The organism is Symmachiella macrocystis (assembly GCF_007860075.1).
Classification (GTDB): Bacteria; Planctomycetota; Planctomycetia; order Planctomycetales; family Planctomycetaceae; genus Symmachiella; species Symmachiella macrocystis.
This window is the reverse complement of sequence record NZ_SJPP01000001.1, coordinates 692,060-922,745: the sequence shown is the minus strand read 5'-3', so window position 1 is coordinate 922,745 and position 230,686 is coordinate 692,060. Positions and strand designations below refer to the sequence as shown.

Genomic DNA, 230,686 nt, shown 5'->3' with positions numbered 1-230,686 from the left:
GTGGCGGTTCGCGAGCAACACCAAGCAACGCAAGCGGCGCGTGTTGAAGCGTTGAATGAATCGCTTGCCGCATTGGAGCAAGAACTCGATCGCCGGAAGATTCGCGTAAAGTCCTTAAGCGTCGATTCCTTTGAAGTGAAAAAACTTCAATCAGAGCTTGAACGGCTTGAAAAACATTGGCAGGAAATTGAGGACCGCATCGACACGCTGAAAATCGAACATCACGGTCCGGGACGGATTAATATTGCGCAATTGGCCGAAAAGCCCGAATCCAAAATTTACACGGCGGTTTACACGAAGAGTGCGATTGCGGGCGGCGGAGCATTTGTGCTCGCCTTCGCCCTCACGCTATTGATCGCCCCACGCAAATTGGTGTGATTCGGCAAACATTCCCAATTGCCGTCGATTCATAAGCGGCTTAAACGTGTCTCAATTAGGGGAAAGTCCCAACCCCCATAGGGTCCCCGGTCGATCATAATAGGGTTGGTCGTCAGTGCCTCGGCGGCCAAGTCATCTCAAATTGCCGATGTCCGCAGTTGCCGTGGTTCGATTTCCTCAGCCCGCGCTGCCAAGCTCTTCCGGGGACAAACATGCAGATTCGACAGATGGTCGCCCCCGACCTCAAACGCGGTTTTGTCAAAGCGCTCTGTGCTTTATCGGACGTCAATTTGACCTTCGAACAAGCTGTGCCGGTCTTTCAACGACGGCTGAATTCTGGAATGCATACCTACGTTGCCGAAAAGGATGGCGAAATTGTGGGCACTGCCTCGGTGTTCATTGAGCCGAAATTCATCCATGGCGGCGGACTGGTCGGGCACATCGAAGATGTCGCTGTCGACCCGGAGCGACATGGCGAGGGAATCGGCAACGCGCTCGTGCAACATCTCATTCAGCATTGTCAGGATCTGGGCTGTTATAAAATCTTGCTGCAATGCACGCCCGAACTGTTGCCTTACTACGAACGCGAAGGCTTCCGGCAATGGGTCTGCAATATGCGCATGGACCTACAACCCACTTCCGCCCGCGCCGCCGCCAGTTAAACCACAAATGTAGGGTGCGTCGCGACGCACCTTTCTAGGTAGGACGAGCGACGCGCCTCTGAAAAAAGGCCGCGAGCAAAGACGCAAAGTCGCAAAGAAGAAAAAGAGGAAAACTGTTGGAAACCCACGTTGGTTAATCAGTATTGCCCGTTCCCAACCAAGCTGCGCGTCACGTAACAGATTGTATATTGCAAAAAAACTCTCTGCGTCTTAGCGGCTTCGCGCGCAGCCTTTTTTTTGTAAGGTGTTTCGTTGATGGGAGTATCGCCCATGTTACGAAACCCCTCACCCTGGTCCGTTCTCAGAAGGCGCGGGAGGAAGGTTGCGGCGTGTGGCTTTGCGGTAGACGAGTAGTGCGATGATTAGCAGCAGTATGCCGCCGCCGATGAGCCATTTGAGTTGCTGGTTATTCTGCCGAACGGCTTGTGCGCGGGCGGCTTCCGTTCGGGCTTCCTCGATGATGTCTTGCGGCATGCCGAGACGTTCCGCTTCGGCAAGTTGGGCATCGTGCGTTGCCCAATCTCCTTCACTGCCGGCGACCAATGCTGCAAGAAAATGGCCCTGTTCTTCATTGGGAAATTTCTCGAGCAACACTTCTGTTGCGCGTCGCATTTCCGGGATGTCGTTCTCGCGCGCTGCGATGGTGGCAATGTAGAGGTAGGGCGTGGGATCATCCACCTTTTGTTCGGCAGCGAGCAGTGCCAACTTCATGGCGCGGTCGCGGTAAGGGGCGAGCACTGCTCGGTCGATGTCTGTCTCTTCCAAAACCGAGACGGTGCGGCCTAGTGTATGAAATGAGTTGGGATGTTCAGGCAAGGCATCGACCAGCGCGCGTCCTTCGTTGAGGTCGCCATTCATCATCAGAGCAATCCCCAATAAGCCCCGTGCCTCGTCCGAATCGGGGGCCAATTCGACCAACGGTCTGAGGATCTCAATCGCGCGCTGTGGGTTGTTGGTGTCTAATGCCACCTGAGCTTTTTCGATCTCGCCAGCGACCATGCCCGGCAGTACCAGCCCCCCAGAAAGCTCCTCGCCCGCTGGTTGGGGTGGTTGTTGACCGCTGGCCAAAATAGGCAGACCGGTCAATATCGCGACGACAAACGTGGTCAGCAAGCCAAAACGCAACGCCATCTCAAATCCTCATTCACGCCAGCAGGCAACTGAATTATTATCTCAAAAAACATCACGAATCGAGGACCAGTGTAGCGAAATCCCGTTCCATAAACTTTCCCAGCCGGCCTCATTTTCCTGAGAATTCGTCGCTATGGCAGCAGCGACACGAATTTTTGTGGAAAAACGGCCGCAGAGTTGTATTTCGCGACGAATACGGGAAAATTGACTCTCTCAGCGAAAATGCAGCCGCTGAGTTCTTCCCCCCAGTTTTCCCAGATCAAAAACAGACGCACAAAAATCATGGCCCTCAAAAACTACGATGCTCGCCGCGATCAATTGGTGATGGAAACCAAAACCTTCTGGTCTGAGGATATCGCCAAGGAGCTGTCTGAGGAAGACAAAGCGCTGATCGCCACCGCCATTCACCGCTCGCCGGAATTGGCTGAGCAAGTCGAATACGAGCGGACGCACACCGGATTCACGCGGATCATCACCGTGACAGTCAACGATCTAGAACGGTTGTACGAACAGCGCGTTTGAGTCAGCGATTCTCTACGCTCGCACGCATTCATGCATCCGCCGTTTTGCAGCGAAAAATCCATTTAACCGAGATTGTCGAGATCGGGCGATTCGGTTAATATCCGCCGCCCGTGACAAGGCGGCTGAGAGATGCGTCCGGCCAGCTTGTCTCCCTCGCGGGATTTTCCGCATCGAAATTGAGATGAAATGGAGATTCCCGTGTCCCCCAGGGCAACCGTTTAGGCCCAGGATGGCAGCCTCGACCCCAAGGCCGCCGCACGAAACATGGAGGTTTCACCGATGCGCGCATCGTCTCACGGTCCGTTTCGGACATTGATGATGATCTTCCCGATGCTAGCCGTTGCAGGTTTAGCGTACTTGGGAGGATATCATTACCATACACTTGCCGCTTCACAGACTGCGCCCTCTGCAGAAGAAGATTTTGGTGGCGATATCGTCATGCTCGGCGACGATAACAACGCCGCTCCCCAACTGGGCGTCGACGAACTTTTCCCCAGCGGTCCGGCAACCACGGATGCCCCGCAAGCGGAGGCCGCCGAGTATGGTCGGAATCCCGATATTACGGTCATCTCCGAAGAGCCGGCCCCGGAAACCGAGCGTCAACGTCGGCCAAGCCCTACCAAAAATCGTCGCCCCCGGTCTTATCCCTCTGCCGCCATGAAAGGTTGGCAGGTTGCCGAAGATCCGGAGTCGGCTGACGGCGACGAGGCACCGATCTTTGCGGAAACCACTGCTACACAAGCCAATGACCTCGATGCTCAGTGGGACGAAGCATTCGATGAGCGTCCCCCTGCGGACGCCCACGAAAGCCGCCTGCAAGCTGCCATCGATGCGCGACGAAACGAATTCGCCCAACGCAGCCGACAGCGCAACCCGGCTGATCAATTGATCTCAGCTTCTAGGACTGACGATCTGTTGGACGGACCCGAGTCGACATCTCACACATCGCCGCAACGTGACGTGCAAAGGGCCTCGGCCACGGAGCCGGCTGATTTTGATGAGGGTTTTGCGCAGTTTGATGCTCCCGCTGAAAGCTCACAGGAACTGCCCGCTGCTAGTCCGCCGGTCTATCGCGATCCCCGCAACTTGAAGGAAGCCACCAAAATTCTTCGCTCGTGGGGGATTCGAAAATTCAAACTCGAAGCGACTGCGGATGGTGCTGAGTTTCGGTTTTTGTGCGGCGTGACCGACATCCATAATCCAAGCATTCGCAGATTGTTTGTCGCCTCAGGAGAGGAGCCATTAGCGGCGGTCCGCAAGGTGTTGCGACAAATCGAGGACTGGCGTGCGCAACAGTAATCCTACATTCTTAAAGCCAGGACGACTGCAGGCGACTGCTGCCGGGGGCTTTGGTTGGAATTTTCGTATCCGCCGAGAAGCGGAATCGCTTGAGCCACTCACGCCGGGACATTTTCTGCGTGACGATAAAATGGCGCGGCTGGAAGCGGCTTTGTTCGTCTCGCAAGATGCGTTGCCCGCCCGGCGGTTGGCACATGTCGCCACGTTGGCCGATGCGACCGAAGTTCGAACGTTGATCAAACGCATCAACGAATTCTACGACGCATCGGAGACCGCCTTTCGGGTGGAACGGGTCGCCGCCGGTTACCAGTTGCTCACCCGGCCGGAATTCGCCTTATGGCTGGGGAAATTGCATCATCGGCAGGCGGAGTTGAAACTCTCGCCCTCAGCTATGGAAACGTTGGCCATCGTCGCCTATCGCCAACCGGTCACGCGAGCCAATATCGAAGCTGTCCGCGGCGTCCAGAGCACCGAGATGCTCAAACAATTGATGGAGCGCAATCTCGTCCGCATCGCCGGCAACGAAGAGACGCTCGGCCGACCATTTTTATACGGCACCACGCGACTGTTTCTGGAACTCTTTGGACTGCAAAATCTGGAGAGCCTGCCGATGGCCGATCGCTTGCGAGTCACGAAACCGGCTGCCGCCGATGTGAGCGAAGAACCGGAAGCGGAGCCCGAAATCGCCGGCAGTATTCAGCCAGTCGATAGCGATGATTCGAGTGAAAGCGACGTTCAGCGAATCGCTTGAACAGCCATCCGCTTGAACAGCCATCCGCTTGAACAGCCATCCGCTTGAACAGCCATCCGCTTGACAAATTTCGTGCTCCGTCTGTCCCCTTCGTGTGGCGTGATTGATGCGTCCAATCAGTCCAACACGAGGCGGCGTTTGTCAGAGCGACTTGCCTGAGTTAGAATACCAGCAGGTCTGGAATTTCGCTGAGGAGCAATGCTGACAAATGGCCAATACATCCGAAGACATGACACCGGTGGATAACGGGGGAGATTTTCGGGTGGTCGTATTTGCCACCGCCGATGACCCCCATCAGTTTCGCGATCTGCTTGTCCAACAGCTATCGATGCATCCCACGGACGCCATGATCCTCGTGCATAGCACTCCCGGCATTCTTCCAGAGCATTTGGATCGAGAACAGGCGGAGCAGTTGGTGGCTGCGATTGAAAAGATGGGCATCGCCGCTGAAGTGATTTCAACGTCGGATATTCCCGATTTTACTCGCGCCCCCCAGGTCCACAATGTCCATTTGGGGGATGAGGGACTGTCAATTCTAGGGCCTAGCGGCCAGCAGAGTGCGCTGATTTCGTGGAATGACGTGGAGATGATCAGCGTCGGCCAAATTCCGGGAGAACTCACGCGGCACTATTTCTTTGATAACGATGTCACCTTTACAGCTTCGCGTAGAAGGTATATCGCGCCAGATGAGGTCGCCGGGACAGCGACAATGGTTCTGTGGCTCCTTTGCGACAAGTGCCGCCAAGGATTCCGCATCGAGAAAACGCATATGAATTTCAGTGAGTTAGGGGCGCGGATGACCGCCTCCGCTTCGGCAAATTTTCACCTGTTCGTGCAGGAAATTGCCGCTCGATCCACGTCGGCGTTCTTAACGCCCGCCACGCACACGTTCCTAGGGCATGGCTCGTTGCGGCACGTTCAATTTAGCTCTGACCAGGATTTGGAGCGTTACACAGCGTTTCATCTGATCCTCCGCGAGCGGTTGCGGCAACTGGAAGCGAACTGATTCGGTTTGCGTGAAAATGGGCGGCGCGCGTCACTGTTTTGTGGAGGTGACGATTTGCCAAACCTTGTCCGCAATCGCATCAACAGGTCGAATCTCGCCGTCGGCGATCCCGTCGATGATCTGCCAACCTTCATCGCTCCGGGCGACGTCGAGATAGACCTCGTGCACTTTGGCCAGATAATCCGCATCGGCTTCTTGAATGTCGGCGGCATCGTCGGTGTAGCTGCGAGGAGCTTTGCGGGCGATCAATTCCTGCGCGCGGGCGGGGGGCAGGTTTAAGAGAATTGTGACATCGGGCCGCGGCAGCGCGTAAATTTCGTATTCGATCTTGTTGATCCAGGCGATGATTTCTTGCCGTTCTTCACCGGTGACCTTCGACGCTTGGTGGCCGATGTTTGAGGCCACGTAACGGTCCAGCACCACGTAATCGTTGTCGCGCTGCGCCGCTAACAGCAGTTCGCGCGATTCAAAACGGTCGCCGGCATACAGCAGCGCCGCCAGGAACGGGCTGACTTGGTCGAGCGCGCCGAATCGCCCATTGAGAAAATCGCCGATCGATTTGCCAAATAACGTGTCGTCGTAACGGGGAAAGCTAAACAGTTGAACCGTCGCCCCCGTAGCGCGCAAACGTTCGCACAACAATTGTGCCTGCGTCCCCTTGCCCGATCCATCGATTCCTTCAATGTTCACCAACAACGCCAAAATAAATCACTCCCCATCCACACTACGCATGTTGTCGTAGGTTGCGTCATGACGCACCTGTCTACGTTCCGAATCACGCGTTGCTGTCTTGTTGTTCTTGTTTGATTGACGTGTTTGTTAGCTTTGTTGAATTCGCTTGGGCGCGTTGTTCGTACTACATAGGAAGGTGCGTCGCGACGCACCCTAGGGCATTGACTCCGTGGTCTGTGGCGGCGGTTCCCCGCACGTTGAGGATTTGTCCGATGGACTTGGCATCACCCGGAATATCGACCGGGGCATAGCGACAAGCGGTGCCGCTGACCCAGCCGGGGCGATCACGGGATTCCCGTTCGACCAAGACTTGAAGCTCGCGTCCGACGAGCGATTCATAATACCGGCGGGCCAAACGGTCGCCCAGCGCGGCCAAGCGTTGCCCACGCTCTTTTTTGACTTCGGGAGAAATCTGATCCGGCAGGTCAGCCGCCGGCGTGCCCGCGCGGGCGCTGAAGGGGAAGACGTGAATCTTCATGAAGCCCGCTTGTTCACAAACATCGAGCGTCTCCTGAAACTCGGCCTCGGTTTCACCGGGAAAGCCGACAATCACATCGGTGCTGAACGCCGGATTGTCGAGCCGGTTGCGGAGCAATTCCATCTTGCCCAAAAACATTTCAAGGCTGTACCGCCGCTTCATCCGCAACAACACATTTCGTGAACCGCTTTGCAATGAAGGATGGAAATGCGGGCAGAGTTTCTCTGTGGAGGTGACGACATCCACAAAATCGGGGGAGACTTCCGCCGCTTCAATACTCGACAACCGCATTCGCCAGTCGCCGGGAATGCGGTCCAGCTTTTCGATCAGGTGCGCTAATCGAAACGGAGCTTTGCCGCTGCGGCCGCGCGTGGCATCGACGCCATAGTGTCCGAGATGAATTCCGCAAAGCACAATTTCCTTGTGCCCATTTTCGATCAGCCGGCGAACTTCCTCATCGATGTCTTGCGGGGGACGGCTCCGCAGTCCGGGGCGGACTTGGGGGATGATGCAGTAGGTGCAATTCAGAATACAACCATCTTGGACTTTGACGTAGGCGCGCCGCCGCCCTTCAAATGTACTGATGCCGGTCGGGAAATCATTCACGCCCACTCGTGCCAGCACGTCGGGCAGTTCGCGTTTATCTTCGACGACTTCCAAGACATTGGGAAGTTGGGCCAACGTCTCCGGTTCGCGGGTGGCGTAACAGCCCATCACGATTGTTCGCGAGCCTGGGTTTTTGCGGGCCAACTGACGAATCAATTGCCGACCCTTAGAATCTCCGGTGGCGGTTACCGTGCAGGTATTCACCACACACAGGTCGGCATTTTCCTCCTCAGCCGCTTCGCGATAACCGCCGCGAACCAGCGCTTCTTTGACCAATTCGGTTTCGTATTGATTGACCTTGCAACCCAAGGTCACCAAACGGCAAGTTGGCTGTGACATAACGAAATACGCTTTGTAGAAATTCAAACTGTCTAATAACTGCCCCATCAGTCAATGATCAGTCCCCTCTCCCTCTGGGAGAGGGTAGGGTGAGGGTCGCTGATCAAACCGTTGGCCCCATGTCTGCAGCAGAACCAGCGAGTGAACGTCCGCCAGAAAAACCCGCACGATCGGCCCAATTCGCTCGACAACTCCTGCGACGATGAGGATCGCACAGTATAATAGTCTTAGCTCCCCACGGCGAGTCCGTTGGAAACGGGCTTGTTCACACGTCCCCCTCTATCGACACAGCAGAACTAGAACCTCAGTCCCAGTCGAGTCTCGGCTAATACGGGAAATCAATTGATATGACGACTTTGCGACGATGTCTGGCCCTGATGATTTGTGTCGCCCTGGCAGCGGCGGACGTGCGTGCCGCTGAAGAGGAATCGGTCAAAAATTATCAAAAATACGTCGTCGCTGCCGATCATCCCGCCGCCAGCGGGGCCGGATTAGAAGTCCTGCAGCAGGGGGGAAATGTGGTGGATGCCGCCGTGGCGACTTCGTTTGCGTTGTCGGTGGTGCGTCCGGACAGTTGCGGCATCGGCGGCGGGGGATTTATGGTGATTTGGAATGCCGAAACCAAGTCGGCCGTTGCCATCGATTATCGCGAGCGGGCACCGTTGGCCGCGACTCGGGATATGTTTGTCACCAAAAACAAGAACGGCCGAAAACTCTCCAGTCGGGTCGGAGGGGCTGCGGCGGGAATTCCCGGCACGGTTGCCGGCCTGTGTCACGCTCACGAAAAATTCGGCAAACTCCCCTTGGCCGCTGTGCTGGCTCCAGCCATTCGTTTGAGCGAGCAAGGCGTTATGGCCGATGAACACGCCATCAGCGCGCAGCGTACGGCGCTGTTGTTAATAGCCCTGCAGCGCAATGGGAAAGAACGTTTTGCGGCCCTGTACAAGCAATACCTGAACTCTGGCCGGATGTGGACCAAACAGGATCGCATAATCTCACCCCAAACCGACGTGCTCAAACGGATCGCCGCCCAAGGGCGTGACGGGTTTTATCGTGGACCGGTGGCTGATGCCTTGCTGGCAGTCGTTGCCGCACAAGGTGGTATCTGGCAGCGTGAGGATCTTGAACAAATGCATGCCGTGCAGCGACAACCGCTGTCGGAGGAATTTGGCAAGAATACGGTTTTGACCATGCCGCCTCCCTCCAGTGGCGGAGTGGCGCTGCTGGAATCGTTAAACATTATTGAGGCCTTCGAAAGAGATCATCCGCAAAAAAAATGGCTAGGCGATGGTCCGCACAATGTGTCCGCCGTGCATCTGGTTACCGAGGCTCTCAAACACGCCTTTGCCGACCGGGCGGAGTATCTGGGGGACACCGATTTTGTATCCGTGCCCATCGCCCGCTTAACCAGCCGGAAATACGCCGACAAGTTGGCAGAAAAGGTCGACCCGTCGCAAACCCAACCGCCCGAAGCGTACGGCCGGTTCGAGGGGAAAAACGATAGCGGAACGAGCCATTTTTGTGTGATTGATGCAGAGGGGAACGCCGTCTCTTGCACGGAAACGATCAACACCACGTTTGGCAGTTTGGTGGTCGAACCGAAGTTCGGAATCGTGCTGAATAACGAAATGGACGATTTTGCTGCAGTGCCGGGAAAACCGAATGCGTTTGGGCTCATTCAAAGCGAAGCCAATGCGGTCGCTCCCGGCAAACGGCCGCTTTCGAGCATGACTCCCACGATCGTGGTACGCGACGGTAAAGCCGCGTATGCGCTAGGAGGATCGGGGGGACCGAGGATTATCAGCGCGACCTTGCAGGTCTTGCTGAACATGATGCGGCATGGTCAGAATGCACAAGACGCGGTTGCTGCGCCGCGATTTCACCACCAGTGGATGCCCAACGCGCTGTTTGTCGAAGAGCCGCTGCAAAAGAAATTAGCAGGCGACTTAAAAGCGTTGGGGCACTCGGTCCGTTTGCAAAGCACGATCGCCGCCGTGCAGGCGGCCACACGCGATAAAACGGGATTGCGAGCCGCTAGCGACCCCCGCAAGGGGGGACAACCGGCTGGCGAATGACTGTGTGGATAATGACGGCGGATTATGACCGCCGCTTCCGTCCACCGCCGGACCGCTTCGATGACGGTTTTTTGGTCGTCGTCGAACTTGAGGAACTGTCACTCGATGACGATGTTTTCTTCTGCGCTTTCGTTTTGGTCGGCGCTGCTGTCGGTGCATCCGCTGCGGTTGTTTTCTTCACCGGATTGAGCACGAAGGAGATCGCATCTTCCCAGGTCGGAACGTCTTGATACTTCTTCTCGTCCGACTTTTTCGGTGGTTTTCCGTACGAAGTTTCGTCGTCGTCCTCATCATCGTCGTCGTCCAGGTCGGCGTCATTGACCTCGATGTCATCGTCTTCGACGGCATCGTCCTTAGCGACAACCTTCTTGGTCTCGTCGCTGGCTTCGACCGAAGATTTGCCACGTCGCCGTCCGCCCCGTTTGCGGCGTCGGCGTTTTTTGGGGGCGGGTTCTACGTCAGACTCTTCCGACTCCGTATCGGCGGCAGCCGCAGTCTCGTCGGCGACGGATGGTTCTTCTTCGTCGGCTGTCTCCGTCTCCTCGTTTACCGATTCTTCAGCTTGGGCGGTTTCCGCAGCCTGTTCCTCTACCGACCGTCGTCGACGACGGCGTCGGCGGCGCGGGCGACGTTCTTCCTCGGCTGGTTCTGGAGTTTCTTCGTCCGTGGCCTCTTTCACGGATTCAACCGCGGCTGGCTTCTCGTCTTTAGACTTGTCCGCAGGCTCGTCAAACAGATCAGCGGCAAAATCCGAATCGTCGGAGACGTTGCTCGGCTTTTCGTCCGGCACCAACTCGGTAAGCACTTTGGTGCGCTCGGCTTCGGTCTTCGGTTTCGGTTTACGTTCCGAGCGACGGGGCTTGCTTTTGGATTCTGATTTGGCGGGTGACGTTGATTTCTCATCGCTTTCCCAGTCCCAGTCCGCTAATGCATTCCAGAACGGATCGTCGACTTCATCTTCCACATCGGCCTCTTCGAGGTCGTCGTCAGCGTCGTCTTCTTCGTCCGAATCGTCTTCGGCAATAATCCCGAAGTCATCGTCCGGCGTTTCGTCGGCAGCCTCCACCATCTCGGGGGGCTCTTCGACGTCATCCTCAGCGTCGACCGCTTCCAGCGACTCCGTAGAATCGACGCTAGGAGACTCAACCTCTTGCGGCGCATCGGGTTTCGGCTCGGGCGGCAGTCCTAGCAGGTTCTCGGCTAAGGCGCCCCAATCGTCGTCGTCGTCGTTTGACAGTTTTGCGTCTATATTCATGCCCAAAAATTAACGCACGCCGCACCGATTGACAAGAGCAGCGGCAATTTGCCTCAGTCGCCACAAATCGTCTTCAGTAGTCAGGTTAGGGGGGTGTCCACAATGGTTTCCGCGAATTTTCCCCGGTGACACGTGGAATTCGACGCGATTTCATCCGCAAATAGGGGGCGACGAACAATCCCCGATGCCGCCAGCTGCCCAGTGGGGCCTGCGGGTCACCCCGATAAGGCTCGGTCAAATCCTCGATCACAAACCCAGAACGGCAGAGTCCGCCGACCAATTCCTCCCAGCGGTGTAGAAATTCCACCGTGCCACTTTCGCGATACGATTCGTCTTCCACCAGCGGCAACGAACCATCCTGATAATACCGCAGCCCCAACACATAGCGGTGCCGTTCGTCGCGCTCAGTGATTTGCAGGCTGGTCGGTTGTTTGTGTTGACTAATGTACAGGCCGTCGTCGCGTAGCACACGGGCAATTTCGCGATAGACAGCAGACACATCGGAGACGTAACAGGTGCTGACCGGTTGATGGACGATGTCGAAACTTTCGTCGGCAAACATCTGCAGATTGTCCATCGAAGCTTCGACAACGCGAACTTTGTAATTGCGGCGGTTCGCTTCCTGTTCGTCTTTTTTGAGCATCTCTGGACTGAGGTCGACGACCGTAACGTTGGCTCCAGCGGCAGCGTAGAGAATCGATTGCCATCCACCGCCAGCGGCCAAACAAAGCACATCCAAGCCCCGGACGCTGTCCGGCAACCAACCCCGCCCATCCAAAGCCTGCAGCGGATCGCGGCATTGCTCGTCGGTGGCGACCTTGGCGAATTGACTACCGTCTCGCACGAGGCGATCCCAGGCCGCACGGTTGCGTTGGACAAATGACATCGAACTACGGTGGGACTAGAAGGTGGATTTCACTCATTCCCCAGCTCCGGCTGAGGAACGCACTTTCGAGAGGTTTTACTTCGCTGATTGAGGCAATTGGCGAAGGGACGTCGCTTGACTCACTCGAAGCGGAGCTTCGAGAAATTGGGTTCCCATACTGGAGTTTGGGAACCAGGGAAGGTTCGACCTTGGGGCGGGTGCGGTTTCAGGGAGTTCTGGCTTGTTCCACGAGTGCGGCGGCATATCCGACGGGATCGTGTTGTGCGCGGCTGACTTCCATCAATTTGTCGTATCGGCCTGTTTCGGCGCACAGTTCGGCAAACGAGAATTCGAGTTGATCCTCGACGCTCAACAAGTATTTCGCAGCGATGTCCAATGCATCCTCGGTGCGGTCGATGCGTCTCAGCAGATCCACGAGATGATAAGCGGTCAACTGTTTGTCCGAATCGGGGGCATCTCCCGCGAGTTGATCGCGAAAGAAATCCAGTGCTGCATCACGATCGGTGTCGGTCAACGCATTGAAGAAGTTGTGATGCGCCGTGTAATAATCTTCAAACGGCGGATCTCCTGCGTAGCGATATTGCGGCGACAATTGTGCGCCGTATTCGGTCAACTCCGTGGCGAGCCGGACTTCGTCACGGTCGGCATCCAGGCTGCGGCAAAAGCGGATGACCGCATGCAAATGCGAAACGTCAATGTGATAGTTGTCTTCGGCGAACAACCACTCTCGTCCGGTGATCAATTCGCGGAGCGTTTCCTCAGTGGGGGCGGAGCCTTGTTTGCGTTCGACTTCGTATTTGATCGTCGCCGTCAAATCTCGATAAATCGTCTGTGCTAACAGCGCCGCACATTCCTGACGTACACGCGGTTCTAACTGCATGAACTGTTGGTCGAGCACCGTAATGGAATTGCACGTCCCGTGGCTGCAAAGCAGCATTTCCAAACCCTTGGCCGGCGCGACCCCTTGGTAGAGCGCGATGTCGACAAGTTCTTCGTCGACGTCCTGCGTAACATCCAGCGCGTTGATGGCGGCGACGATGGGTTCGGGTTCGCGAATTGTCCGCAGGTAAATCCATGCACGGGGAATCGAACCTGCTTCCAAGTGCAGTGCCCCGATTTCGCGGGCAGCATTGACGTAATGCTCTTCGAATTCCGCGCGGCGGTCTTCGGGCAAGTTGTCAAACGATGTGGGACGCACAACCGGCACACCCATCTCGAGCCGCTTTTTCAACAGCAGCGCGTCAAACAGTCGGTCGTAATTCTTGTCGTCGCGGAGCGTTTGAATGAGTTGATCCACGGTGGCGACCGCGCCCCCCGATTCGTGGAGTTGATTCATTTTGTTGTACGTATCTTCGTTCATTGCGCCGCCCAACCGTCCACGTTCTGTAGATTTCTTAAAGAAAAAATTCCAACCCGCTTTGCATCGTCTACTCGACGAGCAGCAAGGGAGTCACATCGCCATTTTTGTCAAACTGTCCCAACACCGTTTCATCAAACGTCTGAAAGCCGAGCACTGTTTGCGGGAGATCCGATTTTTGAAGTTTGCGATAGGCCAGCAAATGTTGCTCGCCGAGCCTCACGCGGTACCCGGCGGAAACGTCGCCCGGCAAAATACGACCATCCTCGGTCACCGTCAATTTGCGCCACTGCACCGGCTTGCGGCGGCGGTCGGGATGCCAATCCAAGACGACCGGGGCATACAAACCCTGTCCGGTTGCAACGTGCTTGAGCACTAAATCGCCACCAAAAATGCCACACCCGCCCGGCGTGCCGTGTACGCGATCCTGTGGCAAAAAGAGCGGAAAGACACGCGTCAAGATCGGACCGTCCTTCAGCCGCGTTTCGCGATCGCCAGAGTCGGATTGCGTATCCAAAGCGTCGCTCAACGGCAGGCGGGATGTGTATTCGATCTGTTTGCCGGAAAATCCCGTTAAGGAGTCGGCGAACATAGCGGAATGCGTTGAGCGCGATAACCAAATTTGTCGCTCCACACGACCGCCTGCTTCGAACGTCTGTTGCAGCTCTAAATAATCGCCATCCTCGTCGGTGCTCCAACAGATTGCCGTCCATTGTCGTTTGACTGGAATCGGTTTGCCATCAACTTTAATCTGCAAATCCCAGTTTCCGTTGATCAGGGCGCGGCCTAAGACAGTCATGTCGATTTGTGGAAACTGCCCATTGTGGTCGATCACCACGCTATCGCATTCCGTATCCCAATCACTGCGCAGACAAGCCAAATTGGCCCAGTCCGACTGCAACGAAGGCGCCAGTTTCTTCAATCGCGGTTTGGTCGTAACTGATGCTGATTTTTTGGATTTGGCTTTTCGCTTCCGCGTGTTCGTCTGAGCCTTATCCCATGCGAAGGCCAAATCGGCAATTTTGAATTCGCTTCCCGCCAATTGCGACGCAGCCCGAAACAAGGAACGCGGCGACGCCGAGAACCCGTTGCTCATCGCCCAGGAATCGGAGGGACGAAACAGGCGGATGGCTTGTTCCAATAGGTCATTAAACAGCATCGACAAATCGTCGTCCCACAACGTCGCCTGAAAACGGTTGGCCCATTGTCCGCTGCGAACCAGTGCTGCTAACCAATATCCCAAGCGAGGCAACAACGTAGCGTGCGGCGTGCCGTCGCCATCGGTGCGGTCTTCCAGTTCCCGTCGAATCACCTTGCGGCCGCGCCGGCGAATCTTGGTTGAGCCTTTCACGTCAGCGAACAGCAATCCCACCCGCCAAGGCAACTCACCCGCCTGCAACAACTGTTCATCAGCTGTTTGCGCCGGATCCCCTTCGTCGGTGGTTGTGGAAACCTTTGTGAATTCACAAGCAGCAGACAACGTCGTCCGCCACAATGAAAACAGAGTCGCCTGTTCCAGCGAAGCGCCGTCGCAAGCGATCAACTCCGTCAACGCGTGCAGGTCAGCGGGCGAGGTTTTGAAATTTTTCTGCGCCACGCTATCGAGAACCTCTGCCAAGCTGGCAGCATCCGCAGCTGTCGACTTCCCGTTCTTCTGTGTGGAGTGACCGTTGGATGTGTGCAACAACTCTCGCAACGGCTTGGCAGGGGGCGTCGGTAAATACTCCGCTGCCGCCAAACCGCTTTGAATGGCGGGACGTTTTTTGGAGAATTTGGTGGGAGGACTCCCTGCAGGGAAGCATTGCAGCAATCGCGCAGTAAACGCCGTGACGTCGCCCTTTCGAGCGGCGCGGGCCAGATCCGCATCGGCTGATTTTCGCCACTGGATGGACTGCAAAAATGCTTGGTCGGAGAGGTCCGCGACTTCGCCCATGCTACGTCCGAACGCCACGACCGCAGTGGCGGCCGATCCCGACTGATCCGTTTTACTCATAGATAACTCGCCTTGCCGGGGGCCGTGGATGACCACACGTCCCGGTCCATGCCGATTGACTCCTGGTTTCGCCAACTTCAAGAGGCGCTCACCATAAGGTACTCGACACGAGCAGATTTGCCAATCACACCAGTCAGCAAGTCGTCACAACCCAAGCAGCAATAGGGGCAACGGAGCAAAAAACAGTATCCCGGAACGGCAAAGCACCCACCGAGCCGCAGCGCTACCCCCATTCACAAAGCAAAGCGCCCAACGGAAGCGCCCCACCAACCACCGAGCGGAAGCTCGCACAAAGCGGCTGTGCCGCCGGAAGCTCGAACCTAGCGGCTGTGCCGCCTTATTGGGCGGCGCGTTGTGCTTCGCGGCGTTTTTTGCGGAGCTCGCGTTTTTGTTTTTTTGACAGCCCTTTGAGCTCATCGGCGGTCACTTCATCGATTTGATCTTCGATCGGCCTTTGCGATGCGCGGGTTTTTGCTTTTTTGGGTGGGGTGCGACGCTTCGAGCGGGGCGGCATTTGTTCCGCGAAGGCTTCTGTTGTTGCCGATTGTGGAGCAGGGGGTTCGATGTGCGCCGGTTCGGTCCGCGTGCGACGTGGCGTCGCTGCCTTTTTTTTCTTCGGAGCCGGTTTGACCGCTTCCGTCGCTGCTTGTGCGACAGGGGCCGCTGCACGCGGTTTCCGTTTGGGCAATTTCAACTTGAAGGTGGGGAACTTCAATTTGAAAGCCGGGAACTTAAGTGCCGGGAATTTGAACTGCGGAAGCTTGAACGTCGGTTTCTGAAATGTGGGTAACTTCCAGTGCAGAAATTTCGGCAAACGCAAGAACCGTGGTCGGCGGAACCGCGGGCGACGCAAGCGGGGTAGCGGCAAGCGGAATTGACGTACGACCGACGTGGGTGGCTCCGGATTGAAATGGACGACATACCGGGCATGTAACGACATCGTGGTGAACAGCAAAATGTTTGCTGCAGAGAACGCCAGCATCTCGATCGGCATGCCCGCGACCAGCGGGGGGAGCATATCCAGGGATCCGGAGACCGGTTTCAAGGAAGAGAGCAGGGGGACCATATAACACAAACAGCTGAGATACAGTAATACGCTCGTCGGACGATGTTCGCGCATCTCCCGTCCCAGTTCCAACAACAGCAGCCCGCCGATGGTCAACACGGGGACCTGCCAGGTGATTGGGGAAGTTGTTAAGTCGGGCCGATTCAGCAGTGCCGCCACAATTCCGCCCGCGACGCGATGTAGGTTGAGAAATATCGCCGCACAAAAGAATCCGCTGGCAACGACCGCCCAATTCCAGAGGCGATAGCGGCCGTCGAAGTCATTGCGGCTGCGTCCGCGGACTTGTCGGATGACGACACAAATTTGCATGGTGACGAACAAGCACAACCCGGCCACCACACGCTGCGACTCATCAACAACCTGCCGCAGTTGTGAGATGTCGGCAATGTCATTTGGCGGCAGGGCATCCAGAGCAGCGTGGCTGCCGAAAACCAACATCGCCAAAACCAGGGCGACGCCGAGGTGCGGCCAAATGGAGCGGGGAATGAGGGCCTGGATCGCCAGTTCGACGAGCGCGATCGCGTCCAACTCTTTGTTTGCTTCTCTGGTCGACGTAAACGATTCGGACTGCGCGCCATCCTGCTCGACTGCCAAACGCCGCCGCCGCCGTTCATCAGAATGTTGAGACCCGGCAAACCCTGTCACGCAACCAGCCTCGTTCGTTATCGCATATTTTTAAGAGAGCGGACCTGCCCCGCACCAATCACTACGGGTTCTATTCATCGGAGTCCTTGGGGACGCGCGGCGAACGAATGCCGTTTTACGACGTTGCTGCGGGCATCTCAGTGAAATTGAGCATGCAAATCTTGCCTAACAGTCACAAGTGGATTACGGACTATCCGCCAGACTGGCATGCCTGCCGCACGCCTGAGGCTGCCACAATGGCACTGCCTGTCGCCTTGGGTGGTGGCTGCCGATATGGCAGTCTGCGGGCCGGTTTACTCAACTGCCATAAATGGGTTTTGGGGGATTTTGCTGAGAGGGGGTATGATTGGAATGGACTGCGGAGTGTCGCTGTAAGTGTCTATTCAATATTGGGATATGGAGATTAGTTCTGCTCGGTTTGACTTGGTTGGACAAGCTTCTGCTGGAATTTTCTGGCAAATCGTTGCGGCGATAACAGATCGGCATGGAGGTTGCATTCAAGGTTGCCATCGGACATTTGAAAGTCACAAGTCCCCGCCAGTTCCTGTGCGGAGACAGATGTTCGACGAATTCATCATTACGAGTGAAAGGAAAGTGAAATCATGCTGAACACTTCATTTCGAAAACATTGGGATCCGTGGCAAGAGTTGAATCGTTTGCCGGTGGATATGAATCGAATTTTTTCCGGACTTTCCGACGCGGTGCGGACCGGAGCACAAGCTTTTCCAGCCATGAACGTCTTGTCGGGTGAAGACCGTTTGGTCGTCACCGCCGAGGTTGCTGGAGTCAATGCTGACGACATTGACATCACTGTCGAAGGTGACATGCTGACGATCAAAGGAAACCGCCCGGTCGATACGTTGGGCGAGGACGAGAAGTACCATCGTCGTGAACGGGGCACGGGCGAATTTTCGCGTACGTTGCGATTGCCGTTCGAGGTCGATGCAGCACAGACCGAAGCGGAATACACTCAAGGCGTATTGACGGTTGTCCTGCACAAACCGGAAGCGAGCAAGCCCAAGAAGATCACGGTCAAACGCGCTTCGTAAAGCGCCACGACCTACATTGGAATTGTCATTCGCGTCTGATGATACGACGCAACAGATAGAAGAAAGGGAGGATGTCATGACTCAAACACAAGAGGGTTTGACCAAGAGTTGTTGCACGACGGACCAAACCACAACGGAAAAAACTACCGAAGAGGTATTGAATCCGCGCGTAGATATTTCGGAAACCAACGAGGCGTTGATTCTGACCGTCGATATGCCCGGCGTCGCTGAAGAAGATGTCGACATCACCTTGCACAAACAGGTGTTGACGATCGAAGCGAAGAAAACGGAATGCACACACGAGGGGGTCAACCCCTACTACGTCGAGCACTCCGCCGGCCTTTACCAGCGGCGGTTCAAACTCACCGAAGAGGTCGATCGCGACGGCATCGACGCAACGCTCAAGGATGGCGTGTTGCGTTTGACGTTGCCAAAGGTGAAAGCCGAAGCGGCGCAGAAGATTAAAGTGATGACGGCGTAAGCCCCACGTCTAGGACAAAGGGAATATGCCGGTAACTGCAGGGCGGCGCGAACCAACACGTTTCGCGCCGCCCGCGGTTGTTCTTTGGCCGACGTATCCGGAGATTAGAACAGACTGCCGCCATCTTCGTCTTCGGCTGGTTTCTTTTTCGCTGACTTGCGAGTTTTTTGTTCCACGGTTGATGTGGCATCGAAGGGGGCGGTGGTGAGGTTGCCCTGTTCGTCGACAGCGGTGAGCAATTCGATTTTTTGCTCCGCTTGCTCCAAGGTTTGATAACAGGTTCGCAACAAATCGATGCCTTCTTCGAAGCGTTTGAGCGAATGCTCCAATCCGCCGGAACTCTCTTCGAGTTCGCCAACGATCTGCTGCAATTGCTCAAGAGCTTCTTCAAACTTCGGGGCTGCGTTTTCTTTTTTGGCGCGTTTGGCCATGTTGGGTTTACTCCAAAAAGTCTTGCGGTTGGCCCGCGTCTGTCGATTCGATTTTACTGGTAACCCGACCATCTGCGAGTAGCGTCTGCAACGTCGCTCCCGCCGGTGCATCGTCGATCGTTTTAAGGAATTCCGTGCCGCCTGCGATTTTGCTGAGCGAATATCCACGGCCCAGGACGGCTAACGGGCTGAGGGCATCCAGCGATGCGGATGATGACGCGAGTTGTTGCTTTGCGGTTTCCACAATCCGCTGCACAGCACGGCGGTTGCGGGCCTCGAGTTCGTCGAGGAGTTGTTGCAAATCGTGAACCCGTTCGGCCGGTTGTGTGAAGACGCGTCGCGAGGCGAGAGCGTCGAGTTGTCCCCGTGCAGTGACCGCCTGTTGTTTCAGTCCGCCAATCAGCCGATTGCGCATTTGAGCGATGCCTGCGCGGATGTCACGCACGTCGGGAACGACCAATTCGGCCGCTTCGCTGGGGGTTAAGGCCCGGCGGTCGGCCACGAGGTCGGCGATCGTCACGTCGATTTCGTGCCCCACGGCGCTGACAACGGGGATCGGGCAATCATAAATCGCCCGTGCGACGATCTCTTCGTTGAACGCCCAGAGATCCTCCAAGCTGCCGCCGCCCCGACCGGTGATCACGACATCGACGCCCGGTATCTGCGGCACGGACCGCAGTGCCGCCGCAATTTCCGCCGCAGCACCCGGCCCCTGAACCAGGACCGGCAGAATCAAAATCTCCGCTGCCGGCCAGCGCCTTGTGAGGACCTGCAGCATATCCCGGACAGCAGCGCTGGTGGGGCTGGTCACCAGCGCGATACGTTGCGGAATTGCCGGCAACGGTTGTTTGTGTTCCGGGTCAAACAGACCCTCGCCTGCTAGTTTTTCATGCAATTGGCGAAACGCCAGTTCCAGAGCGCCCAGCCCCTGCGGTTCGCACTGTTCAATGATCAATTGATACGAGCCGCGGGCTTCGTAAACTTCCACGCGTCCAGCGGCGACGACTTCCAAACCGTCGTGCAGGTCGAATTTCAAGCGATTGGCGGTTCCCCGCCACATGATCGCCCGCAACTGTGCGGAGTCGTCCTTGAGCGTGAGGTAACAATGCCCGGAGGCGGCGCGTGAGAGGTTCGAGATTTCCCCCGAGACCCACACGAAGGGGAATTCGGTTTCCAGGCAGTTTTTGATCTCCTGCGTCAGCTGGGAGACGGTCTTCAAGGGGACGTCGGGCATTGCGAAATCAGCTAGGTTTATCGAGTCAAACGAATGTTTTCCCATTGTCGGCGGACTAGCAGTGTATCGTGAACGGTAACACTTGAACACTATCGCCGCCAGTGCTGCACGGCAGCTTGGTTTTCGGGTCTGTTGTTCACAATCGCCGCTCCGATGTCGCTTTCCTGTTCGTTGTTCGTACCCGAAAAACTGAGTTAAGATGGTCTATTAGGAGTATTTTGAATCGGCCGAGTGTCCAAAACCGACACCGCGGCAACCTTGCAGCAGATGGCGTCGAATTTTTGCATTCCGACTTGATTCGATAACCGCGTCGGCAACAATAAACGTGGGAGGGCTTAAGCCTTTCTGATTCAATCGCCCGCGGCTGTTTCATGGCGGCACAGCACGGAGGAAATCTTCCTGACAAGTCGTTTCAAAACCCTTTGACGCGTCCTGCGGATACTGATCTGCAAGTTTCGAGGACAAGCGCAACCGGGTTTATGAAACGAGTACCAGTTTTTTATGGAGAGACAGTCATGCTTCGCCGACGGATCCGCATTGTAGCCTTGATGATTACGGCATTAGTCGCGCCAGTCGCGATTGCCACGGCCGCTGACACTGGGTTTTTGGATCGGGTTTATACCGACGACGCTGGCGATCATAAATATAAGGTCTTCGTACCCCAGAATTATGACGCGGCCAAACAGTGGCCGGTGATTTTGTTCCTGCATAGTGCGGACCAGCGCGGCAACGACGGCCAGGCGCAGGTCGAGCAAGGTTTGGGACCGGCAATCAAAGAGCAGGCGGACAGCTTTCCCTTTATTGCCGTTTTTCCGCAAGCCGAGGATACTAAGGGGCGGATTCTCACCGCATGGTCGCCCGATTCGCCCGATGGGGCGCGGGCGTTGAAGATTTTGGAGACGGTCGAAAAGGATTTCCGCGTTGATCCGCAACAGCGAATCGTGACCGGCTGGTCGATGGGGGGTTATGGAACGTGGTTGATGGGAGCGGCGAAGCCCGATTTCTGGGCTGCCTTGGTACCGATCTCCGGCGGTGGCGATCCGGCAATTGCTAAAACGATCCAAGACATTCCTGTCTGGTGCTTTCACGGCGCGAAGGATCCGGTCGTTAAAATCGCGGACGACCAACAGGTCATTGACGCCCTGCGCAAATTGGGGGCGGATCCGTATTTCACCGTTTATCCCGATGCTGAACACGATGCCTGGAAACTCGCTTATCGGGATCCTCGCTTGTATACCTGGATGCTCGATCCCGCGGCCCCTGTGAAATCGACAGCGCCGCTGCTGGCCAAACCGCGCGATCGCTCAATCGACGAACAGAAGAGTCGCGATGCGGAACCGTTTGTTCCGGCTTTGGAGATCCCAAGCGCAATCAGTGTGCGCCTGGGGAACGACCTGCTCAAGGCGATGGCCGAGACAATTCCGCAAGTGACGCCCCCGGATGTGACGCGGGGCGTCATTGCCAACATTGGGCAAGGCTCGTCGGTACAAGGCGTCTCGTTCAGTACAACGTTGTATGGCATCAACTATTCAGGCCGGCTCGTGCGAGCGCGGGTGAAAGCGTACACCAAAGACAAGGTGAACGTGCAAGTCGGGCTGAGCGACGTGCGGATCAACATCAGCGGAGCCTCGATTTCAGGTTCGCCCGGACCGCTGGGAGGCGGGCGTTATGCACAAGCCGGACCGATGAGTATCGCGCTGGGATATCGTCGGCCGATTTGGATCAGCTTTGACGTGACGCCTTATATTGTGAATCAGCAATTGAAACTTCGCTTGCGCGGCACCTACTTCCGCATTCCCAACGACAACTGGTCGGTGAGCGGTCCCAATGGGATTTCCGCGAGCGGCTTAGGTATGGATGAAGGCCGTATTGCCAGCAGTTTGCGCAGCGGGTTGTACGGTAGTAAGAGTCGCATCGAAAACGAAATTCTGACGGCGATTCCGCCGATGGTGGCGGAGTTGGAAAAGAAGATTGATCTCTCACCCGCCGGAAAACTGGTCACCGGATTGTGGCCGTTGCCGGTCTACAAGCCGCGCGTGCGGGTTTGGCCCCAATCGGTCAGTACCGACGACAAAGGGATCTCGATCGTCTTGGGCGCAACGGCGGCCGCCATTGATGCGCGTCAAGCGCCACCGCGGCCCCGTGTGATTGCCGCAGTGGGGCCCGATGCCGAGCAGGTCCCACAAACCGAGGAATTTCAATTTGGCCTGGCGCCGAACATGCTCGGCCCGTTGACACAAATGCTGATTGATGACGATGCAGCCCGTATTCATTTGCTGGATACGCCGATTGAAAATTTCAAAAAGTTGGCGGACCGCCAGTTTTTGTCCGAGGTGATTCCCGACTTAAAGCATTACGGACCCGACGTGCAGATTTGGTCGGAGTTGATCATGACCGAACCGCTGCAGATCGTCGATGCCCCCGCAAAGTCCGGTGGCGAAGAGGATGTCGCCCAATCGACAATGCGCTTGCAGCTTCCCCGATTGTTGATTTCGCTGGCAATCAAAACCGATGCGACCAGCGAGACATGGACACCGTACGCGGAACTAGAATTCTCCGCATCACAACGGGTGATTCCCACCTTACAAAAACCGACGTCACTCACGCGGGCGTTGGCGCTGCAATGGCAGGGGCAACCGGAATTGAATCTGCAAGCGCGATTCGCTCCCGACTTGAAGCCGGAAGACAACACGATTGATTTGCCGCGAATTCGCGAAGTGTTGTTGGCTGGTTGGGCGGAGTTGACCGAAGGGGGAACCGCTTCGCGAGTGGACATCGCAGATTTCGATCTCGGTTACAGCAAGCTGCGCGTCAACGACATCACCTGGGCTCCGCCGCAAATCGTCACGACCTTCGGCGCTCCCGGCGTGAAGATCACAAACAACTTCGACCAACCGCTCGTCTATGAAACGAAAGGTCCCTATAGCGACTGGAGCGCGCCCTTTACGTTGCCGTCGGGCGAGTCTCACTATTTCGCCATCACATATCCGTTAATGTACCGCCGCCAAGTCAACGGCAGTTACCAAGTCTTTACATTACCGGTCGGTTCACACTCCGCCTATTCAGCACCCCTCGCGAGAAAACCGCCGCAACTGTATCAGGCAAAAGAACAGCCCCAAGAAAAACCGCCCGCCGACGAATCTCCAGCACAGGACTCCGACGCGCAGAGTGCGAAATCGGAGTGATTATGGTTCAATCTGAGGCTAATTATACCGCCCCCATAAGGAAACCAACCCGCGTGTTATTTCGTTTGATGTTGTTGTTTACGATCGTGCCGTTCGCCGAGCTGGTGTTGTTGCTGTGGCTCAGCGACGTCACGAGTTGGCAGTTTACGGTGCTGTTGGTGCTGGTGACTGGTGTAGTCGGCGCTTGGTTGACGCGGCTGCAGGGGTGGCAGACTTGGCAAAAGATTCAGCGACAACTCTCCAGCGGCGAAGCGCCCGCCGGGACGCTGGTCGATGCGCTGTTGATTTTCGTTGCTGGGGCGCTGTTACTGACGCCGGGAATCTTGACCGATGCGGTCGGTTTCAGCCTGCTGATTCCCCCCGCGCGGGCCGTGATTAAGAAGTGGTTGTCCGTCAAGTTTCGCGGCAGCGTGATGATGTCAGGGCAGGGGGCGGCGCAGTTTTGGGCCGGGACGCAAAATTCGCAAAACCGGCACAATGAGCAGATCATCGAAGTTCAAGCGACGCATAAAACGGACTCGAACAACGACTAATCGCCGGTTGAATACCGGGAAAACACTGCTGTCGCAGCCAGCAGAGGCACCCGACTCACGGACCGGGGCCAAAATTTGCCTAATGGGATTTCGTGAGCTAGGTTTGTCAGAACCGAATTTCGGTATGCGGACCAACCCCCCTCTCTGTCGTGACAGAAGCGAGAATTCCGATGAGTGAATGGCCGGAATATTACTACAAAACGCTCATGCACAGCTGGCGCACCATGGGACCAGCAGAATACGGTTACGTCCTAGTGACGATCGGCATCATCGGTTATCTGATGATGAAGAGTACGTCGAAGTAGGCGTGAGGCTTGAGGTGACAGGCTTGAGGGTTGGTCGGTGAGAACCAAATGGCACAGGCCAAGATTCGGTCCACGCCATCCAGTCCGGTCGCCCCCCATTCTGGCCACTGGCCACCGGCCACTAGTTTCTACGTCACCCAATCTGCTTAACGGCTTTGCGGACGTTTGAGAGGCAGACTTCGATGTCCGAGACTGGGTTCTCGTGGTTTTCTTCGTACTCCACTGCCAATGAATGCTTGTAGTCATTCTTTTTGAGCAGTTTGAGGCAGCCGACCACGTCCAAGTCTCCTTCGCCGAGGATTGTCATGATTTTGGCATCCTTGACGTCCTTCAGATGCACGCCGTACAGACGGTCGCTCAGGCGATCGATGGCTTCTACGGGGTCTTCATTGCTCCGCAGGAAATGCCCTGTGTCGACGCAGGCTCCCACGCGGGGATTCCGCCCTTTGACGATCTCCACCACGTCGTCGATCTTGTCGTATTTTGCACCGGGACCGTGGTTGTGGATGGCGATGTTGATGGCGTATTCTTCAACCAACTTGTCCAGCAAATCGAATGTTGCTTTGTTCTTTTCCGGGTTGGCGCTGAGTGTTTCGACGCCGATGGCTTTGGCAAAATCAAAAAACGCACGGGCCTGCGTCTCATCTTTGCTAAACGGCAGTACGCCGAAGGCAATCAACTTGACATTGGCAGCGTCGAGCATCTTTTTGTATTTGGCCACCTGGGCGGGGACCGTGCTAACCGGAATGTGATTGGGATACGCTTCCCAGTAGTGCAGTCCCAGTTTGTCCGTCGTATCCAGCGCTTTGGTCACGTCGAAGCCGCGGAGCGAATAACTTTGAATTCCCATGCGGAAACCGGCATAAGGATCTTTCTCGGCGGCGAATAGCGGGGAGGCGACGCCGGGGACCAGGGTAGCGGCAGCTGCGACGGCGGTCGTCTTCATAAATTGTCGGCGCGAGGCGGGCGAATCAACGGTTGAGGACATGTTCTTCTCCAAAATGGGGGGATGACGCAAATTGTCGGTCGGTTCATCATAACCAACTTTTTAGCCCGAGGGGATGCTGCTGCACGATTTCTGGGGCGTGGCAGGCGACTTCCCCGGGCGGGCCGCCTATAATACATTGGTCCTGCGCTGGACGTGCGCGCAGCAACACCATGATTCACAAGGAGCACCCCCCGTGGACGGCGACCCAGCACCCCTCGCGGAATTTCCCGAATCCGACCATCAAGCGGTCGCGCGGCTCCGCGAAGGCTACCAAAAAGTCAAAGACGAACTCGGCAAAGTCATTGTCGGGCAGGACGAAGTCATCGAGCAGTTGTTGATCGCGATTTTTGCACGCGGACACTGCCTTTTGGTTGGTGTGCCCGGCTTGGCCAAAACGTTGATCATCCACACACTGGCCGAAACGCTGAGCCTGTCGTTCAATCGCATTCAGTTCACGCCCGACTTAATGCCTTCGGACATCACCGGTACCGAAGTCATTCAGGAAAATAAGTCGACCGGCGACCGCGATTTCAAATTTTTGCCCGGACCGATCTTTGCGAATGTAATCCTCGCCGACGAGATCAACCGTACCCCCCCAAAAACGCAAGCGGCGCTTTTGGAAGCGATGCAGGAACATCAAGTCACCACCGGCGGCAAGCGGCGTGCATTGCCGGAACCGTTTTTTGTGCTGGCGACACAAAACCCGATCGAGCAGGAAGGGACCTATCCGTTACCCGAAGCGCAGCTCGATCGATTCATGTTCAACATCTACGTCGACTATCCCGACGAAGAGGAAGAGTTTCAGATCGTCCGTCAAACCACGGCGCTAGAGCAGTCGAAAGTGGAAAAAGTCCTTTCCGCCGAGGATGTCGCTGTGCTGCAGGACATCGTGCTCAAAGTACCCGTTGCCGATCACGTCATTCGGTATGCGATGCAGTTCGCGCGTTTGACTCGCAAACAAAAAGGGAACGTTCCTGATTTTGTCGACGAATTTGTCAATTGGGGCGCCGGCCCACGTGCCAGTCAATGTTTGATCTGGGGTGCCAAAGCCCGCGCTATGCTGCATGGCCGCGCCTATGTCAGTACCGAAGATGTCGCCGCCGTCGCCTATCCGGTGATGCGGCATCGTATTATCACCAACTTCAATGCCGAAGCCGAAGGGGTTTCGCCCGACGAAATCGTGCGGCGACTGACGGAGTTGATTCCCCAAGACCCGGAGCAATTGGCCGGTGGCGGAAAACTATCGGAAATTTTTAGATCCGCGAACGCTGTCTAAGCTGCAGGGCTTGGAAATCAAAGCTCGACTGATCGTCGAGGGGTTCGTTTCTGGATTGCATAAAAGTCCCTATCACGGCTTCTCAATCGAGTTCGCCGAGCACCGAGAGTACGTACCAGGGGACGACTTGCGGCACGTCGATTGGAAGGTCTTCGGCCGCAGCGACCGCTTTTATCTCAAGCAGTACGAAGAAGAGACCAACTTCGCTTGCCACATCCTGCTCGATACCAGCGAATCGATGCGGTATCGCAGCGATCAGGCAGCGATGTCCAAGTTGGAATATGCCCAGCACGTCGCCGCGGCTATTTCATATTTGGTGCTGCAACAGCGCGACGCGGTCGGTTTGGCGACCTACGACAATGCCTTGCACAATTTCATCCGCGCTTCCAGCCATCCTTCGCAGATCAAACAACTCTGCCACGTGATGGAGCAGAACCCAGCAGCTGGCGAATCGGCGATGGGGCCGATTTTTCATGAGATCGCCGAACGGATCAATAAACGGGGGTTGGTAATAATCCTCAGCGACCTGTTCGACGACATCACCTCGTTGATGCACGGATTAAAACATCTGCGCTATCGCCGCCACGAAGTGATTGTGCTGCACACCATCGATCCGGCAGAGCAGGATTTTCCCTTCGAGGACCCCACGTTGTTTAAAGGACTGGAAGGTTTGCCCGAACAATTAACCGAACCCCGTGTGTTGCGCGCCGCCTACCAAGAGGAGTTCGAACAATTCCTCCGCGAAGTCCGCAAAGGCTGCCGCGACATGCATATGGATTACATGCTGCTCAGAACCGACCAACCACTCAACATGGCCCTGTCGGCGTACCTGTCGGGTCGGTCGCAGCATATGCATAAGACGTAAACTTGAAGTTCACCACGGAGGCACGGAGGACACAGAGACGGGAAGAGGCTTTAGGCTGTAGGCGTTAGAAAAGGTTTCACTCGTTCCCAAATTCCGTTTGGGAACGCATTTCAGCGAAGCTCCGATTCGCACGTTGTACATTTGACTGTGACCAAATCAAGTAGATAACCAAATTCACCGAAGCAGAGCTTCGGGAAAGTGGGTTCCCAAACAGAGTTTGGGAACCAGAGAATAATAAAAACCAGAAATCGCTCATGGAATTCTTTTTGAGTCCTTGGATGTTGTGGGGAGCGGCGCTTGGTGCTGCGCCGATCATCATCCATTTGCTCAACAAGCGTAAGTTCCGCGAATCGGAATGGGCGGCGATGCGGTTTTTGATTCAGGCGGTGCAAAAAAAGTCGCGTCGGATCCGGCTGGAGCAGTTGATTTTGCTGGCGATTCGCGCGTTGATTATGATTCTGTTGGCGCTTGCACTGGCAGAGCCGCACTTCCGGAGTCTTGGTCTCACGTTTCCCGCCGATGCACCAACGCACCGAATTGTGGTCATCGATTCAACATTCAGCATGGGCTTTCAACAGGAGAACCAAAGCCGGTTTCATCAGGCCCAAGAAGTCGCCCGTCAAATTATTGACCAGTCGGGGCAGGGGGATGCGTTTAATTTATTACGCATTGCCGAAGCGGCGCCGCAGGTGATTGTAGCGACGCCCTCGTTTCGCAAAGAGGATTTGGTTGAAGAAATATCGGTGCTCGAGTTACCCCACGGACGGGGAGACGTGGCTCCGATTTTGGAGAGCATCAAAGAACTGCTGGAAGAGAAAAGCGGAGTCCCTGAGCGCAAAGAGGTCTATTTTATTAGCGACTTTCAAAGCGCCGGATGGTTACCGCGTTCGAATTCGCAATTGACCGAGTTTCGCAATTCCATGAAACAGCTTGGACAGGATGCCCAACTGGTGCTGATTGATCTGGGTAAGCAGAGCCAGGAAAATACGGCGGTGACGTCGTTGCGGACATTGCAGTCGCACGTGGCGATGGGTCGTCCTGTGCAATTCGAAGCGACGGTGCAAAACTTCGGGCGGATCCCACAAGATAGTCAGCTGCTGGAATTTCTTGTCGATAACAAACTGCAAGCCACACGCCGCGTGAATTTGGTGCCCGGAACGGCTGCTAGTGAAATCTTTACGCATACGTTTTCTGCCGGAGGAGAACATCGCGTGGAAGTTCGCCTGCAGGGGGACGCGCTCGACGTCGATAATCGTCGCTGGCTGTCGGTGCCGGTTCGTGATCGGCTGAACGTGCTGTGCGTCAATGGCAGTCGCTCGGGGCGCGAGATGGGCAATGCGACCGACTTTCTGGCTTTGGCATTGCAACCCACCGAACCGTCAACCGGGTCGACCAGCCCCTTTTCGCCGCGGGTCATCGGCAGCGGCGACCTCGTTGGCCAGGACTTGCAGGACTACGATTGCATTTTCATGTGCAACGTCGCCCTCGTCACGCCGGCCGAAGCGAATCTGTTGGAATCCTTTCTTAAGAGCGGCGGCGGCGTGGTCTGGAGTTTGGGGGATCGAGTCGATGTCGAGAACTACAACGCGACATTGTACCGAGATGGTAAGGGCATCTTGCCGGTGAAAATTGGGAAGCGTCGCGGCGACGCCGCTAAGCGTAGCGAAGCGTTTTATTTCGATCCGGGCGATTATGCGCATCCGATCGTCGCTGATTTTCAAGGCAATCCTCAGGCCGGATTGGGGAATACGCTGACGTACGAATATTATCAATTAACCCTTCCGCCCCGCAGTTCGTTTCGCGTGGCATTGCGCTTCAACACCGGGGATCCGGCGATTATTGACGGTAAGATCGATGGCGGTCCTGCATTGGTCGTGGCGACTTCGCTTGATGATAGTTGGGGGAATTGGGCATTGTGGCCCAGCTATTTGCCCATGATCCGCGAGATGGCGCAGCTGGCCTGTAGCGGGCGGACCGGGCAACGCGACTTTTCCGTCGGACAGCCCATCGAACGGGTCTTGCCGGCGCGGGCGTTTGATGTCGATATCACCGTCGTCCGTCCCGGCGGCGGGACCACCCCGGCGCGGATCACACAGTCCGAATCCATCAGCGAATTCCAATTTGCCGACACACAAACCTCGGGGATCTACGAAGTCAATTTCGGTCCGCCCCTTTCAGACACCGAGTTATTTGCCGTCAATGTGGATACCGCCGAAAGCAATCTCACGTCACTCTCTCGCGATGAGTTAGCGGCTGAGTTATTGCCCGGCATCGATTTTGATTATCAAACCGATCTCGAACAGAACATCACAAGCGAATCCGGAACGGTCGCCGAACGGGGCGGACTTTCCCGCGGCCTGTTATACGTCGTGCTGTTTCTGGTATTCGTCGAACTGCTCATGGCCTGGCAATTCCGCTACGGCCTGTGGCTACTTTTTCCACCTTTGGCAGTCGTCGCCGTCTATAAATATTGGCGAGCATAAGCATCGCTGTGTGCCCAATTTGCGGGGCCAGGGCGTGTGCGACGCGTCATTCGTGCGGACTGAGCCGCAGTCCCTTGGGGACTAGTCGACGTTCGGCCAGTTCAAAGAAACCTTGGGCCAGTAAGGCCATGACGGCGGCGGGGATGGCTCCTTGCAGGACCATCGACGTATCGCCGCGCCGCATGCCAGTGAAAATCGGTTCGCCGTAACCGCCCGCGCCGATGAAACCTCCCAACGTAGCGGTTCCCACGTTGATCACGGTCGCAGTCTTAATACCGGCCAGGATCGATCGCGCGGCCAACGGTAACTCAATCAATCGCAACTGCGCCATGCCCGGCAATCCCAACGCCGTGGCCGATTCACGCAGCGGTTGGGGAATGTCGTGCAGACCGCTATAGGTGTTGCGCACTATCCCGAGCAAGCTATAGAGAAACAGTGCAATGATCGCGGGTACGGGACCGATGCCGAAGAGTGGAATCAAAAACACAAACAGCGCCAATGATGGTACGGTTTGCACGATCCCGACGGTTCCCAAAATCAACTGGCCGAACAGTTTTTGTTTGGCGCAAAAAATCCCCAGCGGAATCGCCACGATGATCGCCGAAAACAGCGACATACCCGTTAAAAACAAATGCTGTAGCGTATGTTTCCAAATCGAGCGCGCGATGCGTTGAAAGGAACTTTCCGAGTCGTCAGTGACCGGGTGGGCTGCGACGCCCAACTGATCACGCACAAAGTCCGCCGCCACCCGCGCTTCGGTCTGATTATGTAGTTTGACCTGCGCATTGAGTTTCCGCATCTGTTCAGCCGAGATCTGGTCTTCCAGCTTTAGCATTGCCGCCAAGGCCTCCGGCGCCTTATCAGCTAGGTCGTTGCGATACAGTAAAACGGCATCGTAGTTGGGAAAGTAATTCCGATCATCGATGAGCGCGCGGAGTTGATACTGTTCGATCTCCGCGTCGGTCTGATACATGTCGGTCACTTCGAGCGCGCCGCTTTCGATGCCGCGGTATGCCAGGTCATGATTCAAGCCGCGGACGTCTTTTTGGGGCAGTCCGTAAGCGGCGCGCAACCCCGGCCAACCGTCGGCGCGGTCTATGAACTCGCTGCTAAACCCCATTTTGAGTTGTGGGTGAGCGGCCAAGTCCGAAATCGTGCGGATGTCCAATTCCTGGGCCAATGCTTCAGGCATGCCCAGGACATAGGTGTTATTGAACCCCAACGGGCGGCTCATCACGATCCCTTGTTCGGCCAATGCGGCGCGGGTTTCAGTCGTGTCGTTGAGTTTCAATTTGGCCAGGATCTCTTGCGTGATCGTTCCGGTGTAATCGGGATAGATATCAATCTCACCGGAAACCATCGCTGTCCAGGCTTGTTGTGTACCGCCCAGTCCGGCGATATGCTCGGCGTTCGCGCCAGTTGAGTCCGCCAAGGCTCGCAGCATTTCGCCCAACACGACAGACTCGGTAAATGCCTTGGAAGCAATTCGCACTTGCGGCGGTTCCTCAGCCACGAGTCGATTTTTGTTAGCTGCCAAAACCAATAATCCAGCGAGGAGTATCAGGGCGCATCTGCAAATCCGTCGGCGAATTGGATCAATGCAGCTGACACGTGACAGGATCGCGATGGTCCGTTTCATCGATCCCCTCCCGACAGGGCGGCGAGCGGAGAACGTTGTGCGTTGATGAATCGTGTCACAAACGGATCGGCTGGTTGATTGACGAGTTCGTCCAGCGTGCCGGATTGGATGATGTTTCCTTCGCGCATCAGAATAATGCGATCGCCGAAGAAGCCTGCCTCCCCGATATCGTGCGTGACCAGCACCACGGTTTTTTTTAAGGCGGCAAAGATCTCCCGTAGTTCGACTTGCAAGTCGGTGCGGATCAGCGGGTCGAGTGCGCCCAACGGTTCGTCCAAGAGCAACAAATCGGGATCGAGCATCAAAGCCCGCATCAAACTGACGCGCTGTCGCTGTCCGCCGGACAGTTGTACCGGATAGCGATCCAAACCCTCCATGGGAAAATGTGTCAATTCCGCCAACTCGGCCATCCGTGCGCGAACGGTCTCCTCTTTCCAATTCAAGTGCCGTGCCAAGAGGCCCACATTTTGCGCCGCCGTTAAATGCGGAAACAGGCCGCCGTCTTGGATCACGTAGCCCATTTTGTGTCGTAGGGACTCAATGTCGGCATGGCCCAGATCGATTCCCTCGAATTCAATCCGTCCCGCATCCGGCGCGATCAAGCCGATCATCAATCGCAGCAGCGTCGATTTGCCACAGCCACTCGGCCCGATCAATACGGTGATCTTGCCCGATTCGACGTGCAGGTCCGTCGGCGCCAGTACCTGTTTTTTGCCATACGATTTAGAAACGCCGCTGAAATTGAGCATGCTGAGGAGACGGTGGTGGCAGTAAAGACTGGGAATCGGAGGGATGGTTCGTTTGATCGTAAGGGACCCAACACGAATAGTCCACCACTCCGCTGCGATCGGCGGCGGGCAGACTCAACACCCAACGAAAAAGCCCCGGTTTCCACTGAACGCTTCAGTCGAACCCGGGGCCTGGAGATTCTGTCGTTTTTTTAGTGGCCTATGGCGAACTCCGCTGCATATTTTCCAAACAGCGTCACGACCAACATTTGTTTTTTGCCCTTAGCATCTTTAACCGCGATCGTCAGGTTGCCCTCGGGTGCTTCGGCGGCATCGGCGAATTTCGCATCGATCACCGGTTTCTTTTCGGCGCCATACGCGTATAACCTCCAGTCGTCTCCTTCCACGTTCCGCACTGCCAAAATCATGCAAGTGGCAGTCTTTTCGATGCCACTGTCATCCATATATTTGAAAGTCCGCAGTTTCTTGGCATCGATTTTCTTTCCGTCGATGATCGGATCGAAACGGGGCGAGCAGAACAGATAGGCCAACCCCGCGCCCTGTTCCGTGTGCACCGCTTCGTTCGGTTCCCCTTCTTTGAGATCCTTCGCCGGGACGACGATGATGCCTTCCATTTCGTCACTCAATCCGACCGCCTTTTCCGGATCGACCTCAACCTTGACCTGGTGGTCTTCAATCTTGTTGAACTGTTCGGTCAGATGTTGCGCATACTCGGCGGTGGTGTCCCCGTCCAATTCGGACAGGTCTTGCGCCATGGCCACCGTTGCTGACATCGACACACAGACCGCTGTGAACAACCCACAAACCTTCTTAATCATCTCGCTGGCTCCCCTTGTGAATGTGAACGAACTTGTCGCGGATACGAAAAAATGGCAGAGCCTGGCGCTATACGGCTCTGCCATTCATTTTACGCAACATGTCACATAAACGGTGGAAAAACCTGGGGTTTTTCCTCCTATTCCTGGGTATTCCCCGGGAAGTATTAGACCACCCGGGCGGAGAGCGCGGTGCGGCGGAAACGGCCGTTCCGCGTCGGCGGAGGCGGCGATTTTTCGCGTTCTTCAGCCGCCTTTTCCGGATCGTACGGTTTGCGGGGCTCAAAGGCATCGAAATTGGGTACCGAATACGGCTGCAGCAGTCCGTTGATGCGGATCTCGATGTTGGTCAACTGTTCCCCTTCCTCGGGGGTGACGAATGTAAATCCGCGACCTCGTTCGCCGTTCATGCGTCCGGTCCGGCCGATGCGATGTACGTAGTCATCGCAAAATTCCGGGATGTCGTAGTTGATGATGTGTGAGACGCCGCTGACGTCGATGCCGCGTCCCATCACGTCGGTGGCGATCAACAACCGAATGTTGCCTTCGCGAAAACCATTCAGCACGCGGTCCCGCTGCCGCTGTTGCAAGTCGCCGTGAATCACCGCGATCTGATTGGTCAGTTTTCGCGACAACCGTTTCAGCAACGCATCCGCGCCACGCTTGGTCCGCGTAAACACGATCGCTTGTCGCGGTTTTTCTTGAAACAAAACGCGCGTCAGCAATTCAAATTTGCGATTGCGATCGACCGTCACGCAGAACTGCTCAACGGTGGTTGCGGCGATTCCCTTCGTCGACAGATCGACCCGCTCCGGTTCGTTCATGAACCGTCGCGCCAATCGTTCGACCGGCGGCGGCATCGTGGCGGAGAGCAACAATGTTTGCCGTTTCTCGGGACAGCTGCGGAGGATTTTTTCGATGTCAGGACGAAATCCGATGTCGAGCATCCGATCCGCTTCGTCCAAAATCACGATTTTGAGTGTTGAGAGATCCAGCACGCCACGGGAAATTAAATCCAACACCCGTCCGGGTGTTCCGACCGCGATTTGTGCCCCACGTTTGAGGTCAGAGATCTGCTTGCGGATATCCTTGCCCCCCACGCAACTGGTGGTGCGACATCTGGTACCGTGGCAAAGCCGCTGGGCTTCCGCATTGACTTGATCGCTCAATTCGCGTGTCGGCGTGAGCACGAGCACTTGCGTAGCGGGAATGCGATCATCGATGGCTTGTAGCGACGGCAATACAAAAGAGGCTGTCTTGCCAGTGCCCGTTTGGGCCTGTCCCATACAGTCCTTGCCGGTCACGGCAATGGGAATGAACGCTGCTTGAATGGGACTGGGGGTTTCGTAATTGACCTTCTTTAGAGCTTTGAGGGTCGTCTCGCTGAGACCGAAGTCTGCGAAGCCTTTTTCTGGCTTCTCCGTTTCGTTGGACAATGAATTCTCCTGGTTGTGGCTTCACGATCCGTCGGCGCGCAATATCTCCCCGAAAAAATCGAAGGATGCAAGATCTGCCTGCGGGGCTGGAAGCTCATTTTGAATTTTTGCCGGCCATCAATTTCCGGCTTCGCGTCAGTTCACTGACAAAATTAAACTTTTCGAATCCATTCCTTCGTAGGGCATCGGATCGCAGGATTTCCCCGCATCCGTCACCATGACCGTCATTCGCCGGTTTAGCAACGAACAAGACTCGGTCCGCCCTCGTACGAAACGCCGCGTTCAAAGCCGCAGGTGACACGAAAGCACGTCGACGTAGTTCCGAAAAGACAAAACACGTAAGGGTATGGCAGGTAAGAGCTTCGGCGAAAAACTCACCGCATGGTGCCATGTTCAGAAGAACACAGCCACTGATTCTAGAGAAAGCATCTAGGGCTGCCCCGCCCACCCGAGAATCAAGCAATCTCTGCCATACATCAATCGGTGCTGATACTATAGCCCGATTTGGGAGATGAGTCAATCCAGGCTGGTTTTTCAGGGGATTTGGGCTACGTGACCGCCAATCTGGAGAGAAGTGAAGTTCGCCTCTGGGTCAACGATTTTTTGAATCGACGGGTGATTGCTCGTTACGCATTAACCCGCAAACCGCGTTACATGCACCGGGGGGAGATGCTGCGACACCGTTTGCCATGACTCTCCCGCATCGCTCGACACCCACAGCGAACCGGTGGTGGAGCCCATCACCAGATTGCGACCGGTGGCGTCGATGTCCAGGGCGTGCCGGTAGACCAGGTCATAGGCATCGGTTGCCGGCAGACCGTCGCTCATGATGATGAAGGATTGTCCGCCGTCATCGGTTCGCGTCACGACCATTTTACCGGCCACCGGAATGCGGCATTCGTCTTTGACTGCAGGGACGAACCAAGCGGTGTCGGGATTTTGTGGATGCACTGCGACGGCAAAACCGAAACCGGATGGCTGCACGCGATCCAATTCTTGCCAAGACTGACAGTCGTCGGTGGTGCGAAAGATCCCGTTGTGGTGTTGCACCCAAAACGTATCCGGATCAGCGGGGCAATTGACCAACCGGTGCGGATCCTGAACATTGCCCGCGCCGGCCAGTTCGGGAGGCATGTATTCAGCCCGCATGCCGTCGGCGCAAAGGGCCCACGTTTCGCCGCCATCACGCGTGGCCCACACGCCGCCGCAGGAGACACCCACGGTGACATGCGCGGAATCACGCGGGTCGACACAGACCGAGTGGATGCCCGGATCGTCGTACCCGCCGCCAAACCACTGCAGACGTTCCGGACGGTCCCACAAGGAGCGCAGTAGTTGCCACGACTCACCCCGGTCGGGAGAACGAAACAATCCGCCGGGGATCGTTCCCGCCCACAGTACCCCAGGTTGATCCTCGCCGCCCGACTCCAGCGCCCAAATCTGCGACAGACTCCACGAGTTGGGCCGTCCTTCTTTCTCTTCCTCCTGCTGTTTTTCCGCAGGCGTCTGCTCGGGGAATTGCGGAGCTGCGATTTCGGTCCACGTCTCTTCACCTTGCTCCTGGCGATGCAATTTCACACCGAAGTGCCCGTGGTTCAAAGCGCAATACAAACTCCCATCGCGCGTATCATGAAACAGCATGGAGACCGGTTCGCCAAGAAAATCGCGGCGCGTGATCGTCCATTTGTCCGCCGCGCTATTCCGGCGGAGGGTGAATAACCCTTTCTTCGTTCCCACGTGCAGGCAATCACTCATGATCTATTCTCGTCAGAGATTAAGTGGCGATTCAACGTTGATGTTTTTTACGAAGCTTTTCTAACGTCAATTTGCAGTTGGGTAAGTTTGTCGTTTTGCCCGCCTCGACAGTGACATTCACAAATTTCTCGACGTATCCCATCGTTTCGTGCCAGACCCTCAAGCGATGTTCACCGACCGGCAGGTCCGGGATCGTAAAGGTCCCATCTGCCGCCGTAACAACCGCGTAGGGGTGATCCAAAATCAGTAGCCAGGCTTTGGCCATCGGCTGAAAATCATTTTGGATGCGGATCGGAAACCTCTCCGTACGTTGCGGGTTCCACTCCGACTGCTTCAATGGCTTGAGCAAATAATTGACGGCCACACTACGAACCGGACTGACGTTGAAATTCGTTATTTGATTCGGCGATAAGTTTTTGAGTTCCACCGTTTGCCCGAGTCGCACGACAGAGGCACGAGGAATAAACCGCGTGTGGCGGGAGACGATTTTGACATCCTCCAACTCTTTCTCGCTGTACCTTGGATGAATCGCGTCCGGAGCTTTCCGGAGATAAACAAACGCGTTTTTAATTCCGCGTGTCGATTCGTCGATCATTAAGGTGCGATTGATCTCCACGCCGACTTGCCGCACAGCGTTGGGATTATCTGGCTCCAATCCCGCTGCCGCCCGTTGTGTCCTCCTTCCCGCGTACACCGGAAGCTCCCCGCGAAAACGATCCAACAGTGGATTGGCCATGTCACCCTCAAATACCACGCGACCGGTCACCGAACCCCATGCAGCTTTGTCGGCAGACGCTGGTTGTGTTTCGTCAGCAGCCAACAAGGCGGGGAGTCCGCAAAGGATGAAGGCTGCGGCAAGTCCAACGAGCGAATCGAGTCGCCGATTCAACATCGCGGGGTCTGTTTTGAGCAAAACGTTCATCGGTCACCTTGCCTATGCTAGAACTGTTGCGTTAGCCGCCCGACAAGGCCTGCATGACGAACACCTCGCTGGACGGTTCGAGCGAATCGCTCAGATCATTGTGATCGCAAATCGGCCGGCTGTCCACAAAAATCGTAATGTGCTGCCGCACACGATTTTGATCGTCCAACACATAACCCCGCAACCGCGGATTGTCGCGAAACACCGCCTCAAGCGCCTCCCGGAGCGTCACCGCTTCGACATCAACAACCGGACAGTCAAGATGCCGATTGAGGTTGGCAGTGAAATTCACGCGGGGCATTTGAGTGTGACCTTTAGCGGAGCGGCTTGGTAGATCCTGGTTTGCGATTCACCGCATACTATACCTCCCGGCGGCCGTGGCGTCACGGTCTTTTTGGGCTTTTTATTAGCGGCCGCAGTCGGATCGCTTGAGCAGAGTCAGTCTTTTGATGTGCCGAGCTACGACGGCACGTTTATCTCCTGAAGCGGTTTCGTTGTGACGTACAGCCGACGTTGAGATTGACGCTCATGCGGACCGGGGGTACTTTTCAATACGGACTATTGAGAGAAACACAAATTCTGCGGCACAAATGTTCGGACCACGTATGCGGACGATTCTTCAATTTACATACGACGTCATCGCGGGCGCTGCTGCTCACTTCATCCTGATGCTGGCTGGCGTTATTGTGGCGATGATCTGTTTTGGTAAACCGGATGAAGGGGTGACCGGTCTCATTATGTGCGTGATTGTCCCGTTCACGTGTGCCGGCATGTACATTGCCCATCGCGGTGTGCATTTTCCTCGGACTGTCTCAATGGTCTCCGGTGCTGTTGCCCTTCTCGTGCCACCGATCGTCATCGCTGCTTACTGGGATTGGAACTGGACTCAGATTGGACCAGATTATCTCGTTACTATCGTAGGGTTACCGTTTTCTGTCGTTGGTGCACATTACATCAAACAAACAGCAGTCGCGGCAACTCACCAACCGGATAAGTAATCCGCTGGAGTGCCCGTGCACGTCGCAATTCCGTGAATGCCGGCGGTAGATGATTCGCGAACTATCTTCTAATAGGACCGAATGCAATGCTTAAGCACATGATAATTCTTTCAACGCTCATCCTTGTCCCACTCGTTTGCATTAGGGGTGTTGCCGATGAAGCACCGCCTGAGGAGAAAGTAACGCTGCTGGGCATGCTTCTTGAATGGCAATACCCCGAATCAAAATTCAATGGCGCCGAAGGCTCTGGTGCCGCCATTCAAGGAGTCACCGCAATCAAGAGCAAAGCGATTCTCACAACACCGGACTCAGCAGAAAAAGTGATGGACTTCTATCGCAAAAAACTGAACGTTGACGCCGAGGGCAACAACTTGGGCGGAAAGAAAGGCGAACAGGTCAAGACGGAACGATCGATTTTGATTCAAGACGTTTCAGACGATCGCCCCTCCAAACTGTACGTCATCGCAATCAATGAAGCCAAATCCTCAACAACTTTAGTCGTGAGTCGGGTCGACGGTGAAGACGTAACGCGTATCGCTTGGTCAAACTATCGGGAAATTTGACCGTGATTCGAAGTGCTGACGAAGTGCCGACAAAGAGCAGGGCGTCGAATATCCGGCGAGTGCTCAATGCACCTGTGCTGTCGCATAACGAACATATGTACCAGAACGCAGGTGTCCGGCCAAATTGCAAATGCACACCCCCCAGCTAGAGTTTAGTGATTTGAAGCTTTCGCCGACAGAAGAATTTTTCCTCGGGAGCCCGCAATGACAACAGTTGGTTATCCAAAACTCAGGTTGCTGACTTCTGTGCTGGGCGGTTTAGCGGGCCTAACCGGCATCTTGCTGGTCGCGGTTGCTCGAGACTTTTTCATGCACCGCGAGCCAACGCTGCTGTCGATTGATTACACCACGATCGGTTGGGTGTTACGCATTATCGCTGTCTTGTGTGGCATCTTGGCGTTGGTTGGTTCACTCTGGGCTCGCCCCGTTACCCGAAAATATGCAATCGGAAAATGGTGGTACCGAATCGTCTTCACCATCGCCTGTTGTGCCATCGCTTACGAAATTGCCATCTCGGTTGTGGTTGGAATAATGATCTTAGGTGGTATGGCGTCCGCCTTCTCCGGTGGGGGTGATTGGGGTGAGGGTTTTGATCTCTTCGACTTTGGAGATTGAGGGCCAATCGTTGCATTACTGGGGTGCCACTGGCTCTGCCAGTGTTTTTCGTTTAGCCACAAAAAATGCGCCTGCTTGAAGTTCGGTTGGGCGAGCAATTCAAGAGCACTGGCGAAGCCAGTGGCACCCGTGCGGAGCGGCTTGGTAGATTCTGGTTTGCGATTCACCGCATACTATACCTCCCGGCAGCCGTGGCGTCACGGTCTTCTGGGGGGAATTCGAGAGCGGCCGCAGCCGGACCGCTCGATCAGAGTCTTTTTTCAACGTGTGGTGCTATGACGGCACGTTTATCTCCTAATGCGGCTTCGTTGTGAAGCACAGCCGACGTTGAGATTGACGCTCACGCGGACCGGGGGTACTTTCGAAAGCAGATTGTTGTGAGACCAACACGTTAGCCCACTGAGATCAATGCGCTGGGATGACCGAATCTTTACTGGAACACGTGGGAAATGGTCATGGATTGTCGTGCGCGAAGAGATTCGCGAAATTTCTACCCTGATTAAAGAGTACCACGTTGGGCAACGTCTTTGCTTCACTGCATCAGACTCGGCTCCGATCACCCCAGACTCTGGAACGCAAGCGAACAGATGGACACGAATAAACGGCGTTATGGTCAGTCCACTGATTTCGCCGCAATTAGAAATCCCTTGTGACACTGCTGATGGAATGGAGTGGTATGTGTTGCCATCCATTCCGCCATCGATCGACATCATGGATCACTATTTAGGTTACTGCGGATTCACACTCGCCGATCCGCATGCATTGGCTGCGTCGCAAGATCCGACTTGGGACCGAACGAATTACGATTGGCTAATCCCTTTGCAGCGACAATTCTGGGCGAGCATGGATCATCTGGATCCAATATCGTATGTTTCGAGCGGTGAGAACACTATCGTTGTCACTTGCGATTCAGCATTTGTGAACCGTGTACTGACCGTTGCACGTGAAGTCGTGGGAGACTAATCACTGGAAATGCAGCATGACTCGACAGATACAGGTTCGAATCGATGGCCTGTCCGCAACAATATCCTAGCCATTATTTGGATGATCGCGATACTTGGACTTCCGGTGACCTCATCCTATGAGCATTATCGCACCCAATCCCAACCAGAATACCGATTCGGCTCGTTACATTTGGCATTGCCAGCAATTGCATGTCTCATTCCGCTTTTTCTCAACCTCAGGTGGTCGTGGAAAATCGGTCTGTTTATTTTGACGCCCATCATTATTTTTGTATTAGAAATTACGGCTGTCCTGATCGACATTATTTTCTTCACTGGTTTTGACGGAGTCCATATTTGAGCCGCACCCGTGCGTGCTAAAGGGATTGTCAGAGAACTTTGAATTCACAAGTTTTGCGAGACAATAAAGTTGATCAGACTGCAAGAGGAGATTATTGAGAGTCGTCCGGGTTTCCATCGCGCGTCATTCCCGGAAGTCGGTGGCGGATACGAACTGACTACCTCGTGGCCAATGGCGCAAGCGTTTGGTGTGTTTGACGGAATCGACTTTTACTTTCGTGCTAAGCATGGTGGTTGGGAATTCCAAACAGAAAATAAGCAGGGCCACTTGTTCCCCGAAGAACATCCGAACTACTTCGTTAGTCGCGGCAGGTATGACGAGAAGAAACCGAACGTCTTTTCCAATGAGTGGTCGCTACGAATTCTACGAAAGTGTTTCGTCGAGTTCTGGGGCCCGCCTAGGACCGTATAGCCAATCACCCATGAGCGATGCCTACCAACGTCAACTACGCGAAAAGTTGGAGCAACTTCCATACTCCGACGCACCCGCTCCGTGGCGTCTTGCAGGGGGCTCATCGATTGGTGGGCTCACTGAGGTGGGGTACGCGGATGGTACTGACGATCTTCTGGTCGTTTCCTCGCAAGGCCGAGGCGTTTTTGATTGCCTCACTGGGACACGGATTGCGCGAGATCCTGAGGGAATGTTTCACAATCCGGATGCTTCCCGCTTGACGGCTCCCGGAATTGGAAAACATGAGTCGACGATTTTCAGAATGGCAGGTTTGTCGGGCGGCGGTCTTGCGGCATCCACCAATGACGGTTGGGTGCTCCATGTCCTCCAATTGCCATGGCCAATTCACGTTGTATTTCTGACATCGGAATATCAATACGTTTCCCAGGATGTCGCAAACGTCACAAAACTATGCAATGATGAACCGTGCGAATTTCGAGCTGCTGGATTTTCACCAACAGGACGTTCATTTGTGGTCGCAACGTCCGGAGAAGTGATTATCTATCGACGAGATTTGGCGTGATAAGCGCTAGGTGCGTCACGAAAGAAATCGCCATACACTGTAGCATGCATGAATCCATAACCGCGAACGAAATAATCAAGTGAAGTCAGCGAAATGGCACGCCCCATAAAGAAACGTCGCTTTCGGTCAATTGTCGTCGATGATGTGACGTATCAATGGCAATTTGAGGGCGTGCTCGTGGTCTACAGTGACAGCGAATCAAGTCGCCGCGGCCAAGCACTTGTTGCTGACTGGGGTTGGGTCGATTGGTTAGAACCTGAATACAGAGATGCACGACCTTTCGATCCGCATTGTGTGACTCCCAGCTTTGTACGATCTGCCATACAATTCGCAGTGACTGCCGGGTGGCAGTCGCACGAATCCGGAAAACCGTTCCGGATCACGTACCGCCAAGATCAGTTTGAACTTGCAACTGAAGCAACATGATCAATTGCCAGTGGCACCCGTGCGGAGGCCGAAATGCAATCCAACTTCACGTTAATCGACTTGGTCTCACAGCGACATGCGGTTCGCAAATACCTGCATGATTTTGATACCGCTGCTAAGTTGGAATGGATCGCAGCGCACGGCACGATTCGCACCGTTAGTTCAGGCTTTCGAGAAACCTATGCATTCGAGTCCCGACTCGGCTTGACCGCTGGCTTTTTCTTCGACGATTTGGGCGACTTTGTATTCTTGGGCGATCACTACACGTTCCAATGACTTTCATAGAACCGTGATTTGCCGTTCGTGGGTGGACAGGATAAACTTTCCCTGGCCCAGGGTGCCACTGGCTACGCCAGTGTTTTTCGATTGGACACAAAAAATGTCGCACGCTTAGAATGTGGTTCGGCATGCACTTCAAGAGCACTGGCGAAGCCAGTGGCACCCGTGCGCCTGCTGATTCGCGGGACTTTTTTGTTGGTTGGCATGGGCTGTTCGCCAATCCCGCTGAGACACCCTCTGGACAAACTTATCCCAGGTGTCGAATCTCTCCACTCATAAGCCCAAGCATGACTGCAACACGGATGAGCGCATTAAGTGCTCCAGATTTAACAGCGATGCCGACAATGTTGCGAGACGACCTTTAAAAAGCAAGAGAGCCTGTACACCGTGTTTCAGTCTCAGGTCACGCGAATCACTCTGGCCGCTCGACCTGTTCTCGCGGAATGTGGTAACATGCGACCCGGAGCTCTTCGGCGCCAATCTGGAATCCTTTTTCGACATGTCATTGCCCGAAGTGCCGCTTTCGTCGAAAGACCGACCCCACGGCACCAATCCGGCCGTTTTGCAGAACGTGCATAACAGAGCAAAGCGTTTCTCACTCACGTAAGGGAAATCGAATCATGCAACGACGAACGTTTTTAGGCTCTCTCGGTTTGGGCATGACAGCAGCAGCTTTCGGCGAAAATCTTTCTATATCACGGGCTCATTCCGCTGAAGCAATAAAAAGGAAGACTTTTACGACCAACCGCGAAGATGGGCGATTTCAGGACACTGCCGGGTTCCTGCAAAATCAGATGAAAATAAACCCGCCGAAGTTGGCGTTCAATCCCCACATGAAAAAGACGGAGTTTCCTGCCTGGCAGGAAGCGGTTCGAAAAAAACTGCGGGACCTGCTCGCATTCCCCGAGGTTCCCACACAGCCTGAACCGAAACGACTCTGGATCCGCCACCGGGAAGGGTACCAACTTCAAAAATGGGAAGCGTATCCCGAACCGGGTTGTGTCGTTCCCTTTATGGTTCTGATTCCAGACGGGATCACGCAAAGTACTCCCGCTGCAACCGTCATGTGTTTCCCCGGTTCGACTTGGAGTCTAGAAAGCCTGGTGGGCGAACCAGAAATTGGGAAAAAGGCAAAAGACAACGTCAAAAACCGTACTGACTGGAAATGGCAAGACAACCGGATGGCATTACACATCGCCCAACAGGGGATGGTGAGTATTGCCGTTGCCAACCCTGCCACGAACGATACCGACAGCCCGCTGCGGGGGCGTGCGCAAACCTCAATCAACGCAATCTTGCTGGGACGTTGTTATCTGGGCATCTCCGCTTTTCAAAAAGCACATATCATGGAATGGGCGAGTCGACAGCCATTCGTTGATAAAAACCGGATGGGAGTTTGCGGACATTCTCTCGGATCCGAGCCGGCAGATGTTTTAGGGGTTCTTTATCCTGACTTAGTAAAGGCCGTCGTCCATAACGATTTCTGTTGCAACTGGATTGAACGAACAATCGTCATGAATGGCGAACCGGTCTCCGATCATCACGTCATTCCAGGAATGTACCAATGGTTCGACGCGACCGACTGGGAGGCTTCGCTGGCTCCCAGACCGTTGCTATTCACCGAAGGAGGCCGAGCCAATCAGCTTGCGAAAATCGAAGCCGCCTACCGACTCAACGGTGCTGAGGACAAACTGAAGATTTACTACTACAAAAAATACAGTACCCCAGCCGACCGCCCCTTCGATTTCAAACCGATCCCTGAAGGGTTAACCGTCGAGGAATACTTCCAATACGCCAATGTCGATGCCCCCAAGCACGTCTTCCGCCCGATGCGCGTTGTGCCGTGGTTGAAGAAAGTTTTGTAGATTTGGCCGAATTCAGTTTTCTTCCACACGATCACCGCCAGTGTGCCTTGCTCTGAGTTTTACTGCGTTATCCCGGTGGGGGAATCACGGATGGCCTGCACTCCTATCTTCCACCATCTACAAGGTAGTCATCGAAAAGAACGGCGAAGCCGTTGCCTTTAGGGGCGGCCAACATCATTCCAACCTGCTGTTCGCGCTCATCCGTCAAGAACAGTTGGCGAATCATTTCGAATTCGATGCCGTCGAGCGAATAACTGATGGTAAAGGTCATTTCTTTGCGTTTGCATTGAATCCAGATCGCGGGCGGATTTGGCAGCGGAACGATCGACCAGTCTGAGTATTCACGAGTGACCACAGCACTGGCGTATTGCTTTCCGTTTAGAAACTCGATTCCACATTTGAGCCAAGTCCGTTCGTCGATTCGCACCATGAGTCCGGCCTGGTCGTATTGGGAGTTATATTCACCAGCCATTTTGACTCGTGCGGAGAAATCGCCGACCACGGAATCGAAGTAAAAATGACCGCTGTGACGAATCCCGTCGTCATGCGTTTTTCTCCAGAAGTCCGTTTCCGGTTCCGACCTAACGGAGAGGCCGTTGCTCCGAGCATTCCATTCTCCAGGTTCATTCAGCCATTGCATCGATGATATCCTCTATTCACTTCGTTCTTCAGAAAAAGGACTGAATCAGGTCCCAGAAGTACACGGTACGATTCGGCAAACCGCCGGGGTGCCACTGGCTCTGCCAGTGTTTTTAATTGGCCATAAAATACACCTGAATGGAATATGGTTGGACACGCAACCCATGAGCACTTACAAAGCCAGTGGCACCCGTGCGATGGTCGCAACGCGCGTAACGTCGTGGCCCGGTTTCGTTGATTGTTAAGGGCTGAAAATATCGTGGCCGTTGAAATTGAATTTGCCAACGTGATTATTCGAAAGTCGGCAATTGAGGCGAAGTACCCCGGTGGCCTCGATGGGTTTGCAGAGAGTGATCTCCCCAACTACATCGAAGATGACACTCTTGTGCGTGTTGGGTTCATGAGTACCGGGGAAGCACACAATCTGGCAGGCCACCTTTCACAACATGGTTTGACATTAAACGAGACAGCGCAATCAGATGTTGCGGTCGTCCAAGTCGACTCAATTCCCGACTGGCTGACGATTGGACCGGTCGACAATTCGATTGGTTGCTGGTTGATCGGAACTGACCCTGGCTCGCTGATAAAAGGCACGAATGGGTTCTTGCTTTGCTGCCCACGCGACCTATTCGATCGGCTTGAACTAGTGCTCGAATCAATATCGGCCGAGGTGGAACGATCAGAACCACCGAATGAAGATCGAAATGAGTTCTTTCAAGTCGTTCACTTCTCTTGCGGAAATGCATCCATCTCAGCAAACGTTATCGGAGAAAAGTCCGGAAATAGTCCCGTCGGTCTGTGGGGCAGACGTGATCTATCTCGGCGGCAGCACTGTGCAGGTGATGTCCGGTTTGCCGAAGCGATAGAATCGGTGCTCTTAGCCAATGGAGCTAAGAACCGATAGTGGCACCCGCGCGCCACCCGGTGAGTTCAGGAGTTGACAGTTCTATGAGTGAAACTTGGCTTCGCCTTCCAATTTACCTGGACGGTCAAGAGCGATTCGCTGCGAATCCTAGCGGTGACCTCACGGTCATTGATGCCTACGAACGAATGGACTTTGTTTTCAATGCTATTGAGTATTGCTTCGCAGAAGGTCGCTTAATGGACGTTGAGATATTCAATCTGCTGGACGGCTTGGGTGATCGAATCCGTCAACAGGACATACCGGAATTAGCTGAAATCTCGGATCTCGTGGATCGGATTAGTTCTCGCTATGGTTTCGAGCCCTCTGCGATGTCTGATTCAGGGTGGGTGCGGCAATCAGACTTGGGGGAGTATCTAATCTGGATTGACCAACAACAGATCGTCGCAGCAAAAAATGAGTAAGTGTTGAGACGAAAAAGAGATCATAGATCAGGTGATAAAATGGAAGAACCTTCACGGGTAGCCCAGATCGTTTCCATCTGAAACCACGAAGTCGGCAGGTGGTCAGCCCGCAAATTTGCCGGCACGATACAAATTACTCCAGCGGCTGCGTATTTCTTTAAATATAGGTCAAAATTGTTCAATACACTACGCCATTTCGCGATGATTCTACTGGCCACACTGACCGGCTGCTCTGAATCGCCGCCGCCAATGCCAGGGCCGTTTAACGCAGCATCACAGCCAACAACAGATGTGCGCGGTGATTCGACCATCAATCCTCTCCTTGTGAAACTGCTGCGCGATCACGGATTGGATGCCACGAGTCGCGATGGCTGGATTCTTGTTGATAATCGTCCATCCATTTGCGGCGCTATTGTCCGAGAAATGCAACCATCCTCGAACGTGACGAGCATTCAAATCGACTTCTATTTGCGAGTCGACCCGGACCGTATTCTCATGGAATCATTCGCTGGAATCGGCCTGACAAAAGATGAAGCCATTACCGACGGCATTCAGAACTTTGTGGCGAACTCATTCCATGTTCTTCTGGCGGCGTTTTATCGCGATGGCGATGATGATCAGGTCGAAACAGAACAATGGGACATCAATGGCCAATCGAGGCGCGTGACTATCGGAAACATGGGTATCCGTGGCACGGTGCCAAATCCTGATGAACCACCAATCGCATGGTTTAAGGCCCTCGAATCCCTAATTAAGGCATCCTCGCTGCCGCCTGGTACACACTGGGTCCGTTGCTACTATTCCCAAATGCAAAACCATCCAACTGCCCTTGAAGTACTACTTGATAACGGTGATTGGGGTACAGTCCGGTCCGAAATGTTACAGGTAAACTGGCCCCAAGGCGAAGACTTTTACAGTGTTCGCGTCTTCCTGGTTGTCCAAGACAGGGAAGGGTGAGAAAGCGATGTAGCGAAGTGTATGGCCCCAAAAGAATCTTACGGGGCCACACGCCAGGGTGCCACTGGCTCTGCCAGTGTTTTTCGATTGGACACAAAAAATGTCGCACGCTTAGAATGTGGTTTGGCATGCATTTCAGAAGCACTGGCGAAGCCAGTGGCACCCGCGCGCATGGTGCGGAGCGTTGCATCAACAATTACATCAAGAGAGGATCGAGGAAAAATGCAACAGAATCCTTTGGAAGGAGTAACGCTGGAATCTTTCGAGCAGTTAGAATCAGGATTATTAAACTGGCGTTCTTTTGCGGATGATACCGTATATGACGCAGCTGGGATGATGGCCCTGTTTTGTGCGTGTCTCCATAATCTCGACAATTATGCCCTACTGACAGAATTGGAAGACTTTAGCGAAACTCTTTCGCAAGAAGAGAGAGCTTTTCTAAATCGATTATGTTCTACGGATTAATTTTGATGGACGTGCGTTTATCTGTTGCAGTAGCCCCCGGCGCGCGGACCAAAAACAATGACCGATGTAAACCAATCCATCAAGCGAATGACAGCAGGGTTGCATTGACGGGAAATTTGGGTTTCGGGCTTGAGTATCACTGGCAGAGCGAATAGTACCCTAAAAGGTACTTACTAGGCTCTGTCGGAAAACGTCAAATTCCCATGATTCTGAAGTAACGTTCGACAAAGGCCATTTTGATGAAGCCGCTGTAGTTTTTTGCCGTCTTGTCGAAACGCCAGGGTGCCACTGGCTCTGCCAGTGTTTTTCGATTGGACACGAAGAATGACGCACGCTTAGAATGTGGTTTGGCATGCATTTCAAAAGCACTGGCGAAGCCAGTGGCACCCGTGCGCTAGAGAACATGGTCGTTATGCAGTAAGGAGTGCTCGATGATACAACCACTTCCTGCCGACTCGCGAACCTGTGGCGACGCTGCCATCCCGCGCACGCAAATTGCTCGGATCCTGCGACGTATTCTCGCTGCTGTGCTCATCCTGACGGCGATCGGAATCAGCTGGTACTACACCCTGTTTGTCTATTCTCGACCAATAACACGCTACGATCAACTCGAAACATACGTAGGCAAGCGCGTCACATTCACGACGATTGTGAACCTCCGGGAGTATAAGGCGTTTCAACTTGTCTATCTTGACGACAAGCCGATCCGATTTTTGCATAAGCTGGGCGGTATCGACTGGTCACCGGAACCAGAAGAAGAATGTCGTGTGGTCGGATTCATTGAACACGATCCGAAAAACGAGTGGGTCATCCAGTACCGCTTGTCGCAGGCCGAATACTTTCCACTTGGCAGCGGTTCCGATGATGAATCCGGGATGTAACAGTGGCACTCCGTGCGAAGGGAGATATTATGTCGGACTTGGTTAGAATCGATATGCTCAGCGACAACGAACTCAAACACGAGCATTGGTTCTCGCCGGAATCAAATCTGGGATCGACGCGGTTTACGCATCTGCCCACCGGCATTTCGGTTTTCCGTGCATACCCGAACGACGTCCCCGTTAACAGGATTCGATGCGAGTTGCTTGAAGAACTTGAGCAGGCAGTCGGTGATTTCGATATGAACAATCAACCGTAACCGCACGGCTACCCATCCCCTTTCCTCACTCCTCATGCAACGCAACAACTGCGGCTTCTTGCGGGCTGCGCCCGCCCTGATTGCTGCGCAATCACGGCTACCCATTCCGTCTGGCGGGCTTACCCCAAGATCGGCAAACCCCCATCGGCGGTGTGTTGTAACTCACGCGTCACGATCGTGCCGATCAAGGTCGTCGCTGTGCAGTCGTCGATTCGTACGCGGGTGGTGCTGCCGGTGAGGCGGCGGTTGCCGTCGAAGACGACGATGCGGTCGCAACGGGTGCGGCCGGAAAGCTGGGTTTTGGGGATGCTGTCATCGTCGCCCGCTTTAACGGCGTTTTTGCTGGGGCCTTCGACGAGAATGTCATATTCGCGGCCGATGCGGGCGGCGTTGTCCTCTTCGCTGATTTCGTTCTGCAAATCGAGCATCTCGTTGTTGCGGCGACGCTTGGTCTCTTCGGGCACATCGTCCAACATGATCGCATCGGCCTTGGTGCCGGTGCGGGCGCTGTACTTAAAGATAAAGCTGTTCTTGAAGCGGAACTCGCGAATCAGCTCCATGCTCTTTTCATGCGCGGCATCGGTCTCGCCGCAAAAGCCGACAATGAAGTCGCTGGAGACAGAACAATCCGGCACGGTTTCATGAATGCGGTGCATCATTTCGCGGTAATGCTCAACGGTGTAACCCCGCTTCATCCGCTTGAGCATTTCATCACAACCCGACTGCGCCGGCACGTGCAAGTAATGCGCGACCTTCGGCAGATCTCGCACCGCTTGCAGAAGATCATCGGTCATGTCGCGAGGATAGTTCGTCACGAACTTGATCCGCTCCAGGCCGGGGGTGTCGTGAAAACTGGCGATCAAATCAGACAACCGATATTCGCGACCATCCTCGGTGTGCCGGTAGCTATTGACCGTTTGCCCGAGCAGGGTGACTTCCTTGACCCCTTCGGCGGCGAGTTGCTGGACTTCTTGCACGATGTGTTTGGGGGAACGGCTTTGTTCCGGACCGCGCGTCATGGGGACCACGCAGTAGGTGCAAAACTTGTCGCAACCAATCATGATCCGCACGTAGGCTTGAAATGCCGAGGGCCGCATTTCCGGATCGCGCAGTGGATCGTAACTTTCAAAACTGTCGGCGACCTTTTGACGCGTGGCGTCGCGACGGGCGAGGCTGATCGCCATCTGCCGTTCGCGGTTCTCGCGGGCGTTGTCGATCAACAGCGGGATTTCGGATAACTGTCCGGTCCCCACGACTAGGTCGACGTGCGGCGCTTTTTGAAAGATCAGTTTTTGATCCTTCTGAGCCATACAGCCCATCACGCCGATGACTTGATCGGGCCGCTTGCGTTTGCTGTATTTCAACCGGCCCAGGGCGGAATAGATTTTGTGCTCGGCATGTTCGCGGACGCTGCAGGTGTTAAACAGCACCGTGTCGGCGTCGGCCACATCGGCGGTCAGTTCATAACCATGTTTGCGCAGGGCGGCGACAACCAGTTCGCTGTCCAGTTCGTTCATCTGGCAGCCGACGGTGTGGATAAACAGTTTGCCGTTGTGCACGGCTGTTTCGGCCGATGTGGTCATAGATTCTTCGCGCCGTTGTCGGTATTTCTCACGTGAGTCAGGCAGCGGCCTGACGGAATTTTAGTCGGGGCGCCTTCCTGGCTGATGTACGGGCGTCCGAAACGGATTATGCCGTTTTGGCCGTTGCTTGCTGTTTTCCGCCCGCTGGTGGTGCCGCTTGCTGAGTCAAACCTTGATTGATTCGCAATCGCGCTTGAATGGCGGCATCGCGCCGCGCACGACTGCGGTGATTGGCCATCAACGTGGTCAACGATCTCAGTGCCAACACCGAAGCAACAGCATACAGGCCCAATTGCCATAACTCCATGACGTCCTCCTTGATTTTCGTCATGTTTCGCCGGTTTCCTTGGCTGGAAACGATAACACAGCCTGCGGGTTGCTTCAAGACGAGGTCCGTTCGGCGGGGATTCACCACGGAGCCACGGAGAGCACGGAGGTGCTTGCAGCATCGAATGTTACGGCGATAGTCGCATGCGGTAGGTCGAGGATCATTGGCAGTCGCAATGGGTGTGTGTTGGGAAATCGGCGTTGAAGTCAATTTTTGGCCGAAGGCCATAGTCATTTTGCCAGGTGAATATGGCCTTCGGCCAATGGATTTGGGGGGCGGACCGTATCCCCAGGGCGTTGCCCTGGGCTATGTTGTTTATTGGCTTTCAGCCAATATGTGCGCTGAATTAAGCCTTAGCGCGGCGGGCATTGGATGCTTGTGTGGCGATTCGCTAATATGCGCTGCGGTCCTCTGAAACTGACACCTGATTTTATCTAAACGATATCCCCAATGACCTTGGCAGACGATGCGGAATCCGCAGCTGACCCTGAACCCACCCATGACGCGATGGTTGAGGCCATTGCGGTCCTCGAACAATTGGCGGCCGATCGTGGCTTGCTGGAACGTTTGTCCCAGGAGGAGATGCATCGCTTGATGCGGGCGGCTGAGGGCGTGGCGGTGCCGGATCGTGTTTCCCGCATGAAACTGCGACGAGCGATCCAAAAACGGGAAAAAGCAGCACTGGCTGAGCAGAAGGCGGCGGACGAATCGCTGCTGGCCCAGACCGGAATTCGCAAGCAATTTGCCCCCAAACGCATCAAACAGGCCTGCGCCCCGGCCCCCTTCGAACCGGAGCTGCCTCCGGCCAACACGCAACCCGACGACCAATTCGGTCCCCGCCTGCAGGTCCCCCGCAGTTGTTACATCTGCAAGCGGGACTACGACCGTGTGCATCAGTTCTACGACTCGATGTGCCCCGATTGCGCCTCGCTCAACTGGACCAAACGAAACCAAACAGCGGATTTGTCAGGGCGGTATGCACTGCTCACCGGCGGACGCGTGAAAATCGGTTTTCAGGCTGCTCTGAAGTTGCTCCGCGCCGGGGCTTATGTGGTCGTCACGACCCGTTTTCCCCGTGATGCCTCGCAACGATTTCTTGACGAAGCGGATAGCGGGGACTGGAAGGACCGGCTGCAATTGTACGGCATCGACTTGCGGCACACGCCGAGCGTCGAGTTGCTGGCCGAACATCTAGTCGCTACGTTACCGCGACTCGATTTTCTATTGAACAACGCCTGCCAAACCGTCCGCCGTCCGCCGGGATTTTATGCGCACCTGATGGAGGGGGAAACTCGGTCGTTGGAAGCACTGCCGGCCGCAGCAGAACCGTTGTTAGCTTCATATGAGCAATTGCGGGGCCAAGGTCTGATCAGCCCCACCAACGGCAAGACGCTGCCCGCACAGGTCCGCGATAGTCTAGCCGGCATTCAACGTGCGGCGGAGTTATCGCAAATTCCGTTGGCTCCCGGTGATCATGCCAGCGGAGCGGAGGTTTTTCCCACCGGGCAATACGATCATGATCTGCAGCAAGTCGATCTACGATCGATCAACAGTTGGCGGTTGCCGTTGGCCGATGTGCCGACGGTCGAATTGCTGGAAGTCCATTTGGTGAATGCAGTCGCTCCGTTCATTCTCAATGCCCGCCTGAAACCACTGATGCTCCGCGTCCCGACGCGTGACAAACACATCGTCAACGTCTCGGCCATGGAGGGGATTTTTTACCGGGCCTATAAGACCGACAAACATCCGCACACGAACATGGCCAAAGCAGCGTTGAACATGATGACGCGGACCTCCGCCCAGGATTACGTCGCCGACGGCATTCATATGAACAGCGTCGATACCGGTTGGATCACCGACGAAGACCCGGCCGACATTGCCGAGCGCAAACGCGAGGAACTCGGCTTCCACCCCCCGCTGGACACCATCGACGCAGCCGCCCGCATCTGCGACCCCATTTTTGCCGGAATGCTCAGCGGCGAACATCTGTGGGGGAATTTTTTGAAGGATTATCAGATTGCAAATTGGTGAGATTTGGCGTGGGGGATTCATTGTAACCGGTGGCATTGTGTTTGGCCTTCAGCCAAATTGGTCGTCGATTTCCCGGGGCGTTGCCCCAGGGATCCGTGTAACATCGAATACGCCTTGACCAAAGGCCATATTCACCAACGGCGCAAACATCCCTTAAATATATTCGCCGCGCCCAATCACGTCCGCCAATCGCACACATTCCCGCGGCAAATCCAACACGCCGGCTAAATGCAAAATCCACACGATCAACCCCTGCTGGGGATGAAAATACAATTCGTGTAGCGCCTTTTGCGTTTTGTTGCCGACCGTGGCTGTGTAGTGGGCATTGGGCATTTGGAAGAAGGTGTGCAGTTGGAAACTACCGGCGCCGCGGAGGGCGTATTCGAGGGCCATTTTTCCGCTATGGATATCGCCGGTGGCGGACCAGGGGAGGGGGGTGTCGCATTCGGTGGGGAAGCGGGACATGATGCGGAGGTTGCGGTCGCTTAGATCCGGGCCGCCGTATGCGATGCCTCGCTTGCCGTCGAATTCGCGCTTGGGATCGAATAGGCGATTGCCGTAGATGAAAAATTCGGGGCGATGCTCGCCGTCGTGAATGGCCCGCAGCATGGCCAGTTGGAAGTCATCATCGAACAGGGCATTGAAGAGTTTAAGTCCCACGCGAATCTGGGCCGCGTCGGCCAGTCCCTCGCGAATTAAGCGCGGGACGGTTCTTAACCATTCGAGGATTTTTGCCTGTTGGGCCGCGTGGTCGCTGCCGGCGAGGGTGGGGCTGAAATCTTTTTCCAACGGCATCGGTGCATCGGTCGCAGCGCCGGCTTGCCAGGCTTCTAAGATCTTGGCGGTTGTGTAACGGTATTCGCTCTCCTTCCACACAACCTCTGTAGGCGTTGGGAGATGGTATTTGCAGGAGGGGACGATTAACGTGTTTCTGTCAGCGGCGATTTGGCGGGCAGCGCGGATCAGTTGTAGGTATTCGTCAAACGTCCCCCACCAGCCGCGGCCTTTCCAACTCACGGTCCAGCCCGTCTCGCCTGATTGCCCGGTGATCGGCTCGACGACCATACGCGATTCCTTAACGGCCCATTCCCCCATGGTCTGCGCGCCGGTTTCGTCTTGGGCAATCACCGTTTTGAGCACCACAAAACCGAGCCCGGCTTGAACGTCTTCTTCGACTTGCCGCGCAGTCATCGACAATTGGCCGGAGGCTTTGCCGAACGGATTGGTGATCGGCAAGCCCGCATAGGTCGTGGAGACATCGAGGTGATACCGCTCCGCTAGATACGCTTCAAGATTCGTCGGCAGCCCTTGCTTGGCAAATATTTGATAGTCCCGCGCGATCGTATCCCGCAGGGCAGCATCCACGACGGGGTGTTCGGGCAATAGGTGCGGTGAGGTGGTTTCAGACATGGGCGTGGGTTCTAGTGTGAACGTCTCGCAATTCGGAATATGGCGGTCTATAGTCAAGGTAACCGTTGGATGCGGGCAATGGCAGTCCGTAGCGAATTGAAAACTATTCGAGGAAAATTCAAAACCCTCTGATGCGTCCCGCCAAAACTTATAAGTATGTTTCTGAGACAAGCACAACCGGATTTTGAAATAGATTCAAGGCAGCAGACAGATGAAGATCGCATTTTCGACATTGGGGACACCGCAATGGAGTTGGGAGCAATTGCTCGAGCGGGGCAAGGCCTATGGGTATTCCGGTGTGGAGATTCGTCTGTTGGAGGGGGAGACCGACTTGTTGGCCCGCGCGGAATTTCAGTCGGAGCAGTTGCCGGTGCGGCGCGCGGAATTGGCAGCGGCCGAGTTTCAGGTGTGCGGACTGGCCTCATCGGTACGATTCGACGATCCCGATCCCGCGCAGCGTGAACAGCAACTGGAGATCGGCCGGGCCTATATCGACTTGGCAGCTGCGTTAGGTGCGGAGTTTGTGCGGGTCTTCGGCGACACCTTGCCTTCCGCCGAAAACCAAGCGGGGCGTGCGACGGTCATCGCGCAAGTGGCTGCGGGAATCACAGCGCTGGCCGACTATGGCATCGAGCAGAAGGTAGAGGTGCTGATCGAGACGCATGGCGATTTTTCTGATTCGCATGCGATGCAGGCGATGATGGAGCAAGTCGAGTGCGACAACGCAGGCGTGCTGTGGGATACGCATCATCCCTGGCGGTTTTACGAGGAACCGCTCTCAGAGACTTTTGCCCGGCTGAAACCTTGGGTTCGCCACACGCATTGGAAGGATTCGGTCGTGCGGCCGGAATCGGTTTCTGGTGCGGAAACCGACGCGGCTGCTCAAGCAGCCCATGCGTTGATGAGCGGACATCGGCATGCCGATTACGTGTTGTTCGGCGGGGGAGGATTTCCCGCGATCAAGGCGATGCAATTATTACAATGGTCCGCGTACGACGGCTGGTATTCCTTGGAGTGGGAAAAGGCGTGGCATCCGGAGATCGAGGATCCCGAAATCGCGCTGCCGTTGTTCCCCGACAAGATCCGCCTCTTAGCATCGCAATGCCGCAGTTAATGCGCTGACGGAAAATTCGTCGCCCCCAATGGGCGTCGTGGCATGGTTCTTTTTGCCGCTTCGATGTTATTTAACGCGTTGGCGGCGGTAGGGGCGGAGGATTTTGGCTGTGGTGGGCGTTTTTGCAACCGGCGCCAGTTTGGGTTTTGTAACGACCTGCGGCGAATTGGGGTTGGGGGTTTTCTTCGTGGTGGGGAAGGACTTTCTGAGCGACGTTGTGTTGTACATGGGATCCGATTCCAACTCGTTGGTCAGGTACTTCACAAACTTGTCGCTGGCGCGGTTGAGGATCACTACGCGACTGGCGGCGCGGGGATTGTTGATGGGCCGCACGACGCAGACCACTTCAGCTTCGCCCACTTTGGAGAGCGCCTCTTGCAGGGCGCCGAGGTCGGTGCCGCCGCTAGTCAATTCATCCATCGCCGCCGCCTCTGATGCAGCCACCGCACCATCCAGGTCTTCAGCGGTGTAAACTCGCTCTTGTTCGTTCTCGTCGTTGATTACGATTTCATCGCCCAGGTTTTCCTCATTGTTGTCGGCAATCACCGGTGCGTTGGACTCGGTCGTTGTTTCGGGTTGATACAGGTGTGACAGCTGGCAACGATCAAGCAGTTGTTGAATCGGTTTGAGGCCAGCATATAGTCCGCGGTGATCTTGAGGGTCGCGGGCAAAGCAAACGCCAACCACCGCGCCATGTTCGTCAAACAATCCGCCACCGGAACGGCCTTCGACCGGCTCGCCGGTGCACTCGATGTTGTCCGGCCCCAGATAACGATTCAGTGAGACGACGCGGTGTTGTTGCAAAGTGGGGTCATCGCCTCCGCCACAACCAACGCTGGCAACCGCTTGGCCTTTTTTAACGCCGTGCCCGACCGGGGCGACGGGAGTGTGGGGGAAACTTTCATCGGACGGAAATTCCAACAGCCCAACGTCCGCTTTTTCGTTATAGGCAACGACTTTCGCGACATAGGTACTGCGTTGCCGACCCGAGAAGATGTCAATTTCCATCGTGCCGCTTTTGACCATGCCGCGACAAATGTGTCCGCAGGTAAGAATCATGGTGCGGCCTTCGCCGCTGGAGATAATCGTGCCGGAGCCATAATTGATACCTGTGCCGTTGTTGGCGCGAATGCGAACACTGGCTTCCATGGGCGTGGCGATCTGCGAGGCCGCGGGGGCATCGTCACCCTCGTCGATGTTGGCACGCACCGTGGCTTCGCTGAGGTCGACCGCCGGCTCGTCGTCGGCCTTGCCGAGAAATGGAATGTGGAACCGCGTCTTTTTAGGGCGTGAGGCCACGCGGCCGCGTCCGGCGGGCGCAGCTGTGGAGCGATTGCTGGCAAGTTGTACCTCCGCTCCGGTTTTGGACGGTGCCGCTTCACGGGGGATTTTGGCGAACATCTCGCGCAGTTTTGCTTCATTGGTCGCCCCGACAATCCGTTGGGCTTCTTTGCCATCGATCACCAAGACAAACGCCGGGATGCTGGTGACATTATATTTCGCCGAAAAGGCGCGATACTTGTCGACGTCGATTTTTTTAATGGGCAGTCCCTGACGTTCCAAACGCGAAACCATAGGACTCATTTGTTGGCAGGGACCGCACCAACTGGCAGTGAATTCGTAAACAACACCTCGTGGCGTCGCACCAAGCACGAGCGCTGACATAACGAGTAGTTGGGAAGTAACCATATTCAAGCAACTCCGGATGTGAAGTGGAGGAAGTGATTTCGCAGTGGGGGAGAGAGAGGAGAGGGGGCTTTAGCAACCGCGAAAGCGGAGAACTTTGCAAAGCCAATGCGACGCGGGGAATCGTGCCGAGAGAGGGGAATTGGCGACACGGCGTCGTGGACAGCAAAGCCTGAGGGGATTTGAATCCGTATCCTGCACGCGGGGATTGGGTCGGACGCCCCACACGAGGGGGATCGGGGCGTCAAGGCGTCGCGGGAGACGCCGTACGGCAGGACTACGCATCAATCAGGCCTCCATGCCCAACATTTTGCAAAGTTTTCCAAACATTTGAAAAAACTACAACAACGACTCGCCTTCCTGGCTCGTCGTAACTTGCCGAACAATCACTGGTTTCCTGGGTCGGAGAGGCGTTGTTCAGCAAGTTGCCGCAGCGACATTCGCCGCAACGAAGTTATCAATATGCAGCAGGCGTGCCGAATTCTTGGAAAGCATAATCTTAAAATGAAAAGAGATAAAGTTTTAATTCATAAGGGATTACGAGATACGCCGCCGAGAGTTTTGAGGTGGCGGATTGTGCTCAGCGCATGCAAAACGGCAGACCGAAAAGGCCTGCCGTTTTGAATAGTTTGGTGATTCGTCGCAAACGAATACTACGTTTTCAGCTTCGCTCGTTTGGCTTTGCGGGCCTTAGAACTGGCCGGACGGGCACCATGATTCGCCTTTTTCAATTTCCGCTGTGTTTTCGCCATTGTATGACCTCGTAATTATGAGTTGAGTTTTCGGTTGAGTTCGGATCGAACATTATAGCAGGTGAGCGAACCTGTCGAAAGGGAAGCGGATTATGGGGAAAATAAAGCCGCCCACTCCTCCTCAAGCCTCTCCTCTGGCGCCTCACGCCTATTTTCAAAACCCCAAGACCTCAGCCGTAGCCCGCACCACGCGTTCGTGTAGGGCGGCGTTGGTGGCGATGATGCCGCGATTGTTGACCAGCCCGCGTCCTTGGGTGAAATCCAGCGGTTTGCCTATGAGGTCAGTCACCACACCACCCGCTTCGGTCACCACGATCTCTCCGGCCGCGTGATCCCAGATCTTTTCGGTATAGCTGGCATCGGGGGAGAGTCGTATATAGGCGACCGACTCGCCGCGTGCCACGGTAGCGTACTTGGCTTGGCTGTCGAGACGCACCGGTTCGCCGGTCATTTGTGCTTTTTCGGCGATTTGTGCCATTTCATCGTGGCTGGCATGTCCCGACTCGACCGATTCGCACCGCCGGGCCGAAGCGGGATCGTCGGAAGTGGAAACGGCGATCGGCGACAATTCCCCGAGCGTCCCATCAGCCGGCATTTTGGCGGCCTGTGATCCTTCGCCTTTGACCGCCACGAAGGCATATCCGGCATCGGGACCGGTCGCCTCGTCCATCGATTCAGGCAGATTCGGACAGCCCAGCACGCCAAGTTGGACCTGGCCGTTTTCGATCAGGGCCAAGGCGATCGCGTATTGTTCTTTGCGGAGAAAACCTTTGGTGCCATCGATGGGGTCCAATACCCAAAATCGCCCCTGTGCTCCACCAGCGGCCTGTCCGCGGTCAATCCAATCCAGCACGGTTTCACTGGTCGGATCATCGTCGCGTGCTGATTGCACCTCGGTGACAACTCGATTTCGCAATTCCTCAGCGCTCGCCTCACGCAGTTGGTCCGCACCTTCTTCACCGACCAATGCGTCGTCGGGAAATTGTTCGGCCAATAGACCACTGATCAATGCTTGCACGGCAAAGTCGGCTACTGTGACGGGCGAGCGGTCTTTTTTGTCCAGGCTGTCCAGCGCAATGCCGGATTGCACGCGGCGACAAATTGCGGCGGCCGCCTGTACAGCAGAGAGAGCAAATTCCTTTTCCGATTCCAGCATGCTAAGTCCTGTCTTAAAACGAATCTTATAATGTCATCCAGGTTCCTGATTGTGGTTGGGGAAACGTCTGGAGACTCTATTACTTGACTGCAGCTTCAAATGACGAAATCATCGTTGCGGCCGAGGATTTTGTCGATCAATTCCGAGGGTAACTCGATCGCGGGTGATCCACCACGGTCGACATCGGTGGGGTTGATCCCGCAATACATGGCCCAAGGCCCCAGATGCCGCCAGCGTCCGGCCCGTTTTTCTTCGTCGGGCAGGACGGGGGTGGTGCAACGATTGCAGCCAATCGTGGAAAATCCTTGTTCGTGCAGTGGGTTAACGATCACACTCTGCCGCACGATGTAATCATTAAAGTCTTGATCGCTGAAATTCGCGAGGACGTTGATTTTCAGCGTTTGGGTATTGGTGTCGATCGAGAGTATCGGAACGTTCCCTCGTCGTCCGCCATCGGCGCGGCGCAGACTGCTGATCAGCGCATCAAAGTCGCTGGTGGCCTGCATCAGCGGTTCGGTTTTCCGCAGGTCGCAGCATTTGGCTTGGCCATCGGGCGTCAGGTACAGCACGCCCATTTCGGCCGATTGTTCCGCCATGGTCTGCTGTGGATGCAGTGTGATGACGTCCAACCCGTAATCGGAGATCATGCGGTCGCGGGTTTCGAGCGTTTCCTGAAAATGGACACCGGTGTCGACGAAGAGGACCTTGAGCGGCAACTTGGCGGCCGAAGCCATATGGCAGACGACACTGCCCGCCTTTTGCATGGCCGACATAATGGCAATGCGTTCGCCAAAGATCGATGCGGCCCACGCCAGCAACTCCTGCGGCGTACGCTCTTCCATCGAACGATTGAGATCAGTGAGATCAACCTGGGATAGTTTGGCCATGGGTGCTTAAGTGCACTTTTTGATTCTGTGGGTGATGCGTGTCGGTCTGACTTACCGACATTCAGAGGATGTGTGAGATCTCGACGCACGGAGGTATTGGGGACTCTTTAGTACGACAACGCTCCATTGAATATTCGGTCGTCCCGATTTGGGGGACGAGTAACATCCGCGACGTAACATGCTAGGCGAAAGGATGTTATCGGCATTTTGACGTTTCAACTTAGCGCTGTCGGACGAGAAATTGTGGCCGGAACGGCACATTCAGAGTTCTGACCGTGCGTTCGTTGCCACAACAGCGCGACAGTGTAGCAAACCGGCCCCAAAAGCGGCAACATCGCAGTTTTGGGGGCGAGGAGATGTCAACAGGTTCCCGTTCAGCGGGTACTTTGGGCAGCATCAGTCAGACAACTGGCATGAAGTCGCTGGCACGAGAAGCGGTCGAGGCGATGCTCCGGACATGAACTTCAAAACCCGTTGGATTTCGTTCGCTTGGATGAGGAATTTGGTTTGACGGATGTCTGCGGCACAATCTGGGTCGGGTCTGCGCCGAGCCGTTGCCCCTCCCAGGCGTTCGCTTCGGCACTGCCGTGCAGCGTAAAATGTTGGGGCACTAATTCCTCCAAAGTGGGGAGTGGCGCGGCAAACAGAACGCCTCCCGGTTTGGTGAGCGGAGAACGGACGTTGTCCTGGCCCCAGGTCTCTATCCAGCCCAAGTTGAAATTAGATGTGTCGGAGAGGTTCCCGGGATCGGCGACGACGAAGTTCTTGATTTCGTCGGAGTAGCCATTCTGCTCGCCTATCCAGGCCACTGGCCCACCCGCAACTGCGGACCGGTCGGCGAATACGACCGGTGTGGCTGCCTCTGAATCGGTATGCGTCGGCGCGGCAAAGATTGTCCGCTCTGCAAAAATTCCCAAGGCGGCGCGGCGCGAATCGTGAGGGTTGGCGGTGGAGACCTCGAAAAAATTTCTCGCGGCCGAGAGTGTGGAATTCTGCAGGACGAGGCTGCTGGGCGGAATTGCGGGGGAAACATCGACGTCGAGTGAAAAAATCGTTTCCGGTGAGACGAGGATCGCATTGTTGACGAACAACTGTCGCTGTCGCATTTGAGCTTGAATCAGCGTGCCGCCGGCGACAAGGAACGAGTCGCGGATCAGGCCAATGCGCGATTGAGTCGCCGAGGCTCCGGTCGTGTCGTCTTGCCAGTGGATGAGTCCTGGATTACGCGCGGAGTTGATCGACCGCACGGCAAGGTGACATTTCTCAATCGAAAAACCGCCATCGCGTACATCGAGGAACCAGTCAAAACCGGGCCGATTGGCGGAGGCGGACATCTCAAAGTCGCCGCCTACAATTTCCAGGCGGCCGCTCAGTACGGTCATCAAGGCATCGTTCGCTGGCTTGTTCACGGAGCCGCGGCTTTTTGCGGCTGCCACCAATTTTAACGGGACCTCACCCCCTTTTTGGCGAAATTCAATTCGCACAGCGCGGTCGGTGATCGAAAACGGCGTGATTTCCCGCCGTCCATATCCTTCAGCGACAATCACGACGCGTGGCGGAAGTCGGGTCTTGCGGAGAAAACTACCCAAGTCCCGTTTGGTTAAGTCCAATGGGATTCTTTCGGCGTTTTTGAATTCCGCTGCGACTGCATTTGGAAACGAGGGGCGGGGTGGAATGTCGCGCGTCTGGGTGGGAAGAGTCGCCGTGCCGACGTGCAAGTTCGCCACACGACAGCCCGGTTGGTCACCCAACAAGCTGACGGCGACTGTGTTGGGAAGCGTTTGGGATGCGAATGGTTTTAAGTCCAGCGGTTGCGAAAAGCCGACCGCTGATGTGGGCCAGGGGGTGGGATGAAATTGTGGCTCTTCACCCGGGACCGGCCAGAGCGATTTCCAGTCGGTAAAGTCGGCGGCAATGCCCTCTGTGATTTTCGCATTGCGATTTTGCACCAACCGGGGCCAACCTTGATAGGCTGAGCCGGTTGATTCCCAGGTGAGGTTTTGCAGTTGTCCGGCGGTGCTTGGCCAGTTTCGCAAGCCCAACATGGCGGCTGATTCAACAGCTGCAGTATTGGCAAATACCGTATCGATGGCGGTGATTTGTGCCGGGGCGACATCGCCGATCGAGAGACCGTTGAGCAACTCAACCGCGTGGCTTCTGGAGACAATTGTATCACCGATCAATCTTAGCCAGCGTTGTGATTTGGCTGCGGTGGCGCGTGATTGCGCGATTTGCAGAGCCGGTGCGCTGCCCGAGACGATCAGGCTGTCGCGAATTACAATGTCGGCGTGATCGGAATCAACCTGCACAGCGGTCAGATGCGGTCCCATGAGGACCGAGCGGTCGAGAAGCAGCCGCGTGGTTGCGGAGAGAGCAGCGGTTGCGGGCTTTTCGATTTGAAGGGCGACGATGTTCGCTTGCTGGTTTCCCAGCACTTGCACGGAACAGTCTCGCAGCAGCAGTTCGCCGGTACCGGCGTGCATGGCAACGGCCGGCTGTGGGGCGGTTTCGTCGGCAACATGAAAAAACAGGTCCAGCCCGTCAAATTCCAAAATGGGGAGCGAGACGTCCAGGGCGATCGGCTGGCCCGCTGGTTGCCGGATGAATACAGCCGGTCGTGGGGTGCCCCCCTTGATCACGATGTGCTGATGATTTTGTAGTTGGGCCAAGTTCAATTCATACGGCCCGGCCGTCGGCAGCAGCAGGATTCCCCCGGCTGCGGGCAATTTATCCAGATGCGGCTTGAGGGGGATGGTTGGCGGGCGGGCGTTGGGACCGATTGTGGAGGGGAGTGCGACGGTTGCCGTGACCAAGCCTTTTCGCCGTGCAGTAATTGTGGAACGCATGGCCCAGTCGGGTAGGTACGGTTTTTGTGCCAGCGCGCGTTCGATGGGAGTTACGGTTTTGGGTTCTCCCTGGACAACCGGATCGCTGTCGGCCGGAGTGAGGGCTATTGCCGACGGATCTTCAGCGGGGGCTGCTTGAGCGCCGTCGGGGGGCGGATTCTGTTTGTCTTCGTTTTCGAGTTTCTCGTTGGGGTCGACTTCGGGAGCATTTTGGAGTTCGAACGGGTCGCGGTCATCGAGCGGATCCCCGGTGAAATCGATATCGACAGGCTCTTCGCTGGAACTCGGCATCCAGTTCGACCATCCGTAGAGCAGCAACGCCAACACGGCAATTCCGGCGAGCACGGTACCTACGAGCCGCATGGGGAAGACGACCGTTCCCTGAGATTCTGGCTTGCCCAACTTGGGATCTCGGGAAGGCAAGGGGATTGCGCTTTTTCGCACTTTTATGGCGGGCTTGCCGTCGGATTCCTCGGGCTCGTCCAAATCGGACAGGATTTGCCCCGCCACAGTGCTGCGTTGTAGGCTGACCTTATCGAGCTCTTTGATCACCTCTGCCGGTGTGCGATAGCGATCATCGGGGTTTTTGGCCATCATGCGATTCAAGATAGCGACAATTCCCTCGGGGACCTTGGGGTTGAGGTCGCGCGGGTCGGGGGGCTTTCCCTCGGCATGTAGCCGCAGACGCTGTGTTAAGCCACCGTCGGCATAGGGGGGTTCGCCGGTGAGCATGTGAAACCAGGCGCAGCCCAGTGAATAAATATCGCTGCGGGTATCGGCCGAGCGGCTGTTACGGGCTTGTTCGGGCGACATATAGTCGACAGTGCCGACGGTGGTTCCGTCGCGAGTAATTCCCGCATCGGAGGATTCGTCGATAATCCGCGCCAGGCCCAAATCGGCCAATTTGACGGTCCCATCGCGTTGAATCAACAGGTTGGAGGGTTTGATGTCGCGATGGACGACACCCCGTTCATACGCATGTTGCAGCGCGCTAGCGACTTGTTTGATGATATTGATCGAGCGGCGGACGGGGATGACTTCGCGGCGTTGCACGAGATCATGGACATCGATGCCATCCACGAATTCCATGGCAATGAAAGTGAAGCTGTCGACTTGACCGGCTTCGTAGACCGCGACCACGTTTTTGTGCTTGAGTGCGGCGGCGGTTTTGGCTTCGGCTTGGAAGCGTTTGACGAGGGTGGGATTGCCGGCGCGTTCTTGGCGAAGCAATTTTAAGGCGACGTGGCGTTTTAATTCGGTGTCGATGGCCAGATAGACTGTCCCCATACCGCCTTCGCCCAAACGACGCTCGATGCGGTATTTGCCGATCGATTGGGGGATCTCACCTTGACCGGCGGTTGGGCTGGCCGTTGGACCTGCGCTTGGGCGAGTGGTGGCACCGGGACCGGTAGCGGGAGAGCGATTTTCGCCGGGGGATTCCGCTGACGCATGAGGATCGGTCGTCATTGAACCTCTAGAACTCAAAAACAATCAAAAGCTAAAACCGCTTTGAGGGACCCAATTTACAAGTTCAATTATAACGCCCGTGGGAATCGTGAGTCAAAACCGACTGGTCGAAAATATCGTGACCGGCAAATCAATCCCATGAGAGTCGCATAATCTCACCCGACTCGAATCCGCACACCGCACCATATCCCAACGGGTCGCAATGAATGGCAACGGTCTTGTGCGGAGTGGTAGCAGACCAGAGTACTTGACCTTGAAAATCGAGCCAGCACAACTGTTGTTCGATAGTTGCAGCCATCATGCGATAAGGGTTGAAACTGGAGGAAATTCGCGAAACCGTCTCGCCGAGTTGGTACGAACCATCGCTTTCGCCATCGCCGGTGTAGCGTTGTATGCCGTGAGCGAAGCAGGCTAGCAGAATTGTGGAACCGTTGCCTGAGACCGAAAGACCGCCGACATCGGACCACAGGTTTTCACCCCAGATCTCGTTCCCGCTGAATTCGAATTTGTAGAACATCCCGAAGGCGGACACACCGAAAATCGCTGGTTCGTGGACCAGAAATTCCAAATGGGCCAACGGCTGGTAGGTTTTGAATTCGTGAATCGGTTTTCGGGGCGCGTCGAAGATGAGGTTTTGGCCGCCATCAAGACTGACGACGGCGTATTCGGCATGCGCGTCGAGCGCGACATTCAGAGCGCGGTCGGACAAAACGATTTTCTTGTCGAATTTTAGACCACGATTGAACCAGTAGAGGGTGCGTTTGCCGACCAGAGCAATTCCTCCTCCCCCAGTGTCGCCCCAGGCGATGGCACGAATCGGCGCGCGGCCGCGGGAGACTGCGCTGATGGCTCCGGCGCGGTTGATCAAATACAAGCCGCCCGCTTCGTCCGCCGCTAAGACTTCGCCCGTTTCGCGTCCCATCTGCAGCGCCACCAATGGCGCCTCGGTGCTCACGGTCCAATCGACATTGGGCGTGGCACCGCGGCCTTGGTGGATCCAGTCCGGAACCTGTTGCGTCATCGTTGGGCCATTTGTCGGCGAAGGGCTCTTAAGCCGGCTTGCAAATCACTGTCCCCGGCGACATTCAAGTCGGTCGGCGAGCGATAATACGTCCGGCTTTGATCGGGTTCAGGAACTTCAATATCGGGCGATACGCCTACTTTAGCGTGATTGCGGCCACTGGGCGAGTAAAACTTGGCGATTGTTAATCGCAAGCCGGCATTGCCCCGTGTATGCATCACTTCTTGAACCGACCATTTTCCATACGTCTTACGGCCAACCAGCGTGCCGCGATGGTGATCACGGATGGCTCCGGCAACAATTTCGCTGGCACTGGCGCTATTGCCGTCGATCAACACAACCAGTGGCATCTGCCACGTTCCGGGGCGTGTCGCTCGCATGACATCTTTGACTTGACCATTGCGTCCCCGGGTGGAGACCAATACGCCGTTTTCAATAAATCGGTCCAGGACCGAAGTAGCTTGATCCAACAAACCGCCCGGGTTGCCGCGGACATCCCAGATCAGGGCCCGCATGCCTTGTTGTTGGAGTTGCCGCAACGCAGCATCGAGCTCCCGTGTGGAATTGCGTTGAAAGCCGGTCATTTGGATGTAGCCAATCCCTTCGCTGGAATCCACCATTTTGACGATCGGAAAACTCTTGATCGACACTGCGCGGCGAATGAATGTCCCTTGTCGCTGCCGTGTTCCCGGTGCTCCTTGGATCTCCAAAATCACGCGACTTCCCGAAGCTCCTTGCAGCCGTTCGGCGGCTTCGTCGGTGGACATGTTGCGGCAATCCGTGCCGTCGATGCTGACAATGTATTCGCCCGGGGTGAGTCCCCCCGCATCGGCAGGGCTGTCGGGAAGCACATTGACGAGTAACATGCCGTTGCCCAGCTCGGCTTTCATTTCGATGCCCAGTCCAACGAACTCACCGTCGATGTTGCCAAACAGATCCTTCAGGCGACCGGGGGTGAGATAGCTGCTGTAGTCGTCCAGTGCGTTACAACTGCCGAAGACGTATTCCATGATGATCGGAGCCGACCGCAGTCCCAGACGGGCCTGTGAAATCTTGCAAATCTCCAAAATTACCTGTCTTGCTTGGCCGTGATACCGCACGGGTTTGTTCCAATAGCTCTCCCGCAGCAAGCGACACAGGGCGGTGACCCGTGTTCTGTCGGCGTTGGGGATGTTGGTTTCCAGAAAACGTTCGTTTTGCAGCGCCAACCACAGGCTTTCCGTGCCGTGGGCGACGATGGACGTCGGTCCAATGTTTTCTACGTAGCGGCGTTCGATGGTCTGTGAAAGTTCATCGTAAATCTGTAAGGCTTCGGCTTCTTGCAGACGCAGCATCGATTCGCGGAATGATTTGTCGGAATAGCGACGAACGATACTGAATTGGAACTTGCTGCGGCGAAGCCCCAATTTGAGCGAAGAGTTGTCCGGCCATTGCTTGTAGGCTTTTTCGTAATGCTCAATGGCATCGAGCCATTGCCGGGACGCTTCCAGTTGGCGGCCAGCGGAAATCTCTTGTTGGATTTCGCGGCTGACTTGGGTGCCGCGAGCGGTGTCGGCGAACCCGGAGAGGCCGGGCCAGTACGCCGTCGAGGCGATGAGTAAAAGTAGAGCGGCCAGTTGTATCTTACTGCGTAGGCGCATGTAGTCCTCCTCTCACCTCAGCAGCGGCGCACCGCGAGCGGTCCGCATCACCGTGGGGGGAGTGCAAATCTGTAGGATGGCTGATTGTCTCGGAGAGTACGCCCGCGACGAAAGCCGCGCGGACGGTTCGACTCCTCTCGCCAATGACCGGTGGCAACCGATGTGCACCGGCCGCGTTTGTCCCGCCCTGTTGAGAGCAACGTTGAGGTTTATTGGCAACGCAGTGTTTCAAAAAAGCAACACGGCGTTGGTAATGTTGAATATAAACCACGTTTGGGGGGCGGTCAAAAAATTGTGCTCGGCAACTGCAAGCAAAACAGGCACAAGCCACACGACCCCCCCGCTGACGACCGAACATGCTGATCGTCCGGTATAGTGAAACAGTTTTCTAAGGTAAGCCTAGGACAATTTCTCTCGTTTCCGTTCCCATTTGCCGGGGAGTCGGCGCGATATGGCCATGCATGGGGAGGCAGCGGCGGGTGGAGGTCTACTGGCGGGACGCGCGACTTGGGACATATTCCACTCCCCTCCGGCTCAGCCATCTTGGCAATGTTTGCCTGTTCGGGCGGTAGGGGATGGGCGCAAATGGTCCGGTCGCTTTGCCTTCCGGAACGGGGTCGCGTACAATTGATCTTGAGATGTCGGCGGCCGTTGCCACTTCAGAACGTGTCGGCGTCGCCTTGCCCCGCTGACCCCATGCGGATCGCACTCAGGACGTCGTTCTACGAGAACCACATCATGAGGTGATTTGTGAGCGGAGCCTGGATCCGACAACGCCTACCTGAATATTCCTCCCCACCGAACTTCCTCACAGAATTGTCCAAGACGCCGATCTATGTCTGGCAGCACAAATATAGAACCGTCCCATTCGCCACGACCGGCCGAGAACGGTCGGTTGGTCCCCTTTGACTATGCCCCGCGGACACGCGTGGTTTTCGGTCCCGGCACGCTCAATCAACTGGGTAGCTTGGTGACTGAGTTGGGCGGGACCCGCGTGTTTTTAGTCACAGACCCCGGACTACAGCAAGCAGGGCATGCGCAACACGGACTGGAATCGCTCAATGCCGCTGGTCTGCAAGTGACGATGTTCACCGATGTCCAGCAAAATCCGACAACCGACGATGTGGACCGCGCTTTGGCCGTTGCGCAGGAGGCCAATGTCGATTTGATTGTGGGTTTGGGGGGCGGCAGCAGCATGGATTGCGGTAAAGGGGTGAACTTTCTGCTCAGTAACGGCGGGCGGATGGAGGATTATTGGGGGGTGGGGAAGGCCACCAAACCAATGTTGCCGATGATCGCCGTGCCGACGACATCGGGAACGGGCAGCGAAGCGCAATCGTTTGCTTTGATTGCCAACTCCAAGACGCACATGAAGATGGCCTGCGGGGATAAAAAGGCGGCTTGCAAAATCGCGATTCTTGATCCGGAATTAACAGTCAGCATGCCTGCTTCGGTTACGGCTGCGACCGGAGTCGATGCGATTAGCCATGCGGTCGAGTCGTATGTTTCCACAAGTCGGAATCCGGTCTCGCAACTCTTTAGCCGTCAATCGTGGCAGTTGACAGCCAAGTCCTTCCGCCGCGTGATGCAACGTCCGACGGATATTGATGGTCGCGGGAAAATGCAACTGGGGGCCTATCTGGCGGGAGCGGCGATTGAGAATGCGATGTTGGGGGCGGCGCATGCTTGTGCAAATCCGCTCACGGCGCATTACGAAATCACGCATGGCGTGGCGGTAGGCATCATGTTGCCGCACATCATACGTTACAATGCTGCTGTGGTCGGCCGCTTGTACGGTGATTTGGCGGTCGATTGCGGGTTGTGCGCCGCCAATGATGCACGTGCCGGGGAATTGCTGGCTGATTTTGTGCGGGAATTGATTGCCGAAAGCGGACAGGCGACGAGTTTGGCGGCTTGGAATATCCACCCCGATTCCTTGTCGCAATTGGCCGAGGAGGCCTCTACGCAATGGACGGGCAACTTCAATCCGCGTCCGGTCGATCAGCAAAGTTTGAAGGAGATTTACGAATGCGCCATGTGATGACCGCGCGACGCACCGTCTGTTGGCTGTTGTTGTCGATCCTCGCTTGCGGCGGTCTGCTGGGGAGCATCGTTCACGGCGGCGATGAGCAAAAGCCGGCGAAAAACGACTGGCCGAACTTCCGCAACGGACTTGAGCAACGCGGCATCGCTACAACCACGCTGCCGGAGAAACCGGAGTTGTTGTGGAAACACGAAGCGGGCGAAATGGTGACGGCGACGGCGGCGATTGTCGATGGTCGTGTCTACATCGGCACACTGAAAGGCGAAGTGCTGTGCTTGGATTTGAAAAATGGCGAGCGAATTTGGACCTATCGGTCGATCGAAAGCGACGATCCCGAGGAATTCGCACCCGGTTTTAACGCAGCGGCTACGGTGTCCGGCGATACAGTCTATCTCGGCGACGAGGAGGGCGTGTTTCATGCCATCAATCGACAGGACGGCAAAGAACGCTGGAAGTTTCGGACCAACGATCAAATTGTCGGCGCCGCTGCCGTGGTGGGGGAACATGTGATCGTCGGTTCGCACGACCAGTCGCTGTACTGCTTGAAGGCAGCCACGGGCGAAAAAGTTTGGGAAGTCGTCACCGAGGGGCCGGTGAATTGTTCGGTCGCCGTGGAAGGCAATTCAACATTCACAACCGGCTGCGATGGGTTGTTGCGGGTGATTGATATCACCACCGGAAAAGAAAACATCGCGTTGCAGCAACAAGTCGGCAGTTATGTGATTGCATCCCCAGCAGTGATGGGCGATCTGCTGTATGTGGGCAATCACGATGCGGAGTTTTGGGCGGTCGATTGGAAAAACGGCAAACACCTGTGGACGTATAAAGCAGAGCGGCGGCATTACCCGTTTCATTCCTCCGCAGCGGTGACCGACGATGTGGTCGTGGTGGGCAACGGTGACAAACGTTTGCACTGCATCGACCGGGCGACGGGCAAAGGGCGTTGGATGTTCGATACCCGTGGCGCGGTCGACGGCTCACCAGTGGTGGTGGGCGACCGCGTCTATTTTGGCTCCGGCGACGGAAAACTGTACGGTCTGAACCTAGCCGACGGAAAAGAAGTATTCCGCTTTATAGGCGGCCGGCCATTTACCGCATCACCGGCGGTCGGCGAAGGCTGTTTGGTCATCGGTTCCGAATCGAGTAAAGGTTACATCTATTGTTTCGGTACGAAGCCCGCAGCTCAGTGATATCGCCACGGATGAACACAGCGCGGCAGAGCCGCAACCAAGAGGACAAATTTTTTACGCCACAGATTAAACACGGATAAAACACAGATTCGCGGGCGTGAAACCGCAGCATCCCAAACCGACGGCTTGCCGTCGTGCACAGCGCTCCTCGTCAAGCAGAGTGACCGCATGTTGTCCGACGTAAAACATTCGACCGGATCGCGACTCACACTACGAAAATCAGTTTGCCAACAGTTCACACAATCCAACGGAGCGAATCGTGCAAATAGCCAAGGCTTTGGCATTCACCGTCACTCTACTTGTCACCATCGGTACGTCCACAGTTGGTCAGGGCGCTGAACCGATTGATATTGGCAGTCGACTGGAGTTGTTCGTTGACAGCCATCTCATTGAGAAGGTCACAGGTGACGTGCAGCAGGTCGTGCAGAATCCTCAGCCTCGAGAGGTCGTTTTAGTTCACGACGAACCTTGGGGCGGGAATATCTGTGCTTATTTCACCGTTTTGCAGGACGACGACATCTACCGAATGGTCTATCGCTCAGCGCAGCACGACAAGGCGAATCCGAAGAAAGGCTGGGGAATCGCGGTCTATGTGGAGAGCAAAGATGGCATCCACTGGACGAAGCCGAATCTTGGCATGTTTTCGTTTCGCGGTAAGAAAGAGAACAACATCCTCGACTTGGGAAGTGGCGGCAATGTGCACCACAACTTCACCATTTTTCGGGACGACAATCCAGCAACCCCAGATGAATCGCGGTACAAGGGTGTGGGAGGTCTCGCTCATGGGTTGATCGGGTTTACCTCACCAGATTGCATTCACTGGAATCGCGTGAAAGAGGAGCCCATCATTAAGAATGGACGATTCGACTCGCAAAACATCGTCTTTTGGGACTCGGACCGCAAGGAATACCGCGCGTATTGGCGGGTTTATCCGAATAAGATCCGAGCCATTCGAACAGCGACATCCCAGGACTTCATTCACTGGGATAGCGGTCAGGAATTAACCTACACGGAAGACTCGCCCCCCGTGGAACTGTATACAAATGCGATTCAGAAGTATTTCCGCGCCCCGCACCTGTTTCTGGGATTCCCCACACGCTTTTATGAGGAATCAGAACAAGTGGAACCACTCTTCATGGCCAGCCGTGACGGCGTCACATTTCGCAGGTATACGAGCCCCGTGATTCCTCGCACCGCACCAAAAGACCGCAATTTGAATCGAAGCAATTATATGGTTTGGGGAATGGTTCAGCTTCCCGGGAAACCGGATGAAATTTCAGTCTACGGGACGGAAAACTACTACCAGAAAACACCGGGCCGCGTGCGTCGATTCGTCTATCGTGTAGACGGATTCGTTGCCCTGCATGGAGGCGAGGACGGTGGTCAAGTCGTGACGAAACCACTGCGCTATACCGGCAAAGAGTTGCTCTTAAATTCCGTTGTCCCCAAAGACGGCTCACTGAAGATTGAAGTGCTGGATGAAAATGGAAAAGTGCTTGGTCTCTCGCAGCCGATTGTGGGGGACTCCATCGACCGTGCGGTCACTTGGGAGAGGGATCCCGACTTGAGTGCAGGGATTGTTCAACTCCGTTTCACCATCAAAAACGCCGACGTCTATTCGTTTCGTTTTAAATAATCAGCACGACTTTCGTGACACAGTGTCGTCGGAAGCGTCACGACGCGCTCTGTATATGCAGGACGACAGGTTTTATGTGCTCTAGACCCCTTTTAGTAGAAAAGCCTCACGCAAAGGCGCCAAGGTCGCAAAGTAGCGGCATGCGTGCCGAGTCAGTGGCTGGGCATCTTCACACACTGCGGTTTAAAATCACGGCCTGCTTGACCGATGTGAGCCAGGCCCGCATTTGCAAAAATGATTTGAGATTCTTATGAGTAGCGAAACTTCGGCGACCACCGAAATCGGCAGTTATTTCGTCACGAATTATCCTCCCTATTCTCTGTGGAAACGGGAGAACGTGCATGAAATCGTCGAGGCCTTCGAGCAGCCGCCGCGGCGCGAAGGGCCGTTGGGGCTGTATATTCACATCCCCTTTTGCCGCAAGCGGTGCAAGTTTTGTTATTTCCGCGTCTACACCGATCAAAACGCCAAGGCGATCGAAAACTATGTGCAGGCGCTGATCAAAGAGGTCGCTCTATTGGCTGAACAGCCGGGGATTGCCGGGCGCAAATTTGATTTTGTCTATTTTGGTGGTGGGACGCCGTCGTACCTGAGCGCCAAGCAATTGAAATCATTGCGCGATCGGCTGCATCAATCGATTTCCTGGGACGATGCCCGCGAGGTCACATTTGAATGCGAGCCAGGCACGTTGAGTTTGGATAAGGTCAAAACACTCCGTGATATCGGCGTGACGCGGGTGTCGTTGGGAGTTGAGAATTTCGACGACAAGATCCTCGAAGAAAATGGACGGGCGCATTTGACTCCGGAAGTCCAGCGGGCCTATGGCTGGATTCAGGATGTCGGTTTTCCACAAGTGAATATCGATCTGATTGCCGGCATGGTCGGCGAGACGGACGAGAACTGGGCGGATTGCGTTGACAAAGCGGGCAAGATGTCGCCCGATAACATCACGATCTATCAGATGGAACTGCCCTACAACACGATCATCTCCAAGGAGATGCAGGAGGGGGGCTTGGCATCGCCGGTCGCGAGTTGGGCGACCAAACGCCGCTGGGTGGACGAGGCATTCAATACGCTTGCGGGGGTGGGTTACAAAGTCAGCAGCGGTAATGAAGTGGTTAAAAACTTGGAAACCGACAAGTTCATTTATCGCGATAGTCTGTTCCGTGGGATCGATTTGTTGGGGACGGGGGTCGCCTCGTTTGGGCATTTCCAAGGGGTGCATTATCAGAACCTGGATCAACTCAACGATTATGTCGCTGCCTGCGACGAAGGACGGTTGCCGGTCAATCGCGCACTGACCCCCTCGCCGCATCAGACGTTGATTCGCGAAGTGATTTTGCAACTCAAAGAGGGCCGCATCAGCGGCGAGCCGTTCCGCCAAAAGTTCGGCGTCGATATTTTCGAGGAATTCAGCGACGCCTTCGCCGCCCAACAAGCAGCCGGCTATTTGACCGTCGAAGGAGACGAGGTGATTCTCACCCGCCGCGGATTGTTGCAAGTCGATTCGCTGCTGACGGAATACTTTGAGGAAGAACATCGCGAGGTGCGGTACACGTAACGATTCAATTTGTGCAGAGCGTAGCTGAACCCGTACATCATCACCATGAAAACTCCCCCCCAACCGGTGCTCCGTTCGGAGCCGTCATTGACTCCCACACCAGCGCGACGAGATTATTGTGAATCCACGACACGAACTTGATGCTTTGACCGGACTGTTTGGCGGCAGCGATGCTCTGGTGTCGGAGGCGGAACACATCCCCTCGGCGCTCACACCCGAACCGTATAAGCAAATGTTGGTGCACGACCACCACATGACGGTCACGATGGAGGAGTACCATGGCTGCAAAGTGGACGTCCAAATTATTGACCGGCATTTGGAAGATGATACCTATACCCGCAAGATCCTGTTGCTGAAGTCCGGGACGGACGAAGTCGTGCAATTCGGGATTGTGCGATTCAATTTCGCTTACGTCACCCAGTCTGTGCGAGAAGAAATCTTGGCGGGGCAGATTCCGTTGGGGCGGGTGTTAATCAATCATAATGTGTTGCGGCACATCGACTTGGCGGCGATTATGCGTGTGGCTCCGGGGCCGGAATTGCTGGGATATTTTGGTATGCAACCGGGGGATGTCACGTACGGACGTTTGGCTACAATTTTCTGTAACCATCAACCAGCCGTGGATTTGCTGGAAATCTCAGCACCGCTGACAGCGACGGAGTGATTTGAAAATGGGCGACGATTGGAAATTTTGTACAGCAACAACTGGCAGCGACGCGTTCTGTCCCCCGGTGGAGGATGCGTACGATGTCATCGTCGTCGGCGGCGGTCCGGGAGGGGCGACGATGGCCACGTTGTTGGCCGATTTCGGTCACAGTGTGGTGCTGTTTGAACGAGCGGGGCAGCAGCGGTTTCACGTGGGGGAATCGCTGATTCCTGAGACGTATTGGACGCTTGAGCGATTGGGACTGATCGATCAACTGCGGGCCAGTTCCTTCCCAAAGAAATACAGCGTGCAATTCGTCAACGAAAACAATCAGGAATCGGCTCCGTTTTATTTTGACAAACACAACCCGCATGAGTCGTCGCAGACGTGGCAAGTGGTGCGGGCGGAATTCGACCGCATGTTGCTGGAGAACGCTGTTCAAAAAGGTGCGGTCATCCATACCGCTGCGCAGGTTCAAGATGTTCGGTTTGACGGCGAACGGGCCGTGGGCGTCCGCGTGAAATTGGCGGGAGAGGATGATCCGCGAAACGTATCCGCGAAGGTTGTGGTCGACGCCACGGGACAATCAGCTTTTCTGGCCAGTCGGTTGAAACTGAAAGTCCCCGATCCCAAGCTGAGAATGGGGACTGTCTGGTCGTATTTCCGAAATGCACGCCGCGATCCGGGGCGTGATGAGGGGGCAACGTTAATCATCCAGACGCCCGGAAAGAAAAGTTGGTTTTGGTACATCCCTTTGCCCGACAACATCGTCAGCGTCGGTTGCACCGGTCCGATGGAGTATATGTTCGCTGCTGGGCGGGGTACCGCTGCGGACGTTTTCACCGAAGAGGCCGAGCGGTCGACAGCCATTACCGCTCGGTTGGCCGAGTCGACACGTTGTGACGACTTTCACACGACCAAAGATTTTAGCTATTCGTCGCGACAAGGCGCTGGTGATGGTTGGGTGTTGGTGGGTGATGCGCTGGGATTCATCGATCCGGTTTATTCCAGCGGTGTGTATCTCGCACTCAAATCGGGTGAGATGGGAGCCGACGCGATCCATGCGGCACTTGGAGACGGTGATGTGAGCGGCGAGGCGTTGGGAAACTGGCAGACAAAGTATCGCGGCGGCGTGGATTCGTTCCGTAAATTGGTGTATGCCTTTTATTCGCCCGAGTTCAGTTTCGCCAAATTTCTCAAGGCGCATCCGCAGTATCATTCGAATCTGGTGGACATCCTCATTGGCAATGTGTTCAGGCCGGGAGTGGATGAGATCTTCGACGCCATGGGAGACATCAGTCCGCAGACGTCCGTTTGATCGGGCGGTTGGTTACACCACATTCGGAATACGCAATGAAATATGTGATTTGGATTTCTGTCGTCGTGCTGCTGATTCTGCATCAGGATTTTTGGTGGTGGGATGATGGCACGTTGTTGCTGGGGATTGTGCCGATAGGGTTGGCGTCCCATCTAGCGATATCGCTGGCCGCCGCAGTGTTATGGTGCTTAGCGACGATCTATTGCTGGCCGCATTCCGCTGAAAAGACCGAATCGTCGAATCTCTCGACGACGGAAGGTGGGCAGGGATGACACAATTGGCAATCATCGGCGCTTATTTGGCGTTGTTGCTGGGGCTGGGGCTGTTCTCGTCGCGTTTGTTTCGCGGGACGGGCGAAGACTACATGCTGGCCAGTCATTCCATCGGGCCGTTTTTGTTGTTGATGTCGCTGTTCGGCACCACGATGACGGCTTTTGCGTTGGTTGGTTCAACGGGCGAAGCCTTTCGCGAAGGAATCGGCGTTTACGGCTTGATGGCGTCGTCGAGCGGGATTGTGCATTCGCTCTGCTTCTTATTGATCGGCGTGAAAATCTGGTCGTTAGGGTACAAGCACGGCTATACGACGCAGATTCAATTTTTTCGCGATCGGCTAGGGGACAACGGTATTGGACTGCTGTTGTTTCCGATCATCGTGGGGCTGGTGATTCCGTATTTATTGATCGGCGTGATTGCGTCGGGAGCGGTGATTAACGGTGCAACCATCGGAACATTTCCTGAGACGTTTGCCGCAACGCGGGGTGGAGTGCCGCACTGGTTGGCGGCGCTGGTGATTTGCAGTGTGGTTTTGATTTATGTCTTCTTTGGCGGCATGCGGGGTACCGCTTGGGCGAACACATTTCAAACCAGTGTGTTCATGATTTTGGGCGTGGTGACGTTTGTGGTGATTGCCAACGGCATCGGCGGGCAAGAGGGGTTATGGGCCAACATGCAAGCAGCGACTGCCAAAGTCGCTGAGGCTCATCCCGATCGATTGACGCGGAGCGAGATGAGCAAGTTTATGTTCACCACATACTTGTTGATTCCACTGTCGGTCGGCATGTTTCCCCACGTGTTTCAGCATTGGCTGACTGCCCGCAGCGCACAGACGTTTAAACTGCCGGTGATCGTGCATCCGCTGTTCATTATGCTTGTGTGGGCTCCGTGCGTGATGGTTGGTGTCTGGGCTACGTCAGCGACGTTGAACGGGCAGTTGATCGTGCCGCCGGATGTGCGCCCAAATACGGAGTTGCCGCTGATGGTCGCCAAATTGGCCGGTCCGGTGCTGGGGGGCTTGTTGTCAGCGGGAATCTTGGCGGCGATCATGTCTTCATTGGACAGCCAATTTTTGTGCATCGGATCGATCTTCACGAACGATATTGTGTTGCATTATTGGGACAAGAAGCGGTTCAGTGAAAAACAGATCGTGATGTGGGCACGGCTATTTGTTGTGGCAATTGTCGCAGTGACGTATGGACTCAGTCTGTTTGAGCCGCGGAGTGTATTTGCGATGGGGATTTGGTGTTTCAGCGGCTATACGGGCCTGTTTCCGCTGGTGTTCGCAGCGCTGTATTGGAAACGGCTCACCGTGGCCGGCGCGTATGCGTGTGTGCTGACCGTGGCGGGAATGTGGTTGTGGTTGTTTGCGGAATCGGGATTTGGGGCCAATGCCAACTACACGTTTCAGCTACCGGCCTTCGGTCAGCAACTGGAGATGATGCCCGTATTGCCGATCACTGTGGCGTCGGTGGTGGCGCTGGTCGCGGTCTCCCTGGTGACATCCCCGCCGCCGGATGAGACGGTGCGGCGGTTTTTTCCGGACTCACCATCTTGACAACAAAGTCAAACACCGACTAACGATCAATGTCACCCTGTCCTCGATATGCATTTAGGCATAAACGGACTCGTAGGGCCGGTTCGACCGGCCGTTTTTTAGAGACTGCGTTTAATTTTTAATCGTCCTCGCAATCGTCCGGCACAGCTGGACCTACTGCTTGTTAGGTTGGACCACCGAGAAATGTTCACTGCGACCCACCGCGTTCAATTTCACGAAACCGATATGGCGGGGATCGTGCATTTTTCGAACTTTTACCGCTACATGGAAGAAGCCGAGCATGCCTATTTGCGGTCGTTGGGGCTGAGCGTTTCGATGACGCGGCCCGATGGGTCGGTGATTGGCTGGCCGCGGGTCCGGGCGCAGTGCACGTTTGAGGCACCGGCCTATTTTGAGGACGTGATCGAAATTCGCCTGAAATTGATGCGCAAGGGTGTCAAATCCCTGACGTTCGAGGTCGAATTTTATCGCGATGAACGGCGATTGGCCCGCGGTTCGTTGAAAACCGCCTGCTGCATCGTGGCGCATGGCCAACCACTGGTCTCGATCCCGATTCCGGAAGATATCGACGTGAAATTCGTCGAAGAACCGGCGGAATCGGCCTGACGGGGGCTCTGTCTGCCTCAACGCCACTGGCGTCGGCTTCGGGTGTCGGGTAGCATGGATTGTCAGGCGGCTTTGACCCGAACGGATGCTGACTGGGGCCGTGCAATTTCCTCCCGTTTGTATGTGTTGGCGCGCAGTGTGCGTCTCTATTACCCAACCGATCCGTCATGCATTACGTACCCGAATCGGCCCGTGCTTTTTTGGAAAGCGGCGGGACCGCATCTGAAGACGAGGAAGCCACCAGCTTTCATTACGTCTCTGCGCCGTTGTATTTGTTAACGGCGATTGTGGGTGCGCTGTTGGCGGCCGATTTTGTCATTCAAATCAGCAACAATCCCGCCTGGGAACCGTATCAGACGCTGTTCGGCTTCCGTTTGGCGCTGCTGGCGGCGGTGATCGGTGGGGCGCGGATTTTGTATCAGACGCTCGAAGGCCTGTTTGATGGGCGGATCGGTGCGGATTTGGCGCTGACGATTGCCTGCTTAGCGGCCATTATTCTCGGCGAGCCGCAGGTGGCGGCGCTGGTGGTCTTCATCGCCATTTGCGGCGAGAGTATCGAGGGCTACACCAACGGCAAAGCGCGGCAAGCGGTGTTGAGCATTTTCAATCTGCGCCCTAAAACCGCGCATGTGATACGTGACGGCGACGAGGTGGACGTCGATCTGGAAGACGTTGCCGTGGGAGAACTGGTCGTCGTGCGTCCCGGCGAACGGATTCCGGTCGATGGTAGCGTGCTAGCGGGGACCTCGGCGGTCGATCAAAGTTCGCTGACCGGTGAGAGCCTGCCGATTGATAAAGTTCCCGGTGACGAGGTGTTTGCCGGGACGTTGAATCAGTTCGGGGCACTGTCGGTTGAAGTCGAAAAAACAGGTGAGGAGACGACGTTCGGGCAAGTGCTGCGGATGGTGGCCGAAGCGATGGAGCGGAAAGCGCCCATCGAGCGGACGGCGGACCGGTTAGCGCGGTATTTTTTGCCATTTGTCTTAACAGCTGCGGCAGCCACGTTGGTCGGCTGGCGGATCGCTGCCGGCGATTGGCGCGCCGGATTGATGCCCGCCCTGGGCGTGTTGGTCGTGGCTTGTCCTTGTCCGTTGATCTTAGCGACACCCAGCGCGGTGATGGCAGCTCTGGCGTGGCTAGCGCGCAACGGGGTGGTGACAAAAGGTTCGATTGCCCTGGAGCGTTTGGCCAAGGTCGATTGCATTGCGTTTGACAAGACCGGCACGCTGACGCGCGGCGAACCGGCGCTGGGCGGGATTGTCACCTGGGGGGGATTGGACGAAACCGAGATATTGCGGATCGCAGCGGCGGCGGAAAAACGGAGCGAACATGTGCTGGCGCGGTTAATCGTCCGTGAAGCCGAGAGCCGCATGTGCGTGGTGCCGGACATCGAGGAATTTGAGGCGCATCCCGGTTGCGGCGTGACCGGCGCGATACGCGGTACAGCGCTCGGGCCGGACTATGCACAGGAGTCGCACCGGGTCGTGGTGGGCAATCGTCGGTTATTGGAATCGATGGGCATCGTGTTGCCTGAGGATTTTGAACAACGATTGGATGAAGCTGACAGTCTAGGCCCGACACAATTGTTGGTGACGATTGACGGCCAACTTGTGGGGGCGATTGGCGTACGGGATACGCTGCGGCCCGAGGCACGCAAGGTGTTGGCCGAATTGCGAGCCGAGGGGATCGAGTCGTTCGCGTTGTTGACGGGCGATCGAGCCGAACCGGCGCAAATGGTGGCGGCAGCCTTAGAAGGCATTGATGAAATTGGCAGCGAATTGTTGCCGACCGATAAAGCACGGTGGATCGAAGAGCAGACCAAGGCGGGCAAAAAAGTCGCCATGATCGGCGACGGCATCAACGATGCACCGGCATTGGCCTCAGCGACCGTGGGGTTGGCGCTGGGAGGAGTCGGAAGCGACGTTGCCGCCGAAGCTGGGGACTTGGTTCTGATGGGGGATCCGCTCACGCCGTTGCCCGGTTTGTTGCGTTTGTCGCGACAGTTGGTGCGCGTGATCAGTCAAAGCATTTATCTGTTTGCGTTTGGCATGAACGGCTTGGGGGTGATTTTGTGCGCATGGGGAATCCTCAGTCCGGTTGGCGGAGCGATTTTCCATGAATTTGCCTCGTTGGCGGTGATGTTGAATTCGATGCGGTTGTTGTGGTTCGAGCGTTGGGACGAAACGCGTCTGGGACGCAGCGTGGAATCGCTCGGGGGCTTTTCCGAAGTCGTGGCCACGGCGCTCTCGCCATCACGGTTGGCCTTTGGTTTGGTGCGGCACTGGAAGATGTTGGCCAAGATTGCCGCTGCGGCGCTGTTGGTATATTGGCTGACGTCAAACCTGGTCGTGATTCGTGAAGATGAATCGGCCTTGGTCACGCGTTTTGGTCGGCAAGAGGTGATGTTGAACTCGGGGATCCATTTCCGTTGGCCCGCTCCGCTGGAAGTGGTCCGCCGTGAAAAGTTCGCCAGCATTCGCACAATTTCCTTGGGCTTTCGGGCTCCGCAGCGTGAGGCGGGTGGCGAGAGACAGGCGTTTGTGGAATGGCAGTCGGAACATTCGCGGGCCGATTATCAGTCGCGTCCCGAGGAAGCATTGATTCTCACCGGCGATGAAGTGCCAGTGGAGATCACGGCCGAAGTGCATTACCGCGTGCGGGACCTGCAAAAGTTCGCCTATGCCAGTGCGGATCCGCAGACCATGTTGCGGGCCGTGGCGGAAACCAAATTGCGGGGGTTAGTGGCGCAATTGCCTTTGAATGATATTTTGACCAGTGGCCGGCAGCAGATGGAAGCGGACTGTCTGGAGCTGACGCAGCTTGCGGCGGATGACTATGATTTGGGAGTGGAACTGACCGGTGTGAATCTGCTAGACGTGCATCCGCCGATCGACGTGGTTCCCGCATATCGTGACGTCGCTGATGCGATGGAGATGCAACAAAAGTTGGTGAATGATGCACAAGCGTATTATGCCCGCAACGTGTTGGAAGCGGCGGGCGAAGATGCAATTCGCGTGCTGAGCGGATCGACAAGCGACGTGCAATCCGCACCAACATCGACGACCGGCGGAGTCGCCGATTGGTCGCTCGACGATGAGCTGTGGGCGAAATTAACCACCGAAACCAACGGCAAAAGCCCGTTGTCGGGCCAAGCGGCCTCGAAGCTGCATGCGGCGCATCATCAAAGCGCGCGGCAAGTGCAATCGGCGGTGGGAGAAGCGGCTCGGTTTGAAAGTCTATTGAGTGCGCACCGGAGTAACCAACATTTGACACGCACCCAAATGTATTGGGACACGGTTGAACGCGTGTTGTCGATGCGTCCGCTGACAATCATCGATCCGAAGGTGGCGGGGCGGCAGAATCTGTATCTTCTCGATCCGGACCGTTTCGGCGCAGGCAACTCGGTGATGTTGCCACAAGCACAGCCAGAAGAAGAACAACCACTAGTCGGCCAGCCGGAACCATGATGGTTGGCCGTCGATTATGGCGTTTTGTGAATGAGTATTTAATCGGTATGGAAAGCGATTGAAAAACCCCTTCAGGGTTTGTTCGTCGTCAATGACGGCTTTCCTAGGGTGGCGCGGCTGTGCCGCTTACCCTAGGCTAAGGTGATTCACCCCGTTGGGGTGTTTGTTGGGATGCATGCGGAATTGTTTGACCGGATTTGTGGAACTACTGAAAACCATGAGTGACGTTGTGACAAAACCAGGATCTGAATCAACTGCCGGTCGCCGATTGGCGCGCCGTGCCTTGCGGACACTGGTCCTGTGGGGTGCGGTCTTTGCGGTCATCGCCCTGTTGGCCAGTTGCGTGGTGTTTGTGGATGAGACGCAATACGTGATCGTCGAGCGACTGGGGACCATTGCAGCTGTTTACGATCGGGAGGAGGATCGCGGCTTGCAGTTCAAGTTGCCGTGGCCGATTTCGACGGTGCGGACGTTTGACCGCCGGTTGCAATTGCTCGATCCGCCGGGCCGTGAATTGTTCACGGGGGATAAGAAAAATATCACCGTTGATACTTACGTCTGTTGGCGGATTGCTCCCACGTCCGCGGAATCGTCGACGGAACTGTCGGACCGGCCGGTGGTGCGATTCTTTCGCGCCTTGGGGAACGTCTCCACGGCTGAGGACCGGTTGATGTCGCGGTTGCAGTCGTTGTTGTCTGCGGAGTTTGGCCGGGTGGAGTTGACCGATCTGCTCAGCGTCGAAAACTCCGAAGCGGGTCCGCAGGGCGATAGTTCAATGGAGTCGCTCACCGAGCGATTGAAGTCGCGCTTTGAAAAATCAGAAGAGGGGGCAACCTCACCGCGAGACGCATTAGGAATTGAAATCGTCGACGTGCGAATCAAACGGATCAATCTTCCCGAAGCGAACCGGTTTGCCGTGTTTGAGCGGATGAAGAGCGAACGTCAAAAAATCGCCGATCGTTATCGCAGCGCGGGTCTGGCGCAGAATACCGTGATCCGCAGCCAAGCGGACCGGCAGCGTGAGGAGATTCTAGCCAAGGCCGATGCGGATGCACAGCGGATTCGCGGAACGGGAGAAGCCGAAGCGCTGCGGATTTTAAATCAAGCCCATGCGCAGGATCCAGAGTTTTATCGTTTCGAACGGACGCTGCAGTCGTATCACAAAATTCTCAATGAACGGACCACGCTGGTACTTTCGGCCTCCAGTGCGTTGCTAAAATTATTGACCGAAGGGATTCCCGACATTCAAGAACCCCAACCGGAAACCAAGCCGGCTGATCCGCCGACGGAGACGCCCGCTGCTGAGAAAAACGTGTCTCAATCGTCGGCGACACCCGATACGATCTCCGAGAAAACGCGTGCGGAGGCCACAAAGTGAAACGCGCGTTGGTTGTGATCTTGATTCTCGTCGCCGGTTATTTTGCCAGCGGCCTGTATATCGTAGGGGGCAATGAAAAGGCGCTCCTGCGTCGCTTCGGCCGCGCGCGGTTGCCGTTGGTCGGGAGCGGATTGCACTATGCGCTGCCCTGGCCGATGACCACGATCTCCCGCATCAATCCCAGCGAAGTCCGTACGCTGCAAATCGGGGGTGTGGCCTCGGAATCGCTCGAAGGGGATCAATTTCTCTTAGCAGCCGATCAGTACCAGCTCGACGAGTTTCTTACCGGCGACAAGAACATTTTGAATGTTCAAGTCAACGTGCAATACCGTATTTCCGAAGCGGATGCGGCCGATTATTTGTTTGGCTGCGTTAATCCCGAAGAGCATTTGCGGTTAATGACTGAGTCGTTATTAGGAGACGTGGTTGCCCGCAGCGGCGTCGATTTTGTGCACCCGTTGGGGTTGGCCGAATTGCGTGCGATGCTGACTCAGCGTACGCGGAAGTTGGTTCAGTCGCATCGGTTGGGAATTGTGATTGAAGATGTAGACATCGCCGGTGTTTCGCCACCATTGTTGGTGAAGCAGGCATTTGTGGATGTGAGTAATGCGCGGGCCTCGAAACAACGGTTTATTAATGAGGCGTTGGCCTATCGTGAACAAACCGTGGCCGCCGCTTCGGCGAACGCGCGGAAAAATGTGGATGAAGCAGAGACCGCGCGACGATCGGCAATTGAATCGGCGCGCGGCGAAGCGGACCGCTTCGGGAAAATCGTCGCCCAGTTCCAAGCCGATGCGGACGGCGGCGTGCAAACCTATGAGCAATCGCGGCAAATGACCTTGCGGCAAAAATATCTGGAAATGTTAGAGGCGATCGTCCCCAAACTGGCCAGCAAGGCACTACTCGATACCGACAAACCGGTGAATCTGACGATTTTTCCTGAAAACAATAAGTGACTGGTTTTGCGGGGAACTTTCGACTGCGGTTGGAGAGCTTTACAATTCACTACGGAGGCACGGAGGCAGTAGGCTTTAGACCTTAGATTTTAGAGGGAGACTGTCAAAGCCTATTCGACAGTCGATAGCTTTTCTCTCCGTGTCCTCCGTGCCTCCGTGGTGAAATTTTTTAATAGGAACATGAACAAATGACTGGACGGAGTCCGGATACGGTGCGTGTGGGTGCCGTGAATTATTTGAATTCTAAACCTCTGGTCGAGGGTTTGGCCGAGGCGGCGAAGGGGATTGATCTTCGGCTCGATTATCCCAGTCGGTTGGCGGATGATCTGGCGGGCGGCCATTTGGATGTGGCGCTGGTGCCCTCGATTGCCTGTCTGCAAAACCCGGATTATGAAGTGATTTCCGATGCCTGTGTGGCGGCTTGTGGCGATGTGCTCAGCGTGAAATTGTATTGCCGCGTACCGGCTGCCAAGATCAAGACGTTGGCGCTGGATCAAGGATCGCGGACCAGTGCGACGTTGGTGCGGATTTTGTTGGCCGAGCGGTTAGGCTTGCATCCGGAACTCAAACCGTTGCCCTTGACCTGGTCGGTGGCGGACAGTGATGCCGACGGGGTGTTGATGATCGGTGACCGGGCGATTCATCCCCCGGCGGAGAATTTCGTCGAAACCTGGGACTTGGCCGGCGAGTGGTTGCAGTGGACCGGGTTGCCGTTTGTGTTTGCCATGTGGGTGGCGCATCGGGAGACGGATCTGGGCAGCGTAGCCGATGCGCTTAGTGCGGCCCGGGATTTGGGTGTCGAGCGTATTGAGGCAATCGCCCGGCGTGAAGCGCCGCTGTTGGGAATTCCGCTGGACACGACGATTGACTACTTGACGAATAATCTTTATTACCGGTTGGGAGAGCGGGAACGTCTTGGACTGAATCGGTTTTATGAGTTGGCCGTCGAACACGGCTTGGCTCCGGAGGGAGTGGATCTTGTCTTCAGAAATTGCGCCACTACTTGAAAAAGCGGTCGACGGCGGCCGGCTGACGCCCGAAGAAGGGCTGAAGTTGCTTGAGTCGCACGATTTGAACGCGCTGGGCGAAGCGGCCAATGCGGTGACGCAGCGGCTGCATCCCGAGCCGTACCGCACATACAACATCGATCGCAATATCAACTACACCAACGCCTGCACGGCGGTGTGTGATTTTTGCGCGTTTTATCGTCCACCCGATCACCCCGAAGTCTACGTGCTAGAGCGCGAGGAATTGTACAAAAAGCTGCAGGAAACGGTCGAATTGGGAGGAGACCAGATTTTGCTGCAAGGGGGACTGCATCCCAAGTTGCCGTTGGAATGGTACGAGGAGCTGCTGTCCGATTTGCGCTCGCACTTTCCACAGATCAATATTCACGGCTTCAGTCCGCCGGAAATTCATCACTTCACCAAGATCAGCAAATTGCCGCTCAAAACTGTGCTGGAGCGACTCAAAGCAGCGGGCCTGGGGAGTTTGCCGGGCGGCGGCGGTGAGATTTTAGTAGATCGCGTTCGCAAAGAGATTACCCGCGGTAAGGTACTGACGGATGATTGGTTGAATGTGAATCGCGTGTGGCACGAGTTGGGGGGCCGTTCTTCGGCAACGATGATGTTCGGGCATGTGGAGACATTGGCCGAGCGGATCGAGCATTTGGAACGGTTGCGGCAAGTGCAGGACGAAACGGGTGGATTCACTGCTTATATCTGCTGGACCTTCCAGCCGGACCACACGGACCTTTCGCACATCCCGCCGGTTGGCGCGTTCGAATACCTGAAGACCCAAGCGGTGAGCCGGTTGTATTTGGACAATTTTGCGAATATCCAATCGTCGTGGGTCACGCAGGGAGAAAAGGTGGGGCAAATGGCGCTGTACTTCGGCGCTAACGACATGGGCAGCTTGATGATCGAGGAAAACGTCGTCGCGGAAGCGGGGACGGTGCATTATTTATCGCTGGAAACGATTCGCCGAGTTATTCAGGAATGTGGTTATATACCGCGGCAGCGCAATGTGTTTTATGAGTACATCGACGAAGTTGACGAGGCCACATCGTTGGAATTGGCCGGTCATGCGGGTTCGTCGCCGCTGAACGTGTTGCCATAGGCAGAATTTTGGCGTCGGAAGCGGTTCCGCAGCCAAGAATGGGGTAACTTTGGATTCCAGTCGTCCAGCTACTGCGCTACGCGGGATCGTTTTTGGCGAAAAAAATGATCCGCACGGTTGTCAGGATTCCCCCGATGATACACGTTGAGAACCTCACCAAGAGCTTTGCCGATTTGCGCCGCGGAACTGTGCACGCCTTGGATGGAGTGAGTTTCGACGTGCAGCCGGGCGAGATTTTCGGTTTGCTCGGCCCCAACGGTGCGGGCAAGACGACCTGTCTGCGGATGCTGAGTACAGTGTTGCGCCCCACGAGCGGAATCGCCGAGGTGGCCGGCTATAACGTAGCGACCGATCCGGCGAAGGTTCGCATGCGGATCGGTTTCATGTCGGGCAACACCGGGGTGTATGACCGCATGACCGCCTGGGAAATGGTGGAATACTACGGCCGGCTGTATGGCATGCCCGAGGACGCTCTGCAGGCGCGGTTGGAAGAGCTGTTTGAAACATTGCAGATGAACGAAATCCGGGACATGCTTGGCTCCAAGATGTCGACCGGGAATAAGCAAAAAGTATCCATCGCACGGACCATTGTGCACGATCCGCCGGTGATGATTTTTGACGAGCCCACGTCGGGATTGGATGTGCTGGTCGCTCGCGCGGTGTTGGAAGCAATCGCGCGGCTCAAGGATCAAGGCAAGTGCATTATCTTTTCTACGCACATCATGCGCGAAGTGGAAAAACTGTGCGACCGTATTGCCATCATTCACAAGGGACGTATCTTGGCGATGGGGACGGTGCAAGAGTTGGAAGACCGCTACCAGGAATCGGATATGGAAGAGGTCTTCTTTGATTTGATACAAGCTTACGAAGCGGAGTTGGCCGCAGCTGCGGCCGAGGCCGGGTAACGTTTTTCGACTTTGGCCGACGCAATCAACGACCATGGGACCTCGCACGGCAAACATGATCAACTGGAAAAATGTCAAACTGATTTTCATGCGGGAACTGCGCGATCAGCTCCGTGATCGGCGTACGTTGTTCATGATCATTGTCTTGCCGCTGCTGCTGTATCCCGGTCTGGGAATCGGCATGGTGCAATTGACGGTGCTGTTTTCCGAGCAACCACGGACGGTCGTGATCTTGGGAGACAACAATTTATCGCCCAAAACCTTGCCGCCGTTGTTAGAAGGGGATGGATTCGCCAGAGATCTGTTTTCCGATTCAGCGGATGCCGCGAAATTGCGGGTGCTCTCGCAATCGGAGCTGGTGGCGGCTAATAGCGACGGCAAAGTTTCTGAAAAAGATGCAGAGCTATTGCAGCGGGCCGAGTCGATTTCGTCGATGGTTCCCGAGCGCGAACGGCTACAACAGGAATTGGCTGAATTGCAGGGGACAGCCCATTTCGGGACTGCGAACACCGAGCGGATGGAGGAATTGCGGCGGCAGTTGACGGCGATCAATGCCGATATGGGCAAGCTGTTCGCCGAGTCGAAAATCCAAACCTTAGTGATTATTCCCCAGGATTTTGGCGAATCGGTTGCATCGGCCAACCAGCAATTGGTCGAGCGCGGCGGAGCGACGGTGCCGATTGCTGACTATGAACGCCCGTTGATTGTGCACAACAGCGCCGATGAAAAATCGCAGATCACCTACAGCCGCGTTGCTGAGGTTTTGGAGCATTGGGAAGATCAGATTCTCGATCAGCGTCTAGAACTGGCGGACCTGCCGGCGAATTTGCATCGCCCGGTGGAGGCCCGCGGCGCGGATCTGGCGATGATCGAACAGCTCAGTTCGAAATTGTGGAGCCAATTATTTCCCGGTTTGCTTGTGTTAATGTCGATCACGGGGGCGTTTTATCCGGCGATCGACTTGGCGGCCGGCGAAAAAGAACGGGGCACGATGGAAACCTTGTTGATTTGCCCCGCCTCCCGGTCGGAGATTGTGGTGGGCAAATTCTTCACGGTGATGTCGTTTAGCATTATGACCGCCTTGCTGAATTTGATCAGCATGGGGATGACGGGCCGCTATATGGTGGGGCTGATGGGGGCGCGCACGATGCCGGGGATGACAACACCGACGTTGCCATCGCTGGGAGATGTTGCCTGGATCGTGATCTTTCTCATTCCGTTGGCGGCGATGTTTAGTTCGCTCTGTTTGGCATTGGCGACGTTTGCTCGCAGTAGCAAGGAAGGGCAGTATTACCTGACGCCGCTGTTGATGGTGACCCTCGGTTTGACGATGTTCTGTTTGTCACCGGGGGTGGAACTGACCGAGCGGCCAATGTACAGCGTGATGCCGGTCTGTGGCGTGGCGTTGTTGCTCAAAGGGTTGTTGATGTCGTCGTTGTCAACGGCGCCGCTGTATGTGTACGCCGTGCCCGTGTTGGGATCGACGCTTTTTTATAGCTTTCTGGCACTGTATTGGGCGATTGAACAATTTAAAAGCGAAGATGTCCTGTTCCGTGAAGCGGAGCGGTTCGACCTAAAGCTGTGGGTACATCATCTCTTGCGGGACAAGGAACCAACGCCGAGTTTTTCTGAGGCGGTGATATGTTTCATTCTAATCATGATGTTGCAATTTGTAGCAATCAGCTCATCGGGGGCCGGTGCTGGTACGGGGTGGATGATCCGTATGCTGTTGATCACACAAATTGCTGTGATTGCCAGCCCAGCGCTATTCATGGGGGTCATGCTGACCACCAGTTTGAAGCAAACCTTTCGGCTTCATCTGCCGCGGCTGAAAATGGTGGGTGTGGCCATGGTGCTGGCGGTGGCGCTGCATGTGCTCTCGCTAGAGTGGTCGTACCAACTCGAGTGGTTCTTCCCGAAGTTACCCGAATCGATGGCGGAGCCGTTGAAGCGGTTGATGAGCGCGGAGATGCCCTGGTGGATTTTGCTGGGGACGATGGCCCTTGCCCCGGCGATTTGCGAAGAACTGGCGTTTCGCGGTTTCATCTTGAGCGGGCTGCGGCGCACGGGCCGCACCTGGATGGCGATCGGCCTGTCGAGTTTTGCCTTTGGTTTCATGCACATGATTCCGCAACAGGTCTTTAATGCGACTTTGTTGGGGCTGGTGCTGGGAATCATCGCGATCCGCAGCAACAGTTTGTTGCCGGGCGTCATTTTCCATCTGATTTATAACTCGCTGGGGGTCATCCATGCCCGCATTGGGCCGCAGTTATTGGATCGATTCCGTGGGAATCCGCTGGTTCGTGATGTGGACGGCCAAATGTTGTACGGTTGGGCGACGATCGCCATCGCTGTGTTGATCACGTTGCCGTTGTTATGGCGACTGATCCAAGGCATCAATCCTCGCACGCCGCGGCAGGTCGAGCAAATCGCTGCGAATTCGGCGCCGACGTTGGTTTCGCCAGGGGCAGGCTCTGCTTAAAGGCGTCGGCCCGGACGTCTGCTTTTCGGCGTTTCTGTCTGCGGTGTGGCCTGCTGTCCGGGGGGATTTCGAGGACCAATGGCGACGCTTGCAATCACGGCAGCTACGTACCTAGACTAAGTCTTACTGGTAAGTCTCTCTTCGTTGTCCACTCTGGCTGGGACGACGATATTCCCGCCTTTTTGTCCGAGATAACGGACGGACTCACGCCGACAGATGACTGATCAACCGACATACGACGACGATGCCGCCTTGCCGAACGAACTTCCGCCGGTCGAGCCCCCTTCGGCGGGATTTATTCTGCAATTATTTTTGATCCCGGCGTTAATCATCGGCGTGATCGTGGGGGTGGTCTTCGTATTTGGGTTGATGGCATCATCCCAAGACGATTGGCGGGATTTGGTGCAGAAGGTGGGCAGCCCGAACGGTGATATCCGTTGGCGGGCAGCGATGGGGCTCGCACAGATGTTGTCGCTGGACGACAAAAAGGGGGGATCGGATGAAAACCTGGTTGGAAATCGCCAAGTAGCCGACGCGCTGTGTGGACTGCTCAACGAAGAACTCAGCCGTACTTCGCCCAACGAAGATGAAGTTCAGACGCAAGCGTTTTTAACACGGGCGGTCCAACTATTACGCGTGCCGGATGTGGTGGTCCCGACATTAATTCGCGCAATCGATGCGGATCAGGATCTGGAGGTTCGTAAAAACGGATTAGCGGCTGTGGCCATTGTCGCCAATCGAGCGCAGGAAGCAGGACAACCTTTGAATGCGGAGTTGACCGATGCGCTGATCGAGAAGCTTTCAGAAGTCTCCGCCGAGATGACCCCGGCCGATTCGGCGCCGCTGATGCGACAGATGGGGGCGTTTGCTTTGGGCATGCTCGATTCCGAGCGGGCCACCGCACGGTTGCAGATCCTGTTAAACGACAGCAATGCGGCGACGCGAGCGAACGCCATGATTGGATTGGCGCGACATACGGATGCGAGTGGATTTCCCGTGTTGGTGGAAATCCTCGAATCGGCGACGCGGGTACCCCAAGAGGAAGACGATGCCTTTGAGCGGTTTGCTTCGGTGAAAAACGGGATTATGGCGATTGAGCTGCTGGCGACGACTTTGACGGTTGCGCAGCGTGAGCAGTTGATTGAGTTGCTGTCCCCGATTGCCCAAAACCATGCCGAACCGCGGATTCGGATCGACGCGGGAAACGCCATCAAGACACTGAATGCGGTTGGCGAGACCCCGTGAAATTGCTGCGAAAGTTCTTAGCGGGCAGTGGATCTGCATCTGTTTTCGCTGACAGTGGCTGCTTCTATTTCAGTCTCTGATTGTGTTCTCAGGTGGCTGTTTCTTGACGAATGGCCACTCAGAACATTACACAGGATGTTTAGATACACAAGCAGAGCAGAATTTAACGATTTTGCGGCGGTGTTTGCGACATAGTTTTTGCCGTGGCGGACCACGGAGGGGGTCTGAGGGGGGCGGACAGGGGGCAGAATGCCGGCGTGGGAAGATGGTACCAATAGAGGATTTGGAATATTTTCGCCTTTTTACGCACGTTCGCCAAAAATCATGACCTATGTTTGAGCGTCAATCAGACGTTTGAGCGCTAGAAACGGCAGATTCTCCGTTTTGACACCAAAAATGCTTTGCATTCGTGGATAAGAATTGCCACGATGCATGATGAAATGGGCGTTTGCGGAAGACGGGGGAGACGCTGTGAGGCGCGTGCTAAGAATTCGAGGAATTGGAACACCAAAGGAGATGTTACCATGAAGATCAATTGGGCAGTAATGGTGGTAGCCCTTGCCACATTCTGCGGAAGCGGTTCATTTGCTGAAGCCGGTAATTATTGCGGTGCAGCTGGGTACAACTGTTGCCCGACAGCCGCCTGCCAGCCTTCTTGCTGTTATACAGCTTGCAAGGTGGAGCGGCAGACCTGCTACAAGACCGTTTATGAAACGGTGTATGAGCAGGAAGAGTACACGTGCCACAAGACGGTCTATGATCGTCAGGTCGAAGATCGCCAAGAGACTTGCTACAAGACGGTTATGGAGCAACACGAACGGGATTGCACCTACACGACTTGCCGTCCGGTTTACGAGACGACCCAAGTGGAACGTCGTTACACGGTCTGCAAACCCGTTTGGGAAACCTCGTACAAGCAGTGCAACTACACCGTTCGTCGCCCGGTTTGGGAAACGACGGAATGCGAACGCACTTACACGGTGTGCCGACCTGTGTGGGAAACCTGTGAAAAAGAGTGTCGTCGCACGGTGATGAAACGCGTTGTCGAAACCGTCAACCGAGAACGTTGCTACACGGTTCGCAAACCGGTGACGACTTATCGTACGGTGACGAAACAGACCGGTTGCTGGAAAACCGAGCAGGTTTATGTGCCTGGTCCGGTTCAACGGCGTTGCGTGACGGACGAATGCGGTTGCCCGCGGGTCTGCATGGTGCAGTGCCCGGGACATTACACGTGCAAACGTGTTTGGTGCCCGCAAACGGTTCAGTGCCAAGTTCCCTGTACGACCTACAAATGCGAAGTCGTGCGGCAAAGCTGCCCGGTTCAAGTTTGCCGGTACGTTCCTGAGACTATTGTCGAAAAAGTGCCCGTGCGGACGTGTCGCATGGTTCGCGAACAACGGACCTGCAAAGTGCCGGTTCGCACTTGCCGTTGGGTTTGCGAAACCAAATCACGTCAAGTTCCGGTTCGCACCTGCAAAATGGTCCGCGAAGAACGGGTCTGCACGGTTCCTGTCCGGACCTGCAAAATGGTTACGGAAACGCATGTGAAGAAAGTTCCTTACTGTGTGGCCAAGAAAGTGCCGTACACCCGGACTTTCCAAGTTTGCAAAATGGTGCCTCGCCAAGTCGCCGAGACGCGTACTCGTTGCGTTGCTCGTTGTGTGCCGCGGCAGGTTGCCTATGAAGTCTGCCGTATGGTTCCGACGACCGTTTGCCCGACCAACTGCAACAGTGGGTGTTCGAGCTGCGGTGGTGGCTGTGCCGATGGCAACTGTAGCGTTGGCGGAGCTCCGCAAACGCACGAAACGGAAAAACCCGCTCCAGAACCGGCTCCCGAGCCGGAAGCGGAACCCGAAGCTGCACCGAATCCAGGCGCTGAAGCCTAATCGCGACGCAGTTTTTGAGTAATAGATGATGAACCAGGGAGCCGTGACGCAAGTCGTCCGGCTCCCTTTTTTCGTGCGCTGTTTGGCTGGGGAGCGTGGTCAGTGGGAAGGGTCGGGCGTCCCAACCCTCAAGCCTGTCCCCTCACGCCTCACTTCTTTCAGCGGCGTTGAGTAGTCTCAGACCGTTGAAGATGACCAGTAGCGATGCGCCCATGTCGGCGGCGATGGCCATCCAGAGTGTGGCTTCGCCGAAGAGCGTGAGGATGATGAACAAGACCTTGAGTCCGAGCGCGAAGACGATGTTTTGACGGACGATGGTGAGTGTTCGCCGCGCGTGTCGAATTAGCCAAGGGATTCGCGAAAGGTCGTCGGACATCAGGGCGACGTCGGCGGTTTCGATCGCGGTGTCGGTTCCCATGGCTGCCATGGCGATTCCGACGGTGGCAGCGGCCAGTGCGGGGGCATCGTTCACGCCGTCACCGACCATGGCCACACCTTCACCTTGGGCGGAGAGCTGTTGGATGTAGTTGAGTTTATCCTCAGGCAGGCATTCGGCTTTGACGTTATCGGCAGCGATGATCTGGGCGACAGCTTCGGCGGTGGCTTGATTATCGCCGGTGAGGATGTCGATACGCTTGACGCCGGCTTCACGCAGGGAGACGAGGACCTGCGCGGCGATTTCGCGAGGCGCATCGGCGACGCTGATGAGTCCGATGACCTGTTTACGGGTGCCGACGGCGATCACGGAGTGGCCGGCCTGTTCTAGCTCCATCGCTTTTTCGTGGACACCGGGTGATTCGTCCGCCTGTTCGTGGACGAGGCGGTGGCTGCCGATCCAATACGGTTCGCCGGCGATGTTGCCCACCACACCGCGACCGCTGAGCAACTGGTGGTCCTCGACGGTGGGGGAGGTGATTTCCTCGGCGGCAGCGAAATGCCGTATGGCGCTGGCGATGGGGTGACTGCTTTGGGCTTCCAGAGCGGAGGCGACTTCAAGAAGTTGTTTGTGAGAATAGGAATTCAACGGCGTAACGGATTGCACCACAGGTTTACCGACCGTGATCGTGCCGGTTTTATCAAAGGCAATGGTCTGGATCGTGGCGCACGATTCCAGGTGCCGCCCCCCTTTGATCAATACTCCTTGGTGGGCAGCTGCTGTGAGAGCTGAGACGATGCTCACGGGTGTGGAGATGACCAGCGCACAGGGGCAGGCAATGACCAACACGACCAGTCCACGGTAAATCCACTCGCTCCAATTGGCGGCAAAGAGCAGCGGGGGAATGACCGCCACGGTGAGGGCCAAAGCCATCATCGCGGGCGTGTAGTATTGGGCAAAACGCTCGACCCATTGTTGGCTGGGCGCGCGGGCGGCTTGGGCTTCTTCGACCATTTGCGCGATGCGGGCCAATGTGGAGTCGGCGGCGATGTGCGTGACTTCAATTTCCAGCGCGCCGTCTTCATTGATCGTGCCGGCAAAGACTTCTTGGCCGGGCTGTTTGTCGACCGGGCGGGACTCGCCGGTGATGGGGGCTTCGTTGATGGCGGACTGACCGGAGCGGATAACGCCATCGAGCGGAATTTTTTCACCGGGACGGACAGAGATCAACGCGCCTAATACGATCTCTTCGACCGGCAATGATTCGGCATTTCCTGCGGCATCGATTCGCCGCGCGGTGGGAGGAGAAAGGTCCATGAGGGCGGAGATCGCCCGTCGCGCGCGGCCCATGCTCCAGTGTTCCAGCAGAAGTGCCACACAGAACAGGAAGGAGACCGTGGCGGCTTCGAACCATTCGTTGATGGCGATCGCGCCGATCACAGCGACCGTCATCAGCAGGTTCATATCGGGTTGGCGGCGGCTCAACGCAGCCCAGGCTTTGGGGGCGACTTGCCATAAGGCGGCGAGAATGGCGGCCATGTAGGCGGTGCGGGATATCCACAATGCGGCGGAGTCACCGGCATGTGTGAATTGAATAGTGGTGCCGATAATCAGAGATGCGGCGGACAGAGTCGCCAACCAAGTCGGCCATTGTTTCCACCAGGGGAGGGCGTGTTGGGCAGAAATCGGTGCCCAGGGTTGCGCCCGCATGCCGATTTCGGAAATGCGGGTGATGATCTGTTCGGGGTCGGTGACGGCCTGGTCGTAGATGGCCGTCATGCGGTTTTTGAAGATGTCGAATTTCAGTTCGACGATCCCCGGTTGACGGCCCACAGACTGTTCGAGCTGGCGAATTTCCTCGGCGCAATCCAATTCAGCAACGCGGAATTGAGCGGTCCGTACGGAGCGCGGGCGGTCCGATTCTTCAGGTTGTCCCTGCATCGTCTCGCCCCTGCTGGCTTGGCCGTCGCACGTTCGAGCAGCGCAGCCACGGCAGAGAAAATGCAGCTTGGCGCCGAGATGAATCTGGTGTGTGCGTCGTTGTTGAAAAATACAGTGTGTCGAGGTCGTTTCAAGCTGCACAGGCTGGGCAGCGTCTCAACCGCTTACGTTGCGGTCTATTATTTGTATTCGTAGCCGACGCTGCGTTCAATGGCGCGGGCCTTATCGCTGTACAGCATTTTGTTAATCGGGTCGTCAAGTTTATCGGTGGGGCGATCGGAGCGTGCGTCCTTGCCGTATTCACTCCAATTTTCAGCAACCATAGGCGCTGCATCGTCGTAATCGCGCGGATTCGGTTCAAAAAGGCCCAGCGTGGTGTCGGTCATTTCTTTGCTGGCATCGACCAGGCCGCAGCCGGTGAAAGAAACACAAACGGTCACGAACAGTGAGAAAATGAACAGTCGCATGGACGGATCCTCCGGGCGGCCTCGCCGGGTTGCCAAGATTCGAGGCGAGACCAGGCGCAACGAGGGCGGCTTGAAGTGAGAGATGTAGAGATTGTGTGATTGCTGAGAGAGTGAGAGGGGCGGAATTTCGCAGAATTGTCGCAGCAGGTCTAGGGCAGTTTTTGGCGAATTCGCCCGATCTGCATTGAGGCAGGTCATTGTGCGGGCGGCGCAATTTTAAGATCGTTCAGCGACGATGCTGGAGTTTGTTTTGAGGAGGGAAGAGCTGTGAAAATTTCGGTGGGATACACGTTTTTGCCCAAACAGATGAGTTTGCGGACAGCGGCGGTGATGGATCATTTTGGGGTGGGTTTTGAAACAGGACGGCATGAGATCGCCGAGGAGTTGGAATTGCCGATTCAAGAGGGCGACGTGGTTTGTTTTACGGGTGAGTCGGGGTCGGTAAAATCGAGTTTGATGCGGGCGGTCGTAGGCGAATTGCCGGGCGTGGTGAACATTGAGACCTTGGATTTGGGAGATGCGATTCTCGTGGAATCGTTGGGCGGATGCTTTGAGGAGGCGGCGCGGCTGTTGTCGATGTGCGGCTTGGGAGAAGCGCTTTTGATGTTGCGGCGGCCTGCGGAATTGAGCGATGGGCAGCGGTATCGATTTCGCTTGGCGTTGGCACTCGCGCAACAACCGCTGTGGATTATGGCGGATGAATTTACGGCGACTTTGGATCGCACATTGGCCAAGGTGGTAGCCTTCAACTTAGCGCGGCGTGCCGGGAAGACGGCGACGGGCTTTTTGTTGGCGACAACGCACGAAGATGTGTTGGTTGATCTGCAGCCGACGTTGCATATGCGGTGCGCGTTGGATGGTCCACCGGAAGTCACCCGCTATGAGCGTAAAAAAAAAGCGTCAGCTTTGGCGACGACTTGTGGATCAGTCGCGGGACCAAATCCGACTGGCCGCATTTCGCTCGGTGGCATTACCGCAGTCACGGCGTCGGGCTGACGCGGTTTGTGACGGTGCTGTGGCATGGTGAGCGGGCGGTGGGGATTTGCCTGTTTACCTGTCCGCCGATTTCGTTGCGGCATCGGCGTCGGTTTTTCGCGATGTCGGGACGGTGGTCACGCGTGAAGCTGCAATTGCTGAATCGGCAACTGGTTAATTTGTCGCGGGTGGTGTTGCATCCGACGTATCGCGGCGCGGGGCTGGCTGCTTCGTTTGTGCGGCGGAGTTGTGAGTTGTGTCCGTGGCCTTGGATCGAGACGTTGACGCAAATGGGGCATGTGAATCCGTTTTTCGAACGGGCGGGATTTGTGCGGGTGGGGCAGTCACAACCGCAAGAGCGATCGCGTTCGGGGCATTCGACATTGTGGGGGACGCGACGTCGTGCCGACGGCGGGAAGACGTTGGTCTCGCAACAGGCATTTGAAAAGAGCCGGTATGCGGAGCCGGTTTATTATGTGTTTGATAATCGGGTGAACGTGCAGGGTTGAGGGCACAGGCAGAATTGGTAGGTCATGCTGTACATGACGTTTTTCGGTGAGGTGTCGCGACTCAAAGTTTCGTCATGCACAGCATGACCTACGGAGGGGGTGTGATGAGTGATGCGGAGATATTGGTGCGACGGGTGGGGCTGCGGTTGTTGACGGATGCGGAACAACAGGCGTATCTGCAGTTCCTGTTGAAGGGGGCGAGTCCGGCGTTGATTTGCGCGCAATTGGGCGTGCCGTATTCGGCGGTGCTGACGACGCTGCGAGAGTGCGCGGAGTTTCGTGATGATCATGATGATGCGCAGGCACTGCTGACGCAGAATGTCGAAGCGGCGCTCTACACACATGCGATGAAGGGGAGCGTGCCGGCGATGACGCTGTGGCTGCGCAACCGACCGCCCAATAGTTGGAAGGCGGACGCCGACGGGGAGGACGCTGTTGACGAACTGGAACGGTTGAGCGATGCAGAATTGCTTGAGTTGGCAACAGCGGAGGGACTTGCGGTACCGGTTGCGCTTGCACGGGGCGCTCAAGCGGCGGGCGGCGAAGTATAGCCCGGCGGATTTTCGTCGGCAGTTGCGGCTGAGGCCGGGGTCGCCGGTCTGTTTGGGGGACGCGACCGAAGCGTGGCAGGCGGCGGATTTCGCGGCGCTGGACGGGGCGTGGATGTCGTTGGCGGGCCGCGGTGGTGCTGTGGGCGTGCGGCGGGCGTATATCGAACGGCCGCGGGGGCATGGCAAGACGTCGGACATGGCGGCGCAGGTGTTGTGGATTTTGCTGTACGCCCAGAGCGCTGTGAATGGTTTGGTGGCGGCGGCGGATTTGGATCAGGCAACGTTGTTGCTCGAGGCGATCGAACGGTTCGTGCGACTGAATCGGGGATTGTGTGGGCCTCTCAAATTCCGGCAACACGGCGTGGTGAACGGGAGGACCGGTAGCCGGTTGGAGGTGATTAGTTCCGACGTGCAAAGTTCCTGGGGGGCGTTGCCGGACTTTGTGGTGTGCGACGAATTGAGCCATTGGCCGCGACCGGATATGTGGCATTCCTTGTTTTCGTCGGCAGCCAAGAAGCGTGACTGCGTGTTGGCGATTTTGACAAACGCTGGTGTGGGCCGAGGTTGGCAATGGGATGTGCGTGAGGCGGCGCGGACGAGTTCGTCGTGGTATTTTTCGTCGATCGCCGGACCGTGTGCCCCGTGGATTCGGGACGAAGATTTACAAGAACAGCGGGAATTGTTACCGCCCAGCGTTTATGACCGCTTGTGGCGCAACATTTGGCAAGAGGGTGGTGGAGAATTCGTCACATTGGCCGAAGCCGAAGCGTGCCGCGATACGGTCTTGTCGGAGCGGAGCCGGAGTGCGCCGGGGTGTCGCTATATTGCGGCGATCGACTATGCGGAGAAGCGGGACTACACAGTAGGTGTGGTCGTGCATCGCGAGGGGCAGCGGGTTGTGGTGGATCGCATGGACGTGGTCCGTCCACAACCCGATGCGCCGGTGGAGGTCGCCTGGGTCGAGGAGTGGATCGAACGCATTGCTGCTGATTTTCATGCGGTGACCTTTGTGGTCGACGAATACCAATTGGTGAGCACGATTCAAAAATTCGGCCGTCGGTTTGACGTGCGGCGGTTTGAGTTTCTGTCGGGGCGAGGCAACCATGCGCTGGCGCTCAATTTGCGGCAGTTGATTTTGCAGCGACTGGTGCGTTGGTACGCCGGGTGCGGGGAGTTGCATGCTGAGTGGGGTCGAGACGATTTGGAGACGGAATTGGCCAGCGTCGTGTTACGGCAATCCGCTTCGGGCCGCTGTCGCATCGATCATCACGTGGGCGGCCGGCAACACGACGACCGGGCGTTTGCCTTGGGAGCGGCTTGTTTGCATGCGGTAGAAGGGGCTTCGGGGGGGGAGTGGTTGTTGGTGGGGCGTATGTAGTGCGGTTGGCGGTAGGCAGTAAAAAAGTGGCCGGTGGTTAGTGGCCGGTGGCCAGAATTGGAGTGAGAGGGGGTTGTTTGCTGGGTGTGGTGCAGGGGGGGGTGGAGACCTGCGGTCTGGGCTGTGCGGGGTCGGGAGACCCGCGCACAACATGACCGGGGCGGGAGACCGGTGCACAACTCGTATCCTCATGCCTGTTACCTCAGGCCTCAGGTCTTATTTTAAAGGAGCGAATCGTTGTTGGGATACTTTCGTGATCGTTGGCGGGTGGCGGCTTTGCGGGCTCGTTATGCTCGGCGGGTTCAGGAGCGGTTGTTGAACTTGGTGGAAACGTCGGGGCCGTTGCCGGTTTCTGAGGATCCGGGGAAATGGACGTTGTTGGGCCCGGGAAGCGGGGCCATGGATGCGGTGCAGCGGACTGATTTGCGTACGCGAGCGCGGCAGTTGGCGATGACCAATTCGCATGCGCGAAATGTGATTCGGCTGTTGGAGATTTACGTTGTGGGGCCGGGGCTGAAACTGTCACACGGGGCGCGACATGAGGATGCGGCGGCTAAGGAATTGGCGGGTCGCGCGGATGCGGTGTGGGCGGAGTTTTTACGGGCGAATCAGCGGCACTTTTCTTACCGCGAATATGGCCGTCGGGCGTGGCGGGATGGGGAATGTTTTTTGCGGCTGTTTCGTCGTCCGGCTTGGCCGCCAAGTGTGCGGTTTGTTGATCCCGAAACGATCGCGACGCCCGCGCATCAGGAGGAGGGCGAAGGAATTTTGACTCAGCCGGAAGACGTCGAGACGCCGGTGGCGTATCAACAGGTCGATGCGGTTTCGTTGGAACTACGCGAGGAGATTCCGGCAGCAGAGATGTTGCATACGAAATTGGGAGCGGACTCGAATCTAAAACGGGGCGTGACCATATTAGCGCCGGCGATTGAGACGCTCGAAAGTTTCGACAAATGGTTGGAGACGGAGTTACTCGCGCGGCGGTTGCAGTCGTCGATTGTGTTATGGCGCAAGGTCCAGGGGTCGCCTTCGGAGGTCGCTTCGGTGGCCGATGGTGCTCAACACAATTCGCGGACCGATCCGTACGGGACGGTGCGAAGTGAGAAGGTGCGAGCCGGGACGATCTTGACGACGTCGCAAGGAACCGATCTGCAGTTCTTGCAGCCGGATACGAACTTCGGCGATGCGGTGCCGATGGGGCGGTTGCTGTTGTTGTGTCTGGCCGCGGGCCAGGGACTACCGGAGTTCATGCTGACGTGCGATGCCTCGAACGCTAACTTCGCATCGACGATGGTGGCTGAGGGGCCAGCGGTGAAATTGTTCCAGGCGGAGCAACAGTTTTTCGTCGCTGAGTTTGAGCGATTGTGGCGCTGGGTGATTTCCGAAGCAATCCGGGCGGGGCTGTTGCCGGACGATTTTCATGATCAAGTGGTGCCGCTTTGGAGCGCGCCGGAATTGGTGAATCGCGATCGCCCACGCGAACGCTTGGCCGATGCACGGCTGTGCGACGCGGGAATCTTAAGCAAGGCGGAAGTGGCCCGCCGCGACGGGGCGGATCCGGAGTTGATGCGTTCGGAGCGTGAGGAGGAGTAGGCGGCTAGAGAGTGGCGAGTGGTCGGTGGCCAGTAAGAGTAGGCAGTAGGCAGTAAAAAAGTGGCCGGTGGTTAGTGGCCGGTGGCCAGAATTGGGTGGGATACTTGTGCTTGATTATGCTGGGGTGTTGGTGTTTTTGCGTTTTGGAGACCTACGGTCGGGGCTGTGCGGGGTCGGGAGACCTGCGCACAACGAGGGGTCGGGAGACCCGCGCACAACTAATGTCCTCACGCCTGTTTCCTACGGCCTACAGCCTAAAGCCTAAAGTCTCGCCGCCGTATGCGGCGCAGGAGGACGTGATGCGTGTGATGTGGTTGGTGTTTGAGCGATTGCCGCATCCTGAGGCGGTTTGTTATGCAGCGGGAGAGGCGGATGTGCGGTTGGCGGAGGTGTTGTTCCAGCAGCCGCGGATTGAGCGGATGCGATATGCGGAGCAGTTGCGGAATTTTTTACGCGAGCAAGAAGGGCTGTCGCCGTTCGAACGGCCGGGGGTGGCTTGCCGGGAAGGGGACAGTTTGTACCGGGTGATTTCTTGGCGGTTCGCGAAATGGTTGGCGAACGTATTGCCGGCGGAGGGGTCGCAGTTGGAGGGGGTGAGGGGGCGGATAGATGACTGGCTTTTGAGTGTGGAGTAGCGGGTCGGGAGCCTCTCGTAAAATTCGACGCTAATGAAAAGACTCCTCACGCAAAGCCGCAAAACTCGCAAAGGAATTTTCCATATCGAATCGATTATCAACGGTCTGCGGATATGATGTCCAACCCGATTATTAATCTCTTAAAAACGATCTCCCGGCCACTCAGTCGGCATTATGAAATCGATTTACCCCGATTATTTCTTGGCGATCTTTGCGGCTTTGCATGAGGCTATTTTAGAACTCACGGCTGGTTAGGATTCCCGCGGTGGTGGAAATCTGTGGACGGACTGATGTGGGGGTAAGAAACCTTGGCAATATCAGGATCCTCATGCCTATCGCCTCAAGCCTGCCTTCCTTCAACCTAGCAACTCAAGTCACCGCGATGCGGCGGGCGAGGAGTAGGGCGGGGATGACGAGGGCGGCGACGGCTAGGGAGTACTCGACGCGTTGGGTGACGAAGAGGACTAAGGCGGCGTCGATGAGGGGAAGGGAGAGGAGCATGGTCTTGATCGCTAGGCCGATTTTGGGGCCGACGGGATCGAAGATTGCGGCTGCGAGGCGGCGGTTGATCACGAGTAGGATCACCGCGAAGAGCATCAAGACCGAGAGGGGGTTGCCTAGGTTCTTGGTGGATAGTACGAATGAAATGAGCAGCATCACACCGGTGTTGACGAGCAGCATGCCGGTGACGGCTTGAAATTTGCTGCGGCGTCCGGTGTTGGCTTCGCAGCGGGCAAACCAGGTGACGCCGACGATGTAGACGCCCAGCGCGAGGGCGATGCCGATGTGGTGTCCGCTCCAGAGCGATGGGGCCGTGCTGGCGCCGAGAATCACATTCAGGCTGCGGCAACTGCCCATGGCGATTGGTCCCAACGGCGTGGCTTTGAGTAGCCAGTCGTAAGCGAAGATCGCGACGACGATCATTAGGGCGACCGTGAGGCTGGATGGTCCCACGACCGAAGCAGCGCCAACGCCGCCGGCCATTAACAGGCCGCCGAGTCCGATTGCATTGGTTAGCGGAACACGTCCCGAGGGAATGGGGCGTCCGGGCCGCTCTTGGGCATCGATGCGACGATCAAAGACGTCGTTGAAGACCATTCCGGACAAATACAAACCCCCGGAGGCCAACAATAACAGCACGAAGTCCAACACCGATGTGAAGCTGCGGTGGACGATGAGATATCCCAGAAAGATATCGGCCATTGCCGTGAAGAGGGCCGGTAGCCGGACGATTTGCAGATACGCCAGCAGTTTGGAGCGGTTCATGGTTTGCCAGTGGGCAGGGAAATAGTGGCCGGTGGCCAGAGATCAGGGGGGTGGGGTTAATTGTCTACGACCGTTTTGACCCAATTTGTTAGGGCGGTTTTGAATTCTGTTAGGGTGGCTTCTAGGTTGGTTTTGGCGGTGGTTAGGGCGTCTTTGTTGGGGCAGCTGGCTTGGGCGAAGTAGTAGAATTTGATTTTGGGTTCGGTTCCTGAAGGGCGGGCGGCGAAGGAGATTTGATGTTCGCCGGGGGCCGAATCGAAGAAGACCAAGTCCCCTTGTGGCTGGGGGAGATCTTCGACACGTGTATTGTCGGGCAGGGAGCGGATTTCGTGCGTGCCGTAATCTCTGGCGCGGGAGAGGCTGATGCCGGCCAACTCCGCGGGGGGGGCGACGCGGAATGTTTGCATCAGCGCATCGATCTGTGCTTTGCCGGTGGGGCCTTCGCTGACGAGCGACGTTTGCGATTCGGTGAAGTACCCGTGCTCGACGTAGATTTCGTCCAATCGATCAAGCAAGGTTTTCCCCTCGGCGTGCAGTTCTGCGGCGAGTTCCAAAATGTACAAGCCGGCGATAGCGGCGTCTTTGTCGCGGGCATATTGGCCGGCGAGGTATCCGAGTGATTCTTCGGCGCCGAAGACAAAGTTGTCCGGCCCTTCGCGGTCCATGGTTTGGCCAATGTATTTGAAGCCGACCAGCAGATCGTCGATGGCTCGTACGTCGGCGGCTTGTGCGAGTTTGGCGATGAGCGGTGTGGTGACTAACGTTTCGATCACATAGTGTTCCGGCGAGAGGGTTCCGGTCTCTTTCCGTTTGCGCAAAATGTAGTCGGCGATCAACACGCCGATGCGATTGCCGCTGACGTGCACGTAATCGCCTTCACTGTTGCGGACGGCGATTCCCAAGCGGTCGGCGTCGGGATCACTGGCCAATACAAGTGCGGCGTCTTCGGCGCGGGCTTGTTCGATGGCGGGGGCGAAGACTTCGGGGCGTTCGGGGTTGGGCAATTGGTCGGGGACGTTGGGGAAGTTTCCATCAGCGGCGCGTTGCGGCTCAAAGATGGAAACACCTTCAAATCCGGCGGCCTCAGCGGCGCGATAGACGGCTGTCTCGCCGACACCGTGCAAGGGGGTGAAGACGGCTTTGATGTCGCGCGCTTTGGAAAGACTCATGGCCAGGACATTGGCGATATAGGCGCGGTCGACTTCGGCGCCGATGATTTCAATTTTGCCGGCGGCGACTGCTTCGTCAAAGTCGATGGTGGCGAGTTCCTGGCATTGATAGACGCAATCGATAATGCCTTTGTCGTGCGGCGGGAGGACTTGGCCACCGGTGGACCAATACGCTTTGAAACCGTTATCCGATGGGGGGTTGTGGGAGGCGGAGACCATGGCGCCGACGTCGCATTTCAAATGCCGCACAGCGAAGGATAACTCGGGGGTGGCACGGGGCGATTCGAACAAGTAGACCTTGAGGCCGTTGGCGGCGAAGGTTGTGGCGGTCAGTTTTGCGAAATCGTTAGAACGCAGTCGCGTGTCGCTGGTCACAACGGCCACACCGCTGGATTTTCCAGTGGCCTGTTGCATGTAGACGGCGAGTCCCTGCGCGGATTCACCGATGGTGCGGTTGTTGATCGTGGCAGAACCGATGTCGGCCATCAAGCCGCGACGTCCGCCGGTCCCAAAGGGGATCACTTCCCAGAACAGGCGGTCCAATTCCTCGAAACGGTCCGCATCGACCAGCGCGAGCACGTCCGGGACATATTCAGCGAGATAGGGTTCAGTCAGCCACCGAGAGGCGTTGGTGGCGCTGGCGGGTGTTAAGCGGTTCTCAGCGGCGGCGGCTTCGATTTTGGCTAAGGCCGAACGAAGTCGCTCGTCAGGTGTCGTGGAACTCATCGGGGATCACTCGCGAATCGATTAGCTTGGTTTCGGGGTAGCGGCGCGCTGTTACGTCGCCGCTAACTTTACCAAAACATGTCGCGATCAGCGAGTGTAGGGGGGAGGGTAGTCAGGCGTTGGACGCGTACAACTCGGCGTATTCCAGCACCCACATGTCAATCAATTGCCGAAAGGATTCCGGGTCCGCTTCGACGAGCATTTGATAGCGGGTGCGGCGAAAGAGTTCCTTGTTGTGAATGGTGCCCTTGGCGCGGAGTTCGAGGATATGCACGGAGGCAAAGGGGCTGATGACCATTTCCAGTCGGCTGAAGGAATTGGCGCGGCGGCCGTCTTCGACAAGCAAATCATCACGGGAGATGGTCGCCCCCCAGCCACGTTCGTCGGTGGCGGTGTTGAAGCGAAAACCGGGAAAATGGTCGGCCAATTTGCGGAGGCAGTCCTCGATCTGTTCGGAGAGCTCCAATTGGTACTTAATATGGAGCTGCTTCAGTTCGGCCTCGCCCAATTTGCGCTGTGCATCTTCGCGCGCCTGGACGTCGCCTTGGTGCTGACCGCGTTCAATGGCCCGTTCGAGCCGCTTTTCAAAATCCATCGGTTGCTCTGGTCTCCCGTAGAAATCGGGCGGCGATGTGGAAGTGGGAACGCTTGCCCGACTGTGAATCGCCCCTGTTTCGTTCAAATTAACAGTTTGGCGGTTCAGTTGCCAATAGTAGAGGGGGGCTGGTGCTTGGTGGGCGGTGGGCAGTAAAAAAAGTGGCCAGTGGCCGGAGGTGGGGTTGGGGGGGATTTGTGCTTTGCTGGGCGATTGCGCTGGTTTGTGGGTGTTTTTGTGTAGTGGGGCTCATATTTGCTTTTTGTGGGGGAAGGCCTGTAGCTTTGGGGGTGAGCTTGTTGGTTGTGGTGTTGGGGGTGCTGGAGACCTGCGGTCGGGATGGGGCGGGGTCTGGAGACCCGCGCAGAACTACCCGGGTGTGGGGGTGGGAAACCCCGTGTGCAACTCGTGGCCTCACGCCTGTTTCCTCATGCCTCAAGCCTCAGACCTGTTGCGGTCCCTACCACCGGTTTGTGCTTGACACTTGGTTTGTGGGATTTAGAATCGGAATTTAGGTGCAATCCGGCTCTCAACCGAGTACAGTAGAAGGGCGGATTGTGTATTTTCAATTCGCCTGGTGTTTTTACGCCAATTCGTCGAATTTGGCTCTCTGTTTCCCGTTCTCTACTATTGTGCGGCCAAGGACAATGGGTGTGCAAAGCATGCCTGAGTCGGAGAATGACAGAGGGCGTGGGGTGTTCCGCACCTTAGGGATGATCGGCAGAACCGTCGTTTTCGTGAAATCTGCTGCCGGCCGCTACCGTTGGCGAATCTTTTGTAAACTCATCGGCCGCCGGGAATTGGCCTTTGACCGGTGTAGCTATTACCGTGTACATTGGATGGACACGTTCTTGCGCAGGGCATTCGCGCAGGTGGTTGATTCCGCCGTGATGTATCACTGACCGCCGCTATCAACAGAATTGACGATTTTCCGGTGTCTCGTGCCGACGGTTGTCTGACCGTATCAAGCACAAGCTCAACCGGGTTTTGTAATTGGTTCCAGCAATTTTCAGGATGACAGAATATGGCTTCGTCCAAGAACACCGGGCTTACGCTCACTTTGGTCTTCTTTGTGATCACGACGTTGATCAGCAGCGTGTGGGCGATCATGATGACCCAAGAAAACCAGGAGCGGTTGGCGACGCAGGAAGAAGACAAAAAAGCAGCGGTCGAAGCCAATCAATTGGCCAAATCGACGTTGGATGATAATAACCAGCTGAAAGCCCTTTTGGGGCATGATCACCCTGAAGTGGGTGACGCGAACGAGGAACTCAAGGACGAAACCGTTGTCGGAGCCGTGTTGAACGATTTGAAGACTTACGGCGGCGAACAGCAAGAATCAACGGTCCTGGCGACATTGCAGAAGATGCACGCTGAGTTGTCCTCTGCGAATCAGCAGTTGGCTCAAAAACAGAAGATGTACGACGAATTGCAGGCGCGGTATGCCATGTTGGACCAGACGAACAAAGACCAATTGGCAAAGCTCGACGAAGCCCGCACAGCAGCAGAGCAGTCGTTGGCGGAGAACACGGAAACGCATCAAGACATTCTGTCCAAAAAAGACGATACGATTCGTGAGAAACAAGAAAGCGTCAATACTGCAGAAGGCCGCGCCGAGGAAGCGGAGCAGAAACTAGCCGACGTTTCGACCGATTTCACTGATCGAAGTAAGAAGCAGATGGCTCTCAATCGTCGCTTGTCGAGAGAGCTACGCGATATTAAGAAAGAGGAAGTCGAACGTCCTGACGGAGAAATTGTGAAGGCTAGCCGCGACAAACGGATGGTCTGGATTAACCTGGGAAGTTCAGATCGGTTGCCGAAACGGATGACGTTCAGTGTCTACAAGAAGGGACACAGCGGTATCGCCCGCACGAATGCCGACATCAAAGGCGCGATCGAAATCACCAAGATTCTGGGTCCCCACTTGGCGGAAGCCCGCGTGGTCGATGCTGACTTTCGGTTACCAATCACGGATCGTGACCCGATTTACACGCCGCTGTGGAGTCCCGGCCGTACAGAGAAAATGGCGATTGTGGGCTTCGTGGATCTCGATGGCGATGGCCGCTCAGACCGTAAAAAGTTGCGAGAGTTGATCACCTCATCCGGAGCTTCGGTCGTTACGGAAATCTTGGATGACGGGACGACGATCCCGGACGATGCTGATTTCAGTAATTTGATCTCAACCGACGTGAAATTCGTGATTTTGGGCGACATGCCCCGTCCTGAGGATTCCAGTGTCCCCAAAGAACGAGATCAAATCCTCGAAGTCTTGAGAAAATTCAACTCAATGCAGGAAGCGGCGTTGGACAATGGTGTGCGTCTGGTTTCGCTGAGCGACTTTTTAAACTTCATCGGTTACAAGGCCGAACAACGTTTGTACCGTCCGGGCGACAAGCGGAAGTATACGCTAAAAAGCGGATCACGCAGTGCGGCTGTGGATGAAACGATCATCCGCCTGGGCGACGGCAGTTCCGGCCAGACTGCCGGGAAATACTCACGGCACCCACTGCTGAAAACGAGAACTTCTTCGGATCAGACATCCAAACGGTATAAGACCACCGGTGAGGATAAAAAATAACCGTTCACCTCATGGTGGCCGGTCAAAGGCTAATTGGATAGAACCTGACAGGGTGAACCTTGGTTGAACACGGTTCACCCTGTTTTTATTTTGCCCCCATCCCGTTGCCGCTGCTTTTTCTCCTCTTATCGTCCAGGGATCGTTGTTGAGCAGCCGTTGTGGCTGGACTAACATGTCGCGTATCGCACAGACCCACCCCCAGTTGCTGAAGCTTTGTTTCGCATGACAAAAGTTCTTATCACCGGTTCGGCGGGTTTCATTGGCTTTCATACTGCAAAGCGGTTGCTGGCCGATGGATACGAAGTGGCTGGGGTCGATTCGCTCAACGACTATTATACCCCGCGGCTTAAGGATGCGCGTCACGCGGATATTGCGGCGACCTATCCCCAGTTTCAAGCCCACACCATGGACTTGTGCGAGATTGATCGCGTTGTGGAATTGTTTGAGCAGTTCCAACCCGATTTGGTTTGTCATCTGGCAGCGCAGCCCGGCATTCGTTATTCGCTGACGCATCCGTTGACGTACGGCGAGCGCAACCTGACCGCCTTTATGAATGTCTTGGAAGCTGCCAAGAACCAAGGGGTCACACGGTTTGTCTACGCTTCCAGTTCCAGCGTCTATGGCGGGAACGAGAAGCTGCCGTACTCCGAAAGCGACACGGTGGATCAGCCGATGAGCATCTATGCCGCCACAAAACGCTCCAATGAGCTTCTGGCCGGCACGTACAGCCGTCTCTTTGATTTTCAAACGATCGGGTTGCGATTGTTCACGGTGTACGGACCGTGGGGGCGGCCCGATATGGCTCTTTGGAAATTCACCGAGTCGATTCTCGCCGGCACCCCGATCAGCGTTTACAACAACGGCGAGATGTATCGTGACTTCACGTATGTGGAGGACATTGTCGAGGGGATTCTGGCCACATTGCGGGCGCCCGGTTTAGAAAAGGCCGAGGTCATCAATCTGGGCAATCATCGTGCGGAGTCGATCATGGATTTGATTGCCGAGATCGAACAGGCCACCGGAAAAGAGGCGATCAAGCAGCTCGAGCCGTTGCAGCCCGGCGAACCGGTGCGGACTTTTGCCGATATCGACAAGGCCCGCCGGTTGTTGGATTTCGCGCCGCGGACTACGATTGCCGACGGCGTGCCGCGGTTCGTAGACTGGTACCGACAATGGACCGGCGATTGAGATCATGGTGCTGGCTGTAACTGAGTTTTCAAGGGACACGTTGATTGCGCGCGGCCAACCGTCGTATCACGGCAAAGCATACACCTCTTAGATTCGTAGAACGGGACGATCGACGATGACGACGACACTTGTGACCGGCGGCGCCGGTTTTTTGGGCAGCCATCTATGCGATCGGCTGATCGAACGGGGCGACGAGGTGATCTGCGTCGACAATTTTTTTACCGGCGGCAAACGGAACATCGAACATCTGTTGGATCATCCGCGCTTTGAGTTGATCCGCCACGATATCGTCCATCCACTGCATGTGGAATGCGATCAAATCTTCAATCTGGCCTGTCCGGCCTCGCCTCCCGCCTATCAATACAATCCGATCAAAACGATCAAGACCTCCACGGTGGGGATGGTGAATGTCCTGGGGTTGGCCAAGCGTTGTCGCGCGCGTGTTTTGCAATCGTCGACGTCGGAAGTCTATGGGGATCCACACGTGCATCCGCAGACCGAAGATTATTGGGGACATGTGAATCCCATCGGGCCGCGCAGTTGCTACGACGAAGGGAAACGGGTCGCGGAGTCGTTGTGCGTTAATTACCACCGCGAGAACGGCGTGGACGTGCGCATCGTGCGGATCTTCAATACCTATGGACCACGGATGGATCCGCAAGACGGGCGGGTAATTTCGAATTTCATCAATCAGGCGATCCAGGACGAGCCGATTACGATCTACGGCGACGGCAGCCATTCGCGATCGTTTTGTTATGTGGATGACTTGATTGAAGCCATGCTGCGAATGATGAATCAAGAAGAAACCATCGGCCCCGTGAATATCGGAAACCCCACCGAAACCAGCCTGTTGGACCTCGCGCAAACGATTCGCAGCATTACGAATTCCCAATCGGAAATCACGCATCACCCGCTGCCGCAAGACGATCCCAAGCAACGCTGTCCGGATATTACGCTGGCCAAGAAGGTTCTCGACTGGACGCCGCAAGTCGAGTTGCGACCCGGTTTGGAAAAAACAATCGCGCATTACCGCAGCCTGTTGGAAGGTTAATTCCCTCGGCGACGAAATTCGGCTGCGCGAGCGGTGTTGCACCGTCGCGGGCAATCTGGGAGATTATGCGATCGTCGTTGCGGCAGCCTCCGCTCCGGTTTACGGCGACGTGTTTGCTGTCTATCCAATCGCTATCGAAAAATCGCACTGGCGGACAAGCCGCCAGTGGCACGCCTTATTCCCTGCGGAGCGGGAACGTCGTTGTAGAGACACAAGGAGGTCGCTATCTCAGACCAACATAAAATCATGCTCGTCACCGGTGCTACCGGGTTTGTTGGCAGCCACGTGGTGCAGAAGGCGATCGAACAAGGATACACGCCACGAGCACTCGTCCGCGGGTCCAGCAACCGGGCATTGCTCGACGAATGGGGCGTGGAACAAGTCGTCGGCGATTTTTTTGATCACGACGCACTCAAAAAAGCAGTCGACGGCGTGAGTGTGATTGTGCACTGCGCCGCGAAGGTGGGGGACTGGGGACCGATCGACGACTACCGCGCCGTGAACGTCCGTGGGTTGGAACATCTGTTGCTTGAAGCGGAAGCGGCCGGCAGCTTAGAGCGGTTCATCCAAGTCAGTTCCTTGGGGGTCTATGAAGGCCGCGACCATCACGGAACCGATGAAAGTGAACCGGCGACCCTCACCGGCATGGACGGCTACACGCTCACCAAGGCCGAAGCGGAACGGCTGGTGCTGGAACATGTCCGCGACAACAGTCTGCCTGCGACGGTGGTTCGGCCGGGATTCATCTACGGCCCGCGCGATCAAACCGTGCTACCGCGATTGTTGGAGCGGCTCAAGATTGGGCAGGTGAAGTTCTTCGGTTCCGGTGAACAACTTTTAAACAACACCTACGTGGGCAATCTGGTCGACGCAATTTTCCTCTGCCTGGAGAAGCCGGAGACGATTGGCGAAGTGTTCAACATCACCGACGGCCAACTGGTCAGCAAGAAACACTACATCTCCTCGGTCGCCGAATTGGCCGGTTATCCAGTACCGACTGGGTCGGTCCCACTGGGGGTGGCGCGGTTTTTGACCAAAGCCTCGGAACGGGTCTATCGGCTATTGGGCAAAAAAGAAGCTCCACTGTTATCCAACGCGCGGTTCAAGTTCCTGGGCCTGAACCTCGACTTCTCTATCGAAAAAGCCCGCCGCGAACTCGGCTACGATCCGCAGGTGACGTTCGATGAAGGGGTACGGCGGATGATGGAGTGGTACAAGACCGACGGAGGGGCGGTTTAGTACTGAGAAACCTTGTGGATTGCCGATCTATCCACAAACGGCCGGAGAGGTAAGTCGATGGCAGGCACCTACCAGTGGGTCAATTGGGCACTGCAACGCCCTTGTCTATTTAAGACTGGTCCGCAATGGTTTTCTCCCAAGAATACTGCTAGTCAATTGCTCGACTTGAAGCTCATCAACAGTGGCGAGAGCGAAGGCAAGCTATTCGACGGAATTTATGTGCTGTGCTTTAAAAGGAAAGTCGATGCAAACGGCGTGGAGTTTGAGATTCCGGAGTTAGGACATCGGGTTTCGGCTTCGCTGATCAAAGACGGACTTTGGAGACAAGCACAGCATGTATGCGGGCAATGCGAAGCGAACGTCGCGAAGCAAGAGATGGACGAGATTGCTGGTTGTCACGGGACGCTCCAGATCTATCCTGAGTGGAAAGAATTAGAGGATGTGCTTCAGAGGACCATTAAAGAAAAAGGGTTGGAGTCCCGTATACGCGCGACGCTACTTGAGACTACTCCACAGTGGTATGGGTTGTGGGCGTCGTCTCCTCTTTCAAAGTCGCAATGCGAAATAATACATCTTCTCCTGACTGAGATTCGCGACCTCGACGATTCAGTCGAAAATGGGATTCTTGATTTTCTCAGTGCGTTACGTGTGGCGATTGCTGAGGACATTGCATTGCACGTGTCCCTCGCCCCACCTGGTCACGATGATCTCGGCATGCGTACTACGTTTCCACACTGCCCAAGATGCAAGGCAGGAGCTATCCGTGATTCAAGGCAAGACATTTCGATTTACGATCCTTTGCCATGTTCAGTCTGCGGATTTGTGTATGTTCCTAGCGAGCAAATGAGCTCTGAGCAGTCCTGGTTCTCATACGAGACGTTGGACCTTGAATATAAACTCGGTCGCGAAAATTATTTGAAATTTGTGCGGGGTTATCTGAAACACGTCGGATTCACTGCGGAAAAGGTGGATGAACTCATTCCGCAGGAATAACGATCGTGCGTGCAAATGGCGCATGAGCTTTCGCTATTCGTCCCGCACGTCGTAGCACAACAGCACGTCCATGTCGCGCAGGTAGAGTTTGCCGTCGGCAATGACCGGGTGGGGCCAGGCGTTGTAGTCGCTTCGCTCGGGTTGGTCGAAGCGGCCGGTTTCGACGAATTTCTCGGGGTTGGCTTCGACCAGGGCGACGGGGCCTTTTTCGCCGCGTAAATACAGGTGTCCATCGGCGTATAGCAAAGCTCCCTTGCCCACGGAGCGCTCAGCCCATTTAACGTCGCCGGTTGTTAGGTCAAGGCAGGTCCATACGTTGTTGTTGGCACCGTAGATGTAGCCATCGACGATCACCATGCCGCCATGATGGTTTTTCATCATCGGTGTTTTGTACATGAATTCTGATTCGACGCCGTCCCCATCAGCATTGAGTTTTAGCAACGCGCCGCCCGTGCCGTAGCCCGACGCGGTGAAGACATAATTGCCGGTCAGCAGCGCTGTGGAACAGTTGGCTACCGGGTTGGCCGAAGCGGTATTGCTCCACAGGAATTGACCGTCGTCGGCACGAATTCCAATGGTTGCATCACTCGTGAATTGCACGTATTGCTTCACTCCGCCAGCTGTGGTGATCACGGCCGACGCATACCCCGCGCGGGCTTTGTCTTTGGTGATCGAGGTCCAAATCTCTTTGCCGGTTTTTTTGTCGAGGGCAACAACGGTGCCTTTGCTACCGCCGGGTGTGCAGATCAGCCGATCGCCATCGATCAACACGGATTCACTGATGCCCCATTTGATGTTTTCGCCGTCGTACTCATCCAGGATGTTTAACTTCCAAACCACGTCGTGGGTCGTGCGGTTGATGCAGGCCAGATTGCCGCTGCCGCCCAACACATAGAGAAAGTCGCCGTCGATCGTCGGTGTACCGCGGGGACCGTTACCGCGACCTTGTTCGTAGGCTTCGCCGATTGCAGTTTGCCAGAGGATCTCTCCCGTTTTTTCATCCAAGGCGAAAACTTGTTCTTGCCCATCGAGGTTGCCCATTGTGTATAGGGTTCCACCGCTGACGGAAACGGTCGAGAATCCTTCGCCGATGCCGCGGGTTGTCCACAACAATTTTGGACCCTCTTCGGGCCAAGAGGTCAGCAGTCCGGTTTCGGAGGAGCGGTTGTCGCGATGGGGGCCACGAAACTGTGTCCACTCTTCCGCGGTAACCATCCCGGCTGTGAAAAATAACAAGCTCAGCACACCGGCAGACACAATCCGTCTCATCGTTGATTCTCCTGGGTTCGATCAAAATAGAGCGCCGGACGCGAGCATCGTCGCGGGGATGTTCGACGTGCCAACAAGGTGTCGGCATGATAAGGCATCGGTCGAATCACTGACAATTTCAGCCGCGTCAGTACAATCCGATTTTCAAAGACACTCTACAAACCATAAGCCGGTTCCCTCAAGTCTTATCCTTTTTCTGATATACTCGCCGACGACATGACAAATTCCTCCCGCCAAACCCGAACCGGCTTGTTGTTCGTCGCACCCTGGTTGGTGGGTTTGTTGTTGTTGACCATATATCCGTTCTTGCAGTCGTTGTATTGGAGTTTTTGCCGCTACGACCTGTTGAGCGAACCGCAATGGATCGGTGTCGAAAACTATCGGCGGTTGGCAGCCGAGATCGAGCGGGGCGACGAGTTTGGGCAGGCGCTGTGGAACACGGTGTATTACGCGGCGCTGGCGGTGCCGGGCAGTGTGCTATTGGGTGTGGGATTGGCAGTGGCGCTCAATTTGCGGGTCAGGGGACAGGCGGTTTATCGCACGCTGTTTTTTATCCCCTCGATAGTGCCGACGGTGGCGACCTCGATCCTTTGGTTGTGGTTGCTGAATCCCACACGCGGCCTGGTGAACCGTCTGCTTGCGCCGACCGGATGGGCGCCCACTTGGCTGAATAACGCGGCCGAAGCGTTTAGCCCGGCTCAGTTGTGGGCGGGGACAGCGGGTCTCGGCTCGAAGGATGCGCTGGCCTTGATGACGCTGTGGGGGGTAGGAAACTTCATGATCATCTATCTGGCTGCCCTGGGGAATATTCCACGTGAGCTGTACGAGGCGGCCCAATTGGACGGGGCAGGCCGTGTGCGGCAATTTATGGCGGTGACGCTCCCGCATTTGACGCCGGTGATCTTTTTTAACGTCGTGATGGGGCTGGTGGCGGCCGTACAGTACTTCACGCAGGCCTATGTGGTCAGTGGCGGGAGCGGCGGTCCGGAAGGCTCGACACGGGTGCTTTCGCTACACATCTTCCTGTGGGGCTTTAAGTACCTGGATGCGGGTTACGCTAGTGCGGCGGCCTGGGTGCTGTTCGTGCTCGTGGCGGCTGTGACGTTACTGCTGTTCCGATCCGCACGCCGGTGGGTGCACTATTAGGTTGCTGGTTCTGCTCAGTGACTGTTCCGCTCCATCCCTCGGGGGCATTCCTCGGGGGCGTAGCGATCACAGCCCTCTGCCTGCTGCTGAGGCCCGCACACGTCAAGACGAGTATCAAGGCCCGGTATCGGCAATCGAAGCCGGTTTCCGCCTGATTCAGGACGCTAGGGGCCTTGGAGGAGGATTGCTTGGCGGGTGATCGTTGGGAGGAGGGTAACAAGCAGGGTAAGGCGCAATAAAAAACGCCCTCGGAGAACATTTCTCCGAAGGCGATGTTTAACAGTCTATTTAGCTTTCGAATTCAGATTTAGCTGAATTAGGCAGCTTTTTTGGCGTTACGACGACGACGGGCGGCAACACCGACCAAAGCGACACCACCGAGTGACAGCAGAACAAAGCTGCTCGGCTCGGGGACTACGTCGAATGTCGAGGAACCGTCGATGGCGGCTTGGACGTCGATACCGGTTCCCCAACCATTTGAGAATCCGGGGAAAACAGCATCGATGTTTGACGGCAAGGCACCAGGAAACGGCGGCAGCGGTTCATCGTCAGTTGTGACAAACATCAGCAAGTTGCCGACTAAGTTGGTGATTTCGCCAGCCAAGAAGCCCAAGACCGGGTCAGCCGTCAAAACGGAACCGAATTCGGTGGAGCCACTGACTCCGGCACCTGCGAACGAAATGACACCCGTTCCGGGGACCAAGGTGAACGTAGCGACCGGGGTGCCATCGACCCAAGTCGAAGCATCGCCGGAGTTGTAGTTTCCAACACCTGGGGCCGCGGGATCAATGTTGTCAACATAAAAATTGACAGTCACTGCAGTCAGGGCGACTTGAAAATTGTTATTGTCGACGACGTTGAACATCACGCCCGTTGCGTCAACTGTGGCTGTCAGTTCTAGGAAGGAAAGACCTCCGCCAACGCCTGTTCCGCTGATCGGCGGGATAAGCGGGGAGTAAGCATTGGTCGGACCAGTTAAGTAACCTGTTGCCACAACACCACCGACAGTGTGAACGGCATCGCCATTGGTAGCATTGCCAGCACCGAGGTGGTTCGATGCAACCGCACCTGAGAACAAGAGACGGGTGATGCCGTTGACATCATTGTAGGTGTTACCATTACCGTTTGCACCATCGAAAACGCTAAAGTTCATGTCGACGGGGCTGTTGAAGCCGAGTCCGAATTGGGCTTGGGCTTTTGTACTGGGCATCAACAAAGCAGCTGCGACCAAGCTGGCCACGAAAAGTGATTTCTTCATTTTTCAAACCTTAAGTTGCTAGTTTTTTTAAGTAATTGAGCGGCCGGATCTTCCGGTAACTCGATGCAAAATCGTGTCTCTGTTTACTACTATTCGATTTGCGAAAAAACTAGCCGACGCGGGGCGGTCGGAACAGCCGGTCCACATGAGGCGGGGGCCGTGAGGTTTGAGAAGCGATGGCCAAGCGGGCCGTTAGTTGATTTTGTGAAACTTCCACCGGCAATAGCAGTCCGGCGATAGGCATTGAGGACCCGGTGCCACTCACCGAGGGGGTTCCAACTCCAGAGCCAGCATCCATGACGCCCTTAACGGCCAGCGGGCCGAACATTTGCAATAGGGCCTCAGGGGTCACCGGTTTGCGCTCGGTGTCGGTTGTTGCAGCAGAAGAACCCGATTGGGCGGAATCGACAAGGCACAGGTCGGGCACTTGAGTGGCATCAGTGATATAACCGGCGCGAGCAGTCGACGACAGGCCCGTTAAAAGGGCCATGCAGCCGAGAATCAGAACCCAATTGTAGGCTCTCCGTCGCATGTTCATTCCGGTAATTCTATAGTTGCCAGTCATCAATGGGAGGCAGGAAATGTTGCTGACACAATTGCAGCCCCCATCACTACTCTCCAATTTACGGAGATCTACCTATCCGTGTCAACAAAAAAAACTCTGTTTTGGAAGTTTTTTATGTTTACCCAAAACACGGGGTTTGGCGGGGTGATTTCGCGACAATTGTCGAATCACCAGAGAAATGCAATCTAATCGCAGCGGATGCTTGGGGAGACGCGAGAAGCCCATTCGCAATTTTACCGGAAAACTGGCCCACACGGGCTCAGAAAGGGCTGACAAGACGCGCCATAGCTGTATTAGGCCCAATGTGGAGCTCAATAACCGAACTTGATGTTCATGAAATTGTCACGATTTCGAGCTGAGAAAACAGGGGCGAGGCTTAGTCTGCATTGCTGCCCCTGTTGCTTTCTCATTTTTTCTCAACGTCCAGACCCAAATCGTGGACGAGTTGGTCATGCGCTTCGATTTCGCGGGGATGCAAGTCGTGGGGGGTGAATCCCTGTTTGCGTGCTCGCTGCATGGTCCGTTTTGCTTCAGAAAAATCTCCGGCCAGCAAGTAAGCTTGCGCGAGGTGGTAGTACATCGAGTTATTATTGGAGGTTGATTTGACCGCGATTTCCAAGTCGGCAATGGCTGCGGCGGCATCTCCTTGAATCATATGAATTGTCGCACGTGTGTCGAGGAATTCGGGCACCGGACCGCGGACAGCAATGGCCTCATTAATCAAATTCAGGGCTTTCGCGGTGTTTTTTTCGTTGCCGGTACTCATGGCGAGCAACCAAGCGAGATTGTTGTTCGCCAGCACATTTTTGGGATCTTTTTCGAGAATCGAATCATAAGCGTCGATAGCTTCACTATCGAGTTCTTGGTAGTCCCGTAACGTCGCAAGCTGCAGTTTGAGGGGAATCGAGTTTGGGTTTTGTTGCACGGCCTGGTCCACACTTTGGGAGACACGACGAACCTCTTCAGGCGTAGCGAACCCAGTGCGTAGTAGCGCGACTTTCAAAGCAATCATCTGTGCAACAGGGATACTGCCGTCATCAAGTTGGTCACAAATCTCGAGTGCTTCAGAAATGCGTTTCTGTCGGCCGTAAAAGCTAGCCAGGGCAAATTTGGCAGTTGGTTTTCGAGACAGTTGTACGTAGTCGCGGTAGATCTCTTCGGCTTTCGTGATGACGGCTTCGTTGGTGGCGGAAATTTCCTCGCCTGCCAAGGTCTCCAATATTTTTGCAATCACTAAGGTTTCTTCGGCGAATAAATCTCCCCGCGCGACAACCTTCCCTGTGAACGCAGCGGCCAGACGGGCGGCTTCTGCCGACTTTTGATCTTTGTATAGTTCGCGGGCGTTTTTAAGCACTTCGGGAGCTTGGCGGTCGTCTGTTGACTTTACAAATTCTTCGAAGACGTCGAGCAATTCTTCGGTCGGCTGGGGATCGGCCTTGTAGAGTGTGCCGATGCGCATTGCTAAATCGAGGTCGTATTTGGGGGGCGGATGGTTGTCTAAGAACTGTGTGAGTTCCCGCACAGCCGCTTCTGGATCATCGTCGGCCATTTCGATGCGGGATTTGATCATGGCCAGTGCGATCGAATCGGGTGCGATTTGCTCCAACCGCGTGATGAAGGGAGCGGCATCGCGTTGTTGGTTTTGGTTGATCAATCCATCAATGTACTCAGCAAGGTATTTTTGCGAATTCGGGGCGGCATCCACTAAATTGAGCAGTTGCCCTTTAGCAGCATCCCAGTTGCCGCGCATCTGATACAACTTGGCCAAGATAAATCGTTCCTGGAGGTTTAATTGACCGGCGGCATCAATTTCGTTGAGAATTTCAATCACTTGTTTTTGCGCGTCTTGCGTGGCATGGCGATTCAGAATTTCCATTTTGACACGCAAATCTCTGAGATCATGCGATTCGACGAGGTTTTCATCGATGAGTTTCACCGCGTTTAAGCTTTCCTGATAGACGTTGGTTGTCCCCAGCAGTAATGCTTTTCGTCGGCGGGCGGATTTGATAAATGGCTCGTCAAATTCCGATTTGCGATCGAGGATTTTTTTCAGATAAATCAATGCCTTTTCACGCTGTCCGGTTTTTGCATACAGATTGGCGGCGACGCTGAATAAGCTTGGGTTTTTCTCGTCGATAGAGAGGGCCGCGTTAACGGCTTGTTCGGCAGCCTCGGCGTTTTTCAGGCTGACGTAGTAGTCAACCATTTCGCCTAGCAGAATGCTATCGGTGGGGCGTTTGCTGAGTGCCTCTTCGTATTCGCTGGTCGCTACGTCCAGATTTCCGACGGCGCGATACATTCTGGCTAACAGTGCATGATTGTCATCACTGCCCAGATCGGTTTTTGCTTTCTCAACTTCCTGCACCGCATCCTCGCGTCGGTTGGCCTCCAGCAGGTATGCGACCAGTGCCAATCGTGCCTTGGGATCCAGGGGAGCAATCTTAATCGCATCGCGGAAATGTGGCTCGATTTCAGTCTCTTTGTCAACGCGTTTTTTGCTGCGGGCTTCCATCAGTTTGATCTGGCCAACGCGTAGGTGATAATTGGCGTTATTTTCCGGGTCGGGCGAGATTTTCTTGAGGAGGTCGACGGCATCAGCATAGTCCCCGAGTTGCACGGACGCCTGAGCCGCGTATGCCCCCAGTCGGTTGCCAAAGCCTGACCCGTTACCCGGGGTGAGCACTTCGGGTGTGCGAATCTGCACGCGGTTGACGATGCTGCGAATCTCATCGTTGCGGTTGTATTTGGAAAGCAACGGAATGAGTTGATCCAAGACGATGGAGTTGTAGTCGCCTAGATCGACGGCGATCAATAAATTATCGATAGCTGCTTGTTCATTGCCCAAAGAAAGTTCCACGCGTCCTAACACGGCTGGGATCTCAGTATCTCGCGGTTGCTTGCTTTTGGCGGCTAGCAACAATTTTCGAGCGCGCTGCAGTTGCGCAATGAGTTTCTCATCGGTAACAGTCATCTGTTGAGTGGCCAATTGCCGTTGCTGGAATTCGATTTCAAGTAACAGCGCGTTCGCTTCTGCAAAATCACCATTCGGTCCGCCGTCGCCTTCAATTTTGCGGATTTCTGCGGCGATGTGCGTAGCCTCTTCGCGCAAGGCCTCGTGTTGTTTTCGCAGTTCAGCCAACTTGTCGGCCGGTAGGTCAGGTTTGACATTGCTGAGCAGAAACTTGGAATCGGTTAGTACCAATTGCAACAAGAACAGTTGGTATTCCAAGTTGAACGGTTTGGTGTCGACGATTTGCTGCCAGTAGCGGCGTGCGTTCTTGATGGATCCGAGGCTCAGATTGGCCATGCCTAGACCTCTCCACAGCTGGATTTTCTCCTCGTCGTTCAGGTCGCCCAGATCGTCTCCCAAGGCGTTGATTTGCTCAATTGCGTCGGTTGTGTTTTCATCGTCAGCGTGCAGGAGGGCTATTGCGTTGGCACGCGTTGTGAGCAGGACGGGGAGCGGCCCGAATATCGCATCCGCTTCGTCTAAGAGTTTTAGGGCTTCAGCCTGTGTGCTTCGTTTATCCTTTCCATCCTTCTCCAGCGACCCTCGCAGGAATTGCACACTCGCCAATTCCGTCCAATACGTTGGTTCGTCGGGTTGTTGCTCGATGGCCTCCCGCAGCAACGTCTCGGATTCGTCAAGCGCTAGCTTGGCTTGCTTCGGTTTGGTGTCGTTCAATTCCGTGGCGTGGTTTTTATATGTATGAGCAAGTGCCGTTTTAACTGTGGTCCAATCCGGCGAGAATTTGCGACCCGATTTATCAAGCAGATCAAGAACCTGAGTTAGTCGATCACGGACCTCATTCCATTTGCGGCGCTGTACGGGGTTTCTTTGCATTTGCTGGATGGTGAGTCGAGCAATCTGTGACGCAACTCCATCAACAGATATTTTTGTCAGGTTCAAATCCTCGATCGCCTCGTCGGTACGGCCGGCCCGCGCCAAGGCACTGGCAAGTCGGACTCGCACGGCAATCATCAGCGGACTGAGTTCCTTGGCGCGTTCCAATGCACGCAGTTGCAATTGCGAATTGCCGGTTTGTCCATAAGCGGTGGCCAACATCATGTTGATTCTGAGAGAGAGGAGATCTTCCTCTAGCAATTGTTCTCGCGCCTCGACCAAAGCCGGAATCGCTTTATTCCAGTCATGTTGTTCAAAGAGCTGCAGAGCGTGCAGAAAGTCGACGCGGCTGCCGGGAGCATTGCGTTCTGTTAAAGAGATGAAGGCATCTTGCAATTCTTGATTCTTACCAGCGGAATCGGGGCCTTCCTCCCAATACTTGGCGAGGATCATTTGTTCGACCAATTCCAACCGCAAACGCAATTCTTCGGTAGTTGCGAGTCGCTGTCCTTCGGGAATTTGTGCCAACCCATCTTTGAGGTATTGAATCGGGGCTGATAGGTCCTGCTCAGCGGTCGGTTTCGCAAACTGCGTCGACTGTTCGTTTTTCGACAGCAATAAGTAGCTGGTCAGGTTGGATGGTTGGCGGTCAAGGACCGTGGCGGCGAATAGGTGTGCCTTTTCCCGGAATTTTTTTGCGGTCTCGGCATCCGAATGTTCGTTCGCATACCTAGCGGAGGTCGAATAAATTCGAGACGCAACCAGAAACGGTTCGATTTCCTTCGCCGGGGAATCGATTGTCTTGTCGATACTTTGCTCGGGCTGCGCGATCAAGGTTTCCAGTTGCTTCACTGACTTTTCGATGTCCTCGCGTGCTTGCTTCAGGTCGGCATCGCGGATTTCATCGTTGTCAGCTGTCTCGCTACTTTCTTGTTCCAGGACGGCTCTGGTGAAATAGGCTTGATAGGCGGGTTTGCCGTTTGCCACCATCTTTTCACCAAGCCGTGTGATCACTTCGTCAACGGTCACTCCCGTTCTTCCGGAAGGATCATACCCCTGAAAAGGCACGTCACGAGTGTGGTCCCGGATGACCAGGATTAGGTTTTTGTAAGCCTCGACCAAACTGGGGTCCAGCGCGATTGCCTCGTCAAATGCGCTGGCGGCTTGTTTCCATTCTTGTAGTTGGGCGGCACAAATTCCGGACCACAATTTTAATTCCGCGTCGTTGTCATTTTCACTATTCTCGTCATTGTTGAGCTCATCGTTGAGTTCATCAATGTCTTGTGCGGCGATTTTGAATAGGCTGAGTTCTCTCGTCAAAGCTCCTACATTCATGGCCACTTTAATGGAGCGGCGGCGGAGAGCTTGGTATTGTTCGGCGACATCATCCGTAGCGGTGCCCGCTTCTATTGCGGATTCCAATTTGCGTAATGCTGCATTGATACGCTCGTGCACCTTCCGTCGGGACCTGGGTGCGGTTTGGAATTCATCAGAGGACTTGGCGTACAGCAACCAAGCTTCGTGATCGTCTGTTTCCAGTTGTAGGTACTGCCCGAGGTAACGGATCGCATCTCGGCGTTTTTGTGTAACTTGCTTTTCCAGCTTTTCCAGCTTTTCGCCTTCGGCCGACTGCGCGGCGGTTTCGTCAGCCTTTGCCTCGTCCAGCAAGCGGACGGCGCGGTCATACAGGTCGCTTGCGTTTCGATCGACCATCACACCGTGCACGAGATGAATCACGGTCCCTGAAACCAACAGCGCAACCGCCAAGATCAAAACCAGTCGTCCGTTGACACGTCCATGACGTGTCTGGTGCGAAGTCGATTCAATTCCGAGAATTTGAGTTTTCATTTGCAGTCCAACCTGGCTTGAATTTGTTGCCGACATGCGGCCGTTTTTTTGAAGGGATCTCTCTGGTGATTCGCATCATTCGAATTCGAGCGGTCCGTCAACAGTCTGTGCCCCGTTTATGACTCGTGCCCCATTGATTCCTCTTAGTACTACTGTGTGCAGTTAGAAATCGGTGGATAAGTCCCCAGCATATTTTCTGTTCAATGATAAAAACCGTGCGAGACCCGGTATTGCCCCTCCATTGGCCATGCGGAAATGCGTTGACGTTCCTCAACATCCCATCACGATCAGAGAGTTCCGCACAATGCGTGCAAACCGCGTTCGCTGTTGTTCCATGCGTCCGGCCAGTATTGACGGTACGCAGGAGACGTACCCGGCAGTTCAGGGGACATCTCTTATGGACAATGTAGCGGCCAAATCCTTGGACGTCCTCAAGGTAACGACTCTCTAGGCAATTCACAGCGCGAAATTCACCGATTTTTTCGGAGATACGGGTCATTCCCGATTTTACGCCCCTCCTGGTGGCTTGCGGCAACCAGGCTGTCATTCTCGCACGGGTCATCGCTGGCGTGTTGCCTCATACAGCACGATTCCGGCCGCGACGGCCGCGTTGAGCGAACCGATTTTACCTTGCAGGGGAATTCGTACAAACCCGTCACAAACCGTTTGAACTTCGGGGGAAATTCCGGTTCCCTCGTTGCCGATGACCAACCCGACCGGTCCGGACAAATTGTGACTGAAAATTGGTTCAACCGCCTTTTCGCTCGCACCATAGATCGAAATTCCCTGCGTCTGCAGATGTTGAATCATGGTCACCACTTCTGCGGTTTGCACAATCCGCACGCGGTTGACTGCGCCGACGGAACTTCGCGCTACCAGACTGTTGACCGTCGCTTGACGTTGTTCTCCGACGACGATTGCTGTGACGCCAAATACCTCAGCCGAGCGGATCACCGCTCCGAAATTGTACGCGTCCTGCATCGCATCCAAAATTAAATACAGCGGGTTTTGAACCGGACTTTGCAGCAGGTCTTCGGCCGGCGTGTAAGGGAAAGTCCCCATCTTGGCGAGATAACCTTGGTGGTCCTTGGTTTTGGCCAATTGGGTCAAGCGGGTGGCTGATTCCACGAGCACCGGAACCTGGTGATGGTCGGCGAGGCTTTGCAGTCGCAACAGTTCTTCCTCGTCCAGGCGGTCGGCCAAACGAATTTCGTGAATGGGCCATCGATTGGCTTCGAGCGTTTGCCGTACCAGGTGCCGTCCCCATAGCCAACATCGCTGATGATTTCCCAACAACGCATCTCGCCGTTTTTTTGCAGCTGCCACTGCGGTCCCTTTCCAAACGCTGGCTACTTCGCCAGCCAACCAGTTTCGCTCTGCTCCGAGCCTCAGTTTTATGGTGTGAGCCGTTTGCTGATTTCGACGAGAACGTTGTCGAGTTGCGATCTGACTTCGCTCGTGGCGGGATAAACGACACGGCCCCGTTCGTCTTTTGTGATGGCCACAACATCGAACTCGCCATTAAGCCGTTTTAGAGGCATCACATAGGAGTTGCCGGCGGACAGATTGGAAATTTCCGAGAGACCGACGACGGTGAGTTCTTTTTCGGGGAATATCCCGTACATCGTTTCGGCAACGCTCACGCGGCCGGTGGATGAATCAGCGACATTGCCAATGATCACCAAGTCTGCGTCAGCGAATTGGCGGCGGTTGAGCGTGATTGGATTGGAGCTTAGCCCGGCCAAGGCCAACAGGCCGGCGATCCAGACGACCCACACGATTATACCGACGACTAATCTTGTTTTTGAACGCGGCAAAACGGCGTTTTGTTCTTCCATGCCCACGGGCGGCAGTGCTGCAGAGTCTTGTTTTTGAGCCGCCTGGCGGCGATGTCGTGACAACGTGCTTTCCTTCCCTGCAACGCACGATTTCCGAAATGCTGGCTGGAACGCAACTCTCGGGATCGAACAGATATCAACTCAAGTGGATGCGGTCACCGCTCCGGGATTTTGCCTCAGTGCGATTTTGCCGCAGTGGAGCCTTGGTTAGCCCAGAAACGCCGGCATCTTGATGGCTAGGCGACACTTTTCCCCGCGGAGAAACACGCTGTAAATTTCGAGCGGAAGCACCGTTAGTTTGGAGAGAAGGCGCGGCTGACATCGATGACGTATTGATCGTCGAATGCTTCTTCAAAATCGAAGACGTCGCAAAAATCCTCCAAACGATCATCGTCGGTCTTCTTCATGTCTCCGCTTTCGATCAATTCGAAGACAATCTTCCCGAAATCTTCCGTCGTAAAGATTCCCCAGCTATTAAAGACGGTGCGGGCCAACATGCCGAACTGTTCTTGGGCGTATTGGCGAATGCCGTTGACCAGTTCCTGTCCGGAGATATGGGCCTCCGCTTCGGAAAAATGGACGCCGGTTGCGGGGGGATGGCGAAACAGATTTTGCGAATATCGCAAAGCCGGGAAAATGAACCGATACGCATTGGAATCGTAACGGCGTCTGATCGTTGTCTTTGATGTCGTTGTCATGGCTTGCGTAGTACACTTCCGTTCCCGGTTTCACAGCGAATTTTTATTGCTATGAACTTTGGCCAGGCGATGTTTTCGGAGACTCTTTATTTACGCGAAATTCCAAGTCCTCAGACTTTCCAAACAAACGCTGTCCTCACCGCCTGCGACGATTCAGGGTTTCAACACTTTGACGATCTCCAACGGCAGGTTTCACCGATTGTCTGTGGCGGCGTACGTGTTCATCATAACCGGATAGGGGATGCAATTTGAATGCAAATCTTGACTTTTTCTTAAGATACCCTGGCAGGTAAAAAAATCCGCCTCATGGTTGCCGGTGTCCCCCGAGACTTCCAGCAGTTCCCAGACGTTAAGGTTTCAGGTTTGCAAGTTGGTTGTCTCAACTCGAACAATGAAGCGTCTGTTGAGCGACTGTGCATTAATGCGGCAATTTTTACTCAGCTGGCTTGACCGCCTCGGCCGGTTTGGAGCGTTTGACGACTGTCACGATCTCGCTTTCATCAACCATAATGCGGCGTTGATCTTCATATTGAATCAACAACTTCCTGGCCAGGATTTCTTGGCGTAACACCTTACCCTGTCCTTGTTTAGTGACAACCATGTTTCCCACGGCGGGCAACTCCCGGCGGATTTCCTGATACGTATCGTATTCGTACCGCAAGCAGCACTTGAGCCGTCCGCAACGGCCGGAAATCTTTGTTGGGTCCAAAGTGGCTCGTTGGACTTTGGCCATTTTCATGGAAACCGGCGGCATCTGGGTGAGATGCGTATTGCAACAGACTGGTTTGCCGCAGTCGCCGTAATCCGCAAGCAACTTGGCTTCGTCGCGGACACCGATTTGCCGCATTTCGATCCGCGTGTGGAATTTCTTTGCCAGCGCTTTGACCAACTCCCGAAAATCGACCCGCTTTTCCGCCAAGTAGAAAAAGACGATCCGTTCCCCGCCGAGCACGTGCTCGACATCGATGAGTTCCATTTGCAGCTTGCGCTCGCGGATCATTTCCGCGCAATCGTGGAATTCAATCCGCTCCTTTTCGTGCAACTCTCCGCTGGATTGCTCGTCCTCGAGAGTGGCAAAGCGGACAATATGGCCTTTGGTTTCGGATGAGGGCAAAAACTTAACGGCGCGTTCGGTCGCTTCGCAAAGAACCTCGCCCAATTCCATTCCCCGGTCGCTACGGACGACCACGGAATCACTGCGGGCATAGGTTTGCGGACCTTTTACCGAAAAGGGTGCGACGTGACGGATTAACCCATAGCGAACGACGTAACGACTCGGCATGGTGATCTCAATAGACATGTATAAATTTCAATACGAAGCCGTCGCTGTCAGTCGTGCATCGTTTATCCCGATGCATTCAAGTGGCGGCACGTATTGAAAATTGTGGAAAGGCAAAAATCCCAATGGGCATTATAGGCCCATCGCTGCGGCAATTGCCATCGTGGCAGAAAATGCCGCATTGTCAGCTGCAGGGAAGGGCATCACCGTGGTCGGGGGAATAGCGCCGGATGGTCAGGCGGTCGTACGTGCTGCGCGGCCGACTCGTCCCAGGTCGTCGAACAGTGCTTCCATGCACAATGCGACCGACATGCTGCGATCCAAGTGCAATTGCGCTGTCACGGCGCGTTCGATGGCGGCGCCGATCACTTCCGCCTGTTCCGGGTCGATTTCGGAAGCCTCTGCAAGCGAGAGGCGGTAGTACTCGATACAAAACCGGATCATCCAAGCGGCCCGTTGTCGTTGCGCCGCCGCGTCTGAACCGGCCGCTTCGATACATTCCATGACCTGGGCTGCTGTATTTACGCTGTGAAAACGTTCCGAAGCGAGTGCGGCAAACAATGTCCGCCGATGCTCCAATAGTTCAGAGTCTCCCAGTTGCGCTGCGGTGGCCAAACTGCCGTCGCTCAGTGCGGCTATTTCAGCGGCGAGCTCGGGAGAGTCGGTGATTTCGTTCTCCAAGATTAAAGCGGTCACGTCTTCGGAGGAGAGGGGGGCAAAACGAATCGTTTGGCAGCGCGAGCGAATCGTGGGCAATAGCTGCTCGAGATTGGTGGCGATTAGCACGATCAAAGAACCGTGCGGCGGTTCCTCCAAAGTTTTTAGCAAGGCGTTGGCGCTCTCAACTCGCATTTTGTCGGCGTCATCAATGACGGCGATTTTGCGGTCGGCCGACATCGGCTTGAGGGACAAGTCGTGGCATAAGCCTTCCTTGCCGCGATTCTCTTTGGGGCCGATAAACTGTTCGATCAATAGTTCGCGTTTAGTCGGCAGAAGTTGCACGCGAGAAAAATCGGGGTGCGCGCCGCTGGCCATCTGTTTGCAAGCCGGGCAGACTCCGCAGGGATCGAGGTCCGTGATGGGGTGGGTCTGACAAAAGAGTGCCTGCGCTAAAGTCGTCGCGAAGGTCTGTTTGCCAACCCCCTCAGGCCCCACAAACAGATACGCCTGTCCCAGTCGACCACGCGACAGCGTGCGACGAAACATTTCGATTTGCTGTGTATGTCCGCGTAGTTGTTCCCAGCCCATCAGCCTGCCGTCCTTCGTGACCGCAGGCCTCGCATTTGGAAAACAGAGCGAAAGGTCGCGGCGTCTGCGGTATTGAATTTCAATCGCAGAGAGTATCACGTCGAGATGGCAGGAACAACTGGCGCTGGAGTGGGACGATCACCTGTTGTGCGGGAACCCCTCACCCCAGCCCTCTCTCAGAGGGAGAGGGGGGGGTGTTTTTCCGGTGGGTTTATTTCCGTGACATGTACATCGCCGAGGCATCGATGATCCAGGGGGTGGACCAGGTGCGGCCGTCGTTGGCGTTGCAGACGTCGAAAAAGTAAGTGTTGAATCGCACGCACCTGTAATCGTGATAGTTGTGCGAGGCGATGTGGTCGGCGGGGGTGAGGTTTTCGACACCCGGTTTTCCGTAGTAGTGAATCCGTCCATCAGGAGTGAACGACATGCCGATCGTCCACCAGCCGGTTTGTTTGATTTGCGGACCGGTGTAGTCGTAGCCCCGTTCATCGGCGCGGATGATAAAGTAGGCGGAGTCTTCTTTGTAGCCGTTGGTCTTGCTGTTGAATTGAATGAACATACCGGGATAGAGCGTTTCGCTTTCCGTTCCGCCGCTAAACCGGGATCGGAAACCAAACAAGCCGCGTTTACGAGAACCGCCCCGCGTGGAACGCTGCGCCAGGACACTGGCGCGAAATCCAAACGAGGTTCCGGTCCGGTTTTCCCATTTGTCGAACTCGGGAATGTAGAGCCGGACCACCACGTTGGGTGACCAAGCCACCGGAACAAATCCGCCTAAGGCATTAGTCACATCGACTAACAGGTCGTCCTGTTGCCATTTGCGCGATGAGTAACCGGGGATGCCGGAATTCAATGTTTGCATCAACATCGCGCCGGTGCTGCCGGGAAGTCCGCCCGCCGGAGGGGTGACGCGTTTGATGACATCGGGTTGTCCGCGCTTGAGACTTTCGAACCATTTGCTGTTGTTCGACTTGCCGGAGGGATACCGGGTTTGTTTGTCGATGTTGCTGCTACTCTTGGGGAAATTGTGCGTGAAGACCCATTGGGTATCTTCAAAGTCGTCGCTAGCCTTCGCTTGGAAGGTGCCGGTTCCGGGGACGACTTGAGCCGACGCGGTTCCGCAGAGAACCGTTACCGTCAAAGCCGAACAAATAGTCGCCGCGAGCGACCTAGCAAACGAAATTCGCATGGTATCCATCCCAAATCTCAATTGGCGGTTATGTGCATTTCCCAGAAAGAGAGCGTGGGCACTCTCTTACAACTGGTTCTAGTACTCCTTTGAAATATCGGAACAGTAAACGGGAGATCGTAAAGGATGTTTGTCGGCACAATCGCGTTTGTCGGAACCTGCTGACCGTGCGCGGAAAATTTTGACATTCACGTCCTTCAACCTAGCGGAGGGTGCAGATGTGCCCGGCATTTGAGCAACAATTATCAAATGTACGGTAGGTCCCTGCAAGTTGTTTCAAAACTCTCTGACCCCTCCCGGTGACACTGATCTGAAATTTTCGAGAACTAACGCAACCGGGTTTTGAAACTGCTCGCAAGGCAGACCGCTGCGGTCGCCCGGATTGCAAAATCGGAGAAAAAAAGTTGTGGATTTTCAGATTAACCACCAGTAACATGCGGATAGTACGTTGTCCCAACGGGACTCGCCGGATTGTTTTAGCCTCGCTTAGGGAATTGATGGATGTCTATTACGGTGCGCTGCCCGTGCGGTAAGGCCTATAAGGTGGCTGACAAACTTGCCGGCAAAAAAATCAAATGCAAGTCGTGCGACAAGGTTTTGGCGATTGCGCAGCCGCGTGCCAAAACGAAACGGGAAGTAGCTTCCAGCGACGACGATTCTGGTTTTTTGGATGTGGATCTGGATGCCGAGTATTCGCAGATGACGGCAGTCAAACGCGCGCGTCCTCGACAGGACGAATCGGAAAGCCAATTTGCCGATCCATTCGAAAGGCGCGGTCTGGCCGCTGCCGGCCTCGATGTCTCCCAGAATAAAGAGCCTCGCTTTTTTATTCCGTCGATGCCCCGCGTAGAAAAAGTAGTCAGCAAACTGATTCCCTTAATGGGCGTCGTTTTGGGTTTGTTGATGATCTTCGGCACCTACCTGATTTCAGTGCATTACGGATATTTCTGGCCGTTTCTCGGGGCAGCGGGAATTGTTGTATCCATCGTTAGCTTGAACTTGCTCTTCAAAAAAGAAGAAGAAGAGGAAGAAGCAGAGACAGAATAAACCGCTCCAGCTCAATGGCACCGGCGCTTCCCTGTCGGAATCCACCGACAGATCCACTTTGACCATCGCTCGGGAAGAATTTAGACATGACCATTTCTGTACCTTGCTCGTGTGGCAAGTCTTATAAAGTCGCCGATAAACTTGCCGGGAAGAAATTCAAGTGCAAGGCGTGCGACAAGGTGTTGGCCATCCGCCGCCCGGCAGCGCGAGCGAAAGTGAAAGCGAAAAAGGCCAAGACGGATGAGGACTCGGATTTTTTGGACATGGACCTCGATTCCGAGTTTTCACAAATGGCAGCCGTTGAGCGGCCGCGGTCGGACAGCTATGAGGAGGAAGAGTCGCCTTTTCTAGATGCCCGTACCCGGCGTGAACCGCGCGTCGCCGATTTGAACAAAACCGATGCGGAACTGGCGGACAAGTATATTCCTCAGCCATCCAACGTTGAGAAAACAGCGAAGGTCTTATTGGCAATGGCGGGGATAGTTTTAGGTATCGGTATGGTGATCGGCACGTGGCTTCTGTGGTCGACACAGGGCATCCGCTGGCGCGGCCTGGGCGCGATTGGAATCTTTTTCATTATCGGCGGGGTGAGGATGTTGATCGACAGCGATTGAATTGGGGCAATTTTAAACCCGTTTCAGTTACAAATTCTCGCCTGCCCTATGAGTGCTGGCATTAGCGGATTTCCTTGGACCTCTGCTTGGGAAGTAGTAGGACATGACCATTTCCGTACCTTGCTCGTGCGGCAAGACTTATAAAGTTGCTGATAAACTCGCCGGGAAGAAATTCAAGTGCAAGGCGTGCGACAAGGTGTTGGCCATCCGCCGCCCGGCAGCGCGAGCGAAAGTGAAAGCGAAAAAGGCCAAGACGGATGAGGACTCGGATTTTTTGGACATGGACCTTGATTCCGAATTTTCACAAATGGCAGCCGTTGAGCGGCCGGCTTACGACGAGGAGGATGACGACGAATGGGACATGGCCCAGGAACGCGACTATCGTTTTCCCAACGGCGATCCGTCCAAGGCCACATCAATGCCTCATTCCCAACAATACGGAGATGGCGTTGAACGGACGGCGGCGATTGTGTTTGGAGTGGCGGGAATTCTTATCGGAGTTGGCCTGATCGGCGGCGGGATTTACTTGCGGGTCAATCACGGTTGGCGAATCCGCGGATTCATCGGTCTGGGGATCATATCCTTTTTCAGTGGCGTGGGAGCTTTGTTCAAGAAATAAATAATCCCGGCGCGGAGTGATATTCACCGTTGCAGAACATACTTATGAGCCACGGATAAAAAAACTCCGGGCTTCAGGACAACGCCTACTAAGGGACTACGTCGAAGGCAACAGCAATCGTTCAATCGGCGAGCCTTCGCAAAGTGCCAAGGGGCGGCCGATGGGGGTGATGACTTCTTGGGCGTATTCGACTCCGAGCACGGCGAGGATGGTGGCGTATAAATCGGGGACCTCGATCGGGTCGACGGGATCTTTTTTGGCGCCGGTGGGATCTGTTTCGCCGATTACAACGCCGCTGCGCAATCCCCCGCCGCCGAGAAGTGCGGAAAAACCGGTGGGCCAGTGGTCGCGGCCGTCGAGAGCATTGATATTGGGCGTGCGGCCGAATTCTCCAATGCATAAGACGACTGTTGATTCCAACAGATCGCGTTGGCGAAGGTCGTTCAGCAGCATGGCCAGTGCCGGGTCGAGGATCGCCGCGTTTTCTTGGTGGCCGTCGAAGTTGTTGGCGTGCGTGTCGAACCCGTCGAGCGTGACTTGCACAGCTTTGACACCGGTCTCGACCAGCCGCCGCGCCATCAAGCAGCCTTGTCCGAAAGAGGTCTCGCCATAAGCGGCGCGGATGGTCGCCGGTTCGCGCTGCAATTCAAACGCCTGCAGTTGCTCGGAGGTCATCATGGTCAGCGCCCGTTGCAGGGTTTGGCGATGTTGCGTGCGGTCGGCAGCAGCGGTGCGGTTTTTGCGAAACGATTGTTCGATAATATCCAAGTTCGACAACCGTCGCTGTTGCCGTTGATAGTCGACGTTTGCCGTGACGTTGCTGACTTTGTCTTGCGGATTGAAAACCTTGAAAGGATCGAATTTGTCGCCGAGATATCCACCGCGACCGGGAAACGGGTCGTTGCCGATCAAGATATTGCGGGGGATTTCGACACGACTGTCGGCTTGTTGTTGTGTGACCAGCGCGGCGATGGAAGGGTGGGTTACGGTCGGGTCGGGGCGGTATCCCGTTTTGAGGAAATAGGCGCCGCGTTCGTGGTCCCCCTCTTTAGAGACCAGCGAGCGGATCACGGAGAGTTCGTGGATCTGTTCGGCCGTGTGGGGAAACAGGTCGGCGATATGCAAACCGGGAACCATCGTGGCTAGGGCCTTGGTCGGTCCGCCGACTTGGGTCCCGGGGTGGGGGTCCCAGGTCTCGAGTTGGCTTGGTCCGCCCGCCAACCACAGCGTGATCAGCGATTTCTCGCGCTCCGCGCCGCGCTTTGCAGCAGCGCGGAGATCCAATGCTGGGAGCGCGAAGGAGAGTGTGCCGGCGGCGGCGATTTTTAAAGCGACGCGACGTGAGAGTCCGGTGCTGGGATACTGCGGTAATGGTGGTTGGGGCATGACCGGTACTCGCGGGTGATGTTGGTCTAATGATTCCAGGAAAACTCGGTTGTGTTTAACAGACTCCAAAATAGATCCTCGACGATTTGTTCTCGTGATTCGTCCGTGCTGTCTTGGAGTTGGGCGACGAAGTGGGCTGATTCGGGTGGTGTTGGTTTTCGTGACAGACAAATTAAAAATGCGGTTTCGATGCATTGCTCGTCGGTGGGAGCCAATGTGGCGGTGCCGCCGACGGAGTTGAAGAGATTGCTTTCCATCAATTCGCGGACAAGGTCGCCGTTCATCAGTACAAGCCGCTGCGGTATTGTCCCGCCGCGTTCCTGCAATTCGTCGCTCCCCAGATCGCCGTACTCACGGATGAAATCTCCTTCGCGAATCAGGCGGATGGTGCGGACGAGTAAATGCGAGTTGCGGTCGATGGTTTGCACCGATGCGGCTTGCAGGATTGCGCCGATGACCTGTTCGGGACGCAATCGTACCAGTGGAAAGACGGCCGATTTGTTTTCGGCGGCGGCGAGCGATGAGTCATCGCTGCCGTCGATGGTCGAAGCTGCGCGGAAGGCTTGGGTGGCGGTGATGGTTTCGATTAGGTGTTTGATGCTGTAGTTCTGTGCTGCGAAATCGTCTGCGAGCAGATCGAGCAGGTCGGGGGCATCGGTCGACGGCGGGTCGTCGAGGTCGTCTACCGGTCTGAGGTAAGCGCGGCCGAAGAGGAGTCCCCAGACACGATTCACGGTAGCGCGACGGAAGCGGCGGTTTTCAGGGTGGGTTAACCAAGCGGCCAATTGTCCGCGCGATGTGCCGGCGGCGGGTAACCATGTTGGTGAGAAGGGAACCGACGGCACGACCGTACGATCTTCGAGTGTCTCTCGGTCCTGGATTGTATACTCCTGCGGTATGTCTTCCAGTCCGAAGGGGGACAATGACACTTGTCCAAAGTGCGCAGCCAGTCCTTCGAATTGGTCTTGGGTCCAATCGCGGAAGGGATGGTCGTGGCATTGGGCGCAGTCGATGCGTTGGCCTAGAAACGCGCGGACTGTACGGCCGGCGAGTTTGTTTTCGTCGAAGTCTTCGTCGATGCGGGCAGAGGTCACAAAGTTCACCGCCGGCGCGCCGGTCCACAGCCCGGTCTCGGCAATGAGGTGTCGCACCGTTTCGTCATAGGGGTGATCAGCTTGCAGCCGGTTGCTGAGCCAATCGGTCAGACGATCGCGGCGAAAGATGATAAACGGTCCTTCATCGACCCCCACATACACACGGGCGAGACGTTGGGCGAAATAATCGGCAAAGCGGGGATCGTCCAACAGCCGTCGCGTCCAGCGGCGCAGCTTGTTGGGTTGAGTGTCGGTTTGGAATTGACGGATTTCTTCCAGCGAGGGAATCGTGCCGTGCAGCGCCAGTGACAGGCGTCGCAGTATCTGTAGGTCATCCGCCGGTTCAGCTGGAGTGATGTTGGCATCAGTCCAAGATTGATTGAGATAATCGTCGACCGTCGCGACGGCGGAGGAGAGCGAGGGCGTCACGTTGGCGGGTGATGAACGGCGCGGCTGGCGGAGGGGATCGCGCGCGGCCGCTGCGACCAGCAGGGTCACGCCGGCGACAACAGCGATTGGAATCAGGGCGGCTCGTACTTTCATGATCGCCTCGCGCGGTGACACGCGTTCCCAGCTTGCCAAGGTCTTTCCAGACAGCCCACACGAACCATCTGTTTTGGAAGAACCAATTTGATTATTCTCTAAAGATCGAGGTCTGCAAGGCGAATAACCGATTGCCGTGCAGCCGTTGAGTTATTCGAGTGGCTGCGGGAAATCTTGACGCCATTTGCGAATTCCGGCGGATCGAAAGAAAACAATCTCATGTCCGAGCATTTGCAATCCCCTGCCGACACCTCTGAATTGCGGACGGAACCCGTAGAATTGACGACGTTTTACGACGAATCGTTGGTCGATCAACCGCCCGATCCCGCACCACCCGCGCAGCGTCAGAGAGGGTCGCTGTGGGGGATGTTCGCTGTGCTTTTTCGGGCCATTCGGTTTGTGTATCGGCTGATCGGGGCGGTGTTGGTGTTGGCGGTGGTTGCAGCAGTGCCGATCGTGAATTTTTGGGTCCTGGGGTATCTATTAGATGCCCAGGGGCGAGTCGCACGGGGGCGAGTGGCAGGGGGGGGACGGTGGCGGGATGCGTTTCCTGATATCGCGTCGCTGTCACGGATCGCCTCGATCGGCGTGGGGATATCGCTCTGTTTGTTGCCGCTGCGGTTGTTGGCGGGACTGGCGGCCGATGCACGATTGATCTCTGCCGGCTCGACAGCCGATGTAGGTTTGCACCGTGCGGTGATTGTGGCGGCCGTGCTGGTCGCCGTGCATATCTATTTGGCTCTCGCTCGGGGAGGCGGGTTGTCCTGCTTCTTTCGACCGCTAAAGAATCTGCGTTGGCTGCGAAAGCAAATTCGCAATGGTCAGTATCTTGAAGTTGCCGATCGGGAAATACGGGCCTTCATTGCGTCGCTCCGCATTCGCGAACGGTGGTGGTTGGGGCTCCGGGGATTTCTCACGGGTTTGGCTTGGTTGATCGTGCCGACAGCTATGTTTGCCGCCGCGAATAGTTCCGAGGGTGGACTGGTTGCCGTGACCATTGCCGGGGGCCTGTTGCTGATTCCCGTGCTGAGTTGGATGCCGCTGTTGCAAGCGCGGTTTGCGGCGGAGCGGCGGTGGCGGGCGGCGTTTGAGTTGCGGACGGTGCGGCGGATTTTTCGCCGAGCACCGATCGCGGGTACGTTGGCCGTGATTGGTACGTTGGTGTTGTCGCTGCCGTTGTACCTGGCCAAAGTGGTCCTGCCGCCGCGGGATGCGATGTGGATGGTGACGATCGTGTTCATCGTCAGCATCTGGCCGGTGAAACTACTGTCCGGCTGGGCTTACCAACGCGGCATGAAACGCGAGACCGATGCTTGGTGGGGTCTGCGTTGGCTGGGTCGTGGAGTGATGTTGCCGTTGTTGGCCGTCTACGTCTTCTTACTGTTGTTCACGCCCAGCCTAGGAGAGCATGGCAAATGGGTGTTGTTTGAACACCACGGTTTTCTGCTGCCGGTGCCGTTTTGAATGACACCAAACGTAGCACTGGCGGACGAGCCGCCAGTGGCACCCGGGATTCCTCTAAGCGGCGCGGACGGTGGCGAGGATTCGTTCGCGGCGGGCGCGTTCCCAGTCGGCGTCGACCATGATTTTGACCAACTCGGCGAACGTGGTTTTCGGCTGCCAGCCTAGTTTTTCGCGGGCCATTGTGGCGTCGCCCAAGAGCAAGTCGACTTCGGCGGGGCGGAGATAGCGCGGGTCGATTTCGACGTACGGTCTTGGAGAAAGTCCTACCTGCTCGAAGGTGAGGTCCAGGAATTCTTGGACGGAATGCGTTTCTCCTGTGGCGATCACGAAATCTTCGGGCTGGTCTTGTTGCAGCATCAGCCACATGGCTTCGACGTAATCGGCGGCATAACCCCAGTCGCGTTTGGCGTCGAGGTTGCCGAGGTACAGTTTGTTTTGCAGCCCTTCGCGAATGCGGGTCGCGCCGAGCGTGATTTTGCGGGTGACGAAAGTTTCGCCGCGGCGGGGGGACTCGTGGTTGAACAGGATTCCGTTACAGGCATACAAGCCGTAGGCGTCGCGGTAGTTCACGGTTTGGTGGAAACTGAAGACCTTGGCGCAGGCGTACGGGCTGCGGGGATGGAAGCGAGTGTTTTCGTTTTGGGGTGTTTCGGAAACCTTCCCGAACATTTCGCTGGAGGAGGCTTGATAGATGCGGACTTCGTGACGGCGGTTGAGTTGCCGCGTTGCTTCGAGCAGTCGCAATGTACCGAGCGCATCGACGTCGACCGTGTACAACGGCTGGTCGAAGGAAACCCGCACGTGGCTTTGCGCGCCGAGGTTATAGATTTCGTGCGGCTCGATTTCGTGGACCAGATTCGACAAGCTGCCGCCATCGGTCAGGTCGCCGTAGTGCAGGACCAGTTTCGGGTTGGTTTCGTGAGGGTCTTGATAGAGGTGATTGAGGCGTTCGGTGCTGAACGTGCTCGAACGGCGGACAATGCCGTGCACCTCGTAACCTTTTTCCAAAAGGAATTCGGTCAGGTACGAACCATCCTGTCCTGTGATGCCAGTGATTAAGGCGCGTTTGGTCGTGTCGGTCATTTGAATTGATTTCCCGCGTTCCCAAACTCCGTTTGGAAATGCAAATTCGCGAAGCACCGCTTCGCTGGGGTGTCCGTTTGGCTGGGTTGTTGTCGAATTCGTGACTTGGAAAACCATCTGGTGTCGGCGAGAAAGGTGCGTCGCGACGCACCCTACGCTGCGGGGGTGATGGTGTTTTTGGTTTGTTGTTCGTACCAGGCGATGGTGGCGGTGAGGCCGTCGCGGAGGGAGGTTGTGGCGCGGAAACCGAATTCTTGTTCGGCTCGCGAAATTTCTAAGCAGCGACGGGGTTGGCCGTCGGGGCGATTGCTGTTGAAACAAATCTCGCCGGTGTAGCCGGTCAGTTCAGCAATGAGCAGAGCCAAGTCGGCGATTGGGATTTCCTGTCCGGAGCCGATATTGACCGGGTCGGATTTCTCAAAACGGTCCGTCGCCAAGGCGATGGCGCGGGCGGCGTCTTCGACGTAGATGAATTCGCGGGAGGCGGTCCCGGTGCCCCAAACTTCGACCTGCTCAGCACGCGCGTCGCGGGCTTGGATCATTTTGCGAATCAGGGCGGGAATGACGTGGCTGGTTTCCAGATCGAAATTGTCTCGCGGCCCATAGAGATTGACCGGTAGCAACGAGACGGCGTTAAAACCGTATTGTTCGCGGTAGGCTTGTGCCTGCACCAGCAGCATTTTTTTGGCGAGACCATAGGGAGCATTGGTCTCTTCGGGGTAGCCGTCCCAAATGGCATCTTCGCGGAATGGGACCGGAGTGAATTTGGGGTAGGAGCAAATGGTGCCGGTGGTCACAAACTTAGCAACGCCCGCTTGCCGGGCTTCTTCCATCATTTGGATGCCCATGATGGCGTTGTCGTAGAAGTAGCGCCCGGGGTTTTGGCGGTTGGCTTCGATGCCACCCACGACTGCCGCAAGATGCACAATCACCTCAGGTCGGGCGGTCCGTAGTAAGCGGCGGATGTCGTCGCGTTCGCGGAGGTCAAACTCGGCGCTGCGTGGGACCACGATCGACTCGGGTGCGAATTTGGCCAATTCCGCGCACACCGGTGCTCCCAAAAAACCGGCGCCTCCGGTCACGACAATGCGGCGTCCCGTTAGAAAACTCATACCATCAATCCTTTGATGCGGCGGCCCGTTTATCAGTGTCTCTCAGCCCCCGGCTCCGCCGGGGGGTATAGACGCTGTGCAGATACTGCCAGTATTACGAAACCCAGGAGCGCGAGGGACTCTCTTGCTCATCAAGCATGGCATGATGTGGCGTGGGTGTGGAGGTGGCGGGGCGTTCGCTGTTGACTTTTTCCATCAACTCGACCCAGGTTTGCCGATGCTGCTGGAGGATCTTGATGGCGTCGATTGCTGCTTGAGCATCCCGTTGACCGTCGGCGTCGACCAACGCGCGATAGACAAATCCGAAGACCGCCTGCATGTTGACGACCATGGCTTCGTCGCCATCGGCTTTGAGTCCGTTGATCAACTCATTGACGAACTCGCGACTGCGGCTGAACGAATCGTGCGACAGTGCGTAGTCGGCTTCACCCAGGGCTTGAACACCGAGCCGCGCAAAACGCAGCGCGCCGTCGACGACCAGCATGTGCAGTTGCTCGGGGGGGGCGGTCAAGACTTGTGTTTCCAGGTATTGATCAGCGGCAGGCATGATGTCGGTCCTTTGTTTTAGTCAGACGTAGTGAAAGGTAGATGGTGATGTTTAAGCGCAGCGAGGCTGCGGTGATTACGACGAGCCAGGATTCGCGAGCGCTGCCAGTCGATCGATCGCCGACGATTGCGAGTTCAATTCGCTGATGATGGTTTCCATTCTGGCGTATTGCTCTACAAGACGAGCCCGCTTGTTTTCCAGGATTTCGTTGAGCACACCGATCCGGTCGTCGATGGACTGCAATGATGCGGTCAATGCTTCGTTTTGTAGCGAAATCGCGCCGGTGAACGGGTCGGTGAAGGCATCGACCGTGGTCTCCAGACGGTCGGACAAACCGTTGTCGGCCTCAATGAAGAACTCGCGGACGGCGGCGGGGTTGTCGTCGAGTGCTGTTTTGAGCACTTCGTCATCCAGTTGGAGTTTGCCGCCTGAGGTAACAGTAATTCCCAAGTCTACTAGTGAGCGATATGGTCCGTTGAGGTTTCCGACCGGTTGTGTGACTTCGCTGTCTAAACGCCGCAGCAATCGCAGGACGATACCTTCGCCTTGCAGGACGCCCCGTTCACCGGTATCGGGATCGAATTTGGTTAGGTCTGCGGCGGCATCGATGATTCGGTTGTACGAGTCGACGAACGATTGCACGGAGTTGATGATATTGTCTTGATCACGCTGCACCGTGACCGTGATTGGATCTTCGCTCACCTCTTTGATATCAATCAGGGCGTTGATGCCGGTGTTGAATCGGTTGGTGCTTGAGGTTGTGACAAATGCCGTGGCGGGGTTGGAACCGATGCGAAGTACCGCATCCTCGGCTCGTGTGGTGATCGTCAATCCGAGGTCGAATCCCTCTGAGTCGAGAATCAGCGCACCCTCCGACCCCGACCGGGTGGAGTTGAGCACTAATCGTTTGGAGTTCAGCGTGCTACCGTCGTCGATAATGGCAGCGGTCAGCCCGGCGTTGGCGTTGTTCAGTTTTTCGGCGATGTCATTCAGCGTATCTTCGGCGTCGATTTGGATCTCCGTCGTCAACCGGCTGGAGATCCGTTGCTGGCCCCCTTCGTTGGTATCCACCTCGCCCAACAGCCGGAGTCCCTGCGCTGCCTGACCACCACCCAGGTCTTGGACGGTGAGTGTTTCAGCTCCCCCGGCGAGGTCGATCAGCTCAAAGCCGTCTCCCGTTTCGTTGAGTTGCGCTTGTACATTGATCGTCTCGTTGGAATTGATCCGCTGCAGTACATCGCCGATGTTTTTTACTGATGTCGAAAGGCTGATTGTCGCGGTGTTTCCGGCGGAGTCGGTGATCGTGAACGCACTGGTTTGTGGTGTTCCGCCACCAGGGGCGTAGCCATCGAGACTCGTGGCAGCGTTGACGTATTGCAAGTTGAGCGAACCGGACTCGACCGAGCTTTGGGATGCGTCGACGGCAATGCCAAGTTGCGTCGCCAACGTCGAGCCGCCCATGTCGGCGATGGTTAAGTTGCCTGATGGCGATGCCGTGGTGTCGATGATGCGAATCCCGGTGCCCAATTCGTCGAACGTAGCAGTGAGATTCAATTTCGAGCCGGTGTCCTCGGCTTGATTGATGGCGTTGATCACATCGTTTAGCGATGTGGCGCTGCTGAGGTCGACGACGGCGGTTTTTCCCGATTGGTCGGTCAGTGAAATCGATCCGAGTTGATCAAAACCTTGTCCGCCGCGGAGATTTCGCAGCAGGACCGAGTCGAGTCCGCCGATGATGCGCTCGCCGCTGATGGTGTTTCCCACAGCGGCAACATCCAATCCCAATTCATGCAGGACGTTGGCATCGTTGATTTCGGTCAGTTCAAAAGAACCCGCCCCGCCACCGCCCGTCTGGTCGGTGAGGGTGAATTGGCCGTTGTTCACTTCGGCCAGCACCTTGCCGGCGTTGTCTTCGTGGTCATTGATGGCATCGGCGATATCTTGCAACGTCACTGCGTCGTCGAGGTCGACATCGAATTCCGTTGTAGGATCGTCGGTGAGGCTGATCCGTAGTTCCGGAGCACCTTCAATCAGTCGCAGGCCATTGCCGCCATTGATTAAATCGAGTGTATAGTCGCCCGGAATGGTGTTGATGTCGTCGCCGGTGATCGTGGTTCCCGCGGTTGTCTTGAGCAGCCCCAAGCCTTCGGCCGCATGACCGCCATTGAGTTCCGCGACGGAAAAGTCGGTCGCCGATTGACCGGACGTATCGACCAGGATTATGCCATCCCCTTCAGCGCGGGCCTCGACGCTGATTGCGGTGTTTTCGTTGATCAAATCCAACACATCGTTGACCGACACGGCATCGCTGATATCAATATCGGCCGCCGCGCCGCTGCCATCGGTGATACGAAATACGCCGCGGGCGACACCCTGGCCCTCATTCAGTATGTCCAGTGGGGTGGGAGTCGCCAATTTCCCACCCGAGGCAATGGTGATCACGCCTTCGCCGAGCGTCTGAGTGTCTGTGTTGGCAAACCCCTTGGAATAGATTTGTTGCGTGGTGGCTTTGCGGATCGCCTCGAATTCATAGGTTCCGACAGGGGTATCGGGACTGGGCGCCACGCTGAGGAGTGCTGGATTGGAAACGGTCGTGGTCAGCTTGTCAAACGTCGTCTCTTTACCGAGCGTGGTGGCCGATCCGGTGAGTGAGAGCAAATTTCCGGACAGGACGTTGAGTCCACCGCTCGTGGCGCCGTATTCTTCGGCACGACTCGCGAGCCGATCGATCGTACCGCGCTGGGCATTGATGAGCGCATCAATGATTTCGCCTGTCGGCAAATTGCTCGCCAGTCCAACGCTGGTAGAAATTGTGCCCATGTGCCGTTTCGTTTTCAGTAGGAGGTTTACCAGTTGGAGCACCCGGTTATCACACCGCGCAGCACCAGCCCGACGGATTTTCTCCGTAGAGTATTTGAGATCTATCGGCAGGCGGGCGGTGGGACTTGAGGGGAAGTTGGAAGATTTTGTGGGATTTTTGGATTTCGTGATTGGTGCGGTACATTGACACAATTCGTTTTCCAGAAGAGCAGTCCCGTTTACAGGGCTAATACCGCTGCGCGGGGCGCCCGGTGAACCGGGCTTTGTGGTTCCTGTGGGGTTTGGGATTGTGATTCGGTTTATGGTTATCGGAGTGCGTGTTGTGGGTTGTCCGTAGATTTTTCAACATCGTGCAGGACCGCTGGTGCAGGAGGGGTTTTGCTATTGGGGCCAGGTTCCCGGCTCGACGCTTGCCGCACGCGGCTGGGTTTTCTACCGTGGTTGCGTATCGAGGAATTCAACAACGGAGAGTCACACATATGACGGACATCTATCAACGCGGCGCTGCTGTCCTGCCGGGCGGGGTTTGTTCCAGTACGCGGTTTAATCAAGCGTGGGGCAAGCCGGTCTATGCGACGCGGTCCAAAGGGGCGCGGTTTTGGGATGTTGAGGGGCGGGAGTTTCTCGATATGTCGATGAGCCACGGCGCTACGCTATTGGGGCATGCACCGGAATGCCTGCGACGGGTGTTTGAACAAACCTGGGAGGCGGGTGTCCTGTGTAGCCTGGATACCGAACATCACATCGAACTCGCTGAGCGTCTGTGCGAAATCGTTCCCTGCGGCGAACGTGTGCGCTTTACCGGATCGGGGTCCGAAGCGACGTTGCATGCGTTGCGGCTGTGCCGTGCGGTGAGCGGGCGAGATAAGATCATTCGTTTTCGCGGGCATTTTCACGGGTATCACGAATTCACCTTTATCGGCGGGCACCCCCCGGCGGGGCAACTGGAGGCGTCGCCGCCGTATCGCGAAAGCGCGGGTATTCCAGAGGCGATGGCGGAGTTGATCGTACCGGTCGAATACAACAATCCCGCAGCACTCGAAGCGGCAATTGCCGAGCATCGCAGCGATGTGGGGACGATCGTGATTGAGCCGGTCGATTTCAACTGCGGCTGCATTCTGCCCGAACCGGGATTTCTGGAATTGGCGCGGCGGTTGGCGGATGAGAATGACATGATTTTGTTCTTCGACGAAATCCAATCGTTCGCCAAGAAGAGTCCCGGTGGCGCGCAACAAGATTTCGGTGTGACGCCCGATATTTGTACGATCGGCAAATCGCTCGGTGCTGGCCTGCCGCTCTCGGCAATTGCAGGCAAAGCGGAGTTGATGGACCGCTACAAACCGGTCGGCGATGTCGCCCACAGCGGAACGTTCAACGCGCCCTTGCCGTCGATCCTAGCCGGGTTGGCGTTTGTGGAGGCCATTACCACGCCGGAGTTTTGGCAGCACATCAATACGTTGGGCGAACGGCTGTTCGCCGGTTTGGCGGAGATTGCCCAGCGTAGCCCGGTGCCGGTACGGTTCCAACACCACGGCAGCCGCTTCGGCATGATCTTCGGCACGCGGGAACCGGTCATCAACTACCGGCAAAGCTTGGTCCACGATCCGCAAACGATGCTGCAATTCTGCCGCGAAACGACAGAGCGCGGCGTGTACTTCCACGACTACGGCGGCGGCTCATGCCATCACGGATTTAGCTTGGCGCACGATGCAGATGATATTGATCGCGTGCTGAACGTGGTCGACGATTCGCTGGCAGCAATGGGCAGCTAATACGCTTCAATCGGAGCCAACACAAGAAAACGGGTAGCCGCGATTGCGCAGCAATCGGGGTTGGCATAGCCAACAAGAAGCCGCAATGACAGCGTTGAATAAATTTCCGAATCCGCCAATTACGCAGACCGTAAACTGCGGCTTCTTGTACCGACGGCACACCGATTGCAAAACAATCGGTGCCACCCGTTACCCGAGCAAAGCTCTCTCGAGAATCACCGTTTTCCTCAAGCCTGTCCCCTCAAGCCTCAAGCCTCCCTCCCCCCCCCTAAGACCACTTCCAAGTCTCACGAATATCCGCTTCATTCACAATCGCGTTGGGGGGCCAAGTCCCTTTGGACATGGCGACGATATTGGCTGCAGCTTCGTCGGCCATGTCTCGCAATGATTTTTCATCCACGCCGCCGATGTGGGGCAGGGCGACAACGTTGTCGAGTTTTAACAGCGGATTGTCGGCCGGGGTTGGTTCGACTTCGAAGACATCCAAGCCAGCGGCGGCGATGTGTCCCGATTCGAGAGCGGGGATCAAGTCCGCTTCCACAACCAATCCACCGCGGGCGGTATTGACGAAAAAGACGCCCGGTTTCATTTTGGCGATCGTCTCTTTGTTGATCAGCCCGCGCGTCTCGTCGGTCAGGGGCGCGTGGACGGAGATCACGTCGGAGCGTTTGAGTAGTTCGTCCAGGCTCACGATTTCGATGTTGTGCTCGGCGTTGAATTCGGCATTGGGGAATTGTTCGGCAGCGATGACATTCATGCGAAACGCGCGAGCGCGGATTGCCATGCTGCGGCCGATGCGTCCCAAGCCGATAATGCCCAGCGTCCGCTCGCGAACATTCTTCATGATGTGCGGCTTCCACTGGCCGCTGCGCATTTCGCGATCCGTCTGTGTGACCGTGCGGGCAATGTCCAGCATCAGAGCAAAGGCATGCTCGGCAACGCATTCGTGGTTGGCGTTGGGGGTGATCGAGACCGCGATTTTACGTTCGGTGCAAGCCGGGACGTTCACTTGGTCGTAACCGACGCCGACGCGGGACACGACACGCAAGTCGGGACAAGCTGCGAGCAATGACGGCGAATACAACTCTCCACTGGCCAGCGTCGCACTGATGCCCTGGAACGCCGCAACCAAATCGGCTTCGGAGGTTTGCTGTGTGAATCCAGGCGAGTCGGGATAGACGACCTCAAACCCGGCCGCCTCGAGCCGCTCGGAGTAGGGGCCCGGTTTTTTGTACAACAACGGCGGCGAAATCATCACGCGGGGCATGGGGAGAGTCCTCAGAAATCTTCTCGCTGTGGAAAATAATGATTGCAGAATCCCGTTATAATCTGGGGATCGCACAGACGAAAGTCTAACGGCCAATTGGCGTTCGCCGATTCCCGGCCCCAAACGACGACTTGGTCATTGCGCAGGGTGACTCGTTTCACAACAAAGAGGGAGGCATCGACCATGAACGTGCGAGAATTCCCCTTTCGACGCTGGATCCCCGTGCTGGTGGTCGGTGGGGTGCTGCTCCTCGTGATTGGAATATTGCTTCCGGCGGTCCAACGTGCGCGGACCCAAGCCAGGAAAACCCAATCGGTGAATCGCCTCAAGAACATCGGACTGGGCGTCCACAACTACTATAACGGCCAAGAGACTTTTCCCAGTGGGGGGATTATTCGCGACGATGGCGTGGCGATGCACGGGTGGTTGACCATGATTTATCCTTACGCGCAAATTATTTTTGGCGTGAATATGGTGAGACCTTGGGACGATGTTGAGAATGACCCTTGGGTACGGCAGGCATTTCATGATTGTGAAAATCCAGCCATCCCTCAACAGCTCTCGCACGACGGTTACGGACTAACGCATTACATGGGAAATCCCCATGTCTTCCACCGCAATAGCAGCGTGACGTTCGAAGACCTGACCGCTGGGCTGTCGCACACGTGGTTGGCGGGCGAGGTGACCGGCAACTTTCACCCGTGGGCGTATCCGTACAATTGGCGAGCCTTGGGGGAGCGTCTCAATGACGAGCCGAACGGCTTTGGCCGCCCCACAGGAGATGGGGCCTACTTCGTGTTAGCCGACGGGCGTGTGAAGTTCTTCGGAAATGCTGTGGGTGAGGAGGTGCTGCGAAATCTAGCAAATGCTCCGCCGAGAGCGACACCGGAGCAGACAGCGATTCCGACAACGCGCGTGGAATCTGAAACCTGCAACTGGAAGTACGAGGAAATCAAACTACAACCGGCAAGCGCAGACGGCGTGTCGTTTGCCAAGGTCTGGATCGATGGAGCCGGGATTCCGCAAACGGTTTCGGTTTTTTGCCGCACCCGAGATTCGACGATAAGAAGAGGATCAGGATCTCGCTTGTTGTCTGAACAGGAATTCCGACGCCTTCACGATAAGTACCCTAGCACGCGAAAATTATTCGGGCTGCATGGGATTGACGATGCGTCTGCGAAGATGATTGCGCAGTTTGAGGATTTGGAATTTCTGGAGACTGAGAGAATTCAACTCTCGGCAACCGGGTTGCAGGCTTTACAAAAACTGCCGCAGCTAAAAATCATGCGAGTTCGATGCTGGCATCAGGCTGCCGGCGACGAACTCAAAGCATCGCTGCCCGATTGCGAAATCCGCGGTGCTTGGCAACTCCCCGACGACGTGCAGCCTTTTGATTGGCTGACATGGTGAGCATCATGCGCTGTGCATAGACGCAGTGCGAGTTAATTGCATTGTCATCCGATGTCGCAGGCGGACCGCTCAAAGCACCGGGCCGAGCATGGCGATGGTGTTGTTCCACAGGCGATGACGGATGGGCCAATTGGCGACCATCTCGGCTGTCACGGGGTGGGAATGTGCCAGGTAGGTCGCTTGCCGTTGGCGGACGTCAGCGGTCAAACCTTGGTCGTAGAAGAGGATGTTGTTTTCGTAGTTCAGATCAAAACTACGGCGGTCCATGTTGGCGGATCCGATCAGCGTGATCTCGCCGTCCAATGTCAGGGACTTGGTGTGCAGCAGGCCGCCTTCGTATTCGAAAATCTGCACGCCCGCCGCCAGTAGGTCTGCGTAATAACTACGACTGGCAGCTCCGACAATGAAAGAGTCGTTCTTGGCGGGGAAAATGATCGTGGTCTCAACGCCTCGGCGCGCACTGGCGCAGAGTGCCGCTTGCATGGCTTCGTCGGGCACGTAGTAGGGCGTTGAGATGACCAGTTCGTGCCGTCCTGCATACATCAGTGTTTCAAACACCTGCGGCATTGCCTCGTAACGTACCGTCGGTCCGGTGCCGATCACTTGAGCTGCCAAACCATCTTCGAGCGGCGGAAGCGGTTGCCGTAGTAGGTCGTTGATATCCTCGTCGACATGCGCCATCCAGTCACTGGCAAACAGGTACTGGTTTTGCCGGACAATCGGACCTTCGAAGCGGATCATCGCATCGACCCAGGGCGCGTACTTCGCCTTCACGCGAAATTCAGGGTCTGCGCAATTCTGACTTCCGCAATAGGTCACGCGATTGTCGATCACCAAGATTTTGCGGTGATTGCGCAGATCGATCCGCCCTTTGAGCGGACGCAGTAAGGGGTTGCCGATGGGAAGTGCGACGGCAACACGGACGCCGGCGGCTTGCATAGCCTTCCAGTGTTCCGAGTCGATCATGGTGCGCGAACCGAGCCCATCGGCCATCGCCCGACAAGTCACCCCCCGCGCGGCAGCCCGTTTTAGTGCTTCAACCACCGCGCGTCCGTTGTTGTCTGTGAGCCAGATGTAGAAGATCAGATGCACGTGGTCTTTGGCAGCATCGATGTCGGCAATCATGGATTTGATCGTCGCATTGGAATCCTGCATCAACTCACCACGGTTGCCGCTCACCGGCTCAAATCCATTGACCGTGGATCCGATCCGGAACAGGTGTGCATAACACTCGGGGATCTCCGGCTGAAGACTCGTGTTTTCCGTCGCAGCCGCAGCTGAGACGTTCGGCATCTGCGATAACACTTCGCGCATCCGCGCCACGCGGCGGCGGCCAATGTTCGTCTCACCGAGTAGAAGGTAAGCGATAATGCCGATCACGGGCAGCGTGAAAATCACCACAATCCAAGCCACGCGAGATGCTGGATCGCGGTGCGGGCGCAAAATCGCTCGCGCACCAACGGCAACGTGGATCAAGAAAAGCAGGCCCGTCCCGAAGATGGTGACGAAGTAAGTGTCAGTCATTCTCGCTCCGAAGCCTTTTTGCAAACAAAGTTGAAATCAAAATGGACAACGGAGCGGACGACACAAGCCAGCGGCAACTTCTCAAAGCAACACCAGACAAAAATAGGGCCGGCAGGACTCGAACCTGCAACCAACAAATTATGAGTTTGCTGCTCTAACCGATTGAGCTACGGCCCCGGGGGGAGTTTAGATGCTGGGAGGCTGTCGGGAGTTCGCGTTTGTTTGACTTTCTTTTCGGTTTTTCTTTCGGTGGTCACAAACGGTGGCGACGAAATACTATCACGTCCGGTGGTATCGGGCGGGATGGCGGGTGGTTTGGGGATTCTACACGGCTGTCTGCGAAAACAAAAGTCCGCACTGAATCGCCTGTCCCGCTCCGCATTGCTGACTCATGTCGAAATTGGCGGGGGTGTTCGGAATTGTCCGCATGGGTGACATGTGAATTATGGGGGTTGGGAGATTGGCGATTTCACTTTTTTTTACTGAGGAACCGGGCTAGTGGTGAGGGGTGTTTTCGGGCCTAGCATTCGACAATTCTGTGGCTGCAAACTACAGTGTGAGGCGTCACGTATTTGTTGGAAAAGGGATGTTGCTTTGAGTTCGGCAAAAACAATTTTGGTCACCGGTGGAGCCGGTTATATTGGCAGTGTGGTGGTCGAGCAGCTTGTCGGCGAGGGAGCGCGCGTGGTTGTCTTCGACAATCTGTCGCAGGGGCATCGCGCCGCTGTGCATCCCGATGCGGTGTTTGTCGAAGGTGACTTGCTTGATGCGGAGGCGATTGAGTCGACGGTCGCTGAATACCGTCCGGAGAGTGTTCTGCACTTTGCCGCTCATTCCTTGGTCGGCGAGTCGATGCAAGTGCCGCTGAAGTACTTGGGCCAAAATGTGACGGCCGGATTGAATCTGTTTCAAACCATGGTGAATCACGATGTGCGTCAACTGATTCTTTCGTCGACGGCCAATCTGTTTGGCGACCCCGAAGAGATTCCCATTTCGGAATCGACAAAAATTGCCCCCGGGAGTGCCTACGGCGAATCGAAATATATTCTCGAGCGCATGCTGGCTTGGCTGGAGCAGATTCATGGATTGCGGTATGCGGCGCTGCGTTATTTTAATGCGGCGGGAGCGACGGCTGAGCGCGGCGAAGACCATACTCCCGAAACGCATCTCATTCCGTTAGTGCTGGAAGTTGCCTTGGGGCAGCGTGATCAGATTACGGTTTTTGGCGACGATTATCCGACGGAAGATGGGACGTGCATTCGTGATTACATCCATGTTTCGGATTTGGCGCAAGCCCATATTCGGGCACTGGATGCCCTAGCGGAAGGCAGTCGGGTTTATAATCTCGGCAATGGCAACGGATTTAGTGTGCAAGATGTGATCGAAACTGCGCGCGAAGTGACCGGTCATCCGATCCCGGTTGTTTCCGGAGAGCGGCGTGCGGGTGACCCGGCCATTCTGGTTGCGGACAGTCAGAAAATCCGTGCGGAGTTGGATTGGAAGCCGCAGTTTCCGCAATTGCGCGACATCATGCAAACCGCTTGGAACTGGCATCAAAGCCACCCCAACGGCTATGCGGAATAGCGGTTCAGCTACGTTCTATGAGTGAGTTCGTTGCTACGCTACCGCTTAAACCTTCTGGGCTGAGTAGAGGACCGTGGCGTGAAGCTAACTGCGAACTTACCCGCAACTCGAATACTCAATGGTGTTGAGGGTCGGCTGCGGTGCGGTATTCCCGGATGACGAGTCTGGGGAAGACGATTGCCCCCTTCAGGTAGCGACCGGCCAGACGCCGTGGGTTTGTCAGCATGCGGTGCAGCCATTCGAGCCGCGCGTGTTGGGCCCAGCGTGGGGCGCGCGTTTGGTGCCCCGCCAGGAAGTCGATCGTGCCCCCGGCTGCTACGGCAATCTTTGCATTGAGTTGCGAGCGATGGCGAGCTAACCACAGTTCCTGTTTCGGAGCGCCAAAGCCGACGACCAGAAGATCAGGCGCTGATTCGTTCACCTTGGCGACAATGCGCTGGTTTTCGTCGTCCTGGGTTTCGAATCCGAAAGGGGGGCTATCGGTGCCGACGATATTGGCTTTCGGCCAACGTTGCCGAATGCGGGCCGCTGCCTGTTCCGCGACACCGGTGGCTCCACCCAGCAGAAAGATTCGCGGATTGTGTTGGGAGGCCCCAGCAGCAATCAGTGCGGGGACTAAGTCAGAGCCGGCGACGCGGGCGGGGAGCGTTTTTTTGAGCCAGCGCGATGCGGTGACGACAGGCCATCCATCAGCAACGACTAAACCTGCCAGTCCGTATGCGTCGCGCAGTTGCAGATTTTGGTTGAGTTGAACAATGTGGTCGACATTGGGAGTAAAGACCAACTCACAGGGTCCGGCGGGACCTTGCATGCGCTTCAGTCCCCAGTCGATCGCATCGTCCATCGTCACTTGATGAATGGCGATGCCGAACATTTTGACGTGCGGCGGCACAGGGTGTTGCGGGGGTTCCCCGTCAGTTTCGCAATTTTGTGCGGGGTGGGGTGAAGGCAACATGTTTTCTGTGGCAGCTCTGTGTCAGCACTGCGACGCAAGTTGTGGGGGGGGTTAGGACAGCACGAAGTCACGTTTGGTGATAACGCCCTTGCGTTTGCCACGCAAGGGCTAGTTCAGACAAACGTAATAGCCCCCACCCAAAGTGATTTAGTAAGCGCCCTTTGCACTCAACACGGCAGGTACGGTTCGCAGCAGGAGTTGCATGTCGAATAGCAGCGATTGACGCTCGATGTATTCGATGTCCATTTGCAATTGTTTCGGAAAGGGGATGTTGCTGCGTCCGGAGACCTGCCAAATGCAAGTCAGGCCGGGTTTGACTTCCAGTCGCCGGAGGTCGTCCCAGGAGTATTGCTCGACTTCCGAAGGCACCGGCGGGCGGGGCCCGACCAAGCTCATGTCGCCTAGCAGTACGTTGAACAATTGGGGCAGTTCGTCGAAGCTCGACTTACGGAGTAGTCGTCCGATCGGCGTCACGCGCGGGTCATGAGCCATTTTGAAGGTGCGGCTATCCTCGTGTTGGTTTTTCTCGCGCAATTCGTCCTTTTGGCGATCCGCATCGACGGACATTGAGCGAAATTTGTAGCAGGTGAATTCCTGGCCACGCAGTCCAACACGTGTATGTTTGTAGATAGCCGGTCCGCGACTTGTCAGGCGAATTGCCAAAGCGATTGCGATGAACAACGGCGAAAACACTAGAATCGCAGAGCCTGTGACGAAAACGTCCAGAGCCCGTTTCGCGAATGCGTAAAGTGCTTTCTCCCGCTGGGTGGCAATGCTCTTGGGGCGATGCGTGACCGCCTCACGCACTGTGCGGCGGAGTGTACGGGGTCGAACGGAATGTTCGATGGTACGCTCTGAGCCGCTGGGGTGAGTGGGGGGAGGGTAAAGTGGGTTTAGGGAGGAATGCAGAGTGGCGGTTGCTGTTTGGCCCGAAGTACCGTTCTCCGACATAGTACATCCTTCAAATTCATCTGGGAGGTTGGGTAGGTAACGGTCTGCGGTGACTGCCGTGCCAACCGATGGAGGACCGTTTCACGGAAATCCGAATTTCCATGAAAATCTTGCATTTATCCCCATTTATCTCAGGGATGAGACACGAAGCTTTCGTGCTCCTTTGCATCTCGATAAATGCGGGTTTTGTACTGGAGGAAACCCTAACGCAAATCGTGAGCCAATCAGTGCTGAGATGGTCCGCAATCACGGGATTGCTCCTGCCAAAATGGAGGGAATCAACCCAGGAACTGCTGGGATAACGCCGAATTCGCGGTAGAATTGCTCTCTTGAATATTGAGAGATTTTTGGTGGGAGGGTGAGCTGAAGGGTTTATCGAAATGATAATTGAGTGTTGATAATTACAAGCGGTTGAATGGGGAGACGGCTTTGATAAAGGTGGCTCTTGCAACTGTCAGGGGTTTGTTTAGCATGCCTATACTTTTGGGGCGCAGGCTTCCCTTGTCGGTCGCAGAATTCTAATGGGCGGTCCCTTAGATGACGCAACTGGGGGCGATCCCCTGTGAGCGGCAAGGAGATCGGTTTTTCCGGCACGACGAGTGATTAGACCTATTCGTGGTGGCGGCGAAGACATTTCCGTTATTGATGCGCCGTCGCCATGGATGCCCGGCAAGGCGACGCGGTGGCTTGGGGAACAAGTCCGTCATCGGCACGTTGGGTTTCGGTCGATCTTGGCACACGACGTGCTCAATGCAGGTGGAGCCGCACGGTCGTTTTGCTGGGTGGCTCTTGGCATGCGATTTGCAGAATCTGTACAACTCCTCCCCGGCACGTTAACCTCTCCACTAATAACGTGAACATGCTTGTTGAAACATCCATAGAGACTGAAACGCCTCAAGTGCTTCCTGTGTCCGTTGCAGCAGTGATTGTGAATTACGGCACTGCGGAGCTCGTCGTGCAATGCATCGATTCGCTTCAGGAAACGCGCTGGGAATGTGACCGTCTGCAGGTGTATGTCGTCGATAACGCTTCCAGCGATAATTCCGTAGAGGAAATTCAGGCAGTCATTTCCGAGCGGGGTTGGAATGAGTGGGTGGAGCTGTTGTGTGCTCCGAGTAACGGAGGATTCGCTTTCGGTAATAACGTGGGGATCCGTCGAGCGCTTGCCGGAGACGACCCCTCGATGGGAGCGGTTTGGTTATTGAACTCGGACACGATCGTCAGACCTGGAGCTTTAGAGTCTTTGTTGCAGGCTTTGGAAACTCATCCGCAGGCCGGAATCGTGGGGAGCCGCCTGGAAGACATGGACGGCACGTCACAACGCTCCGCTTTTCGCTTTCAGACAATCGGCCGCGAATGGGCGCGAGGCCTGAACTTGGGATTGTGGTTTAAGCTATTTCCCAACGCGGAAGTCGCTCCTGTGCAGGTCGATCAAGAGTACGAGACCGATTGGTTGGCCGGTGCGAGTATGTTGATTCGGCGGGAAGTGATCGACGACACGGGATTACTGGACGAAGGCTATTTTCTTTACTACGAAGAAGTCGATTACTGTCTGCGCGCCGCCCGTCAGAATTGGCGGACGGTATACGTTCCCACAAGCCGGGTCGTGCATCTGGTGGGGCAGAGTTCCGGCGTGACGAGTCGCGACGCCGATGATCGCCGATTGCCGAAGTATTGGTATGAATCGCGGGCTCGATTTTTTACGCAAAACTACGGAAAAATGTCTCGGATTATTGCGGACATCAGTTGGCTGACCGGCCATTTGCTGTACCGCGCGCGGTGTTTCCTGCAGAGAAAATCGATCACGTTTCCAAAATGCATGGTGCGTGATTTTGTGCGATTCAATTTTTGGTGGCCCAGCCGCGTTGGTTAGCCGTGTTGATTCAGCCGTAGTCAAATTAGCCGTGTCAATTGGGAAGTGGTCGTGAGTGCAAATCAAATACTCGTGCAGTCGGCAGAGCTTTCAAGCTCGCTCCCTGTTCCGCAGGGGGAAGTGGATTTGCAAACGCGTGCGCGAACCAATCAAAACCCGGCCGGTGTCTCGCTTTGGAAATTATGGCGCGAGGATTTGGCGACGCATGATGGCAAAATATTAGAGCAAGGTTTCTGGGCGATGGCCGTTCATCGGTTTGGAAATTGGCGGATGGGCGTCAAACCTGCGTTACTGAGAATGCCGTTTTCGATCATCTACAAATTCCTCTACCGCTTTGTGGAGTGGACCTGCGGAATCAGTTTGCCGTACACCGTTCAAGTCGGCCGTCAGGTCAGAATCTGGCATCACAGCGGCATGATTTTCAATGCGGTTTCGATTGGTGATCGCGTACAGCTACGGCAGAACACGACTTTTGGGGTCGTGCGGACGGAGCATGATTTTGAATTGCCGATTATCGAAGCGGGTGCTGACATTGGCGTCGGAGCTGCCATCCTGGGGCCGGTCCGCGTGGGGGCGAACGCCGTCATCGGAGCGAACGCGGTTGTGTTGAGCGATATTCCACCCAATTCCGTTGCCGTAGGCGCGCCGGCCAAAGTCGTCAGAACCCTGGAGCGAGACAGCGACAGCACTAGTCGCAAAGAAGGGATCGCGGCGGAATGAGTGAAACGTTGGGAGTTGTGGTCATCGGACGCAATGAGGGGGAGCGGCTGCGCCGTTGTCTGGAGTCCGTAAAAGCGTGCGGACTCCATGCCGTCTACGTCGATTCGGGCTCATCGGACGACAGTGTACAAATCGCCCAATCGATTGATTTTACGGTCGTCAATCTGGATTTAGCGATTCCCTTTACCGCCGCCCGTGCGCGGAGCGAGGGATATGACAAATTGCTAGAAGAGTATCCCAGTCTAAAATATGTGTTGTTTGTCGACGGGGATTGTGAAATTGAATTACCCTGGCCGCGCATTGCCGAGACGTTTTTGCAGGAACATGAGGAGGTCGGGATTGTCGCCGGACGACGGCGTGAGCGGTTCCCGGAAGCGTCCGTCTATAACCGGCTGTGCGATTTTGAGTGGGACGCGCCAACGGGTCAAGTGGCCGCTATTGGCGGAGACTCAATCGTGCGGGTCAGCGCCTACCAAGCCGCCGGCGGATTCAATCCGACCGTGCCGGCCGGTGAAGAACCGGAACTGTGCAGCCGCATCCGCGCTGCCGGTTGGAAAGTGTGGCGGATCAATACGGAGATGACTAGGCATGATGCCGCCATGTTTCATTTTGGCCAGTGGTGGAAACGTTTGACGCGCACCGGTTACGGCGGATTCGATGTCGAACGCCGTTTCAAAACCGGCGTGTTTCAGCGAATCCTTTATAGCGCTTTCGTGTGGGGAATTTTGATTCCCCTGTTGGCAGTGGTTGCCGCCGTATCAGCGTACCGTTATTTCGGAGTCATCGGCGCCGTGGCTGTCGTGGCCGGTGTCGGCGCGGTTTGGCTGCTACAGATTCTCCGCATCACTGTCCGCACACATCGCCAGGGGCGTCCTTGGCGGCAAAGCTTGGAGTATGGCTGGTTCACGATGCTTGCGAAATTCCCAATAGCGGTGGGTTCGCTGAAATCGTTGTGGGCTTGCTTGACACGTCAGGGAGCTCAAATCATTGAGTATAAGTCGGCGGTCAAAAGTCCATCGGCTTGAATCTCGTGGAATCCTTGCGAAAAACATGGATTCGCGATTATGCAATAATTCTTACTCTCGTTTTTTAGGAACCGTCTGCCTTGAAACCTCGCTTGGGCACCATGCTACGCAGTTGCCGCCAACACGCTCGAGATTCCTTCGAGCGCGTGAGGATAACTCAGGGTGCGTACACGCGGTGTACGATGCTCGTCTGTGGCGAGCGGTTGGATATTGCCAGATCCCAGGTTCATCCGCTGTTGGATTGGGTGCCGGACCAGCGGGTGGGGTGGCTGTTGCGAGAAAATGCACACCGGCCCTCGTTATGGCGGAAAACGCAACCGCAAGTTGCGTTTCTGCAAAGTTATTGGGACACACCGTTTGTCGAGATGGAGTCGCTCATCGCCCTCATTCGTGAGGAGTCGCCGCGGACAAAAATCTGTTACCTCGATTGGTTTGCACCGGCGAATGTTCCCGAACCACGACTGATCGACCTCGTGGATTTGTACGTCAAAAAAAATATCTTACGGGATCGGTCACGCTACCTAAGCGGCATGTGCGAAACCAATCTGGTGGAGTACGAGGCGCAGTGGGGTTCGGAATTTTTGAATCCCCGGCAGGGGGTGCTCACCGAACAACAGTTGTCGAAGTTGACCGTCGGCTGGAGTTTTGCCACCGATCGACGGTTGGTGGAAGCTTTGCAGTCAGACGCGTCCGCCAATACGGACCGGCTGATTGATCTGCACTGTCGGATTTTTTCGAAGAACGAGCGGACGTGGTATCACCACATGCGCAATCGCTGCGTGGAGTCGGTCAATGAACTGGCGGCCGGTGCTGCGGAGGGCGAGCAGATTGTATGCAGTGCTGCTCGGTTGGATTGGGACGCGTATATGCGCGAGCTGGCATCCAGCAAGGCTTGCCTGAGTCCGTTTGGCTACGGAGAAGTCTGTTGGCGCGATTTTGAGGCGATCGCCGCCGGAGCGGTGCTGGTCAAACCCAGTATGGATCATCTTGAGGTGTTTCCGGACATCTATATTCCCGGTGAAACTTACGTCGATATCGATTGGTCCTTTAGCGATTTGAAGGTGAAGTACGAATCGACGCGTGACAGTAGCCTGCAGAAAAAATTGGCTGGCAATGCCGGGGAGCGCTGGAAGTCATTCGTCGAGACGGACTGGAATGAGCACTGGAACGACACACTTCAAAAACTATTAGAAACATAACGGCGGGCCATGGCGACATCGATCAAAGGTATGACTCGCTGGTTGGGTCACCGCGGCAGAGAATGCGGTGTGCACATCGATCGGCTGCGACAATCGCACCATGCGCCGCGGGTGATTTTTAGCGTGGACGGTCCGAACAACGGAATGGCGTCGGGGTTGCGGGGTTATGCAATGGCCGAGCACCTCCGCCGTTTCAATTGGCGGACAACGGTGTTTCCGCATCAGTTAGAACAATGTCAAAGAAGCCGTGTTTTTAAGTATGAATCTCCCGATGTTGTGGTCCTGCAAAAGGCGCGACATGCACTGAACCTGCCCTCGCTGTATGCGGGGGCGAAAGTCGTGCTGGATGTCGACGACGCAGATTTCCTGGATCCTCAATTGGCCGAGCGGTATGAGACGGTGGTCCGCGGCTGCGATGCGGTGATTGCGGGGAGCCGTTTTGTGGCGGATTGGGCGCGTCAATTCAATCCGAACGTCACCATCATTTGGACTGCCAAACCTCCCGCGCCGGAATACAAAACACGCCCTACTAAAAACGAACGTCCAACCATCATCTGGGCCTGTTCGGATCCGCATGCCTATCCGGCCGAAGCCGAATTGGTCCGCGAGGTGCTGTTGCATGTGCAGTCGCCGGAACAGCTAACATTCGTGTTCGCCGGTGTGCGGAATGAGTCCGTCTCCGACGAATGGTTGCAGCCGCTTGCGCAGGCCGGCATCGATTGCCAGAAACTGCGGTTTTGCGAATACGGTCAATTTGTGCGTTCGATTGGGACTGCCCATATCGGCCTCGCGCCGCTGCTGCCGGAATCCTCGCCGTTCAGTGCGGGTAAGTCGTTTGGAAAAGTGCTGGCCTACCTGGATGCCTATGTGACGTGCGTTGCCTCAAATTGCTGTGACCATCCCCTGTTTTTTCGCCATGGAGAAAACGGCATGTTGGCCAATTCAGTCGACGAATGGGTACTAGCTCTCGATCAACTCGTCGCCGATAGCACGGACTGCACTGCCATGGGGGAAACGGCCAAGCAGGATTATTTGGAGAGACTCACTTGTGAAGCGTCAGCAGCCAGATTGAATGATGTTTTACGGCAACTGATAACCAGCGACGGTACGGATAAGTAAAGTGGATTGATTTTGATTCGCAGAGTTATGCCCGCTTTGCAATAAGAAAATGATGAGAGGCCGGTGACCAATGATTAGCCACGAACACAAAGCTATCTATGTTCATGTCCCGAAATGCGCGGGGAGCAGCGTCGAGAAACTGTTGTTGCCGAATCGGCCTCAACATGACGGGCCGGATTATGAGCATTTATTTGGGTGGTGCCCCAAGCGAAAAATTCATTTGCAGCACGCCACCGCTGCGCAAATGTTGGATCTGGAGTTGGTGACGGAAAGCCAATGGCGGGACTATTACAAATTCGCCTTTGTTCGGAATCCATTCGACCGCACATTCTCGGATTATTTTTGGATGAAGACCCAGATTGAACCGGCTGGCGGCTTTGGGGAATACATCGAGCGAAGCGGCCGATTCGCTCCCATCCTGGGCGAACCGGATGGGCCGGACTATCGCGGCGACCATCTGATTCCACAGTGCGAATTCGTGCACATCGATGGTCAGGTCGCCGTCGATTTCATCGGCCGGTTTGAGTCGCTCGATGCGGGTTTAGAAACCATTCAGACCAAGCTATCTGTCGTGGATCGCCGTGTACCGCACTTAAAGAAGGGCCGTAAGCGGCATCAGCACTATTCCCATTTTTATACCAACCGCATGCGGGAGCAGGTCCGGTCGTTGTATGAAGCGGACCTGGCCGCATTCGACTATCAGTTCGACGATCAGCGCAACATGATGTCCAACATCAAGCGTTACGTCTGGCCCATTCGTCACACACTCGGGAACTGGAAATACGCCGCCCAAACGCGGTTTGGTGTTTGAGCCTGTTTCGCAATTCGATATCTTAGCATGGCATCCCGCTAGCGCAAGTTTGCGTGGCCCGGTGTCTGCTACGGCCGGAGTTTAAGGGGCGCTGCTTTCGCGTGGCGTCTTGGTCCATTGCGTGTCGGCTTTGTGGAAGAAGGCCAAGTACTGCGGCAAGTACCGAAAGAAATAACGTGGCAAGGCCAGCAAGACCTTGCGGTTTAAGAGTTTCTTTTCGAACACGGCAGCGACGGCTAAAAGCACTGTTAGGAATGAGCCGCAGGTGGCGACTGTGATCAACAGTGGGATATGGCTGCCCCCCGCGAGGTAAATAATTCCGGTCGCTGCAATCGCCAGCCACTGCAGCAGCATCAACAGAATCAAGGGTGGCACGACGAGGTCGCAGATGAGGCCGAACGATGCCAAACGGGCGTGGAGCAGGAAATCCCCCAGCAGGCGTGGAAGTTCGTTACGCATGAATGTCAATTGCGAATGCGACCAGCGGCGGCGTTGGACCGTGGCGACTTGTTTGGTTCTAGGCAGCGGCCCGCGGACAACAGCGTCCGGACAAAAGTAGGGGCGGTTGCCTTGGAGCGTGAGGTCGATGCCCAGTTTATAGTCCTCGCCGGCATGCCCTCCGGCCAGGGGCGCGTCGGCTGCCAAACTCCAAGGAAGGGCGAATCCCGATCCTGTCAGCATGCAGGGCAGCCCTAACAGCTTCATACCCAGAGGACGAACTGCATTGCGTACAGTGAAGGCGAGCGACGAAACATAATCAGCGGCATCCGCATCGTCGCTATCGACGTGTAATACGTACTTGGATTGTGCGGGACTATTTCGCTGCATCGCCATAGTGACCAGGGGTTTCAAGAAGTCCGATTCAACGGCCGTATCCGCATCGACCACCACCATTGCATCGGGGGGATCGGAGCGAAGAAAATCCCGGCCGGCGGCCAATGCCCAACCCTTACCACGACGATCAGGTTCGTTGAGTTCCAGCACCTCAGCTCCGGCGTCGCGTGCGACCTGCGCGGTTTCGTCATCACAGTTGTGGGCAATCGCCACCACGCGCCCGTTGGCGCCCATTTGCGGCAACAGCGAACGTATTGTCGCAGCGATTACCTGCTGCTCATTGTGGGCCGGGATAATGATCGCCGCTGTATATTCCGCATCGTCGACGGGGGAGGAGGACGCCATTTTTTGGGTCGTGAACCACGTCGCCCCCATGGCGGCTAAGCACTGTGCGATGAAGATCAGGGTGGGAATCGCGACCAGTGCCGCGATGGAAAACGCTACGATAGACATATTCAAAAAAACCTTGGCAAATGCGGTGGGTATACTGCTTGCTCGGAGAGTGACGTTAAGACTGAGCCTGTTGCAACTCCCGTTTTTTGTCCGGGGGCAGTTTGGTATCGTAGCGGACCGGCCGGCTATCGTCGTTGCCGGATGTGATCAATTGGTGAAGGCGCGCCGCTTCTTGGCGAACGTCGTGATTCTGCAGAACCCGCTCACGTCCATTTGCGCCCAGACGAGACAATTCTTCTGCCGGTGTTGCCAATAATTTAGAAATTGCTGCAGCCAATGCATCAACATCGCCGGCGGGTATCAGCGAACCCATTTCGCCATCTACAACCAACTCAGGAATCCCGGCAATCCAGGTGGTGATCACGGGGCGACCCATTGCCAACGCTTCCATAATCACGACAGGCAGCCCTTCGGCAAAGCTGGCCAGCACAAGTCCCGCGGAATCGAGAATGTGTTGTTTCACTTCGTCGCGATCGGCCCAGCCCGCGAGTTTTACGACCTCTTCCAACTGGTTGCGAGCGATGGCCTCTTCGACGGCAAGGCGCAAATCACCGTCGCCAATGAGCACCAGTTCGAATGGGCCGCTGGCTTGGAGCGCCTTTGCCGCTGCTTCCACCAGGAGCACTTGTCCTTTTTGTTCGCACAGTCGACCGACGCAGACGAGTCGCCGATTGGCCTGCGGCGGGTCCGGTTCGGTGGTCAGGTAGTCGGCGTCCAATCCACAGCGAACGATTCTGATTTTCGACCAATCCTCAAAGCGGATCCAACGGTAAAGTTGGCTGCGCGCGTAGCTGGAGATCGTAGCGACAAAGGCCGCCCGCGCCGTTTTTTCATCCAGCGAGAGTGTTGCTGCCCGGTCGAACTCTTCCGGGCCGTGCACCATGAAACTGTAGGGAGGGCCGCCGAGTACGCGGGTCAACATGGCCACTTCGGTGGAATTCGTTGCGAAGTGGACGTGCAGATGTTCGATTTTACTTTCGATCAACCAACGCGACAAAACACACGCCTCGGCCAAATAGATCATGTGCAGCGCCAGTGACTTATCGCTGCGCCGCGCGACACGAAGTGACAATCGAAAAGCGCGGAGAAATGCGAACGGTTTGCGAAACGGCATGAGCAACAACGCCAATAGGATCCGCCCAATGCCGATTCCTATCACATAGCGCGTCACCGCATGTTCGTTGCGGTCGCGTTCATCAACCAGCGTGCCGTTCCACTGCCGCAGCGCAAAGCGATCGACTGTCATCCCCAAATCTTCCAACGCCCGGATCTCACGACCGATGAAGGTTTGACTGGGCATGGGATACTGGTTGATCAGATAGCCAATTCGCACGGCCGATTCCTATGAACTGTAAAAAGAAAAACGCAAAGTGAATCATCAGCAATGAACTGAGTGCGAACACGCTGAACGGGATTTGTCAAAAATGGTTCAATAGTCGGCGCTTAAGCCATGACTCCGATGACCGGAGCTTGAAGTTCGATGAGGTCTCGGATGGCGGCCGGACTGGCCGGATCTTTGACGGATCTTTTATCAGCGGTCAATACAATGGCATCGGCCCGGGCCGCTAGCATTTGTAGGTCCGCCCGGCTGGCAATGGGGGGGCCGGCAATGAAGATCATGCTGTAGGAGCTTTGGCACGACTTGAGCAATTCCGTCAAACGCGCTGAGGCCATCGCTTCGACCGGAAAGACCCCCTCGCCGCTCCCAATCAAGTCGACACAAGGATTCTCCGTATGTTGAATGAGGTCCGCCGTGATCGGTGCATTGTTGGAGAAGATGTCCGACAACCCCATTTTGTGTTCGTTATCGATTGTCGCCAGTGACCCATCATTCGCTTGTTTTGTTTCTGCAGCTGCGGTTTTTTCTGTTGCGGTCTTGGCTGCAGGCAGTTCAGCGGGGCCGGGGTGGGAGAGATCGCTGACGGAGTCTGACTTGTCAAATTTGCCGTGTTGACGATCGACTGCGTCCACAAGCAGAATTCGTTCGCCGCGATGGGCCAGGCATTCGGAAAGGCTGTTCAGTACGCCCGCGGGAGCAGGTGTATCCCCCAAGCCGCTAAACAACACAACACTTGAGGATTCCGGCAGTGACTGTTGGATACGCAGCGCAGCCATGCGGATGGATTCGTTGGTTTTCCAATCGGGAGTCGAACGGGTTCGAGAATTGAAGCCGGCCAGAGCTCGATCCGTCATCAGCGGCAGGCTCCAGCGTCGGCTAAAGGCCGAAACCGCGGTCTCGCGTTGTAGCAACCATTCGGTCAAGACAACGGGGCAGACCAGCAGGATCGAACAGGCAAAAAACGACATCACGAACAGCTTTTTAGTGTTGGATGTCACGATAGCCGTTTCAACGCTTGCCGGAATCAGCACCGCGAACTCGCGCGATTTGCATTTATACAGCTGATCCATATTTTCCAGTTGGAGCGAAATCAGTTTCGATCGCCCTTCGGCCGACTCCAGTTTTTTTTCCAACTTGGCCACGACTTCGGAGCTGGCGATGGCGACGTCCCCCGCCTTGTCGGTGGCTTCTGTGTCGTATTCTGCCAGGCGCTCATTCAACATGTGTAGGTGGTTTTTGACGGTGTCGAGACGGAATTGAAAATCGCTGATGCGTTTGTCCGCGCTCGCAATTTCCGTCTTGAGTAGCGTCAGCTCCGGTCCAGCAATCTGACTGATTGGTCCCAGCGTGGTCAATCCAATTTCATCGAGGGCAGTTTCCCATTCGACAAGAGAGGAGTCTTTTCCTGTGGTGTCAATCTCCGCCAATTCTATTTTGAGACTCGTTAGCTCGGCAAACCGAGTCGAAGTTTTTGCATATTCCTCCATCACCAGATCAAGTTGTGTCTGACGTTTTTTTAATAACTCCGTTTGGTACACGCTGATTTTTTCTTGCCGAATTTTTTCTGCTTGGGCAAGCTGTTGTTTGATACTCAACAGTTCCACATTTTTTAAGTCAATGGTGGAATTCGTGTTCGAAACAGATTTGAGCTTGTTTGAATATTCTTGGGTTGCCAGACCGTTGTTGTGCAGGAGTGTATCATGGCGCAGACGTGCCAAACTTAGTTCCTCGGCGGCTTCGTCAACTTCGCGTTTCGCCCCCAAGTGAATGATTTCAACGTGCTTCATATGCTCGGTGAGGATGGCCTGTCGCTGCTCGGCAGCCGCGTCGATCAATGTTTGCATCGTGTCGTTGACAAGTTCTACGCCAACTTCCTCCTCAGGCCAGCCCAGAGTTAATTCCATAACGCTGGAGCGACCGATCACCTTCATCTCAAACAGACTGGCGAAGATATCGGGCGGGATGTCCAGCCCATGCTTGTCGACGATTTTCTGCATGCGGCTCGTCGAGAACAAGACCTCCTTGTACGTTTGCAGCGAGGGGGCCTGATAGACAACAGGCCCAGGCGGTGTCGGCAATCCGGAGTAAATTAAACTCCCGCTGACATCGGCGTTCAGAGACCGGAATTCCGTCGCTATGAAATAGCTCAGGCCGCCTGCAAGCAGGCAAATGATGCCCAGCAACCACCATCGCTTTTGCAAGATCGTGAGAAAAAGCGAGGGCTGGTCCTCCGGTTGCGGGGTTTGGGCCGCAGCCGTGTAGGCGGGGTAATTGACTTGTGGATTATGCGCATTCGTCGCGATTTGTGACTGTCGGACGTTTGTGGAAAGATCTCGATTTGTCATGATGTTTTTAGCTGCAATAAACAACAGGGGTTAATGAAGACTACCGTGTCGTTGGGGGGGATACCCTTTAGCCGAACCTTTCGTCGACGCGTTGTTCCTCGACTTCACATTTGAGAATTCGGGCAGGAATACCGACTGCGGTGGCGTGGTTGGGTACATCGCACAGCACCACGGCATTCGCGCCGATTTTTGCATGATCCCCGATGACGACACCTCCCAGTACCTTGGCACCGGCCCCGATGTCGACATGACCGCCAATCCGGGGGCAACCTTTTTGTTTGCCTCCGGTTCCGATGGTGACCTGTTGAAAGAACAGGCAATTCGCTCCGATGACCGCATCGGGATGGATAACAATTCCGTTGGGGTGCGGCATGATCAACCCCCCTCCGATTTGGCTGTTCAGTGGAATGTCGGCGCCACAAATCACCGACCAAACTTGGTGGAAGAACGCATGCCATTTGCGCAGCAATTTGCAGCGCAGCGTACCCGTTGTCTGCGCTTGGTAACGACGCAAATGGTAGAGGAGTTTTCGTGACGGGTCCCAAAATCGCCGGACCGTTTCACGATTCCAGTCAAATGTGGTTGCCGATATCACTTTTGCTTGATTCCTCGTAAGCCAACACTGATTTTGCGACGAAGCCAGCGCCGCATCGATTGTACGGGCATCGAAACATATCGCTTGGAATGTTCCGTTGGCCGTGCCTGAAAGATCGTGCCATGCCCGCTGTTGTCGATTTCTTCAGCAGTGCAGGGGGTATAGTAATAGCCGGCAAACGACTTTCGACTGTTCGACGGAGGACAAGTCACGGCGCTCACCCCATGCCAACTGATTTCGCTGGTTTCAAAAATCACGCAGCGATTGTAAATCGGCGCAAAGCTGTGCGCTAGTGTCTTGACGTTCTCATCCCAGAGTTCGGTCATGCCGCCCCATTCGTCGCGCCAATCCCGATTGAAGAACACCAAAATGTTGAGCCGGCGATGTAACTGGCGATGTTTGATGTAATTAAAATCAATGTGGACATCCAGGTGCCCCCGCGGGCCGGTTTGATGCATTCCGCCCCCCACAAGTTCCGGATCGCCGATGAGGTCTTTGAATCCTGAAAGCGTTCTTAAGTTCTCGACAAATTCCGGTGATTGCAGTTCCTCATGCAGCTGTTTGATCGCTGCAGGGAACAGCTCGGAGTCTGTGACTTGGTATTTGCCACGCTCGTTGACAGCGCTGAAGCCTTTGCCGAGCCGTTTGGCTTCTTCAAAGGAGGGGAAATCGCTTTCGATCGTCGCTGCCGCCTCGGGCAAGAGGAAGTTGTCGAAACAAATATGAGGGAACGGCGCGGCCGCGCGGAATTCAGTGGCGGCGCTCTCGAAATCAATATTGCGAATAATGGGTGTTTGTAGTGCTGACATGCAGGCTCCTTAATTCAGAAAAGCCAACGAAACTTCTTTGTTTAAACAGGGTTCACGTGACTCTTTGCCCCGCTACCGGCATGCAGTCGTCGCAGCGGTCTCACGGGCACCGGTTTTTGTAATACTGGACCAGCGGATTCCACTTCAGCCTCGCTGTAGGAGACGATATATCCCACGACCCCGCCGGTGGTCATGACATAAAACGGGTTGGGCATAGCGTTCGGGAGACAATCAATGGCGAACAACGTGATGGCTATGGAGAACGCGAGTACGGGTGCGATTTCCGGCGACATGAGCTTGCGCACCGAAAATGTTTTGATGAGCAGTCCCAAGGGGGTTAACAGTAAGGCAAATAGTGCGATCAATCCGAAGATGCCATATTGGCCAAGTTGAATGATCCAGAGGCCATCGGTGACCGATATGTCATTCCCAAATTGGTCGTACACGCGCGAGCGGCCCCAACCTCCCCACCCAAATGCAGGTTTCTGCAATGCCTTGTTGACGAGGATGTCTTCATTTTGAAAACGAAACTCAAGCGATTGAGCGCGTTCTCCATTAATGCTTTTGGCTACTTCGACGGCGGGCTGCCAACCTTGATCTCCCATGGAGCGGATCACGATATAGGCTGGTGCCACCAGCAAAAGGGCCAGTAATGCCAAACGGTTTTTCAAAACGGAGGTCCAGGCTAGAACGCCTAATCCAGCGGCTAAGAGCAACAAAGCCCCCGTCGACCGGCAGTAGATGGTTGTCACAACTAAGGCGACCAGGGGTAATCCTGTACCCATTTTTCCCCAATGTTTCCAAACACCCTTCCACCACAGCCAGATGCCGATCAAGGAGGCTGTGGTCATCCATAACCCGAGTTGCAAGCCCGAATCAAGAAACACAGCTGGCCGCCATCCCCCCAGACGCATGCCACCGGAGCGATAGCTTTCGCCATAAACCAAGGCATGCAGTTGGGGACTCATGCGGATCTCAAACCAGCACAAGGGGAGGTAAATGAGCGTAGCCGCCAGGAGTGTGGTAGCGGCGAACTTCGCCGTCGATGAATCGACGATATAGGCTCGCCCCAATAAATAGGGACCTCCCCAGGTGACAATTGTCGCCAATGTGACCGAACCCGCGTCATAGGGGCCGAGGTTGTTTGTTAATGACGAAATTGCCGGAGCAATGCACACCAGGACAATCGGCAGATCGTAGCGGCAGGGCCGCAGGGAGGTGAACCGCTCCAGGTCGAAGACAATCGTCGCGGCGATGATCGCATAGCAGGTGAGCGACATTTTAGAAATGTCAGGCAACCCGCTGATCGGGTACGTCTTAAACGGCAGAAACAACCAGCCGACGACGAACGCCACCACGACCGCTTTATCGGACTTCAACTTGGAGAAGAGTCCGATGACCAGCAGTGGCCACGCGAGCATGACAATGTCGGCAAGAATGGTCATGTTCCCGCCTTCCATTGCGCAATCACGTCCCGGTAAAACTCCGCCGTTTGTTCGGCAATTTTACGCGGGTGAAATCGCTGATTCGAATCTTCGGCGGCGGCAGCGCCCAGTTGCGCCGCTAAGCCGCGGTCCGCAAGAATCCGTCCAACTCCCGCGGCCAGCGATTCCGGATCATCGGGCTGCACGAGCACCCCGGTTTTGTCGTCGAGAATGATTTCCGGAATCCCACCCACGCGCGTCGCCACAATCGGACAGCCACAGGCCACCGACTCCAGCGCTGAGTAGGGGAAGTTATCGAACGTCGACGGGATGACGGTCACCGCCGCGCGACGTCGCCAAGTCTCAATTGTTGATGGCGTCTGTTTTCCCAGATAATTGATTCGCTGTGATACGGATTCGTCGATGTGCTGGGCGACAAATTCAGCGAAATTGACGACCTGGTCGTCTTGGGAACGAATCCCCGTATCGGGGCCGATGAAAACTAGATTGGCGTCTGGGAATTGTTCCACAATCCGCTGGAAGGCGAGCAGCATCGTGTCCCCCCCCTTGTGTCGGTCAAACCGTCCGACAAACAGAATGGTCTGTTCCTCCGCATCGTCCGCAGACCAACACATCTCGCTGGTATAAACCGGCGCCGGATTGGGGATCACGGCTGCTTGGGGAAGTTCCAAATTGTAGTATTCGCGTGTCGTGTCCAGCACTTTTTGGCTACAGGCGGTCACCGCGCATGCCGCTTCAATGGCCTTACCTTCGGCTTTAACGCGACGAGCGAACGCCTTGTCTTGCTTCACGCCGTTGGCTTGACCGTTCAAAAACCACGGCCCGTGCAAGCGCACAACCACAGGGAAGGGGACCCGCTGCGCCACATGGCGAGCCAAGCCAAATGATTCTTCCATCTCCAACAGATTGACCGCACCGTCGCCGCCGGTCTGCTTTAACGCATGGGCGATGCCGCGTCCTGCGCGCCGGCAGTTCTGCTCGGCATCGTCTTTAGCAATGATTCCTGTGAGGCGGTCGCTAATTCGGCTGAGCACACTCTCGCAAGGGGACCACTGGGTAACCCCTGCATCGTCCGCGTAGCGCATCGCCGTCGATTTGGCTCGCGTCACAACCAGCGGGGAATGACCGTCGCGTCGCAATTGTTGTTCGAGGACGGAGACGTAGGTCACAATTCCATTGCTGGTTTCGTTGGCCGGCCAGTTCGGCGTAAACAGCGCGCAACGTAACTTTCCGAGATGGGATTCTCGATTCACCGGGCTGTTAAGCTTAGGAGTCTGCGTCGCCATCGTGTGTCATCTTCCTCGGAGTGCGCAACAAAATGCGCGCCATGCCGTCAAATCAAACGGCCGTTGCAAAATACTCAACATTGCATAGCGACGAGCCGTCGAGATATTGCCGTCGCCCAATGCCCACCACGTCCATGCCAAATGCTGGCTGGCTACGGTGGGTAAATTGGCGTTGGAGAATTTCTCGCAGTTTGGTGTTTGTTCGCCGCGTCGCTCTGCGCCAGACTGCATAGCTGTGATGGCCGAGCGAACCTGCCGGTCTTTTTGCAGCCAGCCGACTTTTTGGGAATGGAACCGGTATTGGATCAGCACCTCGTCCATGTTGGCCAGCCGTCCGACTTCGGCCAAACGCAACCATAAGTCGAGGTCCTCGGCGCCATACAGGTTCTCGTCGTATTCCCCGACGGCTTCAATGGCTTCGCGCCGCATCAAGACCGAAGGGTGACAAATCATCCCTTCCCCTTTTTGCAAATGCGCTGCATCAATGTCTTCGTGCTTGAGCGGTGGAGTAAAACGCCGTAGCGGCCGGTCTTGGGGATCAATCCACAGTTGCGCTGTGCCGACAGCTAAAATGTCGTCGTGTCGCGCCAGGAATCGCATTTGTTTTTCAAACCGTTCCGGCTGCGAAATGTCGTCGGCATCCATGCGTGCAATGAAATCGCCGCGGGCCTCTGCGAGCATCTCGTTGAGGGTCACCACGTAACCTTTGTTTTCGCGGCTGCGCAACACGATGCGGGAATCGCGGTCCGCGATGCTTTGAAGAATACTCAAGCTCCCATCGGTCGATCCGTCATCCACGATCAGGAATTCAAAATCTCCGAATGTTTGCGCAAGAATACTTTCCACCGCTTTGGCGATGTATCGTTCCGCATTGTAAACCGGCAGAATCACTGAGATTTCTGGTGCACTCATGATGACGCAATCACTCCATTTCTATCCGCTCGTTCCCCCAAATGTTGTCGAGCAACTGATTGCAACAGGTGGTGCAATCGACCGGCCTTTGCTTCGAGGCGGTTGTTCTCTGTGACTGTTTTCTTAGAGCGGCGGACGTTGGGATCGATTTGGGTAAAGTTGAGTTCGCATTCCACGAACGACTCGAGTTCACGCTGGCCCTCTCCGGCAAGGATTTGATCGGAGTCGACGAGTAGGAAGCGAGGATCATTTTCAGCCCACCGCAGCAGGCGGGTGTAGGTGCGAATCCAAGTCTGCAACAAGGCGGGGCGTTTGAATGCCAAATGCGGATCGTACGATTCCTGAGCATCGCGGAGCATGCTGTCCACGGTACGAAACGGGCAGCGAAAGACGATCAAGAAACGCGTGTTCTCAGGGAGATAAGGTTTCCAAGTCGACAACGTTGCGCTAAATCGCGGATCCTTAAAGCAGAAAGGCTGGTTTGCGCACAGACGTTCGATCAACGCCCGCTCATCAGGCTGAACCCGCATTGCCCGTGCTGCATGCGGCAATACCGCCCAAAACGCGCGCCAGTCGTAATGGGTGCTGGGATAGATAAATCGTCGCAGGCGATACGTCCCGCGTGGATAGAGCAGGCGGAAGATGATTTTGTTATTCAGCCCGTTGATAACCTGCGATTCGTAATACCCAAAAGGATTTGCCGGTGTCGCTTTGATCAGCTCGTTGCCGAAAAACACACCGGTATTGCGAAAGCAGGCGGTCACCATGCTCGTGCCGCTCCGGCCGGTTCCGAGAATCATCGTGTTTTGCATTAGACGCCTCCCGTGAGCGCCGGTTCGGTATCGTTTCGGAACGACCAATCCGACGGAGCTACAGCTGCGGGATTGCCGGCTGCTGTGTACGTATATTCCGGATCGTGCGGCAAATCACTCACGTGAAATGAAATGCAGCGTTCGTGCTCATCAATGGCACCACGACCGCGGACCCACAGTCCGATCGTCAGAAAATATTGTCCCGGTCGCAGGACATTGATCGGAAAGGAACAGGTCACATCGCGCGTGCCGGGGTTTTCGAAAAACGCGGTGGGCAATCCCACGGTATTGCTGACCAGAATCAAACGACCGCTCAAATCGAAGATCCGCAACGAGGCCGAGGCCAAGGGCAGCGGGCGGCGAACCTCCCAGGAACTGGTCACCGACCATGGCTCGCCAAAACGGACAACCGCAACCGAATCGCCGCTGGAATCGTGCACCGCCGCCGACAACAACGAAGCCTCGCGATCCGTGTCGAGAGGGGGGGCAAAGTAATGCTTCAGGTCGGAACTGCCGCATTGGAGGTACTCGTCGACCACATTCGCTGTCGGGCCGGAGTTCACCAATTGCCCGTCACGGAACATCAGCGCCCGCTGACACAGTTCCGTCACCGCCGACATATTGTGGCTGACAAATAAAACGGTGCGGCCTTCCCCGGTGGAAACCTCTTGCATCTTGCCCAGACATTTCTTTTGAAACTGAGCATCGCCGACGGCTAAGACTTCGTCGACAATCAGGATTTCCGGTTCCAAGTGGGCAGCCACGGCAAAGGCCAAGCGGACATACATGCCGCTCGAATACCGTTTGACCGGAGTATCCAGGAACTGCTCCACCTCGGCGAAGGCGACTATTTCGTCGAACTTGCGATCGATTTCGACCTTCTTCATGCCCAAGATCGACCCGTTGAGATAAATGTTCTCACGGCCCGACAGCTCGGGATGAAATCCGGTCCCCACCTCTAATAACGAGGCGACTCTGCCGCGCAGGACCGCACGTCCCGAAGTTGGTTCGGTAATGCGGCTGAGGATCTTGAGCAATGTGCTTTTGCCGGCTCCATTGCGACCGATCAGGCCAACCACTTCACCCCGTTTGATGTCGAACGAGACATCCTTGACGGCCCAAAATAGCTCATCATTCCCTGCGCCGCTCAATTGACGGAAGCGGCGCAGGGGCGATTTGGCCATGCCCACCAGCGCGTCGCGGAAAGTGGGGTACTGCTCTTCCTGTTGGCCGAGGCGATAAGCTTTGCCGAGGTTTTCGACGGTGATAATAGGTTTGTTCATAGTCGACTTTGAGTGAAAACAAAACGCGAACCGACCGGGTTTGGATTGCGGCGGACTATTAGGCGATGTCGGCAAATCGCCTTTCGGTCTTCCGAAAATACATGACACCATAGACCAGCAGTGCGGCCGTACTGAGCGTCGAGATGCAGAGCATGGCCCACGGAAACGGAGTGCCGAAAATCACGCTGCGAAAACCTTCAATGATTCCCGCCAGCGGATTCAACGCATAAAAGTACCGATAACGTTCGGGAACGATTGCCGTGGGGTAAACGACCGGACTGACAAATTGCCATGCCTGGACCATAAACGGAATCACGAACCGAAAATCGCGATAGGTGACTGTCAGCGCCGACAACGTGAATGCGATTCCCAGCGATGCCGCCCAGGCTAATAGGATCAATAAGGGCAACAGCACAATTCGAGGTGAGGGAACGACACCGTAAATGGCCATCATCACTGCGAACACACCGAAGGAGATTGCCATGTCGACCAGCCCGCTGGTGACGGTGGCTGTAGGAACAAACAGGCGGGGGAAATAGATTTTTGTCAACAATTGCCGTTGGCTCACCAGTGTTTGACCGCCGACGGAAATTGCATTCGAAAAGAACAGCCATGGTAACAATCCGGCGTAGACGTAAACGGGATAGACTGCTATTAACTCTGCGGGGAGTTCGTTTTTAAGTCCCGCAAAGTTTCCAAAAATAACGGTAAAAATCGTCACGCTAAATACCGGAACGAGGACCGCCCAGGCGACACCCAAGACCGTTTGTTTGTAGCGAACTTTGATGTCTCGCCAGACCAGGAACCAGAGCAGTTCGTGAAACAGCCACAGTTCGCGGAAATCAACGGCAACCCAGCCGGATTTTGGCTCGATGACCAACTCCACGTTTGCGCCGTAGTCCGTGCTTTGCGCGGCAGAGGGCATTTTCTCGGGACCCAGAGCATCCGTCGTCGTATGCAGCGGCGACGTTTCCAGGTTCCGTCGTTGGGTTGTGGTGATTCCATCGTTCATGGCAAGTCGGTCATCAAGCAAGGCAACGCGTGAGGGATGTCGGGTGAAATCGCTGTGAATACCCCTGAAGGAGAATCCACAGACCAGCACCGATACGGCAATCCGTGATTATTTGGGCGTCTTACGGCGACGATGGCTTTTGTGCGGAATGTCATATCGCTTGATCTTGCGATAGAGCGTGGCCTGCCCCAGTCCCACCAAATTGGCCGCATCGACGACATGCCCGTCGGCGCGTTGCAATGCATCGATGATGGCCGCCCGCTCAAATCGTTGCACTTCCGAGAGTGGAGTTCTCATGACCGAAACCGAGGAATCGTTCTCCTGCGGTTTGTGCTCGATGGTCCCACCATTCATAGGGGCCATGTGGCCGTTCGTTGGTGTGGTCGGGACGTGGGGGTTGGGAGCAGTGCATGACGGCGAGTGAAATTCAGCGGGAATATCCAACGGCTCCACGAGGTTGCCCTTGGCAAAAATCGCAATCCGCTCGACGGCGTTTTCCAATTGCCGAATATTACCCGGCCAATCGTAGTCGTAGAGCACCTGCATCGCTTCGGCGGTAAAGCCTTGCACGCTACGGTTGTGCCGCTCGACTGAGCGAGAGAGGAACAATTCGGACAGTTCAGCAATGTCTTCTCGCCGTTCAGAAAGTGGCGGAAGATGGATCGGAACGACATTTAGCCGATAGAACAGGTCACTGCGGAGTTTGCCGTCGCGAATGACCGATTCCGGGTCATGGTTCGAGGCGGCAATGATCCGCACGTCGACCTGCTTCTCGGTTTGGTCGCCCACACGGCGGACGGCTCCTTCTTGAAGAAAACGGAGCAGCTTGGGCTGAAGTGTGATCTCCATTTCGCTAATTTCATCGAGAAATAGCGTGCCGTTGTCGGCCGTTTCACAGAGCCCCTCTTTGGTGTGTGTGGCATGTGTGAATGAGCCTTTGATATGACCGAACAACAAACTCTCGGCCAATCCTTCGGGAATGGCCGACATGTTGACGGGAATATAGTCGTCGTCTTTACGCAAACTGCAGCGGTGAATGGCGCGGGCGACCATTTCCTTACCCGTTCCGCTTTGCCCCCAGATCATCACGGTGGCATGTGTGGTGGCGACTTCAAGGACTTGGCGTCGCACCGATTCCATCGTCGTGCTTGAACCACGCAGGTACATACGAAGTGAATGCGCCAGACTCTCAGTGCTGCCTTTCTTATCACAGGAGGCGGAATGTCGCCGGTGGGGATGAGGATCGCCGTTTCGCCGCAAAGACGTTTGGGCGGAGTTGTCCAAAATGGAGGATGATTCGCCAGTGTAGGAGCCATTGGTCGGGGTGGAATATCCAGCCCCCCCCTCCGGCAGTTCGGGGGCGCTGGAAAATCGAGTTGCACTGGTTTTGCGGCTCGCTAACTCGTCGACCAGCGATTTCACTTCCCGTTGGCAGATATCACCGTGGAGGACGTCAAACGCACCCATTTTCAGCGCACGTACGACGCGGCTGATATTGGTGTCGTCGGTTGCCATCCAACCTGCGACGGGGTGTTTCCGGGCCCAGTTGGCAACGACCCGTTCTCCCTCTTCGGACAATCCTGTCAGATTCACGACGATACCGTCGAAGCGATCGAGCGGCTCGGTGAATTGAAAAGGAGATCCGTTGCTTCTCGTTGCGACAACACATTCGCAACCATGACCGTCAAATTGCCCAATAATTTGGCGAATTGATGAGTCGTTGAACAGGGCGAATAAAACCCTGGTTTTTTCAGATTGCATCTTATCGATCGAATCCATTTTTTAGAGTGCTATTCCTATCCATGTACGATTCCGCAGCGTGTGGCAAGCACCGAAGCCCGATTAGAGGCCTCGTGTTTAATCAAGTCTTGCCGGCACACAATGCGATCCCGGGCCCGCGTAGTAGATTGTACTGATGCAAATTCCTTGCCTAATCCTCCAAAAGAGTCCCAATTTGTCGAAAATTAATCGTTTCGAAAGGGCTGTCTCGTTTGACGAAACGGCGCAGGTTCTTGTGCGGTGAACTGCCACGTGCAACATGTGCCCAACTACGGCACGAGCTTGTGATAGTGCGTTTGCAATCCATTGGCGCAACTAAAGGTTGTATGGCGTGATGGCGTCGAAAAAGCCGGGCGTACAACACCAAATTGGTGTCCGCTTTACGGAATGAGTGGGTACTGATCGTCTAGGCTGGAAGTCAAAAACCGTTTTGACTTACACAGCCGTGTTGTTGGCCCGCGATCGACGACGTAATTCAGTTTTTACAGCTCTTCGAAATTTTTCAGCCTCAACAGAGAATTCACCAAAGTGACACAATGCCAACCAGAAAGGATATCTTGAGGATTTCAGTTTCCATGGCGAAATGCTCGAAATAGTGGCTTGCATTGACGAATCGACAAGCAATGCGTTACTGCCCTGTGTTGCTTGTGCGGTGTGGCGCTCAAAATCGCCTGAGTCGATGTTCTACCAAAAAGATAGTGGGGGGTCTAGGATGACGAGCCAAAAGACGCAAAAAATGACAATGTGTTTCTAAGCTCTTCAAAACAATCGTTACATGCCGCTGCAACAGGCCTCGAACATGCCACATATATAGCGGGCTTTCGGTGATGAAACGAATGGCGCCTGCCATCTGACTCTCGGCACGGTGGTGGCAACGATCGCTCATTGGTTGTTTAACAATGCTGGTCATGGTTTCGTTGGCTACACGTCAAAGTCAAGAGGGCAATCGGGAGGGGTGTGGGTTTGAGGTGTTGGGAAGTTCGCCATCATCAATGCTATTTTGAATTCCTCGTGAATTCTGAGTCGCACGAAATGCCATGCAGTTTTTGAGCGGACAGTTTCTGGAGACAGTCATTACCGGAACGGCAGTGTAAAGGTAGTCCTCACTGTCCCGGCATGGTGCGTGTGGAGCGCTTGGCATTGGGGAGAATTGAGGTGGCTTGCTGTGTGTTCTGGGGTGTGTTTGGTAAAGCTCCTGTGGTTATCGATTTGATAATTATCGCAGCTTGCGATATTTTATCCGCCGTTGCTGATGTGGCCTGTCGAGAGGGGAAATGATTGTTTGGTGCTGTAAGCTGTTATAGCGTAGCAGTTTGTTGTGGTCTGCTTGATGTTTTTTTGCGTGTTGTTGAGTTTTGGCACAACTGCTGCACTAATGTATTACTGCAGCATGCCCTCTCTGTTTGGGTAGCTTGAATAGCTGTTGTTAATCACCTGATGGTTGGGGGTCACCTATGCGAAAAACCTGTTTTCTTCTTGCTCTATCACTGGCCAGCTTTCCGGTTGTGGCCTCGGCAGCCTTTGGGCTCGCGTCATCGTCTGGAGTTGCTTACGTCGATAATACCGGCGGCGCAATTACCGACTTCGATGAAGGTGCCCTAGAGGATACGGAAAATGTTCCGTTCCTAGTGTTCGAAGGGGTTGAGGAAGCTTCTTTCGACGTCGATCACGACGGAACGCCCGGAACATTCAGTACGTTTTCGCAATTGGCTCCGGCGACGTTGGAGCTGGACAACTACGCCAGCTACCTTTTGCACTTCGATCCATTGGGCCAGCCGGTTGATCATGTGAATGCCACGGGTTTTGTGGAATTCAATGACCAGACTCGTATCGTGGGCGTTGTGTTACTGCCGGGTGCCGATACAGGTCCCGAAAGCACGACCGACAGCTTGGGTGCGACGGATGCCATTTACGGCCCCGGCTACACCTATTACGACACCTATACCTACCGTGGCTTGGAGCTGGGCAACTCGTCTTCACCGGACGGATTCTCCATTGCCAGCGACGGTCGGACGTTTTCATTCGACTTGAACGCCATGGGTGCTGGAATCGATGAGGTTCGCTTGATCTTGCAAGCGGTTCCCGAAATGAGCTCCATTGTGACCTGGTCAATGATTGCTGGGTTGGGATTGGTCGTGACCCGTGCTCGTTCGAAGAAAAAGCGTCGCGAGACTGCGGAAGCTTAAGGCTGTGCCTGATGGGGCAGGTCGTTCTGACAATCCTGCCTGTGTTTGGTTGCTGCTTTGTTCTGTTGTGTAGTTATTGCAATGACGCAGCGGACGATTCTGCTAGAATTACAAAAACATTGACAGACGCCAGCATCATTGTTGGCGTCTGTTTTTCTGTAATAGGCCAGAGGGCGGGATTGCATTGTGCCGGTTGCGGGAGGCCGGTTGAATAGTTAGAGTTGCACGCCGAGAGAAGTTTACGCAAGGCTAGGTATTGAGGGGGATTGGCGTGTTCGGTTCTCGATTCAGTCGTAGACCACTCCTCGATGTAAGGCCGTTGCATTTCAAACATCCGAAGTATGTCGTCGGCAAATCGCTTGGCGACACCCGTCGGATGAGGGCCACAGACTCTGCCGCCTCAGCAAGGTGGCGTCATCGAAATGTTATATAACAAACAGCGGCTCATTCCATTTGCGCTGCTTATCATTGGCTTTTGGGCATATTGGAGTCCGCTGCAAAGCATTGTTGAAAATTGGTCGTCGAACGCCGATTACTCGCACGGATTCATCGTCCCATTCATTTGTGCTGCTATTCTCTATCTACGGCGCGAGTCACTGCCCGAGGTCGCGCCCTCGGTATCGTTTGCCGGTCTGGCATTGATGCTGTTTGCCTGCTTCATGAGATATTCCTCTGGGCGGCTTTATTTCCCCGAGCTTGATGCTTGGTCGCTCCCGGTGTGGATTGGCGGCTGGGTCTGGATGTGCTTTGGATGGCGCTGTTTTTGCTGGGCCGCTCCCGCGATTGGGTTCTTGTGTTTTGCAATGCCCCTGCCTGCGACAATTGAAATTGCCCTGAGTACGCCCCTGCAAAAGCTCGCAGCAGGTTGCTCGGCCTGGACATTGCGACTCTTTTCGCAACCGGCCATTGTTGATGGGACTGTGATCCTGCTCGACGGTCATCAGTTTGAGGTCGAACGAGCCTGTAGCGGGTTACGGATGTTTTTTGGCATCTTGGCGCTTGCTGTGGCGACCATCACATTGGCCCGAACAAGTCTCAGGAAATCGCTCTTACTGTTGGCCGCTGTGATACCGGTTTCGATCATCGCCAATGTCATACGTATCGATGTGACAGCATTGTTGGCCAAATACTGGTCTGGGGAAGTGTCCGAGCGATTTTCGCACGACTTTGCCGCCGTGGCCATGGTCCCGCTGGCAGCTGCCATGTTTTGGGGCGTGCTGGTTCTTCTGGATGCAACGAGCCGCCGGTTTGCGGCAAGTAAGTCCTCCGGATCGTCGTGGATGCTGCGGTTGGGCGTGGCTGCGGTGGTGCTGATTGTCTCAGTGCTCTTCATGCAGCGATTTTTTGAAAATCGCACACTCAGCACGCTGCAAAAGACGGCAGAGCGGTATGAAACCGAAGAAAATTACGAGAAGGCTGCGACGTACTACTCACGGTATTTGTCGATCGATCCCGATGATTCCGACGTGGCGATTCAGTTTGCCGAGATGTCGCATCGTTCGGCGCACGCCAATGGAAGTTGGCTGCGCGTTGCACAACTCTATTTGCATGCTTGGGAGTTGGCTCCACAGCGCGTTGAATTGGCAGTGACTGCCGCAAAGATCGCGACCCAAATCCACGAGTTTCGCATGGCGTTGGATATCTACGAGGAACTGAAAACCAACCCGCACGAAGCCTCAGAGATATCGCAAAGCGAACTTGAGAAGCTTTATGCGGATTCGTTGGTCGCCTACTTGCGCTGGGAAGGAGGCCGGGCCAACGTCACGTGGCAAGAAGCAATTGCCGTTTTGCGTCAAGTGATGGAAAGCGGGGATTACGAGGTCTCGCATGCCGCGACCCTCGCTTCGGCCATCATGGATTTTTCGCCGCGAACGGAGGCAGAAGGTGATTCGGAGGAAGCAGGCACGCCTCAAGTTTCCGCATGCCAAGTGCTTGAGAAGCTGGTCAAAGATAAAGCTGAAGTCCCCTTAGCGTGGTTGGCAAAATACGAATTCGAGCGGGTGTATGGAAATTGTTCCGACGCGGATTGCGAGGTCAGTTTGCAGCAGGCGCTCAAGTTGGTGTCGCAGTCGAGCGGTTTGGAGGCGGCGCGGGTTTATTACATCGCTGCACAATTGCAGATGCAGAAAGAGAACTTCCCAGCGGCCCAGGAATTGTTGGTAAAAGCAATTGCCGCTCAACCCGAGTTCCACCTGCCCTATTTGGCACGTGCCAAGATATTCTTGGCCGAAGGGGGCGCTGAGGGGGACAGCAAAGCGATCGTCGCTTTGGAAAACGGGTTGGAACAAGTCTTGGCGAAAAAAGGACGCACGGAATTATCGTTGCTCGTGCCGCTGGCCTCGCTGCTGGCGCGAACCGGGCAGTTTGAAAAGGCGGAGGCGTTGGTCGTTCCTTTAGAGAAACATGCCCCGAGCATTTCAGAAAGCGAGAGAGGAGCGGTGCTGGGAAGCATCGCTCTGGTCCGTGGCCGCATCGCTGCGGCAGAGCAATCCCCGCGTCATGCATTGGGGGTGTTGCTCACGTTTCTGGGGACACCAGACATGGAGCTTGCTCAAAATCAGTTTCCTAAAGTGTACGCCGAAATCTGGAGCTTTTACGGAGACTTGTGTTTCGGGCTGGGACAACTCGATGTCGCTATGGACGCCTATGGCCGTGCCAGCGATTTGAATCCGAGACTTGCCGCTGCCCGGCTGCAATTGGCCAACCTTGCGACCAGATCTGGGAATTTGGAGTTGGCCGAGAAACAATTGTTGGCCGTCATGGGTGGCACGGAGGAGATTCAACTCAATGCCGCTATCGGATTGGCGCGCGTCGAGTTGCAACGGCAAAAATCCCTACCAAAGCAGCAGCGGGACTGGTCTGCCGTCACCAAGGCATTGGAAAAAGCTGCCCAACGTGGCGCTTCCCATGAAACGATCGAACTCATTTCAGTGGAGATGATGATCGCCCAAGGCCAAGTTGATGAAGCTGTAACACGCTTGGAAAACGCGCTGAAAGTCAATGGCGACTCGGCATTGCTGTGGCAAGATTATGCTGCTTTAAAGCTGCAGCTGGGCGACCATAAAACGGCCTTGCAGGCCGCGAAAAAGTTCCGTGAGCTGTCCGATGATCGGTCGCGTGCCGCTGTTCTCCAATCGCGCGTGCTGGTTGGCGATAATCAAATTGACGAAGCGATTGCGCTGCTCCAAAAAGAGTTGGAGCTTGATAAAACGACGGAGAAGCAAGGGGAGTTGCTGATCGAGCTTTCGCATTTGCATTTGCGCAATGGCGACATGCCGCGTGCCGTCGAGATCCTGGAATCCGCCCACGAACGCCTGCCGCAAAATGGAGCAATCGTCGACGAAGCCGCCCGGTTAGCTTGGCTGCGACAAGAGTGGACCCTGCTTGCTAAATATTCCCAATGGCTCAAGGAGATCGAAGGTCCCCAAGGAACGGAATGGAGAGCGTATCAGGCGCAGATTTTATTAGCTGGCTTGGATTCCGCGAACGATCCCAACTTCGAAAAGGCGCATGAATTCATTCAATTTGTCCAGAATCGCCGTCCGAATTGGCCGAAGTCAAAAATTCTCTTGGGTGAACTATCGTTACTGCAAGGCAAGTATCCGGCGGCTTTGGTCTCCTATAAGGAGGCCTGGCAATTGGGGAGCCGCAATATCTTATTAGCGGACCGCGTTATCGATATGTACACGCGGACCGATAGTAAACTGAAGGCGCAAGAATTTGTTACGCAGGCGAGCAAGATGTTGGCGTTCTCGCCTCAATTGTTTGACCGCGCCGTGCCGTATTACGCGCAAGGAACGGAACGAGAACAGGCGCTGATTCTGGCGAAATCCTGGGCCGAATCCCGTCCTGATGACGTCGACACACAATTACGTTTAGGACGCGTGTTGATGATGTTGGCCGAAGGCGAAGTCAGAGATAAGAAACAAAAATCTGCTTTTCTCACCGAAGCCGAAAACGCGTTCCGCAAGGCAGTGGACAATTCGCCGTCCAATATCCGCTCATGGGTGGCCTTCGTTAATTTTTACGATCAGGTTCTTGATTCGCGCGAAGACGCCATTTCCACCCTCCAGGAACTCGCCCAGCAAGCCTCGATCAGTGACCGCCACAAATCGTTTGTATTGGCTCAACTCTATACGCGGTTGGGGCTCGTGGATGAGGCCCGCCGGTTTTACCTGGAGTCGATCATCTTATCGAGTGATGCTGAGGATCCGCGCAGCCTGCAAATTCTGACGCATGCAGCGCAATTCTATTTCTCGCAATCACCACAATTGGCCGAAATGCTCACGCGTCGCGTGCTTGTGGCGAAACCCAACAGCCGATTTGCGAAAATGATGCTGGCCAATTTACTATTGAATGACGGCGATACGGCTGCGACCGAAGAAGCTGGCCGCGTGCTGAAGCAAGAATTCGCGGATATCAATCAGAACCCCCAATCCGCCGTGATTCGCGCCCGAATTCGGTTTCTTTCCCAGCGCGGTACACCAAGCGACTACACCGAGGCGGTTGGATTGGCCGAAGGCATTCTGGATAAAAAGCCTGACGACTTACGGACCATGGCCGATTTGTATGAACACGTGGATCGCATCAGCGCGGCATTTGGAATTCTCGACGATTTGGGAAGCCGTGTGACACCGCGCCCACAAGATCTCACCGAGTACCTGCGCTTCTGGCAACAGCATTTTCTAGCAGCGCCTGATCAAGAAGAAACCGTCCCATTTGAAGGGGGCGCCAGACAGATTTATGCAAAGTTAGGCGAGACACCGGAAGGACTAAGTGAATTTGTACGCTGGAAAATCCGCGAATTCAAAGTGAAAACGTCGGAGCCGCAGCTCAGCTCGGGGGATACGGAATCCCTCGCGAATGAAATCCGCGCGACTTCGGCCTTTCAGTCGGCGAGCACCGTTGAAGAACAGCAAACTCTGTTAACGCGCATTCTCTCTGTGACAATTCATGAAAATGAACCCAATTTGGCCGTCTATTTGAGTGAGCACGGCTTTACAAAATTGTCGCCGGAAACAGCGGCCCGCAGTCTGATCGATGCGTTGATTATTAACCGCGATATCGAAAGCAGTCGCGACGCGGTGGTCGACGAATACCTTGCCCGGGCCACCGCAACTGATGTCTCTGCAACTGGCGACTCACTGGTTCAATTGCTAGGGGATTTGCGGTTTCTACAAGGACGGTATGACGATGCTGTGCTTCTCTACCGCAAGGTGTTGGAGCGTACGCCCGATTCGACCATGGCCCGCAATAACTTGGCGCTAGCGATTGCGGAAACCTCTTCGCCCATCCAAGACGCGCGGGCAATCCTGCAAGCTGCGCTTGAGCAACAGCCCGAGAGCCTGCAACTCAATGACTCCATCGCAACCATAGAGTTGATTGCCGGCAATGCACAGCTGGTGATCGATCGGCTCACGCCAATGGCGAACGAATCACGTGCTGACGCCTCCCTTTGGCTACACTTGGCCGAAGCGTACAGCCAGATCGGAAACGACCAGTCTGCTCAGGACGCCTTCCAACGTGCTTTGGCCTTGGGCATCGAACGACAGGTGCTTTCCGCGCGAGACCAGAAATCGTTGCGCGACCTATCGGAGCATTTTCGGCATGCGGTGTTTGTGAAAGGCTCATCCTGAGGGGAACATCATTATGAAAACCGCAATTGCATTAGCGATAGCCTCACTGGTTACCGTGGCCTCCGCTCAGCTGCAGCCGGGACGCCTTTATCAGCAAGCTCCTGCGAAAATTCTTGATACCGAATCACAACGACTTGCAAACTTTCCAGTGGCATTTGGGGATTGGGAATCGCAAGCCGAGGGCGATTCGCTCCCTGAAGGCGTGCAAACGGAATTAGGGCTTGAGAATTATCTCAGCAGGATCTATCGCAACCGAAAGACAAATCAACAGGTCGCGTTGTTGATCATGGTCGGTTCACCGGGCCGTTTGGTTCGCCATCCACCGGACATTTGCTATTCAAATCGTGGCAGCCGAACACTTTCGACTGATGAAATCCTTATCGAAGACGCCGACGCAGGACACAGCTTTCGATCCCTGGCCTATGTCGGAGACGATTCAATGGATCAATCCGACGAGTTCGTTGTTGCGTATGGCCACACTGCTGATTCGCAATGGGATGTGCCACGTTTTCCGCGATTCACTTATGGCAGCGAATCATTCTTGTACAAAATGCAGGTGCTCGTTGCCGGGGGTGACAATAACGAGGAGCGGATTCAGACCGCGCAGATGTTTCTGACGGACTGTGTCCAAGCTTTCCAAACGCTGCGAAGTGCGAAATGAAATCGCCGCAACCGAAAACGAATCGGTGCGCGGCTTTTTTTAGATTTAGATGCGAAATAGCGATGGCTGTTCTCAATCTGTGTCCCAAAATCGGCATCAACGTCCTGATGGCCGCTGTGATTCTCACGGCTGTTGCGATCAAGGCCCAGGCCGATCCGCCGCCGCGACCAGCGTTTCGAAACCATATTGTGCCGTTGCTCACGCGACTTGGCTGCAACAAAGCGGCCTGTCATGGAGCAGCCGACGGGCAGGCTGGGTTTCACCTCTCCCTATTCGGCTATGACTTGAAGGGGGATCACGAAGCGTTACTCTCAGGCGATCCAAACCCACGGGTCAATTGGCGGGATCCTGAATCGAGCCTGATTCTACAAAAGCCCTGCGGCTTCGAAGATCACGAAGGGGGCGTGCTGTTCGAGCCGGAGAGTTTTGAATATCAAGTGCTGTTGAATTGGGTGAAAAACCGAGCCCCAGGCATTCCGCTGGGAACCGATTGGATCGAAGTCAAATCGCTCGACGTGCAACCCGCGGTTATCCGCGGTCTCCCGACCGACAAACCGATTCAATTACGCGTCCAGGCAGAGTGGAATAACAAGACAAGCGACGACGTCACGCCATTCTGCCGTTTCGTTTCCAAAGACGAGTCGATTGCTACAGTCGGGCCTGCCGGCGAGATCACGTTGCACAAGCCGGGGATGACGCATGTGCTGATCTACTACGATCGCGTGATTCAACCTGTCGAAGTCATTGTGCCCTTCGCAGACACCGCATCGAATGCCGGCCCTGCGCCAACTGGTGCAGGCAGTATCGATACGGCCGTCGATCGGCAACTTGCGCAATTGGGGCTACAACCAGCCGAACTTTGCAGTGAAGCGGAATTCCTCCGCCGTGTCAGCTTGGATTTGACCGGTCGCCTGCCGCGGTCGGATGAGGTGCTCGAATTTATTGACGATAAAGCGGCCGACAAACGAGAACGCAAGATTGACGCACTGTTGACCAGCGACGCTTATACCGATCATTGGACTGCGTGGTTGTGTGAACTATTTGGGCTGAATGAACAGGTCATGCCCGACGGCGCGTTTCGCCGCGAAGAAGCCTTGCTCAGTTATCAATGGGTTCGCCGGCGCGTGGAGCAGGGGACGAGTTACGATCAGTTGGTCAACGATCTGGTACGCAACATCAACCGGCGATCGGACCAGCCGTTTGATGAATACATCGATCAAACTAACGCGTACTTCCGCCCTGGGGGGGAGGACCTGTTGGTCAAGCAGGATCAACTTCCCTTTTTTTGGGGCAGAAAGCATATTCGCGATGCCTCGAATAAAGCGTTGACGTTCAGCCACACATTTTTGGCAGTCAAGCTTCAGTGCGCCGAATGCCACAAGCATCCCTTTGATCGCTGGACGAAAGAAGACTTCGAGGGTTTGGAGGCGTTCTTTGAGCCGTTTAAGTTTGGCATGCCCAGCAAAGACATTCCCGCGTCGAAGCGAATTCGTGATACGTTCCGGCCTAAAAAAGGATCGATCAACGACCACGTCATTCGACAGGCATTTGATGCCGGCAAACGCGTCTCCTTTCCCGGAGTCTATATAAAAGACGATGACAAGAGTGCGACGGCGCCGCAGGTCGACCGGCTCAAGGTGTTAACCGACTGGATGAATGATCGCGACCATCCGTATCTAGCCATCGCGCTTGTCAATCGGGTGTGGGAACACTTTTTAGGAACCGGGATCGTCAGCACGCCGGATGATCTGAGTATTGGGAATCCTCCCAGCAATCGTGAACTCTTGGATCGGCTGGTTCTGCAATTTATCGAATCGGATTATCGCCTTCGCACGTTGCATCGTGAAATTGTGACGAGTCGGGCGTATCAGCGCAGTTCCACGCTTAAAGACGCGGTGCCTGAACATCGTCGGCAGTTCGCGCAATCTCAGTTTCGCCCGATGTCGGCGGAGGTGCTCTATGATGCGGTTTTTCAGGCGACTGCGGATGATGAGACACAAATAACCTCGACAGATACAATGGTCGGTCCGCTATCGGTCTTGCGAAATACCCATCGCGCGCGAAAATTGTTGGCGCGGATGGGGCAACCGCCGGGCGACGAAGTATGCGCACGCGTTCGCTCGAATGACCCCACGCTGCCGCGCACGTTAGAATTATACAACGGACCAACGTTTCGCAAACTTTTGGATCGTCCTAAAGGTTGGATTGGCCGCTTGCGGAGCACCGGAACCGAAGCGGCGGCTCAGCAGTTGAGAACCCCCGGTGGACTTTTGCCGAACTTAATCGACGCTGCCTTTTTACGGACGGTCTCGCGACTACCCTCGAGTGAAGAACGCTCCAGCTGCCTGTCCTATTGTCAAGAATCAAAGAGTCTTCCCGACGGCGTGCGCGATGTCCTTTGGGCACTGATCAACTCACGAGAATTTTTGCTCAACCATTAAGCGATTGAAATAATAATGCCTCGATCTACTCCCCACACCTTGCGACCCTCGCGTCGAGACGTGCTCTGCGCGGGGACTCTTGCGATCGGCGGCATCAATCTTTCGCATCTGTTGCGCGCCGAGGAGGCCGTTTCAGGCTCATCCGAAAAGTCGGCCATCGTGATCTTATTGGATGGCGGGCCGTCGCACATCGATACCTTTGATCCCAAGCCCACGGCGCCCCGCGAAATGCGCGGGGAGTTTAGCACGATCTCCACATCGCTGCCCGGCGTCCAGTTTTGCGAACATCTTCCGCAATTGGCGCAGGCCACCGATCGTTATGCCTTGGTGCGCGGAGTGTCCCACTCGTTGTCCGACCATGGGTTGGGAAAAAAATACATCCTGACGGGAACTCCGCCACTGGCTTCAATTCAGTATCCTTCATATTCCGCGGTGATGAATTATCGAAATCCCGCTGCGATAGAATTGCCTGGAACTGTTGCCATTCCCCGCTCGCCTCAAGGACCGGGCTTTTTGGGAATCGAGCATGCCTCGTTTGAAACAGGAGAGTTTCCCAAGGCGGGACGTCCCCTGGATATCCCGGCGCTGGCCCTCCCCACGGGAACAACCTCCCCAATGCTCGAGCGTCGCGAACGGTTACGACGCACGCTGGATCAGAAACTCGAGCAGTCCGGGAATTCCACTGTGCTGTTGGACGGCATGGACCGTCACAGCCAGAAGGCGTATTCGATCCTAACTTCGCGGCGGACACGCGCCGCATTCGATCTCTCCCAAGAAAAACCGGCCTTTGCCAAACAGTTTGCTCAGGATGCTTTCAGTCAAAGTTGCCTGCTGGCCATTCGTCTGGTCGAGGCGGGCGTGCGCTGCGTGACGATTTCGTTCGGGGGCTGGGATACGCACCGGAACAATTTTCCAACCCTTAAAAACAAGAATCTTCCGCGACTAGATACGGGGTTGGTCGCACTGTTGCAAGGCTTGACGCAGCGAGGTCTATTCGATTCGACCTCGGTACTGGCCACAGGTGAATTTGGGCGCACCCCTAAAATCAATGCGTATGGTCAACCAGGTCGCGAGCACTATGCAAAGTGCATGTTCATGTTGTTGGCCGGCGGAGGTTTCGTCGGTGGCCAGGTGGTAGGTGGCAGCGATACCACCGGTTCGTTACCTGCCGAGGTCTCCATCTCTCCCGACGATGTCGCCGCGACATTTTATACCAGCCTGGGGATGGACCCTGAGCAGGTTTTGCATTCCCCCGACGGTCGACCGGTGACTTTGGTGCGCAATGGTTCGCCGATCCGACAGTTGATTCGCGGTAGTTGATGCCAAATCAACGCACATTGCAGCCGCTTGTTGAGACGCTTAGTTGGTTCCATCCGGGAATAAGGACGGAGGCGCGAGCGGATGCGTTTCTGGAGTGGGCTCCATGCTATCGCTAGGAGCCGGAGCAATCTCTAGAGGCGAAGGAGAGGGAGTCTCGTTCTTTAACTGTTCCCAATTGCAGCCGTTGGGGCAAGGAGCCGGGCTTTGCGGATGGTCGGAAGGGCCGCAGCGCCAGACTGTCGGTTTGACTCCAAAATTGTGCCAGTCCGGGCCGCAGGGCGTGCGCCGCACCGCTTCGCTGCTGCACGGTCCGTACGTATCTTTGAGATCGGTGGGACAACACTCTTCTCGGTTCAGCCAATGGCATCCGGTCGAAAAACTGAGAACGACGCAGACGATCAACCAGTCGGTCCGCTGCAAGCTAAAGGTGCGTGACATGGTTGTTTTCCGGGAATCAGTAGGCAGGATAAGTTTGAAGTCAGGGCGACGCTAGCGGACGTATAGCACGTGCAACGTTACCGCTAGAAACCTTGGTTGTTCACAGTGCCGTAGGTCGTAATTCGATTGGCCGTCTGGGTTCCCAACAATGTCACACCCAGCATGCGTTCGATCGGCGAGATGATTTTCGCCAGGGCGGTATCGAAGGCCACCAATTTGTCTTCCGCCACATACAGGCGGTCGCCCGGCATGAGTTGGTAGTTGGTCGTCACGTCGCCGCGTTGGGAAATTCCCAGCCAATCGATGGGCATGATTTGGTCGCCCCCCTGGTTATTGAAACCGGGACGGGCCACCCACATCCGGATCGATGAATTCGAAGAAAAGCCTTGGATCTCTCCGATCGCATCCAAAGCCGTTTCGCTCCCTTTGATGGGCAGCCGAAACACTTGATCGCCCAGGCCCGCGCCTTGTGTAATGACGTAATACACCTTGCTGTTGAAACCGAACACGTCGACGCCGACTTGCGGATTTTCGAAGTATTGAGAAAGGTGTGTTTCGATTGTTGTTTTGGCTTCTTCGATCGTCATCCCGATCAGGCTCACGCGACCATAACTGCCGAGTGTGACGCGTCCGTCAGGGGCGACCAAATGTTCGCCGGAGATGTCCTGTTGTGAGGCGATACTGGAAAGCGTGATCCATACCCGCGGCTCACGCGCCACCAGTTGCAACCGTTCTTCCAATTCGTTGCGGATCATCTCAATCGTTTTACCGGTCGCGCGAATGGGTTGATGCTGACCGTCGAGATAATCATATTCGTAGCCCAGGACCAAGTTGCCATCGAGACCGATGACATGTTCTCCCCCAATGGGCGCTTCGGTCGGCATTCCCGTGGCTTGCACGATCAGCGTATCGAGTGGGCGGACGCGGTAGGGATGTTTGGGAACGAGGCTGATTGCCGAGATGGTCAACACATCGGGAGGCTCGATGACGTAGACCGGCGATGTCGCCTTGGACAACTCGTGCGGAATGACTTCCGAGATGGGGGGCGCCGTGGAATACTCGACGGACGAATCGTCGAAAGTCGCGCATCCTGTGACCTGCCCCCATGGATGACACCAGTCACATGACTTAGTGTTCAATTGTATCACGGGTTGTTCTGTTCGCCTGCTGGAGCGTAGCGGAAGCCGGCGAACAGAACAGTTTCGTCTCCGGCACCGGGGCTCGATAGCCAAGAGAACTGTGAGGCCTGATCGTGTTGTATTCTCTTCGCCAACGTTCGATCAGTACCTTTGCCTCCAATAACGTATCGAAGATTTCTCCATCAAGCAATTCGTCCCGTAGTTTCCCGTTGAACGATTCGATGTAACCGTTTTCCCAAGGACTGCCTGGCTCAATGAACAACGTCTTCACCTCCACCTTCTTAAGCCACTTGCGGACTCGCTTGGCAGTGAACTCTGGACCGTTATCACTCCGGATGTGATCGGGAACTCCTCGACGCACAAACAGGTCGCTGAGGCGTTCCAACACATGTTCACTGTTGAGCCTCCTCGCGACATCAATGGCCAGACACTCTCGCGTGTGTTCATCAATCAGATTTAACATCCGAAAAGCACGACCATCGTGAGTCCGGCAATGCACGAAATCGTAACTCCAAACATGGTTCTCGTACTGAGGTCGCAGGCGAACACACGACCCGTCACCCAACCACAGACGACGCCTTTTCGGCTGTTTTTGAGGCACTTTCAATCCTTCCTGTCTCCACAACCGTTCGATGCGTTTGTGATTCACCTTCCAGCCTTTTCGATGAAGAAGTTCGGTCACACGGCGATAGCCGTAACGACCATACTGCGTCGCCAATTCCACCATCTCACGGATCAGTCGTGGTTCATCACTCCCAGCAACTCGCGTCCTTCTCTGAGTGGATCGGGCTTGGCCCAGCACACGGCAAGCTCGCCGTTCTGAAACCCGATCCTGTCCTAAAGAATCCCGTACGAAGTTCACTGCCTTGCTACGCTTCGTAGGGCTTAGAAGTTTCCCGACGCGGCTTCTTTCAGAATGGCTTTGTCCAGTTCCGATTCAGCGAGCAACCTCTTGAGGCGATTGTTCTCTTTCTCCAGCTCTTTCAAACGTTTTGCCTGATCCATCCGCAGACCACCATACTCGCGTCGCCACTTGTAGTAGGTCTGTTGATGAATCCCCAGCCTCTTGCACATCAGCGGAATTGTCATTCCTTGGGAAAGATGAACCTCAGCTTCCCGGAGCTTGGTAATAATCTGTTCTGACGTATGACGCTTCCTCGGCATGATTGCCTCCTTCTTCTGGAACCAGAAGCCCAAATCCTATATCAAGCTCTGGTTTCGGTTAAAGGGGGCAGGTCATTCGTTGCCGGGCTCGCAAGCCCGTTATGCGCAGTATTACTAACAATCAAAACTTGGACTGCGGCACAGATTTCACTTCGGCTAACGAAGCAGTGAACCACGAACGACTCGAAACACCTAGTGCGGTCTTCAACCGCAACTACAGAAATATTAAACCACGAAAAAGTCGAAAGACACGAAAAGGAATCTACGTTTTCATCCAAATTTTATTATGACTTCAACTGAATCGCCGCAAGTCTTCGTCATTTCTCTACATTGTTTTCGTGTATTTCGCTTCTTTCGTGGTTATATTTGCGATGCTCTGTGAATTGTGCCAACAGGAACCGGCCACCAGCTTTCACCATCTGATTCCCCGTACGCTGCACAGCAACCGTTGGTTTAAGAAGAACTTCACCCGTGAGCAAATGCGCAGCGGGATTGACGTCTGCCGGCAATGCCATCGCTCGATACACAAATTCGCCAGCGAAAAGGAACTCGGCCGCCGTTTTTACACGATGGAGTTGCTCTTAGCCCATCCGGACGTCGCAAAATACGTGGCGTGGCGGCAACGCCGCGAGCGGTGAGGGGAAACCAGATTTCCCGGCGGGTGGTCGCTGGCCGAGGAAATTGGCATAATGCCCGTTTGCCTCCCACCGAGCGCTTGGGGGCGACAGCAAACAGTATTCACGGCAGGCGGGAGCCTGCCCTACTTGATATTCAACCAAAGGATACACCCGTGGCCGCTACGCTTAGCCAATTCGCACAGACTCTCAGCGTCGAAACTGCCTTCACGGTGCTTGCCGTTGCTAAACAACTCAAAGCTGCCGGCAAGGATGTTGTCGAACTCGAAATCGGCGACAGCCCGTTTGAAAGTACCGCTTCGGCCAAATCGACCGGCATTCAAGCAATCAACGAAAACCAGTCGCACTATTGTCCCTCCAGCGGTGTGCCGGCGTTTCGAGAAGCGGCTGCCAAGTTTGTCAAAAACGAATTCGGCATTTCCGCCGCTGCGGAAAACATCATTCCCGGTCCGGGCGCCAAGGTCTTTGAGCAATTCTTCTGCGAGGCATTTCTCAATCCGGGCGACGGGGTGTTGGTCTTCAGTCCGTTTTTTCCGACGTACATTCCCAACATCGAACGTCGCGGCGCGCGGGCGGTGCTTTGTCCGCTCACGCAGGGAAATGAATTCCGCCCGCAGGTCTCCGACATCGAAGACTTTCTAAATACCGATGCCGCCCCTAAGGCGATTTTTCTCAACTCGCCGCACAACCCCACCGGCGGCGTGACGACCGAAGACGACCTGCGGGACATTGCCGATTTGATTCGCGGCAAGGATATCGCCGTCTTCTCCGACGAACCGTATTGCCACATGATCTGGGAAGGCCAGCATCATTCGATCCTGTCGCAACCCGGGATGATGGACCAAGCGGTCGCCGCGTATACGTTCAGCAAGTCCTACAGTATGAGTGGTTGGCGGTTGGGCTTTGCCGTGTCGAACAAGGAAATCTCCGATGCCATTGGCAAAATGATCAACACCACGCTCTCCTGCACGCCGACGCTGGTGCAACTGGCTGGGGCAGCGGCGCTGGAACAAGATTCGTCGGAACGGGATCGCACGATGCTGTTGTTCCGCGAGAAGGTCGTCCTGCTGACCGAAGGCCTCAACAAGATTCCCGGTTTCCACAGCCTGGACCCGACCGCCACGTTTTATGTGTTCCCCAACGTCGCACCGGTTTGCAACGATCTGGGCATCACCAGCCATGGCTTGGCGCTGTATCTGCTCGAAGGAGCGGACGATGATTTTGGCGTTGCTTGTCTGGGCGGGGAATGCTTTGGGGAAGCTGGCGCCGGCTTTTTACGATTCAGTTGCGCCGAACCCAACGATCGTCTGCAACAGGCGCTGGAATTCCTGCCCGTGGCACTGAGCCGCACCGAACGCATCGCCGCCTTTTTGGAACAGAACCCCCAATTCCGGTTGGCCAAACCGTATCCAACCGAGGCGTAACCAAGCCGGGTGCCACTGGCGATCGCGCCCCGGGAGGGCGAAGCTCCTGCTGAGCCGCAATGGTAAGTTTCGCGTAGAGCACGGCTCGGCAGGAGCCTCGCCCTCCCATTTTGTCTGCAATCCAGGATTATAAAACACGCTGTTTGATCCATGCGTAACATCCGCCTGACCATCGCCTACGACGGCACGAATTACTGCGGGTGGCAGGTGCAGCCCAACGGGACATCGATTCAAACCGTGGTTGAGGCGGCCGTAAAGAAATTGACGTTTGAGTCCGTGAATGTCCTCGCCTCGGGGCGGACTGACTCCGGTGTGCATGCGTTGGGGCAGGTCGCCCATTTTCATACGAACTCGCCGATTCCGTGCGATAAACTCCGCAGCGGCTTGCAGCGGTTTTTGCCTGATGACATTGTCGTTCGCAACGCGGAAGATGTCCCGGCCGAATTTCATTCCCGTTATCATGCGGTTCGCAAACGCTATCGTTATGTGATCCACAACAACCGCGTGGCGGTTCCGTTCTTGCAGCGCTACGTGCATCGGATCGGCAAACCACTCGATGCGACCGCCATGCACGCAGCTGCGCGGGCTTTGGTTGGCACGCACGATTTTCGTAGTTTCGAATCACACTTCCCCAATCGTTCCAGCAGTGTCCGAACGGTGATGGAACTAAATGTTACGCGGCGCGTTGGATGGGACCTTTGGTCGCCAACGCCCGGCGCCACTGCAGAGGACGGCGATTTTATTTGCATCGACATCATGGCGGACGGGTTTTTGTACAACATGGTCCGCAGCATCACCGGGACATTGCTGAAAGTTGGCTACGGCAATTGGCCCGTTGACAAGGTCCGGGAAATCCTGGAAAACCAAACCCGCGACCACGCCGGTGCGACGGCCCCCCCGCACGGTTTGTATTTGGTGCATGTCGACTATGATGGAGAAAACGTCGTTTCCAATTCCCCCGGCGCCCCGTCGTAATCACACATGAAAACCGTCCACATCATCACTCGGCTGATTCTTGGCGGCGCGCAGGAGAACACTCTGCTCACCGTCGAAGGACAACACCACGACTGGGGCGACGATGTCACCTTGCTCACCGGACCCGCGCTAGGTCCAGAAGGCAGCCTGCTTGAGCGAGCAGCGCAGCGCGACTTGGACGTGCGAATCGTTCCCGAGTTACGGCGAGAAATCCACCCCCGCCGCGACTGGCAAAGCTACCGCTCGCTGATGCGCATGCTGGCTGAAATCCAACCTGACATCGTGCACACGCATAGCTCCAAAGCAGGGGTCATTGGGCGTGCAGCAGCGACGAAATTGAAAATTCCGGTCGTGCACACGATCCACGGCTCACCGTTTCACGAATTTCAAAGTGCGGCGGCGTATCAGGTTTATCGCAGTTGCGAAAAATGGGCGGCCCGGCGGTGTGCGCTGCTGATCAGTGTGTGCGATTCGATGACCGATCAATACGTCGCGGCTGGTATCGCGCCGCGATCGATGTTTCAAACGGTCTACAGCGGCATGGAGGTCGAACCGTTTCTCAATCCCCCCGTCCCCCGTGCGGATGTTCGGCGAGAACTTGGATTTACCGAAGATCACATCGTCGTTGGAAAAATCGCGAGGCTGTTTCATCTCAAGGGACACGAATACGTCATCGAAGCCGCCGGTGAGGTTGTCGCTAAGAATCCCCACGTCCGTTTCCTGTTTGTCGGTGATGGCATCCTGCAGCAGCAATTGCAGCAACAAATCGCCGCAGCCGGTTTGAGTGACCATTTCGTGTTCACGGGTTTGGTTCCGCCGGCGCGGATACCCGAATTGATTGGCGCGATGGATATCGTCGTGCACACCAGCCTCCGAGAAGGGCTGGCCCGCGTCTTGCCGCAAGGACTCATCTCCGGCAAACCGGTGATTAGTTACGATGTCGATGGCGCCCGCGAAGTGTGCATCGACGGAGAGACTGGGTTTCTGTTGCCCCCCAAATCCGTGCCGCAATTGGCCGAGGCGATCGGCAAACTGGCCGATTCCCCCGAGTTGCGAGGACAATACGGACAAACCGGCCGCGAACGTTTCACCGACCAGTTTCGGCAGCAGACGATGGTGCGCGAGTTGCGCGAGATCTACCAAGCCGTGATCGATGAATCTCACTGAGGCGTGCGACTACAACTCACACGACTCGCCTGGGTTGAGAATCAGCGGTTCGGCTTTTGTCTCCGCGCGGACACGTTCGCCCCAGGCGGTGGCGTCTTGTGCGATTAGCTCCCAGGTATTGTAATGATCGGGGATCACCCGTTTGGGTTCGATCAATTTCACTGCTCGCAGCGCGTCGTCGGGGCCCATGGTGAAATTGTCGCCGACGGGCAAGATCGCCAAGTCGATGCCCTCTTCGCCAATTAACTTCATATCATAAAACAAGCCCGTGTCGCAGGCGTGATAGATCGTGCCGTCGGCAAGTTTCAAAATCACGCCGCACGGATTCCCGCCGTTGGACCCATCGGGCAGCATCGAACCGTGATGGGCGATGGTCAGTTTGACCGTACCGAAGTCAAACGCGTGGCTGCCGCCGATGTGCATGCCGTGCGCCTTTTCGACTCCCTGTTCGTTCAGCCAGACGGAAATCTCATGGTTGGAAATCACCGAGCAACCGGTCCGTTTGGCAATTGCCACAGCATCCCCCACGTGATCGCCATGGCCGTGTGAGACGATCAAATAGTCAGGCTGCACCTCGTCCGCAGTGACCGTTGCCGCTGGGTTGCCTGTGAAAAATGGATCGATGATGATCGTTTTTCCAGCGGCAACAATTTGAAATGTCCCGTGCCCCAGATACGTGACCGTCGTCGACATGCCGTTCTCCGAATTCGTTAATTGTCCGTTGTACTCGCGACTATGAGCGGCTCAAAATCGCGTTCATGTTTCGCTTGTAATCCTCAACACCCGGTTGGCCATAAGGATTGATCCCCATCAGTCGACCCTCGGTGACCGTCGCCAGCATGAGCATTTGCAACAAGGCGCCGATGTTGTAGGCGTCCAGTTTGGGCAAAACCAAATCGGCTGTCGGCCGGTTCACGTCGGCGTAGGCCTGATTCGTGCCCTGCAGCGCGGCCTGCAGAATTTCCGGCAGGTTTTTGCCGCTGTATTTGTTCAACTCGTCCTGATTGAGTGCATCGGGAACAGCCGGCACCGTGACCGCGCCGTTGGCATCCGGCTCGACATACAGATTGGTGATCAGCTTATCCAGCGTCCCTTCCTGGTGTTGCTGTCCGCGGCTGTGCAGGTCGCGGGTATTGACGCCCGTAATCGGCGTGGCCCCTTTTTCTGCTTTGCCTAAACTTTCAGCCAGTAGTTGGTCGTACCAAAGCCCGACCGCTTCTAACCGTTTGCCCCAGGTCGAAAGCACGCGGATGTTTAAGCCGTGTTCGGTTTCTAGATAATGGCTGACCGCCGTGTATTGCAGCGTCGGATTGTCATCGTAGTCAGCTGTGTGGAAACGTTCAGTGGCATCAGCAGCGCCTTGCAACAACTGTTTGATGTCGATTCCCAGCACCGCTGCCGGCAGCAGGCCCACAGCAGTGAACACAGAAAACCGTCCCCCCACGCCGTCGGGAATCGGAAACGTCGCCGGATATCCCCGCAGGTTCGAAAAATTGCGGAGCTTGCCTGTCTCGCCGGTCACGGGCATCACCAGGCTCAGTGCTTCGGCGGAATCGCTGCCGTAAAATTCTTCCAATGCTTGGCGAAACACGCGAAACGCGACCGCGGTCTCCAATGTACCGCCCGATTTACTGATGACCACAATTCCCCAACGATCGGCGATCTCAGCCGGATCGGTGCCTGCGGCTAACAGTTCCAACAATCCGCTGACCGCGGCGGTATCGACGTTGTTGCCTTCAAACGAAAGCTTGGGAATGCCGTTGCGTTTCTCACGTGACAATTCGTTGTGGTAGGGATGACACAGCGCCTCGAACAACGCACGGGCTCCCATATAGGACCCGCCGATCCCCAAGACCACCATGCGGTCGACCTGTCCGGCGAATTGCGCAGCGGCGGTTTCGATGCGGCCGAGTAACGAGTCGTCACCAGATTCGTTCCATTCGGCCAACAGATTTTTGGGCAGTTCGATAAACCCCGCGTCCAGCGGCTGTTTCTCTGCTGGAATATCGCATCCAGCATGCAGCAAGCCGACATCGGCGATGACCTCATTCCGCGCGGCCAGCACGGCTGTTTGAACTTTGTCGAAATCGACGGCTTGAATTTGGGACTCAGCCGCGGCGGCGGAATAACGAATGTGGTCGCTCATGCAATGGTCCCTCATGTTGATAATAAAGTGAGATAGCCGCCCAGCCTAAGCAATTAACATTTCTGCGGGCGGGGGTTCGATCCCGAAGTCTTCGATTGTGAGTAGCGATTTCAGCGGCAATTCGCGCTTGGCAAAATTTGCCGCTCCACCTTCCATTCGGTCGACGATGGCGACGACTTGCACGACTTTGCAACCGAATTCCTCAATGCGGTCGACGGCCAACAATGAACTGCCGCCGGTGGTCACCACGTCGTCGACGATCACCACCCGCGCCCCGGGTTGCACCGGGCCTTCGATAAACTTGTTCGTGCCGTGCCCTTTGGATTCCTTGCGTACCAAAAAACCTTGCACGTCCTGGCCTCGCTCGGCGGCGACGGTGATTGTGCCGCCGATGATCGGATCGGCCCCGATCGACATCCCGCCAATCGCGTCGTACTCGACATCGGCGAGTAGATCGAGCAAACCCTCGCTGACCTGCCGCAGTCCCTCGGATTGCAGCGTGATTTGTTTGCCGTCTAGGTAATAGCTGGCTGTTTTTCCGGAAACCAGTTTGAACTCGCCGAATTTCAGGGCGCGTTCTTTGAAGAGTTCAATCAGGCGATCTCGATCGTACATGGTTGCGTCTTTCACGACTACAGGTTTCAAAACCTTCTGCTGCGTCTCGCGTGTCCCACAATCTCGAGGTCAAAACCAAGTACAACCAGGTTTCGAAACGGGTTCTCAATAGATCCCGGCCCTGAATGTGAAGAATCGTAGACGGCGGCGAATAGTGCGACCGGCACCCGGGCTGCGTCGCGGTTAGATCATACGCGCCCTTCACCGAATTTCAACGCTGCCCGCGTCCCCGCCCAGTTCCAGCGGCAAACTGGACCGGTGCATGTGCCCAGATATGAAAAAAGACGCGAAGGCTAGTGATTGCCTTCACGTCAATGCACGGTGGTTTGGGGGAATGCGGGCTATTTCCAGCGATACATCGACTGTCCATTCAACGCCCGTATGAAGAGCTGATCACCACAGACAGCAAGGTGGGCCCAAGTCGGCTCGTCGCTGATGTGCCGTTTGTCCAGCAACTCGAATTGCTGTGGATTGGCGCGGATTAAGAGCAGGTCGCCCCGTTCGTCCAATGCCAAAATCCGGTCTCCCTGTGCGACCATCGACCAGTACTTGCCGAACGGCTTGGTCACCCATGCCTCTTGCCCCGTTTCGACGTTGATGCAAGCGAAGCGTTTGTTGCGCAGGTGCAAATAAATGTGGCCGTCGATCACCACGGGCGAAGACATGTAGCCTTGGACTTTATTCCGCCAACGTTGTTCGGCTTCAGCTGCGCCGTTGTTCAGGGCATACAAATACGAACCGCCCCCGTAGCTGCTGGTGAACACCGAATTGCCAATCACGGTTGGCGTTAAGATATTCATGCCCCGAAATGCCGGGATTACTTGCGACCACAATTCCTCACCCGAGTCGAGTGCGACGCCGGCCAACTTCTTGCGAGTCTGTACCAACAGTTGCCTTTGACCGTTGATTGTTTGGATAATCGGTGAGGAAAACGCGCTGCCGTACATGCCTCCGCCATTGCGTAGGCTATGCCAGATGATCTTACCACTGTGCTTGTTTAATTTGACCAGCCCGGCACCTGCTTGGATGTAGACGAAGTCTCCGTCGATCAATGGAGAACAGACACAACCGAAAGCGGGGGGTTTCGCGCCGGTGGCTTTGGCAAAATCGACTCGCCAGATCTCCTGTCCGTCAGCGCCATTCAAGCAAACCAACACATCACGGATCCCTGCCACATACAATCGTTCCCCATCATAAGCGGGTGTCGAACGGATCCAATCGCCGTTGGACTTGGCGAAAAAAGGCACCTTGATGGCCCCAGGCCACGAAACCTTCCACAGTTCTTTGCCAGACTGCCGATCCATCGCGCGCACGACCTCGGTTTGTTCGCTGACTGTTTCAGTCACAAACACCCGATCGGCCGCGACGATCGGCCCGGAGTAACTTGGCCCGAGCGGAATGCTCCACACTTTTTCCAGATGTGCCGCGTCCAAGGCTTGCGGCCAAGCTGGTCCCTTTACGTGGGAGTCTCGCTGTGGGCCGCGCCATTGCAGCCATGTTGCGATTGAAGACTCTTCGGATCGCGTTGGGGAGGGCAGCAAGGCGACGATCAGAATGATGCTCAAACCGCTCAACCAGGAGTCACAAATGGATCGCATTGTTCTGGACCTTATGCCGAGATAGAGAGATTGCCAGACCACGCCATTCAGCGTGCTGAAGGTTTCTAGTGCGCCGACCAGAATTGGCAATGTACGTTATATTCGTTTTTTCGCAACATTAAGTTGATGCCGGCCGGAGTGTCGATGCGAACGATTCCAGATGTCCCAGCGTGTCGCAAAATGCATGGGCCGTCATCTGTTTTCGCAACTCTTCGGTCATCGCCCGACCGCCAATTGCTAAAGCCGCTCCGTTTGCCTGTGCTGTCGCATAGATCTGTTCGACATCCAGCAAGAATTGCGGTGTGTCCGCAATGTGAGAAGCACTAATCCAAAATAACTTCGGTCGCTTTTGCTCAATTGCATGCACCAGCGTCTCGGCAGGGAGGTTGTTGCCAAGCGTCTCGGCGTTCCAGCCATTTTCGCGGAGAACCAACTCCACTAAGGTGGTCGACAATGAGTAATGATCGCCCGCTAAGGCACCTCCCATCGCTAGTGGAGCGTCTGGATCCACCGCAGGCAATGTCGCCCGCAACTCGTGCAAAACACGCAGGCACATTTCGCAAGAATGGCGCTCCTGGTAAACCTCGACTTCGCCACAGTCCCACTTCTCACCAATCTCGGCAAACGCCGGTGCGATCACTGCGTCGCCAATGCTGCTGAATTTGTGATTCGCTAAGACGAGATCAAAAACGACCTGTCGACAAGCCTGTTCGTCATCTGCGACCAACGATTTGATGAGTTGTCGCTGCGCCGCATTCAACGTCCTGGGGCCTTGTCCAGTTGAAGCAGGCAGTCCCAGAACCGCTGGATCAGCGATATTGAGTCCAGAAGTTTTAATAAATTCCAGGACACTACTAATCGCCAGTTTTCGGTGCCCGCCTGCAGTGCGAATCGTCTCAATCAGACCCCGGTCGCACCAGCGTTTCAAAGAGGATTCGCTCACGCCAATCGCGCGTGCAACCTGTTTCGGTGAAACCAGTTCGCTCATCGTATTCACTTCCCGCGCCATAACACCTTCCTTTCGGAGCGATTATAGCCAGGCAGACGACCAAGGCGAACGAATTGCACGTTTTTTTGGCGAAGGGATCTAAGGGATTAGCAGTTTTTAATGATTTTAATGAACGATTTGGACGATATAAGGGTTGACGCCAGGCAAGGGAGGGTCTAGAGTGGGGTTGAACTGAACGTTTTGAACGTTTTTTGTGTTTCTGGGGCGACCCGCGAGAAAGGCGAATTGTCATGTCCATGGTACTGGTTGCAAGTCGAACAAAAACTGCACAACGGTCGAGTCAATCCGCCTGTGCGAAAAAATCCGTCAGCCCCGAGCAACGCGAAGAAGTACTGCAGCTTCTGCAGGAGGAAATTGCCTATATCCATAATGGGGAATTCGAGCATCTAGACATCGACACTATTGAACAGTTAGTGCAGGAGGCGGGAATACATCGCCGACAGCCGTCGTCGGAAACAACGATTCCGGACGGGCTTCCCGCTTATTTGGCAAACCTCTACACCATTCCGTTATTAACGGCTGAGGGAGAAGCGGCGTTGTTTCGCAAGATGAACTACTTGAAATACCGCGCGAATTTGTGTCGTGTCGCGCTCGACCCGGATCGACCGCAACGCAAGTTGACTCAAAATTTACGTCGGTTCTTGGAAGCGGCCGACGGTGTGCGCAATTTGCTAGCGGAATCTAATCTGCGATTGGTCGTCTCGATCGCACGTCGCTTTGCTGGCCCCCGGTTTTCCTTTGAAGAGCTAGTCAGTGAAGGAAACATGATTTTGATGAAAGCGATTGAGAAGTTTGACTACTCCCGCGGATACCGATTCAGCACCTATGCCACGCATTCCGTGCAGCGGCACTTCTTCCGTCATTTTCGCAATGCCAAACGTCGAAATACGCATGAAGTGGCCATGGCGGATGAGTATCTCAATGAATTGTCCGACAATAGCGAGCAAGAATCCGACAAATTCGAATTCAGCGATGCCCAGGTCGGTGAGATTCTGGCTCAACTCGACGAGCAGTTGGATGAGCGCGAACAGTATATTATCCAGGAACGATTCGGCATCGGCCCGTCGGGAACCGCGCGGACGCTGCAAAGCTTGTCGCAAGAATTACACGTCAGCAAGGAACGGGTCCGCCAATTGCATCACAAGGCAATCGCGAAGTTGCGAAAAGGCTTGGACCGACTGTTCCCGGACATGATGAGCGTATGAAGGGGCGGGGTGACCCGGACTTGAGACGAACAACCGCTGCGACATCCGCGAATGTCCCGACGAATTCAGCGGTTGCACCGATCATGACGATTGCGGGCTTACGCATCGATTGGCAAAGCCCCTGTTGACTGTTTTGCAGCCGGTCTCGGTCGGTTTTTGCTGTATAATTGACGGTCCCCCGCCGGCAAAACTCCCGTGTGTCGCGACCCTTTTCCCCGGCTGTGGTCAATGCCCCCGAGGAGGAACGCGTCGTGTTTTTGATTGGTGCCCCGCGAAGCCGTCCGTCGGTGTTTTCACCGCGCTACATGTGGAATCGCGGTGTGGCTGCCACCGTTTCTCGGCAAAAACTTATGCTCAACGGCCCGCCCGAAAGTCGGATTGCTGCACTGACGTTCGATGACGGCCCGCACGCCGAACACACGCCGGCAATTCTTAAGGTGCTCGCCGCGCACCGACTTCGTGCGACGTTTTTCGTCACTGGTGAAAAAGCTAAACGCTTTCCCGATCTGGTGGCCCTCATCGCCCAGAAAGGGCACGTGATTGGCCAACGTGGCTATTATCAACAGGGCTCCGCCCCCAAGACCGAGCAGGAATTGGTGGAAGAGTTGTTGATGACCGAACATTGGATTCGCAAGGTCACGGGCGAGTCGCCCCGGTTGTACCGACCCGCGCAAGCCAAGCCGTCGATGTCGCACATGCGGGAACTGTGGCGACGAAATCAGACGGTCGTGCTTTGGAACCATGATCCGAGCGACGCGGATTCTCCTTCCCCTGCAAAATTGTCCTTAACGCTGGCGAACAACCCCATCCGAGGGGGAGACATCGTGCGGCTGCATGCCACCGCACCCCACACAGCGGCAGCATTGGACAAGATGATTCCCGGTGCCAAACGCTGCGGCATGGAGTTTGGCACTCCATTGGCTTGGCTCGATTCCCCATCCCAATCCCCAGCAGATATTCACGCCGGCCCCTGATTGCGTTATAAGCAAATCTCACGCAGGGCACTGTCTCGCTCAGCCTCCGGCGGAACAGCACATATTCAAAAAACATAATCAAATAAAAGAAACACGGGCGCACCCAACCGCGTCGAATTCGAACTCCCATCAGGTTTTCCGAAAACAACAGATAAGGAACGTTTCCAGTGGCAAAATATTTGGTGACCGGCGGTGCGGGATTCATTGGCTCACATATTGCCGAGCGATTGGTCAAACGGGGCGATAAGGTGCGGGTCTACGACAATCTCAGCACGGGGACGACCGAAAACTTCGCGCATCTGGGCGATGCCGTGGAATTCGTCGAAGGGGACCTGCAGGACGTCGACAAGATGGCGGCGGCGGTCGAGGGGATCGATGTGGTGTTTCATCAAGGCGCCTTGGCGTCGGTGCCTCGAAGCATTGACCGTCCGCTTGATACGCACGATGCCTGTGTCACCGGCACGGTGGTTCTGCTCGATAGCTGTCGTAAGGCGGGTGTGCGGCGCGTGGTTTATGCCGCCTCCAGCAGCGCCTACGGAGACTCGCCGATCATGCCCAAAGCCGAGGCGCATTTGCCCGGACCGCTCTCGCCGTATGCCGCTGCGAAACTGGCCGGCGAATTGTATTGCCAAGCCTTCGCCAATTCGTACGACCTGGAGACGGTGCGGATTCGCTACTTCAATGTCTTCGGTCCCCGCCAGGATCCGAACAGTCCGTACTCAGCCGTTATCCCGCTGTTTGTCGCCGCACTGTTGCGCGGCGAACGTCCCACTATTTACGGCGACGGCGAACAATCTCGCGACTTTACGTTTGTCGGCAACGTCGCGGACGCCAACCTATTGGCAGCTGAGGCCGCAGCGGAAAAAGTTTCAGGCAACGTCTACAACGTCGCCTGCGGTGGCAGTTTGAGTGTCAATGACCTCTTGCGGGCCATCTGCGATTCGCTGAATAAACCATTCGATCCGATCTATGCTCCGGCGCGCACGGGAGACGTCAAGAACTCCTGGGCCGACATCTCCGCTGCCCAACGCGATTTAGGCTACAACCCAGAAATCGATTTCGAGACCGGGCTGAAGGAAACAATTGACTACTACGTGAGCTTGGCTACGACAGCCAACGCGTGAGTCGGGCGGGTGTGGTTGGGAGCTGTGGTCGTTCCCTAAATGGTAACGCCCGAAGAAAACATACAGCTGTTAGGGTCGCGCTAATCGGCACGGAAGTCGGGGCGTTGCGCGAAAACATGACTGGGGAAACGCGAGAGGATGCAATAATCCATCATTTGCGTTGCGGATTCTCATCATTCCCACTGCAAAGGGTCGATTCCTAAGGTAAGGTGTTTGTAGGGCGAAACCCCTCACCCCGGCCCTCTCCCAGAAGGAGAGGGGGGATGTGTTGCCTCACTGGCCTGATATTTGTTGTCCTTTGCACAATAGTGGAAGCGGTCCTCCCCGACCGTTGTGAACGATGCCCATCCTTGCCCAAGAACCTGAACTCTATCCGGACAATTTGTTCGATGCGATTCAGGTGGATACTGCGCAGGATCGGCAGTGGTTTGCAGTGCATACGCGTCCGCGCAGTGAGAAGACTCTCGCGCGGCGGCTGGCTCGGGACGACATCTGGTTTCACCTGCCGGTGCAACAGCACCAGTACCGCACCCCCAAGGGGCGCAAGTGCACGTCGTATCTGCCGTTGTTTCCTAGTTATCTGTTCATCTATGGGGATCATACGGACCGGTTTCGCGCGATGCTAACCGACCGCATCATCCGCATTCTGGAAGTTCCCGACGGCGAGCAGTTGACGTTTGATTTGCGTCAAGTGCAGCAGGCACTGGAATCGGGCGCCACCGTGCGTCCGCAATCCAAACTGATTCCCGGCGCGCAGGTCCGCGTGACCAGCGGCCCGTTCGAGAACCTCGAAGGCCGTATCGTCAAACGCCAAACCGGCGACGTGCTGTTAGTCGCCGTGCATTACCTGCAACAGGGCATCACGATTTCGCTGGAAGATTGTCAGATCGAAGCGATTTAACGTTCGCCCGACTTGTCGGACATTGCTGTCGAATTGCCCCGAATTCGCTTCATGGCGTCGCCAGTTTGCTTTATACTGCATCCGCTCGATTCGCTCCGAAACATCGAAAGGATTAGCATGTTTTTCCGCCGCGCTGCGCTCTGCCTGTTGCTTTTGGCTGGCACTTGCTCCATCACCCGTGCGGATGAGAATCCGGGGGATTGGATTTCGGATGATGCGATCATTGTGGTTCGCGTTCGTGAACCGAAGACGTCGATGGCTAAGGTCGTTTCGTTTGTCTATTCGGTTGCACCGATGTATGCGCCGCTGCTCTTGAGCAATGAATCGGATATTCTAGAATTCACGAACAAACCGCTATTCAAAGCAACGGACCTGGATCACGACTTTTGGTGGGCGATGTTTAACGATGAGGCTGGCGAGGCTGTGTCCGCCTTCATCGTGCGAACGCGCGACGATGATGAAGTGATCAATGAGTTAAATGAGTTGATTGCGGACGACGCTTCGGAAAGCGTTTTGAGGCACGGTCGGTACGTGATCGTTGCCACTGCACAACCGACGCTTGACCGAATTCAAAAACGGATTGACGGTCAGGGGACCTCATGGAGGGAGTCGATCTCGCCCGAAGAAAAGAAAACCTTTGAGGTCGGCGATCTGTCCGTCCACGTAAACACTAGGCATGTTTATGCCGTGATCCGAAAAAATGCGGATGATGATGTGGTGGCACATAGAGAGTTTAGGAACTCTCTCACCCAAATGCTTTTTGATGCGTATGACGAAGAGGCCGTTCTGCAGTTCGTCAGCCGTGAAATCTTGGAAAAAGGTGCTGACGCGATTGCGGGCGCCGCTGGCGTAGCAATCAGTGCTACGGTCGATCACAGGGGCATCGAGACCGAAATCTTGATTGACCATGATCTGGATCAAGAGAATGTAAAGCAAGAACCACACGCATTGTCCAATTTTCAGGTGCTCCACCGCATGCCGCCGGACCGCCAATGTTATCTGGCGGGCACTGCGCCGATTCCTAGCCCGGCAGGTTGGTTTCTCAACGTCATCGATGTTGATAGTCATGACGACAAAGATACACCCACGCTAACCGAACAAGGTAAGATCCAACGCCGGTTGAGAAAATTGAAATACGGACAATGGTCCGCCGCATTTTCGTTGCCGACGATCACGTCGCCTGAATTTCGTTTGGACGAGGTCGCTGAAATTGAGAATCCGCAAGCACACCGGCTCATGAACAACAATCTGGCCATCCTGCAAACTCATTTTAAAGAGTTCCGTGAGAAACGGGCCTACGAATTGTTGGATGGCGTCGAACAATTTGGTGATCGCACCGCCGACGTACATCGCGTCACCTACAAAAAATCCGATGAGGAGAATGAGGACAATCACGCGAAAATCTACGGCCGCAACGGTTTAGTCTCTCGTTGTGTGTACGACGACAATTTGTTTGTCAATACGATCGGCGGCGGGAAACAAGCCATGCAGGACGCGCTGCAGCGAACGCACGCAACCGATATCGCCAATTTGCGACCGGGACTCGCCGCGACACGAGCCAAACTCCCGGAAAATGGCAGCTTTATTCTCTTGTTGGATGCGGCAAGTGTATTTGCCTCACTGACCCAATTAGACGTGGGCGTAGCGAACCACGAGGGCAAGCTTGGCGAGATCGTAAATCTGGGCATCAAAATGGCAAAGCCACCCCAGTCATATTGCGGCGTTGCGTTCGCATTGGAGCCGGAACAGGCACGGTTGAAACTGTACGTTCCAATCGAACAGCTCAGAAACTATACCCCCTTTATTTTCATGATGTTCGCAGCTGAATTCCTCTAAGGCCGCAATGTTGCCAAGATAATCGATTCTCCTGCACGGCCATTTTTGATCCAACCACCCGGTTTTCTCGTTACCGTTCTACGCGTCGCGCCGGTATACTCACCTCCAGGCGATAACGCGCGAGAGGTCCGCTTTCGGTCCCCCCGATTTGCCCGTTGGAATACAAGGAAACCTTGCCATGTTACGAAGATGCGCCGCGATCGCCTGTTCGCTTGTTCTTGTCCTCACTTCCGCCGCGGCGGCTGTAGAGAATCCTGCGGAGTTGTTCTCCGACGATGTGTCGTTGATCATCCGTCTGAAAAATCCGCAAGCCACCACGAAAAATGTGGCGGAATTTGCTGACGTCATTGATCCCGGTTTTGGGCAGATGGTCACCGCCAGTGCTCAGGGGCTGGGGCCGATTATTTCTAATCCGACGCTGGCGGGTGTCGATCAGGAAAAAGACTGGTGGGTTGGTGTGTTCGCCTCCGACCAAGGGCAACCGACGCTGGTGTTTGTGATCCCCGCCAAAGACACGCAGGCGATGCAAGAAGCCGTTACCGCCACGGAAGGGGTGACTTTCTTGGCGCACGAGTCGTGGGGAATTTATTCCGCCGATACGTGGACGATGGATAGCGTCCGCGCCTGCATCGACGGCAAAAAGAAGCCACTGGTTGCCAGTGTGGATCAAGCGCTGCGCGAGACCTTCGAGCGGGGCGATCTGTCGGTGTTTCTCCATGTCTCGCAATTGGCGAAAGTCTTCGACGCGGATATTGCCAAGGCCAAAGATGAATTGGCGGCCACTGCGGACAACGCTCCCCCGGGAGCGGAAGCCATGCTGGATATCTACCTGGAATTGTCGCAACCGCTGTTCCAATCGCTGGAAGATGCCACCGGCGCCGTTGTGACGCTCAACGTCAATCAACAAGGGGCCACGCTGGAAGCATTGGGCAAAGTCAAGGAGGGGTCCGAGACGGCCAAGCTTCTCGAAACGGCCCCGTCGGAGAACGCGCTGCTCACAAAGTTACCCAACGGCGGACAAGCGTACTACGCTCTCAGTTCCATCCCCAAGGTGATGCAAGAATGGAGCATCAGGCTGATGGACGTCTCCGCCCAGCTTGCTGACGGGAACGATGAAGAATTAGACAAACTCAAAGAAGTGATGCGGCGGATGGAAAAACTAAAATTGGGTGGGACGGCGGGTATGTTCGTCGTCACTGCCGAAGGAGACCAAGCCGGCGTGCGGACCGCTTCCATTATGGATGTCGCCAAGCCGCAACAGATGCGCTTGCTGACCAAGGAACTGATTGCCGCACAGTCGGGTCTGACAATCAGTGGAGTCGAAACGAACTACGAACTGACCGAAGACGCCGAGACATTCGGTCAATACAAAGCCGATACACTCAAAGTCGAACAGACCTTCGAACAGAACCCGTTCTTCGATCTAGGCCGCATTATGGAAGTGTTCTTTGGCGAAGAGGGAATGTTCAGCCGCACTGTCTATACTGATACGCAGGTCATTCAAGCGATGGGCGGCGGTAAAGAGGCGATGGCAAAAATACTGGAACGCATGGCCCAGGCCGAACCGCCCGCTCTGGGGCCTGAATTGCAGATCACCCGCGATGCGTTGTCCAAAAAAGCAAATCTGATCGGCATGATTGACCTGCCCGGGACGCTCTCACGCGTGGCGCGGTTGATTCTCGATAGCGGCGTTTTTCCGCTTCCCATCGACCCGGACGCTATATCGGTCACTGATTCGACCTCCTTTTTCGGGATTTCACTCGCCACCGAGTCGCAGGGAGCACGCGCCAAAGTGTATCTTCCCGCGGAACAGGCCAAACAAACGTATTTGTTCGGCATGCAGGTCTATGAGGCCTTCCTTGACATGCAGCAACAGCAATTCTAACCCTCCGCACGTAGCAGCCCGCACAACGCAGGTTGCTGCCGTTTCCCTCTCGACCTCACTGGTGAAACCCCATGCAGTCCTGCTTATTATCGCCCCGTCCCGTCAGCCGTCGCCGGGTTTGCGCAATTGTCGTGTTCGTTGGAATTGCGGCAATTCTCCCGGGAAATCTTGGTCAAATCGTGGCCGCCGACCCCGAACCATTGAGTGTCAAGCTGATCATTGACTACAATGACGGGGTTGAGAAGCATTTCACCGCCATCCCCTGGAAAAAAGGGATGACCGTTCTGGATGCGATGCGGTACGCAAAACGCGGGAAGCATGGCATCGATTTCAAGTATTCCGGCAGCGGCGCGACAGCGTTTCTGACGCAGATCGATGACCTAAAAAACGAAGGTGGCGGCGAGGGAAAGAAAAACTGGATCCTACGCGTCAATAAAAAACTGGCGACGGAGAGTTTCGGCGTCTTCAAGTTGAAATCGGGCGACGTCATACGCTGGCAATTCGAGGTTTTTAAGTTATGAGAGCAGACTTAAGCATGCGCGGGGATACAGCAGCCAAAACGGGAGTTTTTCTGGCATTGGTGGGCTTGTGCGCCTTTGTGCGACTGATTCCCCACCCGCCGAATTTCACGCCCGTTGCCTCAGCGGCGCTGTTTGCCGGGTTTTTCTTCAACCGGCGGCTGGTCGCCTGCGCCGTGCCGCTGTTGGCCGTGCTGGTCAGCGACGCGGTCTTAGGGGGGTACTCCCGTTCGGTGATGATCGCTGTTTACGTCGGACACGCCTTTCCTGTGCTGCTGGGCATGTATTTCGCGAATCGCATGACACCCTTGCGGATCGGTGGAAGTGCCGTCATCGCAGCTGTCGTGTTCTTTTTGGGCACAAATCTTGCCGTCTGGTACAACGGAATCCTGTTCGAACGGACCGCCGCCGGGTTGGTCGCCTGTTACACAGCGGCTTTGCCGTTCTTCCAACACACGTTGCTGGGCAACTTGTTCTGGTCAGCCACGATTTTTGGAGCCTATGGAGCCGCCAATTGGCTGGTTTCGCACCTGCAGGAGCGCAATCTGCAACCGGTCACCATTCGCAAAAGGTAATCGGCGGTAAATTCCCGAAATGTCGTCGGCAGGAGGATTGAACAGCGAGGAAACAGTCGCTAAAATCCTGCTGATGTCATACGGAGTCGGTCATTTGCACAGAAATGTGTCAATTGGGGTGAACGTCACCGCAACCTGTGGCCGAAAAATGACATACAGTTTTTTGAGGGGCCGTAGCTCAATTGGTTAGAGTACCGGACTGTCGATCCGGGGGTTGCGGGTTCAAGTCCCGTCGGCCTCGCTACTGAAAGGCTTGCTGCACTTTTGTGCGGTGAGCCTTTTTTTTGTGGACCGTATTGGGATTGACCATTAAGTTGACGTTCTGAGTTCTCGAATTCTTTGGCCATCTGGTCAGCGTTCAACGGAGGTAAAGCCATCGTGTTTGACGACTTGAGGCACTGCGCGATCGACACGAGTCGAAACTGGGACCCTGTTGATCCGGTTCCCGCTCCGTTTAACCAGGAACCTGTTACATTGCCGGATCATTGGACGAGGGAGTCTCGATGCAGGTCGGGATTCCGGCTGAGGCTGGATGACTGTTTTCAACAAGATCATTGGGTGGGCGGACCGGTTCGACATTCGGGAGCAGTTTGCCCACTTTGCGATGAGTCGTTGTTGCTGTTTCTCGACGTCAATCTCCAGCATCCCGAAATGCCTCAGCCGCTTCGCGATGATTTCTCTCCATTTACTCGTCTACCGATTTATTATTGTCCGCGTTGTCCTCCGGGCACGATGTATCGTCTTCTTTGCGACTCGGAAATTCAGACGATCCCGACTGCAGCCCCCGACTACCATTACACAACGGACATAAGTGAAGAAACCCCCTTTATTGGTTATGGCGTCCCCAATGAAATAAAACGACGCCCAGTCGCCCTGGATATGATTCCGGAAGCAATGTACCTTGATTTAGTCCGTCTCCGCGAACACACGTTAGATCACTCCGAACCTGAATCGACGACGGAACACCGCGTTTTGGAGTGGGCGGGATTAGATGATCGATACGATTTACCAATTTCCCAATTTTTTGGCTTCCCACTTTGTACGCAGGGATACTACCTGGAATACTGCCAAAATCGGCATTGCCCCATTTCGTATTGCGGAATCAAGACTGTGTATTCCGATGGACGCGTCGCCGAAGAGATGATGGGCTACCCGGACAATCTCGATCCGATTCGAGTTCAACCATTCGCCTTTTTGGGAATCGATGTGGTCGAAGAATTACGCGAATCCTATACACAAATCCGTGTTCACATTTGTTGGTGCTGTTTGACAATCTATACCTATTACGAATGCACATAGCCGCCAGTACCGGGCGAATTCGCGCAGGGCAAAGACATAAATCCACGTTCCCTGTAATGTCGCCTCATCAGTGGTTACGTTGCCCAACAATCTCCCCCGGCCCATTTCTGCCAGGCATTCCCGAGTGTCGCGGCTGTGTGTCACGGCTAGGTGGCGGCGTTACTCAAAGGGGCCATATCCATAAATGGGTTCTCCGCCGCGGTAAGTGCCATCTTTGATCAGGACCTGCGAATCTTTGCCGCGAATCCAATACTCAGCCTTGGCGAGAGGCTGGTAGATCCAGGGATCGAATGGAAAACCACGGTCGTGGTATCTGTATTCTTTCGCTATGGAGCCATACTGCCCGAAGTAAATCCCGCTGTCGTGGCTGCCCAGCACAAAATACGAGGTGACGTACAACAGCGGAAGCAGCACGAGCAAACGAACGACGCGCCGTCGCCCACGGCCCACGCCGCCCAATAGTGGATCAATACGACCGATACTCGATGCCCCACAACCTATGCAGAGGTCAAATTGCGATGCGTTCTGTCGTTGACAGTTTGGGCAGGTCCACATTTTTGATTTTCCCAACAGAGCTTTGGCGGGCAATCAAATTTGAAAATTGCGGGGTGACTTTTCGGTGGCGCACCTCATTGGGGCCGCAGCTTACGTTAATTGTCCGTTTGCGCTGCCGTCAAATCAAGACGAATTCACCGTTGCCCAACAATCTCCCTCAACCAATTTCTGCCAGGCATTTCCCGAGAATTGGACGCGCGGAAGTGCGTAGCGTATCAATGCAAACAGTGGTGCCGTTTTGTAGCGGTACCACTGTTTTTCGAACCTGTCGTGTTGTGTCTCGTCGCTCCCCTATGGGTTCGCTTGAGATTGTTGTTTATCGTCCTGCTTCAGTCGCACGAGCAGCCATTGTTCGGTGCGGTCGGCTCCATAGTGCACTAGGCAGGGGGCTTCGTCTTTGGTCAGGTTGTATAGACCAGTTTCGAAGACCGTTGTGTCCGCGTCGCCGATAGTGAATGCGACGCGTTGCGTTTTTTTGTCGACCGAACCATGCACGGTTTGCGTGCTGTGGCTGGCGCTGTCTGTGTAGTTTCCGCGCAGAATGCCTTGCTTGTTGACGGCAAGCTGCAAAACCAAGTCGGATGTTTTTTGGCCCTGTTTACACATGGCGAAGACACCCAGCGGCAACCAGTCGCCATCTTTCGGAGCGTCTGCTTGGGTACCGGTTTGGGCCAGTTGTTCGGCTTCGTCGTAGTATTGCTCCGACGTGCCGACATCTTGCCCGTTTACATAGACGCTATTGTCTTGGTAGGTAACGTTATTGCCGTAGTCGTAATAGACCGGCTGGGTTGCTCCGTATCCAAACCAGCTGCCCATGGAATCCCAAGTGCAAATGGCCCAGGCTGTTCCCGCGCCCCATGCGGCGGCACGCCATGCGTTGGGGTAACGTGCATACCAACCACGACCGTAGTAGTTCCAATGATAGAAGTTGCCACGTACGCCTGCGGCCACGGCATAACGGCCCGAGGGCGAGACAGCTACGAAGCCGCGTGCGTATCCATGCGGCCCTACTACCGCACCACGCGCGGCAAATCCACCATTCGGTCCACGGACTGCACCACCGGCAGCAGCGCGACCGTTTGGTCCGACAACGACTCCCCGCCCGGCAGCTCCCCCCCCGGCGCCCTTGACTCCCCGTCCAGCAGCGACGCCACCGTTCGGTCCGACGGCACCGCCAACATATCTTGTATTGCCGGCCGGTCCGGTGATCGATGCACCGGCAGCTTTTCCGCCCCGTGGGCCTTGGTAAGTCTTCGTGTTGATATTGTAGTCGCTGCTGAGACTTCCGCGGTTCACATTCGTGTTTCTGTTGATATTCGTATTTCGGTTCACGTTGGTGTTGCGATTTATGTTGGTGTTCCGGTTCACGTTGCCGTTACTCAGACCATGCAGTCCGCTATCGGAGGGCAGGCCGAGGAAAGAGTTGAGTTGGCCACGGGCTGGACCGGATCCGGAGAACCGGTCGCCAAAACCATCTTGCGAGAAACGACCACCACCGGCTCCGCCACCGAAGCGTCCGCCACCGGCTCCCCCAGCACCGGCACCACCGAAACGGCCTTCGGCACCACCGGTTCCCGCACCACCGAAGCGACCGCCGGCTCCAGCACCGCCGCCGAGACCTTGACCGCCGCCAAATCGATCGCCGCCGCCTAAGCCGCTAGCCCCTCCGAAGCGATTGCCGCTGCCTCCTCCAAATCGGTCGCCGCCGCCTAAACCGCTGGCCCCGCCGCCGAATCGATTCCCACCGCCGGCACTTCCGAAGCGATCACCACCGCCAAAGCCACCTCCTCCGCCTCCAAAGCGACTAGCACCACCTCCGCTAAATCCACCTCCACCAAATCGACCACCGCCACCGCCGCCAAATCGGCCTCCCCCACCGCCACCGAATCGGCCGCCGCCGCCGAATCCGCGGGTCCAACCTTCACTCACCGACACTGTTAGCAGCAATCCAGCGACCACGGCCAATGCTAGGCAACGTTTCATGATTTCTCTCTCCGCATCAATATGTAAAATGTATGTATGAATGTTTTCAGTGGCGAACCATTTGCCCGGTTCGATTATTTCGCCGTGACACGTCGGAGGATCACTTCACCGGTATCGGGCAGTTCTGTACCGCCCGCACTGCGGCTGATGGATTGCCAGACATAAGCGCCGTCGTCGAGCGGCACCAACAGGTTGATTGCTGAAGTGCTTTCTCCGCCGCCTGATATTCCATGGACTTCCGATTGCCAGCCGTTTTTGAGCGGAGACCAAACACCGACGGCATGTCCGCCGTCGGAATGGAAGTGCCAGGATTGAATGTGTCCGGATTGCGGGTTGTAGCCGATGATCTCCACGCCGGAATTCGACGATTTGTCGGGATGAGTCACCGTGTAGCGGCGTTCGACAAAGCTTTTGTTGGCAATCCAGCGGCAAACGAATTCGGCCTTCACGCCATGTTCTTCAGCCGTCCAGGTGCCGATGAGCCAGTCCAGATCGGCCAAATTGCGGTAGGCCGAAGCGGTTTCGACACGTACGTCGCGCACGGTCGACATCAACCATTTTCCGTCCACCTTGACGTGAACCGTTGTGTACTTGCTGATTGCCGGTGCGCCGGCGGGTAGCGGCTCAAGGATGATGCGACCATCCTCGATTGCCGCATCGGGGCTGAGCAGTCGTAGCGAATCGATCGCCAACTTCATTTTGACGTCTTTGTGCTGCTTAAAGAACGCACGGTATTCCTGTTCGATTGCCGCGCGCCCCTCGAAAACTTGGCCACTCTCGTCGATGTAATCACCGTTCTTTGTCCAGAGTGCCGCCAGCGCCTTGGCTTTTTTGTGATTGAAGGCGGCTACGAATTTAGTGGCGGCCTGACGAATCGCCTCCAGTTCGTTCTCAGCAGAGTCATCACCGTCGTAGTTTTCGACAGCGGCAGGTTGCTTTTTGGCATCATTGTCCGGCGAGCTCTCTTGTGCGGTCACCTGAGAGCAGCCAATGCTCAATAAAACGGGGAACATGAACAGTGGGACCATCGCTTGCGTTTTTTTCATGGGAGCGTCCTCAAGAATGGAAATCGTCGACAATAGATAGCCGTAGCAATCAAAAGCGCCGGCCCCAGGGCCAGAAGCAGGTGCAGGGAAGAGCATTCCAGCGTGGATCATGCCGCTCAGTTCGTATTTTTATGGCGCAAAATCATCCAGCGTACTCCAGTTGCCCGAAAATGAGTATAGTTCAGCCTATGGGCCCATGCAATAAAATGTCCGCGGCTGCGCGGTCTTGGAGATCTTGATGCGTCGCGGGAATGGATTGCATTTCTGCGCGAGGGATTTGGCCGATAGGACCGGTCCAGAAACGCTGTTCTCTTTCATTAACGCTTGTGTCGATCGTGGGGTTAAACCCCAAAATTCCGCTACTCCGACACAGAGCGAAAGCTGTCCGATCCGGGAGTTTTTCCCAGCATCGCTCTCAATACGCCGGTACAATTACGACAGTTTTCGCGAGAGCGCCCACTCGATTATTGCGGACGAAGTGTTATACTTCCACCAATTATTGGATACACACGTTGCCTGGAGACAAGACGCATGGCGAAGAATAAACAGCAGAAAAAGAAGGAACGCGAGCGGCGGGTTGCACAGAAAAAGCTAGCGACCCAAAAGCGGCAGCGGGAGAAGGCCAGCGATGAGACGGAATCGACAACGCCCAAGACGAAACGTGTCTTTTCCAGCGCCCCACCGGCCAAAAAACAGCCCGCCGTTTCCCAAAAGAAAACCACGTTCACGCAGCGGCGCAGTGGCGGCTAGTGCCGTCCCGCGCTCCGGGCATTGGTCAACAGTGTGAAATCACGGGTGAGAGGAGTCGTGCTCATTGGAGTGCGATTTGCGACGCCGCGTCTTACCAACAATCCACCAGATAATGATCAAGACCATCGAGCCGGCGAATGCGGAGACGAGGTCTTGAAAGCTGACGTTGAGTTCTCCGAGTGCGAGGTTGATATTCAAAACTTTGAAAAGCCCGCCGCCAATCAATGCTCCCGCCAGTCCCACTCCCAAGTTGGTCCAGCGGCCCAGGCCTTCTTTTTTGAAGGTGACGAGCATTCCCGCTAATGAGCCGGCCAATGCCCCCACAATGAGCCAGACCACGATTTGGGCGAGTTCAAATTTCATGTGCGGATCCTCTGTCGGTTAGCGGAGCGGATGACGTTCGATAAGCGATCATTTCACACGCAACGTCTATAGCTGTCAACTGTAGCATCATGAACGCAATGGCTGCTGTTTCTGGCCATTCGTTCAAGAGAGTTATTCGCGTGCCTGCAAGATTCTACCGCAGCTATTTCAGCGCGAGTCGCTAACGAGGTTTGCTCGGCATGTGTCCCATGACGGCGTCCGCACGCGAGGCATGATTGGGAAAGCGATCGCCAAGTCCCATGCGGCGGAGTACGCTATGGTTGTCGTCCGATAAACAACACAGCCGCAAGGTGCCCCCTTCCAGATTGGCTCGTTTATGCAGCAAGATGAGCTGGCCAATCAAATAGCTGGTCATCCAGACGGGGCTGGCGACTTCAAGGATGAATTGCTGGATCTGTTGCTGCTCCCCGATACTCCACAGCGATTCAGCGAGGGGAGGCAGGACGCTCTCGGTGCCGATTTTTTCGATCCGCACAAAGATCCAATCGGTGCTGTGATCAACCTGCAATTGCCAACCGGTTGCCAATTCCAACATGTCTGTCGCCTCCTGGTTGTTCGAAGACGGTAAACGAGCGCTTTCTCCGTTTATTTTACGGTACCGCTTCGGCGATCGGGTCGCAAGCAAAATCCGTCACCGATCACTGAAGTGTCGAGTGACGGACTAAAATGTCCGTCATAGCTTCGCCAGACGTTCCAGGCTGGAATTCACTGTCGAACTTGCTATCGTCAAGATCACTAAAACGTGACTTTGACCAGCAAAAAAAGGATTGTCAGCCGTGGATGTTTTCCTCCCTTTTGTTTCACTGGTGTTCCTCAGCGCGGGATTGGGGATCGATAACGGGCTATTGATCGAGTTTTCGCTCAAAACACTCAATTTGGAGCCGCGTAAACATCTGATCTGGCGCTCCGTCGCGCTGGTGATGGCGGCGCTATTACGGATTGTGTTCTTATTCAGCTTATCCCGGCTGTCGTTTTTGGAACGCCCGCTGCCCGACTATGCTTGGCTACCCAACCGCTGGTTCAGCGCACATCTCGATGAACTGACCTGGATGAGCCTTGTGCTATTCGCCGGTGGGTTGATCATTCTCATCATGGCCCTCTGGGAGTACTACCACAAACTCCGTCTCGAAATTGATGGCCCAGATCATGGGGAGACAGCGACTGAAACCGGCACGGGGCGCATGCTCGCGGTTGTGTTTTATTTGGCGAGCATGAACATCCTATTCAGCCTGGACTCGGTGTTTGCCGCCGTGGCGATCATGGATCTCAACACGCAATTCGGCTGGATGGTGGCGGCCATACTGATAGCTTCGTTGGTCATGGTGTTCGGCATGATCCCGATCAGCGCCATCATCGCCAAGAACAAACACTTTGGCGTATTGATGCTGTCGATCCTGGCCGTGATTGCGACCAAGCTACTCGTCGACGGCACAGGCGCGCACTTTTCCAACGGTCTGCTGATATTTATTATCGGGATCTTGTTACTCAACGACGCAGCGCAAGCGGTGATTGACCGTGCAGCCGCGAAACGGAAATTGCGATTGGCTGCGCAGCAGAAGTAGTGCACAGGAATCTCGCGTATCACGCGAATGCTTTTTGTACCGACGTCCGCATTTTTTCCAGGCCGGTTTGGGCGACGGTTAGCGCGTCTTGCTTCCAGTATTCGCGGTTGAATAATTCCAACGAGAGCGTGCCGCGGAAGCCGGAGTTGTAGATGGTTTGGTAAATCTCCGTCAGCGGGGCGACGCCATCGCCCGGGTAGACGCGGTGCGAATCGTTGATCGTTTCGCGAGGCGGGTCTGCTGGGTAGTCGTTGGCGTGGAACACGTGAATCGAATTGCCGGCCACCATCTGCAGACCGTCGAATTCCGATCCCCCTTTGTAAACGTGATACACGTCCGGCAACAGACAGGCGTGCGGATGGCCGCTTTCGATGGCGACGAAAACTGCTTCGCCTAATCGCGCGAGTGATTTGGAAAAGCCCCAGACCTCGACCTGCGGGACGACTCCCATTTGGTCGCCCAGCTCCAACAACGCTCGGTACCGCTGGGCTGCTTTGAACAGATCCAGGTCAGCTTGGTCCGTCGCGCCGGCGGGGGGAGCAGCAATGCGGGTGCCACCGATTTGTGCCAGTGCATCCATGTTGCGTTTGGCCTCTTCTAACGCTTGAGCACGTTTCGCATCGTCGTCGACGATCCAGTTGGAAAAGGCGATTGCGCTATCGACTGTCAGTCCCAAATCGGAAATGCGTTTACCGAGGTCCTTGAGTGAGCCGCCCTCTTTCACGTAAGCATCGATTTTACGCGACCAAGGTTCGACACCGTCGTAACCTGCTTTGGCAGCCGTTTCGATTTCCTCGACCAACGTCAAGTTTTGACCGCGAATCGTGCCCATGTTCAGGCAATACCGAAACGGTTCGGACTTCGGCCGAGCCTCGGCATCCGCAGCAGGCGTCGGACTGGGGGCAGCCAGCATCAACCCGGCCCCAGCAGCCGCCATGGAAGAGGTCAGTAATGAGCGTCGCGAAATGTTGTCGGTCATGGTGGCAGTTTCTTTGTAAGTTTGGCGGGAATGTCTTTGCCGGGAGTGCTTCAAGCGGCTACTTCTTATTGTAAACAAAAACCGCAGCTGGACAGAATCTCCCCCGGTTTTTTTTCTATGGCTTAGTCGTGCGAAGAGATTTTACCTCGCTCAACTATGACCGTAGGGGGCCAATTAGTCGTGTTTTTGAAAAAGCCTCACGCAAAGTCGCAAAAGCCGCAAAGGAGGACGCAGGGAAACTAATGTTTCAATGTTGCCAGTGTGGCAGGGAAAATGTCATTCCTGAAAATCTTGTAGTGCGTTGGACGAGTTCTACGGAGGGCGACACCAACTGGTTCGATGCGGCAAATTTCTTGGCGGATTTTGCGACTTTGCGTGAGGCTTTTTTTGAATCGCAGGAGTCGTTTGCGGGGCGAGGATCGTTGACGATGGATGTCGTTCGTACTACCTAGGAAGGTGCGTCGCGACGCACCCTACGGGACGGGGGCTTGTTATTTCGCTCGTTGCATGAAGCGTAACCATTCTTGTTCGAGTTTATTCAAATCTTCGCCGAAGGCTGTTTGGAATTCGGCGATCCGCTCTTGGGGGGTGCCGAATCGGAGCGGTTTTTTGGCGGCCAATGCTTTTAAATAGTCGGCATAGGCGTCGCCGCGCGTCTTGAGTAGGAAGTAGCTAAGCGCCCAGCTTTCCGCATAGGCGTCCTCGGCGGTTTGAGCATCTAGCAGGCGGGCATCGGATTCGATCAGCGTTCGTAGCGAATCGGCTGTGCGGCGGCGGCCGAATTGCTTGAAGCGATTCATCCGCACGGAGTTGAGTTTGCCGATCGTTTTCCATCCCGACCGGCTGCGCAGGTCGGGTGTTTCGAAAAACATGGCCATCCCTTCAGTGAACCATAAGGGATTGTCGGCGTAGCGTGTATGCAGTCCGCAATTGAAGGCGATCTGATGCGTCGCTTCGTGGACGACCGTTGCCGTGTTGAAGGGCGTGCGTGCCATGCGCCGGTTGATCTCCGCCACGTTGCGTGCTGCGCGGTTTTGTTTCATTTTCGAGAGGTCATAGAGCACTACGCGGTTTGTCTTGAGCGAATAGTATCCTTTGGCCGTTGCGGTCTCCGGCCCGGCGTCGGCTGTGGCAAAGTCGGCGAAGTCGCGTTGGTTGGCGAAGACGATGGCTGTTAAGGGAAACTGCGGTTCGGTGAATTCAAAATCACGCCGGGACCAATAGTTCTCGAATCCCGCATATAAGCGTTCCAACAATCCACCACACCAATCAGCATAGGCCGCACCTGCATCGGAACAGATGACGTAATGTTTGGTCCGCGTGATTTCGAACCGGTCGCCGAACTCTTGTTTGAGTTGCGCGCTCAGTTCTTCTGCTGTGTGCGGTCGAAATTGTTCGTCCCGATTCTCACGCTCGACGATTTGTTCAGCGGTGATAGCGGCTATCGCCCCGTCTGCGGACTGCAACATCACGCCTCCGTCGGCTGCTTCGACGAGGATTCGTCCGGTGACGACGTGCTGTTGTTGCTGTTCATCCCGGTAAACGACCTGTTCGACCGTCTCGGCAAATGACGGCGGCACGGCAACTGCGAGCACGATGCAGGCTGCTTGGCAGCAGATTCGTATGTGACGTTTGGTGGTGCGCATTCATTTCCCCGTTACAGGGATTTTGATTTTGGGAATCTCGATCGTGCCCCACCACTGATCGTTACTTGCTTTGGGAATGTCGAATTTGGCATGCAAAAAATAGGTCCCCGTCTCCCCTTGCGGAAAACTCCAGTTTGATGTTGGCCCCAGATCGAGATGGGCAGCGGCATTCGGCCGGATTCCCGCTCCGCGCGAGGAGATGTTGAAACGCAACGTACTGTCATGCGGTAGTCGGGTCATGCCCAAGGGAACCGTCATCCCATCGAATGGACCATTGGCGGGGGGGAGTGTTTTTCCGTCGGCGTTTGTGACGGTGAATTGAATCGTTTCCGGATCGAGCGGAATTTCCATGACATTCGCAACATCAGCCACGTTGCGAAATTCTAAGTAGGTCGTCAAAATCGGCGTGCCGGCGACGACCTCTTTGCTGTTAACGCTCAAGCGAGCTTGCAGACCACGGACCGGTTGGGACCAGACTGTGGCGTCGTTGGCCGCAGCGGCGTCCCAGGCGAGGAAGCGTCCGTACTTAGTTGGCAAGCCCCCGGTTCCCCCTTCTCGCGCACCGGCCTGCCAACCTTCGATCCATCCGCGAATCGCGGGACCATTCCAGTCGTTGGGGTTCGTCGGGCAAGCGAAATGATTCTGGGGACCTTCTGCCCAAAAATAGCCATGGCGATATCCGGTTAAATACATCTCACGCCGTTTCTCGACTGTGTCAAACGGCGTCTTTTCCGGCACCGGGATCGCCGCAAAACGTTTGTGGAATTCAGCATTCGGGTCCTCCTCTTGGGCAAAGAGCGAAAACATGGCCAAGGAGGAAAAGTAGAGTGTCCCTAAGATTAAGCGCTTAAGCATCTTAGTGGTCCTTACAAGTCGTTTCAAAACCCTCTGACGCGTCTCACTGACACCGATCTGAACGTTTCCAGAACAAGCGCAACCGGGTTTTGAAACTGGTTCTAGTGAACAAAAGGGCGGTTTGGCAGTGTGATACAAGGCTGAGCGGCAATTATACGTCAAATGGAGTCGGATGTAACCGGAATACGCTGTCCTGTCGGCGGGTGTTTGCGCGACGTGGTAAAAGGAGCCTGCCTTGTTCCTCCGGGGGCTGCCCCATAGGATTTCGAAATTATGCTGTCGCCAATCGTTACTTTTTTGTAAGCCGTGATCTTGCCATGTCAGACTCAACCCCCGCAGACAATCGCCCCACTAATCGCCTGTCTGGGGAAACCAGCCCCTATTTGTTGCAGCACGCTTACAACCCGGTGGATTGGTATCCCTGGGGAGAGGAGGCGATTCAAAAGGCCCGCGATGAGGACCGGCCGATTTTTCTTTCGATTGGTTACAGCGCTTGCCATTGGTGTCACGTGATGGAACACGAGAGCTTTGAGAATTCAGCAATCGCTGCCGTGATGAACGAGCGGTTTGTGAATATCAAAGTCGACCGCGAAGAACGGCCCGACTTGGATCAGATTTATATGAACGCCGTGCAATTGATGACCGGTCGCGGCGGTTGGCCGATGTCGGTGTTTCTGACTCCTGAGCTCAAACCGTTTTATGGCGGCACTTATTTTCCACCCGAAGCGCGGATGGGGATGCCCGGCTTTCCCGATATTCTTGTCCGCGTGAGTGAAGTCTGGCAAGAGCGGCGTGAGGAACTGCTGGAAAGCGCGGAGAAATTAACGGCGGCGATCAGCGACATGGTCCCGACCGCTGCGGCGGATGCGACTCCCGGTGAAGAGACGTTGCGGAGTGCCATGCAGGCCTTGCTGCGCAGTAGCGACGGCACGCATGGTGGGTTCGGATCCGCTCCCAAATTTCCGCACCCTATGGATATTCGTTTGCTGCTGCGTTGTTGGCAACGTTTTCAAAATGAAGAAGCGTTGGACGTTGTGAAATTAGCGCTCGACAAAATGGCGGCCGGCGGAATCTATGATCAACTGGGCGGCGGGTTTCATCGTTATTCCACCGATCACCGCTGGCTGGTGCCGCACTTCGAAAAAATGCTCTACGACAATGCGCTGCTGACCAGCAGTTATGTGGAGGCCTATCAGGCGACCGGCGACGCGGATTATGCCCGCATCGTCCGCGAAACACTCGACTATACGCTCAATGAAATGACGCAGCCGCAGGGCGGGTTTTACAGCACGCAGGACGCCGATAGCGAAGGCGTGGAGGGGAAATTCTTCGTCTGGTCGGAGCAGGAGATCGTCGAGCTATTTGGCGAAGAGGATGCGCGTTTGTTCAATAGCTACTACGACGTCACCCCCCGCGGCAATTGGGAAGGGCACACGATTCTCAACCGCCCCCGCCCCCACGACGAAGCCGCCGCTGCGTTGGGAATTGACCCGCAGGAATTGCGCGAGAAACTGACAGCCTGTCGCGAAACGTTATTCGCTGTTCGTGCGAAACGCATTGCGCCACAGCGCGATGACAAGGTGCTGGTTGCTTGGAATGGCCTGATGATCGCCGCCATGGCGCAGGCCGGCCGCGTTTTGGGCGACGAACGATACCTCACCGCCGCAGTGGACGCTGCTGAGTTTGTATTGGGACAAATGCGAAACGAAACCGGCCGGTTGTTGCATAGCTACAAAGATGGCCGCGCGCGATTCAATGCCTATCTCGACGACTATGCTTGCTTTGTCGATGGACTGGTGGAGTTGTATCAAGCGACTTTTGAGGAAAAGTATCTCGAAGCGGCGGCGGAATTGGCGACGACGATGATCGACCAGTTTCACGAACCAGAGCAGGGGGGATTCTACTACACCAGCCACGACCACGAGGAGTTGATTACGCGGCAAAAAGATCTGCAAGACTCGGCCACCCCGTCGGGCAACAGCATGGCAGCGACAGGTTTATTGAAGCTGGCACGGCTAACGGGGCGTCGCGATCTCGAAGAGATTGCACTCGGCACGCTACGGATGCTTTCGGGCGTGGTGGAAAAACATCCCTCGGCGGCAGGACAAGCCTTGCTGGCCGTCGATTTTCTCATCGGCCCCACGCATGAAATCGTATTGGTCGTCGGCAGCGACAAAGAGGAAGGGGACGCGGTTTTACATGAACTCGAATCGCGGTTCCTACCAAACAAAGTCATTGTCCGAACATCCGCCACTACCTCACCCTCCGCTCTTCTTGGGCCGTTGGTTGAAGGGAAGACGGCAATCGAGAACAACGCAATAGTGTTTCTCTGTCAGCAAGGTACGTGCGCTGCGCCCGTCCGAGGCAGCAGCGATTTTAAAGCGGCGCTGGACGCACTTGTCACAAAGATGTGACATCCGTCAATAAAATGTCACACCTTATGACACCAAGTTAGAAATTCAACAACGTTTTTGTTGAATTCCGTTAACTCCTCTCACGAATCAGTTGCAGTCAGCGTATACTTTGCCGAGTCTCTGCTCTGCGGTGATAACTACAATTACGTATTCGCGAATTCGAGAGGAGAAAACCATGCTGGCGCGCATCGGTTGGTTTGTCGCGGTCTCGTTGGTTGTTGGGTGTGCAGAATCGAAGCCACCAAAGCCGTCGTCTCCACCAGAACCATTGGCGGGGACGAAAGCTGAGAAATTTGCTACTGTCGATCCCGCAACAGACGCTGCAGATCCTGCGAAAGAGGCTGTGGATCCCCCGGAAGACGCTCCGCCGGTGATCGATCCGGTGGCAACCGCACTGCGTGGGAAACCTGTGGGCTTATCAGCGGTCAAAAGTGTGCGATTCAATCCCGAGGGTAGCCGTTTGGCGGTTGGCAGTGGTGATGGTGTCGTGCGGGTATGGGATGTCGCTCAACGGACAATTCTCCACACGATTGCCGCCCACGACAATTGGGCGTTCGATTTGAATTTCAGTCCCGATGGTAAAATTCTAGTCAGCGGAGGCGGCGATGATTTAATCAAATTGTGGGATGCGGAAACCGGCAAGCAGCGGACCGAAACCGCTCGCCAAGAAGACGATATTCATGGCGTTGCTTTCTCACCAGACGGACAATCTATCATTTCCGGATCCGACGATACACTGGTGATGATCTGGAAACCGACTTCGGATAAACGTCGATTGTTGGAGGGGCATGAGAAGCAAATCACCGCCATCGCCATGCGGCCCGACGGGCGGCAGTTTGCCTCGGCCAGTCGCGACGGCACAATTCGCCTGTGGTCCCTGCCTGAAGGAAACGAAGCGGAAACTTTGGCGGAGCACGACGCTGATGTCCTGGCCATCACTTACAGCCCGGATGGTAAGACGCTTGCGTCAGCCAGCTATGACAATACTGTTCGCCTGTGGGATGTCGAAAAAGGTTCCTCGTTGCGGGTTCTGAATGGCCACAAGGACTGGGTCTTTTGTGTGGCCATAACTCCCGATAGTTCGTATCTGTTCTCAGGAGCCGGCGACGAAGTTGGAATTCTGTGGAATCTGAAGACTGGCGAGATTGCAGATGAATTCCAATTCGACTCCGATGTTACGGCAGCAGACTTTTCGCCCGACGGCAAACTGCTGGCCATCGGATTTATGTCCGGTGAAGTGTGGCTAGCCCAATATGCAGATGGCCAGTTGAAGTATCAAGACATGCTTGCACCGGCCGGGAAGCAAGTTGAGGTTTCGCGTGCCGATCAAATCCAACCATCGGAATACCTGGAACTGCATAACAACGCTGCTCGACAAGGGAATCCAGAATGGTCCGATGCCGTGGCGCGACTTGCTACGGTCGGCGATGGGTTTACCTTGACCATACTTGAGGAGATCGACGAATCCAAACTAACCGCTGCGGAGACGGAGTTATTCAATCGCTCTCGGCAACAAATTCAAGACCGCGCCAACGGTAGAAAAAAGCCATGGACAGCTGCGCACATCGACCGGCTTTTAGAAAAAGCGGCCTATTCCGATTTGATGTGCGATCCAACCGAGTCGACTTTGGTTCCTTGGACATTGAAGTCCTTGCGCGGGGCTGCGGAATCGACTTCCATTGTCAGGGAAATGATTGTCAGAGTTGAAAACGATTACAAGTTGTCGCCATCGTTTGAGAAGGATTTGAAATCCAAGACTCGAGATCTCTATGGCGAAGCTGGTGATGCGGAATTAGAAAAATCGTTGCTTGACAGCGCGCAAGAACGGGTTCGGAATTATGCTCGCCGCATACTCAACCCCACGCCCCGATCGGACTCTCCAAATTAGTCGCCCGCGAAAGCGGCTTATTCCGCGGTGACGGCTTCGAAATTGGCATCGTTGTCGGGGCGTTCGTACCAATTGCGCGAGAGAAATCGTACGAGGATTTCCATCTGTTGGTCCGATAATTGTTTTCCGAATTCGGGCATGGCGTTGCGTTCGCCATAGTTGTGTTCCGCACCCGGGTTGCTCAGGAAATCACGCAACCAGGCTTCGGAACCGTACCCCGTTAATCGCGGAGCCATCCCGATCGAACCGAGTTCTTCGTCTTCGCCGTCCGGCTGAATCGCGTGGCAGTCGACGCAGGCTTGGACGTTGTCGTTGGAATTTTCGAAGAACTCGCGTCCTTCAGTCGCTAATTCGGCATTCACCGCTGCAATGTCCTGGCGTTTGCCTTGAGCGACTAAAAATTCCGCAACGGAATCGATTTCGCGCTGCGACATGCTCTCCACATTTTCGTCGGCCCACAATGCCATATCCCCTTCGGTAAACCGCGTTCCCAATGGTTCGCCGTTAAAACGGGCATTGACGGTGGCGCCAAAGTGAGCGGGACCGGCGGGATCGGTGATGAATCCGCTTATCCACTCGCGTGTGCCGAAATTTCCGAGGTCCGAAGCCGTTGCCGGTTCCTCAGGGACGACGTTCATCCCATCGTGTGCATTGAATCGATGGCACGCTGCGCAATGACGGGCAAATAATTCCGGGCCGTGAATTTTGGGATCGCTACGTAATAACGCGACTGCCCCTTCGGAGCCGACTCCTTGCCGACCTTCGATTAGTTCCCGAATCCGCTCGGATTTCATGTGAGCATCGGCGACCGCCGCTTTGTAGGAATCCTTATCGCGGTCCTCGTCGATCGCCAACCAGGTGAGTGTCATTGCACCGATGATCAGCGCGCTCATGTAGAGGAGGTTGAACCGATGGCCCAGTTTCCAGCGGCCGATGAACGGCATAAGAAACATAAACATCATGACGCCGCCGGGGATGTAAATCGCGCCGTAGACTTCGTACTGTCCTTTGAAAAACTTCAAGAACTGGAACAGGAATAGAAAATACCATTCCGGCCGCGCAGCAGAGTATTGTTCCGTGGGGTCGGCCGGAGCACCCAGTTCGGCGCCGAAGACTTCACCCAGCCGGCCCGAATCGGCCAGCTCCTTCAACTCGCCGGAGTGTTGCGGGGCATTCCAAAAAATCAACACCAACACGACCAACAACACACCCAAGCAAGCCACAGCATCCTTGAGAACTTGGTCGGGCCAAAATGTCGTTTCCGGAGCGCGATTCGGATCCTTGGCGGTGATCCCGTGGCGACGAAACACATAGATGTGCAACGCCAAGAGGCCAATCAACAGCGTTGGCAGGACACCCGCGTGCAGCGCAAAGAAGCGCGTGAGCGTATGGTGTCCATAGTTTGGTCCGCCCACGATGAGTCGCTGGATCTGCGGTCCCACGACCGGCACCATTGTCGATAACTTCGTGGCGACCTGCGTCGCCCAGTAGCCTTTTTGATCCCACGGTAGCAAATAACCGGTCAGCGATAGGCCCAAAACGATCTGCATTAAAATTAAGCCAAGCCAGAAATTGACTTCGCGGGGCGCCTTGTAGGCGCCGTCGATAATGATCTGCATGAAGTGCAGCGCTAACAACACGATCATCGCCTGGGCGGTGAAATGATGCAGTCCGCGGAGAAACCAGCCGAATTGCATTTCGTACTGAATGTAGTACACACTTTCCCAGGCTGTCTGCGAACTGGGGCTGTAGCACATCCACAAAAAGAGTCCGGTGATCATCTGCACGGTGAAGGTGAATACCAGCGTGCTACCCCAAACGTATCGCCAGCGTGCCCCGCCGGGAATCCGCTCGTAGAGCGTCTCATGGAGATAGGCGCGATATCCGGTGCGATCATCAAACCAATTGGCCAACGCGTTCATGCTTCGGCAATCTTCTCGGCTGTGCCGGGGCGAAATTCTTGATATTTCACCCAGACTTCGTTTTTGTTTTTGATTTTAATTTCCAACGCATCCATTCCCCGCGCCGCCGGGCTGTCTTGATTGTCAATCTCGCCCGTCGGTTTGAATGAACTGTTGTGACAGGGGCATTGGAACACATGTCGAGCAGTATCGTAATCGACCGGACAGCCGACGTGCGGGCAAGTGACGCACAGTGCCAGCACTTCGTCTTCCGTCGATCGCGACAAATAGACCGTTCCCACCGGTTCTTTGGGAAACATATTCCAGGCGTCAACACGGTCGTCGATGACCTGAAAACGTTGCGGCGGATCGCCCACGGGAAGTTCATCAAATGTCGCAACTTTAATAAAGCCATCGTCGTCGCCGTTGCCGCTGCCCTTCTTACGCGTACGGAGCGGATCTGTAAAGACGGCCAGACCTGCGGCAAAGGGAACCAACGTGACGATGCCCCCAATCACGACGGCCAGCGATTTAGAAAGAAAATTACGCCGCGGCTCAACCATGGCCGGTTGTGGAGTTTCCGAGACCGGGAGCGGAGATGCCGCGACCGGTTGCGGTGGATCATTCGGTTCGGGCATATCTAAGGGGTATGTCGATTTGGAATCGTCTGTCATGATAATACTCCTTGACCAATCCGCTGGGATTGTCCGTGAACATCGACCGTTTTTGATAACGGTCATACACAGAACACAGTACCAGCGTGGGAAGTTTGTCGAGGATCGAACCGCGGGAGCGAGGACGACTCCGGTGAGGAGGGGTCCCGGTGTGTCAACAAAGGGGTAGGCGTTGGAGGGTTGGGTTGCGGCAGGCCAGGTTAGTCGGACACTGGTCCGACCAACACTATCATGACCATTAGAACCGAGCGCCTGCAAGCCTACTCGTTAGATTCGTGTCGGTTACCTGAACGAATGCCCACATTATAAACCCTCTCGCTTCACTTGGCGAGTCTACGTGGCAATCGGAATCACTCCGCGTTGACATCGCGATATAAAAAAAAGCATCTTCGCGAACCAAGTGGTCCGCGAAGATGCCTATCGAGGAGAAGTCTCTATTAAAATCGGCCACCCGTTTCTAAGCCGGGTGAGCGGTCGTTATTCTTCCACCGTTTCCGGTGTTTTGGCTTCCGGTGATTCGGCACTGGCCTGCTCAACCGCAAACTTCTTGGGCTGACGCATGAACGCGTCGTAGGTGACTGCAGAAGAGAACAGGTACAACCGGCCGCGGTACCAAGCCGCGAATTCCAGTGTGCCTTCCACTTCGCCGGCGCCCAAAGTGTATTTCACGACGTCGATCCCACCCTTGGACGGAGCGTATTCTTCAGGAGCTCGCTCAAATTCCGCTTTGGCTTCTGCGGAACTGAGTTGATACACCTTGGTGTCATGGATAGCTTCGAATTCCGGTTTGGCATCGACTAGGTCGCGGTCGTTTTTCAATGTGACCGGACAGAAGCCCTTCAAACCCGATAGTTCGGGGCGAGAGAGCAACAGCAGGCGTCTCTTCTCACGTCGTAAGGCTTCACTGTCGACCCCGGCATTGAGTTGGTCCAAGTGGATGTAATCGTTCCGTGTCGGAACCGGTTGCAACTTGGGCAATTCCGTTTCACCACCGTCCAAGGACTCGCCGGTGTAGGGCGAAGTGGATTCGTCTGTGGCGACCAGTGTTTCCTCTGTTTCTTCGGATTTGACAATCGGCTCTTGAAACTTCGGTTGTTCCGTTGGCCGGAATCCCTCATCACTAGCCGGAGTGGTTTCCGCTTTGATTTCAGACTCAGCCAATTCTGGAAGTGAGTCTTCAGCAAACGGGTCAAACTCAGTCTGCGACTCAACCGGCTCTTTGACGGCGGGCGTTTCCGCAAGTGTCGGCAACTCTTCTTCGAAGGCAAAGTCGAACTCTTCTTCCGATTCGTCCGCCAGTTCCTCGAGGTCCTCCGTGGCTGTTTGAAGTTGTGCGGCGACCTGCGGCACTCCTGGGAACGGACGGGGGATGGTTGTCGGCGTCACGAGCTGCTGCTGTGATTGCGGCCGTTGAAAGGGCATTTGGTTCGCCACCGCACTTGGTGGTACTTGTTGCTGCTGCGGAGGATACGCTTGCGGCGGTTGGTAAACGTTCTGCGGTTGCTGCGCGTATTGTTGTTGCGGCGCAGCTTGGTATTGCCCGGGCGCATTCGACGGCAGTGTCGCTGGTTGTACCTGCTCACGTTCCTTCCGACGGAACGGATTCAATCGGCTGAGGAATCCTCGGAAACCACCCCGTTTCGGCTTTTGCGGGGCCGGCGGGGTGACATTTTGAGGCGCAGCTGCATAAGCCGGAGCCGCGTTGGCGACCGGTTGTTGCGGTTGACCATAGTTTTGGTACCCGGCTGTGTTTTGCTGGGCCGCATAGTTTTGTTGTGGTTGTTGCGCCGCTTGGTACTGTTGCTGATTGGGCTGTTGGATTTGTTGCATCTGCTGCGTTTGCGGCATTTGCATCTCCGGCAACCCTTGCTCTTGAGCCAATTGTTCCAGCGTCAACGGAGGCACGTCACGGCCTTCGGCACGGAACTTGGCTTCTAAGAGCTCTTGAACCGATTGACGTCGAGCGCCGCCTTGTTGCCGCGACACTGCGGCCGGTTGCTGCGGTTTGGACTTGTTCCGCGAGAACAGTCGGTATAGCAAACCCGATTTTTTCTTTTGCGGGGCCTGGGCCGGTACGGAATAACCGTTTCCGGACGACTGAGCGCGGGCTACATCCGCGTTCAACAAAACTCCCGCAGCCGTTGTTGCCAACGCGACGCAGAGTGTGAATCTTAATCGTGATTTCATCTCCAACCCTCTCCTCGACTTTGTTGAAGTTCCGGACAATTTTCGCTGGTTGGAATTCGACGGCTGGTCCGCCTGAAAACTCCGTCTCCATCGACGGTCTGCAAAACGCTTCCAACGCAATCTCATTCTCAATCAACGTGCCGTAATCGTGTCCGGCGTGTCTTGGTCGGCACCGGCCAAAGTTCAAAATGTCTTTCGCTCTTATCGTCGAACGGCTGCATCGATTTTGACGGCTATGCTGATCGCCGGTCCGGTTTCGGCATGAATAAAAGGCATCGCCCGGATAATCAGGATAACCGGCAAAGTCCGCCCAGCTTGCTGCGGGCGATGCAGGTGGGAGAGGTGAATAAGCGACAACCGCAGTGCTGCTAATGGGTTATACCCATCAGCGGAGAAGCGAACAGGCGGTTCTGATAGCTATGAGATAGCTGTTTGTCTTTTAACGCGGCGATCTCAATTTGCGTGTGCGGCGTGTGCAAGGTCGTTACTAAGGATCACTGTTTTGCAGGTTCAATTTTCTTGAGAGCCTCAACAGCGGCTTCACGGAGAAGTTGGTCGTCAGATTTTACGGCCTCTTTCAGCAGCGGAATCGCTGGTGCAGCAATCGCGCCTTTGTGGCCTAACGCATGCACAACGCGAATGCGTTCGTCCGCTCCGAAACGCGGGTAGGAGGCGATGAGAGCAGCGATTGCTGCCGGCAAACGCGGCGCTAAATTGGACAGCTCATCAATGACTAATCGTTGAGTTGCTGATTTCTTGTCTCCGGCCGCGTCGGCCAATAGAGGAATCAACGTCGCAGGATCCGCTTCAATCCGCGTCAGTACCCATAGTACGCAATAACGAACCGTCGGGTCCTGATCTTTCGCCAGAGAATATAATTGTGCCAATGCACCGTCAGCTTCTTTCATTCGCCGGGCTTTTGACCCGTCATTTTGTGCGCGGCGATCGCCGGTATTCGTATTGCCAGTCAAGCGACGCAACTCTTCGGCTGCTGCCCGCCGCATTGCTAACGATTTGTCATTTGAGATGATTTCAAACAACTGCGCGATGATTTCATCAAATTTGCGAACGTCGGAATCTGCCATTTTGGCCAATTGTGCGACCGCCCATTCTCGCAATTTTGGGTCTTTATGTTTCAATGCGGCGAAGATTTGGTCTGCGTATTCCTCGCTCATTGTCCATTCATGAAGCACCTGTTGCGCATGGCGACGCATGCCAAGATGGGGGTCATTGACCGCCTCGATCAGTGCATCGGTTGCGTGCGGAGCACCGATGCGGGTTAAGGCGATAGTTATGGAGTAGTAGAGTTCGGCCAGCTTCTTTTCATCTTCATTGGAATAGAGCGATTCGTTGAATGGGGCGATCATCAATTTGGCCACGTTTAGGATCGCGTCTGTCGCCTCACGCTCGCGTCCGCGTGCACCGGTGGCGCCGACAGCTGTGATGACCGGCGCCAATTTGGCAGGATTCGTTTCCGTTTTGAGAATCGAGAGCCACTCATCGAACGTCTTACCGTCATAAACCGCAGCGCCGTCATTCTTAGCCGCTGGGGCAACCTTAGTCGTCCCCAACAAAACATTCCGCACGCCGGCCTTTTTGCATATCTCGATTAATGTTTTGACCGCTTCAAAGCGAACCTCCGCCGCCGCATCGATCCGCACAGCCACCCCCCGCTCGCCCGCTTGTTTGATTTGTTCGGCGAGCAACGTTTTGAGTGCCTGCAGGTCGTACGGCTTGTCGCCGATGCTGAGTTTGCCGTCGGCGGTGACTTTGATTGTCAACGATACGGCCGACTGGTCGGCCCCCACGGCGTCGACCCGCAGGAGTTTTTGTGCAGCTCGCGAAAGGTTTTTATCCTCACTCTGCGCCGCTTGTTGCAACAACGGCTGCACGTCTTTGTGCTGCAAATCGATTTCTTCATAGGCCGTTAATAGTTTGCGGCGTTCCTTGTTGTCGCTTGTCTTATAGAGTTTGATCAATGCCGGAATCGCGGCCTTTGCCCTTTCAGCGTACATTGTGAGCAGGCTGACGATGGTCTCTTTGTGTTCGAGTTTTTCATTTTCCAGAGCGGCAATCAATGCCGGGAGCACTTGTTCCAGGTCGTCATGATATTTTAAGAGTCTCTGCCACGCCTCATTTCGCAATGTTTCGTCGTCGTCCGTTATCGCTGCGATCAGTGCTGGAATGGTGGCAGGGGAGTTTGTGTCAACCAGCATGAATGGGTTGACGGACCTGTTATTGATGCTAATTGGAAAGTCAGCAGCAACAAACTTTAGTAAGACGCTATTTAGAACGTCTTGATCCGGTTTGAGCTCTTTAAGTGCGTAGATTGCCGCATCTCGTAATTGGACATCTTTGGCTAACAACGAGTCGAGAAGCACGGGCTCCGCAGTGCGAGCTTTTTCCTTGAGGTCACCAAGTTTGCGCGCCGCCCTTACTTTCACCATCGATGATGAATCCGACTTGAACATCTTGATCAGGGCTTCGACGCCGGGATCGCCGGCTGCAGCTAAGAGATAGACGGCGGATCCACGAATGCCTTCATCGGGATCGTTGGTCAGTTTCAGAATCGCCGGGGTCATCTCGTCAGTAATGGCGAATCGAGTAATCGCGCGTACTGCGAAGTGTCGCATCGAGACGTCCTCGGATTCGAGCGCCGTTAGCAATTGCGGCACAGCTGCTTCCTGGCCGATTTGCCTCAGAATTGCCTCTGCCGATTCTGCCACGTTCGGGTCGTTCTTTCCCGTAGAAATGCGATCACCATCGCCGGCAATTTTGATGATCGTCGAAACCACCAGCGGCGTGTTTTCGTCACTCCGCAGCGACGCCAGCGCCTTGATTCCCTCGAGTTGCCGATGGGCGGATCGATCGGTTTTGAGTAGCGTGACCCATTCCTCAAACGTTTTCCCATCGTAGACGGGGCCAGCGGCCGCCGTTTTGTTTTCCTTGGGCAGTTCGACATCCTCGCCTGTGATTTGTTGAATCGCCTCGACGACTGCATTGCGAACGTACACGTCGTCATGTTTTAGGAACTCTTTAATCGTCGGTACCGCCGATTGCGCGCTCGGACCGATTGAACCCAGTGCGACGATTAGTCGTTCGGGTGCAATATCGCGGAAGGCATGAGTCACGCTATACATCGTCAAAATGTCTTTTGGTTTTAGGGTTTTCCGGCTACATTGCTTGAGCGATGCGACGAGCACGGACACCGCTGGTTCTGCTTTTGGCCCCAGCGCTCCCAGCGATTGAATGGCAATGCTCTTCACCTTTGGATCCGAATCGCCGACTGCCTCAATAAGCTCTGTAAGGAGTTTGTCTTGGTCAAATGCGAATCGCGACAGTGCCGTTAAAGAATCGGCCCTGATTTGTGCGTCCTTGTCATGCAGCATCTCGTACAATTTCGGCGCAATCAGCTTCGCGTCTTCCGGACTCGTGTTACCGCTAGTTGCCAACCGTGAAGCTACCGCCGCCGCCCTACGACGAACTTGTTCTGACTGGTCATTGAAAGCAGCAATCAGTATTGGAATTGCCTCGCCATCATAGCGATCAACCCACTCCAAAGTTTGACTTCGCACATACTCATCAGAGTCCGCTGCCGCTTTTTTCGCCGCTTCGATTGGAGGAACCACGTCCTTGTATTGCTCGATCAAGGAGGTAGCGAATCGACGTTTTTTAACGTCCTCATCCGCTAATGCTTCGACGACACCCACGGGGATTTGGGACGGTGACAATCTTTTGATGGCACTGTTAATCGCGATCCAAATTGACCTGGGTTCAAACCAAGGTTCAAACTGCTCCATGTTCCTGGGATCGTAATCGCTGCCTGCGTCGATTAACGCAGCGATCGCTTTTTCGGGTTCGTCCACCCCCAAAGTTTCAATGGGCTCAACCGCCGTATGCCGCGCCGCAGCACTCCGTTGCGTCTTTAATAACGCAATCCATTCATCAAGCGTCTTATCCCCGTAAACCGGCCCCTTCGCCGTTTTGTTGCCCGGCTTTTTGTTGTCATCGGGTAGTTCGATAACTTCGCCGGTGATTTGCTGAATCGCCTCGACGACAGCTTTGCGGACATCTTTGTGTTCGTGCTGTAAAAACTCCTTAATCACCGGAACGCCACTCTTGGCGTCGGGGCCGATAGATCCCAAAGCTCTTATCAATCCTGCTGTTATGGGCTCAGTAAAGCTCATTTTGCTGCCCCCGCTCGTAATGATCGGTGCAACTTTCTTCCGGTTCCGCGATTTTAGTGCGTCAGTCAGGGCCGGAGCGGCTGCTGCCGCTTTGGGGCCTAACCTTCTCAACACGTCAATCGAGGCGACTTGGACCTCGGGTACCGGGTCGTGGAGTGCGGCTTCTAATACGGCCAACAACTTCTGTTCGTCGCTCGCAACACTTGGTAAAGCCCATAATATGCTTTCCCTTACCTCGGCACTCTTATCGTCTACCATGTCGTAAATTTTTGGTTCAAGAACGCGGGCATCTTCGAGAGTTAACGTTTTGTAATAAGAAGCCATCAGGCCGACGGCCGAGACCGCCGCTCGACGAACCTTATCGCTCTCGTCATTAAATGCTACGACCAAATCAGGAATCGCAACCGATCCGTACTGCGCAAGCCAACCCACGGCATTTCTGCGAACATATTCATCGGGGTCCTTTGCCGCCGTTCTCACTAAGGTGATCGGAGGGTCATTGTTCCAGTGATGACGAATAAACTGCGCGGCGTACCGACGTTTTTTCACGTCGGAGTCCTGCAACGCTTCTAGCAGTGTTGAAGGAATATGGTCAGGTGAAAGCTTCTGTATTGCCTGAATGGTTTCTTTTTGGAGGTAGCGTAAGTTCCGAGAATAGGAGGTGGAGGAGTCGTTTTCGATACCGACTTTAAACAGTGCCGCGATTGCCTTGTCCGGTGCATCGATACCCAATACCGTGATCCCGGGAATCGCTTTCGAGCGTTGCGGCACGCTTTTTTCCATCAACAACAATTCAATCCATTCATCCAGCGATTTCCCCTCATAAACCGGCCCGCTCGCCACCACCGCCTTAGGTCGAGCCGGGTCACGTTCAATCGTCACCACCGCTTTCCCATCCCGCGTGAGCGTAAACACGCCGTCCTTCACGCGCAGGCCATCGGTCTTGCCCAGCAATTGCACTTCGTAACTACCGCTACGGAAGTTCCATTGGTTGTCGCCTTTGTCGACTTCCAACTCATCCAATGCTTCGTACAGCTTGCCGGTCCGTTTGACGAGGACCTGCACGTCGTCGACGTTGCTGTGGATCACGATTTGCCCTTTGTCGGTCTCGACATAGATCGCAAATCCGGCCAGCGTCATTCCCAGAAGCGCGGCTGCGGCGATCATGAAACGGCCCAAGCGGCCGCCGAAACGTTTGGGGGGCGACATGGTCCGTGAGGGCGCGTCGTCGGCGGCGGCGAGGGCGAGTTGTTTGAGATTGCTTTTCGCGGCGAACGGTTTGAGAGCCTCGGCGACGTCGGCCGGTGTGGCGTAACGTTGATCGGGATTCGGTGCTAACATCCGTTCGATCACTGCTGCGACTTGTTTGGGAATGTCGCCGCGGATCGTGCGGATGTTGGGAACGGGCGGAATCGATTCGCCCGGCAGCCGGAATCGCGATTGCGAATCGGTCGCCGGGGCGGAGCCGCATAGTAGTTTATACAGCGTTGCTCCCAAGCCGTAGACGTCGGCGCGGATGTCAACCGCATGAGTATTGTCAAGTTGCTCCGGGGCCATGTAGTCCAGCGTCCCCATCACCTGCCCGGTGCCGGTCAGGTCGCTGGTCGTCGGTTCCTCCGGTTGCAGCAGAGCGATGCCCAAATCCAGCAACTTGACGTTTCCGTCGCGGGTGAGCATCACGTTCGACGGTTTGATGTCACGATGCACGAGGCCGTGCTCGTGAGCGTGCTGCAGGGCGAGCGATACCTGCAGCACTAACTCACTTGCCTCGGCGACCGGCAACGGACCACAGCGTCGCGATAACCGCGACAGGTCGATGCCGTCGATGTATTCCATGACTAAATAATGTCGGCCGTCCGCTTCGCCCGCGTCGAGCGCGCGGA

The 230,686-nt window shown here is 55.5% G+C and carries 183 protein-coding genes and 2 tRNA genes (2 of these 185 cut by a window edge); 97 read left to right on the top strand and 88 right to left on the bottom strand.

Features of this window, described 5'->3' with window-relative positions:
• Both CA54_RS03605 and CA54_RS03600 read left to right on the top strand, forming a co-directional pair.
• Positions 1-378, top strand: partial view of a hypothetical protein gene (locus CA54_RS03605; protein WP_146369492.1) — the 3' end only. Its footprint begins 1,044 nt before the window's first position; only the last 378 of its 1,422 coding nucleotides appear in the window; its start codon lies beyond the left edge, outside the window; the stop codon is at positions 376-378.
• A 212-nt stretch (positions 379-590) separates the two neighbouring features.
• A complete protein-coding gene (locus tag CA54_RS03600) occupies positions 591-1,040 on the top strand; it encodes a GNAT family N-acetyltransferase (protein ID WP_146369491.1) in 450 nt (149 codons plus the stop codon).
• A gap of 285 nt (positions 1,041-1,325) precedes the next feature.
• On the opposite strand, the gene CA54_RS03595 is transcribed toward CA54_RS03600, so the two are convergent.
• Complete coding sequence (locus CA54_RS03595) at positions 1,326-2,171, bottom strand: tetratricopeptide repeat protein (protein ID WP_146369490.1); 846 nt, start codon at positions 2,169-2,171, stop codon at positions 1,326-1,328.
• A gap of 282 nt (positions 2,172-2,453) precedes the next feature.
• Here CA54_RS03595 and CA54_RS03590 point away from each other — a divergent pair, with 282 nt between their 5' ends.
• From CA54_RS03590 to CA54_RS03575, 4 genes are all read left to right on the top strand, one after another.
• Complete coding sequence (locus CA54_RS03590) at positions 2,454-2,693, top strand: hypothetical protein (RefSeq protein ID WP_145423855.1); 240 nt, start codon at positions 2,454-2,456, stop codon at positions 2,691-2,693.
• Positions 2,694-2,972: 279 nt separating this feature from the next.
• Complete coding sequence (locus CA54_RS03585; RefSeq protein WP_146369489.1) at positions 2,973-3,992, top strand: hypothetical protein; 1,020 nt, start codon at positions 2,973-2,975, stop codon at positions 3,990-3,992.
• Entirely contained in the window at positions 3,979-4,743 is a 765-nt protein-coding gene (gene scpB, locus CA54_RS03580; RefSeq protein WP_231962950.1) for an SMC-Scp complex subunit ScpB, read from the top strand. Before CA54_RS03585 ends, scpB begins: the two co-directional genes overlap by 14 nt.
• A 208-nt stretch (positions 4,744-4,951) precedes the next feature.
• Positions 4,952-5,749: a hypothetical protein gene (locus tag CA54_RS03575; RefSeq protein ID WP_146369488.1), complete on the top strand. Its 798-nt coding sequence runs from the start codon at positions 4,952-4,954 to the stop codon at positions 5,747-5,749.
• Between the two features lie 30 nt (positions 5,750-5,779).
• On the opposite strand, the gene CA54_RS03570 is transcribed toward CA54_RS03575, so the two are convergent.
• Complete coding sequence (locus CA54_RS03570) at positions 5,780-6,439, bottom strand: thymidylate kinase (RefSeq protein ID WP_231962949.1); 660 nt, start codon at positions 6,437-6,439, stop codon at positions 5,780-5,782.
• 166 nt (positions 6,440-6,605) lie between these two features.
• A complete protein-coding gene (gene mtaB / locus CA54_RS03565) occupies positions 6,606-7,904 on the bottom strand; it encodes a tRNA (N(6)-L-threonylcarbamoyladenosine(37)-C(2))-methylthiotransferase MtaB (protein ID WP_231962948.1) in 1,299 nt (432 codons plus the stop codon).
• A gap of 347 nt (positions 7,905-8,251) precedes the next feature.
• Here mtaB and ggt point away from each other — a divergent pair, with 347 nt between their 5' ends.
• On the top strand, positions 8,252-9,979 hold the full coding sequence (ggt, locus tag CA54_RS03560) for a gamma-glutamyltransferase (protein ID WP_146369485.1): 1,728 nt from the start codon (positions 8,252-8,254) through the stop codon (positions 9,977-9,979).
• A gap of 22 nt (positions 9,980-10,001) precedes the next feature.
• Here ggt and CA54_RS03555 read toward each other — a convergent pair whose 3' ends face one another.
• From CA54_RS03555 to CA54_RS03535, 5 genes are all read right to left on the bottom strand, one after another.
• The gene (locus CA54_RS03555) at positions 10,002-11,234 is read right to left on the bottom strand and encodes a hypothetical protein (protein ID WP_146369484.1); all 1,233 of its coding nucleotides are present in this window, start codon (positions 11,232-11,234) and stop codon (positions 10,002-10,004) included.
• 85 nt (positions 11,235-11,319) lie between these two features.
• Positions 11,320-12,120 (bottom strand): class I SAM-dependent methyltransferase, encoded by an 801-nt coding sequence (locus CA54_RS03550; protein ID WP_146369483.1) that lies wholly within the window; start codon positions 12,118-12,120, stop codon positions 11,320-11,322.
• 205 nt (positions 12,121-12,325) lie between these two features.
• Positions 12,326-13,480: a hypothetical protein gene (locus CA54_RS03545; RefSeq protein WP_146369482.1), complete on the bottom strand. Its 1,155-nt coding sequence runs from the start codon at positions 13,478-13,480 to the stop codon at positions 12,326-12,328.
• A gap of 67 nt (positions 13,481-13,547) precedes the next feature.
• Positions 13,548-15,470, bottom strand: a complete 1,923-nt coding sequence (locus CA54_RS03540) for a hypothetical protein (protein WP_146369481.1) — start codon at positions 15,468-15,470, stop codon at positions 13,548-13,550.
• 337 nt (positions 15,471-15,807) lie between these two features.
• Positions 15,808-17,181: a hypothetical protein gene (locus CA54_RS03535; protein ID WP_146369480.1), complete on the bottom strand. Its 1,374-nt coding sequence runs from the start codon at positions 17,179-17,181 to the stop codon at positions 15,808-15,810.
• Between the two features lie 152 nt (positions 17,182-17,333).
• Between CA54_RS03535 and CA54_RS03530 the strand changes: the two genes are divergently transcribed.
• From CA54_RS03530 to CA54_RS03520, 3 genes are all read left to right on the top strand, one after another.
• Positions 17,334-17,588 (top strand): hypothetical protein, encoded by a 255-nt coding sequence (locus CA54_RS03530; protein ID WP_146369479.1) that lies wholly within the window; start codon positions 17,334-17,336, stop codon positions 17,586-17,588.
• 195 nt (positions 17,589-17,783) lie between these two features.
• Complete coding sequence (locus CA54_RS03525) at positions 17,784-18,230, top strand: Hsp20/alpha crystallin family protein (protein ID WP_146369478.1); 447 nt, start codon at positions 17,784-17,786, stop codon at positions 18,228-18,230.
• A gap of 76 nt (positions 18,231-18,306) precedes the next feature.
• Positions 18,307-18,711 carry an Hsp20/alpha crystallin family protein gene (locus tag CA54_RS03520; protein WP_146369477.1) on the top strand — a complete coding sequence of 135 codons (405 nt, stop codon included), beginning with the start codon at positions 18,307-18,309 and terminating at the stop codon, positions 18,709-18,711.
• Positions 18,712-18,815: 104 nt separating this feature from the next.
• Here CA54_RS03520 and CA54_RS03515 read toward each other — a convergent pair whose 3' ends face one another.
• Together CA54_RS03515 and xseA are read right to left on the bottom strand one after the other, a co-directional pair.
• On the bottom strand, positions 18,816-19,142 hold the full coding sequence (locus tag CA54_RS03515) for an exodeoxyribonuclease VII small subunit (protein WP_146369476.1): 327 nt from the start codon (positions 19,140-19,142) through the stop codon (positions 18,816-18,818).
• 7 nt (positions 19,143-19,149) lie between these two features.
• Complete coding sequence (gene xseA, locus CA54_RS03510) at positions 19,150-20,376, bottom strand: exodeoxyribonuclease VII large subunit (RefSeq protein ID WP_146369475.1); 1,227 nt, start codon at positions 20,374-20,376, stop codon at positions 19,150-19,152.
• A gap of 515 nt (positions 20,377-20,891) precedes the next feature.
• Between xseA and CA54_RS03505 the strand changes: the two genes are divergently transcribed.
• The 3 genes from CA54_RS03505 to CA54_RS29965 all read left to right on the top strand — a co-directional run bounded on the left by CA54_RS03505 (position 20,892) and on the right by CA54_RS29965 (position 24,399).
• Complete coding sequence (locus CA54_RS03505; protein ID WP_197532179.1) at positions 20,892-23,561, top strand: carboxylesterase family protein; 2,670 nt, start codon at positions 20,892-20,894, stop codon at positions 23,559-23,561.
• Positions 23,562-23,614: 53 nt separating this feature from the next.
• Entirely contained in the window at positions 23,615-24,094 is a 480-nt protein-coding gene (locus tag CA54_RS03500; protein ID WP_197532178.1) for an FxsA family protein, read from the top strand.
• A 170-nt stretch (positions 24,095-24,264) separates the two neighbouring features.
• Entirely contained in the window at positions 24,265-24,399 is a 135-nt protein-coding gene (locus CA54_RS29965) for a hypothetical protein (protein WP_261342855.1), read from the top strand.
• 133 nt (positions 24,400-24,532) lie between these two features.
• On the opposite strand, the gene CA54_RS03495 is transcribed toward CA54_RS29965, so the two are convergent.
• A complete protein-coding gene (locus CA54_RS03495; RefSeq protein WP_146372259.1) occupies positions 24,533-25,387 on the bottom strand; it encodes a sugar phosphate isomerase/epimerase family protein in 855 nt (284 codons plus the stop codon).
• A gap of 193 nt (positions 25,388-25,580) precedes the next feature.
• On the opposite strand from CA54_RS03495, the gene CA54_RS03490 reads away from it, so the two are divergent.
• From CA54_RS03490 to CA54_RS03480, 3 genes are all read left to right on the top strand, one after another.
• Complete coding sequence (locus tag CA54_RS03490; protein WP_231962947.1) at positions 25,581-26,663, top strand: AAA family ATPase; 1,083 nt, start codon at positions 25,581-25,583, stop codon at positions 26,661-26,663.
• Complete coding sequence (locus CA54_RS03485; RefSeq protein ID WP_146369471.1) at positions 26,617-27,528, top strand: DUF58 domain-containing protein; 912 nt, start codon at positions 26,617-26,619, stop codon at positions 27,526-27,528. The genes CA54_RS03490 and CA54_RS03485 overlap by 47 nt, the downstream gene beginning before the upstream one ends.
• Before the next feature lie 254 nt (positions 27,529-27,782).
• The gene (locus CA54_RS03480; RefSeq protein ID WP_146369470.1) at positions 27,783-30,011 is read left to right on the top strand and encodes a BatA domain-containing protein; all 2,229 of its coding nucleotides are present in this window, start codon (positions 27,783-27,785) and stop codon (positions 30,009-30,011) included.
• 46 nt (positions 30,012-30,057) lie between these two features.
• Here the strand turns inward: CA54_RS03480 and CA54_RS03475 are convergent, their stop codons facing one another.
• From CA54_RS03475 to CA54_RS03445, 7 genes are all read right to left on the bottom strand, one after another.
• The gene (locus tag CA54_RS03475) at positions 30,058-31,602 is read right to left on the bottom strand and encodes an ABC transporter permease/substrate-binding protein (protein WP_390816719.1); all 1,545 of its coding nucleotides are present in this window, start codon (positions 31,600-31,602) and stop codon (positions 30,058-30,060) included.
• 44 nt (positions 31,603-31,646) lie between these two features.
• On the bottom strand, positions 31,647-32,399 hold the full coding sequence (locus tag CA54_RS03470) for an ATP-binding cassette domain-containing protein (RefSeq protein WP_146369468.1): 753 nt from the start codon (positions 32,397-32,399) through the stop codon (positions 31,647-31,649).
• A 191-nt stretch (positions 32,400-32,590) separates the two neighbouring features.
• Positions 32,591-33,217 (bottom strand): hypothetical protein, encoded by a 627-nt coding sequence (locus CA54_RS03465; protein ID WP_146369467.1) that lies wholly within the window; start codon positions 33,215-33,217, stop codon positions 32,591-32,593.
• Between the two features lie 164 nt (positions 33,218-33,381).
• Positions 33,382-34,650 (bottom strand): DEAD/DEAH box helicase, encoded by a 1,269-nt coding sequence (locus tag CA54_RS03460; protein ID WP_146369466.1) that lies wholly within the window; start codon positions 34,648-34,650, stop codon positions 33,382-33,384.
• A gap of 633 nt (positions 34,651-35,283) precedes the next feature.
• Positions 35,284-36,405 carry a WD40/YVTN/BNR-like repeat-containing protein gene (locus CA54_RS03455; protein WP_146369465.1) on the bottom strand — a complete coding sequence of 374 codons (1,122 nt, stop codon included), beginning with the start codon at positions 36,403-36,405 and terminating at the stop codon, positions 35,284-35,286.
• A gap of 31 nt (positions 36,406-36,436) precedes the next feature.
• Complete coding sequence (locus tag CA54_RS03450) at positions 36,437-37,327, bottom strand: carboxypeptidase-like regulatory domain-containing protein (RefSeq protein ID WP_146369464.1); 891 nt, start codon at positions 37,325-37,327, stop codon at positions 36,437-36,439.
• Between the two features lie 31 nt (positions 37,328-37,358).
• The gene (locus CA54_RS03445) at positions 37,359-37,628 is read right to left on the bottom strand and encodes a MoaD/ThiS family protein (protein ID WP_146369463.1); all 270 of its coding nucleotides are present in this window, start codon (positions 37,626-37,628) and stop codon (positions 37,359-37,361) included.
• Between the two features lie 304 nt (positions 37,629-37,932).
• Here CA54_RS03445 and CA54_RS03440 point away from each other — a divergent pair, with 304 nt between their 5' ends.
• The 7 genes from CA54_RS03440 to CA54_RS03405 all read left to right on the top strand — a co-directional run bounded on the left by CA54_RS03440 (position 37,933) and on the right by CA54_RS03405 (position 44,348).
• Complete coding sequence (locus tag CA54_RS03440; protein ID WP_146369462.1) at positions 37,933-38,325, top strand: hypothetical protein; 393 nt, start codon at positions 37,933-37,935, stop codon at positions 38,323-38,325.
• Positions 38,326-38,423: 98 nt separating this feature from the next.
• A complete protein-coding gene (locus CA54_RS03435; RefSeq protein WP_146369461.1) occupies positions 38,424-38,888 on the top strand; it encodes a hypothetical protein in 465 nt (154 codons plus the stop codon).
• 204 nt (positions 38,889-39,092) lie between these two features.
• Positions 39,093-39,503: a hypothetical protein gene (locus CA54_RS03430; RefSeq protein WP_146369460.1), complete on the top strand. Its 411-nt coding sequence runs from the start codon at positions 39,093-39,095 to the stop codon at positions 39,501-39,503.
• Positions 39,504-40,112: 609 nt separating this feature from the next.
• Positions 40,113-40,466, top strand: coding sequence for a hypothetical protein (locus CA54_RS03425; RefSeq protein ID WP_146369459.1), 354 nt, complete (start codon positions 40,113-40,115; stop codon positions 40,464-40,466).
• 1,405 nt (positions 40,467-41,871) lie between these two features.
• Positions 41,872-42,204 (top strand): hypothetical protein, encoded by a 333-nt coding sequence (locus CA54_RS03415; RefSeq protein WP_146369457.1) that lies wholly within the window; start codon positions 41,872-41,874, stop codon positions 42,202-42,204.
• A gap of 33 nt (positions 42,205-42,237) precedes the next feature.
• A complete protein-coding gene (locus CA54_RS03410; protein ID WP_146369456.1) occupies positions 42,238-42,480 on the top strand; it encodes a hypothetical protein in 243 nt (80 codons plus the stop codon).
• A gap of 623 nt (positions 42,481-43,103) precedes the next feature.
• Positions 43,104-44,348 (top strand): alpha/beta hydrolase family protein, encoded by a 1,245-nt coding sequence (locus CA54_RS03405; RefSeq protein WP_146369455.1) that lies wholly within the window; start codon positions 43,104-43,106, stop codon positions 44,346-44,348.
• Positions 44,349-44,451: 103 nt separating this feature from the next.
• Here the strand turns inward: CA54_RS03405 and CA54_RS03400 are convergent, their stop codons facing one another.
• On the bottom strand, positions 44,452-44,988 hold the full coding sequence (locus CA54_RS03400; RefSeq protein ID WP_197532177.1) for a DUF1349 domain-containing protein: 537 nt from the start codon (positions 44,986-44,988) through the stop codon (positions 44,452-44,454).
• Between the two features lie 947 nt (positions 44,989-45,935).
• Here CA54_RS03400 and CA54_RS03395 point away from each other — a divergent pair.
• The 5 genes from CA54_RS03395 (at position 45,936) to CA54_RS03375 (ending at position 48,873) form a co-directional block, all read left to right on the top strand.
• Positions 45,936-46,313, top strand: coding sequence for a hypothetical protein (locus tag CA54_RS03395; protein ID WP_146369453.1), 378 nt, complete (start codon positions 45,936-45,938; stop codon positions 46,311-46,313).
• Positions 46,314-46,514: 201 nt separating this feature from the next.
• The gene (locus CA54_RS03390) at positions 46,515-47,270 is read left to right on the top strand and encodes a DUF6348 family protein (RefSeq protein WP_146369452.1); all 756 of its coding nucleotides are present in this window, start codon (positions 46,515-46,517) and stop codon (positions 47,268-47,270) included.
• A gap of 21 nt (positions 47,271-47,291) precedes the next feature.
• Entirely contained in the window at positions 47,292-47,735 is a 444-nt protein-coding gene (locus CA54_RS03385) for a hypothetical protein (protein WP_146369451.1), read from the top strand.
• A 431-nt stretch (positions 47,736-48,166) separates the two neighbouring features.
• The gene (locus tag CA54_RS03380; RefSeq protein WP_146369450.1) at positions 48,167-48,616 is read left to right on the top strand and encodes a hypothetical protein; all 450 of its coding nucleotides are present in this window, start codon (positions 48,167-48,169) and stop codon (positions 48,614-48,616) included.
• 29 nt (positions 48,617-48,645) lie between these two features.
• Positions 48,646-48,873 (top strand): hypothetical protein, encoded by a 228-nt coding sequence (locus CA54_RS03375; protein ID WP_146369449.1) that lies wholly within the window; start codon positions 48,646-48,648, stop codon positions 48,871-48,873.
• 119 nt (positions 48,874-48,992) lie between these two features.
• On the opposite strand, the gene miaB is transcribed toward CA54_RS03375, so the two are convergent.
• Positions 48,993-50,456, bottom strand: coding sequence for a tRNA (N6-isopentenyl adenosine(37)-C2)-methylthiotransferase MiaB (gene miaB / locus CA54_RS03370; protein WP_146369448.1), 1,464 nt, complete (start codon positions 50,454-50,456; stop codon positions 48,993-48,995).
• A 106-nt stretch (positions 50,457-50,562) separates the two neighbouring features.
• Positions 50,563-50,787, bottom strand: a complete 225-nt coding sequence (locus tag CA54_RS03365) for a hypothetical protein (protein ID WP_146369447.1) — start codon at positions 50,785-50,787, stop codon at positions 50,563-50,565.
• A 447-nt stretch (positions 50,788-51,234) separates the two neighbouring features.
• On the opposite strand from CA54_RS03365, the gene CA54_RS03360 reads away from it, so the two are divergent.
• Positions 51,235-52,815 (top strand): SDR family NAD(P)-dependent oxidoreductase, encoded by a 1,581-nt coding sequence (locus CA54_RS03360; protein WP_146369446.1) that lies wholly within the window; start codon positions 51,235-51,237, stop codon positions 52,813-52,815.
• 153 nt (positions 52,816-52,968) lie between these two features.
• Here the strand turns inward: CA54_RS03360 and CA54_RS03355 are convergent, their stop codons facing one another.
• Positions 52,969-54,225 (bottom strand): hypothetical protein, encoded by a 1,257-nt coding sequence (locus tag CA54_RS03355; RefSeq protein WP_146369445.1) that lies wholly within the window; start codon positions 54,223-54,225, stop codon positions 52,969-52,971.
• A gap of 211 nt (positions 54,226-54,436) precedes the next feature.
• Here CA54_RS03355 and CA54_RS03350 point away from each other — a divergent pair, with 211 nt between their 5' ends.
• Positions 54,437-55,339: a sugar phosphate isomerase/epimerase family protein gene (locus tag CA54_RS03350; RefSeq protein WP_146369444.1), complete on the top strand. Its 903-nt coding sequence runs from the start codon at positions 54,437-54,439 to the stop codon at positions 55,337-55,339.
• 66 nt (positions 55,340-55,405) lie between these two features.
• Here the strand turns inward: CA54_RS03350 and CA54_RS03345 are convergent, their stop codons facing one another.
• The 7 genes from CA54_RS03345 to CA54_RS03320 form a co-directional block, all read right to left on the bottom strand.
• On the bottom strand, positions 55,406-57,028 hold the full coding sequence (locus CA54_RS03345; protein ID WP_146369443.1) for a trypsin-like peptidase domain-containing protein: 1,623 nt from the start codon (positions 57,026-57,028) through the stop codon (positions 55,406-55,408).
• A gap of 650 nt (positions 57,029-57,678) precedes the next feature.
• Positions 57,679-57,777 carry a 50S ribosomal protein bL37 gene (locus CA54_RS30145; protein ID WP_369299126.1) on the bottom strand — a complete coding sequence of 33 codons (99 nt, stop codon included), beginning with the start codon at positions 57,775-57,777 and terminating at the stop codon, positions 57,679-57,681.
• Between the two features lie 154 nt (positions 57,778-57,931).
• The gene (locus tag CA54_RS03340; protein WP_146369442.1) at positions 57,932-58,933 is read right to left on the bottom strand and encodes a 3'(2'),5'-bisphosphate nucleotidase; all 1,002 of its coding nucleotides are present in this window, start codon (positions 58,931-58,933) and stop codon (positions 57,932-57,934) included.
• A gap of 95 nt (positions 58,934-59,028) precedes the next feature.
• Entirely contained in the window at positions 59,029-59,820 is a 792-nt protein-coding gene (locus CA54_RS03335; RefSeq protein ID WP_146369441.1) for a phosphoadenylyl-sulfate reductase, read from the bottom strand.
• Between the two features lie 464 nt (positions 59,821-60,284).
• Complete coding sequence (locus CA54_RS03330; protein WP_146369440.1) at positions 60,285-64,133, bottom strand: serine/threonine-protein kinase; 3,849 nt, start codon at positions 64,131-64,133, stop codon at positions 60,285-60,287.
• A gap of 130 nt (positions 64,134-64,263) precedes the next feature.
• Positions 64,264-65,154 (bottom strand): hypothetical protein, encoded by an 891-nt coding sequence (locus tag CA54_RS03325; RefSeq protein WP_146369439.1) that lies wholly within the window; start codon positions 65,152-65,154, stop codon positions 64,264-64,266.
• On the bottom strand, positions 65,151-66,794 hold the full coding sequence (locus CA54_RS03320; RefSeq protein ID WP_146369438.1) for a S41 family peptidase: 1,644 nt from the start codon (positions 66,792-66,794) through the stop codon (positions 65,151-65,153). Before CA54_RS03320 ends, CA54_RS03325 begins: the two co-directional genes overlap by 4 nt.
• An 835-nt stretch (positions 66,795-67,629) precedes the next feature.
• Here CA54_RS03320 and CA54_RS03315 point away from each other — a divergent pair.
• From CA54_RS03315 to CA54_RS03230, 18 genes are all read left to right on the top strand, one after another.
• Positions 67,630-68,835, top strand: coding sequence for an iron-containing alcohol dehydrogenase (locus CA54_RS03315; protein WP_146369437.1), 1,206 nt, complete (start codon positions 67,630-67,632; stop codon positions 68,833-68,835).
• Entirely contained in the window at positions 68,823-70,028 is a 1,206-nt protein-coding gene (locus tag CA54_RS03310) for an outer membrane protein assembly factor BamB family protein (protein WP_197532176.1), read from the top strand. The genes CA54_RS03315 and CA54_RS03310 overlap by 13 nt, the downstream gene beginning before the upstream one ends.
• A 259-nt stretch (positions 70,029-70,287) precedes the next feature.
• Positions 70,288-71,664, top strand: coding sequence for a hypothetical protein (locus CA54_RS03305; protein WP_146369435.1), 1,377 nt, complete (start codon positions 70,288-70,290; stop codon positions 71,662-71,664).
• A gap of 250 nt (positions 71,665-71,914) precedes the next feature.
• Positions 71,915-73,225 carry a coproporphyrinogen-III oxidase family protein gene (locus CA54_RS03300; protein ID WP_146369434.1) on the top strand — a complete coding sequence of 437 codons (1,311 nt, stop codon included), beginning with the start codon at positions 71,915-71,917 and terminating at the stop codon, positions 73,223-73,225.
• A 118-nt stretch (positions 73,226-73,343) separates the two neighbouring features.
• The gene (locus CA54_RS03295; protein WP_146369433.1) at positions 73,344-73,889 is read left to right on the top strand and encodes a hypothetical protein; all 546 of its coding nucleotides are present in this window, start codon (positions 73,344-73,346) and stop codon (positions 73,887-73,889) included.
• Positions 73,890-73,896: 7 nt separating this feature from the next.
• On the top strand, positions 73,897-75,189 hold the full coding sequence (locus CA54_RS03290) for an NAD(P)/FAD-dependent oxidoreductase (RefSeq protein ID WP_146369432.1): 1,293 nt from the start codon (positions 73,897-73,899) through the stop codon (positions 75,187-75,189).
• A 35-nt stretch (positions 75,190-75,224) separates the two neighbouring features.
• Complete coding sequence (locus CA54_RS03285; protein WP_146369431.1) at positions 75,225-75,461, top strand: DUF3311 domain-containing protein; 237 nt, start codon at positions 75,225-75,227, stop codon at positions 75,459-75,461.
• Entirely contained in the window at positions 75,458-77,020 is a 1,563-nt protein-coding gene (locus CA54_RS03280) for a sodium:solute symporter family protein (RefSeq protein WP_146369430.1), read from the top strand. The genes CA54_RS03285 and CA54_RS03280 overlap by 4 nt, the downstream gene beginning before the upstream one ends.
• 183 nt (positions 77,021-77,203) lie before the next feature.
• Positions 77,204-77,626, top strand: coding sequence for an acyl-CoA thioesterase (locus CA54_RS03275; protein WP_146369429.1), 423 nt, complete (start codon positions 77,204-77,206; stop codon positions 77,624-77,626).
• Between the two features lie 167 nt (positions 77,627-77,793).
• Positions 77,794-81,093: a cation-translocating P-type ATPase family protein gene (locus tag CA54_RS03270; protein WP_146369428.1), complete on the top strand. Its 3,300-nt coding sequence runs from the start codon at positions 77,794-77,796 to the stop codon at positions 81,091-81,093.
• Positions 81,094-81,310: 217 nt separating this feature from the next.
• Complete coding sequence (gene hflC, locus CA54_RS03265) at positions 81,311-82,471, top strand: protease modulator HflC (RefSeq protein WP_197532175.1); 1,161 nt, start codon at positions 81,311-81,313, stop codon at positions 82,469-82,471.
• Entirely contained in the window at positions 82,468-83,427 is a 960-nt protein-coding gene (gene hflK, locus CA54_RS03260) for a protease modulator HflK (protein WP_197532174.1), read from the top strand. The genes hflC and hflK overlap by 4 nt, the downstream gene beginning before the upstream one ends.
• A 188-nt stretch (positions 83,428-83,615) precedes the next feature.
• On the top strand, positions 83,616-84,434 hold the full coding sequence (locus CA54_RS03255) for a menaquinone biosynthetic enzyme MqnA/MqnD family protein (protein WP_146369425.1): 819 nt from the start codon (positions 83,616-83,618) through the stop codon (positions 84,432-84,434).
• On the top strand, positions 84,406-85,545 hold the full coding sequence (gene mqnC / locus CA54_RS03250; protein WP_197532173.1) for a cyclic dehypoxanthinyl futalosine synthase: 1,140 nt from the start codon (positions 84,406-84,408) through the stop codon (positions 85,543-85,545). The genes CA54_RS03255 and mqnC overlap by 29 nt, the downstream gene beginning before the upstream one ends.
• Before the next feature lie 134 nt (positions 85,546-85,679).
• Positions 85,680-86,450: an ATP-binding cassette domain-containing protein gene (locus CA54_RS03245; RefSeq protein WP_145374702.1), complete on the top strand. Its 771-nt coding sequence runs from the start codon at positions 85,680-85,682 to the stop codon at positions 86,448-86,450.
• A gap of 55 nt (positions 86,451-86,505) precedes the next feature.
• Positions 86,506-88,932: an ABC transporter permease subunit/CPBP intramembrane protease gene (locus tag CA54_RS03240; protein ID WP_231962946.1), complete on the top strand. Its 2,427-nt coding sequence runs from the start codon at positions 86,506-86,508 to the stop codon at positions 88,930-88,932.
• 216 nt (positions 88,933-89,148) lie between these two features.
• Positions 89,149-90,177, top strand: a complete 1,029-nt coding sequence (locus tag CA54_RS03235; RefSeq protein WP_146369422.1) for a HEAT repeat domain-containing protein — start codon at positions 89,149-89,151, stop codon at positions 90,175-90,177.
• Positions 90,178-90,701: 524 nt separating this feature from the next.
• Positions 90,702-92,066: a hypothetical protein gene (locus CA54_RS03230; protein ID WP_146369421.1), complete on the top strand. Its 1,365-nt coding sequence runs from the start codon at positions 90,702-90,704 to the stop codon at positions 92,064-92,066.
• A 142-nt stretch (positions 92,067-92,208) separates the two neighbouring features.
• Here CA54_RS03230 and CA54_RS03225 read toward each other — a convergent pair whose 3' ends face one another.
• Together CA54_RS03225 and CA54_RS03220 are read right to left on the bottom strand one after the other, a co-directional pair.
• Positions 92,209-94,383, bottom strand: a complete 2,175-nt coding sequence (locus tag CA54_RS03225; protein WP_146369420.1) for a heavy metal translocating P-type ATPase — start codon at positions 94,381-94,383, stop codon at positions 92,209-92,211.
• 179 nt (positions 94,384-94,562) lie between these two features.
• Positions 94,563-94,850, bottom strand: coding sequence for a hypothetical protein (locus tag CA54_RS03220; protein WP_146369419.1), 288 nt, complete (start codon positions 94,848-94,850; stop codon positions 94,563-94,565).
• Positions 94,851-95,117: 267 nt separating this feature from the next.
• Here CA54_RS03220 and CA54_RS03215 point away from each other — a divergent pair, with 267 nt between their 5' ends.
• The 6 genes from CA54_RS03215 (at position 95,118) to CA54_RS03190 (ending at position 100,491) form a co-directional block, all read left to right on the top strand.
• On the top strand, positions 95,118-95,846 hold the full coding sequence (locus CA54_RS03215) for an ABC transporter (RefSeq protein WP_146369418.1): 729 nt from the start codon (positions 95,118-95,120) through the stop codon (positions 95,844-95,846).
• Entirely contained in the window at positions 95,768-96,334 is a 567-nt protein-coding gene (locus CA54_RS03210) for a hypothetical protein (RefSeq protein ID WP_146369417.1), read from the top strand. The genes CA54_RS03215 and CA54_RS03210 overlap by 79 nt, the downstream gene beginning before the upstream one ends.
• A 74-nt stretch (positions 96,335-96,408) precedes the next feature.
• On the top strand, positions 96,409-96,885 hold the full coding sequence (locus CA54_RS03205) for a hypothetical protein (protein ID WP_146369416.1): 477 nt from the start codon (positions 96,409-96,411) through the stop codon (positions 96,883-96,885).
• On the top strand, positions 96,794-98,263 hold the full coding sequence (locus tag CA54_RS03200; protein WP_231962945.1) for a terminase large subunit domain-containing protein: 1,470 nt from the start codon (positions 96,794-96,796) through the stop codon (positions 98,261-98,263). The genes CA54_RS03205 and CA54_RS03200 overlap by 92 nt, the downstream gene beginning before the upstream one ends.
• Before the next feature lie 237 nt (positions 98,264-98,500).
• Complete coding sequence (locus tag CA54_RS03195) at positions 98,501-99,856, top strand: phage portal protein (protein ID WP_146369415.1); 1,356 nt, start codon at positions 98,501-98,503, stop codon at positions 99,854-99,856.
• A gap of 221 nt (positions 99,857-100,077) precedes the next feature.
• A complete protein-coding gene (locus tag CA54_RS03190) occupies positions 100,078-100,491 on the top strand; it encodes a hypothetical protein (protein WP_146369414.1) in 414 nt (137 codons plus the stop codon).
• 369 nt (positions 100,492-100,860) lie between these two features.
• Here CA54_RS03190 and CA54_RS03185 read toward each other — a convergent pair whose 3' ends face one another.
• From CA54_RS03185 to CA54_RS03175, 3 genes are all read right to left on the bottom strand, one after another.
• Positions 100,861-101,757 (bottom strand): UbiA family prenyltransferase, encoded by an 897-nt coding sequence (locus CA54_RS03185; RefSeq protein ID WP_146369413.1) that lies wholly within the window; start codon positions 101,755-101,757, stop codon positions 100,861-100,863.
• A 56-nt stretch (positions 101,758-101,813) separates the two neighbouring features.
• On the bottom strand, positions 101,814-103,652 hold the full coding sequence (locus CA54_RS03180; protein ID WP_146369412.1) for a phospho-sugar mutase: 1,839 nt from the start codon (positions 103,650-103,652) through the stop codon (positions 101,814-101,816).
• Between the two features lie 112 nt (positions 103,653-103,764).
• The gene (locus CA54_RS03175) at positions 103,765-104,247 is read right to left on the bottom strand and encodes a hypothetical protein (RefSeq protein ID WP_146369411.1); all 483 of its coding nucleotides are present in this window, start codon (positions 104,245-104,247) and stop codon (positions 103,765-103,767) included.
• A gap of 1,024 nt (positions 104,248-105,271) precedes the next feature.
• Between CA54_RS03175 and CA54_RS03170 the strand changes: the two genes are divergently transcribed.
• The 5 genes from CA54_RS03170 to CA54_RS03150 all read left to right on the top strand — a co-directional run bounded on the left by CA54_RS03170 (position 105,272) and on the right by CA54_RS03150 (position 111,296).
• The gene (locus tag CA54_RS03170; protein ID WP_146369410.1) at positions 105,272-106,825 is read left to right on the top strand and encodes a hypothetical protein; all 1,554 of its coding nucleotides are present in this window, start codon (positions 105,272-105,274) and stop codon (positions 106,823-106,825) included.
• Between the two features lie 222 nt (positions 106,826-107,047).
• Positions 107,048-108,013 (top strand): NAD-dependent epimerase/dehydratase family protein, encoded by a 966-nt coding sequence (locus CA54_RS03165; RefSeq protein WP_146369409.1) that lies wholly within the window; start codon positions 107,048-107,050, stop codon positions 108,011-108,013.
• A gap of 115 nt (positions 108,014-108,128) precedes the next feature.
• Entirely contained in the window at positions 108,129-109,064 is a 936-nt protein-coding gene (locus tag CA54_RS03160; protein ID WP_146369408.1) for a UDP-glucuronic acid decarboxylase family protein, read from the top strand.
• A gap of 246 nt (positions 109,065-109,310) precedes the next feature.
• Positions 109,311-110,303, top strand: coding sequence for an NAD-dependent epimerase/dehydratase family protein (locus CA54_RS03155; protein ID WP_146369407.1), 993 nt, complete (start codon positions 109,311-109,313; stop codon positions 110,301-110,303).
• A 57-nt stretch (positions 110,304-110,360) separates the two neighbouring features.
• Positions 110,361-111,296 (top strand): hypothetical protein, encoded by a 936-nt coding sequence (locus tag CA54_RS03150; RefSeq protein ID WP_146369406.1) that lies wholly within the window; start codon positions 110,361-110,363, stop codon positions 111,294-111,296.
• Between the two features lie 33 nt (positions 111,297-111,329).
• Here CA54_RS03150 and CA54_RS03145 read toward each other — a convergent pair whose 3' ends face one another.
• Positions 111,330-112,565, bottom strand: coding sequence for an outer membrane protein assembly factor BamB family protein (locus CA54_RS03145; RefSeq protein WP_146369405.1), 1,236 nt, complete (start codon positions 112,563-112,565; stop codon positions 111,330-111,332).
• A 216-nt stretch (positions 112,566-112,781) separates the two neighbouring features.
• Here CA54_RS03145 and CA54_RS03140 point away from each other — a divergent pair, with 216 nt between their 5' ends.
• Positions 112,782-113,711 carry a carbohydrate ABC transporter permease gene (locus CA54_RS03140; protein WP_146369404.1) on the top strand — a complete coding sequence of 310 codons (930 nt, stop codon included), beginning with the start codon at positions 112,782-112,784 and terminating at the stop codon, positions 113,709-113,711.
• A 316-nt stretch (positions 113,712-114,027) separates the two neighbouring features.
• Here the strand turns inward: CA54_RS03140 and CA54_RS03135 are convergent, their stop codons facing one another.
• From CA54_RS03135 to CA54_RS03095, 9 genes are all read right to left on the bottom strand, one after another.
• Complete coding sequence (locus CA54_RS03135) at positions 114,028-114,969, bottom strand: PEP-CTERM sorting domain-containing protein (protein WP_146369403.1); 942 nt, start codon at positions 114,967-114,969, stop codon at positions 114,028-114,030.
• Between the two features lie 109 nt (positions 114,970-115,078).
• On the bottom strand, positions 115,079-115,501 hold the full coding sequence (locus CA54_RS03130) for a hypothetical protein (protein WP_146369402.1): 423 nt from the start codon (positions 115,499-115,501) through the stop codon (positions 115,079-115,081).
• A gap of 439 nt (positions 115,502-115,940) precedes the next feature.
• Positions 115,941-121,226, bottom strand: a complete 5,286-nt coding sequence (locus tag CA54_RS03125) for a tetratricopeptide repeat protein (RefSeq protein ID WP_197532172.1) — start codon at positions 121,224-121,226, stop codon at positions 115,941-115,943.
• A gap of 558 nt (positions 121,227-121,784) precedes the next feature.
• Complete coding sequence (gene rlmB, locus CA54_RS03120) at positions 121,785-122,591, bottom strand: 23S rRNA (guanosine(2251)-2'-O)-methyltransferase RlmB (RefSeq protein ID WP_197532171.1); 807 nt, start codon at positions 122,589-122,591, stop codon at positions 121,785-121,787.
• Positions 122,592-122,620: 29 nt separating this feature from the next.
• The gene (locus CA54_RS03115; RefSeq protein WP_146369399.1) at positions 122,621-123,127 is read right to left on the bottom strand and encodes a hypothetical protein; all 507 of its coding nucleotides are present in this window, start codon (positions 123,125-123,127) and stop codon (positions 122,621-122,623) included.
• A gap of 230 nt (positions 123,128-123,357) precedes the next feature.
• A complete protein-coding gene (locus tag CA54_RS03110) occupies positions 123,358-123,762 on the bottom strand; it encodes a Minf_1886 family protein (protein ID WP_146369398.1) in 405 nt (134 codons plus the stop codon).
• 433 nt (positions 123,763-124,195) lie between these two features.
• Positions 124,196-125,062, bottom strand: a complete 867-nt coding sequence (locus CA54_RS03105; protein WP_146369397.1) for a PSP1 domain-containing protein — start codon at positions 125,060-125,062, stop codon at positions 124,196-124,198.
• Between the two features lie 213 nt (positions 125,063-125,275).
• Positions 125,276-126,289 (bottom strand): DNA polymerase III subunit delta', encoded by a 1,014-nt coding sequence (gene holB, locus CA54_RS03100; protein WP_146369396.1) that lies wholly within the window; start codon positions 126,287-126,289, stop codon positions 125,276-125,278.
• A 211-nt stretch (positions 126,290-126,500) separates the two neighbouring features.
• On the bottom strand, positions 126,501-127,478 hold the full coding sequence (locus CA54_RS03095) for a hypothetical protein (RefSeq protein WP_146369395.1): 978 nt from the start codon (positions 127,476-127,478) through the stop codon (positions 126,501-126,503).
• A 501-nt stretch (positions 127,479-127,979) separates the two neighbouring features.
• On the opposite strand from CA54_RS03095, the gene CA54_RS03090 reads away from it, so the two are divergent.
• The 3 genes from CA54_RS03090 (at position 127,980) to CA54_RS03080 (ending at position 129,758) form a co-directional block, all read left to right on the top strand.
• Entirely contained in the window at positions 127,980-128,525 is a 546-nt protein-coding gene (locus CA54_RS03090) for a hypothetical protein (RefSeq protein ID WP_146369394.1), read from the top strand.
• Positions 128,526-128,611: 86 nt separating this feature from the next.
• On the top strand, positions 128,612-129,139 hold the full coding sequence (locus tag CA54_RS03085; protein WP_146369393.1) for a hypothetical protein: 528 nt from the start codon (positions 128,612-128,614) through the stop codon (positions 129,137-129,139).
• Positions 129,140-129,242: 103 nt separating this feature from the next.
• Positions 129,243-129,758: a hypothetical protein gene (locus CA54_RS03080; RefSeq protein WP_146369392.1), complete on the top strand. Its 516-nt coding sequence runs from the start codon at positions 129,243-129,245 to the stop codon at positions 129,756-129,758.
• A 96-nt stretch (positions 129,759-129,854) separates the two neighbouring features.
• Here the strand turns inward: CA54_RS03080 and CA54_RS03075 are convergent, their stop codons facing one another.
• Positions 129,855-131,144 carry a DUF1501 domain-containing protein gene (locus CA54_RS03075; RefSeq protein WP_146369391.1) on the bottom strand — a complete coding sequence of 430 codons (1,290 nt, stop codon included), beginning with the start codon at positions 131,142-131,144 and terminating at the stop codon, positions 129,855-129,857.
• 26 nt (positions 131,145-131,170) lie between these two features.
• A complete protein-coding gene (locus tag CA54_RS03070; protein ID WP_146369390.1) occupies positions 131,171-132,781 on the bottom strand; it encodes a DUF1549 domain-containing protein in 1,611 nt (536 codons plus the stop codon).
• 219 nt (positions 132,782-133,000) lie between these two features.
• Here CA54_RS03070 and CA54_RS03065 point away from each other — a divergent pair, with 219 nt between their 5' ends.
• A complete protein-coding gene (locus CA54_RS03065) occupies positions 133,001-134,245 on the top strand; it encodes a hypothetical protein (RefSeq protein WP_146369389.1) in 1,245 nt (414 codons plus the stop codon).
• Positions 134,246-134,299: 54 nt separating this feature from the next.
• Here the strand turns inward: CA54_RS03065 and gmd are convergent, their stop codons facing one another.
• The 4 genes from gmd to fliD all read right to left on the bottom strand — a co-directional run bounded on the left by gmd (position 134,300) and on the right by fliD (position 139,807).
• The gene (gmd, locus tag CA54_RS03060; RefSeq protein WP_146369388.1) at positions 134,300-135,328 is read right to left on the bottom strand and encodes a GDP-mannose 4,6-dehydratase; all 1,029 of its coding nucleotides are present in this window, start codon (positions 135,326-135,328) and stop codon (positions 134,300-134,302) included.
• 152 nt (positions 135,329-135,480) lie between these two features.
• Positions 135,481-136,440: a GDP-L-fucose synthase family protein gene (locus tag CA54_RS03055; protein WP_146369387.1), complete on the bottom strand. Its 960-nt coding sequence runs from the start codon at positions 136,438-136,440 to the stop codon at positions 135,481-135,483.
• Between the two features lie 94 nt (positions 136,441-136,534).
• Positions 136,535-136,987 carry a flagellar export chaperone FliS gene (locus CA54_RS03050; protein WP_146369386.1) on the bottom strand — a complete coding sequence of 151 codons (453 nt, stop codon included), beginning with the start codon at positions 136,985-136,987 and terminating at the stop codon, positions 136,535-136,537.
• Between the two features lie 75 nt (positions 136,988-137,062).
• Complete coding sequence (gene fliD, locus CA54_RS03045) at positions 137,063-139,807, bottom strand: flagellar filament capping protein FliD (protein WP_146369385.1); 2,745 nt, start codon at positions 139,805-139,807, stop codon at positions 137,063-137,065.
• Positions 139,808-140,286: 479 nt separating this feature from the next.
• Here fliD and CA54_RS03040 point away from each other — a divergent pair, with 479 nt between their 5' ends.
• Positions 140,287-141,579 (top strand): aspartate aminotransferase family protein, encoded by a 1,293-nt coding sequence (locus tag CA54_RS03040; protein ID WP_146369384.1) that lies wholly within the window; start codon positions 140,287-140,289, stop codon positions 141,577-141,579.
• Positions 141,580-141,847: 268 nt separating this feature from the next.
• On the opposite strand, the gene CA54_RS03035 is transcribed toward CA54_RS03040, so the two are convergent.
• Positions 141,848-142,846, bottom strand: coding sequence for a phosphoglycerate dehydrogenase (locus CA54_RS03035; RefSeq protein ID WP_146369383.1), 999 nt, complete (start codon positions 142,844-142,846; stop codon positions 141,848-141,850).
• Positions 142,847-143,029: 183 nt separating this feature from the next.
• On the opposite strand from CA54_RS03035, the gene CA54_RS03030 reads away from it, so the two are divergent.
• Entirely contained in the window at positions 143,030-144,256 is a 1,227-nt protein-coding gene (locus CA54_RS03030; RefSeq protein WP_146369382.1) for a DUF1559 family PulG-like putative transporter, read from the top strand.
• A gap of 69 nt (positions 144,257-144,325) precedes the next feature.
• Here CA54_RS03030 and cls read toward each other — a convergent pair whose 3' ends face one another.
• Both cls and CA54_RS03020 read right to left on the bottom strand, forming a co-directional pair.
• Positions 144,326-145,780 carry a cardiolipin synthase gene (gene cls / locus CA54_RS03025; protein WP_146369381.1) on the bottom strand — a complete coding sequence of 485 codons (1,455 nt, stop codon included), beginning with the start codon at positions 145,778-145,780 and terminating at the stop codon, positions 144,326-144,328.
• A gap of 103 nt (positions 145,781-145,883) precedes the next feature.
• Positions 145,884-145,957, bottom strand: a tRNA-Ile gene (locus CA54_RS03020).
• Positions 145,958-146,374: 417 nt separating this feature from the next.
• On the opposite strand from CA54_RS03020, the gene galE reads away from it, so the two are divergent.
• On the top strand, positions 146,375-147,364 hold the full coding sequence (gene galE / locus CA54_RS03015; protein ID WP_197532170.1) for a UDP-glucose 4-epimerase GalE: 990 nt from the start codon (positions 146,375-146,377) through the stop codon (positions 147,362-147,364).
• Between the two features lie 115 nt (positions 147,365-147,479).
• Here the strand turns inward: galE and CA54_RS03010 are convergent, their stop codons facing one another.
• Both CA54_RS03010 and CA54_RS03005 read right to left on the bottom strand, forming a co-directional pair.
• Positions 147,480-148,319: a WecB/TagA/CpsF family glycosyltransferase gene (locus CA54_RS03010; RefSeq protein ID WP_197532169.1), complete on the bottom strand. Its 840-nt coding sequence runs from the start codon at positions 148,317-148,319 to the stop codon at positions 147,480-147,482.
• Positions 148,320-148,466: 147 nt separating this feature from the next.
• Entirely contained in the window at positions 148,467-149,270 is an 804-nt protein-coding gene (locus tag CA54_RS03005; RefSeq protein WP_146369380.1) for a sugar transferase, read from the bottom strand.
• Between the two features lie 907 nt (positions 149,271-150,177).
• Here CA54_RS03005 and CA54_RS03000 point away from each other — a divergent pair.
• The 6 genes from CA54_RS03000 (at position 150,178) to CA54_RS02975 (ending at position 156,017) form a co-directional block, all read left to right on the top strand.
• On the top strand, positions 150,178-151,143 hold the full coding sequence (locus CA54_RS03000) for a glycosyltransferase family 2 protein (protein WP_197532168.1): 966 nt from the start codon (positions 150,178-150,180) through the stop codon (positions 151,141-151,143).
• 51 nt (positions 151,144-151,194) lie between these two features.
• Positions 151,195-151,863, top strand: a complete 669-nt coding sequence (locus CA54_RS30075) for a serine O-acetyltransferase (protein ID WP_197532167.1) — start codon at positions 151,195-151,197, stop codon at positions 151,861-151,863.
• On the top strand, positions 151,860-152,888 hold the full coding sequence (locus CA54_RS02990; protein WP_146369378.1) for a glycosyltransferase: 1,029 nt from the start codon (positions 151,860-151,862) through the stop codon (positions 152,886-152,888). Before CA54_RS30075 ends, CA54_RS02990 begins: the two co-directional genes overlap by 4 nt.
• 182 nt (positions 152,889-153,070) lie before the next feature.
• A complete protein-coding gene (locus CA54_RS02985; protein WP_146369377.1) occupies positions 153,071-154,087 on the top strand; it encodes a hypothetical protein in 1,017 nt (338 codons plus the stop codon).
• Positions 154,088-154,117: 30 nt separating this feature from the next.
• On the top strand, positions 154,118-155,206 hold the full coding sequence (locus tag CA54_RS02980; protein ID WP_197532166.1) for a glycosyltransferase: 1,089 nt from the start codon (positions 154,118-154,120) through the stop codon (positions 155,204-155,206).
• Between the two features lie 70 nt (positions 155,207-155,276).
• A complete protein-coding gene (locus CA54_RS02975) occupies positions 155,277-156,017 on the top strand; it encodes a sulfotransferase family 2 domain-containing protein (RefSeq protein WP_146369375.1) in 741 nt (246 codons plus the stop codon).
• Positions 156,018-156,098: 81 nt separating this feature from the next.
• On the opposite strand, the gene CA54_RS02970 is transcribed toward CA54_RS02975, so the two are convergent.
• From CA54_RS02970 to CA54_RS02915, 12 genes are all read right to left on the bottom strand, one after another.
• Complete coding sequence (locus CA54_RS02970) at positions 156,099-157,304, bottom strand: glycosyltransferase family 2 protein (RefSeq protein ID WP_146369374.1); 1,206 nt, start codon at positions 157,302-157,304, stop codon at positions 156,099-156,101.
• 55 nt (positions 157,305-157,359) lie between these two features.
• Positions 157,360-158,637 (bottom strand): glycosyltransferase, encoded by a 1,278-nt coding sequence (locus CA54_RS02965; RefSeq protein ID WP_146369373.1) that lies wholly within the window; start codon positions 158,635-158,637, stop codon positions 157,360-157,362.
• A gap of 110 nt (positions 158,638-158,747) precedes the next feature.
• Positions 158,748-160,988, bottom strand: a complete 2,241-nt coding sequence (locus CA54_RS02960) for a hypothetical protein (RefSeq protein WP_146369372.1) — start codon at positions 160,986-160,988, stop codon at positions 158,748-158,750.
• A gap of 67 nt (positions 160,989-161,055) precedes the next feature.
• The gene (locus CA54_RS29730) at positions 161,056-161,583 is read right to left on the bottom strand and encodes a serine O-acetyltransferase (protein ID WP_231962944.1); all 528 of its coding nucleotides are present in this window, start codon (positions 161,581-161,583) and stop codon (positions 161,056-161,058) included.
• Positions 161,580-162,392, bottom strand: a complete 813-nt coding sequence (locus CA54_RS02950; RefSeq protein WP_146369370.1) for a 2OG-Fe(II) oxygenase — start codon at positions 162,390-162,392, stop codon at positions 161,580-161,582. Before CA54_RS02950 ends, CA54_RS29730 begins: the two co-directional genes overlap by 4 nt.
• Positions 162,393-162,433: 41 nt before the next feature.
• On the bottom strand, positions 162,434-163,837 hold the full coding sequence (locus CA54_RS02945) for an O-antigen ligase family protein (protein ID WP_146369369.1): 1,404 nt from the start codon (positions 163,835-163,837) through the stop codon (positions 162,434-162,436).
• Positions 163,834-165,123, bottom strand: a complete 1,290-nt coding sequence (locus CA54_RS02940; RefSeq protein ID WP_146369368.1) for a glycosyltransferase family 4 protein — start codon at positions 165,121-165,123, stop codon at positions 163,834-163,836. The genes CA54_RS02945 and CA54_RS02940 overlap by 4 nt, the downstream gene beginning before the upstream one ends.
• Positions 165,124-165,129: 6 nt before the next feature.
• Entirely contained in the window at positions 165,130-166,035 is a 906-nt protein-coding gene (locus CA54_RS02935; protein ID WP_146369367.1) for a glycosyltransferase family 2 protein, read from the bottom strand.
• Positions 166,032-166,847: a hypothetical protein gene (locus tag CA54_RS02930; RefSeq protein ID WP_146369366.1), complete on the bottom strand. Its 816-nt coding sequence runs from the start codon at positions 166,845-166,847 to the stop codon at positions 166,032-166,034. Before CA54_RS02930 ends, CA54_RS02935 begins: the two co-directional genes overlap by 4 nt.
• Entirely contained in the window at positions 166,847-168,130 is a 1,284-nt protein-coding gene (locus tag CA54_RS02925; protein WP_146369365.1) for an ABC transporter ATP-binding protein, read from the bottom strand. Before CA54_RS02925 ends, CA54_RS02930 begins: the two co-directional genes overlap by 1 nt.
• Positions 168,131-168,188: 58 nt before the next feature.
• Complete coding sequence (locus CA54_RS02920) at positions 168,189-169,142, bottom strand: ABC transporter permease (protein WP_146369364.1); 954 nt, start codon at positions 169,140-169,142, stop codon at positions 168,189-168,191.
• A 108-nt stretch (positions 169,143-169,250) separates the two neighbouring features.
• The gene (locus tag CA54_RS02915; RefSeq protein WP_197532165.1) at positions 169,251-170,903 is read right to left on the bottom strand and encodes a sigma-54 interaction domain-containing protein; all 1,653 of its coding nucleotides are present in this window, start codon (positions 170,901-170,903) and stop codon (positions 169,251-169,253) included.
• Positions 170,904-172,375: 1,472 nt separating this feature from the next.
• On the opposite strand from CA54_RS02915, the gene CA54_RS02910 reads away from it, so the two are divergent.
• From CA54_RS02910 to CA54_RS02890, 5 genes are all read left to right on the top strand, one after another.
• Positions 172,376-173,107: a hypothetical protein gene (locus tag CA54_RS02910; protein WP_146369362.1), complete on the top strand. Its 732-nt coding sequence runs from the start codon at positions 172,376-172,378 to the stop codon at positions 173,105-173,107.
• A 422-nt stretch (positions 173,108-173,529) separates the two neighbouring features.
• A complete protein-coding gene (xrt, locus tag CA54_RS02905) occupies positions 173,530-178,743 on the top strand; it encodes an exosortase (RefSeq protein WP_146369361.1) in 5,214 nt (1,737 codons plus the stop codon).
• Between the two features lie 13 nt (positions 178,744-178,756).
• Positions 178,757-179,404, top strand: a complete 648-nt coding sequence (locus CA54_RS02900) for an exosortase-associated EpsI family protein (protein ID WP_146369360.1) — start codon at positions 178,757-178,759, stop codon at positions 179,402-179,404.
• Between the two features lie 62 nt (positions 179,405-179,466).
• Positions 179,467-181,845 (top strand): DUF1549 domain-containing protein, encoded by a 2,379-nt coding sequence (locus CA54_RS02895; RefSeq protein ID WP_197532164.1) that lies wholly within the window; start codon positions 179,467-179,469, stop codon positions 181,843-181,845.
• A 15-nt stretch (positions 181,846-181,860) separates the two neighbouring features.
• The gene (locus tag CA54_RS02890; RefSeq protein WP_146369358.1) at positions 181,861-183,165 is read left to right on the top strand and encodes a DUF1501 domain-containing protein; all 1,305 of its coding nucleotides are present in this window, start codon (positions 181,861-181,863) and stop codon (positions 183,163-183,165) included.
• A 39-nt stretch (positions 183,166-183,204) separates the two neighbouring features.
• Here CA54_RS02890 and CA54_RS02885 read toward each other — a convergent pair whose 3' ends face one another.
• The 3 genes from CA54_RS02885 to CA54_RS02875 form a co-directional block, all read right to left on the bottom strand.
• Positions 183,205-183,603 (bottom strand): hypothetical protein, encoded by a 399-nt coding sequence (locus CA54_RS02885; protein ID WP_146369357.1) that lies wholly within the window; start codon positions 183,601-183,603, stop codon positions 183,205-183,207.
• A gap of 83 nt (positions 183,604-183,686) precedes the next feature.
• Complete coding sequence (locus CA54_RS02880) at positions 183,687-184,751, bottom strand: polysaccharide biosynthesis/export family protein (RefSeq protein ID WP_146369356.1); 1,065 nt, start codon at positions 184,749-184,751, stop codon at positions 183,687-183,689.
• Positions 184,732-185,906, bottom strand: a protein-coding gene (locus CA54_RS02875) for an IS3 family transposase (RefSeq protein ID WP_231962943.1) whose coding sequence is annotated in 2 segments (ribosomal slippage) — positions 184,732-185,642 and positions 185,642-185,906 — 1,176 coding nt in all. Because the reading frame shifts where the segments join, the coding sequence is not laid out codon by codon here. The genes CA54_RS02880 and CA54_RS02875 overlap by 20 nt, the downstream gene beginning before the upstream one ends.
• 371 nt (positions 185,907-186,277) lie before the next feature.
• On the opposite strand from CA54_RS02875, the gene CA54_RS02870 reads away from it, so the two are divergent.
• From CA54_RS02870 to CA54_RS02855, 4 genes are all read left to right on the top strand, one after another.
• Positions 186,278-186,544 (top strand): hypothetical protein, encoded by a 267-nt coding sequence (locus CA54_RS02870; RefSeq protein ID WP_146369355.1) that lies wholly within the window; start codon positions 186,278-186,280, stop codon positions 186,542-186,544.
• A 152-nt stretch (positions 186,545-186,696) separates the two neighbouring features.
• Entirely contained in the window at positions 186,697-187,965 is a 1,269-nt protein-coding gene (locus tag CA54_RS02865) for a pyridoxal phosphate-dependent aminotransferase (RefSeq protein WP_146369354.1), read from the top strand.
• 150 nt (positions 187,966-188,115) lie between these two features.
• Positions 188,116-188,940, top strand: coding sequence for a tRNA pseudouridine(38-40) synthase TruA (gene truA, locus CA54_RS02860; protein ID WP_146369353.1), 825 nt, complete (start codon positions 188,116-188,118; stop codon positions 188,938-188,940).
• A 6-nt stretch (positions 188,941-188,946) separates the two neighbouring features.
• Complete coding sequence (locus CA54_RS02855) at positions 188,947-190,107, top strand: glycosyltransferase family 4 protein (RefSeq protein ID WP_146369352.1); 1,161 nt, start codon at positions 188,947-188,949, stop codon at positions 190,105-190,107.
• 9 nt (positions 190,108-190,116) lie between these two features.
• On the opposite strand, the gene CA54_RS02850 is transcribed toward CA54_RS02855, so the two are convergent.
• The 5 genes from CA54_RS02850 to CA54_RS02830 form a co-directional block, all read right to left on the bottom strand.
• Positions 190,117-190,800 (bottom strand): metal-dependent hydrolase, encoded by a 684-nt coding sequence (locus CA54_RS02850; protein ID WP_146369351.1) that lies wholly within the window; start codon positions 190,798-190,800, stop codon positions 190,117-190,119.
• A gap of 40 nt (positions 190,801-190,840) precedes the next feature.
• Positions 190,841-192,253 (bottom strand): glucose-6-phosphate isomerase, encoded by a 1,413-nt coding sequence (locus CA54_RS02845; protein WP_146369350.1) that lies wholly within the window; start codon positions 192,251-192,253, stop codon positions 190,841-190,843.
• Between the two features lie 45 nt (positions 192,254-192,298).
• Entirely contained in the window at positions 192,299-192,868 is a 570-nt protein-coding gene (gene pyrE, locus CA54_RS02840) for an orotate phosphoribosyltransferase (RefSeq protein ID WP_146369349.1), read from the bottom strand.
• Positions 192,869-193,209: 341 nt separating this feature from the next.
• Positions 193,210-194,466, bottom strand: a complete 1,257-nt coding sequence (locus CA54_RS02835) for a PQQ-binding-like beta-propeller repeat protein (RefSeq protein WP_146369348.1) — start codon at positions 194,464-194,466, stop codon at positions 193,210-193,212.
• 118 nt (positions 194,467-194,584) lie between these two features.
• Positions 194,585-195,475: a B12-binding domain-containing protein gene (locus CA54_RS02830; RefSeq protein WP_231962942.1), complete on the bottom strand. Its 891-nt coding sequence runs from the start codon at positions 195,473-195,475 to the stop codon at positions 194,585-194,587.
• A 230-nt stretch (positions 195,476-195,705) separates the two neighbouring features.
• Here CA54_RS02830 and CA54_RS02825 point away from each other — a divergent pair, with 230 nt between their 5' ends.
• From CA54_RS02825 to CA54_RS02780, 10 genes are all read left to right on the top strand, one after another.
• The gene (locus CA54_RS02825) at positions 195,706-196,680 is read left to right on the top strand and encodes a sigma-70 family RNA polymerase sigma factor (protein WP_146369347.1); all 975 of its coding nucleotides are present in this window, start codon (positions 195,706-195,708) and stop codon (positions 196,678-196,680) included.
• Between the two features lie 197 nt (positions 196,681-196,877).
• Positions 196,878-197,654 carry a polysaccharide deacetylase family protein gene (locus CA54_RS02820; protein ID WP_146369346.1) on the top strand — a complete coding sequence of 259 codons (777 nt, stop codon included), beginning with the start codon at positions 196,878-196,880 and terminating at the stop codon, positions 197,652-197,654.
• A 167-nt stretch (positions 197,655-197,821) separates the two neighbouring features.
• A complete protein-coding gene (locus tag CA54_RS02815; RefSeq protein WP_146369345.1) occupies positions 197,822-198,778 on the top strand; it encodes an SDR family oxidoreductase in 957 nt (318 codons plus the stop codon).
• 340 nt (positions 198,779-199,118) lie between these two features.
• Positions 199,119-199,679: a transcription termination/antitermination protein NusG gene (nusG, locus tag CA54_RS02810; protein WP_146369344.1), complete on the top strand. Its 561-nt coding sequence runs from the start codon at positions 199,119-199,121 to the stop codon at positions 199,677-199,679.
• Positions 199,680-199,796: 117 nt separating this feature from the next.
• Positions 199,797-201,515, top strand: coding sequence for a hypothetical protein (locus CA54_RS02805; RefSeq protein ID WP_146369343.1), 1,719 nt, complete (start codon positions 199,797-199,799; stop codon positions 201,513-201,515).
• A gap of 178 nt (positions 201,516-201,693) precedes the next feature.
• A complete protein-coding gene (locus CA54_RS02800) occupies positions 201,694-203,400 on the top strand; it encodes a hypothetical protein (RefSeq protein ID WP_146369342.1) in 1,707 nt (568 codons plus the stop codon).
• Positions 203,401-203,471: 71 nt separating this feature from the next.
• Complete coding sequence (locus CA54_RS02795) at positions 203,472-203,921, top strand: DUF4430 domain-containing protein (RefSeq protein WP_146369341.1); 450 nt, start codon at positions 203,472-203,474, stop codon at positions 203,919-203,921.
• A complete protein-coding gene (locus tag CA54_RS02790; RefSeq protein WP_146369340.1) occupies positions 203,918-204,493 on the top strand; it encodes a DUF6580 family putative transport protein in 576 nt (191 codons plus the stop codon). Before CA54_RS02795 ends, CA54_RS02790 begins: the two co-directional genes overlap by 4 nt.
• A 167-nt stretch (positions 204,494-204,660) precedes the next feature.
• A tRNA-Asp gene (locus CA54_RS02785) sits at positions 204,661-204,734 on the top strand.
• Positions 204,735-205,225: 491 nt separating this feature from the next.
• A complete protein-coding gene (locus CA54_RS02780) occupies positions 205,226-205,792 on the top strand; it encodes a hypothetical protein (RefSeq protein ID WP_146369339.1) in 567 nt (188 codons plus the stop codon).
• Between the two features lie 159 nt (positions 205,793-205,951).
• On the opposite strand, the gene CA54_RS02775 is transcribed toward CA54_RS02780, so the two are convergent.
• Both CA54_RS02775 and CA54_RS02770 read right to left on the bottom strand, forming a co-directional pair.
• Positions 205,952-206,347, bottom strand: coding sequence for a hypothetical protein (locus CA54_RS02775; protein WP_146369338.1), 396 nt, complete (start codon positions 206,345-206,347; stop codon positions 205,952-205,954).
• A gap of 291 nt (positions 206,348-206,638) precedes the next feature.
• Positions 206,639-207,643: a hypothetical protein gene (locus tag CA54_RS02770; protein ID WP_146369337.1), complete on the bottom strand. Its 1,005-nt coding sequence runs from the start codon at positions 207,641-207,643 to the stop codon at positions 206,639-206,641.
• A gap of 90 nt (positions 207,644-207,733) precedes the next feature.
• Here CA54_RS02770 and CA54_RS02765 point away from each other — a divergent pair, with 90 nt between their 5' ends.
• Positions 207,734-208,000, top strand: coding sequence for a hypothetical protein (locus CA54_RS02765; protein ID WP_146369336.1), 267 nt, complete (start codon positions 207,734-207,736; stop codon positions 207,998-208,000).
• 56 nt (positions 208,001-208,056) lie between these two features.
• Here CA54_RS02765 and CA54_RS29105 read toward each other — a convergent pair whose 3' ends face one another.
• Together CA54_RS29105 and CA54_RS02755 are read right to left on the bottom strand one after the other, a co-directional pair.
• Positions 208,057-208,272: a hypothetical protein gene (locus CA54_RS29105; protein ID WP_197532162.1), complete on the bottom strand. Its 216-nt coding sequence runs from the start codon at positions 208,270-208,272 to the stop codon at positions 208,057-208,059.
• A 132-nt stretch (positions 208,273-208,404) separates the two neighbouring features.
• A complete protein-coding gene (locus CA54_RS02755; protein WP_197532161.1) occupies positions 208,405-209,376 on the bottom strand; it encodes a YybH family protein in 972 nt (323 codons plus the stop codon).
• Positions 209,377-209,907: 531 nt separating this feature from the next.
• Here CA54_RS02755 and CA54_RS02750 point away from each other — a divergent pair.
• A complete protein-coding gene (locus tag CA54_RS02750) occupies positions 209,908-210,126 on the top strand; it encodes a hypothetical protein (protein WP_146369334.1) in 219 nt (72 codons plus the stop codon).
• Positions 210,127-210,165: 39 nt separating this feature from the next.
• Here CA54_RS02750 and CA54_RS02745 read toward each other — a convergent pair whose 3' ends face one another.
• Both CA54_RS02745 and CA54_RS02740 read right to left on the bottom strand, forming a co-directional pair.
• Positions 210,166-210,489 (bottom strand): GlsB/YeaQ/YmgE family stress response membrane protein, encoded by a 324-nt coding sequence (locus tag CA54_RS02745; protein WP_146369333.1) that lies wholly within the window; start codon positions 210,487-210,489, stop codon positions 210,166-210,168.
• 181 nt (positions 210,490-210,670) lie between these two features.
• A complete protein-coding gene (locus CA54_RS02740) occupies positions 210,671-211,045 on the bottom strand; it encodes a hypothetical protein (RefSeq protein WP_146369332.1) in 375 nt (124 codons plus the stop codon).
• 241 nt (positions 211,046-211,286) lie between these two features.
• Between CA54_RS02740 and CA54_RS02735 the strand changes: the two genes are divergently transcribed.
• Complete coding sequence (locus CA54_RS02735; protein ID WP_197532160.1) at positions 211,287-212,072, top strand: TerC family protein; 786 nt, start codon at positions 211,287-211,289, stop codon at positions 212,070-212,072.
• 19 nt (positions 212,073-212,091) lie between these two features.
• Here the strand turns inward: CA54_RS02735 and CA54_RS02730 are convergent, their stop codons facing one another.
• The 3 genes from CA54_RS02730 to CA54_RS02720 all read right to left on the bottom strand — a co-directional run bounded on the left by CA54_RS02730 (position 212,092) and on the right by CA54_RS02720 (position 215,552).
• Positions 212,092-213,051, bottom strand: a complete 960-nt coding sequence (locus tag CA54_RS02730; protein ID WP_146369330.1) for a sugar phosphate isomerase/epimerase family protein — start codon at positions 213,049-213,051, stop codon at positions 212,092-212,094.
• A gap of 491 nt (positions 213,052-213,542) precedes the next feature.
• Complete coding sequence (locus CA54_RS02725; protein WP_146369329.1) at positions 213,543-214,697, bottom strand: DUF1570 domain-containing protein; 1,155 nt, start codon at positions 214,695-214,697, stop codon at positions 213,543-213,545.
• The gene (locus tag CA54_RS02720; protein WP_146369328.1) at positions 214,698-215,552 is read right to left on the bottom strand and encodes a hypothetical protein; all 855 of its coding nucleotides are present in this window, start codon (positions 215,550-215,552) and stop codon (positions 214,698-214,700) included.
• Positions 215,553-215,869: 317 nt separating this feature from the next.
• Between CA54_RS02720 and CA54_RS02715 the strand changes: the two genes are divergently transcribed.
• Both CA54_RS02715 and CA54_RS02710 read left to right on the top strand, forming a co-directional pair.
• Positions 215,870-217,966, top strand: a complete 2,097-nt coding sequence (locus CA54_RS02715) for a thioredoxin domain-containing protein (RefSeq protein ID WP_146369327.1) — start codon at positions 215,870-215,872, stop codon at positions 217,964-217,966.
• 175 nt (positions 217,967-218,141) lie between these two features.
• The gene (locus tag CA54_RS02710) at positions 218,142-219,854 is read left to right on the top strand and encodes a WD40 repeat domain-containing protein (protein WP_146369326.1); all 1,713 of its coding nucleotides are present in this window, start codon (positions 218,142-218,144) and stop codon (positions 219,852-219,854) included.
• Positions 219,855-219,871: 17 nt separating this feature from the next.
• Here CA54_RS02710 and CA54_RS02705 read toward each other — a convergent pair whose 3' ends face one another.
• From CA54_RS02705 to CA54_RS02690, 4 genes are all read right to left on the bottom strand, one after another.
• Entirely contained in the window at positions 219,872-221,776 is a 1,905-nt protein-coding gene (locus CA54_RS02705) for a cytochrome b N-terminal domain-containing protein (protein WP_146369325.1), read from the bottom strand.
• Complete coding sequence (locus CA54_RS02700; RefSeq protein WP_197532159.1) at positions 221,773-222,429, bottom strand: QcrA and Rieske domain-containing protein; 657 nt, start codon at positions 222,427-222,429, stop codon at positions 221,773-221,775. The genes CA54_RS02705 and CA54_RS02700 overlap by 4 nt, the downstream gene beginning before the upstream one ends.
• Before the next feature lie 477 nt (positions 222,430-222,906).
• Positions 222,907-224,616 carry a hypothetical protein gene (locus CA54_RS02695; RefSeq protein WP_146369323.1) on the bottom strand — a complete coding sequence of 570 codons (1,710 nt, stop codon included), beginning with the start codon at positions 224,614-224,616 and terminating at the stop codon, positions 222,907-222,909.
• Between the two features lie 494 nt (positions 224,617-225,110).
• On the bottom strand, positions 225,111-230,686 hold the 3' portion of the coding sequence (locus CA54_RS02690; protein WP_197532158.1) for a HEAT repeat domain-containing protein. 481 nt of this gene lie beyond the right edge of the window; the window shows 5,576 of its 6,057 coding nt (coding positions 482-6,057); its start codon lies off the right edge, out of view; it ends in the stop codon at positions 225,111-225,113.

Excerpts from the sequence above, each read along its gene's own strand:
- CA54_RS03600 (WP_146369491.1), top strand. The coding sequence starts at position 591 with ATGCAGATTCGACAGATGGTCGCCCCCGACCTCAAACGCGGTTTTGTC.
- CA54_RS03595 (WP_146369490.1), bottom strand. The coding sequence starts at position 2,171 with ATGGCGTTGCGTTTTGGCTTGCTGACCACGTTTGTCGTCGCGATATTG.
- CA54_RS03590 (WP_145423855.1), top strand. The coding sequence starts at position 2,454 with ATGGCCCTCAAAAACTACGATGCTCGCCGCGATCAATTGGTGATGGAA.
- CA54_RS03585 (WP_146369489.1), top strand. The coding sequence starts at position 2,973 with ATGCGCGCATCGTCTCACGGTCCGTTTCGGACATTGATGATGATCTTC.
- CA54_RS03575 (WP_146369488.1), top strand. The coding sequence starts at position 4,952 with ATGGCCAATACATCCGAAGACATGACACCGGTGGATAACGGGGGAGAT.
- mtaB (WP_231962948.1), bottom strand. The coding sequence starts at position 7,904 with ATGTCACAGCCAACTTGCCGTTTGGTGACCTTGGGTTGCAAGGTCAAT.
- ggt (WP_146369485.1), top strand. The coding sequence starts at position 8,252 with ATGACGACTTTGCGACGATGTCTGGCCCTGATGATTTGTGTCGCCCTG.
- CA54_RS03555 (WP_146369484.1), bottom strand. The coding sequence starts at position 11,234 with ATGAATATAGACGCAAAACTGTCAAACGACGACGACGACGATTGGGGC.
- CA54_RS03550 (WP_146369483.1), bottom strand. The coding sequence starts at position 12,120 with ATGTCATTTGTCCAACGCAACCGTGCGGCCTGGGATCGCCTCGTGCGA.
- CA54_RS03545 (WP_146369482.1), bottom strand. The coding sequence starts at position 13,480 with ATGAACGAAGATACGTACAACAAAATGAATCAACTCCACGAATCGGGG.
- CA54_RS03540 (WP_146369481.1), bottom strand. The coding sequence starts at position 15,470 with ATGAGTAAAACGGATCAGTCGGGATCGGCCGCCACTGCGGTCGTGGCG.
- CA54_RS03530 (WP_146369479.1), top strand. The coding sequence starts at position 17,334 with ATGCAAATCTTGCCTAACAGTCACAAGTGGATTACGGACTATCCGCCA.
- CA54_RS03525 (WP_146369478.1), top strand. The coding sequence starts at position 17,784 with ATGCTGAACACTTCATTTCGAAAACATTGGGATCCGTGGCAAGAGTTG.
- CA54_RS03520 (WP_146369477.1), top strand. The coding sequence starts at position 18,307 with ATGACTCAAACACAAGAGGGTTTGACCAAGAGTTGTTGCACGACGGAC.
- CA54_RS03515 (WP_146369476.1), bottom strand. The coding sequence starts at position 19,142 with ATGGCCAAACGCGCCAAAAAAGAAAACGCAGCCCCGAAGTTTGAAGAA.
- xseA (WP_146369475.1), bottom strand. The coding sequence starts at position 20,376 with ATGCCCGACGTCCCCTTGAAGACCGTCTCCCAGCTGACGCAGGAGATC.
- CA54_RS03505 (WP_197532179.1), top strand. The coding sequence starts at position 20,892 with ATGCTTCGCCGACGGATCCGCATTGTAGCCTTGATGATTACGGCATTA.
- CA54_RS29965 (WP_261342855.1), top strand. The coding sequence starts at position 24,265 with ATGAGTGAATGGCCGGAATATTACTACAAAACGCTCATGCACAGCTGG.
- CA54_RS03495 (WP_146372259.1), bottom strand. The coding sequence starts at position 25,387 with ATGTCCTCAACCGTTGATTCGCCCGCCTCGCGCCGACAATTTATGAAG.
- CA54_RS03480 (WP_146369470.1), top strand. The coding sequence starts at position 27,783 with ATGGAATTCTTTTTGAGTCCTTGGATGTTGTGGGGAGCGGCGCTTGGT.
- CA54_RS03470 (WP_146369468.1), bottom strand. The coding sequence starts at position 32,399 with ATGCTCAATTTCAGCGGCGTTTCTAAATCGTATGGCAAAAAACAGGTA.
- CA54_RS03465 (WP_146369467.1), bottom strand. The coding sequence starts at position 33,217 with ATGATTAAGAAGGTTTGTGGGTTGTTCACAGCGGTCTGTGTGTCGATG.
- CA54_RS03455 (WP_146369465.1), bottom strand. The coding sequence starts at position 36,405 with ATGAGTGATTGCCTGCACGTGGGAACGAAGAAAGGGTTATTCACCCTC.
- CA54_RS03450 (WP_146369464.1), bottom strand. The coding sequence starts at position 37,327 with ATGAACGTTTTGCTCAAAACAGACCCCGCGATGTTGAATCGGCGACTC.
- CA54_RS03445 (WP_146369463.1), bottom strand. The coding sequence starts at position 37,628 with ATGCCCCGCGTGAATTTCACTGCCAACCTCAATCGGCATCTTGACTGT.
- CA54_RS03440 (WP_146369462.1), top strand. The coding sequence starts at position 37,933 with ATGCGGACGATTCTTCAATTTACATACGACGTCATCGCGGGCGCTGCT.
- CA54_RS03435 (WP_146369461.1), top strand. The coding sequence starts at position 38,424 with ATGATAATTCTTTCAACGCTCATCCTTGTCCCACTCGTTTGCATTAGG.
- CA54_RS03430 (WP_146369460.1), top strand. The coding sequence starts at position 39,093 with ATGACAACAGTTGGTTATCCAAAACTCAGGTTGCTGACTTCTGTGCTG.
- CA54_RS03425 (WP_146369459.1), top strand. The coding sequence starts at position 40,113 with ATGGTCAGTCCACTGATTTCGCCGCAATTAGAAATCCCTTGTGACACT.
- CA54_RS03415 (WP_146369457.1), top strand. The coding sequence starts at position 41,872 with ATGGCACGCCCCATAAAGAAACGTCGCTTTCGGTCAATTGTCGTCGAT.
- CA54_RS03410 (WP_146369456.1), top strand. The coding sequence starts at position 42,238 with ATGCAATCCAACTTCACGTTAATCGACTTGGTCTCACAGCGACATGCG.
- CA54_RS03405 (WP_146369455.1), top strand. The coding sequence starts at position 43,104 with ATGCAACGACGAACGTTTTTAGGCTCTCTCGGTTTGGGCATGACAGCA.
- CA54_RS03400 (WP_197532177.1), bottom strand. The coding sequence starts at position 44,988 with ATGCAATGGCTGAATGAACCTGGAGAATGGAATGCTCGGAGCAACGGC.
- CA54_RS03395 (WP_146369453.1), top strand. The coding sequence starts at position 45,936 with ATGAGTGAAACTTGGCTTCGCCTTCCAATTTACCTGGACGGTCAAGAG.
- CA54_RS03390 (WP_146369452.1), top strand. The coding sequence starts at position 46,515 with ATGATTCTACTGGCCACACTGACCGGCTGCTCTGAATCGCCGCCGCCA.
- CA54_RS03385 (WP_146369451.1), top strand. The coding sequence starts at position 47,292 with ATGGCCCCAAAAGAATCTTACGGGGCCACACGCCAGGGTGCCACTGGC.
- CA54_RS03380 (WP_146369450.1), top strand. The coding sequence starts at position 48,167 with ATGATACAACCACTTCCTGCCGACTCGCGAACCTGTGGCGACGCTGCC.
- CA54_RS03375 (WP_146369449.1), top strand. The coding sequence starts at position 48,646 with ATGTCGGACTTGGTTAGAATCGATATGCTCAGCGACAACGAACTCAAA.
- miaB (WP_146369448.1), bottom strand. The coding sequence starts at position 50,456 with ATGACCACATCGGCCGAAACAGCCGTGCACAACGGCAAACTGTTTATC.
- CA54_RS03365 (WP_146369447.1), bottom strand. The coding sequence starts at position 50,787 with ATGACGAAAATCAAGGAGGACGTCATGGAGTTATGGCAATTGGGCCTG.
- CA54_RS03360 (WP_146369446.1), top strand. The coding sequence starts at position 51,235 with ATGACCTTGGCAGACGATGCGGAATCCGCAGCTGACCCTGAACCCACC.
- CA54_RS03355 (WP_146369445.1), bottom strand. The coding sequence starts at position 54,225 with ATGTCTGAAACCACCTCACCGCACCTATTGCCCGAACACCCCGTCGTG.
- CA54_RS03350 (WP_146369444.1), top strand. The coding sequence starts at position 54,437 with ATGAAGATCGCATTTTCGACATTGGGGACACCGCAATGGAGTTGGGAG.
- CA54_RS03345 (WP_146369443.1), bottom strand. The coding sequence starts at position 57,028 with ATGGTTACTTCCCAACTACTCGTTATGTCAGCGCTCGTGCTTGGTGCG.
- CA54_RS30145 (WP_369299126.1), bottom strand. The coding sequence starts at position 57,777 with ATGGCGAAAACACAGCGGAAATTGAAAAAGGCGAATCATGGTGCCCGT.
- CA54_RS03340 (WP_146369442.1), bottom strand. The coding sequence starts at position 58,933 with ATGCTGGAATCGGAAAAGGAATTTGCTCTCTCTGCTGTACAGGCGGCC.
- CA54_RS03335 (WP_146369441.1), bottom strand. The coding sequence starts at position 59,820 with ATGGCCAAACTATCCCAGGTTGATCTCACTGATCTCAATCGTTCGATG.
- CA54_RS03330 (WP_146369440.1), bottom strand. The coding sequence starts at position 64,133 with ATGACGACCGATCCTCATGCGTCAGCGGAATCCCCCGGCGAAAATCGC.
- CA54_RS03325 (WP_146369439.1), bottom strand. The coding sequence starts at position 65,154 with ATGACGCAACAGGTTCCGGACTGGATCCACCAAGGCCGCGGTGCCACG.
- CA54_RS03320 (WP_146369438.1), bottom strand. The coding sequence starts at position 66,794 with ATGCGCCTACGCAGTAAGATACAACTGGCCGCTCTACTTTTACTCATC.
- CA54_RS03315 (WP_146369437.1), top strand. The coding sequence starts at position 67,630 with ATGTCTGGCAGCACAAATATAGAACCGTCCCATTCGCCACGACCGGCC.
- CA54_RS03310 (WP_197532176.1), top strand. The coding sequence starts at position 68,823 with ATGCGCCATGTGATGACCGCGCGACGCACCGTCTGTTGGCTGTTGTTG.
- CA54_RS03300 (WP_146369434.1), top strand. The coding sequence starts at position 71,915 with ATGAGTAGCGAAACTTCGGCGACCACCGAAATCGGCAGTTATTTCGTC.
- CA54_RS03290 (WP_146369432.1), top strand. The coding sequence starts at position 73,897 with ATGGGCGACGATTGGAAATTTTGTACAGCAACAACTGGCAGCGACGCG.
- CA54_RS03285 (WP_146369431.1), top strand. The coding sequence starts at position 75,225 with ATGAAATATGTGATTTGGATTTCTGTCGTCGTGCTGCTGATTCTGCAT.
- CA54_RS03280 (WP_146369430.1), top strand. The coding sequence starts at position 75,458 with ATGACACAATTGGCAATCATCGGCGCTTATTTGGCGTTGTTGCTGGGG.
- CA54_RS03275 (WP_146369429.1), top strand. The coding sequence starts at position 77,204 with ATGTTCACTGCGACCCACCGCGTTCAATTTCACGAAACCGATATGGCG.
- CA54_RS03270 (WP_146369428.1), top strand. The coding sequence starts at position 77,794 with ATGCATTACGTACCCGAATCGGCCCGTGCTTTTTTGGAAAGCGGCGGG.
- hflC (WP_197532175.1), top strand. The coding sequence starts at position 81,311 with ATGAGTGACGTTGTGACAAAACCAGGATCTGAATCAACTGCCGGTCGC.
- CA54_RS03255 (WP_146369425.1), top strand. The coding sequence starts at position 83,616 with ATGACTGGACGGAGTCCGGATACGGTGCGTGTGGGTGCCGTGAATTAT.
- CA54_RS03245 (WP_145374702.1), top strand. The coding sequence starts at position 85,680 with ATGATACACGTTGAGAACCTCACCAAGAGCTTTGCCGATTTGCGCCGC.
- CA54_RS03240 (WP_231962946.1), top strand. The coding sequence starts at position 86,506 with ATGATCAACTGGAAAAATGTCAAACTGATTTTCATGCGGGAACTGCGC.
- CA54_RS03235 (WP_146369422.1), top strand. The coding sequence starts at position 89,149 with ATGACTGATCAACCGACATACGACGACGATGCCGCCTTGCCGAACGAA.
- CA54_RS03230 (WP_146369421.1), top strand. The coding sequence starts at position 90,702 with ATGAAGATCAATTGGGCAGTAATGGTGGTAGCCCTTGCCACATTCTGC.
- CA54_RS03225 (WP_146369420.1), bottom strand. The coding sequence starts at position 94,383 with ATGCAGGGACAACCTGAAGAATCGGACCGCCCGCGCTCCGTACGGACC.
- CA54_RS03220 (WP_146369419.1), bottom strand. The coding sequence starts at position 94,850 with ATGCGACTGTTCATTTTCTCACTGTTCGTGACCGTTTGTGTTTCTTTC.
- CA54_RS03205 (WP_146369416.1), top strand. The coding sequence starts at position 96,409 with ATGCACAGCATGACCTACGGAGGGGGTGTGATGAGTGATGCGGAGATA.
- CA54_RS03200 (WP_231962945.1), top strand. The coding sequence starts at position 96,794 with ATGCAGAATTGCTTGAGTTGGCAACAGCGGAGGGACTTGCGGTACCGG.
- CA54_RS03190 (WP_146369414.1), top strand. The coding sequence starts at position 100,078 with ATGTCCTCACGCCTGTTTCCTACGGCCTACAGCCTAAAGCCTAAAGTC.
- CA54_RS03185 (WP_146369413.1), bottom strand. The coding sequence starts at position 101,757 with ATGAACCGCTCCAAACTGCTGGCGTATCTGCAAATCGTCCGGCTACCG.
- CA54_RS03180 (WP_146369412.1), bottom strand. The coding sequence starts at position 103,652 with ATGAGTTCCACGACACCTGACGAGCGACTTCGTTCGGCCTTAGCCAAA.
- CA54_RS03175 (WP_146369411.1), bottom strand. The coding sequence starts at position 104,247 with ATGGATTTTGAAAAGCGGCTCGAACGGGCCATTGAACGCGGTCAGCAC.
- CA54_RS03170 (WP_146369410.1), top strand. The coding sequence starts at position 105,272 with ATGGCTTCGTCCAAGAACACCGGGCTTACGCTCACTTTGGTCTTCTTT.
- CA54_RS03165 (WP_146369409.1), top strand. The coding sequence starts at position 107,048 with ATGACAAAAGTTCTTATCACCGGTTCGGCGGGTTTCATTGGCTTTCAT.
- CA54_RS03160 (WP_146369408.1), top strand. The coding sequence starts at position 108,129 with ATGACGACGACACTTGTGACCGGCGGCGCCGGTTTTTTGGGCAGCCAT.
- CA54_RS03155 (WP_146369407.1), top strand. The coding sequence starts at position 109,311 with ATGCTCGTCACCGGTGCTACCGGGTTTGTTGGCAGCCACGTGGTGCAG.
- CA54_RS03150 (WP_146369406.1), top strand. The coding sequence starts at position 110,361 with ATGGCAGGCACCTACCAGTGGGTCAATTGGGCACTGCAACGCCCTTGT.
- CA54_RS03145 (WP_146369405.1), bottom strand. The coding sequence starts at position 112,565 with ATGAGACGGATTGTGTCTGCCGGTGTGCTGAGCTTGTTATTTTTCACA.
- CA54_RS03140 (WP_146369404.1), top strand. The coding sequence starts at position 112,782 with ATGACAAATTCCTCCCGCCAAACCCGAACCGGCTTGTTGTTCGTCGCA.
- CA54_RS03135 (WP_146369403.1), bottom strand. The coding sequence starts at position 114,969 with ATGAAGAAATCACTTTTCGTGGCCAGCTTGGTCGCAGCTGCTTTGTTG.
- CA54_RS03130 (WP_146369402.1), bottom strand. The coding sequence starts at position 115,501 with ATGCGACGGAGAGCCTACAATTGGGTTCTGATTCTCGGCTGCATGGCC.
- CA54_RS03125 (WP_197532172.1), bottom strand. The coding sequence starts at position 121,226 with ATGAAAACTCAAATTCTCGGAATTGAATCGACTTCGCACCAGACACGT.
- CA54_RS03110 (WP_146369398.1), bottom strand. The coding sequence starts at position 123,762 with ATGACAACGACATCAAAGACAACGATCAGACGCCGTTACGATTCCAAT.
- CA54_RS03105 (WP_146369397.1), bottom strand. The coding sequence starts at position 125,062 with ATGTCTATTGAGATCACCATGCCGAGTCGTTACGTCGTTCGCTATGGG.
- holB (WP_146369396.1), bottom strand. The coding sequence starts at position 126,289 with ATGGGCTGGGAACAACTACGCGGACATACACAGCAAATCGAAATGTTT.
- CA54_RS03095 (WP_146369395.1), bottom strand. The coding sequence starts at position 127,478 with ATGCGAATTTCGTTTGCTAGGTCGCTCGCGGCGACTATTTGTTCGGCT.
- CA54_RS03090 (WP_146369394.1), top strand. The coding sequence starts at position 127,980 with ATGTCTATTACGGTGCGCTGCCCGTGCGGTAAGGCCTATAAGGTGGCT.
- CA54_RS03085 (WP_146369393.1), top strand. The coding sequence starts at position 128,612 with ATGACCATTTCTGTACCTTGCTCGTGTGGCAAGTCTTATAAAGTCGCC.
- CA54_RS03080 (WP_146369392.1), top strand. The coding sequence starts at position 129,243 with ATGACCATTTCCGTACCTTGCTCGTGCGGCAAGACTTATAAAGTTGCT.
- CA54_RS03075 (WP_146369391.1), bottom strand. The coding sequence starts at position 131,144 with ATGCCCCAACCACCATTACCGCAGTATCCCAGCACCGGACTCTCACGT.
- CA54_RS03070 (WP_146369390.1), bottom strand. The coding sequence starts at position 132,781 with ATGAAAGTACGAGCCGCCCTGATTCCAATCGCTGTTGTCGCCGGCGTG.
- CA54_RS03065 (WP_146369389.1), top strand. The coding sequence starts at position 133,001 with ATGTCCGAGCATTTGCAATCCCCTGCCGACACCTCTGAATTGCGGACG.
- gmd (WP_146369388.1), bottom strand. The coding sequence starts at position 135,328 with ATGACCGACACGACCAAACGCGCCTTAATCACTGGCATCACAGGACAG.
- CA54_RS03055 (WP_146369387.1), bottom strand. The coding sequence starts at position 136,440 with ATGAGTTTTCTAACGGGACGCCGCATTGTCGTGACCGGAGGCGCCGGT.
- CA54_RS03050 (WP_146369386.1), bottom strand. The coding sequence starts at position 136,987 with ATGCCTGCCGCTGATCAATACCTGGAAACACAAGTCTTGACCGCCCCC.
- fliD (WP_146369385.1), bottom strand. The coding sequence starts at position 139,807 with ATGGGCACAATTTCTACCAGCGTTGGACTGGCGAGCAATTTGCCGACA.
- CA54_RS03040 (WP_146369384.1), top strand. The coding sequence starts at position 140,287 with ATGACGGACATCTATCAACGCGGCGCTGCTGTCCTGCCGGGCGGGGTT.
- CA54_RS03035 (WP_146369383.1), bottom strand. The coding sequence starts at position 142,846 with ATGCCCCGCGTGATGATTTCGCCGCCGTTGTTGTACAAAAAACCGGGC.
- CA54_RS03030 (WP_146369382.1), top strand. The coding sequence starts at position 143,030 with ATGAACGTGCGAGAATTCCCCTTTCGACGCTGGATCCCCGTGCTGGTG.
- cls (WP_146369381.1), bottom strand. The coding sequence starts at position 145,780 with ATGACTGACACTTACTTCGTCACCATCTTCGGGACGGGCCTGCTTTTC.
- CA54_RS03010 (WP_197532169.1), bottom strand. The coding sequence starts at position 148,319 with ATGTTGCCTTCACCCCACCCCGCACAAAATTGCGAAACTGACGGGGAA.
- CA54_RS03005 (WP_146369380.1), bottom strand. The coding sequence starts at position 149,270 with ATGTCGGAGAACGGTACTTCGGGCCAAACAGCAACCGCCACTCTGCAT.
- CA54_RS02990 (WP_146369378.1), top strand. The coding sequence starts at position 151,860 with ATGAGTGAAACGTTGGGAGTTGTGGTCATCGGACGCAATGAGGGGGAG.
- CA54_RS02985 (WP_146369377.1), top strand. The coding sequence starts at position 153,071 with ATGCTCGTCTGTGGCGAGCGGTTGGATATTGCCAGATCCCAGGTTCAT.
- CA54_RS02980 (WP_197532166.1), top strand. The coding sequence starts at position 154,118 with ATGACTCGCTGGTTGGGTCACCGCGGCAGAGAATGCGGTGTGCACATC.
- CA54_RS02975 (WP_146369375.1), top strand. The coding sequence starts at position 155,277 with ATGATTAGCCACGAACACAAAGCTATCTATGTTCATGTCCCGAAATGC.
- CA54_RS02970 (WP_146369374.1), bottom strand. The coding sequence starts at position 157,304 with ATGTCTATCGTAGCGTTTTCCATCGCGGCACTGGTCGCGATTCCCACC.
- CA54_RS02960 (WP_146369372.1), bottom strand. The coding sequence starts at position 160,988 with ATGACAAATCGAGATCTTTCCACAAACGTCCGACAGTCACAAATCGCG.
- CA54_RS02950 (WP_146369370.1), bottom strand. The coding sequence starts at position 162,392 with ATGTCAGCACTACAAACACCCATTATTCGCAATATTGATTTCGAGAGC.
- CA54_RS02945 (WP_146369369.1), bottom strand. The coding sequence starts at position 163,837 with ATGACCATTCTTGCCGACATTGTCATGCTCGCGTGGCCACTGCTGGTC.
- CA54_RS02940 (WP_146369368.1), bottom strand. The coding sequence starts at position 165,123 with ATGGCGACGCAGACTCCTAAGCTTAACAGCCCGGTGAATCGAGAATCC.
- CA54_RS02935 (WP_146369367.1), bottom strand. The coding sequence starts at position 166,035 with ATGAGTGCACCAGAAATCTCAGTGATTCTGCCGGTTTACAATGCGGAA.
- CA54_RS02930 (WP_146369366.1), bottom strand. The coding sequence starts at position 166,847 with ATGCAAAACACGATGATTCTCGGAACCGGCCGGAGCGGCACGAGCATG.
- CA54_RS02925 (WP_146369365.1), bottom strand. The coding sequence starts at position 168,130 with ATGAACAAACCTATTATCACCGTCGAAAACCTCGGCAAAGCTTATCGC.
- CA54_RS02920 (WP_146369364.1), bottom strand. The coding sequence starts at position 169,142 with ATGAACGATGGAATCACCACAACCCAACGACGGAACCTGGAAACGTCG.
- CA54_RS02915 (WP_197532165.1), bottom strand. The coding sequence starts at position 170,903 with ATGCAATCTGAAAAAACCAGGGTTTTATTCGCCCTGTTCAACGACTCA.
- CA54_RS02910 (WP_146369362.1), top strand. The coding sequence starts at position 172,376 with ATGCGAAAAACCTGTTTTCTTCTTGCTCTATCACTGGCCAGCTTTCCG.
- xrt (WP_146369361.1), top strand. The coding sequence starts at position 173,530 with ATGTTATATAACAAACAGCGGCTCATTCCATTTGCGCTGCTTATCATT.
- CA54_RS02900 (WP_146369360.1), top strand. The coding sequence starts at position 178,757 with ATGAAAACCGCAATTGCATTAGCGATAGCCTCACTGGTTACCGTGGCC.
- CA54_RS02895 (WP_197532164.1), top strand. The coding sequence starts at position 179,467 with ATGGCTGTTCTCAATCTGTGTCCCAAAATCGGCATCAACGTCCTGATG.
- CA54_RS02890 (WP_146369358.1), top strand. The coding sequence starts at position 181,861 with ATGCCTCGATCTACTCCCCACACCTTGCGACCCTCGCGTCGAGACGTG.
- CA54_RS02885 (WP_146369357.1), bottom strand. The coding sequence starts at position 183,603 with ATGTCACGCACCTTTAGCTTGCAGCGGACCGACTGGTTGATCGTCTGC.
- CA54_RS02870 (WP_146369355.1), top strand. The coding sequence starts at position 186,278 with ATGCTCTGTGAATTGTGCCAACAGGAACCGGCCACCAGCTTTCACCAT.
- truA (WP_146369353.1), top strand. The coding sequence starts at position 188,116 with ATGCGTAACATCCGCCTGACCATCGCCTACGACGGCACGAATTACTGC.
- CA54_RS02855 (WP_146369352.1), top strand. The coding sequence starts at position 188,947 with ATGAAAACCGTCCACATCATCACTCGGCTGATTCTTGGCGGCGCGCAG.
- CA54_RS02850 (WP_146369351.1), bottom strand. The coding sequence starts at position 190,800 with ATGTCGACGACGGTCACGTATCTGGGGCACGGGACATTTCAAATTGTT.
- CA54_RS02845 (WP_146369350.1), bottom strand. The coding sequence starts at position 192,253 with ATGAGCGACCACATTCGTTATTCCGCCGCCGCGGCTGAGTCCCAAATT.
- pyrE (WP_146369349.1), bottom strand. The coding sequence starts at position 192,868 with ATGTACGATCGAGATCGCCTGATTGAACTCTTCAAAGAACGCGCCCTG.
- CA54_RS02835 (WP_146369348.1), bottom strand. The coding sequence starts at position 194,466 with ATGCGATCCATTTGTGACTCCTGGTTGAGCGGTTTGAGCATCATTCTG.
- CA54_RS02830 (WP_231962942.1), bottom strand. The coding sequence starts at position 195,475 with ATGGCGCGGGAAGTGAATACGATGAGCGAACTGGTTTCACCGAAACAG.
- CA54_RS02825 (WP_146369347.1), top strand. The coding sequence starts at position 195,706 with ATGTCCATGGTACTGGTTGCAAGTCGAACAAAAACTGCACAACGGTCG.
- nusG (WP_146369344.1), top strand. The coding sequence starts at position 199,119 with ATGCCCATCCTTGCCCAAGAACCTGAACTCTATCCGGACAATTTGTTC.
- CA54_RS02805 (WP_146369343.1), top strand. The coding sequence starts at position 199,797 with ATGTTTTTCCGCCGCGCTGCGCTCTGCCTGTTGCTTTTGGCTGGCACT.
- CA54_RS02800 (WP_146369342.1), top strand. The coding sequence starts at position 201,694 with ATGTTACGAAGATGCGCCGCGATCGCCTGTTCGCTTGTTCTTGTCCTC.
- CA54_RS02795 (WP_146369341.1), top strand. The coding sequence starts at position 203,472 with ATGCAGTCCTGCTTATTATCGCCCCGTCCCGTCAGCCGTCGCCGGGTT.
- CA54_RS02790 (WP_146369340.1), top strand. The coding sequence starts at position 203,918 with ATGAGAGCAGACTTAAGCATGCGCGGGGATACAGCAGCCAAAACGGGA.
- CA54_RS02780 (WP_146369339.1), top strand. The coding sequence starts at position 205,226 with ATGTATCGTCTTCTTTGCGACTCGGAAATTCAGACGATCCCGACTGCA.
- CA54_RS02775 (WP_146369338.1), bottom strand. The coding sequence starts at position 206,347 with ATGTGGACCTGCCCAAACTGTCAACGACAGAACGCATCGCAATTTGAC.
- CA54_RS02765 (WP_146369336.1), top strand. The coding sequence starts at position 207,734 with ATGCAGTCCGCTATCGGAGGGCAGGCCGAGGAAAGAGTTGAGTTGGCC.
- CA54_RS02755 (WP_197532161.1), bottom strand. The coding sequence starts at position 209,376 with ATGAAAAAAACGCAAGCGATGGTCCCACTGTTCATGTTCCCCGTTTTA.
- CA54_RS02750 (WP_146369334.1), top strand. The coding sequence starts at position 209,908 with ATGGCGAAGAATAAACAGCAGAAAAAGAAGGAACGCGAGCGGCGGGTT.
- CA54_RS02745 (WP_146369333.1), bottom strand. The coding sequence starts at position 210,489 with ATGAAATTTGAACTCGCCCAAATCGTGGTCTGGCTCATTGTGGGGGCA.
- CA54_RS02740 (WP_146369332.1), bottom strand. The coding sequence starts at position 211,045 with ATGTTGGAATTGGCAACCGGTTGGCAATTGCAGGTTGATCACAGCACC.
- CA54_RS02730 (WP_146369330.1), bottom strand. The coding sequence starts at position 213,051 with ATGACCGACAACATTTCGCGACGCTCATTACTGACCTCTTCCATGGCG.
- CA54_RS02725 (WP_146369329.1), bottom strand. The coding sequence starts at position 214,697 with ATGCGCACCACCAAACGTCACATACGAATCTGCTGCCAAGCAGCCTGC.
- CA54_RS02720 (WP_146369328.1), bottom strand. The coding sequence starts at position 215,552 with ATGCTTAAGCGCTTAATCTTAGGGACACTCTACTTTTCCTCCTTGGCC.
- CA54_RS02715 (WP_146369327.1), top strand. The coding sequence starts at position 215,870 with ATGTCAGACTCAACCCCCGCAGACAATCGCCCCACTAATCGCCTGTCT.
- CA54_RS02710 (WP_146369326.1), top strand. The coding sequence starts at position 218,142 with ATGCTGGCGCGCATCGGTTGGTTTGTCGCGGTCTCGTTGGTTGTTGGG.
- CA54_RS02705 (WP_146369325.1), bottom strand. The coding sequence starts at position 221,776 with ATGAACGCGTTGGCCAATTGGTTTGATGATCGCACCGGATATCGCGCC.
- CA54_RS02700 (WP_197532159.1), bottom strand. The coding sequence starts at position 222,429 with ATGACAGACGATTCCAAATCGACATACCCCTTAGATATGCCCGAACCG.
- CA54_RS02695 (WP_146369323.1), bottom strand. The coding sequence starts at position 224,616 with ATGAAATCACGATTAAGATTCACACTCTGCGTCGCGTTGGCAACAACG.